219 protein-coding genes, 2 pseudogenes and 1 other annotated feature (2 of these 222 only partly in view) are annotated in these 230,686 nt (G+C 34.9%); of the genes and pseudogenes, 216 read left to right on the forward strand and 5 right to left on the reverse strand.

Annotated features, from left to right (window positions below; translation table 11 throughout):
* From BKP45_RS19425 to pyrE, 37 genes and pseudogenes are all read left to right on the forward strand, one after another.
* A protein-coding gene (locus BKP45_RS19425; protein WP_071391041.1) for a UDP-N-acetylmuramoyl-L-alanyl-D-glutamate--2,6-diaminopimelate ligase crosses the window boundary here: on the forward strand, positions 1-1,236 show its 3' portion. Its footprint begins 243 nt before the window's first position; the window shows 1,236 of its 1,479 coding nt (coding positions 244-1,479); the start codon falls outside the window, past its left edge; it ends in the stop codon at positions 1,234-1,236.
* A complete protein-coding gene (locus tag BKP45_RS19430; RefSeq protein WP_071390830.1) occupies positions 1,226-2,590 on the forward strand; it encodes a UDP-N-acetylmuramoyl-tripeptide--D-alanyl-D-alanine ligase in 1,365 nt (454 codons plus the stop codon). Before BKP45_RS19425 ends, BKP45_RS19430 begins: the two co-directional genes overlap by 11 nt.
* Positions 2,591-2,606: 16 nt before the next feature.
* Complete coding sequence (gene mraY, locus BKP45_RS19435; RefSeq protein WP_071390831.1) at positions 2,607-3,584, forward strand: phospho-N-acetylmuramoyl-pentapeptide-transferase; 978 nt, start codon at positions 2,607-2,609, stop codon at positions 3,582-3,584.
* Positions 3,585-4,940 (forward strand): UDP-N-acetylmuramoyl-L-alanine--D-glutamate ligase, encoded by a 1,356-nt coding sequence (gene murD, locus BKP45_RS19440; protein ID WP_071390832.1) that lies wholly within the window; start codon positions 3,585-3,587, stop codon positions 4,938-4,940.
* A gap of 81 nt (positions 4,941-5,021) precedes the next feature.
* Positions 5,022-6,122, forward strand: a complete 1,101-nt coding sequence (gene spoVE / locus BKP45_RS19445) for a stage V sporulation protein E (protein ID WP_071390833.1) — start codon at positions 5,022-5,024, stop codon at positions 6,120-6,122.
* Between the two features lie 426 nt (positions 6,123-6,548).
* Entirely contained in the window at positions 6,549-7,640 is a 1,092-nt protein-coding gene (murG, locus tag BKP45_RS19450; RefSeq protein ID WP_071390834.1) for an undecaprenyldiphospho-muramoylpentapeptide beta-N-acetylglucosaminyltransferase, read from the forward strand.
* 18 nt (positions 7,641-7,658) lie between these two features.
* Positions 7,659-8,567, forward strand: a complete 909-nt coding sequence (gene murB / locus BKP45_RS19455) for a UDP-N-acetylmuramate dehydrogenase (RefSeq protein WP_071390835.1) — start codon at positions 7,659-7,661, stop codon at positions 8,565-8,567.
* Positions 8,568-8,967: 400 nt separating this feature from the next.
* Entirely contained in the window at positions 8,968-9,738 is a 771-nt protein-coding gene (locus tag BKP45_RS19460; RefSeq protein ID WP_071390836.1) for a cell division protein FtsQ/DivIB, read from the forward strand.
* Positions 9,728-10,429: a DUF881 domain-containing protein gene (locus BKP45_RS19465; RefSeq protein WP_071390837.1), complete on the forward strand. Its 702-nt coding sequence runs from the start codon at positions 9,728-9,730 to the stop codon at positions 10,427-10,429. Before BKP45_RS19460 ends, BKP45_RS19465 begins: the two co-directional genes overlap by 11 nt.
* A 6-nt stretch (positions 10,430-10,435) precedes the next feature.
* Positions 10,436-11,128 carry a DUF881 domain-containing protein gene (locus tag BKP45_RS19470; RefSeq protein WP_245747567.1) on the forward strand — a complete coding sequence of 231 codons (693 nt, stop codon included), beginning with the start codon at positions 10,436-10,438 and terminating at the stop codon, positions 11,126-11,128.
* A 1-nt stretch (position 11,129) separates the two neighbouring features.
* Positions 11,130-11,483 carry a small basic family protein gene (locus BKP45_RS19475; RefSeq protein WP_071309852.1) on the forward strand — a complete coding sequence of 118 codons (354 nt, stop codon included), beginning with the start codon at positions 11,130-11,132 and terminating at the stop codon, positions 11,481-11,483.
* 216 nt (positions 11,484-11,699) lie between these two features.
* Positions 11,700-12,983 carry a cell division protein FtsA gene (gene ftsA / locus BKP45_RS19480; protein WP_071390838.1) on the forward strand — a complete coding sequence of 428 codons (1,284 nt, stop codon included), beginning with the start codon at positions 11,700-11,702 and terminating at the stop codon, positions 12,981-12,983.
* A 52-nt stretch (positions 12,984-13,035) separates the two neighbouring features.
* Positions 13,036-14,163 carry a cell division protein FtsZ gene (ftsZ, locus tag BKP45_RS19485; protein WP_071390839.1) on the forward strand — a complete coding sequence of 376 codons (1,128 nt, stop codon included), beginning with the start codon at positions 13,036-13,038 and terminating at the stop codon, positions 14,161-14,163.
* A 795-nt stretch (positions 14,164-14,958) separates the two neighbouring features.
* Positions 14,959-15,805, forward strand: a pseudogene (locus BKP45_RS19490) (sigma-E processing peptidase SpoIIGA).
* A 58-nt stretch (positions 15,806-15,863) separates the two neighbouring features.
* On the forward strand, positions 15,864-16,583 hold the full coding sequence (sigE, locus tag BKP45_RS19495) for an RNA polymerase sporulation sigma factor SigE (RefSeq protein WP_071309848.1): 720 nt from the start codon (positions 15,864-15,866) through the stop codon (positions 16,581-16,583).
* Positions 16,584-16,731: 148 nt separating this feature from the next.
* Positions 16,732-17,517: an RNA polymerase sporulation sigma factor SigG gene (gene sigG, locus BKP45_RS19500; RefSeq protein WP_071309847.1), complete on the forward strand. Its 786-nt coding sequence runs from the start codon at positions 16,732-16,734 to the stop codon at positions 17,515-17,517.
* 401 nt (positions 17,518-17,918) lie between these two features.
* Positions 17,919-18,161, forward strand: a complete 243-nt coding sequence (locus BKP45_RS19505) for a YlmC/YmxH family sporulation protein (protein WP_071390840.1) — start codon at positions 17,919-17,921, stop codon at positions 18,159-18,161.
* Positions 18,162-18,336: 175 nt separating this feature from the next.
* Positions 18,337-19,155 (forward strand): peptidoglycan editing factor PgeF, encoded by an 819-nt coding sequence (pgeF, locus tag BKP45_RS19510; RefSeq protein WP_084788075.1) that lies wholly within the window; start codon positions 18,337-18,339, stop codon positions 19,153-19,155.
* 15 nt (positions 19,156-19,170) lie between these two features.
* Complete coding sequence (locus BKP45_RS19515) at positions 19,171-19,848, forward strand: YggS family pyridoxal phosphate-dependent enzyme (protein WP_071390841.1); 678 nt, start codon at positions 19,171-19,173, stop codon at positions 19,846-19,848.
* A 75-nt stretch (positions 19,849-19,923) separates the two neighbouring features.
* Positions 19,924-20,355 (forward strand): cell division protein SepF, encoded by a 432-nt coding sequence (locus BKP45_RS19520; RefSeq protein WP_071390842.1) that lies wholly within the window; start codon positions 19,924-19,926, stop codon positions 20,353-20,355.
* Positions 20,356-20,382: 27 nt separating this feature from the next.
* The gene (locus BKP45_RS19525; RefSeq protein ID WP_071390843.1) at positions 20,383-20,643 is read left to right on the forward strand and encodes a YggT family protein; all 261 of its coding nucleotides are present in this window, start codon (positions 20,383-20,385) and stop codon (positions 20,641-20,643) included.
* A 15-nt stretch (positions 20,644-20,658) separates the two neighbouring features.
* Positions 20,659-21,432: a YlmH family RNA-binding protein gene (locus BKP45_RS19530; protein ID WP_071390844.1), complete on the forward strand. Its 774-nt coding sequence runs from the start codon at positions 20,659-20,661 to the stop codon at positions 21,430-21,432.
* Between the two features lie 163 nt (positions 21,433-21,595).
* Positions 21,596-22,096 (forward strand): DivIVA domain-containing protein, encoded by a 501-nt coding sequence (locus tag BKP45_RS19535; protein WP_071309841.1) that lies wholly within the window; start codon positions 21,596-21,598, stop codon positions 22,094-22,096.
* Positions 22,097-22,152: 56 nt separating this feature from the next.
* Positions 22,153-22,421 (forward strand) — a binding site (T-box leader).
* Between the two features lie 312 nt (positions 22,422-22,733).
* Positions 22,734-25,493, forward strand: a complete 2,760-nt coding sequence (gene ileS, locus BKP45_RS19540) for an isoleucine--tRNA ligase (protein ID WP_071390845.1) — start codon at positions 22,734-22,736, stop codon at positions 25,491-25,493.
* Positions 25,494-25,690: 197 nt separating this feature from the next.
* The gene (locus tag BKP45_RS19545) at positions 25,691-26,374 is read left to right on the forward strand and encodes a TraR/DksA C4-type zinc finger protein (protein WP_071390846.1); all 684 of its coding nucleotides are present in this window, start codon (positions 25,691-25,693) and stop codon (positions 26,372-26,374) included.
* 157 nt (positions 26,375-26,531) lie between these two features.
* Positions 26,532-26,996, forward strand: coding sequence for a signal peptidase II (gene lspA, locus BKP45_RS19550; RefSeq protein WP_071390847.1), 465 nt, complete (start codon positions 26,532-26,534; stop codon positions 26,994-26,996).
* Positions 26,997-27,920 (forward strand): RluA family pseudouridine synthase, encoded by a 924-nt coding sequence (locus BKP45_RS19555; protein WP_071390848.1) that lies wholly within the window; start codon positions 26,997-26,999, stop codon positions 27,918-27,920.
* 206 nt (positions 27,921-28,126) lie between these two features.
* The gene (gene pyrR, locus BKP45_RS19560) at positions 28,127-28,678 is read left to right on the forward strand and encodes a bifunctional pyr operon transcriptional regulator/uracil phosphoribosyltransferase PyrR (protein ID WP_071390849.1); all 552 of its coding nucleotides are present in this window, start codon (positions 28,127-28,129) and stop codon (positions 28,676-28,678) included.
* Positions 28,679-28,810: 132 nt separating this feature from the next.
* A complete protein-coding gene (uraA, locus tag BKP45_RS19565) occupies positions 28,811-30,124 on the forward strand; it encodes a uracil permease (protein ID WP_071390850.1) in 1,314 nt (437 codons plus the stop codon).
* Between the two features lie 273 nt (positions 30,125-30,397).
* On the forward strand, positions 30,398-31,303 hold the full coding sequence (locus BKP45_RS19570) for an aspartate carbamoyltransferase catalytic subunit (protein WP_071390851.1): 906 nt from the start codon (positions 30,398-30,400) through the stop codon (positions 31,301-31,303).
* Positions 31,296-32,582, forward strand: a complete 1,287-nt coding sequence (locus BKP45_RS19575; RefSeq protein WP_071390852.1) for a dihydroorotase — start codon at positions 31,296-31,298, stop codon at positions 32,580-32,582. Before BKP45_RS19570 ends, BKP45_RS19575 begins: the two co-directional genes overlap by 8 nt.
* Positions 32,579-33,673: a carbamoyl phosphate synthase small subunit gene (locus BKP45_RS19580; protein WP_071390853.1), complete on the forward strand. Its 1,095-nt coding sequence runs from the start codon at positions 32,579-32,581 to the stop codon at positions 33,671-33,673. The genes BKP45_RS19575 and BKP45_RS19580 overlap by 4 nt, the downstream gene beginning before the upstream one ends.
* Before the next feature lie 4 nt (positions 33,674-33,677).
* A complete protein-coding gene (gene carB, locus BKP45_RS19585) occupies positions 33,678-36,893 on the forward strand; it encodes a carbamoyl-phosphate synthase large subunit (protein ID WP_071390854.1) in 3,216 nt (1,071 codons plus the stop codon).
* Entirely contained in the window at positions 36,890-37,666 is a 777-nt protein-coding gene (locus BKP45_RS19590) for a dihydroorotate dehydrogenase electron transfer subunit (protein WP_071390855.1), read from the forward strand. Before carB ends, BKP45_RS19590 begins: the two co-directional genes overlap by 4 nt.
* On the forward strand, positions 37,663-38,574 hold the full coding sequence (locus BKP45_RS19595; RefSeq protein ID WP_071309829.1) for a dihydroorotate dehydrogenase: 912 nt from the start codon (positions 37,663-37,665) through the stop codon (positions 38,572-38,574). Before BKP45_RS19590 ends, BKP45_RS19595 begins: the two co-directional genes overlap by 4 nt.
* Positions 38,571-39,308 (forward strand): orotidine-5'-phosphate decarboxylase, encoded by a 738-nt coding sequence (pyrF, locus tag BKP45_RS19600; protein ID WP_071390856.1) that lies wholly within the window; start codon positions 38,571-38,573, stop codon positions 39,306-39,308. The genes BKP45_RS19595 and pyrF overlap by 4 nt, the downstream gene beginning before the upstream one ends.
* Complete coding sequence (gene pyrE / locus BKP45_RS19605) at positions 39,289-39,918, forward strand: orotate phosphoribosyltransferase (protein ID WP_071390857.1); 630 nt, start codon at positions 39,289-39,291, stop codon at positions 39,916-39,918. Before pyrF ends, pyrE begins: the two co-directional genes overlap by 20 nt.
* A gap of 101 nt (positions 39,919-40,019) precedes the next feature.
* Here the strand turns inward: pyrE and BKP45_RS19610 are convergent, their stop codons facing one another.
* Positions 40,020-41,729 carry an Rqc2 family fibronectin-binding protein gene (locus tag BKP45_RS19610; RefSeq protein WP_071390858.1) on the reverse strand — a complete coding sequence of 570 codons (1,710 nt, stop codon included), beginning with the start codon at positions 41,727-41,729 and terminating at the stop codon, positions 40,020-40,022.
* 152 nt (positions 41,730-41,881) lie between these two features.
* On the opposite strand from BKP45_RS19610, the gene BKP45_RS19615 reads away from it, so the two are divergent.
* The 18 genes from BKP45_RS19615 (at position 41,882) to spoVM (ending at position 61,557) form a co-directional block, all read left to right on the forward strand.
* On the forward strand, positions 41,882-44,590 hold the full coding sequence (locus BKP45_RS19615; protein WP_071390859.1) for a calcium-translocating P-type ATPase, SERCA-type: 2,709 nt from the start codon (positions 41,882-41,884) through the stop codon (positions 44,588-44,590).
* A 519-nt stretch (positions 44,591-45,109) separates the two neighbouring features.
* On the forward strand, positions 45,110-45,997 hold the full coding sequence (locus BKP45_RS19620) for a YicC/YloC family endoribonuclease (RefSeq protein WP_071390860.1): 888 nt from the start codon (positions 45,110-45,112) through the stop codon (positions 45,995-45,997).
* An 85-nt stretch (positions 45,998-46,082) separates the two neighbouring features.
* Complete coding sequence (gene remA, locus BKP45_RS19625) at positions 46,083-46,343, forward strand: extracellular matrix/biofilm regulator RemA (protein ID WP_071309823.1); 261 nt, start codon at positions 46,083-46,085, stop codon at positions 46,341-46,343.
* Between the two features lie 160 nt (positions 46,344-46,503).
* Complete coding sequence (gene gmk / locus BKP45_RS19630; RefSeq protein WP_071390861.1) at positions 46,504-47,118, forward strand: guanylate kinase; 615 nt, start codon at positions 46,504-46,506, stop codon at positions 47,116-47,118.
* Positions 47,119-47,325, forward strand: a complete 207-nt coding sequence (gene rpoZ / locus BKP45_RS19635) for a DNA-directed RNA polymerase subunit omega (RefSeq protein ID WP_071390862.1) — start codon at positions 47,119-47,121, stop codon at positions 47,323-47,325.
* A gap of 350 nt (positions 47,326-47,675) precedes the next feature.
* Positions 47,676-47,804, forward strand: a complete 129-nt coding sequence (locus BKP45_RS23420; protein WP_281243182.1) for a hypothetical protein — start codon at positions 47,676-47,678, stop codon at positions 47,802-47,804.
* A 193-nt stretch (positions 47,805-47,997) separates the two neighbouring features.
* Complete coding sequence (coaBC, locus tag BKP45_RS19640; RefSeq protein ID WP_071390863.1) at positions 47,998-49,206, forward strand: bifunctional phosphopantothenoylcysteine decarboxylase/phosphopantothenate--cysteine ligase CoaBC; 1,209 nt, start codon at positions 47,998-48,000, stop codon at positions 49,204-49,206.
* Positions 49,203-51,617, forward strand: a complete 2,415-nt coding sequence (gene priA, locus BKP45_RS19645; protein ID WP_071390864.1) for a primosomal protein N' — start codon at positions 49,203-49,205, stop codon at positions 51,615-51,617. Before coaBC ends, priA begins: the two co-directional genes overlap by 4 nt.
* Positions 51,618-51,785: 168 nt before the next feature.
* Positions 51,786-52,727, forward strand: coding sequence for a methionyl-tRNA formyltransferase (gene fmt, locus BKP45_RS19650; RefSeq protein WP_071390865.1), 942 nt, complete (start codon positions 51,786-51,788; stop codon positions 52,725-52,727).
* 2 nt (positions 52,728-52,729) lie between these two features.
* On the forward strand, positions 52,730-54,079 hold the full coding sequence (gene rsmB, locus BKP45_RS19655; RefSeq protein ID WP_071390866.1) for a 16S rRNA (cytosine(967)-C(5))-methyltransferase RsmB: 1,350 nt from the start codon (positions 52,730-52,732) through the stop codon (positions 54,077-54,079).
* 13 nt (positions 54,080-54,092) lie between these two features.
* Entirely contained in the window at positions 54,093-55,160 is a 1,068-nt protein-coding gene (rlmN, locus tag BKP45_RS19660) for a 23S rRNA (adenine(2503)-C(2))-methyltransferase RlmN (RefSeq protein WP_071390867.1), read from the forward strand.
* Between the two features lie 4 nt (positions 55,161-55,164).
* A complete protein-coding gene (locus BKP45_RS19665) occupies positions 55,165-55,929 on the forward strand; it encodes a Stp1/IreP family PP2C-type Ser/Thr phosphatase (protein ID WP_071390868.1) in 765 nt (254 codons plus the stop codon).
* Positions 55,919-57,934 (forward strand): Stk1 family PASTA domain-containing Ser/Thr kinase, encoded by a 2,016-nt coding sequence (gene pknB, locus BKP45_RS19670; RefSeq protein WP_071390869.1) that lies wholly within the window; start codon positions 55,919-55,921, stop codon positions 57,932-57,934. The genes BKP45_RS19665 and pknB overlap by 11 nt, the downstream gene beginning before the upstream one ends.
* Before the next feature lie 100 nt (positions 57,935-58,034).
* The gene (gene rsgA, locus BKP45_RS19675) at positions 58,035-58,916 is read left to right on the forward strand and encodes a ribosome small subunit-dependent GTPase A (protein ID WP_071390870.1); all 882 of its coding nucleotides are present in this window, start codon (positions 58,035-58,037) and stop codon (positions 58,914-58,916) included.
* Between the two features lies 1 nt (position 58,917).
* Positions 58,918-59,562: a ribulose-phosphate 3-epimerase gene (gene rpe / locus BKP45_RS19680; RefSeq protein ID WP_071390871.1), complete on the forward strand. Its 645-nt coding sequence runs from the start codon at positions 58,918-58,920 to the stop codon at positions 59,560-59,562.
* A gap of 565 nt (positions 59,563-60,127) precedes the next feature.
* Positions 60,128-60,670 (forward strand): energy-coupled thiamine transporter ThiT, encoded by a 543-nt coding sequence (thiT, locus tag BKP45_RS19685; protein ID WP_281243183.1) that lies wholly within the window; start codon positions 60,128-60,130, stop codon positions 60,668-60,670.
* A gap of 2 nt (positions 60,671-60,672) precedes the next feature.
* Complete coding sequence (locus BKP45_RS19690; protein ID WP_071390872.1) at positions 60,673-61,305, forward strand: thiamine diphosphokinase; 633 nt, start codon at positions 60,673-60,675, stop codon at positions 61,303-61,305.
* Positions 61,306-61,476: 171 nt separating this feature from the next.
* Positions 61,477-61,557, forward strand: coding sequence for a stage V sporulation protein SpoVM (gene spoVM, locus BKP45_RS19695; protein WP_071390873.1), 81 nt, complete (start codon positions 61,477-61,479; stop codon positions 61,555-61,557).
* Positions 61,558-61,600: 43 nt separating this feature from the next.
* Here spoVM and rpmB read toward each other — a convergent pair whose 3' ends face one another.
* Positions 61,601-61,789 carry a 50S ribosomal protein L28 gene (rpmB, locus tag BKP45_RS19700; protein WP_071309809.1) on the reverse strand — a complete coding sequence of 63 codons (189 nt, stop codon included), beginning with the start codon at positions 61,787-61,789 and terminating at the stop codon, positions 61,601-61,603.
* Between the two features lie 312 nt (positions 61,790-62,101).
* Between rpmB and BKP45_RS19705 the strand changes: the two genes are divergently transcribed.
* From BKP45_RS19705 to rnc, 13 genes are all read left to right on the forward strand, one after another.
* A complete protein-coding gene (locus BKP45_RS19705) occupies positions 62,102-62,464 on the forward strand; it encodes an Asp23/Gls24 family envelope stress response protein (protein ID WP_071309808.1) in 363 nt (120 codons plus the stop codon).
* A gap of 22 nt (positions 62,465-62,486) precedes the next feature.
* Positions 62,487-64,172 carry a DAK2 domain-containing protein gene (locus BKP45_RS19710; RefSeq protein ID WP_071390874.1) on the forward strand — a complete coding sequence of 562 codons (1,686 nt, stop codon included), beginning with the start codon at positions 62,487-62,489 and terminating at the stop codon, positions 64,170-64,172.
* 21 nt (positions 64,173-64,193) lie between these two features.
* Positions 64,194-65,054, forward strand: coding sequence for a DegV family protein (locus BKP45_RS19715; protein ID WP_071390875.1), 861 nt, complete (start codon positions 64,194-64,196; stop codon positions 65,052-65,054).
* A 303-nt stretch (positions 65,055-65,357) separates the two neighbouring features.
* A complete protein-coding gene (locus BKP45_RS22745; RefSeq protein ID WP_169824144.1) occupies positions 65,358-65,531 on the forward strand; it encodes a hypothetical protein in 174 nt (57 codons plus the stop codon).
* Between the two features lie 20 nt (positions 65,532-65,551).
* Complete coding sequence (sdaAB, locus tag BKP45_RS19720) at positions 65,552-66,217, forward strand: L-serine ammonia-lyase, iron-sulfur-dependent subunit beta (protein WP_071390876.1); 666 nt, start codon at positions 65,552-65,554, stop codon at positions 66,215-66,217.
* Between the two features lie 29 nt (positions 66,218-66,246).
* The gene (gene sdaAA / locus BKP45_RS19725; protein WP_071390877.1) at positions 66,247-67,131 is read left to right on the forward strand and encodes an L-serine ammonia-lyase, iron-sulfur-dependent, subunit alpha; all 885 of its coding nucleotides are present in this window, start codon (positions 66,247-66,249) and stop codon (positions 67,129-67,131) included.
* Positions 67,132-67,133: 2 nt separating this feature from the next.
* On the forward strand, positions 67,134-69,170 hold the full coding sequence (recG, locus tag BKP45_RS19730) for an ATP-dependent DNA helicase RecG (protein WP_071390878.1): 2,037 nt from the start codon (positions 67,134-67,136) through the stop codon (positions 69,168-69,170).
* A gap of 85 nt (positions 69,171-69,255) precedes the next feature.
* On the forward strand, positions 69,256-69,849 hold the full coding sequence (fapR, locus tag BKP45_RS19735; RefSeq protein WP_071390879.1) for a transcription factor FapR: 594 nt from the start codon (positions 69,256-69,258) through the stop codon (positions 69,847-69,849).
* A complete protein-coding gene (gene plsX / locus BKP45_RS19740) occupies positions 69,833-70,819 on the forward strand; it encodes a phosphate acyltransferase PlsX (RefSeq protein ID WP_071390880.1) in 987 nt (328 codons plus the stop codon). The genes fapR and plsX overlap by 17 nt, the downstream gene beginning before the upstream one ends.
* Positions 70,820-70,865: 46 nt before the next feature.
* On the forward strand, positions 70,866-71,813 hold the full coding sequence (fabD, locus tag BKP45_RS19745; protein ID WP_071390881.1) for an ACP S-malonyltransferase: 948 nt from the start codon (positions 70,866-70,868) through the stop codon (positions 71,811-71,813).
* Entirely contained in the window at positions 71,813-72,556 is a 744-nt protein-coding gene (gene fabG / locus BKP45_RS19750; protein WP_071390882.1) for a 3-oxoacyl-[acyl-carrier-protein] reductase, read from the forward strand. Before fabD ends, fabG begins: the two co-directional genes overlap by 1 nt.
* Positions 72,557-72,663: 107 nt before the next feature.
* A complete protein-coding gene (gene acpP / locus BKP45_RS19755; protein ID WP_071390883.1) occupies positions 72,664-72,897 on the forward strand; it encodes an acyl carrier protein in 234 nt (77 codons plus the stop codon).
* Positions 72,898-73,079: 182 nt separating this feature from the next.
* Positions 73,080-73,847 carry a ribonuclease III gene (gene rnc, locus BKP45_RS19760; RefSeq protein WP_071390884.1) on the forward strand — a complete coding sequence of 256 codons (768 nt, stop codon included), beginning with the start codon at positions 73,080-73,082 and terminating at the stop codon, positions 73,845-73,847.
* Between the two features lie 194 nt (positions 73,848-74,041).
* Here the strand turns inward: rnc and BKP45_RS19765 are convergent, their stop codons facing one another.
* Positions 74,042-74,269 carry a DUF1128 domain-containing protein gene (locus BKP45_RS19765; RefSeq protein WP_071390885.1) on the reverse strand — a complete coding sequence of 76 codons (228 nt, stop codon included), beginning with the start codon at positions 74,267-74,269 and terminating at the stop codon, positions 74,042-74,044.
* A 438-nt stretch (positions 74,270-74,707) separates the two neighbouring features.
* On the opposite strand from BKP45_RS19765, the gene smc reads away from it, so the two are divergent.
* The 122 genes from smc to hfq all read left to right on the forward strand — a co-directional run bounded on the left by smc (position 74,708) and on the right by hfq (position 203,484).
* Entirely contained in the window at positions 74,708-78,280 is a 3,573-nt protein-coding gene (gene smc / locus BKP45_RS19770; protein WP_071390886.1) for a chromosome segregation protein SMC, read from the forward strand.
* 57 nt (positions 78,281-78,337) lie between these two features.
* Entirely contained in the window at positions 78,338-79,327 is a 990-nt protein-coding gene (ftsY, locus tag BKP45_RS19775; protein WP_071390887.1) for a signal recognition particle-docking protein FtsY, read from the forward strand.
* A gap of 102 nt (positions 79,328-79,429) precedes the next feature.
* Complete coding sequence (locus BKP45_RS19780; RefSeq protein WP_245747576.1) at positions 79,430-79,738, forward strand: putative DNA-binding protein; 309 nt, start codon at positions 79,430-79,432, stop codon at positions 79,736-79,738.
* Between the two features lie 12 nt (positions 79,739-79,750).
* Positions 79,751-81,097: a signal recognition particle protein gene (gene ffh / locus BKP45_RS19785; protein ID WP_071390889.1), complete on the forward strand. Its 1,347-nt coding sequence runs from the start codon at positions 79,751-79,753 to the stop codon at positions 81,095-81,097.
* A 188-nt stretch (positions 81,098-81,285) separates the two neighbouring features.
* On the forward strand, positions 81,286-81,558 hold the full coding sequence (gene rpsP / locus BKP45_RS19790; RefSeq protein WP_071309791.1) for a 30S ribosomal protein S16: 273 nt from the start codon (positions 81,286-81,288) through the stop codon (positions 81,556-81,558).
* Positions 81,559-81,656: 98 nt separating this feature from the next.
* The gene (locus BKP45_RS19795; protein ID WP_071309790.1) at positions 81,657-81,884 is read left to right on the forward strand and encodes a KH domain-containing protein; all 228 of its coding nucleotides are present in this window, start codon (positions 81,657-81,659) and stop codon (positions 81,882-81,884) included.
* Positions 81,885-82,368: 484 nt separating this feature from the next.
* The gene (locus BKP45_RS19800; RefSeq protein ID WP_071309789.1) at positions 82,369-82,785 is read left to right on the forward strand and encodes a YlqD family protein; all 417 of its coding nucleotides are present in this window, start codon (positions 82,369-82,371) and stop codon (positions 82,783-82,785) included.
* A complete protein-coding gene (gene rimM / locus BKP45_RS19805; RefSeq protein ID WP_071390890.1) occupies positions 82,782-83,300 on the forward strand; it encodes a ribosome maturation factor RimM in 519 nt (172 codons plus the stop codon). The genes BKP45_RS19800 and rimM overlap by 4 nt, the downstream gene beginning before the upstream one ends.
* 1 nt (position 83,301) lies before the next feature.
* Complete coding sequence (gene trmD / locus BKP45_RS19810; protein WP_071390891.1) at positions 83,302-84,039, forward strand: tRNA (guanosine(37)-N1)-methyltransferase TrmD; 738 nt, start codon at positions 83,302-83,304, stop codon at positions 84,037-84,039.
* 134 nt (positions 84,040-84,173) lie between these two features.
* Positions 84,174-84,518, forward strand: coding sequence for a 50S ribosomal protein L19 (gene rplS, locus BKP45_RS19815; protein WP_071309786.1), 345 nt, complete (start codon positions 84,174-84,176; stop codon positions 84,516-84,518).
* A 75-nt stretch (positions 84,519-84,593) separates the two neighbouring features.
* Positions 84,594-85,145, forward strand: a complete 552-nt coding sequence (lepB, locus tag BKP45_RS19820) for a signal peptidase I (protein WP_071390892.1) — start codon at positions 84,594-84,596, stop codon at positions 85,143-85,145.
* A 12-nt stretch (positions 85,146-85,157) separates the two neighbouring features.
* On the forward strand, positions 85,158-86,021 hold the full coding sequence (gene ylqF / locus BKP45_RS19825) for a ribosome biogenesis GTPase YlqF (protein WP_071390893.1): 864 nt from the start codon (positions 85,158-85,160) through the stop codon (positions 86,019-86,021).
* A 402-nt stretch (positions 86,022-86,423) separates the two neighbouring features.
* A complete protein-coding gene (locus BKP45_RS19830) occupies positions 86,424-87,206 on the forward strand; it encodes a ribonuclease HII (RefSeq protein ID WP_071390894.1) in 783 nt (260 codons plus the stop codon).
* A 187-nt stretch (positions 87,207-87,393) separates the two neighbouring features.
* Positions 87,394-88,710: a hypothetical protein gene (locus BKP45_RS19835; RefSeq protein WP_071390895.1), complete on the forward strand. Its 1,317-nt coding sequence runs from the start codon at positions 87,394-87,396 to the stop codon at positions 88,708-88,710.
* Positions 88,707-88,991: an EscU/YscU/HrcU family type III secretion system export apparatus switch protein gene (locus BKP45_RS19840; protein WP_071390896.1), complete on the forward strand. Its 285-nt coding sequence runs from the start codon at positions 88,707-88,709 to the stop codon at positions 88,989-88,991. Before BKP45_RS19835 ends, BKP45_RS19840 begins: the two co-directional genes overlap by 4 nt.
* A gap of 461 nt (positions 88,992-89,452) precedes the next feature.
* Positions 89,453-89,632 carry a hypothetical protein gene (locus tag BKP45_RS22275; RefSeq protein WP_169824145.1) on the forward strand — a complete coding sequence of 60 codons (180 nt, stop codon included), beginning with the start codon at positions 89,453-89,455 and terminating at the stop codon, positions 89,630-89,632.
* Positions 89,583-89,825: a DUF3905 domain-containing protein gene (locus tag BKP45_RS19850; protein ID WP_084034675.1), complete on the forward strand. Its 243-nt coding sequence runs from the start codon at positions 89,583-89,585 to the stop codon at positions 89,823-89,825. Before BKP45_RS22275 ends, BKP45_RS19850 begins: the two co-directional genes overlap by 50 nt.
* A 393-nt stretch (positions 89,826-90,218) precedes the next feature.
* Positions 90,219-91,379 carry an ADP-forming succinate--CoA ligase subunit beta gene (gene sucC, locus BKP45_RS19855; protein ID WP_071390898.1) on the forward strand — a complete coding sequence of 387 codons (1,161 nt, stop codon included), beginning with the start codon at positions 90,219-90,221 and terminating at the stop codon, positions 91,377-91,379.
* Between the two features lie 18 nt (positions 91,380-91,397).
* Entirely contained in the window at positions 91,398-92,303 is a 906-nt protein-coding gene (sucD, locus tag BKP45_RS19860; RefSeq protein WP_071390899.1) for a succinate--CoA ligase subunit alpha, read from the forward strand.
* 58 nt (positions 92,304-92,361) lie between these two features.
* Positions 92,362-93,228, forward strand: a complete 867-nt coding sequence (dprA, locus tag BKP45_RS19865; RefSeq protein ID WP_084788079.1) for a DNA-processing protein DprA — start codon at positions 92,362-92,364, stop codon at positions 93,226-93,228.
* 190 nt (positions 93,229-93,418) lie between these two features.
* Positions 93,419-95,488, forward strand: coding sequence for a type I DNA topoisomerase (topA, locus tag BKP45_RS19870; protein ID WP_071390901.1), 2,070 nt, complete (start codon positions 93,419-93,421; stop codon positions 95,486-95,488).
* A gap of 218 nt (positions 95,489-95,706) precedes the next feature.
* Positions 95,707-97,029 (forward strand): FADH(2)-oxidizing methylenetetrahydrofolate--tRNA-(uracil(54)-C(5))-methyltransferase TrmFO, encoded by a 1,323-nt coding sequence (trmFO, locus tag BKP45_RS19875; protein WP_407639608.1) that lies wholly within the window; start codon positions 95,707-95,709, stop codon positions 97,027-97,029.
* Between the two features lie 61 nt (positions 97,030-97,090).
* A complete protein-coding gene (gene xerC / locus BKP45_RS19880; RefSeq protein ID WP_245747569.1) occupies positions 97,091-97,996 on the forward strand; it encodes a tyrosine recombinase XerC in 906 nt (301 codons plus the stop codon).
* Between the two features lie 40 nt (positions 97,997-98,036).
* Positions 98,037-98,579 carry an ATP-dependent protease subunit HslV gene (gene hslV / locus BKP45_RS19885; protein ID WP_281243051.1) on the forward strand — a complete coding sequence of 181 codons (543 nt, stop codon included), beginning with the start codon at positions 98,037-98,039 and terminating at the stop codon, positions 98,577-98,579.
* Positions 98,580-98,742: 163 nt separating this feature from the next.
* The gene (gene hslU, locus BKP45_RS19890; RefSeq protein WP_071390904.1) at positions 98,743-100,140 is read left to right on the forward strand and encodes an HslU--HslV peptidase ATPase subunit; all 1,398 of its coding nucleotides are present in this window, start codon (positions 98,743-98,745) and stop codon (positions 100,138-100,140) included.
* Positions 100,141-100,168: 28 nt separating this feature from the next.
* Entirely contained in the window at positions 100,169-100,948 is a 780-nt protein-coding gene (gene codY, locus BKP45_RS19895) for a GTP-sensing pleiotropic transcriptional regulator CodY (RefSeq protein ID WP_071390905.1), read from the forward strand.
* 992 nt (positions 100,949-101,940) lie between these two features.
* Entirely contained in the window at positions 101,941-102,345 is a 405-nt protein-coding gene (gene flgB / locus BKP45_RS19900; protein ID WP_071390906.1) for a flagellar basal body rod protein FlgB, read from the forward strand.
* Between the two features lie 2 nt (positions 102,346-102,347).
* Positions 102,348-102,803, forward strand: a complete 456-nt coding sequence (flgC, locus tag BKP45_RS19905) for a flagellar basal body rod protein FlgC (protein WP_071309768.1) — start codon at positions 102,348-102,350, stop codon at positions 102,801-102,803.
* Between the two features lie 47 nt (positions 102,804-102,850).
* The gene (fliE, locus tag BKP45_RS19910) at positions 102,851-103,123 is read left to right on the forward strand and encodes a flagellar hook-basal body complex protein FliE (RefSeq protein WP_071391045.1); all 273 of its coding nucleotides are present in this window, start codon (positions 102,851-102,853) and stop codon (positions 103,121-103,123) included.
* Between the two features lie 288 nt (positions 103,124-103,411).
* On the forward strand, positions 103,412-104,995 hold the full coding sequence (gene fliF, locus BKP45_RS19915; protein ID WP_071390907.1) for a flagellar basal-body MS-ring/collar protein FliF: 1,584 nt from the start codon (positions 103,412-103,414) through the stop codon (positions 104,993-104,995).
* Between the two features lie 12 nt (positions 104,996-105,007).
* Positions 105,008-106,021: a flagellar motor switch protein FliG gene (gene fliG / locus BKP45_RS19920; protein ID WP_071390908.1), complete on the forward strand. Its 1,014-nt coding sequence runs from the start codon at positions 105,008-105,010 to the stop codon at positions 106,019-106,021.
* Position 106,022: 1 nt separating this feature from the next.
* The gene (gene fliH / locus BKP45_RS19925; protein WP_245747578.1) at positions 106,023-106,805 is read left to right on the forward strand and encodes a flagellar assembly protein FliH; all 783 of its coding nucleotides are present in this window, start codon (positions 106,023-106,025) and stop codon (positions 106,803-106,805) included.
* The gene (gene fliI / locus BKP45_RS19930; protein WP_071390910.1) at positions 106,792-108,108 is read left to right on the forward strand and encodes a flagellar protein export ATPase FliI; all 1,317 of its coding nucleotides are present in this window, start codon (positions 106,792-106,794) and stop codon (positions 108,106-108,108) included. The genes fliH and fliI overlap by 14 nt, the downstream gene beginning before the upstream one ends.
* Before the next feature lie 2 nt (positions 108,109-108,110).
* Positions 108,111-108,548, forward strand: coding sequence for a flagellar export protein FliJ (fliJ, locus tag BKP45_RS19935; protein ID WP_071390911.1), 438 nt, complete (start codon positions 108,111-108,113; stop codon positions 108,546-108,548).
* A 6-nt stretch (positions 108,549-108,554) separates the two neighbouring features.
* Positions 108,555-109,136 carry a MotE family protein gene (locus BKP45_RS19940; protein WP_169824146.1) on the forward strand — a complete coding sequence of 194 codons (582 nt, stop codon included), beginning with the start codon at positions 108,555-108,557 and terminating at the stop codon, positions 109,134-109,136.
* A 29-nt stretch (positions 109,137-109,165) separates the two neighbouring features.
* Positions 109,166-110,317: a flagellar hook-length control protein FliK gene (locus BKP45_RS19945; RefSeq protein WP_071390912.1), complete on the forward strand. Its 1,152-nt coding sequence runs from the start codon at positions 109,166-109,168 to the stop codon at positions 110,315-110,317.
* A gap of 9 nt (positions 110,318-110,326) precedes the next feature.
* The gene (gene flgD, locus BKP45_RS19950; protein WP_071390913.1) at positions 110,327-110,803 is read left to right on the forward strand and encodes a flagellar hook assembly protein FlgD; all 477 of its coding nucleotides are present in this window, start codon (positions 110,327-110,329) and stop codon (positions 110,801-110,803) included.
* A gap of 2 nt (positions 110,804-110,805) precedes the next feature.
* On the forward strand, positions 110,806-111,186 hold the full coding sequence (locus BKP45_RS19955; RefSeq protein WP_071390914.1) for a TIGR02530 family flagellar biosynthesis protein: 381 nt from the start codon (positions 110,806-110,808) through the stop codon (positions 111,184-111,186).
* A gap of 68 nt (positions 111,187-111,254) precedes the next feature.
* The gene (locus tag BKP45_RS19960; RefSeq protein WP_071390915.1) at positions 111,255-112,484 is read left to right on the forward strand and encodes a flagellar hook protein FlgE; all 1,230 of its coding nucleotides are present in this window, start codon (positions 111,255-111,257) and stop codon (positions 112,482-112,484) included.
* A gap of 123 nt (positions 112,485-112,607) precedes the next feature.
* Complete coding sequence (locus BKP45_RS19965) at positions 112,608-112,826, forward strand: flagellar FlbD family protein (RefSeq protein WP_071390916.1); 219 nt, start codon at positions 112,608-112,610, stop codon at positions 112,824-112,826.
* Between the two features lies 1 nt (position 112,827).
* Positions 112,828-113,259 (forward strand): flagellar basal body-associated protein FliL, encoded by a 432-nt coding sequence (gene fliL, locus BKP45_RS19970; RefSeq protein WP_071390917.1) that lies wholly within the window; start codon positions 112,828-112,830, stop codon positions 113,257-113,259.
* A 224-nt stretch (positions 113,260-113,483) separates the two neighbouring features.
* Positions 113,484-114,476, forward strand: coding sequence for a flagellar motor switch protein FliM (gene fliM / locus BKP45_RS19975; protein ID WP_071390918.1), 993 nt, complete (start codon positions 113,484-113,486; stop codon positions 114,474-114,476).
* Positions 114,469-115,686 carry a flagellar motor switch phosphatase FliY gene (fliY, locus tag BKP45_RS19980; RefSeq protein WP_071390919.1) on the forward strand — a complete coding sequence of 406 codons (1,218 nt, stop codon included), beginning with the start codon at positions 114,469-114,471 and terminating at the stop codon, positions 115,684-115,686. Before fliM ends, fliY begins: the two co-directional genes overlap by 8 nt.
* A gap of 31 nt (positions 115,687-115,717) precedes the next feature.
* Entirely contained in the window at positions 115,718-116,080 is a 363-nt protein-coding gene (locus tag BKP45_RS19985) for a response regulator (RefSeq protein WP_139193122.1), read from the forward strand.
* A 5-nt stretch (positions 116,081-116,085) separates the two neighbouring features.
* Positions 116,086-116,796 (forward strand): flagellar biosynthetic protein FliO, encoded by a 711-nt coding sequence (locus tag BKP45_RS19990; RefSeq protein ID WP_071390920.1) that lies wholly within the window; start codon positions 116,086-116,088, stop codon positions 116,794-116,796.
* The gene (gene fliP / locus BKP45_RS19995; protein WP_071309752.1) at positions 116,793-117,470 is read left to right on the forward strand and encodes a flagellar type III secretion system pore protein FliP; all 678 of its coding nucleotides are present in this window, start codon (positions 116,793-116,795) and stop codon (positions 117,468-117,470) included. Before BKP45_RS19990 ends, fliP begins: the two co-directional genes overlap by 4 nt.
* A gap of 14 nt (positions 117,471-117,484) precedes the next feature.
* A complete protein-coding gene (fliQ, locus tag BKP45_RS20000; RefSeq protein ID WP_071309751.1) occupies positions 117,485-117,754 on the forward strand; it encodes a flagellar biosynthesis protein FliQ in 270 nt (89 codons plus the stop codon).
* Positions 117,754-118,530: a flagellar biosynthetic protein FliR gene (gene fliR / locus BKP45_RS20005; protein ID WP_071390921.1), complete on the forward strand. Its 777-nt coding sequence runs from the start codon at positions 117,754-117,756 to the stop codon at positions 118,528-118,530. The genes fliQ and fliR overlap by 1 nt, the downstream gene beginning before the upstream one ends.
* 1 nt (position 118,531) lies before the next feature.
* Positions 118,532-119,614: a flagellar biosynthesis protein FlhB gene (gene flhB / locus BKP45_RS20010; protein WP_071390922.1), complete on the forward strand. Its 1,083-nt coding sequence runs from the start codon at positions 118,532-118,534 to the stop codon at positions 119,612-119,614.
* A gap of 62 nt (positions 119,615-119,676) precedes the next feature.
* A complete protein-coding gene (flhA, locus tag BKP45_RS20015) occupies positions 119,677-121,713 on the forward strand; it encodes a flagellar biosynthesis protein FlhA (protein ID WP_071390923.1) in 2,037 nt (678 codons plus the stop codon).
* Positions 121,713-122,891, forward strand: coding sequence for a flagellar biosynthesis protein FlhF (gene flhF / locus BKP45_RS20020; protein ID WP_071390924.1), 1,179 nt, complete (start codon positions 121,713-121,715; stop codon positions 122,889-122,891). Before flhA ends, flhF begins: the two co-directional genes overlap by 1 nt.
* Positions 122,884-123,765, forward strand: coding sequence for a MinD/ParA family protein (locus BKP45_RS20025; RefSeq protein WP_071390925.1), 882 nt, complete (start codon positions 122,884-122,886; stop codon positions 123,763-123,765). Before flhF ends, BKP45_RS20025 begins: the two co-directional genes overlap by 8 nt.
* A gap of 37 nt (positions 123,766-123,802) precedes the next feature.
* Positions 123,803-124,828, forward strand: a complete 1,026-nt coding sequence (locus tag BKP45_RS20030) for a protein-glutamate methylesterase/protein-glutamine glutaminase (RefSeq protein WP_071391047.1) — start codon at positions 123,803-123,805, stop codon at positions 124,826-124,828.
* Between the two features lie 14 nt (positions 124,829-124,842).
* Entirely contained in the window at positions 124,843-126,894 is a 2,052-nt protein-coding gene (locus BKP45_RS20035) for a chemotaxis protein CheA (RefSeq protein WP_071390926.1), read from the forward strand.
* Positions 126,895-126,941: 47 nt separating this feature from the next.
* Positions 126,942-127,421: a chemotaxis protein CheW gene (locus BKP45_RS20040; RefSeq protein ID WP_071390927.1), complete on the forward strand. Its 480-nt coding sequence runs from the start codon at positions 126,942-126,944 to the stop codon at positions 127,419-127,421.
* Positions 127,421-128,062, forward strand: a complete 642-nt coding sequence (locus BKP45_RS20045; protein WP_071390928.1) for a chemotaxis protein CheC — start codon at positions 127,421-127,423, stop codon at positions 128,060-128,062. Before BKP45_RS20040 ends, BKP45_RS20045 begins: the two co-directional genes overlap by 1 nt.
* Complete coding sequence (locus BKP45_RS20050) at positions 128,055-128,543, forward strand: chemotaxis protein CheD (protein ID WP_071390929.1); 489 nt, start codon at positions 128,055-128,057, stop codon at positions 128,541-128,543. The genes BKP45_RS20045 and BKP45_RS20050 overlap by 8 nt, the downstream gene beginning before the upstream one ends.
* A complete protein-coding gene (locus tag BKP45_RS20055) occupies positions 128,543-128,857 on the forward strand; it encodes a hypothetical protein (RefSeq protein ID WP_071390930.1) in 315 nt (104 codons plus the stop codon). Before BKP45_RS20050 ends, BKP45_RS20055 begins: the two co-directional genes overlap by 1 nt.
* A gap of 11 nt (positions 128,858-128,868) precedes the next feature.
* Positions 128,869-129,636, forward strand: coding sequence for a FliA/WhiG family RNA polymerase sigma factor (locus BKP45_RS20060; RefSeq protein WP_071390931.1), 768 nt, complete (start codon positions 128,869-128,871; stop codon positions 129,634-129,636).
* A 67-nt stretch (positions 129,637-129,703) separates the two neighbouring features.
* Positions 129,704-131,077 carry a DUF342 domain-containing protein gene (locus BKP45_RS20065; protein WP_071390932.1) on the forward strand — a complete coding sequence of 458 codons (1,374 nt, stop codon included), beginning with the start codon at positions 129,704-129,706 and terminating at the stop codon, positions 131,075-131,077.
* A gap of 164 nt (positions 131,078-131,241) precedes the next feature.
* A complete protein-coding gene (locus BKP45_RS20070; RefSeq protein WP_071390933.1) occupies positions 131,242-131,556 on the forward strand; it encodes a hypothetical protein in 315 nt (104 codons plus the stop codon).
* Between the two features lie 409 nt (positions 131,557-131,965).
* Entirely contained in the window at positions 131,966-132,478 is a 513-nt protein-coding gene (locus tag BKP45_RS20075; RefSeq protein WP_071390934.1) for a DUF6115 domain-containing protein, read from the forward strand.
* 158 nt (positions 132,479-132,636) lie between these two features.
* Positions 132,637-133,335, forward strand: coding sequence for a 30S ribosomal protein S2 (gene rpsB, locus BKP45_RS20080; protein ID WP_071309736.1), 699 nt, complete (start codon positions 132,637-132,639; stop codon positions 133,333-133,335).
* Between the two features lie 165 nt (positions 133,336-133,500).
* Positions 133,501-134,379: a translation elongation factor Ts gene (gene tsf / locus BKP45_RS20085; protein WP_071390935.1), complete on the forward strand. Its 879-nt coding sequence runs from the start codon at positions 133,501-133,503 to the stop codon at positions 134,377-134,379.
* Positions 134,380-134,611: 232 nt separating this feature from the next.
* Positions 134,612-135,334: a UMP kinase gene (gene pyrH, locus BKP45_RS20090; RefSeq protein ID WP_071309734.1), complete on the forward strand. Its 723-nt coding sequence runs from the start codon at positions 134,612-134,614 to the stop codon at positions 135,332-135,334.
* A gap of 2 nt (positions 135,335-135,336) precedes the next feature.
* Positions 135,337-135,894 (forward strand): ribosome recycling factor, encoded by a 558-nt coding sequence (frr, locus tag BKP45_RS20095; protein WP_071390936.1) that lies wholly within the window; start codon positions 135,337-135,339, stop codon positions 135,892-135,894.
* Between the two features lie 459 nt (positions 135,895-136,353).
* Positions 136,354-137,121, forward strand: a complete 768-nt coding sequence (locus BKP45_RS20100; RefSeq protein ID WP_071390937.1) for an isoprenyl transferase — start codon at positions 136,354-136,356, stop codon at positions 137,119-137,121.
* 15 nt (positions 137,122-137,136) lie between these two features.
* Positions 137,137-137,928: a phosphatidate cytidylyltransferase gene (locus BKP45_RS20105; protein ID WP_071390938.1), complete on the forward strand. Its 792-nt coding sequence runs from the start codon at positions 137,137-137,139 to the stop codon at positions 137,926-137,928.
* Between the two features lie 85 nt (positions 137,929-138,013).
* On the forward strand, positions 138,014-139,165 hold the full coding sequence (dxr, locus tag BKP45_RS20110) for a 1-deoxy-D-xylulose-5-phosphate reductoisomerase (RefSeq protein WP_071390939.1): 1,152 nt from the start codon (positions 138,014-138,016) through the stop codon (positions 139,163-139,165).
* 53 nt (positions 139,166-139,218) lie between these two features.
* Entirely contained in the window at positions 139,219-140,475 is a 1,257-nt protein-coding gene (gene rseP / locus BKP45_RS20115) for an RIP metalloprotease RseP (protein WP_071390940.1), read from the forward strand.
* Positions 140,476-140,972: 497 nt separating this feature from the next.
* Positions 140,973-142,682: a proline--tRNA ligase gene (locus tag BKP45_RS20120; protein ID WP_071390941.1), complete on the forward strand. Its 1,710-nt coding sequence runs from the start codon at positions 140,973-140,975 to the stop codon at positions 142,680-142,682.
* 86 nt (positions 142,683-142,768) lie between these two features.
* The gene (locus tag BKP45_RS20125) at positions 142,769-147,073 is read left to right on the forward strand and encodes a PolC-type DNA polymerase III (RefSeq protein ID WP_071390942.1); all 4,305 of its coding nucleotides are present in this window, start codon (positions 142,769-142,771) and stop codon (positions 147,071-147,073) included.
* A gap of 476 nt (positions 147,074-147,549) precedes the next feature.
* On the forward strand, positions 147,550-148,020 hold the full coding sequence (gene rimP, locus BKP45_RS20130) for a ribosome maturation factor RimP (RefSeq protein ID WP_071390943.1): 471 nt from the start codon (positions 147,550-147,552) through the stop codon (positions 148,018-148,020).
* A gap of 67 nt (positions 148,021-148,087) precedes the next feature.
* A complete protein-coding gene (gene nusA, locus BKP45_RS20135) occupies positions 148,088-149,191 on the forward strand; it encodes a transcription termination factor NusA (protein WP_071390944.1) in 1,104 nt (367 codons plus the stop codon).
* A 15-nt stretch (positions 149,192-149,206) separates the two neighbouring features.
* On the forward strand, positions 149,207-149,482 hold the full coding sequence (gene rnpM / locus BKP45_RS20140; protein ID WP_071390945.1) for an RNase P modulator RnpM: 276 nt from the start codon (positions 149,207-149,209) through the stop codon (positions 149,480-149,482).
* Complete coding sequence (locus BKP45_RS20145) at positions 149,479-149,778, forward strand: YlxQ family RNA-binding protein (RefSeq protein WP_071309724.1); 300 nt, start codon at positions 149,479-149,481, stop codon at positions 149,776-149,778. The genes rnpM and BKP45_RS20145 overlap by 4 nt, the downstream gene beginning before the upstream one ends.
* Before the next feature lie 56 nt (positions 149,779-149,834).
* Complete coding sequence (gene infB / locus BKP45_RS20150; protein WP_071390946.1) at positions 149,835-151,943, forward strand: translation initiation factor IF-2; 2,109 nt, start codon at positions 149,835-149,837, stop codon at positions 151,941-151,943.
* Positions 151,940-152,218, forward strand: a complete 279-nt coding sequence (locus BKP45_RS20155) for a DUF503 domain-containing protein (protein WP_071390947.1) — start codon at positions 151,940-151,942, stop codon at positions 152,216-152,218. The genes infB and BKP45_RS20155 overlap by 4 nt, the downstream gene beginning before the upstream one ends.
* Before the next feature lie 188 nt (positions 152,219-152,406).
* Positions 152,407-152,757: a 30S ribosome-binding factor RbfA gene (gene rbfA / locus BKP45_RS20160; RefSeq protein WP_071390948.1), complete on the forward strand. Its 351-nt coding sequence runs from the start codon at positions 152,407-152,409 to the stop codon at positions 152,755-152,757.
* An 81-nt stretch (positions 152,758-152,838) separates the two neighbouring features.
* Positions 152,839-153,759, forward strand: coding sequence for a tRNA pseudouridine(55) synthase TruB (gene truB, locus BKP45_RS20165; protein WP_071390949.1), 921 nt, complete (start codon positions 152,839-152,841; stop codon positions 153,757-153,759).
* A gap of 75 nt (positions 153,760-153,834) precedes the next feature.
* Complete coding sequence (ribF, locus tag BKP45_RS20170; RefSeq protein ID WP_071390950.1) at positions 153,835-154,797, forward strand: bifunctional riboflavin kinase/FAD synthetase; 963 nt, start codon at positions 153,835-153,837, stop codon at positions 154,795-154,797.
* A gap of 112 nt (positions 154,798-154,909) precedes the next feature.
* A complete protein-coding gene (gene rpsO / locus BKP45_RS20175; protein ID WP_071309718.1) occupies positions 154,910-155,179 on the forward strand; it encodes a 30S ribosomal protein S15 in 270 nt (89 codons plus the stop codon).
* Between the two features lie 176 nt (positions 155,180-155,355).
* Positions 155,356-157,458, forward strand: coding sequence for a polyribonucleotide nucleotidyltransferase (locus BKP45_RS20180; protein WP_071390951.1), 2,103 nt, complete (start codon positions 155,356-155,358; stop codon positions 157,456-157,458).
* Positions 157,459-157,556: 98 nt separating this feature from the next.
* The gene (locus BKP45_RS20185; RefSeq protein ID WP_071390952.1) at positions 157,557-158,540 is read left to right on the forward strand and encodes a polysaccharide deacetylase family protein; all 984 of its coding nucleotides are present in this window, start codon (positions 157,557-157,559) and stop codon (positions 158,538-158,540) included.
* A gap of 23 nt (positions 158,541-158,563) precedes the next feature.
* Positions 158,564-159,799 carry a M16 family metallopeptidase gene (locus tag BKP45_RS20190; RefSeq protein WP_071390953.1) on the forward strand — a complete coding sequence of 412 codons (1,236 nt, stop codon included), beginning with the start codon at positions 158,564-158,566 and terminating at the stop codon, positions 159,797-159,799.
* A 337-nt stretch (positions 159,800-160,136) separates the two neighbouring features.
* Positions 160,137-160,376 carry a YlmC/YmxH family sporulation protein gene (locus tag BKP45_RS20195; protein WP_071309714.1) on the forward strand — a complete coding sequence of 80 codons (240 nt, stop codon included), beginning with the start codon at positions 160,137-160,139 and terminating at the stop codon, positions 160,374-160,376.
* Positions 160,377-160,686: 310 nt separating this feature from the next.
* Positions 160,687-161,589 (forward strand): dipicolinic acid synthetase subunit A, encoded by a 903-nt coding sequence (dpaA, locus tag BKP45_RS20200; protein WP_071390954.1) that lies wholly within the window; start codon positions 160,687-160,689, stop codon positions 161,587-161,589.
* A complete protein-coding gene (locus BKP45_RS20205) occupies positions 161,586-162,182 on the forward strand; it encodes a dipicolinate synthase subunit B (RefSeq protein ID WP_071309712.1) in 597 nt (198 codons plus the stop codon). Before dpaA ends, BKP45_RS20205 begins: the two co-directional genes overlap by 4 nt.
* A 324-nt stretch (positions 162,183-162,506) precedes the next feature.
* Positions 162,507-163,550, forward strand: a complete 1,044-nt coding sequence (gene asd, locus BKP45_RS20210; RefSeq protein ID WP_071391048.1) for an aspartate-semialdehyde dehydrogenase — start codon at positions 162,507-162,509, stop codon at positions 163,548-163,550.
* A gap of 211 nt (positions 163,551-163,761) precedes the next feature.
* The gene (gene dapG, locus BKP45_RS20215) at positions 163,762-164,982 is read left to right on the forward strand and encodes an aspartate kinase (protein ID WP_071390955.1); all 1,221 of its coding nucleotides are present in this window, start codon (positions 163,762-163,764) and stop codon (positions 164,980-164,982) included.
* Positions 164,983-165,228: 246 nt separating this feature from the next.
* Positions 165,229-166,113: a 4-hydroxy-tetrahydrodipicolinate synthase gene (gene dapA / locus BKP45_RS20220; protein WP_071390956.1), complete on the forward strand. Its 885-nt coding sequence runs from the start codon at positions 165,229-165,231 to the stop codon at positions 166,111-166,113.
* A gap of 280 nt (positions 166,114-166,393) precedes the next feature.
* The gene (locus tag BKP45_RS20225; protein WP_071390957.1) at positions 166,394-168,079 is read left to right on the forward strand and encodes a ribonuclease J; all 1,686 of its coding nucleotides are present in this window, start codon (positions 166,394-166,396) and stop codon (positions 168,077-168,079) included.
* Between the two features lie 371 nt (positions 168,080-168,450).
* The gene (locus tag BKP45_RS20230) at positions 168,451-169,185 is read left to right on the forward strand and encodes a ClpP family protease (protein ID WP_071390958.1); all 735 of its coding nucleotides are present in this window, start codon (positions 168,451-168,453) and stop codon (positions 169,183-169,185) included.
* On the forward strand, positions 169,182-169,394 hold the full coding sequence (locus tag BKP45_RS20235; protein ID WP_071390959.1) for a YlzJ-like family protein: 213 nt from the start codon (positions 169,182-169,184) through the stop codon (positions 169,392-169,394). Before BKP45_RS20230 ends, BKP45_RS20235 begins: the two co-directional genes overlap by 4 nt.
* A 178-nt stretch (positions 169,395-169,572) precedes the next feature.
* Positions 169,573-171,915 (forward strand): DNA translocase FtsK, encoded by a 2,343-nt coding sequence (locus BKP45_RS20240; RefSeq protein WP_071390960.1) that lies wholly within the window; start codon positions 169,573-169,575, stop codon positions 171,913-171,915.
* Positions 171,916-172,034: 119 nt separating this feature from the next.
* The gene (locus BKP45_RS20245) at positions 172,035-172,754 is read left to right on the forward strand and encodes a GntR family transcriptional regulator (protein WP_071390961.1); all 720 of its coding nucleotides are present in this window, start codon (positions 172,035-172,037) and stop codon (positions 172,752-172,754) included.
* A 225-nt stretch (positions 172,755-172,979) separates the two neighbouring features.
* Entirely contained in the window at positions 172,980-174,239 is a 1,260-nt protein-coding gene (yfmF, locus tag BKP45_RS20250) for an EF-P 5-aminopentanol modification-associated protein YfmF (RefSeq protein WP_071391049.1), read from the forward strand.
* Positions 174,240-175,523: an EF-P 5-aminopentanol modification-associated protein YfmH gene (gene yfmH, locus BKP45_RS20255; protein WP_071390962.1), complete on the forward strand. Its 1,284-nt coding sequence runs from the start codon at positions 174,240-174,242 to the stop codon at positions 175,521-175,523.
* 25 nt (positions 175,524-175,548) lie between these two features.
* Complete coding sequence (ymfI, locus tag BKP45_RS20260; protein WP_071390963.1) at positions 175,549-176,262, forward strand: elongation factor P 5-aminopentanone reductase; 714 nt, start codon at positions 175,549-175,551, stop codon at positions 176,260-176,262.
* Between the two features lie 89 nt (positions 176,263-176,351).
* The gene (locus BKP45_RS20265) at positions 176,352-176,597 is read left to right on the forward strand and encodes a DUF3243 domain-containing protein (protein WP_071390964.1); all 246 of its coding nucleotides are present in this window, start codon (positions 176,352-176,354) and stop codon (positions 176,595-176,597) included.
* 247 nt (positions 176,598-176,844) lie between these two features.
* A complete protein-coding gene (locus tag BKP45_RS20270; RefSeq protein WP_071390965.1) occupies positions 176,845-177,618 on the forward strand; it encodes a DUF3388 domain-containing protein in 774 nt (257 codons plus the stop codon).
* A gap of 11 nt (positions 177,619-177,629) precedes the next feature.
* Positions 177,630-178,514 (forward strand): helix-turn-helix domain-containing protein, encoded by an 885-nt coding sequence (locus BKP45_RS20275; protein ID WP_084788087.1) that lies wholly within the window; start codon positions 177,630-177,632, stop codon positions 178,512-178,514.
* 477 nt (positions 178,515-178,991) lie between these two features.
* Complete coding sequence (locus BKP45_RS20280; protein WP_071390966.1) at positions 178,992-179,486, forward strand: YajQ family cyclic di-GMP-binding protein; 495 nt, start codon at positions 178,992-178,994, stop codon at positions 179,484-179,486.
* Between the two features lie 249 nt (positions 179,487-179,735).
* Positions 179,736-180,314 (forward strand): CDP-diacylglycerol--glycerol-3-phosphate 3-phosphatidyltransferase, encoded by a 579-nt coding sequence (pgsA, locus tag BKP45_RS20285; RefSeq protein WP_071309698.1) that lies wholly within the window; start codon positions 179,736-179,738, stop codon positions 180,312-180,314.
* A gap of 14 nt (positions 180,315-180,328) precedes the next feature.
* A complete protein-coding gene (locus tag BKP45_RS20290) occupies positions 180,329-181,582 on the forward strand; it encodes a competence/damage-inducible protein A (RefSeq protein WP_071390967.1) in 1,254 nt (417 codons plus the stop codon).
* Positions 181,579-183,168 carry a DEAD/DEAH box helicase gene (locus BKP45_RS20295; RefSeq protein WP_071390968.1) on the forward strand — a complete coding sequence of 530 codons (1,590 nt, stop codon included), beginning with the start codon at positions 181,579-181,581 and terminating at the stop codon, positions 183,166-183,168. Before BKP45_RS20290 ends, BKP45_RS20295 begins: the two co-directional genes overlap by 4 nt.
* 392 nt (positions 183,169-183,560) lie before the next feature.
* The gene (recA, locus tag BKP45_RS20300) at positions 183,561-184,610 is read left to right on the forward strand and encodes a recombinase RecA (RefSeq protein WP_071390969.1); all 1,050 of its coding nucleotides are present in this window, start codon (positions 183,561-183,563) and stop codon (positions 184,608-184,610) included.
* A gap of 500 nt (positions 184,611-185,110) precedes the next feature.
* On the forward strand, positions 185,111-186,676 hold the full coding sequence (rny, locus tag BKP45_RS20305) for a ribonuclease Y (RefSeq protein ID WP_071390970.1): 1,566 nt from the start codon (positions 185,111-185,113) through the stop codon (positions 186,674-186,676).
* Positions 186,677-187,058: 382 nt separating this feature from the next.
* Positions 187,059-187,853, forward strand: coding sequence for a TIGR00282 family metallophosphoesterase (locus BKP45_RS20310; protein ID WP_071390971.1), 795 nt, complete (start codon positions 187,059-187,061; stop codon positions 187,851-187,853).
* A 228-nt stretch (positions 187,854-188,081) separates the two neighbouring features.
* Positions 188,082-188,342 carry a stage V sporulation protein S gene (locus BKP45_RS20315; protein ID WP_071309691.1) on the forward strand — a complete coding sequence of 87 codons (261 nt, stop codon included), beginning with the start codon at positions 188,082-188,084 and terminating at the stop codon, positions 188,340-188,342.
* A 677-nt stretch (positions 188,343-189,019) separates the two neighbouring features.
* Positions 189,020-190,756 carry a 2-oxoacid:acceptor oxidoreductase subunit alpha gene (locus BKP45_RS20320; RefSeq protein ID WP_139193871.1) on the forward strand — a complete coding sequence of 579 codons (1,737 nt, stop codon included), beginning with the start codon at positions 189,020-189,022 and terminating at the stop codon, positions 190,754-190,756.
* Complete coding sequence (locus BKP45_RS20325) at positions 190,757-191,623, forward strand: 2-oxoacid:ferredoxin oxidoreductase subunit beta (protein ID WP_071390972.1); 867 nt, start codon at positions 190,757-190,759, stop codon at positions 191,621-191,623.
* A 422-nt stretch (positions 191,624-192,045) separates the two neighbouring features.
* Positions 192,046-193,593, forward strand: coding sequence for a tRNA (N6-isopentenyl adenosine(37)-C2)-methylthiotransferase MiaB (miaB, locus tag BKP45_RS20330; RefSeq protein WP_071390973.1), 1,548 nt, complete (start codon positions 192,046-192,048; stop codon positions 193,591-193,593).
* Position 193,594: 1 nt separating this feature from the next.
* Entirely contained in the window at positions 193,595-194,008 is a 414-nt protein-coding gene (locus tag BKP45_RS20335) for a RicAFT regulatory complex protein RicA family protein (RefSeq protein ID WP_084788089.1), read from the forward strand.
* A gap of 552 nt (positions 194,009-194,560) precedes the next feature.
* Positions 194,561-195,133 carry an outer spore coat protein CotE gene (locus BKP45_RS20340; RefSeq protein WP_071309688.1) on the forward strand — a complete coding sequence of 191 codons (573 nt, stop codon included), beginning with the start codon at positions 194,561-194,563 and terminating at the stop codon, positions 195,131-195,133.
* Positions 195,134-195,246: 113 nt separating this feature from the next.
* Positions 195,247-196,410, forward strand: coding sequence for a putative amidoligase domain-containing protein (locus BKP45_RS20345; RefSeq protein ID WP_071390974.1), 1,164 nt, complete (start codon positions 195,247-195,249; stop codon positions 196,408-196,410).
* 70 nt (positions 196,411-196,480) lie between these two features.
* Positions 196,481-199,084 carry a DNA mismatch repair protein MutS gene (gene mutS / locus BKP45_RS20350; RefSeq protein WP_071390975.1) on the forward strand — a complete coding sequence of 868 codons (2,604 nt, stop codon included), beginning with the start codon at positions 196,481-196,483 and terminating at the stop codon, positions 199,082-199,084.
* Between the two features lie 37 nt (positions 199,085-199,121).
* Positions 199,122-201,029 (forward strand): DNA mismatch repair endonuclease MutL, encoded by a 1,908-nt coding sequence (gene mutL, locus BKP45_RS20355; RefSeq protein WP_071390976.1) that lies wholly within the window; start codon positions 199,122-199,124, stop codon positions 201,027-201,029.
* Positions 201,030-201,129: 100 nt separating this feature from the next.
* The gene (locus BKP45_RS20360; protein WP_071390977.1) at positions 201,130-201,438 is read left to right on the forward strand and encodes a hypothetical protein; all 309 of its coding nucleotides are present in this window, start codon (positions 201,130-201,132) and stop codon (positions 201,436-201,438) included.
* A gap of 50 nt (positions 201,439-201,488) precedes the next feature.
* Positions 201,489-202,262: a class I SAM-dependent methyltransferase gene (locus BKP45_RS20365; protein WP_071390978.1), complete on the forward strand. Its 774-nt coding sequence runs from the start codon at positions 201,489-201,491 to the stop codon at positions 202,260-202,262.
* A gap of 21 nt (positions 202,263-202,283) precedes the next feature.
* The gene (gene miaA, locus BKP45_RS20370) at positions 202,284-203,210 is read left to right on the forward strand and encodes a tRNA (adenosine(37)-N6)-dimethylallyltransferase MiaA (RefSeq protein ID WP_071390979.1); all 927 of its coding nucleotides are present in this window, start codon (positions 202,284-202,286) and stop codon (positions 203,208-203,210) included.
* A gap of 43 nt (positions 203,211-203,253) precedes the next feature.
* Complete coding sequence (hfq, locus tag BKP45_RS20375; RefSeq protein WP_071309682.1) at positions 203,254-203,484, forward strand: RNA chaperone Hfq; 231 nt, start codon at positions 203,254-203,256, stop codon at positions 203,482-203,484.
* A gap of 26 nt (positions 203,485-203,510) precedes the next feature.
* On the opposite strand, the gene BKP45_RS20380 is transcribed toward hfq, so the two are convergent.
* Positions 203,511-204,506 carry a tyrosine-type recombinase/integrase gene (locus BKP45_RS20380; protein ID WP_071390980.1) on the reverse strand — a complete coding sequence of 332 codons (996 nt, stop codon included), beginning with the start codon at positions 204,504-204,506 and terminating at the stop codon, positions 203,511-203,513.
* A gap of 174 nt (positions 204,507-204,680) precedes the next feature.
* Between BKP45_RS20380 and spoVK the strand changes: the two genes are divergently transcribed.
* From spoVK to glnA, 5 genes are all read left to right on the forward strand, one after another.
* Complete coding sequence (gene spoVK, locus BKP45_RS20385) at positions 204,681-205,616, forward strand: stage V sporulation protein K (protein ID WP_071390981.1); 936 nt, start codon at positions 204,681-204,683, stop codon at positions 205,614-205,616.
* A gap of 223 nt (positions 205,617-205,839) precedes the next feature.
* Positions 205,840-207,105: a GTPase HflX gene (gene hflX, locus BKP45_RS20390; RefSeq protein ID WP_071390982.1), complete on the forward strand. Its 1,266-nt coding sequence runs from the start codon at positions 205,840-205,842 to the stop codon at positions 207,103-207,105.
* An 11-nt stretch (positions 207,106-207,116) separates the two neighbouring features.
* Positions 207,117-208,385, forward strand: coding sequence for a methionine gamma-lyase family protein (locus BKP45_RS20395; protein ID WP_071390983.1), 1,269 nt, complete (start codon positions 207,117-207,119; stop codon positions 208,383-208,385).
* A 212-nt stretch (positions 208,386-208,597) separates the two neighbouring features.
* On the forward strand, positions 208,598-209,008 hold the full coding sequence (locus tag BKP45_RS20400) for a MerR family transcriptional regulator (protein ID WP_139193872.1): 411 nt from the start codon (positions 208,598-208,600) through the stop codon (positions 209,006-209,008).
* Between the two features lie 94 nt (positions 209,009-209,102).
* Positions 209,103-210,440, forward strand: a complete 1,338-nt coding sequence (gene glnA, locus BKP45_RS20405; RefSeq protein WP_071390984.1) for a type I glutamate--ammonia ligase — start codon at positions 209,103-209,105, stop codon at positions 210,438-210,440.
* 1,356 nt (positions 210,441-211,796) lie between these two features.
* On the opposite strand, the gene lexA is transcribed toward glnA, so the two are convergent.
* Positions 211,797-212,423 (reverse strand): transcriptional repressor LexA, encoded by a 627-nt coding sequence (lexA, locus tag BKP45_RS20410; protein WP_071390985.1) that lies wholly within the window; start codon positions 212,421-212,423, stop codon positions 211,797-211,799.
* Positions 212,424-212,580: 157 nt separating this feature from the next.
* Between lexA and yneA the strand changes: the two genes are divergently transcribed.
* From yneA to BKP45_RS20505, 21 genes and pseudogenes are all read left to right on the forward strand, one after another.
* Positions 212,581-212,919 carry a cell division suppressor protein YneA gene (yneA, locus tag BKP45_RS20415; protein WP_071390986.1) on the forward strand — a complete coding sequence of 113 codons (339 nt, stop codon included), beginning with the start codon at positions 212,581-212,583 and terminating at the stop codon, positions 212,917-212,919.
* Entirely contained in the window at positions 212,882-213,535 is a 654-nt protein-coding gene (locus BKP45_RS20420) for a YneB family resolvase-like protein (RefSeq protein WP_071390987.1), read from the forward strand. Before yneA ends, BKP45_RS20420 begins: the two co-directional genes overlap by 38 nt.
* A 63-nt stretch (positions 213,536-213,598) precedes the next feature.
* Positions 213,599-213,841 (forward strand): DUF896 domain-containing protein, encoded by a 243-nt coding sequence (locus BKP45_RS20425; RefSeq protein ID WP_071390988.1) that lies wholly within the window; start codon positions 213,599-213,601, stop codon positions 213,839-213,841.
* A gap of 373 nt (positions 213,842-214,214) precedes the next feature.
* Positions 214,215-216,209 carry a transketolase gene (gene tkt, locus BKP45_RS20430; protein WP_071390989.1) on the forward strand — a complete coding sequence of 665 codons (1,995 nt, stop codon included), beginning with the start codon at positions 214,215-214,217 and terminating at the stop codon, positions 216,207-216,209.
* A gap of 171 nt (positions 216,210-216,380) precedes the next feature.
* A complete protein-coding gene (gene sirA / locus BKP45_RS20435; RefSeq protein ID WP_071390990.1) occupies positions 216,381-216,821 on the forward strand; it encodes a sporulation inhibitor of replication protein SirA in 441 nt (146 codons plus the stop codon).
* 199 nt (positions 216,822-217,020) lie between these two features.
* On the forward strand, positions 217,021-217,233 hold the full coding sequence (locus BKP45_RS20440) for a YneF family protein (RefSeq protein WP_071309669.1): 213 nt from the start codon (positions 217,021-217,023) through the stop codon (positions 217,231-217,233).
* A 154-nt stretch (positions 217,234-217,387) separates the two neighbouring features.
* A complete protein-coding gene (locus BKP45_RS20445) occupies positions 217,388-219,148 on the forward strand; it encodes an ABC transporter transmembrane domain-containing protein (RefSeq protein WP_071390991.1) in 1,761 nt (586 codons plus the stop codon).
* Complete coding sequence (locus tag BKP45_RS20450) at positions 219,141-220,958, forward strand: ABC transporter ATP-binding protein (RefSeq protein ID WP_071390992.1); 1,818 nt, start codon at positions 219,141-219,143, stop codon at positions 220,956-220,958. The genes BKP45_RS20445 and BKP45_RS20450 overlap by 8 nt, the downstream gene beginning before the upstream one ends.
* Before the next feature lie 201 nt (positions 220,959-221,159).
* Positions 221,160-221,489 carry a metal-sensitive transcriptional regulator gene (locus BKP45_RS20455; protein ID WP_071390993.1) on the forward strand — a complete coding sequence of 110 codons (330 nt, stop codon included), beginning with the start codon at positions 221,160-221,162 and terminating at the stop codon, positions 221,487-221,489.
* 45 nt (positions 221,490-221,534) lie between these two features.
* Positions 221,535-221,630 carry a cation transporter gene (locus BKP45_RS23615; RefSeq protein WP_084788093.1) on the forward strand — a complete coding sequence of 32 codons (96 nt, stop codon included), beginning with the start codon at positions 221,535-221,537 and terminating at the stop codon, positions 221,628-221,630.
* Positions 221,617-221,804 (forward strand): annotated as a pseudogene (locus BKP45_RS21870) (hypothetical protein); the annotation flags it as partial. The gene BKP45_RS23615 and the pseudogene BKP45_RS21870, both read left to right, overlap by 14 nt.
* Before the next feature lie 26 nt (positions 221,805-221,830).
* Positions 221,831-222,037: a copper chaperone CopZ gene (copZ, locus tag BKP45_RS20460; RefSeq protein ID WP_071390994.1), complete on the forward strand. Its 207-nt coding sequence runs from the start codon at positions 221,831-221,833 to the stop codon at positions 222,035-222,037.
* 253 nt (positions 222,038-222,290) lie between these two features.
* The gene (bioA, locus tag BKP45_RS20465; protein ID WP_071391053.1) at positions 222,291-223,589 is read left to right on the forward strand and encodes an adenosylmethionine--8-amino-7-oxononanoate transaminase; all 1,299 of its coding nucleotides are present in this window, start codon (positions 222,291-222,293) and stop codon (positions 223,587-223,589) included.
* Positions 223,582-224,295: a dethiobiotin synthase gene (gene bioD / locus BKP45_RS20470; RefSeq protein ID WP_071390995.1), complete on the forward strand. Its 714-nt coding sequence runs from the start codon at positions 223,582-223,584 to the stop codon at positions 224,293-224,295. The genes bioA and bioD overlap by 8 nt, the downstream gene beginning before the upstream one ends.
* Before the next feature lie 11 nt (positions 224,296-224,306).
* Positions 224,307-225,299 carry a biotin synthase BioB gene (gene bioB, locus BKP45_RS20475; protein WP_071390996.1) on the forward strand — a complete coding sequence of 331 codons (993 nt, stop codon included), beginning with the start codon at positions 224,307-224,309 and terminating at the stop codon, positions 225,297-225,299.
* 28 nt (positions 225,300-225,327) lie between these two features.
* Positions 225,328-226,515, forward strand: coding sequence for an 8-amino-7-oxononanoate synthase (gene bioF, locus BKP45_RS20480; RefSeq protein WP_071390997.1), 1,188 nt, complete (start codon positions 225,328-225,330; stop codon positions 226,513-226,515).
* A gap of 3 nt (positions 226,516-226,518) precedes the next feature.
* Positions 226,519-227,262, forward strand: coding sequence for an alpha/beta fold hydrolase (locus tag BKP45_RS20485; RefSeq protein WP_071390998.1), 744 nt, complete (start codon positions 226,519-226,521; stop codon positions 227,260-227,262).
* A complete protein-coding gene (gene bioC / locus BKP45_RS20490; RefSeq protein ID WP_071390999.1) occupies positions 227,255-228,088 on the forward strand; it encodes a malonyl-ACP O-methyltransferase BioC in 834 nt (277 codons plus the stop codon). The genes BKP45_RS20485 and bioC overlap by 8 nt, the downstream gene beginning before the upstream one ends.
* A gap of 230 nt (positions 228,089-228,318) precedes the next feature.
* Positions 228,319-228,834, forward strand: coding sequence for a CcdC family protein (locus BKP45_RS20495; protein WP_071391000.1), 516 nt, complete (start codon positions 228,319-228,321; stop codon positions 228,832-228,834).
* A gap of 296 nt (positions 228,835-229,130) precedes the next feature.
* Positions 229,131-230,369 carry an FprA family A-type flavoprotein gene (locus BKP45_RS20500; RefSeq protein ID WP_071391001.1) on the forward strand — a complete coding sequence of 413 codons (1,239 nt, stop codon included), beginning with the start codon at positions 229,131-229,133 and terminating at the stop codon, positions 230,367-230,369.
* Positions 230,370-230,397: 28 nt separating this feature from the next.
* Positions 230,398-230,686, forward strand: the 5' portion of a protein-coding gene (locus tag BKP45_RS20505; protein WP_071391002.1) for an NAD(P)/FAD-dependent oxidoreductase. The gene runs 938 nt beyond the window's last position; 289 of the gene's 1,227 nt are visible here — the first part of the coding sequence; its start codon is at positions 230,398-230,400; its stop codon lies beyond the right edge, outside the window.

A 230,686-nucleotide genomic window follows, 5' to 3' on the forward strand; every position in this document is an offset into this window, starting at 1 on the left:
ACAAAGCGTGCAATGGCTATTATTTCAAATGTGTTTTATGATCATCCAACTAGAAAAATGTCATTAATTGGAGTGACAGGAACAAATGGTAAAACTACGACCACACATTTAATTGAGAAAATATTAAGGGATGCAAGTATTACAACAGGTCTTATAGGGACGATGTACATGAAAATAGCTGATGAAACGATTGAAACCAAAAATACAACCCCTGAATCTATTTCATTACAACAAACCTTTAGAAAAATGGTCGATCATGGTGTACAATCTGCTGTTATGGAAGTTTCAAGCCATGCCCTTCATCTTGGTAGAGTGAGGGGATGTGACTTTAATATTGCAGTATTTACAAATCTTTCACAAGACCATCTTGATTATCATAAAACAATGGAAGCTTACCGAAATGCGAAAGGGTTATTGTTTGCTCAATTAGGTAATACATATTTGAACAAAGAAAGAAAAATTGCAGTTCTCAATATCGATGATCCTGCATCAAGTGAATACGAAAAGATGACTGCAGCCGAAATCGTTACGTACGGTATTGATCAAGAATGCGATGTACGCGCATCAAATATTAAAATAACTTCTCAAGGAACTTCTTTTGACGTCAATGCTTTTGGAAAAGAAGCTACAGTACAGTTGAAAATGATTGGTAAGTTTAGTGTATATAACGCTTTGGCAGCAATGGCGGCATGTCTAGTAGATGGTATTCCTATTCAATCAATTATTAATTCATTAGAGACAGTGCAAGGAGTGTCTGGACGATTTGAACCAGTTGATGGCGGACAACCTTTTACAGTTATTGTTGATTATGCACATACTCCAGACAGTTTAGACAATGTATTAAAAACAGTGAAGGAATTTGCTTCAGGAGACATTTGTGTCGTAGTTGGCTGTGGGGGGGATAGAGATAAAACAAAGCGTCCATTAATGGCAAAAATTGCTAGTGAGTTAGCTGATAGTGTAGTATTGACGTCTGATAACCCTAGAAGCGAAGATCCGCATCAAATTTTGAAAGATATGGAAGTTGGTTTAACTGAACATAGTTTAAATAATACTATTGTTGATCGAAAACAAGCGATAATACACGCAATAAAAAATGCTAAAGAAAATGACGTTATTATTATTGCAGGTAAAGGTCATGAAACATATCAAACAATTGGAAATGAAACCATCTACTTTGATGATCGTCTTATTGCCAAAGAGGCTGTTAAGGAGCTGTTAAATAATGAGTTTTAAAATAAATATGCTAAAAGGAATTTCCTCTAATTTTAGAGGGGAAATTAACGACGAAACAATGATTGAGGCTGTATTTATCGATAGCCGAAACAAAGTACAAAATGGGCTGTTTATTCCAATTATCGGTGAACGTTTTGACGGGCATGATTTTCTATTTGGAGCTATCGAAAGCGGAGCGGTTGCTACATTATGGAATGAGAGTAAACCACTTCCAGAAGGTCTTGAGGCTGAATTTCCGGTAATTTATGTCAAAGATACCCTACTAGCTCTACAAAATTTGTCTAAAAATTACTTACAAAAGGTTAGTCCTAAAGTCATTGGTGTTACAGGTAGTAATGGAAAAACGACGGTGAAAGATTTACTTGAAGCAGTTCTTTGCACTACCTATAGGACTCATAAAACACAAGGGAATTTTAATAATCATATAGGGCTTCCTTTAACGATTCTAGCGATGCCTAATGATTGTGAGGTCGCAATTCTTGAAATGGGAATGAATCATTTTGGGGAGATTTCTCTATTAAGTAATATTGCTCAACCAGATATTGTAATTATTACGAATATTGGTGAATCGCATATCGAGCAATTAGGTAGTAGAGACGGAATTGCTCAAGCTAAGTTTGAGATTATTCATGGATTAAAAGAAAATGGTGTTTTAATATATGATGGAGACGAACCACTTTTGAATAGTCATCACGTTGATTTAAATAAAATAGAGTGTGGTTATAATGATACTAACGATTATATAATTACAAACCTAGAACAAACTGCCAACGGTTCAAAATTTTCTTTAAATAACAAATATGACTTTGTTCTTCCGCTTTTAGGGAAGCATAATGTAAAAAATTCAACATATTCAATAGCTGTAGGAAAATATTTAGGACTAAGTGAACATACAATACAATTAGGGTTAAATAATTGTATCTTAACTAGTATGAGAATGGAAAAAAAGCAAGGAATCAATGGATCTATCATAATAAATGATGCATATAATTCAAGTCCTACCTCTATGAAGGCAGCAATTGAAACTGTTAAAGATTTAGGAGATTTTGATCAACGAATTCTTGTACTTGGTGATATGTATGAACTCGGAATAGATGAACGAAACCTACATCGTTCTGTTTGTGAAAGTATAACTTCACCGATCACTCATCTTTTTACGGTTGGTGAAAAAGGAAATTGGATCAGTGAAGCGTTGTTAGAAAGAAACACTGATAACATTGTAATAAGGTCATTTGAATCAAAAGAAGAAGTACTTGAAAATCTTAAAAATATAGTAAATGATAGCAGTATCGTCCTTATTAAAGCTTCTCGAGGTATGAAGCTTGAAACGATTGCTACATCCCTATATATGTAGGAAAGGGGGATAAAAAATGCCAGCAGAAAAGTTATTATTTTTTACGTTAATTACTGCATTTTTAGTATCAGTCATATTATCACCAATTATTATTCCGTTTTTGCGACGATTAAAATTTGGTCAAAGTATTAGGGAAGAAGGGCCAAAATCGCACCAAAAAAAGAGTGGAACCCCTACAATGGGTGGTGTAATGATTTTAGGCGCAATTGCTATTGCAACTGTGTTTATGATTGGTCAATTTTTAACTTTAACAGTTGAAGTCTATTTATTATTACTCGTTACTTTAGGATTTGGTCTATTAGGATTTTTAGATGATTTTATTAAAGTAGTGTTAAAACGTAATTTAGGTTTAACATCAAAACAAAAGCTTCTTGGGCAATTAATAATTGCTACAATCTTTTATATAGTCATTAAGAAATTAGAGTTCTCTACTATTATAAATGTACCTGGGACAGATTTAGGGATTGACATTGGAATTTTATATTTACCGTTAATCATTATTATGTTGGTCGGCGCATCAAATGCAGTCAATTTAACAGATGGATTAGACGGTTTGTTAGCGGGAACGGCAGCAATTGCATTTGGTGCTTATGCAGTAATTGCTTTTAACGCTGAACAAATGGACATTGCTATGTTTTGCGCAGCTGTTGTTGGGGGTGTTCTAGGTTTTTTAGTTTTTAACGCACATCCAGCCAAAGTATTTATGGGAGATACAGGTTCACTTGCATTAGGGGGAGCCATTGCAGCTGTTGCTATTTTAACAAAAATGGAAATTTTACTTGTTATTATTGGCGGTGTATTTGTTATTGAAACTTTATCAGTTATTATTCAAGTAATTTCTTTTAAGACTAGGGGCAAACGTATCTTTAAAATGAGCCCTCTACATCATCACTACGAATTATCGGGTTGGACTGAATGGCGTGTCGTAGTAACATTTTGGCTTGTGGGTCTAGTATTTGCTGTACTAGGAATTTATTTAGAGGTGTGGATTTAAATGAAAAATATACAATTTTACATTGGAAAAAAGGTGCTCGTTGTAGGTCTAGCTAAAAGTGGGGTTGCAGTTAGTAAACTTCTCCATAAACTGGGAGCTATAGTCGTTGTTAACGATCAAAAACCTATCGAAGAGAATGTTCAAGCACGTGAACTTCAAGAGTTAGGAGTTGAAGTAATATGTGGCGGACATCCTTTGGAACTACTAGATCAAGATTTTGACCTCGTCGTTAAAAATCCAGGGATTCCATATACTAATCCTTTAATAAAAAAAGCGTTGGAAAAAGGGATAATCGTAATTACTGAACTAGAAATTGCTTCTATCATATCTGAAGCGGAAATGATCGCGATAACAGGTTCAAACGGAAAAACTACAACAACTACCCTAATCTCTGAAATGTTAAAAGAAAGTGAAAGAGAACCTTTACTAGCTGGTAATATAGGAACTGTAGCTTGTGAGGTAGCTCAAGTTGCCACAAAAAAAAATATTCTTGTAACAGAGGTTTCGAGCTTTCAATTAATGGGTACTGAAAATTTCCATCCTAAAATTTCAGTATTCTTAAACTTGTTTGATTCACATCTAGATTATCACGGAACAAAACAAGCTTATGGCGAAGCGAAAGCGAAAATCTTTGCAAACTTAACAAAAGAAGACTACTACGTTATAAACGAAGATGACCCAAATGTAGTTAGGTTATCTGAAGGTGTAAATGGAAATAGAGTGACATTTTCGGTAAAAAAGAAAGTAGAAAACGGAGCTTATATCGAAAATAACACTATTTATTTTCAAAATGAAAAAATTATTTCTTTAGACAAAATCGTTCTTCCTGGAGCACATAATTTAGAAAATATATTAGCAGCCATTTGTGCTGCTAAACTTGCAGGGGCAAAAAATAATAGAATAGTTGAAGTTCTTTCAACATTTTCTGGAGTGAAGCACAGAACCCAATTTGTAACAGTTATTAATGAACGAAAATTTTATAATGACTCAAAGGCTACAAATATGTTTGCAACAAAGGTTGCTATTTCTGCTTTTAGTGATCCTGTAATTTTAATAGCGGGTGGGCTAGATCGTGGAAATGAATTTGATGATTTAATTCCTACACTTAAAAAAGTAAAAGGTGTAGTATTATATGGTGAAACGGCACAAAAACTTGGGAATGCAGCCAAAAAAGCAGGGTTGACTTTCATTAAAACCGTCAATAATCTTAATGAAGCGGTGAATGAAGCGTACGATAGTTCAAGTAAGAACGATGTTATTTTATTATCTCCAGCATGTGCGAGTTGGGACCAGTTTAAAACATTTGAACAAAGAGGCGATACATTTATTGAGGCGGTACACAACTTAGGAAAATAAATGGACATGTTTTCTTTTCGAGTGCATACACATAGGTAATAGGGGCTTGCCCAAATTCAAGAATGAATGAGGTGTTCCACTTTGCCTAAAACGAAATCAACACCAGACTTTATATTAATTATGACAACACTCGCCTTATTAACAATAGGGATGATTATGGTTTATAGTGCTAGTGCTGTTTGGGCAACTTATAAGTTTGATGATGCTTTCTTTTTTGCTAAAAGGCAGCTTTTCTTTGCTGGCTTGGGTGTTATAGCTATGTTTATTATAATGAATATTGATTATTGGACATGGCGTAAACACTCAAAATTGATCATCATTGTTTGTTTTATTTTACTTATCGTAGTATTAATCCCAGGGGTGGGGTTAGTAAGAGGTGGTGCCAGAAGTTGGTTAGGGGTTGGGGCATTTTCTATTCAACCTTCTGAATTTATGAAATTTGCAATGATTGCATTTTTAGCAAAATATTTATCAGAAAATCAAAAGAAGATCACCAAATTTAAACAAGGCCTTTTACCATCACTTTCATTTGTCATGGTTGCCTTTGGGTTAATCATGCTTCAACCAGATCTAGGGACCGGTGCGGTAATGGTAGGTACATGTATTGTTATGATTTATGTATCCGGGGCAAAAATAAGTCACTTTATTGGCCTAGGAATGATAGGGGGAGCTGGCTTTGCGGCTTTGATCATTTCTGCACCTTATCGTATTAAGCGTATTACATCATTTCTAGACCCTTGGTCAGATCCTTTAGGAAGTGGCTTTCAAATAATCCAATCGTTATATGCGATTGGTCCAGGTGGATTAATGGGGTTAGGTTTAGGGGAAAGTAGACAGAAATTTTTCTATTTACCTGAACCCCAGACTGATTTTATTTTTGCGATTCTTTCAGAGGAACTCGGATTTATTGGTGGAACGTTTGTGATCCTTTTGTTTAGTGTTTTACTATGGAGGGGGATCCGTATAGCTCTTGGCGCCCCGGATTTATTTGGTAGCCTTTTTGCTATAGGAATTATTGGAATGATAGCCATTCAAGTAATGATAAACATCGGAGTAGTAATTGGATTAATGCCTGTTACAGGAATTACACTACCTTTTTTAAGTTATGGTGGATCATCCCTAACATTAATGCTCGTAGCCGTAGGCGTGTTGTTAAATATAAGTCGATACGCTCGGTATTAAAACAATAAATAATATTAATGGTTTTAATAAAATTAGCTGCTCGGCTTACTTTGAATATTTTTGTATAGAGCCCTTTAAAATAAAAGGGCTTTATTCTATTATTATAGTGATATTTGTCTCTTAATTAAGATATAATGGAGAGATGAAAAGCATTTTAAAGGTTAAGGAAATTCATAGTATAGATATTACCTATCACCAAGTTAATTAAATTTAGCTTTAGCTTAATGTGGTAGGATATTGTAGTTATGATATTCAGGTAAGTAAGTATAATATTTGTTAAGCTAGAAAGTAGCTTCAGTGCCTACGAGTTTAGTCACTTAACCACTTTTCGGAAGCCAAAAAGCGGCTTCTGTCAAATGGTTACAGTGTAGCTTTGTGATCAAGGCGCTTATGCTTTTCGTATTTCTACGGAGGTGTTCGGTTATTATGAAAATTATTGTTAGTGGCGGAGGTACAGGAGGGCATATTTACCCTGCATTAGCCCTAATTAACGAAATAAAAAAGATTGAGCCTAAGGCAGAATTTTTATATATTGGTACAGAAAAAGGATTGGAAAGTACGTTAGTAACCAGAGAGGGCATTCCGTTTAAAACGATACATATTACTGGTTTTAAACGGAAAATCTCTGTGGACAATGTTAAAACTGTTTTGCGATTTTTAAAAGGTGTTTCATTATCAAAAAAGATTATTCAAGACTTTAGTCCGGATGTTGTTATTGGTACAGGTGGGTATGTTTGTGGACCAGTAGTATTTGCAGCTACAAAACTGAGAATACCTACAATAATTCATGAACAAAACAGTGTTCCAGGACTTACAAATAAATTTTTAAGTAAATACGTAAATAAAGTTGCTATTTCTTTTGAAGAGTCTCATTCGTTTTTTCCAAATGAAAAAGTTGTATTTACAGGTAATCCAAGGGCTACTGAAGCAGCATTAGTTAATGTAAAAGACCGCCTTACCGAAATAGGATTAAATAAAAACAAAAAAACAGTTCTTATTGTTGGGGGTAGTCGTGGAGCAAAACCTATTAATGACGCATTTTTAGAAGTATTAAAGGATGCTGGTTCCAGAAGTTATCAGTTTCTCTACGTTACAGGTGATGTTCATTACGATCACGTGATGGCTGAAGTGAAAAAATTCGGTAATCCAGTAAATATAAAAATTGAACCATTTATTCATAATATGCCTGAAGTACTTAAAAATGTTCAGTTGATTGTTGCACGTGCAGGAGCGACAACATTAGCAGAAATAACAGCTATTGGATTACCTAGTATTTTAATCCCTAGTCCATATGTAACAAACAACCATCAAGAAAAGAATGCTAGAGCTTTAAGTGAACATGGAGCGGCTGTCTTAAAGCTTGAAAAAGAGATGTCTGGAGAAATCTTACTTGAAGAAATTGATCAACTGATGTTAAATGAAGAAAAATGGGAAAAAATGCATAACTCTGCTTTGAAACTAGGTAAACCAGATGCAGCAAAAGAGATTTATGAGCTAATGAAACAGCTTATGAAATAATTGGGTACGGAGGATGTTATGGATTTAATAATTGAAAGATTTCGTAAAGCAAACGTAGGCCAAGTGAAAGTAAATGAACCATTGGCTAATCATACAACTTGGAAAATTGGCGGTCCGGCTAATGTGCTAATTATACCAAACAGTATTGAATCTTTAATTACAACACTTTCTTTAACAAAAGAAAGTGGAGTTGGTGTATTTATTATTGGAAGAGGTTCAAATTTGTTGATTTCTGACAAAGGAATTGATGGAGTTGTTATTAAAATAAGCGATGTATTAGACCATTTAGAGATAAATGGAGATGAAATTCGAGTAGGTGCAGGTCATTCTCTAATTAAGCTTGCAACAATTGTTAGTAAGAAAGGCTTATCTGGACTGGAGTTTGCTGGTGGAATTCCAGGTTCAGTAGGTGGAGCTGTATTTATGAATGCGGGTGCGCATAGATCGGACATTTCTAATATATTAACAAAAGCAAAAATCCTTTACCAAGATGGTACTGTAAAGTGTTACAATAATGATGAAATGGACTTTTCTTACCGAACTTCTCGCTTGCAAAAAGACCATGGTATTTGTTTAGAAGCGTCTTTTCAATTGAAAAGTGGTAATCGCGAAAAAATCATTGCTGAAATTCAAAAAAACAAAGAATATCGAAAACAAACACAGCCGTGGGATTATCCTTGTTGTGGAAGTGTTTTTCGTAATCCGTTACCACATCATGCTGGAAAATTAATTGAGGATGCCGGACTAAAAGGATATTCAATTGGAGGAGCTCAAGTTTCTACAATGCACGCTAACTTTATAGTAAACATCGGTGGTGCAACTGCAACAAATGTCCTGGAATTAATTGATTATATTAAGACCGTTGTTTATAACAAATTTCAAGTAAAGCTGGACACAGAAGTCGAGTTAGTTGGAAATAAAAATTAATCAAATGATTTGTTCATAATGGCCATAGACCCCCGCCTTTAAGTGTAGCGTAGGTGGGAACTTCCAATTCAGGTGGAGTTGAGACTCTATCTGAGTTTTCGATGTTCTAGCGAACTAGAACGAGTTCTCTCTCAATCTTAATAGTCAAAAGCACAAGAAACGGCATATATTCGTATGCCGTTCTTGGTGATAGGTTAAGTTTTTCTAATTTATCAAAAACTGTTCTTTTTACTTGTCTACTATAGAGAGAGAAGCTAAGATAATATTATGAGTTGTTGTATTAGTATGCTCCTAAAATGGTAGTTGATTTTTCTATCAATATGAAAGATCAATAATGTAAATTACCGGTAGATCTATCATTTATTTTTGGAACAAAGCATACAATGAAGGAAGGTTTGTTATGGATGAGAAGAATGTAATTACTCTTGAAGACCGTATTCCTAAACTTAAAGAATTGAGAAGGCAAAGAGCAAATAGGCGTTTGATTTTTTATTTGTCTATCTTTTTTATACTATTACTTACTGTGATATATTTCCAATCCCCGTTAAGTGATGTGAAAGTTATTGTAGTTGAAGGGAATCGTTATGTTTCAGATAAAGAAATAATAAGTATAAGCGGTCTAAATGATAGGACAAGCTTTTGGGGGATTGATAAGCAAAAAATAGTAGGGGATTTAACCAGACTAAATGAAATAAACGAAATAAAAGTCAATAGGAAGTTTCCTAGTACTATCCTAATCAAGGTGAAAGAACATACTAGAGTTGCTTACTTAGCAGTCGATGGGAATTTTTTCCCTATCTTAGATACTGGAAAAATATTAGAGGATGCAATAAACCACTTTCCTTCAGATGCCCCATTATTAATTGGTTTTAATACAGAAGGTGGCCTATCTGAAATGGCGGCTGAACTAAGTGTTCTGCCAGAAAGTATCATACAGCGTATATCAGAAATATATTATACACCTGTTGAAAACGATCCTCTAAGAATTTCTCTTTATATGAACGACGGATTTAACGTTAGTTCAACGATTCGTCATTTTTCCAAAAAAATAACGGCTTATCCTGCAATAGTTAGAGAGTTAGATCCAAATAATAAAGGTGTTATTCACATGAGAATGAATCCTTATTTTGAACAATTCGATATAGGGGAGGAAGAAGGAATTGAAGGTTAAGGGCAATCACGTTATCCTCTCATTTATATTGATTATTACTGGCTTTATAATAGCTTTATCATATCAATTTGCCAATGAAATTCCCAAAAGTCAATTTATTACTGATGGGCAATGGAAAAAAGAAGATGAATTAAGAAACGAAGTTCTTTTTGAGCAATCAGTAAATAGAAATTTGTCTGAAGAATTAAGGGCAATTCAAGCTGAGATTAATACCATTGAAGAGGAAATTGCAATCCAAGAAAGGACGTATTTTAATTTAGTAGAAGATCTTGAACGATTGAGAATGGTTACAGGATCAGTTGGGGTAAAAGGGCCAGGTATTGAAGTAACCTTAAGGGATTCAGATTATGTTCCAGATGGGGAAAACCCCAATTTTTACATTGTGCATGAGCTTCATATTCAAAAGGTCATTCACGAATTACTAGTAACTCAGGCAGAAGCCATTGCTATTAATGGGCAAAGAATTTCTCACCGCTCATATATTCAATGTGTTGGACCGGTTATTCGAATAGATGGAAATACATCCTTTGCTCCCTTTGTCATAACTGCGATTGGTGATACTGATAAACTTTTCGACTCTTTGCATTTACCTGGTGGTATAAGGGATCAATTGCTCTCTGATCAAATTGAAGTGAAGATCGAAAAGAAGGATTTACTTATGATGGATCCTTATTTATCAGAGAGAGGATGAGAATTTGTGAAGGATAGAATGATTATTTTTGCTATAGTAACGACAATTATTGGCTTTATGGTTGCTATTCAATTTAAAACAACTAAAGAGCCAGTAGTTCGAGATACCCGAGATATTTTACAATTAAGACAAGATTTACGGATTGAAAAAGAGCGTCAACAACAATTAAACCAAGAAATAGAAAAGCAATTGTCATTGTTAAATCAATTAACTGAGCAAGATAATGTAGAAGATGTAATGATTGATGCCTTAAATGATTTGAAAAAAAATGCAGGTCTAACAACAGTAAGTGGGGAAGGGATCATTTTAGAAATTAAACCGATGTATTCTGATTATAATTTTGTTCCGCAAACAGTTCCCCCTCATCTATTAAGGTTTTTAATTAATGAGCTCAATATTTATAATGCAACAGATATTGTTGTAGGGAATCAGCGGATTATCTCGACTTCAGCTATTCGGGATGTTAATGGAGTGACACACATTAATGCTAGAAGAATACCGAATATTCCATTGGAAATAAAGGTTTTAGCAACAGATGCTGAGAAGCTTCATCATGAAATGATCGTTTCACAATCTGTAGAGTATTTTGCTATTGAGAATTTAACTCTTACTTCTACTCCGATTAACTTTACAACACTTCCTGGTTACGACCAACCAATACGAGTTCGGTATTTAGAGCCAATAAAGGAGGAATCATAATATGTGGTTACCATTCCTTGGGCTTCTTATAGGCCTTCTCTTAGGGTTTTGGACAGAATTAAGAATACCAGATGCATATTCCAGCTATTTATCGATTGCGGTTTTAGCAGCACTTGATACATTATTCGGAGGGATGAGAGCCCATCTTCAAAATACTTTTGAAGAAATCGTTTTTGTGACAGGTTTTTTCTCAAATATTATTCTCGCTGCAAGTTTAGCTTTTCTAGGTGTTCATCTTGGTGTAGACTTATACTTAGCTGCTATTTTCGCTTTTGGTGTTCGTTTATTTAATAATATTGCAGTAATAAGGCGACTTGTTTTGTCTAGATTGACGACCAAACGGGAGAAAATATAAGTGAAATGTAGAAAATCTACAATTTATTTAAATTTTTTAAAAAGAATTAGAATATTTTTGTAAAAAAAAAGGGAATGAAAAGTATTTGTTGAATAGTATCTTAATTAAGTGAAATACTTTTTGTTTCCTAATATTTCCTAAAGTTTAGCTACTTAAATTGGTGTAAAATGAAACTAATAGACAGACAAGCTTATTTATTAAAGGAGGTGCCAAAGAATGAACAACAAGGAGACTTATGTAAGTTTAGACATCGGTACATCCAATGTACGTGTAATCATTGGAGAAATTGCAAACGGGTCATTAAACATCATTGGTGTCGGTAACGCAAAATCAGAAGGAATAAAAAAAGGATCTATTGTTGATATTGATGAGACTGTTCGTTCAATACGTCGTGCAGTCGACCAAGCCGAGCGAATGATAGGTTTATCAATAGAAAATGTCATTGTCGGTGTTTCGGGTAACCACGTCCAGTTACAACTATGTCATGGAGTAGTTGCAGTGTCTAGCCCTGATCGTGAAATTGGTGATGAAGATATTAAAAGAGTTATTGATGCGGCACAAGTATTTTCTATACCACCGGAACGAGAAATTATTGATGTTATTCCGAAGCAGTTCATTGTTGACGGTTTAGATGAAATCACAGATCCAAGAGGTATGATTGGTGTTCGTTTAGAAATGGAAGGAACAATCATTACTGGGTCAAAAACAATTTTACATAACTTACTTCGCTGTGTTGAACGGGCAGGGTTAAGTATTGCAGATATATGTTTACAACCATTAGCCGCTGGCTCAGTAGCCGTTTCAAAGGATGAAAAAGGATTAGGCGTTGCTCTTGTCGATATTGGAGGGGGAGCAACAACGGTTTCAATTTTTGAGCAAGGTAGTCTACAAGCTACTTCTATAATTCCAGTAGGTGGAGATCATATTACAAATGACATCTCTATCGGACTCAGGGTTTCTTCTGAAGAGGCTGATAGAGTGAAAACGAAATATGGACATGGTTATATCGAATTATCTTCAAAAGAAGAAACGTTTAAAGTTTCTAAAATTGGTAGTGATTTAAAAGAGGAATATTCTCAGAATGACCTTTCCTATATCATTGAACCTAGAATAGCTGAAATTCTACAGTTAATAGAAAATGAGGTTTATAGACTCGGGTACCAAGATTTACCAGGTGGTTACGTTTTAACTGGTGGTTCAGTAAAAATACCAGGCTTACTTGAATTGGCTAGAGAAGTTCTTCAAAATAGTGTTAGAATTGCTATTCCAGATTATATTGGTGTACGTGAACCACAGTATACAACTGGTGTCGGCTTAATTCAATTTGCTCATCGTAATGGGAAAATTCAAGGGAAAGAAGTTGCAGCTACTTTAGGTATGTTTCCTGAACAAATGGAAAAGCCTGAAAGAAAAGAAGTACCTGCTAAAGTGAAAGATGGTTCACAAAGCAAGGAAGTAAAGAAGAAATTCTCGAAATTATTTAAAGTATTTTTTGAGTAGTTTTTATTGAAGTGTATTATTTGTGGAGACATGATTGATTGGGGGACCTAATATGTTAGAGTTTGAAATGGATATGGACCAGTTAGCTAAGATTAAGGTAATTGGAGTTGGCGGCGGAGGTAGTAATGCCGTTAATAGAATGATTGAAAACGGATTGCAAGGAGTTGAATTCATTGCTGTAAATACAGATGCTCAGGCACTTCACTTATCTAAAGCTGAGCATAAATTACAGTTAGGAGGAAAGCTTACGCGAGGTTTAGGTGCGGGAGCGAATCCAGAAGTTGGTAAAAAGGCTGCTGAAGAAAGTAAGGAGCAGTTAGAAGGAATATTAACTGGTGCGGATATGGTATTTATCACTGCTGGTATGGGTGGTGGAACAGGAACTGGAGCGGCTCCCGTTATTGCTGAAATTGCAAAAGAGATTGGAGCTTTAACTGTTGGTGTTGTTACTCGCCCGTTTACCTTTGAAGGACGAAAGCGATCAAATCAAGCTGCAGGCGGAATTTCAGCTTTAAAAGAAAAGGTAGATACGTTAATTGTTATACCTAATGATCGTCTGTTAGAAATCGTAGATAAAAACACACCAATGTTAGAAGCTTTCCGTGAAGCGGATAATGTCCTTAGACAAGGTGTTCAAGGTATCTCAGATTTAATTGCTACACCTGGTTTGATTAACCTTGACTTTGCAGATGTTAAGACAATTATGAGTGATAAAGGTTCTGCATTAATGGGGATTGGTGTTGCTACTGGAGAAAATCGCGCTACAGAAGCAGCGAAAAAAGCTGTTTCGAGTCCATTATTAGAGACTTCTATTGATGGGGCTCAAGGTGTTCTTATGAACATAACTGGTGGCACAAATCTAAGTTTATATGAAGTACATGAAGCGGCTGAAATTGTTTCATCAGCATCCGACCAAGAAGTAAATATGATTTTTGGTTCGGTTATTAATGAAAACCTAAAGGATGAAATTGTTGTTACTGTAATTGCAACTGGTTTTAAAGATCAAGATACTATAGGAACTCCAAAACCGCAGCAACAGCCAAAGTCAAACCTTGGGAAAAAACCGATTACTCAGCAACAAGAAGAACATACATTTGTTGAACGACAACCACAGGGACAGCAAGAGTCGGTTGATACTTTGGATATACCTACTTTTTTAAGAAATCGTAGGGGTCGTTAATTTTAGAATATGAAAAGGCTGGTTTATAAGTGTCTATTTTTTAGCAAAAGACACTTATGAATCAGCCTTTTTTGTATAACCAGAATTTATAAATTTCTAACTTGGAAACTGTCTAGCGCAAGCAGCCTATGAGCTCGGTCATTTTAGTCAAGCAACTGACTACAATTACCTCTTGAAATCCTTCGTTGATTAGCTTCATGCTGCTTTGCTCCTGCGGTTACTCGTCGCACAAAACACTGCTTCGAGGGAGCTTACTCTTACTACGAAGCGGTACTTGAAGACGCAGAAGCACGTAAGAAGCCAAAGAGCAGCTGCTCGTGACCAAGGAGCTTGCGCTTTTCTTAACTAAATAAAGAGGAACCAATTTAATTGTCGGATAAATTTCTCTCATAGGTAAAATCACCTATTTTCGTTTCAAAAAAAGAAGATATATTAAAGGTTTATTCAGTAATATTTTTGACATCGTAACTACACTACATAGTGATTTGAAGCTCCGTCGAATAGTATTAGATTACAGGTAGCCACTTTCATGGAAATTTGTGAAAACGAAGACGACAATTTAACTGAAAAAAAACTAAAATTTCTGCAATTCTATCGGCATAAACTGACAGACTTATAAATATGATCTGATATATACTAGTTTCAAATTCTTAAAGAATTGAACGAATGAACAAAATATATTTATTGGCTAAATGACAATATGCACACAGCAATTTCGATATTGTTGGTGGTATTTTTGTTTAGTTTAAGTAAAAAATTCTCTACACAATAATAAGCAAAAAGAAAGGAGCGCATATGGCGATATATTTAGATGTCATATGGTTTCTAAATTTCTGTATTGATCTTTTTTTATTGTTATTGACGGGTATTGTCTTAAAAAGAAAATTAGTTAAATGGCGTATGATTGCTGGAGCGATGATCGCTTCTAGTGTAATTTTCTTAGTGCTGACTCCACTTAGTACAATTTATTACCACCCAATTTTTAAATTGTTATTTTCTATAGTGATTTGGGGGTGGATTAATAGCATTACATTATTTCTTTAATAACGAAATGGTTATTTTGAATGGAGTAGTGACAACAAAATCTAATGGTTTTGGGACGCCAATCAGTTGGATTTTACTGATTGTTGGTTTTCCGTTAATTTGGCTTTTCTCAAAAAAGCGCTTGGAACAAATTGAAGTTAGAAAAATTAAGTATGAAGAAATTGTTCATGTGGACTTGTTTATAAATGAAAACTATTTACCAATTAAAGGTTTGATAGATAGTGGTAACCAACTACAAGATCCTATAACAAGGAAGCCTGTTATGATAATAGATATGAGTGATCTTCAAGATAAATTCCCTAAAAATATGGTTCATTTGGCAAAAAATCCAGAAATGATTGGTGATCCTAATTTTCCAATAGGAAAGGAATGGGAAGAAAAGCTTTCTATTATACCGTATAGAGGTGTTGGCCAAGTAAACCAATTTATTATTGGCATAAAGCCAGATAAAGTTATGGTTACAGATGAAAGTGGAGAGAAGTTAGATTGTAGTAATGCAATCGTCGGCCTAAATTTTACGAATTTGTCTTCAGAAGGTGATTTCCAATGTATTTTACATCCGCAGATGCTAATTCAAGGTAAGAAGCGTTTAGCGTAATCATAGTAGTGATTTTGGTCTATGTAGATTATTAAGATAGAAATAAGGGGGTACATACATGGTAAAGCTTAAATTAAAACTAACATTAATTTGGTACAAACTACTAATGAAATTAGGTCTAAAGGCAGATGAAATATATTATATAGGGGGTAGTGAAGCTCTACCACCGCCACTTTCTAAGGACGAAGAAGAGCATCTTTTAAGCAAATTACCTAGTGGCGATAAAGCAGTTAGATCAATGTTAATCGAGCGTAATTTACGTTTAGTTGTTTATATTGCAAGAAAGTTTGAAAATACTGGCATAAACATTGAAGATTTAATTAGTATAGGTACTATTGGGTTAATAAAAGCTGTAAATACCTTTAACCCTGAGAAGAAAATTAAACTAGCAACATATGCATCAAGGTGTATAGAAAATGAAATATTAATGTATTTACGTAGAAATAATAAGATACGTTCAGAAGTTTCCTTTGACGAACCTCTAAATATTGATTGGGATGGAAATGAACTTCTACTTTCTGATGTTTTAGGAACAGAAGATGATATTATTACTAAAGGTATCGAAGAAAAAGTAGATCGGAAATTATTGGTTAAAGCACTTCATACTCTAAATGATAGAGAGAAGCAAATTATGGAATTACGCTTTGGACTAGCAGGGGATGAAGAAAAAACGCAGAAAGACGTTGCTGATATGCTTGGAATTTCACAGTCATATATATCAAGATTAGAAAAAAGGATAATTAAACGCTTAAGAAAAGAGTTTAATAAGATGGTCTAACAAGAAAAAAATTTTTTGAGGGTCAAACCCCTTATTTACCAATCATTAGACATAATCTTTGTGATTAAGTCTGATTAGTCAATGCATATTTTTCCCACCTGAGGAGATACTTACACTTGTACAACAACTCCTGTAAGGAGGGAAAGAATTGACACGAAATAAAGTTGAAATTTGTGGTGTTGATACATCCAAGCTGCCTGTATTGACAAACAAAGAAATGCGTGAGCTGTTTGAAGATCTTCAGAGTGGTAACATTTATGCAAGGGAGCAGCTAATTAACGGGAATTTACGATTAGTTTTAAGTGTAATTCAACGATTTAACAACAGAGGAGAGTATGTTGATGACTTATTTCAAGTAGGTTGTATTGGATTAATGAAATCCATCGATAATTTTGATTTAAGTCAAAATGTAAAGTTTTCCACTTATGCAGTACCAATGATTATAGGTGAAATTCGACGTTATTTACGTGATAATAATCCAATTCGAGTTTCAAGATCACTAAGAGACATTGCTTATAAGGCTTTACAAGTGAGAGATTCCTTAATGAGTGAGAAAAGCCGCGATCGAGAACCAACGATTCAAGAAATTGCCAAAGTTCTAAACGTTCCAAAAGAGGATATAGTATTTGCACTAGATGCAATTCAAGATCCAGTGTCACTGTTTGAACCAATTTATAATGACGGTGGGGATCCTATTTATGTTATGGATCAAATCAGTGATGACAAACAAAAAGATATACAATGGGTAGAAGAAATTGCTTTGAAAGAAGCAATGATACGATTAAGTGAAAGAGAAAAAATGATTTTAGATATGAGATTTTTTCAAGGTAAAACTCAAATGGAAGTAGCAGATGAAATTGGTATTTCTCAGGCTCAAGTGTCTAGACTTGAGAAAGCTGCTATTCAACAAATGAATAAACATGCGAAAGCTTAAGGTAACCTTTAAAAGGTTACCTCTTTTTTATACTTTAAGTTTAACGTCACTAAAGGAGTAAAGTTTAAGAAACTACGGCTTTCGTACAGGCTTAAATCTTTTTATCTCATTATGAAGTGGCAGTAAGACCCCCACCTCAAAATTTCAGAAAGATCGAAAAGTTTAGGCGGTGGATTAACTGCCGATATAGATCGATTAACTTTCATCAGTGAAAGCTTTTGATTACTTATTCTTTGAGCTAGAGATTAGTTAACCTAACAATAAGTGGTTATGAAGGAAAACTTCTACAGATTGAAGTTCAGCTTTATTGGTTTTGTTAGATTATTCAAGGGAAAGGAAAAGTAAATATATTGCCCACTCGTACATATAATTAATATATGAAAAGGATTGGAGGAGAGGGCATGATCAAAATATCAGAAATTCAGGCGAAAGAGATTGTAAATGTATCTAACGGGAAGGTGTTAGGACATATTGGAGATTTGGATATCAACCTAGAAGAAGGGACAGTCAACTCTCTTATCATTGGTGGAACAGGTAGGATGTTGACATTTTTAGGGGGGAAGGAATCGGAAATAGTAATTCCTTGGGAGAATATCGTTAAGATCGGGTCTGATGTAATTTTGGTTAGGCTAGAAGATAAATAAGATGAGATACTCTATTGGGAAATAGAAAAATATGTTAGAATAAAAAAAGATTGACATGATCCATATGTGCAAATGCTGGTTAGTCTCATTTTAGATCTAATACTGACTTCTATACATAAATGAGGCTTTCCATTTTTACATAGGTATCCAATGGTTGAGTAAGGAAGTGAAGTTGATGGAAAATGAACCTTTTATCCCGTTAAATAGTAATATTTTAACAATAGACCCCTTTAATAAGTTTGACGATAAATTAATTGTCGGATTTTCAACAAGGAATAATGGTTATAGTATAAAACCGTATGAGTCGTTAAACTTAGGTCTCCACGTTCAAGATGATGAACAAAAAGTAATATTAAATAGAGAAAAAGTTGCAGAAGATTTGAAAATTTCATTAAAAAAGTGGGTGTTTGCTGAACAAGTTCATAGTAACAAAATAAAAAAGATATCCCAAAAAGATTGTGGCTCTGGAACTTTGAATATTGCAAGTGTAATAAAAGGAGCTGATGGACTTTATACTAAAGAAGCGAATGTGCTGTTAGCAAGTTTATATGCTGATTGTGTACCACTTTATTTTTACTCTCCTTCAAATGCACTAATCGGATTAGCGCATGCTGGTTGGAAGGGTACAGTTGGGAAAATTGGAACAAATATGGTCCACATGTGGACGGAAGTTGAAAAGGTTTCTTTGGATTCGATTTATGTTGCAATAGGCCCATCAATTTCGCAAGAAAGCTATGAAGTTGATGATTATGTTATTGATAAAGTAAATAAAGTAATAGTAGATGAATATCAATTGCCATATATAAAAGTTAATACCAATCAATATTTATTAGACTTAAAACTTTTAAATAAGCAACTACTTTTGGCGACTGGAATAAAAGAGGAGCAAATTTTTGTGTCAAACTACTGCACATACAAAAACTCAAAAACGTTCTTTTCTTATCGTCGTCATCAGCAAACAGGTAGAATGATGAGCTTTATTGGTAGAAAGTAAAGGAGGTAAGTTACGTTGACAGTAAAAGAAAATTTTGAAAAAATTCAGCATGAAATCCAAGTCGCCTGTCAACGAGTTGGAAGAAATGTAGAAGATGTAAAAATCATTGCAGTTACAAAATATGTTAGTGATGAAAGGGCAACGGAAGCCATTGAAGCTGGAATTAAACATATTGGAGAAAATAGAGCAGAAGAAGGCTTGAGAAAATGGCAAATTTTAAATGGTAAGGCGACATGGCATTTTATTGGGACACTTCAATCCCGTAAAGTTAAGGAAATTATTGAGCAATTTGACTATATTCATTCTCTTGATCGACTCTCTCTAGCAAAAGAGATCGAAAAGCGAGCGAAGAAAAAGGTTAAATGTTTTGTGCAAGTTAACATTTCACAAGAGGCAACTAAGCATGGGCTGGATGTAAAAGGTGTTATTCCTTTTATTTCTGAGCTATCTCAATTTCCATCTATTGAAGTGGTCGGATTAATGACTATGGCACCTTATGTAGAAAACCCAGAAGAGACAAGAAAATATTTTTCTGCCCTGAAACAACTTCAAAAAGATGTACAAGCACTACAACTCCCTTATGCACCTTGTGCTGAATTATCTATGGGGATGTCTAACGATTTTCAAGTCGCAATCGAGGAAGGAGCAACCTATATAAGACTTGGTACTTCGTTAGTAGGAAAAGAAATCTAGATTAATAAGTTAATATCATTAGTATATTATCCAAATTCGTCTATAAAAGGGAAAATTGATAAAGGAGAGCCGGAAATGAGCATGAAAACTAAATTTAAACGTTTTTTTGAGTTAGAAGATGATCAATATGAGTATGAAGATGAAACTACTCAAAGCGAACAAAAAGTAATGGAAGAAGAATATTTACCACGTAAACAAGAAAAAAAATCTGATAAGAATAATGTTGTTAGTTTACAGAGTGTACAAAAATCTGCAAAAATGATGTTGATTGAACCAAGAACATATGATGAGGTTCAAGATATTGCTGACCATTTAAAAAATAGAAAAGCTGTTGTTATTAATTTGCAACGGATAAGTCATGACCAAGCAAAACGAATAGTCGATTTTTTAAGTGGAACAGTGTATGCTATAGGAGGAGATATTCAAAAGCTGGGTGCAAATATTTTCCTTTGTACGCCTGATAACGTTGATGTTACAGGTACAATTTCAGAAATTATATCAGAATAAATTTAAAAAGTTAGGTGGTTAGTAAAAATGGGTGCAATTGAAGGTATTATTATTCAACTATTACGCTTATATTCCTGGGTTGTCATTGCCTATATTTTAATGTCGTGGTTTCCAAATGCTAGAGAGTCTTCGATTGGTCAATTTATTGGATCAATAGTTGAACCTTACTTAGCTCCTTTTAGAAAGATAATCCCACCACTTGGGATGATTGATATTTCTCCAATTGTTGCTATCGTTGCTTTAAACTTTGCAACTTATGGTGTTCATGCCTTGTTCTCAATATTTTAATAAGGTTTCATACTAATGAGTATTTATGAACATTTTCGAAAGGAAGAACGTCCGTTTATTGATCAAGTACTAGAGTGGAAAGAAACTGTCAAAGAGCGTTATGTACATAAGTTAACAGACTTTTTAGATCCGCGTGAACAACAAATTGTGAAAATAATTATTGGTCAGGATGAAGATATTCGTTTAGCTTTTTTCGGTGGGAATCATACAGCTGAGCGTAAAAGAGCTTTTTTATTCCCACCTTATCTTGAAGTACAAGATGAGGATTTTCAGTTAGCTGCTTTTCAAATCAATTATCCTCATAAGTTTTTAACGCTAGAACATCGTGATTTTTTAGGGTCTTTGATGGGATTAGGTTTAAAGAGGGAAAAGTTTGGTGATATAAATATACTTCAAGACCAGGTGCAGATAATTGTTGCCTCTGAAATAAGTAGCTATGTTGAAGCTAACCTTCAAACTATTGGACGAGCTTCTATTAATTTAGACAGTATTCCACTTTCAAAAATAGTAATACAAACTGAAGAATGGCTTGAAAGGACAATCACTGCTAGTTCTCTCCGACTTGATGTTGTTCTATCAGAAATTTACCAGTTATCAAGGTCGAAAATAACACCATTGATTGATAACAAAAGAGTAAAAGTAAATTGGAAAATTATTGAGCATCCGGCTTACCAACTTCAAAACGGTGATTATTTATCTGTTCGTGGGTTAGGGAGAAGTAAAATAATTACCATCCAAGGTAAAACAAAAAAAGATAAATGGCGACTTGATGTTGGAATACGAAAATAATTGTAATTTCCTAGAGGGATTTATTCTTTTGTGTCGAATGATTAAGTGTGAGCCTATAGAAGTACAATTATAATAACTTGAAAGTTTAGAAATTTAGTACACGAATAATAACGAACATCTTAGTTTTTCTGTGATCTGTGATTAATATTTGGAGGTGGCATATATGCCTTTAACACCATTAGATATTCATAATAAAGAATTTAATAGAGGTTTCCGTGGATATGATGAAGATGAAGTCAATGAATTTTTAGATCAAGTAATTAAGGATTATGAAATAGTTCTTCGTGAAAAAAAAGAACTTGCAGATAAAGTAATAGATCTTGATGAGAGATTGGCACATTTTTCAAATATTGAAACTACACTAAATAAATCAATCTTAATTGCCCAAGAAACAGCAGAAGAAGTTAAACGAAATGCTCAAAAAGAAGCGCAATTAATTATTAAAGAAGCTGAAAAAAATGCTGATCGAATTATTAATGATTCTCTTTCTAAATCACGAAAAATTGCTTTAGAAATTGAGGAGTTGAAGAAGCAAGCATCAGTTTATAAATTAAGGTTTAAAATGCTAATTGAAGCCCAATTGGAATTGCTAGGTAGTGATGATTGGGAAGATATTACAAAATCGGATTCAGATGAAAGAAATGAATTAGTCAGAGAAGGCTAAACTTGCTTGACGTTGAATTATTTTTTATCATATAATACGTGTATTAATCTGAACATAAAAAGGCAATGATAGGGACAGTACTTTTTACAAGCTATTTGAAAGCGAGTTAGGGACAGTGAAAGCCTGATATATAGCTGAATAAAGGAATATCACCCTAGAGCCTCACACCGAAATATAATACCAACTACAATTCTACATATATGTGGTAACATAGTTAGTGTGTTTTAGTAGGCTGTGACGAATCATTCACGTTACGAATTTTAAGCGAACAGTTATGTAACTGTTTATCAGGGTGGTACCGCGGGTAAACCTTCTCGTCCCTACTATAGGGATGAGAAGGTTTTTTTGTAGTCTAAATAATTTTGTTAACTGGATCGAAAAATGAAAGCAAAACTACGCATTTTGCTAGTCGAACAAATCCAAGTTTTACTAAACTTAAAAACCAATTATAATACAAAAGAAAAAGTAAAAGTGAAACCAGTATTTTCACTCTTGCTCTGAAAAGAAAAGTTTTCTACTACTTTTTAGAAATGTAAATTAGCATTTAAATGAAAAAATAGTCAAACCAAGGCTTCCGCTATAAACTGCGGAATTCAAAGTTTTTCTAATATGAAATAAATTGATGGAGGCAAGTGGAATGGATTATAAAGAAACGTTATTAATGCCAAAAACAGAATTTCCGATGCGAGGGAACCTCCCTAATCGTGAGCCGCAAATTCAAGAAAAATGGAATGAAGTAAATATTTACGCAAAAGTTCAAGAAAGAACCAAGGATCGTCCATTGTATGTTTTGCATGATGGTCCCCCTTATGCAAATGGTGATATTCATATTGGTCATGCTTTAAATAAAATTCTAAAAGATTTTATTGTTCGGTACAAATCAATGTCAGGTTTCCAAGCACCGTATGTTCCAGGATGGGACACACATGGGTTGCCAATTGAAACTGCATTAACAAAGAATGGTAAAGTTAAACGCAAAGAATTAACTGTAGCTGAGTTCCGTAAACTGTGTGAAGAGTATGCACTAGATCAGGTTGACCGTCAACGTGAACAGTTTAAACGTTTAGGTGTAAGGGGAGATTGGGAAAACCCATATATTACTCTTCATAAAGAATATGAGGCGCAGCAAATAAAGGTATTTGGTGAGATGGCCAAAAAAGGATATATTTACAAAGGGAAAAAACCAGTATATTGGTCTCCATCTTCTGAATCAGCATTAGCAGAAGCAGAAATTGAGTATCAAGATAAACGCTCTCCTTCTATTTATGTTGCTTTTAATGTAAAAGAAGGAAATGATGCAATAACAGGTGATGAAAAAATCATTATCTGGACAACAACACCTTGGACAATTCCAGCTAACTTGGCAATATGCTTACATCCTGAATTGGAGTATTCTGTAGTGGAAGTAAATGGTGAAAAATATATTGTTGCATCAGCACTATTAGAAACACTTGTTAAAGAATTTGAGTGGGAAAATTATGAAGTTGTAAACAAAGTAAAGGGTGCACAATTAGAAAATATAAAAGCGGTTCATCCACTGTACCAAAGAGATTCGTTAGTAATTCTTGGGGAACATGTTACAACAGATGCTGGAACAGGTTGTGTCCATACTGCACCTGGACATGGGGAAGATGACTTTATTGTTGGGCAAAAATATGGGCTAGATGTATTATGTCCTGTTGATGATAAAGGTCACTTTACAAATGAGGCTCCTGGTTTTGAAGGGCTATTTTATGATCAAGCTAATAAGCCAATAACTGAAAAACTTAAAGATACAGGTGCTTTATTAAAACTAACTTTTATGACACATTCATACCCACATGACTGGCGTACGAAAAAACCTGTTATTTTTAGAGCTACAGCTCAATGGTTTGCATCAATTAAAGACTTTCGCGATCAGCTTTTAACGTCAATTAATGAAGTAGAGTGGGTACCAGCTTGGGGTGAAACGAGACTTTTCAATATGGTTCGAGACCGTGGAGATTGGTGTATTTCAAGACAGCGAGCTTGGGGCGTTCCGATACCAGTATTTTATGGCGAGGATAATGAACCAATTATTACTGATGAAACAATCGAGCATGTTTCGAACTTGTTTAGAGAACATGGATCTAATATTTGGTTTGAGTGGGATACGAAAGATTTACTACCAGAAGGCTTTACATCGCCACAGAGTCCAAATGGTATCTTTACAAAAGAAACTGATATTATGGATGTTTGGTTTGATTCAGGTTCGTCGCATCAAAGTGTATTAGTGGAAAGAGAGGAATTACAACGTCCGGCTGATCTTTACTTAGAAGGTTCAGACCAATATCGTGGTTGGTTTAACTCATCTTTATCAACTTCAGTTGCAGTATCAGGTAAAGCACCATATAAAGGTGTTTTAAGCCATGGTTTCGTTCTTGATGGTGAAGGGAGAAAGATGAGTAAATCACTAGGAAATGTTGTTGTTCCAAATGACGTAATGAAACAATTAGGTGCAGATATACTTCGACTATGGGTTGCTTCAGTAGATTACCAAGCCGATGTACGTGTTTCTGATTTAATTTTAAAACAAGTTGCAGAAGTATATCGTAAAATTAGAAATACTTTCCGATTTTTATTAGGAAATCTACACGATTTTAACCCATCAACTGATCGTGTAGCATTGAATGACTTACCTCAATTAGATCGTTACATTTTGATTAAGCTTAATAAACTTATTAAAGAAGTTAAGTCAAACTATGATCACTATCAATTTGCAGGGGTGTACAATAAAGTTCATAATTTCTGCACGATTGAATTAAGTTCGTTCTATATGGATATTGCAAAGGATACATTATATATTCAACATAAAGAGCATTTAAATCGTCGCTCAATTCAAACTGTTATGTATGAAGTATTAGTTTCGTTAACGAAACTTGTCGCACCTATTTTGCCACATACAGCTGATGAAGTGTGGCCATTTATCCCAGGTATGGATGGTGACAGTGTTCAATTGACTGATATGCCTCAAGAGGACACGACTGTATATAATGATGAAATTGAAAGCAAATGGGATCAAGTGCTAGTTCTTCGTGATGATGTATTAAAATCATTAGAAACAGCAAGAAATGAAAAGAAAATTGGTAAATCACTAACAGCTGCTATAAGTCTTTATCCGAATTCAGAAGTGAAGCAATTGCTTTCGTCAATTGACGAATTAGAAAAATTATTTATTGTTTCTAAAGCTGAAATTATGGGAGATAAGGCTTCAGCTCCTGAACATGCTGAATATTTTGATACAATCGCCATTGTCGTACAGCCAGCTACTGGTGAAACATGTGAACGTTGTTGGGTTGTTTCTGAAACGGTTGGAAAAGATAAGGAACATCCTACGCTTTGTTCGAGCTGCACAGACATTGTAAAAGCTCATTATTAAACGGATAGTAACAGGTTTATTTCTGTAAGGTGAAAGCAAAACAGATTTCTCAAATCTGTTTTGCTTTTTTTATTTTATGAAATTTTTACGTTTGTTAAATAAAACATATATTATTTAGTAAATCTTGTTTCGTCTAAGGAAAGAAACGGAGGATAAACTATATTTGAAACCCTCTTATCCAAAAGGAGGCGAATGAGATGGGTAAATATGATCAAATAAAAGAACAATTGATAGCAGAAAAAATTCGAATAGAAGAACGGTTAAAGGAAACTGATCGTTACGGGTTAGATGAAACAATGTCTTTTTCAACAGGAGAACTATCACAATATGATAATCATCCTGCAGATACAGCGACAGACACGTATGAGAGAGGTAAAGATATAGCATTATATGAACATGTTCATCAAGAACTGGAAGATGTTGAACTAGCTTTACAAAAAATTGAAAATGGAACATATGGAATATGTGAAGTATCAGGGAAAGAAATCCCATTGGAAAGACTTCAAGCTTTACCTACAGCTCGTACAGTAATTGAATACAGTAAGGAAAATGAAATTGCCAGAGAAAGACCTGTTGAAGAAGATGTATTAGAAAATTTCGATAAATTTAATTTTGATAATAATTATCGAGAGACCGAATTTGATGCTGAAGATGCTTGGCAGTCTGTTGCACAATTTAATGATAATTCGATGGTGTTTGAAGATTCTAGCTTAAATAGTAGTGAAGAGTTAATTGGTTATGTAGAAGAATTAGATGCATTTGCATCTACAGATATTACGGGCTATAAGGGTGATGAAAATATTGAAATTGTAAGAAACGTTCATTACGATCACTATATGGATCAACTCGATCGGTTAGAGGCAAGTGACGAGAGTGAATGAATCTTCAATCAGAAGGGGACCATTTCTCCTTCTGATTATTTACTTTTTTTACCTGTATACATAAATTTACCATGAAGTACGATATCAATTGTTCAAACCGCGCTCCTATGCTAAAATCAAGAAGGTGTGCAACATATGGAGAAGCGGAGGAACAAAAGTGAAATATTATATATTAGCATTAAGTGTCCTAATTTTAGATCAAGTAACAAAATGGTTAGTTGTTACAAAAATGAATTTAAATCAACAAATTCCTGTTATTGAAAGAGTATTTTATTTAACTTCTCATCGAAATAAAGGCGCAGCGTTTGGTATTTTGCAAGGGCAGATGTGGTTATTTTTTATTGTTACTGCATTTGTAGTGGCTTTTGTGGTTTACTATCTTACCAAATATGCAAGTCAAAGTAAATTGCTTGGGGTATCATTAGGTTTAGTATTGGGTGGAGCAATTGGAAATTTTATTGACAGATTATTCCGTGGCGAAGTTGTTGATTTTATTGATGTTTACATTTTTACATATGATTTTGCAATATTTAATGTTGCAGATATGGCATTGGTAGTTGGAGTAGGACTATTAATGATACAAATATTTATGGAAGACAAAAATGCAAGGGAGAGCAAATGAATGGAACATTTTGAATGGATAATTGATGAGGCGGTTCAGAACGAACGTTTAGATAAGTGGATTTCCTCACAAGATAATGATTGGTCTCGAACACAAGTCCAACAATGGATGAAAGAAGGAAACCTAAAAGTAAATGGAAAGAACATTAAAAGTAATTATAAATGCCAAAAAGGTGATAAAGTATTGTTAGAAGTGCCAGAACCTAAAATTTTAGATGTTGAGCCAGAGGAAATGAATTTAGATATTGTATATGAAGATCAACATGTCCTTGTTGTAAATAAACCTAGAGGGATGGTTGTTCACCCAGCGCCAGGGCATTTATCTGGAACTTTAGTTAATGGTCTAATGGCCCATTGTAAGGATTTATCAGGAATTAATGGTGTTCTACGTCCAGGGATCGTTCATCGGATTGACAAAGATACATCAGGATTGTTAATGGTTGCAAAAAATGATAAAGCACATGAATCACTTGTTAATCAATTAAAAGATAAAACAACGACAAGGATCTATAAAGCAATTACCCATGGTGTGATCGCGCATGATCACGGAACAATTGATGCCCCTATCGGTAGAGATAGACAAGATCGACAAAGTATGACAGTTACTGATGAAAATAGTAAGGAAGCTGTAACCCATTTTACTGTATTAGAAAGGCTAAAGGATTTTTCATTAATAGAGTGCACACTTGAAACAGGGAGAACACATCAAATTCGTGTTCATTTAAAATATATTGGTCACCCAATAGCAGGGGATCCAAAATATGGACCGCCAAGGACGTTAAAGTTACCAATTAACGGCCAAGCACTACATGCTGCTGTTTTAGGATTCACCCATCCAGTTACAAACGAAAGGTTAACTTTTGAAAGAGATGTACCTGAAGACTTTCAACATTTGTTAAATGAAATTAGAAAAACTTCTAATTGACAGGTTTGAAGAATTTTGTCATAATGTAAGAGAAAAGAACATACTAGCCCTTTAATTACAGTCCCGTGAGGCTGAGAAGGAACTTAGGATACGTACAGATATTAATCTGTTAATTTACGTATGCTTATAAACCTCTCATCTTCGGTGAGAGGTTTATTCTTTATAAGGGAATTGTTCTGAAAATATGTAATGAAGGTGGTGCCAACTTGTCTAAAGCAACGGTTATTCTTGATCAGCAAGCTGTGAGAAGAGCATTAACGAGGATCGCACATGAAATTATTGAACACAATAAAGGAATTGAAGATTGTATATTAATTGGAATTAAAACAAGAGGTATTTTTATTGCTAATCGACTTGCAGAACGGATAGAAGAAATTGAAGGTTCTAAAATTAGCGTTGGGGAAGTAGATATTACGTTATACCGCGATGATTTATCTCATAAGTCAGCAAATAAAGAACCACTATTAAAAGGAACATCTTTTCCGGTTGATGTAAATGAGAAAAAAGTTATTCTAGTTGATGATGTCCTGTATACAGGAAGAACAGTTAGAGCAGCTTTAGACGCCATTATCGATATCGGAAGGCCTTCACAAATACAGTTAGCCGTTCTAATTGATCGTGGACATCGCGAATTGCCAATAAGACCAGATTATATAGGAAAAAATGTACCGACATCAAAAAGTGAAATGATCGTTGTAAAACTTACAGAAGTTGACACCCAAGATGAAGTTACAATTGAACAAAAAACCTCCCTTTAAATGAGTCCTGTGAGGCTTGCAAGGGGTACTCCTCTTACTGAACTATGCTCAATGATAGTTCAAAAGGATGACCGTACCTCTTTGTGAAATCAAAGAGGTTTTTTGTATGAAAATCAAGAGGAGAGATGTTATATGTACAACAAAGAAGTAGGAATTCGTGAAATACCAAAGGTTGATAAATGGTTAGTATTAAGTTTACAGCATTTGTTTGCGATGTTTGGAGCAACAATCTTAGTCCCTTATTTAGTAGGTCTAAGCCCAGCAGTCGCGCTAATTTCTAGTGGATTAGGTACACTTGCATATTTATTTATTACTCGTGGTCAAGTACCAGCATATTTAGGTTCATCGTTTGCTTTTATTGCGCCAATTATTGCGGCTTCAACAATTGGTGGTCCTGAAGGAGCGATGGTCGGAAGTTTTGTAGCGGGATTAGTTTATGGAGTAATAGCAATAGTAATTAAGAAATGCGGAATCAGTTGGTTAATGAATATCTTGCCACCAATCGTTGTTGGTCCTGTAATTATGGTAATCGGTTTAGGTTTGGCAGGTGTTGCTATAAATATGGCAATGAATAATCAAGTAACAGGTGAATATAGTGGAGTATTATTTTCAATCGCACTTGTAACGTTAGCAATTACAGTGTTAGCATCAATGTTCTTTAAAGGTTTTTTCGGACTTATTCCAATTCTAATCGGTATAGTTGGTGGATACACATATGCATACTTTCAAGGTGTTGTTGATTTACAACCTGTAAGAGATGCAGCTTGGTTTGCAATGCCAGATTTTATTGTTCCATTTGTAACGTATACTCCAGCATTTTCGTGGGAAATTATACTGATTATTGTCCCAATTGCAGTAGTAACAATAGCAGAACACATTGGTGATCAAATGGTTCTTAGTAAAGTAGTGGGAAAAAATTTCATCAAAAACCCTGGTTTACATCGCTCGCTTTTAGGTGATGGGGTAGCGACAATGATTTCAAGTGTACTAGGTGGACCACCTAATACAACATATGGTGAAAATATTGGTGTAGTAGCTTTAACTCGTGTTTACAGTGTTTTTGTTATCGGTGGTGCTGCGGTGTTAGCAATAATGTTCGGTTTTGTAGGTAAAATTGCTGCATTAATCTCAACAATTCCTACAGCGGTTATGGGCGGTGTATCGATCCTTCTATTTGGTATTATTGCTTCAAGTGGGTTAAGAATGTTAATTGATAATAAAATTGATCTAGGTAAAAAACGTAACCTAATTATTTCATCAGTAATTTTAGTAATTGGTATTGGTGGAGCGTTTATTCAAGTTTCTGATACTATTCAAATTGCAGGTATGGCTTTGGCAACAATCATTGGGATTGTTTTAAACCTTATATTACCGGGAAGAGAGAACGTAGATACTAATGCAATGTTTGTAGAAGATGATGCGAATGAGCAAAAAATTGCAGCTTAATATTAATCCCTTTAATGAAGTACAGAGAGACTTGAAAGGGTGTTAACTCCAGAGAAATGAGTATTCATGTCTTCTCTTTAGAGCACCCTTACGAAAAAAAACGTAAGGGTGCTTTATTTTTGAAAGTTAATGGTTTGTGTGTTATGAAACGCATGTATGTTTTCTTAGAAATAACTTTGTTAAGGCTAAAAGTTAGGTTAATGACAAATCGCTAATAGAGGTACAATAAACAAAACGTATTAAGTTAAGTAAGCATTGAAAGGGGAACGAAAAATGAAACATTTATTAACAATCACAGAGCTTCACAATGAAGAAATTCTCGAAATTCTATCTGAAGCACAACAGTTTTCTGAAGGGAAAATTTGGACACCAGCAAAAGAGCAGTTTGTGGCAAATCTTTTTTTTGAGCCGAGTACACGTACAAAGTTTTCTTTTGAGGTTGCGGAAAAAAAATTAGGACTTCAAGTATTAAATTTTGAGACTCAATCTTCAAGTGTTCAAAAAGGTGAAACTTTATATGATACGGTGAAGACTTTAGAAGCGATTGGTACAAATGCAGTAGTTATTCGACACCCTCAAGATCATTATTTTGATGAATTAGTAGATGGTATTTCTATTCCTATCATAAATGGTGGTGATGGATGTGGTCACCATCCAACTCAATGCTTACTTGATTTATTAACAATGCAACAAGAATTTGGAAAATTCATTGGCTTAAATGTCGTAATTGTTGGTGATATTCGTCATAGCCGAGTAGCTAGATCCAATGCTGATGTTCTAAAAAGATTAGGGGCAAATGTATATTTTTCTGGTCCAGAACCGTGGATGGATGAAACAATGGTAAATGGTAATTATGTGAGTATGGATGAAGCAGTACAATTTGCAGATGTAATGATGATGCTTCGTATTCAACATGAACGCCATGCTTTTAAAATGATTTCTTCAAAACAAGAATACCATCAAATCTTTGGGTTAACTATTGAAAGAGAAGCTCAGATGAAACCGAAAAGTATTATCATGCATCCAGCACCAATCAATCGTGACGTAGAAATTGCTAGCTCGCTAGTTGAGTGTAGTAAATCTCGTATATTTAAACAAATGACAAACGGGGTTGCTGTAAGGCAAGCGGTATTAAAACGAGCTTTACAACTTAAAAAGGAGGTTGTTTTAAATGGCTAAATTAATAAAAAATGGTAAATTTCTAACGGCAGATGGGGTATTAAATAAGATTGATCTTCTTATCGAGAATGATACTATAATAAAAATAGAAAAGGATATTGACGTAGCCGGAAACGAAGTAATTGATGTAGAGGGGAAATTAGTAGTACCGGGCTTTGTGGACCTTCACGTTCATCTAAGAGAACCAGGTGGTGAATATAAAGAAACAATAGCAACAGGGACACTAGCAGCAGCACGCGGCGGATTTACTTCAATTGCCGCAATGCCAAATACTCGTCCTGTACCCGACTCAAAGGAACAATTAGAGTGGTTAAATAAAAAGATTAAAGAAGACGCAGTTGTTAGAGTTCTACCTTATGGAGCAATTACTGTTCGTGAGTTAGGAAAAGAATTAACAAACTTCTCAGAACTAGCCGAAAGTGGAGCATTTGCTTTTACTGACGATGGTGTTGGTGTACAAAATGCAAATATGATGCTTGCAGCTATGAAAGAAGCAAAAAAAGTTAATAAAGCGATTGTAGCTCATTGTGAAGAAGAAACATTAATTAATAAAGGTTCGGTTCATGAAGGTGAATTTTCTGAAAAAATGGGACTGAGAGGAATACCATCAGTGTGTGAATCGGTACATATTGCTAGAGATGTACTTCTGGCGGAAGCTACTGGAGTACACTATCATGTTTGCCATATTAGTACGAAAGAGTCTGTTCGAGTTGTTCGCGATGCAAAACGCGCAGGAGTTCGGGTAACAGCAGAAGTAACGCCACATCACTTATTATTATCTGATGAAGATATACCTGGGCTAGATACAAATTATAAAATGAATCCACCTTTAAGAGGTCCAGAGGATAAAGTAGCTTTAATTGAAGGGCTACTTGATGGGACAATTGATTTTATCGCTACTGATCATGCGCCACATTCGTTAGAGGAGAAAAGTGAGTCGATTGAGCTTTCTCCATTCGGTATAGTTGGGTTGGAAACAGCATTTCCGCTTTTATATACTTACTTTGTTGAAAAAGAAATAATAACGCTAAAAGAATTAGTAACTCTTTTAACTTCAAAGCCATGTGAGGCTTTTGGCTTACCATACGGTACTCTGGAAGTTGGAGGGAAGGCTGATATTACTGTTATAGATCTAAATCACACTGAAAAGATTGATCCAGATAACTTTTTATCTAAGGGGAAAAATACTCCTTTTGCAGGGTGGGAATGTAAGGGCTGGCCTGTATTAACAATTGTAAATGGTGAAATTGCTTGGAAAAAGGAAGGGGCAACTGCATGAAACGTCAATTAATATTAGAAAATGGAACTGTTTTTGTTGGAAAAGCTTTTGGTAGTGAGCGTGAGCAAATGGGAGAGGTTGTGTTTAATACAGGTATGACAGGTTACCAAGAAATTTTATCTGATCCTTCGTATTGTTCACAAATCGTTACATTAACATATCCACTAATCGGGAATTACGGTATAAATCGTGATGACTTTGAGTCAATCAAGCCATCCATTAATGGTCTAATTGTGAAAGAAGCTGCCAAATATCCAAGTAATTGGCGCAATGAAGAATCAATAGATGAGTTATTAAAAGCTCTTGATATCCCAGGATTAGAAGGGATTGATACAAGAAAACTTACTCGCATGATACGTGAGCATGGGGTTCTGAAAGGGAAACTTTGTTCAATGGATGTGAATGTTGATGAGGTTGTTCGTGAACTTAAAGGCACTCCACTCATCGAAAATCAAGTATCAATGGTTTCTACAAAGGAATCATACAATAGTCCAGGTCGAGGCTTCCGTGTTGTTTTAGTAGACTTTGGGATGAAAAAAGGTATCCTTCGCGAATTAAATAATCGAAATTGTGATGTTGTTGTTGTGCCGTATAATACTACTTGTGAAGAAATTTTACGTTTAAACCCAGATGGAATTATGCTCAGTAATGGCCCAGGGGACCCTGTAAGTGTTCCAGAAGCTATTGAGATGTTAAAAGAGCTTTTAGGTAAAAAACCGATATTTGGGATTTGTTTAGGTCATCAATTGTTAGCACTAGCTTGTGGAGCGAAAACAACAAAACTTAAGTTCGGTCATCGTGGGTCAAATCATCCTGTAAAAGAATTAATTACAGGAAAGATTGATATCACTGCACAAAACCACGGATATACAGTAGAAGAGTCATCAATTAAAGATACAAGATTAACTATCACTCATATTTCTGTTAATGATGGGACAGTTGAAGGAATTGAACATCTTGATTATCCAGCCTTTAGTGTTCAATATCATCCAGAAGCATCTCCAGGACCAGAAGATGCCAACGATTTGTTTGAACGCTTTATGAATTTAATGGAAAAAAATATTGAAGCAAAGACGCTAGCTAGGGGGTAACAACATGCCAAAACGTAATGATATAAAAAAGATATTAGTAATCGGTTCAGGACCAATTGTTATAGGACAAGCTGCAGAGTTTGATTATGCAGGGACGCAAGCGTGTCAAGCATTAAAAGAAGAGGGTTACGAAGTTATTTTAATTAACTCCAATCCGGCTACAATTATGACAGATACTTCCATGGCTGATAAAGTCTACATTGAACCAATTACGTATGAATTTGTTAGTCGTATTATTAGACAAGAACAACCAGACGGTTTGTTACCTACTTTAGGTGGACAAACAGGATTAAATATGGCGGTTGAACTACAAAAGTCAGGAATATTAGATGAGTTTAATATTGAACTTTTAGGAACGAAGCTTCACTCTATTGAACAAGCAGAAGATCGTGATTTATTCCGTACACTTATGAACGATTTAAATGAGCCAGTACCACCAAGTGCTATTATTCATACTCTTGAAGAAGCTTATGAGTTTGTTCAAGAAATTGGTTATCCAATTATTGTTCGTCCAGCATACACATTAGGTGGAACTGGTGGTGGCCTAGTATATAACGAAGAAGATTTAATTGAAATTGTTACGAGTGGTTTAAAGTATAGCCCCGTAACTCAATGTTTAGTCGAAAAAAGTATTGCTGGGTTCAAAGAAGTCGAGTATGAAGTAATGCGTGATGGTAAAGATCAAGCTATCGTTGTTTGTAATATGGAAAATATAGACCCAGTAGGTATTCATACTGGTGACTCAATTGTTGTAGCACCAAGCCAAACATTATCAGATCGTGAATATCAAATGTTACGTAATTCTTCATTGAAAATTATTCGTGCATTAGGAATTGAAGGTGGATGTAACGTACAATTTGCATTAGATCCTGATAGCTATCAGTACTACATTATCGAGGTTAACCCACGTGTGAGTCGTTCTTCAGCACTAGCTTCAAAAGCTACAGGTTACCCGATTGCAAAAATCGCAGCAAAAATTGCCGTTGGTTATGCTCTTGATGAGATTATGAACCCAATAACAAAAACAACGTATGCAAGTTTTGAACCAGCCCTAGATTATGTTGTTTCGAAAATTCCACGTTGGCCTTTCGATAAATTTGAAGCTGCAAATCGTACACTTGGAACGCAAATGAAAGCAACAGGAGAAGTAATGGCTATAGGAAGAAACTTAGAAGAGTCGTTACTAAAGGCTGTACGTTCATTAGAAGCAAATGTATTACACTTGGAAATTGAAAAATTAAAATCTCTTACACAAGAAGAGATGGACCACCGCCTACAAAAAGCTGATGATGAGCGTTTGTTTATTGTTGCTGAAGCTATGCGTCGTGGGTATACAGTTGAGCAATTGTGGGAACTAACGAAAATTGATCGTTTCTTCTTAAATAAGATTTTAGGTATCGTACAATTTGAAGAAACGTTAAAAGCAGAAGCATTTAATCAAGAAATTCTTCAAGAAGCGAAAGAACTAGGATTTTCAGACGATGCGATTGCTTCATTTTGGAATTGTACTGAAAATGATGTCTATAAATTCCGTTATGAAAAAGGTATTGTTCCGGTGTATAAAATGGTTGATACGTGTGCAGCTGAGTTTGCTTCAGCTACGCCATATTACTACGGAACTTATGAAGAAGAAAATGAATCAATTATTACAGATAAAAAGAGTATCGTTGTTTTAGGGTCTGGTCCAATTCGTATCGGTCAAGGGATTGAGTTTGACTACGCAACAGTTCACACTGTCCTAGCAATTAAAGAAGCTGGTTATGAAGCCATTATTATTAACAATAATCCTGAAACGGTATCTACTGATTTCAGTATTTCAGATAAATTATACTTTGAACCGTTAGCTGTAGAAGATGTTATGCATATTATTAATCACGAAAAACCACTAGGAGTTATTGTGCAATTTGGTGGTCAAACAGCAATCAACTTAGCGGAAGAGTTAGAAGCTCGTGGTGTTAAGATTTTAGGAACTTCTCTAGAAGACATGGACCGTGCAGAAAATCGTGATAAGTTTGAACAAGCCCTACAACAGCTTCAAGTACCACAACCATTAGGTCGTACAGCAACAAGTGTTGATCAAGCAGTAGAAATTGCTCGTACAATTGGCTATCCTGTTTTAGTTCGTCCTTCTTACGTATTAGGTGGGCGTGCTATGGAGATTGTTTATTACGAAGCTGAATTACTTCGTTATATGGAAAATGCAGCTAAGGTTAATCCGAAGCACCCTGTTTTAATTGACCGTTATTTAATTGGTAAGGAAATTGAAGTAGATGCTATTTGTGATGGTGAGACTGTAGTTATTCCAGGAATTATGGAGCATATCGAAAGAGCTGGTGTTCATTCTGGTGACTCCATTGCAGTATACCCACCACAAAGCTTATCAAAAGAAACGAAGGATAAGATTGTTGAAAGAACGATTAAACTAGCTAAAGGTTTAAACATTGTTGGTTTGTTGAACATTCAATTCGTACTTCATGAAGATGAAGTTTATGTGTTAGAAGTAAATCCTCGTTCTAGTCGTACGGTTCCATTTTTAAGTAAAATTACGGGTGTACCAATGGCTAACTTAGCAACAAAGGCGATATTAGGAATTAACCTTAACGACTTAGGTTATAAAACAGGATATGTACCAGAACCAAAAGAAGTTTCCGTAAAGGTACCAGTATTCTCGTTTGCGAAACTACGTGATGTTGATATTACGCTTGGGCCTGAGATGAAATCTACTGGTGAGGTTATGGGACGAGATTATTCGTTGGCAAAAGCTCTTTATAAAGGCTTAGTAGCTTCAGGAATGAAAATTCCTACACATGGGTCAGTACTATTCACTGTAGCAGACAAAGATAAAGAAGAAGCAATGGAGTTAGTACGTCGTTTCCACCGAATTGGATATCATATACTTGCAACAGAAGGTACAGCGGCAGTTGTGAAAGAAGATAATATCCCTGTGACAGTAGTAAACAAAATTGGTGGAGAAGAGCCACATATGTTAGATGTTATTCGTAAAGGTCATGCACAGTTTGTCATTAATACGTTAACAAAAGGAAAGCAACCACTCCGTGATGGGTTTAGAATTCGTCGTGAAGCCGTTGAAAATGGCGTGGTGTGTTTAACAAGCATGGACACTGCGGAAGCATTGTTACGTGTATTAGAATTAATTACATTTGCATCAGAGCCAATGCCATCATTTGAGGAACAAAAAACGGCGGTGACTTTAAAATGATCGTTGAAAATATGGAAGTAATAAGTCAACATAAAATAGCAGATAGTGTGTATGAGCTCGTCCTTCGTGGCGAGGCTCTTGTACGCCTATGTAATCAAGGTCAATTCCTTCATTTAAAAGTAAGTGAAGGAACTGATCCGCTATTAAGACGTCCGATTAGTATTGCACAAATAAATAAAGATAAAGGCGAACTTACGGTTATATACCGTGCTGGTGGAAGAGGAACAAATATGTTAGCACTTAAACAGGCTGGTGAAATGGTGTCTGTTTTAGGGCCACTTGGTAATGGTTTTCCACTAAATGAAGTAGAAGCTTCTAATACTGCTATTTTAATTGGTGGTGGGATTGGAGTTCCACCATTATATGAATTATCATTACAGCTTAGAAATATGGGGGTCCAAGTGATTCACGTGTTAGGATTTAGTAGTAGCAAAGACGTCTTTTACGAAGAAAAATTCGTTCAATTAGGTGAAACTTATGTAACAACAATTGACGGTACATATGGCGAAAAAGGCACGGTTATTGATGTAATTACCGATAAACAACTTAATTTTGATGTCATTTACTCATGTGGGCCAACACCTATGTTAAAAGCCATCGAAGCAACTTTCCCAGAGAAGAAAGGCTTTTTATCATTGGAAGAACGTATGGGATGTGGAATAGGTGCCTGTTTTGCCTGTGTATGTCATGTCCAAAACGACAAAACTCGTACAGAATATAAAAAGATATGTACTGATGGACCAGTCTTTCCGATTGGGGAGGTAGAACTATGAGTAGATTAAATATAGAGCTTCCAGGACTTTCAATGAAGAATCCAATCATGCCAGCATCTGGATGTTTCGGATTTGGTCAGGAGTATGCTAAGTTATATGACCTAAGTAAGCTAGGTGCGATTGCCATTAAAGCAACAACAGTTGAAACAAGGTTTGGAAATCCAACACCTAGAGTTGCTGAAACATCTAGTGGAATGCTTAATGCAATTGGATTACAAAATCCAGGCCTTGAAAAAGTTATCGAAAATGAACTTGTGTGGCTTGAAAAATATGATGTTCCAATTGTAGCAAATGTTGCAGGAACAAAGACTGAAGATTATATTGAAGTCGCAGAAAAAATATCGAAATCTAAGAATGTCCATGCTTTAGAGCTAAATATATCTTGTCCTAATGTGAAAGAAGGCGGGATAACTTTTGGTACAAATCCAAAAGTGGCAAGTGAACTTACGAAACTTGTCAAGGAAGTATCTGAAGTTCCTGTTTACGTAAAGCTATCACCAAATGTAACAGATATCGTTGAAATGGCAGTAGCTGTAGAAGAAGCTGGGGCGGACGGACTATCAATGATTAACACTTTACTTGGAATGCGTATTGATTTAAAGAAACGCAAACCGATTTTAGCAAATGGTGCTGGTGGACTTTCTGGTCCTGCGATCAAACCGGTAGCAATTAGAATGATCCATCAAGTAAGTCAAGCTGTATCGATCCCAATTATTGGAATGGGTGGAATTACAACGGCAGAGGACGTTATAGAATTTTTCTTAGCAGGTGCAAGTTGTGTTGCAGTTGGGACTGCTAATTTTGTTGATCCATTTGTATGTCCAACGATCATCGAAGATTTACCGCGGGCTCTTGATGAGTTAGGAGTAGATCATATTTCGGAATTAATAGGGGGCAGTTGGAAATGAACATAAACAAAAATCCAATCATCATAGCCCTAGATTATTCAGAAGAAAGTCAAGTTTGGGAATTAATTGATAAATTTGACGACGAACAACTATTTTTGAAGGTAGGTATGGAGCTTTACTATAGTTGTGGGAATAATTTGCTTCATAAATTAAAAGATAAAGGCCATAATATCTTTTTAGATTTAAAACTTCATGATATTCCAAATACAGTTGGTAAAGCAATGAAATCACTTGCGCGCCTTGACGTTGACATTGTTAATGTTCACGCTGCAGGTGGGCGTTTGATGATGGAACGAGCTCTAGAAGGGTTAGTAGCAGGGACTGTTAGTGGCAAAGAACGACCGATGTGTATAGCTGTGACACAACTTACGAGTACAAGTCAAGAAGTGATGCAAGAGCAGCTAAAAATAAACGGTAACATTGAAGACGTTGTCGTTCATTATGCAAAACTAGCAAATGAGAGTGGTCTTGATGGCGTCGTATCTTCGCCTTTAGAAGTACCTTTAGTAAAAGAATCTTGTGGAACTTCCTTCCTTACCGTTACACCTGGAATTAGAATGATTGGTGACTCTAAAGATGATCAACAAAGAATTACGACACCGAAGCAAGCAAAAAGTTTAGGAAGCGACTTTATAGTTGTTGGTAGAAGTATTACAGCAAGTAAAAATCCACTTGAAGCTTACCTTAAAATTAAAAATGAATGGAATGATATAAGTGAAACGACAATTAGCTAATCATTTACTAGAAATCGAAGCAGTACATCTTCGTCCAAATGATCCTTTTACATGGACATCAGGGATAAAATCACCAATTTATTGTGACAATCGTTTAACTCTTTCTTATCCATTAGTACGTAGAAAGATTGCTATTGGATTAGAAGAATTAATCACTAAGCATTTTCCTTCAGTTGATGTGGTAGCAGGTACAGCTACAGCAGGAATTCCGCATGCTGCTTGGGTAAGTGAAAATTTAAATTTACCTATGGTATATGTACGTGGTAAAGCAAAAGAGCATGGGAAAGGAAATCAAATCGAAGGTCTTGTAAAGCCAGGACAAAACGTCGTAATTGTGGAAGACTTAATTTCTACAGGTGGGAGCGTCATAACAACGAAAGAAGCCTTGCTTGAAGCTGGTGTAAATGTCCTTGGAGTTGTAGCCATTTTTACATATGGGTTAGAAAAAGGAAATAAACAGTTAGAAGATGCAGAGTTAGAGTATTATACGATTACCGACTACTCCACGTTAATAGAAGTAGCAAATGAACGAAAAATGATTACGGATACCGATTTAGAAAAATTAAAAAAATGGCGTAACAATCCAGCTACGTTGGATTGGCTGGCTTAAAAGTAATTAAAAACGCTTGTGTGTTACACACAAGCGTTTTTTTGATTTAAGAAACTGCATATTATTTTTAGTTAGGTTCTCGTGACAAAGCTACACGCTTACTATTTTCTTAAGTTTCTAACAAGCTCTTCATCTGGAGTAACATAAAGTGTTGTTTGATTGTCGTAAATAACATATCCTGGTCTTGATCCACTCGGTTTTTTCACGTGTTTTATAAGTGTAAAATCAACAGGTACCGAGCTTGATTGACGTGCTTTACTGAAGTAGGCTGCGATTGTCGCGGCTTCTATTAATGTCTTTTCATCAACTTGATTACTTTTAATCACCACATGCGATCCAGGAATATCCTTTGTATGTAACCACGTTTCGTCACGTCTTGCTAATTTGTTGGTTAAATATTCGTTTTGCTTATTATTTTTTCCAACTAAAATATCTAATCCGGATGAGGACTTATATTCTTCTAAATTCGGTTTAGTTTCTTTTTGTTTTTTGGTTTGTTTCTTGTTTCGATTGCGCAGATAACCGCCTTCAACAAGCTCCTCGCGTATTTCGGCAATATCTTTAGGGGCTGCTGTTTCCACTTGACTCAAAATTTCTTCTAAGTATATGAGTTCATCATTTGCTTTATTAATTTGTTCTTGCACTATATCTAAAGAGTTTTTAGCTTTATTGTACTTTTTAAAATAACTTTGAGCATTTTCAGAAGGATTTTTTCTTGGATCAAGGGTAATCATAATTGATTTTCCTTCTTCATCATAGAAATCAATTACTTCTATATGTTTTTCACCCTTTTTTATTTCATGTAAGTAAGCAGTTAAAAGTTCACCAAATTTGCGGTATTTTGCTGCATCTTCTGCATTCTTTAATGTTAGCCTAAGCTTTTTTATTTTTGTTTTATTTTTTTGGTATTCATTTTTAAGAAACCGCTCTAAGTCATTTGCTTGCTGGTGAACTCGATCTCGTTCTGCTTTTCCAAAGTAAAACCTGGTGAGCATCTCGCTAACGGACGTAAACGTTTGATTCGTTCCTTTTATGTGTGTTAAAGGGATAATTGAAAAATATCCCTTTTTCTCGGAAACAGTTATTTGTGGCTCGAATTTATTATTTTTTAGCAAATCTATTACCTCAAAGAAAGTTTTGGTTAAGGTTTCTCGATTTACTAGTCCTGCTGAATATATGATTTCGGTTGCTATTTGTGGAGACAACCCTGAAAACTGTTTTACAATCTGAGTGTCTATTTTACCAGCGTTAAAATCTATTTTTTTAATAAATGTGTTCTCATCAATTTCCAGTGGGTTCAACTTTTCTTGCTCTGGTGGAAGTTTATATGTATGTCCTGGTAAAATGGTTCGATAACTATTTATCCCAGGTGATAAATGTTTAATACTATCCAATATTTTGTCGTCTATTTCATCTAATAATACGATATTGCTGTGACGTCCCATAATCTCAACCATTAACTTCTTATAAGTTATATCACCTAGTTCGTTTCGAGCTCTAATTTTAATAGTTATAATTCTTTCTAAATCTAATTGTTTTATTTCCTCAATTATTCCACCCTCTAAATGTTTTCGTAATAACATACAAAACATCGGCGGTTCAGAAGGGTTATCTAGCTTTTCATTTGTTAAATGTAATCGTGCAAAACTTGGATTTGCAGAAATAAGTAATTGTTTTGTTGAGCCTTTTGCCCGAATTGTAAAGACTAATTCTGTTTTATAAGGTTGATATATTTTAGTTATTTTTCCAGTTAGTAAAGTATTATTTAGTTCTTTTACCACTGCATGTACAATTGTTCCGTCAAATGACATTATATTCACTCCATTACTACCTTAATTTTACGAATTCCACACTTTTTTATATAGCTTCACTTAACAGTATAGCATTTTTTTGGACTTGCCTGAATAAAGATAGTTTGAAGGACAAGTCAGACGTTAAATGAAACAGATGTGGGGTGATGTATGTGAAGTGGTATGATCGCGAAATAAAAGACGTTGAAAAAATGACACGATCAGAATTTTCTAGTGGGTTATCACAAAAGGAGGCGGATAAAAGGCTAAAACAATTTGGGTTTAACAAACTGGATGAAGGTGAAAGTATACCGGCTTTATTCCTGTTTTTATCCCAATTTAAAGATTTCATGGTCATTGTTTTATTGGTAGCGACTTTAATATCTGGGTTACTAGGTGAATATATTGATGCCATTACAATTATTGTTATTGTCCTTTTAAATGGAGTCTTAGGCTTTATTCAAGAAAGAAAAGCAGAGAAGTCGTTAGCTGCCTTAAAAGAACTCTCCGCTCCCCAAATGAACGTACTTAGAGATGGGCAATGGACGAAAATTCCTTCTAGTGATGTTGTTGTTGGTGACATTGTTAAAATTATTAGTGGGGACCGGGTCGGAGCTGATGTTCGAATTATCCAATCCAAAGGACTTAGAGTGGAAGAATCAGCACTGACAGGCGAATCAGTTCCGGTACAAAAAACGGAAGTTGTCCTTTCTGGAGAGGATCTTTCGATAGGTGATCAAGAAAACATGGCATTTATGGGGACAATGGTCACGCAAGGAAGTGGAACAGGAGTAATTGTTGCAACTGGAATGAAAACAGAAATGGGGAAAATTGCCCATCTTTTACAATCTGCAGAAACGATGGTAACTCCTTTACAACGTAAACTTGAACAACTTGGTAAAATTTTGATTATTGTTGCTCTCATACTGACAGCCTTAGTCGTTGTCATTGGGGTTTACCAAGGTCAAGATGCTTATACGATGTTTCTAGCAGGGGTTTCTCTTGCAGTAGCTGCCATACCTGAAGGTTTACCTGCAATTGTTACTGTGGCACTTGCATTAGGTGTACAACGAATGATAAAACGAAAAGCAATTGTCCGAAAGTTACCCGCAGTAGAAACATTAGGTTGCGCCTCAGTGATTTGTTCTGATAAAACAGGTACGTTAACACAAAATAAAATGACAGTTACAAAATTATGGTCGGGTGGAAAAACATGGAGTGTCTCAGGTACGGGGTATGTTCCTAAGGGTGATTTCTTCCTTAATGGAAAAAAGTTAAATGTAGAAATGGAAAAAACTTTATACCAATTGTTAACATTTGGAGCTTTATGTAACAATGCAAAGGTAGTCACAAAAGAAGTAAAAGAAGGGTTACTTTCCAAGACAAAAAAGGAATATACAATTGATGGAGATCCAACAGAAGGAGCGTTAGCTGTTAGTGCTAACAAAGCTGGGATTGATAGAGAGTCCTTAGTAAAAGAATACGAAATTATCGAAGAGTTTCCGTTTGAATCGACTCGAAAAATGATGAGTGTCGTTGTTGAAAGAAGAAGAGATGGTAAACGTTTTGTTGTAACAAAAGGTGCCCCTGATGTCTTACTCCGTAGAAGTGAGCATATTTTATGGGATGAACGACGACAATCTTTAACCACAGACAAAGAAACTGCGGTTGTCAGTGCAATTGATAATCTTGCATCCCAAGCACTACGCACGATTGCTATAGCTTTTAAAGAGATTGAAAGAAATACTCCTCTTCACTCAGAAGATGTAGTTGAAAGTAAATTAACGTTTATTGGACTTGAAGGTATGATCGATCCTCCTAGACCTGAAGTAAGAAATTCAATTATTGAATGTCGACAGGCAGGAATTAAGACTATTATGATTACAGGCGATCATTTAATTACAGCTAGGGCTATTGCAGAGCAGTTAAACATATTACCTAGTCACGGTAAAATTATGGACGGGAATACGTTGGCAAAAATGAGTGTAAAAGATTTAGAGGAAGTCGTTGAAGATATTTATGTTTATGCACGTGTATCTCCAGAACATAAACTTAAAATAGTGAAAGCACTTCAGGCTAAAGGACATATTGTTGCAATGACAGGTGATGGTGTTAACGATGCTCCAGCAATTAAAGCTGCGAATATTGGGGTTGCTATGGGGATAACAGGGACAGATGTTGCAAAAGAGGCATCATCCCTTGTCCTTAGCGATGATAACTTTGCGACAATTAAAGCGGCAATTAAAGAAGGAAGAAATATTTATGACAATATTCGTAAATTTATTCGCTATATGCTCGCATCTAATGTTGGTGAGATATTAGTTATGCTATTTGCAATGTTGCTCGGTATGCCGTTACCTTTAGTGGCTATCCAAATTTTATGGATCAATTTAGTTACCGATGGTTTACCAGCGATGGCATTAGGGCTTGATCAAGCAGAGGGCGACGTAATGAAACGTAAACCACGTCATCCGATGGAGAGTGTCTTTGCTAGAGGGTTGGCATGGAAAATTGTAAGCCGTGGGTTTATGATTGGAACCGTTACAATTATTGCATTTTGGTTAACATTAACTGCGAATCCACAAGAACTAATAAAAGCTCAAACAGTAGCTTTTGCAACGTTAGTAATGGCGCAACTCATTCATGTTTTCGATTGCCGAAGTGAGCACTCTGTATTTCACCGAAATCCACTTCAAAATATATATTTAGTATTAGCAGTCTTATCTTCGCTTGTGTTAATGTTAGGTGTCATGTACTTCCCGCCTTTACAACCTGTATTTCATACCGTTGGTTTAGGGGTACGTGAATGGTTGCTAGTCGTAGGGCTTGCATCTATTCCAACCATTGCATTAGCGGGGTTTCACATATTTAAGAGAAAATAAATGAATTAATGAATACCATGACGCTTTATTCTCACTACAATGATGCCAGATCTAGTTTCGTTTAATCATTTGTAGCTAAATATAGATTAATCCCACTCCTTAGGTGTGGGATTAACTGCCCAATAGGTCCCGATATACTATAACTTTCATCAGTGAAGTTGATTAGTTATTCTTATGCCTGTAGTATAAGTTAAGCAAACAAACAGTAGGAGATGAAGGAACGCCCATTAGCAGCTTTATTCAGCTCGTTTTTGGTAATGTAGAAATTCACTTAATTAAAAAGAGGCTCTAATTTGATGTGTTCCTAACTATATTAGTAAAATAAAGTTGGAGCATTAAATAAGCCTCTTTATTTTGTTTCATTCTCTATCTAAATCGACAAGTATTTTTGTAGCAAATAACTATAATTTAAAAAACTATTCTAACTATAATAAAAAATTAACGTTCATGTTGTTTCTGTTTCCTAAACTTGTTGATAATGGTAAAATTGGTTAGAATAGAGAAGTGGATGTGATAGATATGATAGTAAGTATGACTGGATATGGTCAAGCATTTATTGAAAAAGAAAATTATCGAATTAACGTAGAAATGAAATCAGTAAATCATCGGTTTTCAGAAGTAACTATACGAATGCCACGCCAATTTCTTTTTTTAGAAGATCGATTAAAGAAGCAAGTAAATCATTTTGTTCAGCGAGGTAAAGTCGATGTGTTCCTAACAATTGAAGGGGATGGATTAGTTCAACGAACGCTGCAAGTTGATTGGAATTTGTTAACTGAGTTTCGTCAAGTTTTTGAAACAGCAGAAAAAAAATTAGGTGTGGAACAAGATTTTAATTTGGAAAAAATTATTATTCACCCTGATGTTGTAACAGTGATAGAAAAAGAAAATCAATCGGACACTCTTGTTGATGATATTATTACTACATGTGAGAAAGCAGTTTTAGAATTACTTAAAATGCGTCAAAAAGAAGGAGAAAGTCTTTGTAATGATTTGAAATTAAGACTTGAGAATCTTCATAACTTGACTGACGACATTTCAACAAATGCTCCTAAAGTAATTGAGACCTATCACGAGAGGTTATTAAAAAGAGTAGATGAGTTTTTAACTGGTAAACTAGAAATTGAAGAAGCTCGGATCCTAACAGAAGTTGCGATCTATGCCGATAAAGCAAATGTTGATGAAGAACTAATTAGGTTGAAAAGCCATCTTGATCAGTTCTTATTCATTATCGAGCAAAATAAAGGAAATGCAGTAGGTAGGAAGTTAGATTTTCTTGTTCAAGAAATGAATCGGGAAGCAAATACAATAGGTTCAAAATCTAATGATATACATATTAATAAACAAGTGGTAGAGTTAAAGGCGGAGCTTGAAAAAATCAAAGAACAAGTTCAAAATATTGAATAATTATATAATTAATATTATTTGAAAGAAAAAGGTGTTAAAATGACCAAAGTTCTGGTTATAATATAAAGATGGGCAGGGGAAAACAATGAACATTAAACTTATAAATATTGGTTTTGGCAATATTGTTTCAGCAAATCGGATTATTTCAATTGTGAGTCCAGAATCAGCTCCAATTAAAAGGATTATTCAAGAAGCTAGGGAGCGAAACATGTTGATTGATGCTACATATGGAAGAAGAACGAGAGCTGTAATTATTGCTGATAGTGATCATGTTATTTTATCTGCTGTTCAACCGGAAACGGTAGCACAACGTTTATCTAATAAAGATGATTTATCAGAAGACTAAAGGAAATAATATCACCAATCCAATTCCGGCTAATGTATAATTAGCTGGAGTTTTCTAGTACTATAAAATACATACGTATTTGAGATAGTATAAGAAACTTGGCATATACAAAATATATTATGCAAAGTTTAATCCTATGGATTGATTTATGGAGGTAATAATGAAAAAGGAAAGAGGCTTATTAATCGTTCTTTCTGGACCATCCGGTGTAGGGAAAGGTACGGTATGTGCGGCACTTAGGAAACAAGATACAGATATTTTGTATTCAGTTTCAGCAACAACTCGCTCTCCAAGAGAAGGAGAAGTTAATGGGGTTAATTATTTTTTTAAAACGAAAGAACAATTTAAGGAAATGATAGAGAAGGATCAACTTCTTGAATGGGCGGAATATGTAGGTAATTTTTATGGAACACCTGTAGACTATGTTGAAAAAACCTTAAGTGAAGGAAAAGATATTATTCTTGAAATTGAGGTGCAAGGTGCATTAAAAGTTAGAGAAAAATTTCCAGAAGGTTTATTTATCTTCTTGATGCCGCCTAGCTTGGCTGAGCTACGAAATCGAATTGTTAACCGAGGAACTGAAACAGAAGATCTTATTAACAACCGTATGACAGTTGCCAAAGATGAAATCGAAATGATGAATAAGTATGATTATGTTGTTGAAAATGACGAAGTTCATCTAGCGGTCGACAGAATAAAAGCGATTGTAATTGCTGAACATTGTAGGAAAGACCGCTTAATAGAAAAATATAAACAATTAGTGGAGGCTGAGTAAATGTTATACCCTTCAATTGATAATTTATTAACAAAACTTGACTCAAAATATACGTTAGTGACTGTTTCGTCAAGACGTGCACGTTACCTTCGTGAATCAAATGAAAGAGACTTAAAGGTTGATAAGCCTCAGTCATATAAACAGGTTGGTAAAGCACTTGAAGAAATTTCTGCAGGGCAACTTTCGTTCAAACGTCGGGAAGAGTAGAAAATGCAAAAGGGGATGACTCAAAAAGTGTTTGCCCCCCTATGAACAATTATTTAGAGAATTAACCTTATATCAAAGGTTTTTCACTAGTTTATAATGGGGGTGTGACTGATCTAGTATGAGTCACCCTCTTTTTTTGTACTTTAAGAAAGTTTAACTTCTCTAAAGGAATAAAGTATAAGAAAAACTAAGGCTTTCGCTTTAGGACTTGGCGATAAGCCAGGTTTTTCTAACATAATCAGAATTTATAAATTTCTAACTTGGAAACTGTCTAGCTTCAGCGCCTACGAGCTCGGTCACTTCAGTCCTTTTCGGAAGCCAAAGAGCGGCTTCTGTCAAAGGCCGCCCCAGTGAAGCTACTGCTTGAATTACTTCGATGCTGCTTTGCGACGAGCAAACGGAGTGGCACAGGAGCAGCTGCTCGTGACCAAGGCGCTTGCGCTTTTCATGTGTTTTTCTTAAGAAAGTATAGTTTATGAATTTCATCATTCATTATTTTCGCCACTAAGGTGCTATACCTAGTTACGCCGAATCATTTGTAACTAAATATTGATTTATGCGGCTCGGATTTGGTAAATATGAAATTCACTTAAATTATTTTCTATTTGGAAAGTTTTCGAGTGAACAGGCGCTATCAGTTTTCTAATTTTCAAGACACTGGAGGAGTTACATATGTTAAAGGGGAAAAAAATTTTATTATGTTTGGCTGGCGGAGTCGCTGTTTATAAAGCATGTGCACTTACAAGTAAATTAACACAAGCTGGTGCTAGTGTTAAAGTGGTTATGACTGAAGGTGCAACAAAATTTGTAACACCACTAACCTTCCAAGCACTTTCAAGAGACAATGTATATGTTGATACCTTCGAAGAAAAAGATCCGACAAAAATAACCCATATAGATATTGCTGATTGGCCAGATGTTGTTGTTGTGGCACCAGCTACTGCCAATATTATTGGGAAAGCTGCCAATGGTATAGCTGATGATCTAGTTTCAACAATGTTACTCGCTACCACTGCACCTATTTTTATCGCACCTGCTATGAATGTTCATATGTACGAGCATCCGGCAGTTATTGCTAATATCGATAAATTAAAATTATTTGGTTATCAAATATTAGAGCCGGGTGAAGGTTATTTAGCATGTGGATATATTGGAAAAGGGCGACTGATGGAACCAGACGATATCTTCAAACATCTTGAAGAGTTCTTTCAACCGTCATCATCCACATTAAAAGGTAAAACAGTATTAGTTACAGCTGGACCTACTCAAGAAAAACTTGATCCAGTACGTTATTTTACGAACCACTCATCTGGGAAAATGGGTTATGCTATAGCTGAGCAAGCGATAAAACGAGGTGCAAATGTTATATTAATTTCTGGTCCTACTACTATAAAGCCACCAAATGGAGTTCAACTTGAGAATGTAACATCAGCAAAAGATATGTTTGAAAAAGTGATCGAGTGTTTTGATTTTGCTGATGTCGTTATCAAAACAGCTGCTGTTGCTGATTATCGACCAAAGTTAGTGCACGAACAAAAAATAAAAAAAAGCCCGAATGATTGGTCTATTGAAATGGAAAGAACGACAGATATATTAAAAACGTTAGGTGAAAGAAAAGAAAAACAATTATTAGTCGGATTTGCTGCTGAAAGTGAACAACTAGAGGAATATGCCAAAGATAAATTAGAGAGAAAAAATCTAGATATGATTGTTACTAATAGTATTGTTCAACCGGGAGCTGGGTTTAAAGCTGATACAAATATTGTAACGATATTTAATAAGAATGGGACAAGACTTGATTTGCCACTGATGTCTAAGCATGAAGTCGCTAATTATTTGTTAAATGAAGTGGAAGAAGTAATAAAGGATTCTGAAAAATGATTGTAAAAGTCGTCGTTGATGTTCCGACTGGCGGTACCGATCGTCTTTTTGACTACAAAGTTCCTGTTCACTTGCTTCCAATGATAGAAATTGGGATGAGGGTTATTGTTCCATTCGGCCCGAGAAAAGTTCAAGGATTTGTAATTTCAACGTCTGAAGAAACGGAACTAGAAACTGTTAAGGAAATTGCAGAAATACTAGATGTAACTCCTGTTTTAACTGATGAACTACTTCAGTTGGGAGAGTGGTTAACGAACAGTGCGATCTGTTTTAAAATAACTGCTTATCAAGCAATGCTCCCAGCTGCATTACGTGCTAAGTATAAAAAGGAAATAAAGCTTGTTGATCAAAATAGAATACTTGAAATACCAGAAGAGCTACGTGTTTGGTTTGAACATCGAGACGTTGTTGATTGGGAAGAGTTTAAATCAAATCATGTTAACTTATTGCCATTAATAAAAAGAGCCATTTCAATGGGAGTTTTAGAAGCTGTTTACGTTGTAAAGGATAAGGTTACTTATAAAAAAGTGAAGGTTGTGGAACCTTTTTGTCGCGAAGATCTCTCTAATCAGTTAATGCACTTAGGAAACCGAGCAGCAAAGCAAAAAGAAGTAATTGAATATTTTATTAAGTTTCCAACAGCCGTGCCTATAACAGACCTTATCGAGCAAGCAGAGACTACACGAGGTACAATTAAAGCGTTAATTGAGAAAAACGTGTTAGTAGAAAAAGAATTAGAGATCTCCCGTGATCCTTATGCCAATCGTTCATTTAAGAGAACAAATCCATTACCATTGACAAGAAATCAAAAAAAGGTGATTGAGCCAATTTATCATACGATAGAAAACCAAAAACATGAAACGTTTTTAATTCACGGGGTAACTGGTAGTGGAAAAACCGAAATTTATTTACAATCGATTTCTAAAGTTATAGGACAGGAGAAAGAAGCAATTGTACTTGTTCCAGAAATTTCACTTACACCGCAAATGGTTCAACGCTTTAAAGAACGTTTTGGTTCTTTAGTTGCTGTTTTACATAGTGGTCTTTCTGTGGGAGAAAAGTATGACGAATGGCGCAAAATACACAATGGTAGTGTTAAGGTTGTAGTTGGTGCTAGATCTGCAGTATTTGCTCCGTTTAAAAATATTGGAATAATCATTATCGATGAAGAACATGAAGCTACGTATAAGCAAGAAGAGAACCCTCGCTATCATGCAAGGGATGTTGCGATACAGCGTGCTAGTTATTATAATTGCCCATTAATATTAGGGAGTGCTACACCTTCTTTAGAGACGTATGCTCGTGCAAAGAAAGGTGTATACAAGTTATTATCGATGCTAGAGCGCGTTAATGATGTTACATTACCAACAGTGGAAATAGTAGATATGAGAGAAGAGCTTAAAAGCGGTAATCGTTCCATGTTTTCAAAACTGCTTTTTGATAAACTGACTGATCGCATTTCACGAGGTGAACAGAGTGTATTATTTTTAAACCGTAGAGGGTATTCAACATTTGTAATGTGTCGAGACTGTGGATATGTAGCTGAATGCCCACATTGTGATATTTCATTAACTTATCATCAAACAAGCCGACTATTAAAATGTCATTACTGTGGTCATCAAGAGAATATGCCCAAAACGTGTAGTAGTTGTAATAGTGAGCATATTCGTTTTTTTGGATCAGGAACTCAAAAAGTAGAGGAAGAAATTACGAAGGTTTTACCAGGAGCAAGGGTTATTAGAATGGATGTAGATACGACGAGAAAAAAAGGTGCACATGAAAAACTACTAACAGCATTTGCCCAAGGGAAGGCTGATATTTTACTGGGTACACAAATGATTGCTAAAGGATTAGATTTCCCAAATATTACGTTAGTCGGAGTGTTAGCTGCTGACTCAATGCTTCACCTTCCTGATTTTCGAGCTAGTGAACGAACGTTTCAGCTTTTAACTCAAGTAAGTGGTCGAGCTGGTCGACACAAACTTCCTGGAGAAGTAGTTATACAAACATATACACCAGAGCATTACAGTATAGATTTAGTACGTCAGCATGACTATATAGCCTTTTTTGAAAGAGAGATGAGTGTTAGAAAGCTACAAAATTATCCACCCTACTATTTTATTACAATTGTTCAAGTATCACACCCTGAGATCACGAAGGTCATTGAAGTAACTGAAAGGATTGGATCCTTTTTAAGAAGGTCGTTATCTGATAAAGCTATTGTTTTAGGGCCTGTAGCTAGTCCAATTGCTAGGATAAAAGATAGATATCGATATCAATGCATGATAAAATACAAAAATGAACCGACTCTATTAGCTGTTTTAAAGGAAATAAATGAAAATTACAAACGAGAGACTCAACAAGGAACTTTACAGATTTCAATAGATAAGAATCCTTTTGTTCTGATGTAACTTACAAGAGAACTCGTTCTATCTTCGCTAGAACATCGGAAATTCAGATGGAGTCTCAACTCCACCTGAATGGAAGTTCCCACCTACGCTACGCTTAGAGGTGGGGGTCTATGCCCCTTAAGTTCAAATTAGTTTGATTAATTACTATAATAATAAAGAGGTGTTTATATGCGTGTAGTTTTTATGGGAACTCCTGACTTTTCAGTTCCTGTATTAAGGCGTTTAATAGAAGATGAATACAACATAGTTGGAGTTGTGACACAACCAGATCGACCGAAAGGCAGAAAAAAGGAATTAACTCCACCGCCAATAAAAGTAGAAGCAGTAAAACACGATTTGAAAATTGTCCAACCGGAGAATTTAAAACGGTCAGAAGATTTACAGCAGGTGCTTGATTTAGAGCCCGACTTAATTGTCACAGCTGCCTTTGGGCAAATATTACCAAAAGCTCTTCTTGATAAACCGAAGTTTGGCTGTATTAATGTCCACGCCTCCCTTTTGCCAGAATATCGAGGAGGTGCTCCAATTCACCAATCAATTATTGATGGAAAAAAGGAAACAGGGATTACAATTATGTATATGGTAGAAAAATTAGATGCTGGCGATATTTTAAACCAAGCAAAGGTTGAAATTTTAGAAGAAGATCATGTGGGTACATTACATAATAAATTAAGTGTGATAGGATCAGAGCTTCTGTCTCGGACAATCCCTGACCTAATAGAAGGTAGACTTACTCCTATTAAACAGGATGACTCTAAGGCAAGTTTTGCTCCCAATATTAGTCGAGATAAAGAAAAAATTAATTGGGGAAAAAGTGGATTAGAAATTTATAATCAGATCCGTGGTTTACATCCATGGCCTGTTGCCTACACTTCACTTAATAACCAACCTTTAAAGCTATGGTGGTCAATTAAGGTTCCAAAAAAACAACAAGCTGATCCAGGGGTTATTGTAGCTATTGAAGAAGATGGGTTTGTTGTAAGTACGGGGGACGAAACTTATATTAAAGTAACAGAGCTACAGCCTTCAGGTAAAAAACGAATGAGTGCTGAACAGTTCTTACGTGGTGCGGGAAGTAATTTAACTGTTGGAACTAAGTTAGGAGAATAATAATGAAAAAAAAAGTTCGTGAAGTTGGCCTCGATATCCTACTTCAAATTGAAAAAAATCAAGCGTATTCTAACCTTCTCTTAAATCAATCTATAAAAAAAGAAAAATTAAACGAGAAGGACGTTGGTTTACTAACTGAGATCGTTTACGGTACAATTCAGCGAAAGAATACATTAGATTATTTCTTGAGTCAATTTGTTAAAGGCGGTTTACACAAATTAGATCAGTGGGTACTTGTTCTGTTACGTTTATCAATTTACCAACTTGTTTACTTAGATCGTGTTCCTGAACGGGCTGTTGTCCATGAAGCTGTAGAAATAGCCAAGAAAAAAGGTCATAAAGGAATTTCGGCAATGGTTAATGGTACCTTAAGATCGTTTCTAAGAGAAGGTAAACCGACTTTTAATAACATAAAAAATCCTACTGAAAAAATGGCTATAGAATTAAGTCATCCAGCATGGCTTATTGAAAGATGGGTTGAGCAATTCGGGACAGAAAAAACAAAAAATATTTGTGAAATAAGTGTAGTTCCACCCTCAGTTTCGGCTCGTGTTAATAAGGTTAAAAATGCCGATATTGATGCTGTGATTCAACTTCTAGATAATGAAGGTGTCTGTGCAGAACGGGGAGATTTATCAGAAGATGCCATAAAAGTTGTGAAAGGTTCACTTCCAAATACAAAGTTATATAAAGAAGGATTTTTAACTATTCAGGATGAGAGTTCAATGCTTGTAGCAAGAGCATTAGATCCTAAACCTGGCATGAAGGTACTAGACAGCTGTGCTGCTCCTGGTGGAAAAACAACACATATAGCAGAACGGATGAATAATGAAGGTGAAGTATATGCATTAGATCTTCATCAACATAAAGTGAAACTTATTGATGAACAAGCTAATAGACTCAATCTTACTTCCATAACTACAAAAGCAACCGATAGCAGAAATGCGGGACAAATATTTGAAAAAGAAAGTTTTGATTATATTTTAGTAGATGCTCCATGTACAGGATTAGGTGTTATTAGAAGAAAACCTGATATAAAGTGGCAAAAAAAAGTAGAAGATATAGAGAAAATAACAACTATTCAAAAAGCAATTTTAGATGCAGTTGCACCCCTTTTGAAAAAAGGGGGAAGGTTAGTCTACAGTACTTGTACAATTGATACCGTTGAAAATGAAGAAGTAGTTAAGAGTTTTCTTAAAGGGCATCATGAATTTCATTTAGATAGAACATTAATGAATCGTTTACCTAAAAAAGCTCAAAGATTTTGTAAAGATGGGATGGTTCAATTATTACCATCGGATTTTCAAACAGACGGCTTCTTCATCGCAAGTCTTATAAAAAATCAACCATAAAGGTGTGTCGAGCATGATTGAAACAGAAACAGAAAAGCCATCAATTTTTAGTTTGCAGTTTAGTACATTAGAAGCCTGGCTAAAGGATCATAAAGAGCCAAAGTTTAGAGCAGGACAAATTTTTGATTGGCTTTATAAAAAAAGAGTAACATCTTTTGATGAAATGACAAATTTGTCGAAGGACTTACGCGAAAGTTTGTCGAATGATTTTAGATTAACAACTTTAAAAACACTGACAAAACAAGAATCAAAGGATGGAACCATTAAATTTTTATTTGAATTAAGTGACGGTTATTCTATCGAGACAGTTGTAATGCGCCATGATTACGGCAATAGTGTTTGTGTTACAACGCAAGTAGGATGTCGTATTGGTTGCACGTTTTGCGCTTCAACTCTAGGTGGATTAAAACGTAACTTAGAAGCTGGTGAAATTGTAGCTCAAGTCTTACAAGCGCAACGTTCTTTAGATGAAGTTGGTGAACGCGTTAGCTCTGTTGTTGTTATGGGTATTGGTGAACCTTTCGATAATTACGAGCCATTAGTAAGTTTTTTAAAGACAATTAATGATGAGAAGGGTTTAAATATTGGAGCAAGACATATTACCATATCAACAAGTGGAATTATTCCGAAAATATACGATTTTGCAAATGAAAAGTTACAAATTAATTTTGCGATATCACTTCATGCACCAACTACAGAGATAAGAAGTAAATTAATGCCAATCAATAAAGCTTACTCTCTAGATAAACTAATGGAAGCCGTTAACTATTATACAGAGAAGACTGGTCGAAGAGTTACTTTTGAATATGGATTATTTGGTGGAGTGAACGATCAAGAGGAGCATGCCGAACAGCTAGCTGATTTAATAAAAGGTTTAAAGTGTCATGTGAATTTAATACCCGTTAATGATGTAGTTGAAAGGAACTTTGTTCGTACTTCAAGAAATCAGATTTTTAAATTTGAAAAAATCTTAAAAAATCGTGGGGTTAATGTTACGATCCGTAGAGAACAGGGACATGATATTGATGCTGCTTGTGGTCAGTTAAGAGCAAAGGAACGTAAAGAAGAAACGAGGGGATAAAAGAATGGATGTAGCGTTTAAATCAGATGTAGGACAAATTAGATCTCACAATGAGGACAATGGGGGCTTTAGTAAAAATAAGGATGGATTACTACTGGTTATTGTCGCTGATGGTATGGGCGGACATCAGGCTGGTGACGTAGCAAGTCTGATGACCATTGAAAAATTATTAGGAAAATGGCGTGAGACTAGTGAGTTAGAGACACCTACAAGTATTGAAAAGTGGTTAGATGAAGCTATTTCCGATGTTAATGAACAAGTTTATCAACATTCAACTGAAAATCCCCAGTGTCAAGGAATGGGCACAACTCTTGTGGCTGTTGTCTGCTCTGATCAATTTGTAACATATGCTCACATAGGGGATAGTCGCGCTTATTTAATGAATGGAGAAACTCTTGCGCAAAAAACGGAAGATCATTCATTAGTCAATGAACTTGTTCGTTCAGGACAAATTACTGAAGTTGAGGCAGAAAACCATCCTCGTCGTAATGTACTTCTTAGGGCATTAGGTACCGAGAAAACTATCAAAATAGATATTGAAACCATAAATTGGGACAAGGGTAGTTACATCCTTTTGTGTTCTGATGGACTTTCAAATAAAGTGAAGGATGAAGAAATATTTCAAGTAATTCAAAAAAAAATGTCTCTTGATATGAAGATTTCAGAATTAATCTCCTTAGCGAATGAACGTGGTGGCGAGGACAATATTACGATAGCAATTGCTTTCCATGATAATGAAGGAACTCATGGTGATGTTCATGAAAGATAGAAAAATTAATGACCGTTATCAGATTTTAGAAACAATTGGTGGCGGAGGAATGGCAAATGTGTATAAGGCACACGATGTTATTCTAAATAGAGTAGTGGCTGTAAAGGTTTTACGTCCACAATTTTCTGATGACGATGAATTTATTCGACGGTTTAGAAGAGAAGCACAAGCAGCTACAAGTCTTTCACATCCGAATGTTGTAAATATTTACGACGTAGGTGAAGAAGATGACTTATATTATATTGTGATGGAATACGTAGAAGGTTTAACGTTGAAACAGCTTATTCAACAACGTGGCGCACTGCCAATCGAAGAAATAGTAGATATTATGCTCCAAATTTCTTCTGCCATTTCTCATGCGCATGCAAATCATATCGTTCATCGTGATATTAAGCCACACAATATTTTAATTAGTGCAAAAGGTGAAGCAAAAGTTACTGACTTTGGAATTGCTAGAGCAATGACATCTGCAACTATCACCCATACTAATTCGGTAATGGGTTCAGTCCACTATTTATCACCCGAACAAGCAAGGGGTGGTTTAGTAAATGAAAGATCGGATATTTATTCATTAGGAATCGTGCTATATGAAATGGTGACAGGGGAAGTTCCTTTTTCAGGTGACACAGCAGTTTCGATAGCTATTAAACATTTACAAACAGAAGTACCATCTCCTAGATTAATAAATCCATCATTACCACAAAGCATTGAAAATATTATATTAAAGGCTACTGCAAAGGACCCTTTCCATCGATATAGTCAAGTAAGAGAATTAGAAGAAGACATTCAAACAGCATTGGAGCCACATCGTTTGAATGAAGAGAAATTTGTTATACCAAAAGATGATGATGATGTAACTAAGGCTATCCCAATATTAAAAAACGAACATTCCCATGATCAAGATTTGGATCAAACAAAAATTGTTAAACAATCTGAAAATAAAAAATCGGATACTAAAGTAGTAAAGAAAAAAAGGAAATGGATTCCTATTTTAATGGTTACAATATTATTGTTATTAGGCTCTGTAATTGCTGCCTTTACCATTATACCTAGTCTTCTTCATGTTGATGAGGTTACGATTCCAGAAGAGTTAGTTGGGATGGAATATGAGGAAGTATTTCGAGAATTGACTGCGCTTGGGTTAGTAGTTGAGCGAGAAAACATCCCTCATGATGAGATTAAAGAAGGTCGTGTTGTCCGACATGACCCAGTAGCAGGACGAGTAGTGAAAATAAATACTACTATCACTGTTTTTGTAAGCGAAGGTAAAGAAAAAATAGAAATGATTGATGTAACGAGACAAAATAAAGAGGTAGCTCGCCGAACTTTAATTGAATTAGGGTTTAAGGACGAAAACATTTTCGAAACAAAGGAAGCAACTTCAAATTTTAATGAAAATATTGTTATATCTCATATTCCGCAACAGGGAGTTCTTGTCGTGCCTGAAGAAGCAATTATTTACATAACCTATAGTGTCGCACCAACGATAAGACTTGATAACCTACAAGGTTATAATCGTGATGAAGTAATTGAATATTTTAGAAAGCATGGACTATCCGGTAATTTTGATGAAGCTTATTCAGACCGCTTTCCAGTAGGAGAAGTAATGGAACAAAACCCATTAAGAGGTGAACTTGTACAAAAAGGTGATGTTATTAGGGTTGTATTTTCGCGAGGTCCAGAACCAAAACCAAAACCAAATCCAAATCCAAAACCAATTCTAGAACCTGAGCTACCACCAATATCTACATTTATAGAGTTTGAAGTGCCAATTTCAGAAGAAGATCAACTTGCTGGTCTTACTTATTTTGTAACGATTACGTACGATGATTCAACAACTTCAGGTCATGTAGTCTATACAAATGAACAACCAATTAATGAGCTAACTTCTTTTAGGATTCCTGTTACGATTAACCCAGAAGATTTTGCGGAAGTAAAGGTAGCTATTAATGGGGAAGAATATCAAACACACACGAAAACGTATGATGAAGGAGCTGCAAACTAGTTAATTTAAAATAATCTTCTGCGTTCCGGGAAAAATGTTAGGACTTCGTTCATACTAATAGAGATTATAAATTTATTGCTTTCTAAATAAGGAGGATTCAATGCCCGAAGGAAAGATTATTAAAGCATTAAGTGGCTTTTACTATGTTGAAAGTCAAGGTGAAGTATTTCAGTGTCGTGCTCGAGGGAACTTTCGTAAGAAAAAGATAACACCATTAGTAGGTGATACGGTTAATTTTGAGGCTGAAAATTATAGCGATGGGTACATTTTGGGGCTAAAAGACCGGTTTAATAAATTAGTTCGTCCACCTATTTCTAATGTCGAGCAAGCGATTTTAGTTTTTTCGGCTATGGAGCCAAAATTTAGTACGCTTCTCTTAAATCGTTTTTTAGTTCACATTGAGGCTAATGATATTGAGCCAATTGTTTGTATTAGTAAGATTGATTTACTTAAAAGAGAGCATCAGCAAGAAATAAATCAATTTATCAACGACTATCGTAAGTTGGGTTATACGGTATTGCAAACCTCTATTTTTATGGAAGAGCTAATTGAAGAAGTTAGACCATGGTTAGATGGCAAAATAAGTGTATTTGCTGGACAATCCGGTGTCGGGAAGTCGTCCTTATTAAACGCACTTAAACCTGACTTAAACTTAGAAACAAATAAAATTTCCTCTCATTTAGGCAGGGGAAAACATACGACTAGGCATGTAGAGTTGATTAAAATTGGAACAGGATTAGTAGCTGATACACCTGGTTTTAGTTCATTAGATTTTACAGAGGTTACTTCTGAACAGTTATCAGATTGTTTTCCAGAGATGAGATCTCGTGCTAGTCAATGTAAATTTAGAGGGTGTACCCATTCTACAGAACCCAATTGTGCTGTTTTGGATGCGGTAGAGGCTGGGGAAATTGCTGATTACCGTTACAAAGATTATTTAAGTTTTTTAGAAGAGATTAAACAACAAAAGCGGAGGTACTAAAATGATTAAGATTGCACCGTCAATCCTGTCTGCAGATTTTGCAAGGCTTGGAGAGGAAATTAAAGATGTAGAAAGAGGGGGAGCGGATTACATTCATGTCGATGTAATGGATGGTCATTTTGTACCAAATATTACAATTGGGCCTCTTATTGTAGAAGCTATTAGACCAATTACAACGTTACCGTTAGATGTCCATTTAATGATTGAAAATCCCGATAACTATATTGCGCAGTTTGCAAAAGCTGGAGCAGACATTATTACGGTCCATGTCGAGGCGTGTACTCATCTTCATAGAACAATTCACTTAATTAAAGAAAATGGAGTTAAGGCTGGTGTAGTTTTAAACCCTGCAACGCCTGTAGATACAATTCAGCATATTATTGATGATGTAGATATGGTGTTACTAATGACAGTTAACCCAGGTTTTGGTGGACAAAAGTTTATTAAACAAGTGCTACCAAAAATATATGCTGTTAGTGAAATGGCAAAGTCAAAGGGTTTATCTATTGACATCGAGGTTGATGGCGGTGTTAACTCAGAAACAGCAAAACTTTGTATTGAAGCCGGTGCAAATGTATTAGTGGCTGGATCTGCTATTTATAATGAAAAAGACCGTGCTCAAGCAATTAAAGCAATTCGAGGCTAAGTTAAAGAGAACTCGTTCTAGCTTCGCTAGAACATCGGAAATTCAGATGGAGTCTCAATTCCAACTGAATGGAAGTTCCCACCTTCACTACGCTTAGAGGTGGGGGTCTATGCCCCTTAAGTTCAAATCAGTTTGATTAAATAAAGGGTAACTTAAATAGATAACTCAAACCATAAATTTCTTCAATCATTTGATTGCAGCTTTTATTAAGCGGTGGGGGAATTTACTGTTTATTGAAGGTGCAGTATAAATTCTGAAGAAAAAAATGTTTTAGGGTTTTTCTAATATTAAGTTATCTTTTTTGTTATATTTTACCCCGCTCGTAAGGTGCAATAAGAACCCATCTCAAATCTTAAGAAAATCGAAAAGTTTTGAGGTGGGGGTATAACTGTCCTTAAAGGTCCTATATAGAATAACTAATTATCAGAGAAACCTGATGATTAGTTATTCTTATGGTGGTATAAGTTAAACTAACAATCAGTGAATGATTGACTTCAGCTTTATTATCTTTAACCATCCTTGCATATATCAAGGTGATTTTATTATAAAGAAAGAGGTGTTTCTTTTGAAAAGACCAGTTTTACATTTGACTGAAATCGCCATGATGGCAGCTTTAGCTTTAATATTAGATTTTGTATCAATTAAAGGATTTTGGGGATATGGTGGTTCTGTTTCACTAGCAATGGTTCCCATTTTACTGATGGCTTATCGGAGAGGACTTAGTGCCGGCTTATTAACAGGCTTTATTGTTGGATCTATACAAATGTTTTACGGTTATTTTGTTCACCCGGTACAAATTTTTCTAGATTATGCTGTGGCGTATACAGTAGTAGGGTTTGCTGGGGTATTTAGTATTTCAGTTGCTGCAAGTAAAACAAGGCGTATGGTAGCAATTATTGCTGGTGTCTTTGTCGGTTCATTTCTTCGTTTTACTTCTCATTTTATTTCAGGTGTTGTATGGTTTGGTATATATGCACCAGAAGGCATGAACGTTATTTTTTACTCAATTATTTATAACGCATCATACATGCTTCCAGTCTTTTTATTATCTACGGTTGTCTTTATTTTACTTTCAAATACAGCGCCTAGGCTGTTACATGGAAAATAAATATGAAACGTATCCATATTGTCGCAGGGGGACCGAGTATGAGTCTCCCTTCATTGCATAAAAAGTCAAAAGATGAAATTTGGATAGGTGTAGATGGTGGCGTAGAACACCTAGTAGAGTTTGAGATCGAACCCGATTATGCTATCGGTGATTTTGATTCAATTTCTGTTATGACAAAGAGAAACGTAAGAGTATCTTCGTACAAACAATTTCCAAGCGAAAAAGATGAAACCGATCTTGAATTAGCGTTAACTTTTGCTATAGAGAAAAGACCAGAAGAGATTATTATTTATGGAGCAACTGGTGGTAGGTTAGATCATGAAATGATTAATTTGCAACTATTAAAAAAAGGTATAAAAAACTCAGTAAATATTTATATTGTTGATAATAAAAATCGAATCACAGTGAAAAAGCCAGGGAGTTACGATATATTTCAAAGTAATTACAAATATATTTCTTTTCTTTCGATGTTTGAATGCGTAGAGGATCTAACATTACAAGGTTTTAAATATCAATTAACAAATACAAAATTAAAGTATGGATCAAGTTTATGTATTAGTAATGAATTAATTGTAAATAGGGGTACTTATTCATTTTCTTTTGGCATATTAATAGTGGTAGAGAGTATTGATTAGACAAACTGTTTTTAATAATGAATATAAGGTGTAACATTATTTGGTAATTAAAGAAAATAGGTACTATTTTAAAACTGCTGAATATACTTATTATAACTGAGGTCATTTATACTTTATTCCTTTATCGTTAGTGCTGAAAAATGACGAATCCCATGTTGAGGAGGGAGATTTATGAAATTTTATACGATTAAGTTACCCAAATTTTTAGGAGGATTTGTAAGAGTAATATTAAATTCATTTAAAAAAGGTTAAACAAAAAAGCACCATAATGGGTGCTTTTTTGTTTCAATTCATATTATACGCGTTCAACTTTTCCTGATTTTAAAGCTCTAGCAGAAACGTATACACGTTTTGGCTTTCCATCTACCATAATACGAACTTTTTGTACATTCGCACCCCACTTACGCTTTGTTTTGTTCAATGCGTGTGAGCGTTTGTTTCCTGTACGAGCTTGTCTTCCAGTAATTACACATTTACGTGCCATGATTGCACCTCCTTGTAAACCATGAGATGACACTCAAATTCATCTTATAAATACTTGCTAATATTAGCATAGTAAAAAAAAGATTGCAAGAGGTTTTCGAATAATTATCAAGGTAAGATACTTGACACTATATAAGTAATAGCTATAATCAAAAAAGTAAATGTTTTATGTATAATTAGGATACCTTAATTATAAAGCTAATAATTACGTAACGGATATATGAACTGATTGATATAGTTTTCTTTAAATATGTGGATAATTATAGTAAAATATGTTAAGCCACGATAGTACATTCTAAGGGAGGATTTCGATATGTCAATAAAGATAAAAACACAATTAGGTGTAATTGATGTTGCAAGAGAAGTTGTAGCCGTAATTGCTGGTGGAGCAGCAATCGACTGCTATGGAATTGTAGGCATGGCTTCACAAAAGCAATTGAAAGATGGACTTACAGAATTGCTAGGTAAAGAAAACTTTACTAGAGGCGTTGTAATACGTGAAGAAGATGATGAAATTCATATTGATATGTATATAATCGTTAGCTATGGAACAAAAATTTCTGAGGTTGCCCATAATGTTCAAACGAAAGTAAAGTATCAGCTTGAGCAAATGTTGGGTTTGACAGTTGACTCAGTGAATATATTCGTGCAAGGAGTTAAGGTAATAAATCCATAGTTCGTTTTAAGGAGGAACATTTGTGACACTGAAGAGTTTAGAGGGTGAAAAGCTTGCCCAAATGTTTATTAAAGGAGCCAGTAATTTATCAAAGAATGTTAAATTAGTGGATTCGTTAAATGTGTTCCCTGTACCGGATGGTGATACAGGGACGAATATGAATTTGTCCATTTCCTCAGGAGTGAAAGAAGTGAACACTCAAAATTCAGAACATGTAGGTAAAGTTGCTGGAGCTTTTGCAAAAGGTTTGTTGATGGGGGCTCGAGGAAACTCAGGAGTAATTTTATCACAACTTTTTCGAGGATTTTCAAAATCTGTTGAAGGTAAAACGTCCTTGAATGCTAAACAATTTGCTGATGCTTTTACTTATGGAGTAGATATGGCTTATAAAGCAGTGATGAAGCCTGTTGAAGGAACAATTTTAACAGTAGCTAAAGATGCGGCTAAAAAAGCTCAAGAGACCGCTAAACGTACGGATGATATTATTCAAATTATGGATGCGACACTGGCTGAAGCAAATAAATCATTAGATCGCACTCCAAGTTTACTACCTGTTTTAAAAGAAGTAGGTGTAGTTGATTCAGGTGGGAAGGGCTTAGTAATTATTTATGAAGGTTTTTTAGCAGTACTAAAAGGCGAAGAAATTGTTGAACTTGATAGAAAGTCGGCATCTATGTCTGAACTTGTGAAAGTAGAACATCACCAAAACGCTCAAAGTTACATGGCTACTGAAGACATAGAGTTTGGATATTGTACAGAAGTGATGGTTAAATTCGAGGAAGAAAAGATTGAAAAAAATCCGTTTGATGAAGTAGCTTTTCGTCAATTATTAAGTAATCATGGAGATTCTTTGTTAGTTGTTTCTGATGATGATTTACTTAAAATACATATTCATGCTGAACAACCAGGCGAAGTCATCACTCAGGCTCAAAGGTTTGGAAGCTTAATTAACGTGAAAATAGAAAATATGCGAGAACAACACACTCACTTACTAGAAGAAACAAAAGCAGTTTACGAGGAAGAGCCAATTGCTTCCACTTCGGAAACTAAAGCGGAGTTTGGAATTATTACAGTAGCTATGGGTGAAGGGATTGCTAAAATGTTTAAAAGCCTAGGCGCTGGAATTGTTATAGAAGGTGGTCAAACAATGAACCCAAGCACTGAAGATTTTGTTAAGGCGGTTTCAAATGTTCGTGCCAATAAGATCTTTATTTTACCGAATAATAGTAATATTATTTTGGCTGCAGAGCAGGCTGCTTCAGTTGTTGAGGAAGATGTTGTCGTTGTACCATCTAAAACAGTCCCACAAGGTTTAGCTGCATTATTAGCTTTTAATCCATCAGGGAACCTTGAAACAAATTCTGAGGATATGAAAGCTGCTTTAGCTTTAGTGAAGACTGGGCAAGTTACTTTTTCGGTACGAGATACTAATCTTGATGGTGTAGAAATTAAAAAAGATGACTTCATGGGGATTTCTGAGAAGAAAATTGTTTCTTCAGGACCTGATCGTCTTAAAGTGACAGAACAATTGTTAGATCAAATGATTGATGAAAACTCTGAAATCGTAACAATTATTCGTGGTGATGGTACTACTGAAGAAGAAACAGATAAGCTTGTTGATTATATTGAAATAAATTTTAAAGATGTAGAAGTAGAAGTTTACGAAGGTAATCAACCTTTATATTCTTATATCTTTTCTGTTGAATAATATTGAGGAGGGTGATTCGTTATGGGAAAAGTAAGAGTTGTCACCGATAGTACGTCTGATATTCCAAAGTCATTGGTGGAAGAACTAAATATCGCTGTTGTACCATTGAAAGTACTTTTTGGTGAACAAGAAACATATGAAGATGGAGTCACGATACAAGCTAAGGAATTTTATGAAAATCTTGCAACATCAGATGTTATCCCCTCAACCTCTCAGCCGTCTCCGTATCAATTTGAAGAAGTGTATAAGGAAATTGATACGGAGGATCAAGGCTGTGATATTATTTCAATTCACATATCATCGAAGCTAAGTGGTACATTTCAATCAGCTGTTATAGCTTCAGATGTGGTGAAAGAAACAATAAATGTTACTGTTGTTGATTCTAAAAGAGCAGCTTATTCTTGTGGGATGATTGTTACTGAAATTGCAAAACTAGCTAAACAAGGTGCAACAAAGGAGCAATGCTTATCGCGATTAAATGAGTTGTTAAAGGATACAACGATTTATTTTATGGTTGATACATTAGAGTTTTTACAAAAGAATGGTCGAATTGGTAAAGCGTCAGCGGTACTCGGTTCATTATTGAAAATTAAACCAATCCTTTCGTTAAATGAAGATGGAGAAGTTTATCCTGTTGATAAAGTGCGTGGGCAGAAAAAAGCTTTGGCAAAGATTTATGACTATCTAGAGAAAGACTATGGCAATCAACCGATAATCGTTGGGGTTATTCATGCAAATACAATTGAATTGGCTACTGAGATTATGACGGAAATGCGTAGTCGTTTTAACATTAGTTCGGAAGTTTTTACTGATATTGGTCCTGTAATTGGTGCGCATGTAGGTCCAGGGGCAATAGGAATTACTGTTACTCTTGCTAAATAAGCTTTATGGTGTCAGAAAACCATACATATATGGTTGCTGGCACTTTTTTTGCAATGGAAGAATGTATAAAACTCCTTACTTGGAAACTGTCTAGCGCAAGCAGCCTACGAGCTCGGTCACTTCAGTCAAGTTACTGACTTCAATGTCTTCTTGGATTACTTCTTGAATATGCTCCGTGCTACTTTGCTCCTGCGATTACTCGTCGCACAAAACACTGCTTCGAGGAAGCCTACTTCGAAGCAGTGCTGTTAGACGCAGAAGCACGCGGAAGCCAAAGAGCGGCTTCTGTCAAAGGACGCCCCAGTGAAGCTACTACTTGGAATACTTCGAAGTGGCTTTGCGACGAGCAAACGGAGTGGCACAGGAGCAGCTGCTCGTGACCAAGGCGCTTGCGCTTTTCTTAAAATGTTTTCAATTTTTTTAGGGTGGCGACAAGACAAAGTAAATAATATAACTATAATTAAACTAACAGCTTAGAGAATTTTTCGGAGGTATTTATGAAATATAGAACGGTTTTTGATATTATTGGCCCAATAATGATCGGTCCTTCTAGCTCCCATACAGCAGGAGCTGCTCGAATTGGAAGAGTTGCTAGAACACTTCTAGGAAAAGAACCTAAATTTGTAGAAATTTCCTTCTATGGCTCTTTTGCGAAAACATATAAAGGACATGGGACAGATGTTGCAATAATAGGTGGGTTACTCGATTTTGATACTTTTGATCAAAGAATAAAAGATTCTCTCACCATTGCTATGGCTTTAGGGATTACTTATAAAATCGTGACAGAGGATGCTATTACAGATCACCCAAATACAGCAAAAGTTCGACTAGGGACGTGTGAACAAGATACAATAGAATTAGTTGGGATTTCCATAGGTGGAGGAAAGATAGAAATCGTTGAACTAAATAGCTTTAAATTAAAATTATCAGGTAATCATCCTGCGATATTGGTTGTACATGATGATCGATTTGGGGTTATTGCAGCGGTATCTAATGTATTAGCAAAGTATGAAATTAATATTGGCCATATGGAAGTCTCGAGAAAAGAAAAAGGTAAAGAAGCGTTAATGGTTATTGAGATTGATCAAAACGTTGATGAAAAACTTTTAGCTGAAGTAAAATCTTTACCAAATATCTCTAAGGTAACTAAGATACATGAATAACAACGCGAGAGACTAGGGAGAGATAAACAATGTTTCGAAATGTGGCTGAATTAGTAGAATTGGCAGAGAAGGAAGGCATCCTTATCTCTGATATAATGATAAAACAGGAAATGGATGTTTCTGAGAAAAGTTTTGAAGAAATATTTGATCAGATGGACAGAAATTTATGTGTCATGGAAGAAGCTATTGAAAGAGGAATTAAAGAAAAAGTTCGTTCAATATCAGGTTTAACAGGAGGAGATGCAATTCTTTTACAAAATTATATACAGAGTGGAAAATCTCTATCTGGTGAATTTCTTCTTGATGCTGTTAGTAAAGCAATAGCAACAAATGAAGTAAATGCAGCAATGGGGACTATTTGCGCAACTCCTACAGCCGGTTCAGCTGGAGTAGTACCAGGAACCCTATTTGCTATTAAGAAAAAAATTAATCCTTCTAGAGAGAAAATGGTTCGTTTTTTATTTACAAGTGGTGCATTTGGGCTTGTGGTAGCAAACAATGCTACTATTTCAGGTGCAGGTGGTGGTTGTCAGGCTGAAGTTGGTAGTGCAACAGGTATGGCAGCAGCAGCCATTGTAGAACTTATGGGTGGGAAACCTATACAATCGGCCCATGCAATGGCAATAGCATTAAAAAATATGCTAGGGTTAGTTTGTGATCCTGTTGCTGGACTTGTTGAAGTTCCATGCGTTAAGCGAAATGCTATGGGAGCCGCCAATGCACTTGTTGCAGCTGACATGGCATTAGCGGGAATAGAAAGTAGAATTCCATGTGACGAAGTAATTGAGGCTATGTACAAAATAGGTCAGTCTATGTCAAGAGATTTAAAAGAAACCGCAGGAGGAGGTTTAGCGGCTACTCCAACAGGTAGAGCACTAGAAGCGAAAATCTTTGGATTTAGTCACGAAAAATAAAGATGTTAAAAAAATCAGTTACATTTGTAAAGGGAATTGGGGAGGAAAAGGCTAAAGATTTACATAACTTAGGGATTTATTCGATCCAAGATTTATTAGAATATTTCCCGTTTCGTTATGAGGATTATCGGCCAAAAGACATAACAGAAATTAAACATGAAGAGCGAGTAACGATCCAAGGAACGATTCAAAGTGAAAGTGTACTTCGGTTTTATGGTAAAAAAAAATCGAAAATATCTACTAGGGTTTTAGTAGGTAACGTATTACTTACAGCAGTTTTTTTTAATCAACATTACTTAAAAACGAAATTAGTTATAGGTTCAAAGGTTACACTAACAGGTAAGTGGGATCAACATCGTCTTTCAATTACTGTTAACGAATGTAAGTTTGGTATAGGTGAGCAAAACAGTAGTTATGAACCTGTTTATTCGGTTGGCGGTAAAATTACCGTAAAAGGATTGAAAAAAATGATAAATTCGGCGATGGAACAGTACGGAAACCAAATCAAAGAAATCCTACCACCCTACTATTTACAGAAATACAAACTGATTGAAAGAAAAGATGCGCTTTACAAACTCCATTACCCGCTTAATTTTGAAGACGCTAAGAAAGCAAGGAGAAGAATGGTTTATGAAGAGTTTCTTTTGTTTCAGTTGAAAATGCAAGCGATTCGAAAATTCCATCGAGAAAATAGTGGTGGTGCCTCTATTAACTATGATAAAGAGAATGTTACACTTTTTCTCGAGAGATTACCTTTTTCGCTAACATCTGCGCAACAACGGGTAGTTGATGAAATCTTAAAAGATATGGCTACGCCTTATCGTATGAATCGTTTGCTACAAGGAGACGTAGGTTCAGGGAAAACAGTTGTCGCAGCTATTTGTTTATATGCTGCTGTTACCGCTCGTTTTCAAGGTGCATTAATGGTTCCTACTGAAATATTAGCAGAACAACACTATCATTCTTTAAAAGCGTTACTTGAGCCAGTTGGTATAACCTCTGAATTATTAACCGGATCCATTAAAGGTAAAAAGCGTAAGGAATTGTTGACTCGACTTGAAAGTGGGGAACTTAATATAATTATAGGTACTCATGCCCTTATACAAGATGAAGTTCAATTTCACAAACTAGGTTTAGTTATAACGGATGAACAGCACCGCTTCGGTGTTGAACAAAGGCGTACACTGCGTAATAAAGGTCTAAATCCGGATGTCCTTTTTATGACAGCAACCCCCATTCCAAGGACACTAGCCATTTCGATTTTCGGAGATATGGATGTTTCAACAATTGACGAAATGCCAGCTGGTCGAAAACCGATTGAAACATACTGGGCTAAGCACCAGATGCTTGAACGTGTTTTATCTTTTGTTGAAAAGGAGTTAATGAAAGGTAGACAAGCTTATGTTATCTGTCCTTTAATTGAAGAATCTGATAAACTAGATGTTCAAAATGCAATTGACGTACATGCTCAACTTCAACATTACTTTAGGGATTATAAAGTAGGACTCATGCACGGGAGACTTCATTCAAGTGAAAAAGAAGAAGTTATGCAACAATTCAGTAATAATGAGGTCCAAATACTTGTTTCTACGACGGTGGTAGAAGTTGGAGTTAATGTACCTAATGCTACTATCATGGTTATTTATGATGCGGAGAGGTTTGGTTTATCACAGCTTCATCAGCTGCGAGGACGGGTTGGACGTGGTGATGCACAATCGTATTGTGTACTATTAGCTGATCCTAAATCTGATGTTGGAAAAGAACGAATGAAGATTATGACAGAAACAAATAATGGGTTTGAATTATCTCAAAGAGATTTAGAACTAAGAGGCCCTGGAGATTTTTTTGGATCTAAACAAAGTGGTTTACCTGAATTTAAAATTGCTGATATGATTCACGATTATCGTGCGCTGGAAGTAGCAAGAAATGACGCTACACATCTAGTCTCTTCTGAGGAATTTTGGGAGAATTCAGAATATAAGTATCTAGTTATGTATTTAGAGGAGCAAGGGGTGCTAAATGGAGAGAAAATGGATTAATAGTAATTTTTTTATTGAAATATAAATCCAATTTCTATATACTACTTTTAGTACCTAGTCATATAAGCTTGGATGGTGTGGAAAGATGAGACGATCGAAAAAAGAACGGCAACAGCTATTAAAACAAAAAATAAATGAAAATCCTTTTATTACTGATGAGTCACTTGCAGAATTTTTTCATGTGAGTGTTCAAACGATCCGTTTAGATCGATTAGAACTTTCAATACCTGAATTAAGAGAACGTATTAAACATGTAGCTGAAAAACAGTTTGATACTGTAAAAGCTTTATCATTAGAAGAAGTTATCGGTGAAATTATCGATTTACAGTTAGATCAGAGAGCAATCTCCATTTTAGATATAGGACCAGAGCATGTCTTTTCAAGAACAAAGATTGCAAGAGGACATCACCTTTTTGCTCAAGCAAACTCTTTGGCAGTTGCAATTATTGATGATGAATTAGCGTTAACATCAAAAGCAAATGTTCGTTTTACTAGAAGAGTAAAGCAAGGGGAACGTGTGATTGCAAAGGCGAAAGTTATCAACAATGAAAAAGAGCGTACCAAAGTTGAAGTAACTAGTTTTGTTGAACAAGAGTTAGTTTTCTCTGGAGAATTCCACATGTACCGAAGAGACTTGCTATCGGAAGGAGAGAAGGGTGAACATGAGGATCGTAATTGATGCCATGGGTGGCGACCATGCCCCTAAAGAAGTCGTAAAAGGTGCAATGGCAGCTATAAAATCCTATAAAGAACTACACATTGTCCTAGTAGGCGATGAGGTGGCGATTAAAGAAAGTCTTACAGATGAAACAAGAGTTACAATTATACATACTAATGAAAAGATTGAATCAACAGATGCCCCGGTGGCAGCTATACGTAGAAAAAAGAATGCCTCTATGGTTCTTGCTATTAAAGAAGTAAAAGAAGGTCGTGCTGATGCTTGTATTTCTGCAGGAAATACTGGTGCGCTAATGACTGGTGGAATTTTAATTAGTGGTAGAATAAAAGGAATTGAACGTCCTGCACTAGCGCCAATGCTACCGACTCTTAATGGTAATGGTTTTTTACTAATAGATGCAGGTGCCAATATGGATGCAAAACCTGAACATTTACTTCACTACGGCATAATGGGCTCTATTTACATGAAAAAGGTTCGTGATATTGATCGCCCAAGAGTTGGATTGCTAAATGTCGGAACTGAGGACGATAAAGGTACTGAATTAACAAAACAGACGTTTGAATTGTTAAAGAATGCCAACTTGAATTTTGTAGGGAATATTGAAGCAAGAGATTTATTAAATGGTATTGCTGATGTTGTAGTATGTGACGGTTTTTCAGGTAATATTGTTCTGAAATCAGTAGAAGGCACAGCCCTTTCTTTATTCTCATTAATGAAGAAAGAGCTTACGAGTACAGTTTTTAGTAAAATAGCGGCTGGAGCATTAAAACCGAGGTTTAAAAAAATTAAAGAGCAAATGGATTATACGGAATATGGTGGTGCTTGTTTATTTGGCTTACAAGCCCCAATTATTAAAGCACATGGATCTTCTAATGAAAATGCTATACTGAATTCTGTAAGGCAAGCTCGAATGATTGTCGAAGAAAAGGTTGTAGAAACCATAAAAGGTGAAATTGTAAAAGGTGAATAGTAAATATTATTTTTAGTTGAAAAAACGAATTAAAGGGAGTTGTACAATGGGTAAGATAGCATTTTTATTTCCTGGTCAAGGATCTCAATCGGTTGGAATGGGAAAAACTTTTGCAGAAGAAAATGAAGCTGTTTCCGCAATTTTTAAAAGAGCAGACACACGCCTTGAGACAGAATTAACAAAACTTATTTTTGAAGGTCCAGAGGCTGAATTAACTATAACTACCAACACACAACCCGCTTTATTGACAACAAGTATAGCTATGCTTGAGGCATTTCGTATCGCCGATATTCAACCAGATTATGTTGCTGGGCATAGTTTAGGTGAATACAGTGCCCTTGTTTGTGCTCAGGCTTTGTCATTTGAAGATGCTGTTTATGCGGTACGAATGAGAGGATCTTTTATGGAAGACGCAGTTCCAGAAGGCCAAGGAGCAATGGCGGCTATTTTAGGAATAGAGCGTAGTCTGTTAAAGGAAATTACAGACGAAGTAACGTTAAAGGGTCAACCAGTTGAACTTGCTAACCTAAATTGTCCAGGCCAAATTGTTATTTCTGGTTCAAAAGAAGCTGTGGAAGAAGCTTCTCTTATTGCTAAGGAAAAAGGGGCAAGAAGAGCTATTCCTCTTTCAGTAAGTGGACCATTTCATTCATCGTTAATGAAACCAGCGGCGGATAAGCTTGCTGAAGTATTAAATAATATTAATATTAACGATGCCCTTGTCCCTGTTATTGCAAATGTTACTGCAAGCGAAGTACGTTCAGGTGAAGAAATAAAGCAAAAGTTGGTACAACAAGTTTATTCTCCTGTTCTTTGGGAAGATACAGTAAATTATTTACTAGATCAAGATGTAGATACATTTATTGAAATAGGTCCTGGGAATGTTTTATCAGGACTTGTGAAAAAAATAAACCGTAAAGTACGGGTGTTTTCTGTAAATGATCGTGAATCTTTGGAAAAGACTGTTGAAACTATAAAAGGTGGTAATGCATAATGCTTAAAGGAAAAGTAGCTCTTGTAACAGGAGCTTCAAGAGGAATTGGTAAAGCCATTGCATTAGAATTAGCTAGACAAGGAGCAAAAGTTGCAGTAAACTTTGCAGGTAACCAACAAAAAGCAGAAGAAGTTGTAGCAGAAATAAAAGCTCTTGGCTCGGATGCGATTGCTATCAAAGCAGATGTTGCTAATGCTGATGAAGTGAATATGATGGTAAAAGAGACAATTGGTGCATTCGGCTCGTTGGAAATTCTAGTTAATAATGCTGGAATTACTCGAGATGGACTCATCATGAGGATGAAGGAAGACGATTGGGATGCTGTTATAAATACTAACTTAAAGGGTGTCTTTAATTGTTCAAAGGCTGTTACACGTCAAATGATGAAGCAACGTTTTGGGAAAATTGTAAATATTTCCTCTGTTGTAGGTGTACTAGGAAATGCAGGACAAGCAAACTATGTTGCGGCTAAAGCTGGAGTAATTGGTTTAACAAAAACATTGGCAAGGGAATTAGCTAATCGAAACATTACGGTTAATGCAGTTGCACCTGGTTTTATTGAAACGGATATGACAGAAGAATTATCTACAGAAATTAAACAAGAGTTATTAAAACAAATTCCTCTTGCAAAATTAGGGAGCGCAGAAGATATTGCATCAGCTGTTCGTTTTCTAGTCAGTGATGAGGCTAATTATATGACTGGTCAAACATTACATGTTGACGGTGGAATGGTCATGAATTAATTGTTTCTTACATTGTTTTATCCTATAATGTGTACATAGGTTTAATGCCATTATAAAGTACTATTATAGTCATAAATAAATTATTTTCCTTGAGAGGAGGTGAACTCATGGCAGACGTATTTCCACGTATTACGAAAATCATCGTAGATCGTCTTGGTGTTGACGAAGCTGAAGTAAAGCCTGAAGCTACATTCAAAGAAGATCTAGGGGCAGATTCACTAGATGTAGTAGAACTAGTGATGGAACTTGAAGATGAGTTTGATTTAGAAATTTCTGATGAAGATGCAGAAAAAATTGCTACTGTTCAAGATGTTGTTGACTACATAAACAGCCACCAGTAGGTTAGTTGAGGATGAATTAACCTAAGACGTACCTTTAAAAAGGTCAGCATCTTAGTGTTAATCATCCTCCTTAATTATTCAGCGATAAACAAAGACTTCCGTTATAAGTGATTATCGTATTTTACAATTATCTGTAATGAAGTCTTTCATATTTTACGTATTGAAAGGTTTTGGAGGTTATTATGCAACAATCTTCAAGGAAAATTCGTAGACGCACGTCGAAACGTACAGAGAAAAGAATTCAATTAACACCTGCCCAAAAATTAAAATTTGAAAAGCTGCTTGAGCGTTTAGAAATTCAATTTGAAAATGAAAAACTTATTATTCAAGCATTTACACATTCATCCTATGTGAATGAGCATCGCATTCGCCCGTTTGATGATAATGAACGGTTAGAATTTTTAGGAGATGCGGTTTTAGAGTTAGCGGTTTCTCAGTACTTATATAAAAAGTTCGATACAATGAGTGAAGGTGAAATGACAAAATTAAGAGCAGCAATTGTTTGTGAACCATCACTAGCAAAGTTTGCAACATATTTAAACTTTGGTGAAATCGTTCTTCTTGGTAAAGGGGAAGAAATGACGGGTGGTAGAGAACGACCAGCATTGCTTGCTGATGTGTTTGAGTCGTTTGTTGGAGCTCTTTATTTAGACCAAGGGTTAGAAGCCGTCTACCACTTTTTATCCGTAACAATTTACCCGAAAATTGATGAGGGTGCTTTTTCTCATATGATGGATTTTAAAAGCCAGTTGCAAGAATTTATTCAAAGAGATGGACTTGGGGCAATTCAATATCATATTGTTCAAGAACGAGGGCCTGCTCATGCGCGCGAATTCGTTTCAGAAGTAATCTTAAACGAGACCAAGTTAGGAGTAGGTGTTGGTAGATCGAAAAAAGAAGCTGAGCAACAAGCTGCTCAAAAGGCGCTTGAAAAACTAATGGACAAATAAAAGAAAGACTTTCTTCTATAAAAAGTGAAGAAAGTCTTTCTTTTATTGTAAGGTAAAGAATAAAGCTTAGAAGTTATCAGTAAGGTGTCTATTTCTGCCCCTACGAGCTCGTACCTTCACCCTTTTCGGAGGTCACAAAGTGGTTATTAAGAGTCTTTCTCTAGTGATCAAGGTGACTATGCTTTTCTAATTGGTTAACCTTTTTTACGAAGTTTCCCTAATTCAGATACAATTGCATCGATTTCACTTACGCTAAACGACTTTTTACTCATTATCATTTCGTAAATATCAACTAAATCCTCATAACGATCAGTATCAAAACTTTCAGGTCTCATTGCACCGCCATTTACAACTTGCATTTTTTCTTTAATATTCGAAATCATAAATTCAATATTATCACGTGAATTTTCTTTTAAATTCATTTCTTCCACCCCTTCAAATAGATTACCCTCACATACTTTTATAGGCAATCAACTATATTTTATTGTACCATTATATCGTGGCTTTTCACACGTATGAAGCTTCACATAGTTAAAAAAATGAAAAATAATAGTTTCTCTTCATTTGCCTACATCAGAAAGGAGAGCCTTTTGATGTAGGCAATTTAATTTCCCTCCAATTAGGTAGAAAATTTTATTTCTATTATGTAATTAGAATAGAGCTTTTCGTTAAATGAAGTTCCGATTACATTTTTAAAATGATTATATAGTCTAGGTATAACAGTAACACGCTTTTAAAATTTTGCTTTTGAAACAATAATCATCATAACTAGTTAAAAAAAGTATGGTAAAATAGTTAAGTTAAAGATGCAAGAAATTGTTTAATTATATTTATTGTGAAAAATAATGAGGTGAAAAGAAATGTTCCTCAAGAGATTAGATGTAGTAGGGTTTAAATCCTTTGCTGAGCGAACATCAATAGATTTTGTTCCAGGAGTTACTGCAGTTGTAGGCCCTAATGGAAGTGGTAAAAGTAATATATCTGATGGTATTAGATGGGTATTAGGAGAGCAGTCAGCAAAGTCTCTTCGCGGAGCGAAAATGGAAGATGTCATTTTTGCAGGGAGTGATACTAGAAAGCCACTCAACTTTGCTGAGTTAACACTAACATTAAATAATGAAGATCAGCACTTGGCGATCGATTATAGTGAAGTAAGTGTTACTCGACGTGTTTATCGTTCTGGTGATAGTGAATACTTTATAAATAAGCAAAGTTGTCGACTTAAAGATATTCATGAACTTTTTATGGATTCAGGTTTAGGTAGAGAAGCATATTCAATAATTGGCCAGGGGAAAATTGAAGAAATATTAAGTAGTAAGTCTGAAGAGCGTAGAGTTATTTTTGAGGAAGCTGCAGGAGTATTAAAATATAAAACGAGAAAACAACAGGCTGAAAGAAAACTAATTGAAACACAAGAAAACTTATATCGAATAGAGGACATTCTGCATGAACTTGAGGGACAAGTTGAACCCTTAAAAATTCAGGCATCGGTTGCGAAAGATTATTTGGAAAAGAAAGAGGAACTTACAAAAGTAGAAGTTGGTTTATTAGTTTATGAAATTGAAGAGCTCCATAAAAGTTGGAATGAACAGGCAAAAAAAGTTGAAGAATTGAAACGAGATCAGCTTGAAATTTCTTCGCAAATAAAAGTTGAAGAAGTGAATATTGATCAATATCGCGAAAAAATGCATGCTCTTGATGAATCTATTAATGAACTTCAAGATATTCTTCTTTCAACAAGTGAACAATTAGAGAAAAATGAAGGTCAAAAAGAAGTTTTGAAAGAAAGAAAGAAAAATTATCATCAAACTAAAGAAAGTTTCCTGAAAAAGCTAGAAGTATTAAAAGTAAAGAAAGAGCAAATCGAAGAAAGTCTAACAGTTGAAACTAAAGAATTACAAAACTTTAAAGAAAAGCTATTCAATAATAAAAAACGTTTAGATCAAGAGCAAAAACTTCTCTCTTCTTTAGAGGAAGATATTGAAACAGAGTTAGAACGAATGAAAGCAGATTATATTGAAGTCTTAAATGAACAAGCATCTATTCGTAATGAAGTGAGATACCTTGAAGAGCAGTTAAGACAACGTAAACACAAAAGTGAGCATTTGGATCATAATAATCTCACTTTATTAGAGCAAAGAGAAACTTTGTTAAAAAAGGAGATTCTTTTAAAGGAAGAACTTCAAAATAAGGAACAATGTTTAGAAAAACATATTCATAATTTTCGAAAAGGTAATCGAGACCTTGAAACAATAAATAGTGAATATCAAAAGAAGGAAACCCAGTATTATCAAGCATTAAATCATTTACAGCAGATACGTTCTCGTAAAGAGGTTTTAGAGGAGATGCAGGCTGATTTTTCTGGTTTTTTTCAAGGGGTAAAAGAAGTATTGAAAGCAAAGGAAACTATTTTATCTGGAATCGAAGGAGCAGTTGCTGAACTTATTGTTGTTCCTGAACACGTAGAGCAAGCTGTAGAGACAGCTTTAGGTGGCGCTATGCAACATATAGTCGTTAATACCGAAGAGAATGCTCGTAGTGCTATTCAATTTTTAAAGGCTAGACGTTTTGGTAGAGCGACTTTTTTACCGCTTTCGGTCATTAAACCCAGAGAGCTTTCTCAGTTTGAAAAACAAAAGATACAATCTCACCCTTCTTTTATAGGTGTGGCATGTGAATTAATTGACTATGATAAAAAATATCGAGCAATTATTTCAAACTTATTAGGTCATGTAATTGTAGCAAAAGATCTCCAGGGGGCAAATGCATTAGCAAAGCTACTTCAATATAAAAATAGAATTGTTACCCTAGAAGGAGATGTTGTTAATCCAGGCGGTTCGATGAGTGGAGGAAGTGTTAAACAAAAAGGAAGTCCAATATTAGGGCGGCAGCGTGAACTAGAGGAGTTAGTGGCAAAACTAGTTAAAATGGAAGAACAAACAAAAATCATGGAAACAAATGTGAAATCTCTAAAAAAACAACGTCAAGAGAAAGTAGCGTTTGTAGAGGAACTTCGGCATCGTGGTGAACTGTTGAGAACAGAGGAGCAACAAGTAAAAGGGAACCTACGTGAACTCGAAATTGAATGCAAAAATTTAAATGAACGTCTATTTATATATGATAAAGAAAAACAATCATTTGAATCAGAAGTATCTGAGATCGAAACAAGTCTACTTAAATTAAACGAAAATCTAGATAGCACTATGAAATTAAAAGAACATCTAGATGAACAAGTTCAACTGTTAACAGAAAAGAAGAAAACACAACAAACATCTAAGGCTTCATTATCTGAATTTATTACTGAATTAAAGGTACAGGTTGCAAAAGAAGAGGAACAATACCGGAATCAAAAACATCGAGTACAAATCACTAAGCAGGAAAAAGACAGTATTGAATTAGAATTGAGTGAAACAGAAGAAGAATACTGGCTACTTGAGCGTGAAATGAGTAATAGTACAACTGGAGAAAATTCCTTAGACGAATTAATCAAGAAAAAACGACAGGAAAAAGACCTTACCTTACATTTAATTCAAAGTCGTAGGCAAGAAAGATTAGACTTTCAAACAGCGCATGATGATTTAGAAAAAGAGTTAAAAGAAAATAAGCGCAAACAAAAACAGTTATCTGATTATCTTCATACAGAGGAAGTGAAGGTAAATCGTTTAGATGTTGAATTAGAAAATCGCCTTGAAAAGCTATCGTCTGATTATGAAATAAGTTTTGAGGCTGCAAAAGTTAATTATCCCCTACCGATCGATGCTAATTCAGCTAAGTCAAAAGTAAAACTTATTAAGTTAGCAATTGAGGAATTAGGAACTGTAAATTTAGGAGCAATAGATGAATATAGTCGTGTGTCACAAAGATTTACATTTTTAACTGAACAAAAAAATGACTTGTATGAAGCAAAAGAAACACTTTTTCGTGTTATCAATGAAATGGATGCAGAAATGTCAACACGTTTTGAAACAGTTTTTATGCAAATAAAAGCACAGTTCCAAATGGTCTTTCAAGAGCTGTTTGGTGGTGGAAAAGCGGACCTGCTACTTAGTGATCCAGACAATATTTTAACTACTGGAGTTGAAATTGTTGCTCAACCACCTGGTAAGAAACTACAACATTTAGCATTATTATCTGGTGGAGAACGAGCATTAACTGCAATTGCCCTTCTTTTTGCTATATTAAGAATTCGACCAGTTCCATTCTGCGTACTTGACGAAGTAGAAGCAGCGCTAGATGAAGCAAATGTAACCCGTTTTGCCAATTATTTAAAAGAATTTAGTAAAGAAACTCAGTTTATTGTTGTAACTCATAGAAAAGGAACGATGGAGGAAGCTGATGTTCTTTATGGTGTAACTATGCAAGAATCTGGTGTATCTAAGTTAGTATCCGTTCGTCTCGAAGAAACACCCGAATTAATGACTGCAACTGTATAGAGTTATTTTCTAATTCTAAATAGACACTAAATAGAATTAAATATGGAGGGAAAGAAAATGAGTTTTTTTAAGAAGCTTAAGGAAAAAATTACACTACAAACAGATACCGTAACTGAGAAATTTAAAGAAGGATTATCAAAGACACGCGATTCTTTTGTCGGAAAAATGAATGATCTCGTTAAAAACTATCGAAGTGTTGATGAGGAATTTTTCGAAGAACTTGAAGAACTATTAATCAGTGCTGACGTTGGTGTAACTACCGTGATGGAGTTGATTGATGAGTTAAAGGATGTTGCAAGAACACGTAACATAAAAAATTCTGAAGAGCTACAACCTGTTATTTCTGAAAAACTAGCTGAGCTACTTGAAAAAAATGAGGAAGATACAAAGTTAAATATCCAAGAGTCATCGATGACTGTTATATTGTTTGTAGGAGTAAATGGTGTAGGTAAGACTACTACGATTGGAAAGCTAGCAAATAAACTAAAAAATGAAGGTAAATCGGTCCTATTAGCAGCAGGAGATACTTTCCGTGCAGGGGCTATCGAGCAATTAGAAGTATGGGGAGAACGAGTAGGGGTTGATGTAATTAAACAACATTCTGGGTCAGATCCAGCTGCAGTTATGTTTGATGCTGTTCAAGCGGCTAAATCCCGTGGAGTAGATGTTTTACTTTGTGATACTGCAGGGCGCCTTCAAAACAAAGTTAATTTAATGAACGAGTTAGAAAAAGTAAAACGTGTTCTCGAAAGAGAAATACCTGGTGCACCTCATGAGGTTCTATTAGTGTTAGATGCAACAACAGGGCAAAATGCGATGTCACAAGCAAAAACCTTTGGAAAAGCAACTGATGTGTCAGGGATTGTGCTTACAAAGTTAGACGGTACTGCTAAAGGCGGAATTGTATTAGCGATTCGCCATGAATTAGATATACCAGTAAAATTTGTTGGTTTAGGGGAAAAGGTCGATGATCTTCAAGAATTTGATGCGCAACAATTTGTTTATGGATTATTTTCTGAGATGCTAGAAAAAACAGAAGTAGAGTAAAGAAAAAAACTTGACACTAATTTTGTGATCGTGTATGATAAGTACTTGTAAAGGGATTTCACTTAACAAGGAGGTCTTCACGTGTTAGAAAAAACGCTAAGAATGAATTATCTTTATGATTTTTATCAAAGCCTACTAACAACGAAGCAGCGCCAGTACATGGAATTATATTTTCTCGATGATTGGTCGTTAGGTGAAATTGCTGAAGAATTTGAAGTTAGTCGTCAAGCCGTTTATGATAATATTAAAAGAACTGAAAGTATGCTTGAAGAATATGAGGGGAAGCTTACGCTCTTCTCTAAATTCGAAGAGCGCTCAATACTTATGAAAAAACTAAAAACGGCGATAGAGAAAGACGCAACGAAAGAATCTATATTAATTATCGTCGATTCTCTTGAGAGGTTAGACTAGGAGGCGACAAACATGGCATTTGAAGGTTTAGCTGAACGCTTACAAAGTACCTTAAGTAAAATTAGAGGTAAAGGTGTTGTTTCTGAAGCGGATGTAAAAGCTATGATGCGTGAAGTGCGACTTGCTTTACTTGAAGCAGACGTTAACTTTAAAGTTGTAAAAGATTTCATTTCTAATGTAAAAGAAAGAGCAGTAGGGCAAGATGTATTAAAAAGTTTAACACCAGGGCAACAAGTAATTAAAGTTGTAAACGAAGAGCTTACAAAGCTCATGGGTGGAGAGCAGAGTAAAATAGCGGTTGCTAAAAAATCGCCAACTGTTGTTATGATGGTAGGTCTACAAGGGGCCGGTAAAACAACTACAACTGGGAAACTTGCTAATTACTTAAGGAAAAATAGTAATCGTAAGCCACTGCTTGTAGCAGGCGATATTTATCGTCCGGCAGCTATTAAACAATTAGAAACATTGGGTAACCAATTAAATATGCCGGTATTTTCTTTAGGTGATCAAGTTAGCCCGGTGGAAATTGCTAAGCAGGCAGTAGAAAAAGCAAAAGAAGAACACCTTGATTATGTGTTAATTGATACAGCTGGTCGTTTGCATATTGATGAAACGCTCATGGGGGAACTACAGCAAATCAAAGAAACGGTAAATCCGGACGAGATTTTACTTGTTGTTGACGCTATGACAGGGCAAGATGCAGTTAATGTAGCAGAAAGCTTTAATGAGCAACTTGACTTAACTGGTGTAGTCTTAACAAAGCTTGATGGAGATACACGTGGTGGTGCGGCGCTCTCAGTAAAAGCAGTGACAAACACACCAATTAAGTTTGCTGGTATGGGTGAAAAATTAGATGCATTAGAACCTTTCCATCCTGATCGTATGGCATCACGTATACTTGGAATGGGAGACGTACTTACTCTTATTGAGAAAGCTCAATCGACTGTAGATGAGGAAAAAGCTCGTGAACTAGAAAAAAAAATGCGTAATGCTGATATTACATTTGATGATTTTCTAGATCAGTTAGCACAAGTTCGTAATATGGGTCCTCTTGATGAGTTACTTGGTATGATGCCGGGTGCTAATAAAATGAAGGGTCTAAAAAATATACAAGTTGATGAAAAGCAAATTGGCCATGTTGAAGCGATTGTTCGCTCTATGACGAAAGCCGAAAAGCAAGACCCGACTATATTGAATGCTAGTCGCAGAAAAAGAATTGCTAAAGGAAGTGGAACTTCCATACAAGAAGTTAATCGACTTATTAAGCAATTTGATGAAATGAAGAAAATGATGAAACAAATGTCAAATATGACGGCAAAAGGAAAGAAAAAAGGAAAGTTTAAATTTCCTTTTATGTAAGAAACGTGAAATCATTGGAATAGGAAGGCTTGGTTGAAGTGATCGAGCTGATAGGCTCTGTAGCTAGACAAGAAACGCAAAAAAATCCAATCTTTTCTGTAAAGTTTTTTAACTTTACTAGTTTTCAACTAGTGAATTTTATGATAATATACCTTATTGTGTGAATTAAATTTGGAGGTGAAACACAAATGGCAGTAAAAATTCGTCTTAAACGTATGGGTTCAAATAAAGCACCATTTTACCGTGTAGTAGTTGCTAATTCTCGTGCACCACGTGATGGTCGTTTTATCGAGGAAATTGGCACATATAATCCACTAGTTAATCCAGTTGAATTTAAAGTTAACGAAGATAAAGCTTTAAAATGGATGCTTGATGGCGCTAAGCCTTCTGACACAGTTCGTAACCTTTTCTCTAAAGCTGGTTTAATGGAAAAGTTACACAACGCTAAAAACGTAAAGTAATTACTACTTTAAATTAGATTGTAATGAAAACTTAGGCTTAACTATTTCTATAGTTCGGGCCTAGTTTTCAATACTAATTTATAAGGGGAATGATAATAATGAAAGAGTTAGTTGAAACAATTGCCAAAGCTCTTGTTGATCATCCCGAAGACGTTCGCGTTACTGAAGTTGAACATGAGCAGTCCTTGACTTTACAACTTTCCGTACATCCAACAGATATGGGGAAAGTTATTGGAAAGCAAGGACGAATTGCGAAAGCGATACGCTCGGTTGTGTATGCAGCTGGTGCAAATCATAAAAAACGTATTAATTTAGAAATACAGTAAAGGCAAGGGGGAAAACCTCTGCCTTTTTTTATACTGTTAAATAATAAATTCTTGAATGTTAAGAAAGCTTTTTTATAAGAATTTTAAATTTTTAACTTGGAAACTGTCTAGTGCAAGCAGCCTACGAGCTCGGTCACTTCAGTCAAGCAACTGACTTCAATTACCTCTTGAAATCCTTCGTTGATTAGCTTCATGCAGCTTTGCTCCTGCGATTACTCGTCGCACAAAACACTGCTTCGAGGAAGCTACTACGAAGCAGTACTTGAAGACGCAGAAGCACGTAAGAAGCCAAAGAGCGGCTTTGCTCTTGAGCAAACGGAGTGGCACAGGAGCAGCTGCTCGTGACCAAGGCGCTTGCGCTTTTCTTGTTAGAAAATCACACAGATTTAAGCTCTATCGGAAGGTAGTACTCTTATTTCTATTATCTGTTCTACTACTTCATGTGGTAAAATTAAGTAATAACTATATTGATCGGGGTGTGGTTATGAAAGTTATAAAAAAAGTGGTTGTTAAGCAAGTTTTAACAGAAAATAGGAAACACTTGATGATGGAAGACTATTTCAAACAAAAAAAACAAGTTGTTAAAGAGATTAAACAGTTAGAATTTCAATTACATAAAAAACTTAAAGCAAGTAAAAACAATTTTGAATATCAAAATGCACTTAAATCTTCATTTAATAAAGAAATTAAGGACCGAAATGATAAAGTTAAAATTATTGATTTTCAGATTCAACAGTTAAATGAGCTTGTTATCGGAACGGAAATAAAAGAACAAACTATTGATACATTATATGAATTAAACGTAGGCGATGATTGGAATTCATTTACAAGTGGTACGGAGATCATCGTTAAAGATGGGATCGTATTTGAGATCCGTGAAGGAGGACATAAAAACGAATGACTAAATGGTTTAATGTAGGAAAAGTTGTCAATACACATGGAGTAAGAGGAGAGGTTAGAGTCATTTCTACTACAGACTTCTCAGAGGAGAGATTCGCAATAGGGTCTTCATTATATCTTGAACATCCTAACTTAAATGAAAAACTACGCCTAACAGTAGCTAGTCACCGCCAACATAAAAATTTCGATTTATTGACCTTTGAAAATTATTCCAATATTAACGAGGTAGAAGCTTTTAAGGGTGGTATTTTACAAGTAGGAGAAGATCAACTTTCTCAACTTGAAGAAGAAGAGTATTACTACCATGAAATTATTGGGTGTGATGTAGAGACGGAAGAAGGAGAAGCTTTAGGCAAAATAAAAGAAATTTTGTCTCCTGGTGCTAATGATGTATGGGTTATTCAAAGAAAAAATGGTGGGAAGGACTTATTAATTCCATATATTGAACAAGTTGTTAAAAGTGTAGATATAAATGAGAAAAAAGTTATCATTCATTTAATGGACGGACTTGATTAGTATGAGATACGATATTTTAACATTATTTCCCGAAATGTTTACAGGAGTGCTCGGACATTCAATTTTAAAACGTGCAGAGGAAAAGAAAATCGTTAATTACAATGTGGTCGATTTTCGTACCTTTTCTAAAGACAAGCATCAGCGAGTAGATGATTATCCTTATGGTGGTGGTGGTGGTATGGTTCTTACGCCTCAACCTGTTTTTGATGCTATTGAAGAGGTCACAAAACAATCTCGATGTGAAAAAAGAAGGATTATTTTGTTGTGCCCGCAAGGTGAAAGGTATTCACAAAAAAAGGCAGAGGAATTAGCGCAATGTGATCAACTTATTTTCATATGTGGGCATTATGAAGGTTACGATGAAAGAATTAGAGAACATTTAGTCACGGATGAAATCTCTATCGGTGATTACGTACTAACTGGTGGAGAGTTAGGAGCAATGGTCATCATAGATAGTGTTACACGTTTATTAACAGGTGTTCTGGGTAATGAAACATCAGCCATAACCGATTCGTTTAGCAGTGGTTTATTAGAATACCCTCATTATACTAGGCCTGTTGATTTTCGTGGCTTAAAGGTTCCTGATGTCTTATTAAGTGGTCACCATGAAAATATTGAACAGTGGCGACACGAACAAGCTTTAAAAAGAACGTATGAGAGAAGGCCTGACCTTCTTAATGAACGTAACCTCTCAGAGAAAGAAAGAGATTGGTTACAGTCTATGAAAAAAGATAAATAAAATTAGTTTCAAACCTTGTATCTATTGTTTCGTTATGTTATTATATTCCTTGTGGCTTGTGCCAGTATTCAAGATGTTCCGCTGCAAGGATATTTTTAGTAAGAGCATCTGTTAGGGAAGGAGGGAACGATACGATGAACAACATTATTAGAGAAATTACTAAAGAGCAATTAAAATCTGATATTCCAGCTTTCCGTCCTGGAGACACTGTACGTGTACACGTAAAAGTTGTTGAGGGAACTCGTGAGCGTATTCAGGTATTTGAAGGTGTTATTATTAAACGCCGTGGCTCGGGTATAAGTGAAACTTTCACTGCACGTAAGATTTCTTACGGTGTAGGTGTTGAACGTACATTCCCATTACATTCGCCGAAGATCGATAAGATCGAAGTGATGCGTCGTGGTAAAGTTCGCCGTGCGAAATTGTACTACTTACGTGCTCTTCGTGGAAAAGCGGCTCGTATTAAAGAAATTCGATAATCAATTAGTAAAAAAGGAGCTTGGTTTTCAAGCTCCTTTTTTTCACAATAATTTATGGTAATGGGGGATACATAAATGTCTAATGCAAAAAGTGAAACTTGGGAATGGCTGAAGGCAGTTCTCATAGCATTATTACTTGCTTTTGTGATTCGTTATTTTTTGTTTGCTCCCATCGTTGTGGACGGGCAATCTATGATGCCTACACTACAAAATAACGATCGTTTAATTGTAAATAAAATTGGTTATACAATAGGTAAACCGAAACGTTTTGATATTGTTGTTTTTCATGCTACTGAAGAAAAAGATTATATTAAACGTGTAATTGGTTTACCAGGTGATTCAATCTCTTATGAAAATGATGTCTTATATATTAATGGTGAACCAGTGGATGAGCCCTATTTAAACGAATATAAGGGAAATACATATAATTTACCGTTTACTGGCGACTTTACATTAAGAGACTATACTGGCCATGAGGTTGTACCCGATGGGCATATATTTGTTTTGGGTGATAATAGACAACATAGTAAAGATAGTCGAAATATCGGTTTTATTCCATATGAACGTATTGTGGGAAGTGCGAACGTTGTCTTTTGGCCATTTTCTGAAATTAGAATAGCAAAGTAGGTGGTGGACTTTATGACGACGATACAATGGTTTCCAGGCCATATGGCAAAAGCCCGTCGAGAAGTTACAGAGAAATTAAAGCAAATTGATATTGTAATGGAATTAGTTGATGCAAGAGTACCTTTAGCTTCAAGAAATCCAATGATTGATGAGCTTGTCAGTCACAAACCAAGACTTATTCTTTTGAATAAGGCCGATTTAGCCGATCCTAAAATTACGAAAGAGTGGAGCGAATACTTTCAAGCCCGTGGCTTCAAAGTGCAAGCTATTGATTCTCAAACGGGAAAAGGAACAGAAAAGATACCTTCTCTTGCCAAAGAACTAGCAGTCGATCTGTTAGAAAAATTAAGAGCTAAAGGAATGAAACCTAGAGCTATAAGAGCATTAATATTAGGGATTCCAAACGTAGGAAAATCTACCTTAATAAATAGGTTAGCTAAAAAGAAAATTGCAAAAACAGGCGATAGACCTGGAATTACTAAACAACAACAATGGATAAAAGTTGGGGGCGAGCTAGAATTACTAGACACACCAGGAATTTTATGGCCTAAATTTGAAGACAAATTGGTCGGTTATCGCCTAGCTGCAACCGGTGCTATAAAAGATGAGATCCTTGATTTTCAAGATGTTGCAGTATTTTTGTTGAAATATCTAAAGGAAGAATATCCGAAACAATTATCCGAACGCTTTAAGCTCTCAAAAATAAGCGAAGACATTGTTGAAATTTTTGACGAGATAGGTAAAAATAGAGGATTACTAATAAGTGGTGGGTACATTGATTATGATAAAGCAGCAGAATTAATCCTTCGTGAGTTTCGTTCTTGTAAAATTGGAAAAATTTCATTGGAAAGACCAGAGAAAAGCACGCAGTTGTAGCGTGCTTTTTCTCTACGATTTGAAACTATTGAATTCCTGTTTGAAAAGCAATGTCCTAGTTCTCCAATGCTTATGGGCTCTATCACTTGGCATAAGTTATTAACTCCAAATACTAAATAAATATCTTCGTGGTGCTTTGCTCGCCATGTTACTTGTCATAAAAACTGGCTTCATGGAGGCTTTTAGAAGACGCGGAAACTAAATGGGGCTCTGTCAAAGTCTCTCAGTTATAATGCTTATATGCGAAGCTGATTTTTAACGAGCAAACGGCAAACATAGTGGCATAAGAATAGGCGGTAGTGATCACGAGTCTTGAGCCTTCTATTAATGGAAAAACTTAAGATTTTACTTTTTTTGACGATAATAAAAATAGTAAACTTTTAGAATGAAAGAGTGTGAACTATGAGAAAAACAATTAAAGAATTAGAAGATTTCCTTCGTTCTAATATGAATATTGATAAAGATACATTAAAAGCTATTATTAACGATGAAAGGAAAGGTGTTCAAAAGGCATATTCAAAATGGATAGCTACTAAAGAAAAAAATCAGCAATTACTATGTCAATTTAATGAGATGTCTAAATATGAAATCGAGCTAAGAAACAGTGGTAATACCTCCATAGCAGGTATTGATGAAGTTGGAAGAGGACCGTTAGCAGGACCAGTTGTTGCTGCGGCTGTTATTTTGCCGGAGAATTTTATTTTACTTGGACTTACGGATTCGAAAAAAATCAGCAAAAAAAATCGTGAGGATTATTTTCAAGTGATTAAAAAAGAAGCACTTGCTGTTGGAATCGGAATTGTTAGTGCTGATAAAATCGACCAGTTGAATATTTATGAAGCTACTAAATTAGCTATGCAAAAAGCGGTATCAGAATTGAAAATTGCTCCAGAACACTTATTGATTGACGCTATGAAACTTCCTGTATCTATTAAACAAACTTCTATTATTAAAGGTGATAGTAAAAGTATCTCCATTGCAGCAAGTTCAATTATTGCAAAAGTTACAAGAGATCGTTATATGGAGCAATTAGCGGAAAAGTTTCCACAGTACGGATTTGAAAAGCATATGGGATATGGGACGAAAGAACATTTAGAAGCAATAGATCAACATGGTGTTTGTCACGAGCATCGTAAATCCTTTGCCCCAGTTCGTGAGCGTTGTCTATCAAATACTTTATTTTAAGTTGATCAATAGTTTCTTCTGGTATTAAAGTATTAAAGATAAAATTATTCGTTATTCTCGCAACGAAGTTATTAAATCTAGTCACGTTACATCGTTCGTAACTTTATATAGATTTATTTTATGCAGACCGTTTTGGCAATGATGATATTTACTCATTAATATAAGTTTTCTTCAGGTGGTGAAAAGAGTGTTTCAGTCTATTATGGTCGATTCATTTATAAAAGGTTTAGACCCAATCGATCAAAAATCTATTTCTTTAAATCCTGGACAAATTTTTAACGGTAAAATTATTAAAATATACCCTGGACAACTTGCAACTTTGATAATGAATGGAGTAACCCTAACGGCAAAGTTAGAAGCGGCACTAATAGTAGGTAAGCGGTACTGGTTCCAAGTTGAGCCTGGAGATGGAATACCAAAATTAAAAGTGATAGAAAGTGTTAGAGAAAATGGAAAAAGTGATAGTAGAGCTAGTGAAAATTTATTTAGTAGAATTGGTGTGTTAAGTAATAGATTAACCGAAACGGTTATAAATTACTTAGCAAAAGAAGAGATTGCTTTTTCGGTAGCACAAATGAAGCATGGAGTTGAGATTTTACAAAATGTCAAAATACCTACGGAAGAAGGACTAGCAATTCTAAAGGTATTAATAGAAAGAGATTTGCCAATTACATCAGAAACTTTCCTTGCAGTAAAAAGTGTTATTGAAGGGAAGGGATTATCTATTCAGTTACATGAATTATCTGAAATGCTACAAGTGATTAAAGAAAATCATCCTGTCTTACAACAACTTCACCATACTATTCAAATAATCTTAAAAGAAGCAACCATTAAAGGTGATCAGAATGAAGTGAATCATTTTCCTACAAAAATAGCAATGCTTATTACTCGTATTGGATTACAATACGAACGTGATGTCCTTCAATCTATAATTCAAAATGGGGAAAATAGAGAAGAGGTTCTTTTGCAAGTAAAATCATTACTTATTAAATCACAACAGATATATCTACCTAGTAAACTACAGGAAAAAATTAATTCAATTTTACATCGAATCACAGCGCAACAATTGTTATCAGTAAATCATGAAGGTCCAATTACAAATTATGCAGTTGCGATTCCGTTGGTATTAAGCGGAATACCTACAGATTTATCTATTCAATGGCAGGGAAAAAAGCAGAGGAATGGTGAGTTAGACCCTGATCATTGTAGAATTTTATTTTATATTAATTTAGAGCATTTGAAAGAAACGGTTATCGATGTCCAAATTCAAAATCGAATTGTTTCACTTCATATAATAAATGAAAACGTAAAACCAATAAAGTTAATTTCCTATTTACAGCCTTTATTGAAAGAAGGATTATTAAATTTAGATTATCAACTTTCTTCTATAAAATGGACACAATCTATTCAATCAAAGACGAAGGATAAAAAAAATGTATTACATCAAGAAAACACATATGTTCAAACATCGAAAGCGTACCAGGGAGTTGATATACGGATATGAACGAAAAAGCTGATAGAAGGTTAGCTGTTGCTTTAAAGTATAATGTTGATAATGATATTGCTCCAAGTGTTCTTGCGAAAGGAAAAGGCTATGTAGCAGAAGAGTTATTAAATGAAGCGAAAAAGCATAACGTCCCCGTTCAAGAAGATACAAGTCTTGTTGAATTATTAAGTCAATTAGAAATAAATCAAACAATTCCTAAGGAATTATACGAAGTAGTTGCAGAGATATTTGCTTTTGTTTATCAGATTGATAAAAGTGTAAAAGATACATTGAAATAACATTGACTATCTATCACTAACAAGTTATTGGATTTATTGCGTTCTCACCTAGGTATAGCTTTGTTCGGATTGATTTTGGTAATTATGGAATTACTCTATATTATTTATTAGTTTTCCGTAAAGTAGTGGAAAGAAGGACGAGCCAATTTATCCCACTTAAGATTCAGTAGACCCCCACCTCAAAACGTAAGAAAATCGAGAAGTTTAGGTGGGGGATAAACTGCCCCTAAAGGTCCGATATAGAATAACTTTCATCAGTGAAGCTGATGATTAGTTATCCTTATGCCCGTGGTATAAGTTGAACTAACAATCAGTGGGGGATGAAGGAAAACCCCCACTGATTGAAGTTCAGCTTTATAATGTTTAGATAGTTCAAATATCAACACCTTATCTTAATAATTAATGTATTTGGGAAAGCTATCACCGAAAACATTGTTATGAAAGAGGTGTTTTTTGTGCTTTTGACAAATCTACAGAATTTTTCTGATGAGGAAATCGCTGAGGAATTTGGTATTCATCGTCCAATAATGGATCGGGAAATCAGTGCAAGTATAGGGAAAAGGAAAAATAATGAAAAGGAAGTGAAGAAAAATGAAGAAAAGAAGAAAGTTCGACCCCAATCCAAAAACGCCCCTAGATAACTGGAGTGTGAATGTAGATCCTGCTATTATGTCTGGAGATCATTGGGCTCAGGAAGAAAACGCTCCTCTTGAACAATTAGATTTTTTTGAAGAACACCAATGTGAAGAAATAAGTGTAAAAAAAGAACATCCTTATCATATGTTTATGCACCCGACAATAAATGTTAGTTATGGAAATTTTAAAAAAGAATAGAAACTTTTCATCTTAAAAAGTAGGAGAAATCCTACTTTTTAATTTAAACTTTTCTCCGAAAGAAGTCTCCCTCTTCAAGCGCGTGGAGGCGTAGTCCAGGGGGTGAATGTAGCCTAAACGTTCTCTTTATAATAAGAACGTTCATTCTGGATAAGGGGCATTGAGCTTAAAGGGATCCTCTCCTAAACACACATTCTCCTCGGAATCAATACTTACTTTTTAAAAATTTCGCAACTTTTTTATCGAAAAGAGGGTTTTTATTCATCGTACTAGAATAAGATTAAGTGAAGATTTCTGGAGAGAACTATAGACTTCGTTTTACTCTTTAATTTTAGTGGTAGAATTGAGTATAATTACCATATTATTTTAATCGGATTTGATAGGAGGTTGGAGATGAATATCCACGAATATCAAGGAAAAGAACTTCTACGTAGTTACGGTGTTAGGGTACCCAATGGAAAAGTGGCTTTTACAGTGGATGAGGCAGTTAAAGCCGCAACTGAGCTTAGGTCGACGGTAACGGTTATTAAAGCACAAATCCACGCGGGGGGAAGAGGCAAAGCAGGTGGAGTGAAAGTAGCAAAAAGTATTGACGAAGTTCATAGATATGCTAGTGAAATACTAGGTAAAACGTTAATTACTCACCAAACGGGTTCGGAAGGTAAAGTAGTTAAACGACTACTTATCGAAGAAGGATGCGACATTAAAAATGAATATTATATTGGATTGGTTATTGATAGATTTACATCTAAAGTTGTTATGATGGCTTCTGAAGAAGGTGGTACGGAAATAGAAGTAGTGGCAAAGCGTTCGCCTGAGAAAATTTATAAGGAGATTATTGATCCAGTTGTTGGCTTACAAGCGTTCCAAGCAAGAAGGTTAGCATTTAACATAAATATACCAAATGAACTGATCGGTCAAACTGTAAAATGTATGTTAGGACTTTATAAGGTTTTTACAGAAAAAGATTGTTCAATCGCTGAAATTAATCCACTAGTTACTACTAAAGATGGGATTGTAATGGCTTTAGATGCAAAATTTAACTTTGATTCAAATGCACTTTATCGAAATAAAGATATATTAGCGTATCGTGATTTAGATGAGGAAGATGAAAAGGAAATTGAAGCATCGAAGAGCGATTTAAGCTACATTTCATTAGACGGTAATATTGGTTGCATGGTAAATGGTGCCGGCCTTGCAATGGCTACAATGGATATTATTAAACATTATCAAGGAGAACCTGCAAACTTTCTTGATGTTGGTGGTGGAGCAACATCAAAAAAAGTAACGGAAGCATTTAAATTAATTTTGTCAGATGAAAATGTAAAAGGTATTTTTGTTAACATTTTTGGTGGAATTATGAAATGCGATGTAATTGCCGAAGGGATAGTAGAAGCAACCAAACAAGTTGATTTAAATTTACCATTAGTTGTTCGCTTAGAAGGAACAAACGTAGAAGCTGGAAAGAAAATTTTGATTGAATCAGGTTTAAACATCACATCAGCGAATTCGATGGCTGATGGAGCAAAAAAAATTGTATCTCTAGTTAAGTAGAAGGAGTTGGAGAAGCACATGAGTATTCTAATTAATAAAGATACAAAAGTCATTGTTCAAGGTATAACTGGTGCTACTGGTTTATTTCATACAAAGCAGGCAATTGAGTACGGAACTAATATTGTAGCTGGCGTTACCCCTGGTAAGGGGGGGGAAGAAATTGAAGGAATTCCAGTATTTGATACGGTATCTGATGCTGTTAAAATAACCAATGCGAATGCCTCTGTTATTTATGTTCCACCAGCATTTGCGGCAGATGCTATAATGGAAGCAGTAGATAGCCATCTAGATTTAGTTATTTGTATAACGGAAGGAATCCCGGTGTTAGATATGATAAAGGTAAAACGTTTTATGGAAGGAAGAAATACTCGTTTGATAGGGCCAAACTGCCCTGGAGTTATTACCCCAGAAGAGTGTAAAATTGGGATTATGCCTGGTTACATTCATAAAAAAGGTCATGTTGGTGTTGTGTCACGTTCTGGAACACTAACCTATGAGGCAGTACATCAGTTGTCCACAAAGGGGATTGGGCAGTCTACAGCTGTAGGAATTGGTGGTGACCCAGTAAATGGCACAAATTTTATTGATGTGTTAAAATTATTTAATGAAGATGAAGAAACGTATGCTGTAATTTTGATTGGCGAAATTGGTGGTACAGCAGAAGAAGAAGCTGCCGAATGGATTAAAGAGAATATGACTAAGCCTGTTGTAGGCTTTATTGGTGGTCAAACGGCACCACCCGGAAAAAGAATGGGCCATGCTGGTGCCATTATTTCAGGGGGGGAAGGTACTGCAGTTGAAAAGATTAAAAAACTTAAAAGTTGCGGTGTATTAGTAGCTGAAACTCCAGCCGTTATGGGGCAAACATTGATTACAGCATTAGAAAAAAACAACTTGTTAGAAAAATGTATGGCTCATATGTAAGATAAACGGCTCCTCTTTTATGGAGCCGTATTTTTATTATGAAAAGGTTGTGATGTGTATGAGTGTGAGAAAACGTCTAATTCATCTTCATTCATGTAAGGGTGTGACATGGCAGACGCTAAATAAATTTTTACAATATGACTCTTCATTAGAAAAGATCTATCAGCTTAATAAAGAGCAGCTAAAACAAATATTTTCATTGAGAAATTACCAAGTAGAGAGTCTATATAAAGATTTGCATTCAAGAGAACTAGTAAAAAGAATAGAAGAATTTCATCAAACAGATGTCCGTGTTGTCACCATTTTTGACCAAACTTACCCAGACTTATTAAAACAAATTTTTGATCCGCCTTGGGTGTTATACTGTAAAGGTGATTTATCCCTTTTTCATGCAGAGAATAAAATAAGTGTAGTAGGTACGAGGGATCCATCCAAAAACGGCTTGTTAAGTCTAGATAAAATTGTACTGCCATTAATAAAAGAAAATTGGGTTATTGTCAGTGGTTTAGCTGTTGGTATTGATGCTAGAGCACATGCATTAACACTTCATGGTAAAGGAAAGACAATTGCTGTACTAGGTTCAGGTTTTAACTATATTTATCCTCGTTGTCATCAAAAATTAGCCTCAATTATTTCTAAAGAACATCTTTTAATTTCAGAATTTCCACCTAGCCACCCACCTCAAAAATGGAACTTTCCTATGAGAAATCGTATTATTAGTGGGTTATCAAAAGGAACATTGATTATTGAAGCCCGAGAAAGAAGTGGATCTCTAATAACTGCTGATTTAGCACTTCAACAAGGAAGGGAAGTATTTGCTGTTCCAGGATCTATTTTAGACGAGCGTTCAGAAGGGGCACATTGGTTAATTCAACAAGGTGCTAAGTTGACAAAATGTAGTAATGATGTTTTAAATGAATGGTAAACGCGTATAATAAAGTAAAAATGTTTTAGAGAAATTAATTTGTATAAAGTAAAACGCATTATTATGTAATAAAACTTCCTTATTTTAAAAAAAGATGGAAGTTTTGTCATAATTATATTTGACAAAAAGCAAAATAGTGGTTGATAATAGGGAAGATTTAAATTACCTCAGGAGGGGGAGGAAACAATAGATGGCAGATTACTTAGTAATCGTTGAATCTCCCGCTAAAGCAAAAACAATTGGGAAGTATTTAGGGAAAAAATATACGGTAAAAGCTTCTATGGGGCATGTGATTGACTTACCAAAAAGTCAAATGGGAGTTGATATCGAAGAGAATTATCGTCCTAAATATATTACGATCCGCGGAAAAGGGCCAATTTTAAAAGATTTGAAAGCAGCTGCAAAAAAAGTAAAGAAAGTTTACTTAGCGGCTGACCCTGACCGAGAAGGAGAAGCAATTGCTTGGCACTTAGCACACAGTTTAAAAATTGATGAAAAATCAGACTGTCGAGTAGTATTCAACGAAATAACACAGCAAGCAATTAAAGATGCTTTTAAAACACCTAGACCAATAAACATGGATTTAGTTGATGCGCAACAAGCTAGACGTGTTCTAGATCGTCTAGTTGGTTACAATATCAGCCCATTGTTATGGAAAAAAGTAAAAAAAGGATTAAGTGCTGGAAGAGTTCAATCCGTTGCAGTTAAAATGATTATCGACCGTGAAAAAGAGGTTCAATCTTTCGTTCCTGAAGAGTATTGGTCAATAACTGCTAAATTTAAAACTGGAGAAGAAATTTTTGAAGCAAAGTTTTATGGGGTAGACAATAAAAAAGTAGAATTAAATTCAGAGGCTGATGTAAATGAGATTCTAAATAAGTTAATAGGATCATTTAGCGTAGAAAATGTAAAAAAGAGAGAACGTAAGCGTAATCCAGTATTGCCATTCACTACATCTTCACTTCAGCAAGAAGCTGCAAGAAAATTAAACTTTAGAGCGAAAAAAACAATGATGATCGCTCAACAACTTTATGAAGGTATTGATATAGGCAAAGAGGGTACAATTGGTTTAATTACATACATGAGAACAGATTCTACTAGAGTTTCAGAAACAGCTGAAAAAGAGACTGCTGAGTACATTGAAGCTAGCTACGGAAAAGAATACCTTTTGAAAGACAAAAGACCAGTAAAAAAGGATAAAAAATCCCAAGATGCACATGAAGCGATCAGGCCTACATCTGTTTTTAAAGACCCCAAAACACTCAAGGGTTATTTAAGTAGAGACCAATTACGGCTATACAAATTAATTTGGGAACGCTTAGTGGCCAGTCAAATGGCACCAGCGGTTCTAGACACAATGAGTGTAGATATAGTCAATGAAGGCGTTCTATTTCGTGCTACAGGGTCAAAGATTAAATTTCCTGGTTTTATGAAGGTGTATATTGAAGGTAATGATGATGGGAAAAAAGAAGAAGATCGTCTATTACCCCATCTCGAAGAAGAAATGGTCGTTTCAAAAGAATTGATTGAACCGAATCAGCACTTTACGCAGCCGCCACCACGTTATACAGAGGCTAGGCTAGTAAAAACATTGGAAGAGTTAGGGATTGGTAGACCATCTACATTTGCCCCGACGTTAGATACAATTCAACGAAGAGGTTATGTGGCTCTTGAAGATAAACGATTTGTACCTACCGAACTAGGTGAAATTGTTCTGGAATTAATAGAACAATTTTTTCCAGAGATATTAAATGTTGAGTTTACAGCAAAAATGGAAAGTGATTTAGATGCTATTGAGGAAGGTCAGACCGATTGGGTAAATATCATTGATCACTTTTATAGCAGTTTTGAAAAGAACCTTAAAATTGCTGAAGAGGAAATGAAGGAAGTTGAAATTAAGGATGAACCTGCCGGTGAGGATTGTGAGTTATGTGGTCATGAAATGGTTTATAAAATGGGTAGGTATGGTAAGTTTATGGCTTGTTCGAATTTTCCAGACTGTCGAAATACGAAAGCTATCGTAAAAGAGATAGGGGTTAAATGCCCTACTTGTAAGGATGGCAATATAGTTGAGCGAAAGAGCAAGAAACGTAGAACGTTTTTTGGTTGCGACCAATACCCCGAGTGCGATTTTCTATCATGGGATAAACCAATTTCAAGACCTTGTCCGAAATGTAGTTCCATGCTAGTTGAAAAAAAATCGAAAAAAGGGGTACAGGTTCATTGTACAAAGTGTGATTACGAGGAAGAAGCCAATTAATTTGGTTCTTCTTCGTCAGTTATTTAATTGTACATATTTCGTTTAAATGAGAGAACTCGTTCTAGCTTCGCTAGAACATTGGAAGTTCCCACCTAGGCTACGCTTAGAGGTGGGGGGCTATATGACCCTTTAGTTTAAATTAGTTTGAATAAGTCAATTATAGATATTAAATGTTTTTCGCTAGTAAGACCTGTAATTTTAAGTTTTACTAACATATAATGGAGGAATTAATTTTGTCAGAAATTAAAGTAAATGTAGTTGGTGCTGGATTAGCAGGAAGTGAAGCAGCTTGGCAAATTGCTAAAGCAAATATTCCGGTACGTTTATTTGAAATGAGACCTGTAAAGAATACGCCAGCTCATCATACAGATAAATTTGCAGAACTTGTATGTAGTAATTCTTTAAGATCGAATGCATTATCAAATGCAGTTGGTGTATTAAAGGAGGAAATGAGGAAATTAGACTCTGTCATCATTCAATCAGCTGATGATTGTGCTGTACCCGCAGGTGGAGCTTTAGCTGTTGATCGCCATGAATTTGCCAATCTAGTAACAGAACGAGTGAAAAATCACCCGTTAGTAGAAGTGATCACAGAAGAAGTATCTGAAATCCCAGAAGGGCCAACAGTCATAGCAACTGGACCTCTAACATCAGAAGCGTTATCTAAACAACTAAAGGAGCTTACTGGAGAAGAATATTTATATTTTTACGATGCAGCAGCTCCGATTATTGAAGTAGACAGCATTGATCGAGAAAAAGTGTATTTAAAATCTCGTTATGATAAAGGTGACGCAGCTTATTTAAATTGTCCGATGAATGAAGAAGAATTTGATCAATTTTACGAGGCGCTTATAAGTGCAGAAACGGTTCCTTTAAAAGAGTTTGAAAAAGAAATCTTCTTTGAGGGTTGTATGCCAATTGAAGTACTAGCAAAAAGAGGGAAGAAAACGCTTTTATTTGGACCTATGAAACCAGTTGGTTTGGAAGATCCAAAAACGGGTAAACGTCCATATGCTGTAGTACAGCTTAGGCAAGATAACCAATCAGGAACACTCTATAATATCGTAGGTTTCCAAACTCATTTAAAATGGGGCCCGCAAAAAGAAGTACTTCAACTTATTCCAGGTCTTGAACAAGCTGAAATTGTAAGATACGGTGTTATGCATCGAAATACGTTTATTAATTCACCAAAGTTTCTCTTACCAACATATCAATATAAAGGTAGGGAGGATCTTTTCTTTGCTGGGCAAATTACTGGAGTAGAAGGATATGTAGAATCTGCAGCTAGTGGATTACTAGCAGGAATGAATGCTGTTAGATATGTAACTGGGAGAGAGCCAATAGTATTACCACCTGAAACAATATTAGGTAGTATGGCCAATTACATTACTACAGCAAATGAAAAAAACTTTCAACCAATGAATGCAAACTTTGGATTGCTACCACCTATTGAACCAAGAATAAAAAATAAAAAGGAACGATATGAACAATTGGCCACTAGAGCTTTAGACACAATTCAGAATTTTTTGAAAAGATTGTAAATTCCCTTGCGTTCGATATAAAGTTATGGTATTATTTATAGGCTGTAGTGAGGTGAGTCGTGTGTCAAATCAAGTAGACCAGTTGGAAACGTTTATTCGGTTCTTGCAAATAGAGAAGAATTATTCGAAACACACTGTATACAATTATAAAAAAGATATTGAACATTTCTCATCTTTCATGAAGCAGCATAGCATTTCTAGTTACGCTGCTGTTTCTTATGTATTTGTTCGTCTGTATTTAACTGAATTGTATGCATTAAAGTGGAAAAGAAAAACGGTTGCAAGAAAAATTTCAAGTCTACGTAGCTTTTATAATTTTTTATTGGTAGAAGAAATAGTTGGCGAAAATCCCTTTGCGTCTGCATCCGTTCCCAAACAAGAAAAAAGGTTACCAACCTTCCTTTATGAAGATCAACTAAATGAATTATTTTCAGTCTCTGACATTTCAACACCGTTAGGTCAGAGAAATCAGGCGTTATTAGAACTGCTGTATGGCACGGGAATACGAGTTAGTGAGTGTTGCGGCCTACGTATTCAAGATATTGATTTTCAAATAGGTATTATTTCGGTTGTTGGAAAAGGAAGAAAAGAACGCATTATTCCGTTAGGGAGTTATGCGATAGATGCTATACATATGTATATGAATGATGGTAGGAAGAAATTATTAAAGGGTGGTAAAGAGGAAGGTAAAACTCTTTTTTTGAACTATTCTGGTGGGAATCTTACAAGAAGTGGAGTTAGAAAAATTTTAGAAAGTATTGTTGATAAGACTGCCTCTAAGATAAAAATTAGTCCTCATGTTCTAAGACACACCTTTGCAACGCATTTATTAAATGAAGGTGCAGATATGCGAAGCGTGCAAGAATTATTAGGGCATACTCATCTATCATCGACCCAAATTTATACACATGTAACAAAAGAGCATTTAAAGCATGTGTATAATAATACTCATCCAAGAGCGAAATGATAAACAAACAGTTAGTTTTCTAGTATATGGAGGGATTCTAGTGGAACATAGCTTTCATGCTACAACTATATTTGCTATTCACCATAATGGGAAATGTGCTATGAGTGGCGATGGGCAAGTAACATTTGGAAACGCTGTTGTAATGAAACATACAGCTAGGAAAGTTCGTAAATTATATAATGGGAAAGTGTTGGCTGGATTTGCAGGATCAGTTGCTGATGCTTTTACATTGTTTGAAAAGTTTGAGGCGAAATTAGAAGAGTATAATGGGAATTTGCAAAGGGCAGCAGTTGAATTAGCGAAAGAATGGCGGAGTGATAAAGTACTTAGACGTTTAGAAGCAATGTTAATTGTTGCTAATGCTGATAATCTGTACTTAGTTTCAGGAACTGGTGAAGTAATCGAGCCGGATGATGGAATTTTAGCTATAGGTTCAGGTGGGAATTATGCTTTATCAGCAGGGCGAGCGTTAAAAAAACATGCTCCTCAATTACAAGCTAAGGAAATTGCTATGGCAGCTTTACAAACAGCTGCAGAAATTTGTGTATACACAAATAATAACATTGTATTAGAAGAGCTTTAAATCAGTGTGTAGAGAATGAGCTGCTTTCAATTAATAAGGATGCTTACTAGCACTTTAAAATGTAAAAGTCTTTGGATCTTAAAATAATAAATATTGTTCTATTCATTGTTTACATATAAGTTTCGTTTTTGATTTTTTGAAAAAAAGAAAGAGGAGCGATGGTATGGAAAATCATTTAACACCTCGACAAATTGTAGAAAAGTTAGATCAATATATAGTTGGCCAAGAAAAGGCGAAGCGTTCGGTTGCTATTGCTCTAAGAAATCGATATCGAAGAAGTCAATTAGATGAAAAACTTCGAGATGAAGTAACCCCGAAAAATATTTTAATGATTGGTCCCACCGGAGTAGGTAAAACGGAAATTGCTAGAAGACTTGCTAAGCTTGTGGGTGCACCGTTCGTAAAAGTTGAGGCTACGAAATTTACTGAAGTTGGATATGTTGGTCGTGATGTAGAATCGATGGTTCGGGATCTTGTGGAAACTTCAATTCGTTTAGTTAAAGAAGACCGTATGAAAAAAGTAAAAGGTAAAGCAGAAGATAACGCAAACAAACGTATCGTAAGTTTACTTATTCCTTCGAAAAAGAAAGAGACAAACTACAAAAATCCTTTTGAAATGATTTTTGGTGGGCAGAATCAAGTTCAATCAGAACCTGTCGATAATAGCGAAGAAGATGCTATAAGGGATCGGAAGAGAAGAATTGAACATCAACTAGCACTTGGGGAACTTGAAGACAATTTCGTAACAGTTGAGGTAGAAGAACAAACTGCTGGTTTTCTTGACATGTTCCAAGGGTCAGGAATGGAACAAATGGGAATGAATATGCAAGAAATGCTTGGTAGTATGATACCTAAGAAGAAAAAGAAGCGTAAGCTAACTGTTAGAGAAGCGAGAAAAGTTCTAACTGAGGATGAGGCTGCAAAACTTATTGATATGGATGAAGTTTCTCAGGAAGCGGTGTCGCGTGCGGAACAATTGGGTATTATCTTTATAGATGAAATTGATAAAGTTGCTGGAAAAGGGAATCAGTCAACAGCAGATGTTTCAAGGGAAGGTGTTCAAAGAGATATATTACCGATCGTAGAAGGTTCAACGGTAGTTACAAAGTATGGTCCTGTGCGCACGGATCATATGCTCTTTATTGCAGCAGGAGCTTTCCACCTGGCTAAGCCGTCGGATTTAATTCCAGAATTACAAGGTCGTTTTCCGATTAGAGTAGAACTAGCTAATTTATCTGAGAAAGATTTTATAAAAATATTAGTAGAACCAAATAATGCCTTAATCAAACAATATCAAGCATTACTTGCAACTGAAGGTATACAAGTAATGTTTTCTGACGATGCTATTGAAAGAATAGCAAAAATTGCAACAGAAGTAAATCAAGATACAGAAAACATTGGTGCTAGAAGACTTCATACTATTCTAGAACGGCTTCTAGAAGACTTGTCTTTTGAAGCGCCTGATATTAATTTACAAGAAATTGTAATCACTCCTGTATATGTTGATGAGAAGCTAGCAACTATAGCGAAAAACCGAGACTTGAGCCAATACATCTTATAATAGACAATCAATTTGGAGGATATAGTATATGGATTTATTAACGAAAACAAGAAGAATTAATGATATGTTGCAGAACACTGCTGGGCAACCAGTTAACTTTAAGGATATGGCTGAAACACTATGTGACGTCATTCAAGCAAATATATTTATTGTAAGTCGCCGTGGGAAACTATTAGGATTTTCTATCAAACAGGAAATCGAAAATGAAAGAATAAAAAAAATGTTAGAAGATCGCCAATTTCCTGAAGTATATACCACAAACTTATTTAAGATTACAGAAACATCTTCAAATTTAGATATCAATAGTGAATTCACTGCTTTTCCAATTGAAAATAAGGACCTTTTTAATACTGGTTTAACCACAATCGTTCCAATTATCGGTGGGGGAAATAGAATTGGAACACTGATTTTAGCGAGATTGACCGATTCGTTTAACGATGATGATTTAATTCTTGCTGAATACGGTGCTACCGTAGTTGGGATGGAAATTCTACATGAAAAAACAGTGGAAATCGAGCAAGAAGCAAGAAGTAAAGCGGTAGTTCAGATGGCAATTGGATCTTTATCTTATAGTGAATTAGAGGCGGTTGAACATATATTTGATGAGCTAGAAGGAAATGAAGGGTTACTAGTAGCTTCGAAAATTGCTGATCGTGTTGGTATTACTCGTTCTGTCATTGTTAATGCTTTACGTAAACTTGAAAGTGCGGGTGTTATTGAATCTCGTTCATTAGGAATGAAAGGGACGTATATTAAAGTTCTAAATGATAAATTCTTATATGAATTAGAGAAATTAAAGTCGAAATAGAACTGCTATCAAAAAAAATGGGGTCAACATCGATAAGTAAAGATCATTGTCCTTCTATTATGTTCAATGATCTACTCAAGGTGTTGACGCTTTTTTTTGTTTTGATAATTAATATTTTTGAGATCTAATCGAGTGAATTTTATCAACCTAAAAACTAAACTATATTTAGTTGGAAGAGTGAGGTACCAACTAGGTATAGTATTTTATTCGTGTCGAATTGTAATTGTGAGTAGATTTAATTAGGTTAGTTTTATTATACCCATTAGATCAGTTTTATTTCGCACTAAAAATTACAGAATATAGATGAGTAGAGGAAACAAATGTAGGACTGGAGATAAAGTTGAACTATCATCAGCTTTCACCGGTGAAAGTTATTCTATATCGGACCTTAAGGGGCAGGTAATCCCCCACCTAAACTTCTCGATTTTCTTACGTTTTGAGGTGGGGGTCTTACTGCCCCTTAAGTGTGGGATAAAGCTAATAAGCTTCACAAATAGGAAAGCTTTCCTGATGAAAATGAAGCACTAACTAATAAACTTTATCTAATGGAAGTTTATTAGTTAGAAAAAAGTAGGATTTTCTGTAGCGAATTTATGTATTTTCATTTATAGTAAATAGTAACTACCGTTAGACAAGTTTTGTCAAAATAATACATTTTTAAGTTTTTTTTTGTTGTGTTTTCTATACGATTATTTTATCACACTCTTAAAAGGCATTAAGTCCCCACTGATTGAAGTTTAGCTTAATAAAATGGAAAATTGTTTTCCTTAATTAATATGTTAATGAGATGTATAATGAGTATAAGGGTATGTAAGGGTATGTAAGATTACCGGTACTTTCTGCTCGAGATCTCGTAGGTCTTTGGTTGGGAAAGTTAGACAAAACAAAACAACATTAGACAAAAAATGATTATTTATATACAATACGATTTGAGTAGATTTTATAATAACAGCTTTACTATATAACAAGCGTATTTTAACTGGGAGGAGAATATGAAGCTTTTTTCTAATCCACAACAACAACTGCTAGAACAATCGCTACATGCTGCTTCTTTGCGGCAAAAAACGATTTCTCAAAATATAGCGAATGTAGACACACCAAATTATAAAGCGCAAAAAACTGTTTTTAAACATCAATTGGACCAGGCAATTGATGGGCAGCGCTTGCAAGCTTACCGAAATGATGAGAGACATTTTGAGTTTGGTTCACAGAAAAACAGCAGCAAAGCTGCAGTTGTCGCTCGTCATCAATCCGTTTTTAATCACAACGGTAATAATGTAGATATTGAACATGAAATGGCAGAAATGGCTAAAAATCAAATTTATTACAATGCTCTAATTGAACGTATAAATGGAAGGTTTAATAGTATCAAAACTGTTATTGGAGGTGGGAGATAACAATGACAATTTTTCATGGATTTAATACGACTGCTTCTGCTCTAACCGCACAGCGCTTAAGAATGGATGTTGTCGCTTCCAATATGGCAAATGTAGATACAACTAGAGGAAGATTTGTTAATGGCGAATGGGAACCATATCGAAGGAAAATGGTTGTAATGGAACCGAACGAAAATCGTTTTTCTTCACATTTATCAAAGGCGATGGGGAGACAGAGTCAACCTGGAAATGGTGTAAAGGTGAGGCAAATTGTTGAGGACCAAACGCCTTTTAAGCTAGCTTATCAACCAGATCATCCAGATGCTGACGCAGAGGGCTATGTCAGGTTACCAAATGTTGATCCATTAAAAGAAATGGTTGATATGATGAGTGCGACTCGTTCTTACGAGGCGAATGTAACAACGTTAAATGCCACAAAAAATATGTTAATGAAAGCTCTAGAAATAGGAAAAGGATAAAGGGGGAAAAGTAATTGAATCCAATTTCTGTAAGGCCTAATTTTGTTATGGATATTCAGAGAGCTGAAACACAAAGGAAACTTACTCCTCATGAAGCGCAAAACAGCTTTAAAACGGCCTTAAATGAAGCGCTACATAAAGTAAATGATGCTCAACACGCATCGCAAAAGGCAACGGATAAGTTAGCTCGAGGAGAAAGTATTGACTTACACGAAGTAATGATTACTGCTCAAAAAGCAAGTATCACCTTACAAACAACAGTAGAAGTACGCAATAAAATTGTAGAAGCTTATCAAGAGATTATGAGAATGCAAGTTTAATTGAAGTAAGACGATTGAATTTTTTATTAAGTGAGTGTAAATCATTAATCCCAAAACAGCTGCGCATAAATCTATATGGATTTACGAACAGTTCACCACTAAATATAGTAACTTAGTGGTGAGATTAAATAATGAAATATGAAATGCATTTAAGTAAAAAGTAGTAAACAAATTCTTAAATTCAGAGTAATAGCTTAGGAATTCGCCAGGAATACTTGGCGATAAAATGTTTAATATTATTACTCTATTAAATATAAGAAAGATGGGATTAGTGAAGTAGGAGGGCGCATGGACGAGAAAATCACACTTTATAAAGAAAAAATAATTAATTACTGGACCGGACGAACCAATGTCCAAAAAGGGATGATTGTCGGTTCTTTCCTACTACTTATAGTTCTACTTATCCTTGTCTCAATGCTAGGTTCACGTACCAACTTAGTACCGTTGTATACAAACTTATCATTTCAAGAAACTGGAGAAATCAAAGCACAATTGGACTCTAGGGGGATTCCTTCAGAAATCTCTGCTAATGGAACAAGTATATTAGTTCCGGAGACACTTGTTGATACTTTAAAAGTAGAATTAGCAGCAGAGGGAATTCCTAAAAGTGGTAGTATCGACTATACGACATTTAGAGATCGAATGGGCTTTGGAATGACTGATAATGAATTTAATATTATGGAACGTGCGGCTATGCAAACAGAACTAGCTAATTTGATAAAAAGTATTGACGGTGTTCAACATGCCCAAGTTATGATCACATTACCAGAAGAAAGTATTTGGGTTTCTAGTAGTGATCAAACAGCTTCAGCTTCTGTTCTATTAAATATTCGACCTGGATATCAACTAGATCAGTCACAGATTAGAGCATTGTATCACCTTATTTCAAAGAGTGTTCCTAAACTCCCTATTGATAATATCGTCATTATGAATCAAATGTTTGAGTATTTAGAGTTAAAAAATGAAAATATGATTGATTCGACACTTACAACATTTGAACAACAACGATCTATTCAACGAGAAATTGAGCGTGATCTCCAACGGCAAGTACAGCAAATGTTAGGTACGCTAGTAGGAAGGGATAAAGTAGTAGTTACGGTTACAACCGATATTGATTTTACGAAAGAAAATAGAGCTGAAGATTTAGTTGCGCCAGTAGATGAAGAAAACATGTCTGGTTTAGCAGTAAGTATTGAACGAATAACAGAAACTTATAGTGGTGAAGATTTTCAAGATGGTGGAATTGCTGGTACAGGTGAAACAGATATTCCGGGTTATCCAGGTATAGCGGGAGCTGGAGCTGGAGATTACGAACGAGTTGAAGAGCGGATTAATAATGATGTAAATAGAATTCGTCGTGATATTGTAAGTAGTCCGTATCAAGTTAGAGATATCGGAATTCAAGTTATGGTAGAACCACCTATTCCGGAGGATCTAAATTCATTGCCACCTGAACTATTAAATGATATACAACAAATTTTAAGTACTATCGTTAGAACAAGTATCTCAAAAGATGTAGTTGATCAACTGACACCAGAGCAAATAAACGAAAAAGTATTTGTTTCATCGCAAAGTTTTGACGGTAAAATTGTATTTGAAGAGATAGTTGAGACTCAAATTCCGTTTTGGTACTACATTGTTGGCGGACTTATTCTTTTAATTATTCTATTAATCTATTTATTAGTACGTAAAAATAAAAAGGAAGATCCAGTAATTGAACCAGAACCAGATATGGTGAGTTTTGATATCCCAAATATTAATGAAGAACAAGAAACAGAAGAAAAAGCCCGTAGAAAACAACTAGAAAAAATGGCAAGGGAAAGGCCTGAAGAATTCTCAAAGCTTGTTCGAACATGGCTATCTGAAGATTAAGGAGGCAACTGTGTGGTTAGCAAAAGAAAAGAGTTAACTGGTAGAGAAAAGGCAGCGATTCTTCTCATCTCCTTAGGGCCTGATGTATCTGCTCAAGTTTACAAACATTTATCAGAAGAAGAAATTGAAAAATTAACCCTAGAAATTGCTGGCGTTCGTAAGGTAGAGTCAACAATGAAGGAAGAAATTATTGATCAATTTCACCAATTAGCAATGGCTCAAGATTATATTACCCAGGGTGGAATCGGTTATGCAAAAAATGTTTTAGAGAAAGCACTTGGTGAACAACAAGCGATGGAAATCATTAGCCGCTTAACATCAACTCTTCAAGTAAAACCTTTTGATTTTGCAAGAAAAGCTGACGCTGGCCAAATATTAAATTTTATTCAAAATGAACACCCACAAACAATTGCGTTAATATTGTCTTATTTAGAGTCTGTCCAAGCTGCACAAATTTTATCTGAGTTACCTCAAGAAATGCAGGCTGATATTGCAAAGCGGATTGCGTTAATGGATAGTACCTCACCAGAAATTATTAATGAGGTAGAAAACATATTAGAGAGAAAACTTTCAGCTACAGTAACGCAAGACTATACGAAAACCGGTGGAATTGAAACAGTAGTGGAAGTATTAAATAGTGTAGATAGAAGCACAGAAAGAACGATTTTAGATGCACTAGAAATTCAAGATCCTGAACTGGCTGAAGAAATCAAGAAACGTATGTTTGTATTCGAAGATATTGTTACACTTGATAATCGTTCAATTCAACGTGTTATTAGAGACGTAGAGAATGAAGACTTACAACTTGCATTGAAAGTTGCTAACGATGAGGTCAAGGAAGTCGTCTTTAAAAACATGTCACAACGAATGTCCGAAACGTTTAAAGAGGAAATGGAGTTTATGGGCCCTGTACGTTTACGTGATGTTGAAGAGGCTCAAACAAGAATCGTTTCAGTAATCCGAAGACTTGAAGAAGCGGGTGAAATTGTCATTGCTCGTGGTGGAGGAGATGATATTATTGTCTAGAGTGATTAAGTCATCTTTTGTCAATAATACAAAGTCAGAAAAAAAAACGATTGGTTTAAAAAAGGTTATTACAAATGAAAACGATGGTGCTATTGTTGTATCTGAAAACCAAGATACTATAAGGGCTAAATCAGCAGAGGATGAACTTGAAAAAGTAAGGTTGGAAGCTGAAAAGCTATTAAGTGATGCTCAGTTAGAATATGAGCGTGTTCAACAAAAGATCAATGAAGAAATTATCGAGAGCCAAAAAAGGGCAGAGGAGTTATTTAAACAAGCTGAAGAAAAAGGTTATAATGAAGGATTCCAACATGGACTTCATGAAGGGCAAAGACAATACGAGACTGCTATAGAAGAAGCAAAAGATATAGTTACTTCTTCAAGGAAAGATTATTTCCATCGTCTTGAGGAAGCAGAGCCAGTTATTGTTCAATTAGCCATAAAAGTTGCTGAAAAAATAATTTCTGAATCTCTTGAGAACAACCAAGAGATTTGGCTTTCAATCGTTAAGGATGTCATTAATGAAGTTAGAGAACAGGAACATGTGAAAATCTATGTTCATCCACAATGCTTCGAATTAACTTTAAATCATAAAGAAGAACTGCGCTTATTATTACCTAATTGTGAGAATTTATCAATTTATCCGGATCTCCATCTTGAAGAGAATGGTTGTACAATTGAAACACCTTATGGAAAAATAGATGCATCAATAGACAGTCAGTTAAGTGAAATTAAGTATGCACTGCTTGAAAAACTAAAGGAGATGGGTGGTTATGAAAGCAGCTAGCTTAATAAGTGAAGTAACTACAATTAACTCCTACAAACATTTTGGTAAGGTATCACGTGTTGTTGGGTTAACCATCGAATCAAAAGGACCACAAGTTTCTATTGGTGAACTTTGCTATATCATTATTGGAAAATCACCAAAACGAAAAGTAATGGCTGAGGTTGTAGGTTTTCGTGATGAGAAAGTACTTCTAATGCCGTTTACGACTGTACATGAGATTAGTCCAGGGAGTCTTGTAGAGGCCACAAAAAAGCCTCTACAGGTGAAGGTTGGTACTGAACTAATCGGACAAGTTGTCGATGGATTAGGCCAACCTTTGGATGGTAAGCAACTTCCTAAAGGTTTAACAGCATTTCCGACGGATAATAACCCACCAAACCCTCTGCAACGGCCAAGGATAAAAGACCCATTAAGTTTAGGAGTTCGTGCTATTGATAGTTTATTTACTGTTGGTAAAGGACAGAGAATGGGTATCTTTGCTGGAAGTGGTGTAGGTAAGAGTACGTTAATGGCTATGATTGCTAAAAATTCCGATGCAGATATAAATGTTATTGCATTAATTGGTGAACGTGGGCGAGAAGTACGAGATTTTATCGAAAGAGACTTAGGGAAAGAAGGTCTTAGTAGAACAATTGTAGTTGTTGCGACCTCCGATCAACCAGCTTTGATGAGAATTAAAGGTGCCATGACAGCGACTGCTATTGCTGAGTATTTTAGAAATCAAGGACAGAATGTTACGTTAATGATGGATTCTGTAACTCGCTTTGCCATGGCGCAGCGAGAAATTGGCTTAGCAATCGGTGAGCCTCCAACGACAAAAGGTTACACACCGAGTGTTTTTGCGTATTTGCCAAAATTATTAGAACGTTCAGGTACAGATGAACATGGTACAATTACAGCTTTTTATACAGTTCTCGTAGACGGAGATGACATGAATGAACCAATTGCTGACGCAGTACGTGGGATCTTAGATGGACATTTAGTTCTCGATCGCAAGTTGGCTAATAAAGGTCAATTTCCGGCTATAAACCCATTAAAGAGTATTAGTCGTGTAATGAATGATATTATTGGTCAAGACCATCGTCTCGCAGCTGATCGACTACGTCAATTATTAGCTACCTATACAGACGCCGAAGATTTAATAAATATCGGAGCATATAAGCGTGGGACGTCCCGAGATGTAGATGAAGCTATTCTTTCTTACCCAAAAATTATTTCATTTATTAAACAATCAACCGAAGAAAAGGTATCCTTTAATGAAGCTGTTCATGTGTTACTCAATGAATTTAAGAAAGGAGATTAATGATGTCCTTTCAATACACGCTACAAAAAGTATTAGAAGTAAGAGAAAATGATAAATTAGTCGCTGAAAAAGAGTTTGCTATAGCTACAAGGCAGTTTGAAGAAGCGGCAACACGATTGTATGAGTTGCTTAAAAAAAAGGAAGATTATGAAAAACATTATAATAATCGGATTGAAGCAGGAATTCCTATTTTTCAAATCCAACAGTCATATTCTCTCTTAACACGACTGCAAGAACAAATTGATCAATTGCAGTATACGACACAAAAAGCTAGGGAAAATATGAATAGAAAGCAAAATCTATTAGTAGAAAAGTCTGTAGAACTAAAAAAATATGAAAAAATGAAACAAATAAAATATGAAGAGTATTTAGAAGAAGAAAAACGTTTAGAAAACACATTGATGGATGAAATCTCCGTTCAACTGTTTGTGAAACGGTGAAATTAGGTGAAAGCATTGAAGAACACTGAACAAAAATATAGTAAATTTCAATGGTTTGTTATGGTAATCTTTATTCCAATTATGTTTGCTATCTTGTTATTCAGTATTATTTTAAGTTTTATGGGAATTAGTGTTGTAGATCAAGCAAAGCAAGTGGCTTCGAATATCCCTGTCTTATCTAATTATGTAAAAACAGAAGACCAAATAATTGCTGAAGAAGAAAAGGCTAATATAGATGAATTAATGGCTATTATTAATGCCCGTGAAACTGAGTTGTCTCTATTGGAACAAACATTATCAACAAAAGAAGAAGAAATACTATCATTATTAAATGAAATTGAGATACTAATGGGGCAACTTGAAGAAAAAAAAGAAACACAACTAGAAGTAAAAACAGAATATATAGAAATAGCAAAGTTATACGAAACTATGTCTGCAAAAAATGCAGCAAATATACTAACTCAACTTTCTGGTGATGAAGCAGCAATTCACTTATCTTTTATTAAAATTGATGCAAGGGCAGCGATATTAGCAAAAATGGCTCCAGATAAAGCTGCTGAATTAATTAGTCTATTAAGTGATAACTAAGAGTTAGGTCTTTGAAAGGAGGTGAAAAAATGAACGCTATTAACTTTTTACAACAACGGGTTAATTCTCAGTCTACACAAAGTAGGCAGAATGTATTCGATAAGAATGAGAATAAAGCATCGTCGTTTATTGATTCATTAAATGGTGCTTTAGGTAAAAAAGATCTTAAATACCCTATAAAAGATGAAGGGCATTCAAACTTGAGTAATAATTCTTTAGCAAAAATCATAGAAGGTCTCGGATTAAATAACACAATTTTGGACATAGACAAACTATCCTATCCCTCCTTTCTTGAGTTAATGGAAACTTTACCAATTGAATTGCAGTTTGAAATTGAACAATTACTTGAACGTAACGTCACATTAAATGATATTTTATCAACAGACGAGCATATACAAAACCCAGCCCATATTTTGGTGCTTCTTATGAGTTTAGATCGTTCCGACGAAGATACATCTAATCAGATCATATCAAGGCTACATTCTCAATTAGATAAACTTTTACAAATGGAAAAATTACCGAATTCTTTGCAAGCAATGTCTGCAAAGGATAAAGAAGAATTAATGAGATTGTTACAGGGAGAAAAGTACAACTTTGATAGGAAGCAGTTGCTTTCGTCTGCATTTTCAAGAGCATCTATAGATGGATTATCGTCTAGCTCAATTGCACTTGGTATATCTGGCCAAGCACCACTTAATCCTGTACAGCAATTTGTTTTACATGTCGGAGAAAATCGCGGAAATCAACAAACTGTAGATCAGTTTATACGTCAATTTCAAAAGATAGTAGGAAAAAGTACGTTGTCACAGTTTCCAAACGGTTTAAATCAATTATCAATTAAGCTTTTTCCTGAGCATTTAGGAAGGCTTGATGTAAAATTAATTCAACAAAACGGTAGCATAGTGGCTCAGTTAATGACTACAACCCAAGCGGCTAAACAAGCAATTGATTCTCAGTTACATCATTTAAGACAAGCTTTCTTAGCACAAAATATCCAAGTAGAAAAAATTGAAATAACTACACAACATCAACAGCAATCTCTTAATCAATCGGACAGAGAAACGCAAGAAGAAAGAAACAATCAACAACAAAGTCGTCAACGAGAAGAGAATGATAATAATGAAGAAGAGATCGTTTTTCAAGATTATCTTGAAGATGAAGTCTTTAATATGAAAATTTAAGGTGGTTGTATGATAAATTCCGTAAACCAGAGCTTATTCTTATCTGATCGACAAAATGAAAGAAAAACAGGGCAAGGAACTCTAGACCAAGACGCTTTTTTGAAAATTTTAATAACACAATTACAAAACCAAGATCCGTCTAATCCGATGGAGGATAAAGAATTTATTTCACAAATGGCTAATTTTTCAAGTCTAGAACAAATGACTCAAATGAATAAAACTCTAACCAATTTTATAGAGATGCAAAAAGACAGTCATTTTCTTTCTCATAGCCAGTTAATTGGTAAGGAAATTAAGTGGGAGCAAGTTGTAGCGGATACACATGGAGAATCGACCGTTAGAGTTCATGATAGCCTCGTAACAGCGATAAAATTTCAAAACGGGAAGACTAGATTAATTTTAGAAGGTGGGGAAGTAATAGATACGGTTCAAGTTATTCACATTGCTAGCCCTAATGAAAAGAGTAAAAATAATTCGGAGGTGTAAAGATGGATAAACGAATTCAATCTCATCACCTACACCAACTTCCAAAACCAAGAGTTATGACAAAAGGGCAAGGACTGACTACAAAATCCTTTAAGGATATGCTTAATGCTCAAATTAATTGTGATGGAAAACTTAAAATTAGTAAGCATGCCGAAAAAAGATTGCAGGATCGAGGAATTACGATCGAACCATCAAAATGGTCACAAATTTCAGCTAAGGTCGAAGAAGCAAAGGCAAAAGGGGTTCATGAATCACTAGTTATATTAAAAGATGCAACATTAGTGGTTAGTACTAAAAATAATACAGTTATCACAGCTTTAGATCGTGGCGAATCAAAATCACAGATTTTCACGAATATTAATGGCACAATTATTATTGAATAGGCTGGACCGAAAAGGAAGCCTTAGACTGTGGACCGATTGAAGCAGTCATTTATGAGAGGAGAAAAAAGATGATACGTTCAATGTACTCTGGTATCGGTGGAATGAAAAACTTTCAAACAAAGCTTGATGTTATTGGGAATAATATTGCCAATGTAAATACATTTGGATTTAAAAAAGGTAGAACTACGTTTAAAGATTTAGTTAGTCAGCAATTGTCTGGTGCTAGTAACCCAACTGATAATAGAGGGGGAACAAACCCAAGGCAAATTGGATTAGGTGGCACGCTAGCTACAGTAGATACAGTACACACACAAGGAAGCCTACAAACAACAGGAAGAGCACTAGACTTAGGGATTTCAGGAGACGGCTTTTTCATTGTAAATAACGGGAACCTGTCGTACTATACTCGTGCCGGAAACTTTTATTTAGACCGTCAAGGTACATTAGTGACTGCTGATGGATTAAAGGTTCAAGGGTATCGTCCTGATCCGGTTACTGGCGATGTTGATTACAATGATTTTGGCGATCTACAAATCCAAGCTGGAAATGTTATTCCACCTGAAGCTACTACAGCAGCAAGTTTTAATGGGAATTTAAATTCGGAAGCAACAAATGGTGCAGAGGTGATTGTTCGATATAATGTGATCGATTCGTTGGGAAGTGTTCATGAAATTCAAGTAACTTTCCAAAAAACACCAGCTAATAACAGCTGGACTTACTCAATAAATGCTCCTGGTATGGCGAATGTGACTCAACCAGCCGGTGCACTAGGTATCCAATTCAATGAAAATGGGGCAGTAACAAATCCGTTAGATCCTACTAATATTACCGTTCAACCAGGAAATGGTGCAAATCCAATTAACTTTACTTTAGATCTATCAATGGTCACTCAGTTTGCAGGATCAAATACTGCTGATTTAGCTGAAATTAATGGTAATTCTGAAGGATTTTTAGAAAGCTTTAACATTTCACAAACAGGTGAAATAAATGGAGTATTTACAAACGGCGAGGTAAGAGTATTAGGACAAATTGCTACAGCGATTTTCAATAATCCCGGGGGATTAACAAAGTCAGGTGATAATCTATACCAAGTTTCTAATAACTCAGGTATACCAAATGTTGGGGTTGCTGGAGAAGCAAGAGGTGTAATTGCAGGAAGTACCCTTGAAATGTCCAATGTAGACTTATCTGAAGAGTTTACTGAAATGATCGTGGCTCAACGTGGTTTCCAAGCAAATACGAGGATTATTACAACCTCAGATGAAATCCTCCAAGAGCTTGTTAACTTAAAACGATAAATGAAACTAATCATGTAGAAGGAAAAACTTTTGTTAAACTTTTTCTTTCTGCGTGTTAGTACATATTTTAGTAAGGAGGAATAGGTCTAGAATAATGTTTGCTAGCCCTTAAATAATTCGAAAATGATAAAGTTAACTAGATTAAACGGCCATTCGTTTATATTAAATGGTATATATATTGAACAAGTCCAGTCTTTTCCAGACACGACAATAACTCTAACAAATGGTAAAAAAATTGTTGTGCTAGATTCAGAGGAAGATGTTATGCTGAAAGTGACAAATTTTTATCAAAAAGTTGGGATTGCTAAACTAGTCAACGACGACCCGAGGGAGGTTGACTAATTTGTTTAAAAATAAGTTAGTAAACATTATGTTAATAATTTTGATCGCACTAACCATAATCGGTGTACTCACACTAGTTTTGTTTAATCATTTTACTAAAAATGAAGACCCAAATCGAGAGCCGACAATAGATGAAATTATTGCACTTTCAGTCGATGTTAATGAAATTACAACCAATTTAGTAACAAATGATTTTATTCGTGTTACCTTTAAAGTTCAAGTTGATAATAACAAAGCCAAAAGAGAGTTTATTAAGCGGGATTTCCAGGTTAGGAATATTATCATAAGGGAGCTTTCAGGGATGAGATCAAGTGATTTCACCGGTTCTGAGGGTATAGAAAATCTAGAAAATCAAATAAGAAAAAAAATCAATGAATATATGGACGATGGCGAAGTTGTTAATGTGTATACAACAGGCTTTGTTATCCAATAAGAAGCTTAATTAATAAAAATGTAGTTTTTAAAAGGTACGTATAATTTTTGAAAGTTGGAAAGGTGTTTAGCTCCATCGTTTACGAGCTCGGTTACGGTCACTTTAGGCCTTTAAATTTTACTTCTATTTAAAGATCTTCTATTGAAGCCAGTACAAGGTGGCACAAGACCAGATGCCCGTTAACAAGGTGCTTTCGCTTTTCTAAAATAAAAGAGGTGAGGCTCTTGGCTGAAGTTTTATCACAAAGTGAAATTGATGCGCTACTTTCTGCAATTTCAACTGGAGAAATGGATGCAAATGAATTAAAAAAAGAAGAGAGTCAGAAAAAAGTTAAAGTTTATGACTTTAAACGAGCTCTGCGCTTCTCGAAGGATCAGATCCGAAGTCTAACAAGAATACATGAGAATTACGCAAGATTATTAACAACCTATTTTTCAGCACAACTACGAACGTTCGTTCAAATATCGGTTGCATCTGTAGATCAACTACCATATGATGAATTTATTCGTTCGGTTCCTAAAATGACAATTTTAAATGTTTTTGAGCCTTTTCCATTGGATGGTCGGTTTTTAATTGAGGTAAACCCAAATATTGCTTATGCAATGCTTGACCGTCTTTTAGGTGGTAAGGGGGTAGCTGTTAATAAAGTTGACAATTTAACAGAAATTGAAACGAGAATCATGACTCAATTGTTTCAACGAACTCTTGAAAGCTTTCAAGAAGCATGGAGTTCTGTTGTTGAGTTGGAGCCACAAATGCAAGAATTAGAGGTTAACCCACAATTTCTACAAATGGTTTCTCCTAATGAAACTGTTGTAGTAATTTCTTTATCAACTGTAATTGGAGAGGCAAGCGGGATGATTAACATATGTTTACCGCATGTCGTTTTAGAAGAAATCTTGCCTAAGTTATCTGTTCATTACTGGATGCAAACGAAAAAGAAAAGTCGTCTCCCCGAGGAAGTGGAGGGACTTGAGAGAAATGTACGTAATGCACCATTAGTTATGAAAGCAGAATTAGGTAACTCTGAAATTACTGTTCAAGAGTTTTTGCAATTGGATATTGGAGATACAATAGAGTTAAATAGTTTAATAGATGATCAACTAATAATAAAGGTAGAAGATACACCAAAATTTTGGGGACAACCTGGTAAAGTGAAAAATAAACTTGCTGTTCAGGTAACAGAATTATTTGAGGAGGGTGAAAATAATGAGTGACATGCTTTCTCAAGATGAAATTAACGCTTTGTTGAGCGGTCTTAATAGCGACACTGATGATAGCAGTAGTGACGATAATAGTTTAAGCTTAAATATTGAAGACTACCTTAGTAGTATAGAGCAAGATGCTCTAGGTGAAATTGGAAATATATCTTTTGGTAGTGCAGCAACCGCCTTGTCAACTTTACTAAATCAAAAAGTTGACATAACAACACCGAAAGTATCAGTCATTGATAAGTCCGAATTACATGAACAGTTTCCGCAACCGCATGTTGCTGTTCATGTGAAGTATACTGAAGGCTTCGAAGGTATGAATGTGTTAGTGATCAAAACCAAAGATGCCGCCATTATTGCCAATTTAATGTTGGGTGGCGATGGTACAGGAATAAATGAAGAAGAACTAGGTGAAATGGAAATAAGCGCGGTACAAGAAGCGATGAACCAAATGATGGGTTCTGCTTCTACTTCTATGTCAACAATCTTTAACAAAAAGGTTGACATTTCTCCACCAGGGATTGACTTGATGGATGTAAAGGAAGGTCAAGGAACAAGCAATATACCAAACGAGTCTATTTTAGTGAAAATATCTTTTAGTTTAAAAATTGGCACGTTAATTGATTCAAAAATTATGCAAATAGTAACAGTCTCTTTTGCTAAAGATTTGGTTAATGAATTAATGAATCCGAGTGGGATTGAGGAAGAAATCATTCCAGAACCTAGTTATCAAGCTAAGCAGGCGCCTATTGAAATGTATGAGCAAGCAGATAAGGAAGAACATCAATACCATCCTAAACAACCGATAGCAAATTATAATACTCAACAACCGCCAACGTCTAGGCAACCTCAAAGTTTCGGAGGGCCTTCTAATATTGGACAACCAGATCGATCTGCAAATGTACAACCAGTAGCATTTTCAAGTTTTGATACACCAAGCTTAAATGAGGTAGAAGCGAAAAACTTAAACATGCTTCTAGATATTCCCCTACAGGTAACTGTTGAATTAGGGAGAACAAAACGTTCAATTAAAGAGATATTAGAACTCTCTCAAGGATCTATTGTGGAGTTAGACAAGCTTGCGGGTGAGCCTGTTGATATTTTAGTAAATAGTAAGCTTATCGCAAAAGGTGAAGTAGTTGTTATTGATGAGAATTTTGGTGTCAGAGTAACTGACATTATTAGCCAGACAGCTCGTTTGAAAAACTTACAATAAAAATAAATTATTGATACTAGAGGAGGCCATACTGATGGCAAAAATATTAATTGTAGACGATGCAGCATTTATGAGAATGATGATTAAAGATATATTATCAAAAAATGGTTTTGAAATTGCAGGTGAGGCAAATGATGGAGCTCAAGCAATAGAAAAATATAAAGAATTATCCCCGGACCTTGTTACAATGGATATTACGATGCCAGAAATGGATGGTATTACCGCTTTAAAGGAAATTAAAAAAATTGACCCTAACGCTAAAGTTATTATGTGTTCAGCAATGGGACAACAAGCGATGGTTATCGATGCAATTCAAGCAGGTGCTAAAGATTTCATCGTTAAGCCGTTTCAAGCGGACCGCGTACTTGAAGCAATAAAGAAGACGATTGGGTAGGTAATATGGATAAAAAATGGGGACCTCTTTATTATTTTAAATTTTTTGTTTCCTTTGTCTTTGCTATCATACTATTTGCTTCGCTTGAAGTTTCTTTTGTTCAGGCGGAGCAAGAAGATAATAGGTCGGTTTTAGATGGATTTAAAGATGTCCAAGAACAACCACTTTCTGAAGAAACGGCTAAAGAAAATGAACAAATTGGTGCAAAAGAGGAGCCTGTAATTTCTAACGCAGATGATATTTTGCAAGATCAAAGTTTATTTGGAATGTTTTTTCAATTATTTTTAGCATTAGCCGTAATTATATTTATGATCTACGCATTAATAAAGTTTATTGGAAAACGTACACAATCTTATCAAAATCATCGAACGTTGCAAAATATTGGTGGTGTTCCTGTTGGAACAAATCGTTCTATTCAGTTAATTAGAGTAGGTGAAAGAATTTTAGTCGTCGGTATAGGAGAGTCTATACAGCTTCTAAAAGAAATTGATAACGAAACTGAAGTGAAAAAAATTATAGAAGATTATGAAATCAAAGAAAATCCAGAACAGTTATCTTCTGTTTTTCAACTAATTCAAACCAAGTTAAAAAGGGAAAATGTGAATAATAATCATTCAAAAATACAGTTTAAAAGTTTACTAGAACGTCAGTTAAATGATGTGAAAAATGCTCAGAAGCAGGTACACACCACAATTAAGGAGAAAGAACATCTATGATATCACTTGGCTTTATTCCTGCTTTAGATATTTTTAGTGAAGATACGCAAAACTTAGCTGCTACGATTCAATTATTGTTACTGTTAACAGTATTGACTCTTGCTCCGAGTATTTTAATCTTAATGACCTGTTTTACGAGGATTATTATCGTATTATCTTTTGTACGTTCTGGACTTGCTACACAACAAATGCCACCGAATCAAGTGTTAGTTGCTTTAGCATTATTTATAACTTTCTTTGTCATGGCCCCAGTTTTTTCTGAGGTCAATGAAACGGCATTACAGCCTCTTTTTAACGATGAATTAACCCAAGAGGAAGCCTTTGAACAAGCTGCTACACCTTTTAAGTATTTTATGGCTGAACATACAAGGGAAAAGGATTTGGCATTATTTATGGGCTATGCTGGTATAGACCGCCCAAATTCGATTGAAGAAATCCCACTAACCGCCTTAGTTCCTGCCTTTGCTATTAGTGAACTAAAAACGGCCTTTCAAATCGGTTTTATGATATTTATACCGTTTCTAGTTATAGATATGGTTGTTGCAAGTATTCTGATGTCTATGGGGATGATGATGCTACCACCTGTAATGATTGCTTTACCGTTTAAAATCTTACTTTTTGTTATGATTGATGGTTGGTATTTGGTAGTGAGATCTCTTCTATTAAGCTTTTAAAAGGGTGATTTTGATTGAATCAAGAATTTGTCATTTCGATTGCTGAAAAAGGGGTATTTACAGTACTAGTGATCGCTGGTCCACTCCTCGCTATTGCGTTAGGTGTTGGACTAATGGTAAGCATATTTCAAGCGACTACGCAAATTCAAGAACAAACATTAGCTTTTATACCGAAAATTGTTGCTGTATTAGTTGGTCTAATTATGTTCGGATCTTGGATGTTATCAAATATGTTAAATTTTGCACAGCAAATTTTTAGTAACTTGCATAGGTTTGTTGGATAATGCTTGAAATATTAGATTTTTTTCCTGCATTTTTACTTATTCTTTCACGAGTAACTGCCTTTTTTGTAACGTTACCTTTATTTTCTTACCGAACTATACCCGCAATGTATAAAGTTGGACTGGGATTATTTCTATCTTGGCTAATGTTTTTTTCAATTGATCCACCAGTTATTGAGATTGATTCCCTCTTTTTTATGTTAATAATGAAAGAGGTAATTGTCGGTTTAACTGTCGGATTAGTTGCGATGGTGATGATGTATGGTATACAAGTTGCAGGCGGGTTTATTGATATTAAAATGGGGTTTATGATGGCAAACGTAGTGGATCCCCAAACCGGGGCTCAAAGCCCATTAATGGGGGGCTATTTGTATACGTTAGCCTTACTTTTTTTATTAGCTATTGATGGACACCACTTGTTATTAGATGGAGTTTATTACAGTTATCAATTTATACCACTCGAGCAATTAGTTATTCATTTTGGAAATGAAAACATTTTAATGTTTGTTGTTAAAACGTTTAATACAATGTTTATTATTGCCTTTCAAATGGCAATGCCCGTTGTAGGTTGTTTGTTTTTAGTCGATGTTGCATTAGGTATGATTGCAAGGACTGTACCCCAAGTAAATGTCTTTGTAATAGGTTTTCCGTTGAAAATTCTTGTTGGTTTTATTATTCTTGTTCTTGTCATGCCTGCCTTTTTTGTCGTTACTAAGTATTTAGTTGAGCAAATGATTATTACAATGCGTACTTTGATGCAATTATATGGGGGATTATAGAATGCCTTTATTACCTATTAATTTGCAATTTTTTTCTCAAGAAAAAACAGAAAAAGCTACCCCAAAAAAGCGGCAAGAAACAAGAAAAAAAGGACAAGTTGCTAAAAGTACTGATATAAATACAGCTATAATTTTATTGTTAGTTTTTATTATTTTGTGGCTAATAGGTGAGTATGTCGGAAAAAGAATTTTTATATTTACTCAATATATGTTCCAAGAATATTTGTTATATTCACTATCAAGTGAAAATGTAGAAAGTTTATTTCTTGAATTAACAACACAGGCGGTTATGATTGTTGCACCGATTATGCTAATAGCAATGTTAGCAGGAATACTTAGTAATTATCTACAGGTCGGTTTTCTTTTTGCACCTGAAGCAATAAAGATGAAACTTAGTAAGTTAAACCCAATACAAGGATTTAAAAGGATTTATTCGATTAGAGCGATAGTAGAATTATTAAAGTCTCTTTTAAAAATATGTCTAGTTGGATTAGTTACATTTACAATACTGTGGTATAGTATTGATCAAATTTTATTTTTATCGTTAATTCCTATTGCGGACTCGTTAGTTTTTGTTGGGAGTTTAACCGTTACAATGGGTGTTGCGGTTTCAATTTTGTTAATATTTTTAGCGGTTTTAGATTATATGTACCAACGTTATGATCATGAAAAGAACATTAAAATGTCAAAGCAAGATATTAAAGATGAATACAAAAAAACAGAGGGAGACCCTCTAATTAAATCAAAAATAAAAGAAAAACAACGGCAAATGGCGATGAAGCGGATGATGCAAGAAGTACCAAAAGCCGATGTCGTTATTACAAATCCTACTCATTATGCGATCGCTCTGAAATATGACGGCGATAAAATGGATGCACCAGTTGTAGTTGCAAAAGGGGTTGATTTTTTAGCCCAAAAAATAAAAGCAATCGCGAAACATCATGAGATTATTACAGTCGAAAATAGACCACTAGCTAGAGCCTTATACGATCAAGCTGATATTGGCGATCAAGTGCCAGAAGATTTATTTAAGGCAGTTGCAGAGGTTTTAGCATATGTATACCGTATAAAAAACAAAGTTTAATAGTTTATCTGAATAGATCTTAATATTTTAGTAATTTTTGAAGATAAGAAGGAGAGAAACCAATGTCAGTAAGAGATTTAAGTGTATTACTTGGAGTAATTTTAATCGTAGTTATGCTAATTATTCCATTGCCACCTGGCATGTTGGATTTTTTAATTATAATAAATATTTCTCTTGCCTTACTTATCATTTTGGTTGCAATGAACACGAAGGAACCACTCCAATTTTCAATTTTCCCGACCCTTTTATTACTTGTAACATTATTTCGTTTAGGACTAAATGTATCTACTACTCGTTCGATTTTAGGAAAAGGTGAAGCAGGTAATGTTATCGACACGTTTGGTTCTTTCGTTGTTGGTGGAAATGCTTTAGTTGGGTTTGTTGTTTTTTTAATATTAATTATTATTCAGTTCGTTGTAATAACCAAAGGGGCAGAGCGTGTTTCTGAAGTAGGTGCTCGATTTACATTAGATGCTATGCCAGGAAAGCAGATGAGTATTGATGCTGATTTAAACGCTGGGATGATTTCAGATACAGAAGCTAAAGAGCGTCGTTTAAAGATCGAGAGAGAAGCTGACTTTTACGGTGCGATGGATGGTGCGAGTAAATTCGTTAAAGGGGATGCAATAGCTGGAATTGTTATTGTCATTATTAATATTATTTTTGGTCTTATTATTGGTATGATGCAACAGGGTTTAGATCTAACTACCTCAGCCTCAAAGTATACCCTTTTAACTGTTGGTGATGGCCTGGTGAGTCAAATTCCAGCCCTTTTGATTTCCACTGCTACCGGAATAGTTGTTACTCGTGCAGCTTCTGAAGGTAATTTAGGAGATGACATATCAAGACAATTACTTGCTTATCCAAAGATGTTATATATAGCAGGTGGAACTATAGCTTTACTAGGTTTCTTTACTCCTATAAACCTGGGATTAACTATTCCAGTTGCTGCTCTATTAATTATAGGTGGTTACTTTCTAGTGAAATCTAATGATAAGAGGCTGGAGCAAATTGACGAAGTTGCTAGTAGCGAGGATCCTCAAGAAGATATGAAATCTCCAGAAAGTGTTGTAAATCTTCTACAAGTTGATCCAATAGAATTTGAATTTGGGTATGGTCTTATTCCTCTAGCAGATGCTAATCAGGGTGGGGATTTATTAGATCGAGTAGTTATGATAAGGAGACAATTAGCATTAGAATTAGGTTTAATTGTTCCTGTTATTCGAATACGAGACAATATTCAATTACAACCAAATGAATATTGCATTAAAATAAAAGGTAATGAAGTAGCTAAAGGTGAATTATTATTAGATCATTTTATGGCAATGAGTCCTGGGGTTGACGATGAGAGCATCATTGGAATTGATACAATTGAACCAGCTTTTGGTATGCCTGCTCTATGGATTGGTGAGGATATGAAGGAACAAGCGGAGTTATCTGGATATACAGTTGTTGATCCACCTTCAGTAGTGTCGACTCATTTAACAGAAGTTATCAAACGTCATGCCCATGAACTAATTGGGCGTCAGGAAACAAAGCAGTTAGTTGATCACTTAAAAGAGGCCTATCCAACGTTAGTAGATGATGTTACACCTAACCCTCTCTCAGTTGGAGAAGTACAGAAAGTTTTAGCTAATTTGTTAAAAGAAAAAGTATCGATTCGTAACTTACCAACGATCTTTGAAACTTTAGCTGACTACGGACAGATGACAAAGGATACCGATTTAATAACAGAATATGTAAGACAAGCTCTATCAAGGCAAATTACAAAGCAATATACGAATGTTAATGATCCACTTTATGTTATTACTGTCAGTGGGTCAGTAGAGAAAATGGTTGCTGAAGGTGTTCAACAAACAGAACATGGAAATTTCCTAGCTTTGGATCCTAACGATTCTCAATCCGTGGTTGATGCCATTATATATGAAGTTGAACGAATGAGTGAAATGGGACAGATGCCAATTTTATTATGCTCTCCAGCTGTTAGAATGTATATTAGACATTTAGTTGAGAGATATTTACCTCATGTTCCTGTTTTATCTTATAATGAATTAGAGCCAACCATTGAGGTTCAAAGTGTAGGGGTGGTGAACGGATAATGAAGGTAAAAAAGTTTGTTGCTAATTCAATGGCAGAGGCAATGAAGAAAATCCGTCTTGAATTAGGTAGCGATGCAGTTATTTTAAACTCAAAAGAAATTGAAACAGGTGGTTTTTTCGGTTTTTTTACGAAGAAAAATATTGAAGTTATTGCTGCAGTTGATACTGCACCTCAAGTGGGAAAGACTTTACCTAAGAGAAATACACGGTCGCATAATACTAGTCCAAAAAATCTAATTAAGTCAAAAAATAACGAAAAGAAACACGAGAGTTTACACTCGCCTTCTCATAAAGAAGAGTCATTAGCAAACGAAGTAAAAGAATTAAAAAATATTGTGAATGGAATATCTAGTTCTATTGTTACTCATTTTGATGATTATCCTGAACCGATAAGAAATATCAATCAGCTATTAATTGATCAAGATGTTGTCCCTAACCTTCGGATTGAAGTGATGAAAAAATTATTAAAAAAATGGTATGTATTAGACCAGGACAACTATTCGAAGGATGAAGTAATAAATTGGACTAAAGAAATATTAACGGAAACTGTAGAGTGGAAAGAGATGGGCGGATTTACATTTAATAAAAAGTATTTAAATTTAGTAGGTCCTACTGGTGTTGGAAAAACAACCACAATTGCTAAAATTGCTGCCTATTGTGTATTAAAACATCATAAGCGTGTTGCATTTATTACAACTGATACCTTTCGTATTGCAGCCATTGAGCAACTAAAAACATATGCTAAGATATTAAATGTCCCAATTGAAGTAGCGTATACTGTAGAAGATTTTAAAAATGCAAAAGAAAAATTATCTGATTATGACGTAGTTTTGGTTGATTCTGCAGGGAGAAATTATTTGAATGAACTGTATATTAATGAATTAAAAAAAGTGATAGATTTTGACGAAGAAATGGAAAATTACCTAGTGCTATCCTTAACTTCTAAGTATCGTGACATGGTCACAATCTTCGAACAATTTTCGAAAATAAATATTAACAAAATTGTTTTTACTAAAAAAGATGAAACATTTTCAAGAGGAGCTATGATTAATTTAATCCATGAAAATAATGTAGGCGTATCCTATATTACAAATGGTCAAAGTGTTCCAGATGATATTGTCGAAGCTTCAGCTAAAGAAATAGTAAATAGTATACTCGAGGTTGATGACTATGAATGATCAAGCAAATAATTTACGTCGAATGCTGCATATGGCTAGTGACGGAAAGAGGGGTACAAAAGTAATAGCAGTTGTTAGTGGTAAAGGTGGAGTTGGAAAATCTAACTTTAGCTTAAACTTTGCCCTCCAATTAAAAAATGCTGGAAAAAAAGTTATTTTATTTGATTTAGATATCGGTATGGCCAATGCTGATATTTTGATGGGGGTTTCTAGCAAATATACATTCGTTGATATGATAGAACATGAGCTATCCATCTGGGATATAATAGAAGAAGGGCCAAATAACCTTTCATTTATTGCAGGTGGAACTGGGCTTTCTTCTATGTTTCAATTAAACCCAAGAAAGCTATCTAGATTTCTGCAACAGTTAGAATTAATTAATGGAGAGTTCGATTATATTATCTTTGATATGGGAGCAGGTGCTACAAAAGATAGATTTAACTTTATTTTATCAGCTACTGAAGTCATTGTCGTTACCACACCTGAGCCTACTTCAGTTACAGATGCTTATGCGATGTTGAAGTATATACAATTAAAAGATCAAAATATTCCTGTTTCGGTTTTAGTGAATCGAGCAGAATCTAATTCAGAAGGTAAAAAGACATTTGAAAATTTAAAGGTTGTATCAGGACAATTTTTGCAGAAGGATATTTCTTTATTGGGGATTATTCCTAATGACCCAATTGTTCTTAAAGCTGTAAAGGCTCAAGTTCCTTTTTCACTTTATTCACCTGATAGTAAGCCTAGTAAAGCAATAATTAAAATTGCGAATGACTATATAGGAGAAAATACATTTGAAGAAAAGAAAGAACCGTTTCAAATGTTTCTAAATAAATTTAAAAAATATTTTTTAGATAAATCAGGGGGTGAATAACTTGATTCGAGCACTCATTGTAGATGACTCCGCATTCATGAGAAAAATGTTAACGGACATGTTAGAAGAGGACAACCGAATCAATGTTATTGCAACAGCACGTAATGGAGCAGATGCTATCGAAAAAGTTCGCATACACGATCCGGATGTGGTGACCCTTGATGTCGAAATGCCAGTGATGAATGGGTTAGAGGCTTTACAACAGATCATGAAGTCAACACCCAAACCAGTGATCATGGTAAGTAGTACGACAAAAGAAGGTGCTGAAAATTCAGTGCTTGCTATGTCTTATGGAGCAATCGATTTTATAGCAAAGCCATCAGGTGCAATATCCCTTGATCTACATAAAGTGCAAAATGAGCTTATTGAAAAAATACACTTAGCTGCAAGTGTAAAATTATCTAAAGTATTATCAACAACTAAAGAAAAGAAAAAAGATTTAATAGTAAGAAAAGATCATTTAGTTAATAACTCCTCTAAAAGGTTGCTAGATAAGAAAATAGTTGCAATAGGTACATCAACTGGTGGGCCAAAGGCATTACAAAAAGTTTTAGCAAATTTGCCTGCCGATATTAATGCACCTATTTTAATTGTCCAGCATATGCCAGTTGGTTTCACAAAATCCCTCGCTGAACGTCTAAATCGGTTGTCGAAAATTACCGTAAAAGAGGCAGAAGATGGTGAAGTTGTCAAAAAAGGTATTGCCTATATTGCACCTGGAGGATACCATTTAAAAGTAAGATGTATTGGTCCAACACTAGCGATTAAACTAGATCAATCTCCACCTGAAAATGGACATCGACCATCAGTTGATACGATGTTAAATTCTATAGCAGAAATTAAAGATTATTCGACTGTAATGGTCATAATGACCGGCATGGGTTCCGATGGGACAAAAGGACTATTAAAGTTAAAAGAAAGTACAAATGTTGTTGCAATAGCAGAAGCTGAAGAATCAGCTATTGTCTATGGAATGCCGAGGTCTGTAATAAAAACAAATAAAATAGACGAAATTGTACATCTAGATGAAATTGCACAAACCATACAAAAATACTGTAGGTAGAGGAGGCATATCTCATGGAAAGAAATCAATATTTAGATATGTTTATTGATGAAAGTAAAGAACATTTACAAGCCATGAATGACAACTTATTAAAACTCGAAAATGACCCTAAAAATGTGAACATTGTTAATGAAATTTTTCGTTCTGCCCATACGTTAAAAGGAATGGCAGCTACGATGGGCTATGAGGATCTAGCTAGCTTAACTCATATTATGGAGAACGTTCTAGATGGTGTTAGAAATAATAAAATCATAGTGACAAGTGATATTTTAGATGTTGTTTTTGAAGCTGTTGACGATCTAGAAGATATGGTTTTATCTATTGCAAATGGTGGCGATGGAAAACGTGATGTTACTAAAGTAGTAGCCCTATTAGAAAAGATTGAAAAGGGAAAGGATTTTGATAGTGAAATTGCTTTGAAAGAAACAGCTTCAACTAAAGAACTAACAATGGAGAAGTCTATTGTAACGGAGTCATATGACGACTTCGAGCTTACTGTTATCTCCCAGGCAATCGAGCAAAACTTTAGTGCAAATCAAGTAAATATATCGTTAAGAGAAGATTGTATTTTAAAAGCAGCTCGTGTATTCATGGTCTTTGAAGTGTTAGAGCAAATCGGAGAAATTATTAAATCGACACCTACTGTCGAAGCACTTGAAGAAGAGAATTTTGAACGTGATTTTACAGTCACTCTTATTACAAAAGTATCTGAAAATGAAGTGAAAAATCGTATTTTAAAGGTCTCTGAAGTCGAGGCTGTTGATGTGTTAAAAGTTGATTTAAGTACGTACTCTAATGAAGCATCTAATAATCTTATTTCTGTAGATACTGATAACAATTCAATAAATGAAGAGACAGTTCTCTCAGTAGAGGAGGACGATCAAGCACCAACTAAAGCACAGAAATCAAACAATTCTCCAAGTAAAACGATACGTGTAAATATTGAAAGACTTGATATATTAATGAATTTATTTGAAGAACTTGTCATTGATCGTGGTAGGTTAGAACAAATAGCACGTGATCTTAAAAGTGGCGAGTTAACAGAAACTGTTGAGCATATGTCAAGAATTTCTGGTGACTTACAAAATATTATACTAAATATGAGAATGGTACCTGTTGAACAGGTATTTAACCGTTTCCCGAGAATGGTTCGTGGTTTAGCAAAAGATTTAAAGAAGAAAGTGAATTTGGAAATTATCGGTGCTGACACAGAACTCGATCGTACTGTTATTGATGAAATTGGTGACCCGCTCGTTCACTTGTTAAGAAATTCAATTGATCATGGAATAGAAACCCCTGAAAAACGATTAAGTGTTGGCAAAAGTGAAGAGGGTAACATTACTTTAAAAGCGTATCATAGTGGTAACCATGTTTTTATAGAGGTAGCTGATAATGGTGCTGGTATTAATAGAGAAAAAGTTTTAAAGAAAGCAATAGCAAGCGGAGTAGTTTCTAAAGAAAATGAAAAGAATTTAACCGATAAACAAGTGTATGAACTGCTTTTCTCTTCAGGTTTAAGTACAGCTGATCAAATTACAGGTGTATCTGGACGAGGTGTCGGGTTAGATGTTGTTAAAAGTAAAATTGAGTCTTTAGGTGGAAATGTTTCTGTTGATTCGAGTTTAGGAGAAGGAACGACTTTTTCTATCCAACTACCATTAACACTTTCTATTATTTCAGTCATGTTGGTTGAAGTCCAAAATGAAAAATACGCAATTCCATTATCTTCAATTATTGAAACAGCGATAGTAAAAGAAGAGGATATACTGAGGGCTCATAATCAAAAAGTAATTGACTTTAGAGGAAGCGTTGTTCCGTTAATAAATTTAACAGACTTTTTTGATGTTCCAATCACACGTGAAGAAGACTCGTACCATTCTGTTGTAATTGTTCGTAAAGGTGAAAAAATGGCAGGGTTAGTAGTCGATTCATTTATTGGACAACAAGAAATTGTTCTTAAATCATTAGGAAACTATTTAACAAATGTTTTTGCTATATCAGGTGCTACAATTTTGGGGGATGGTCAGGTTGCCTTAATTGTTGATTGTAATGCAATAATTAAATAACATGACTATGTTGTTTATGTTAAATGGAAACGAAGGAGGTTTAACAAATGAATGAAGAGAACTTAGTGAATGAAATAAAAGTTATTGTTTTTCAACTAAAGGATGAAGAATATGGTGTTGAGGTTAGTCAAGTACGCTCGATTGAAAGAATTCAACATATTACAAGAGTTCCTAGAACACCAGACTTTGTAAAAGGGGTAATAAACCTAAGAGGTGTAGTTACTCCTATTATCAATCTAAGAAATAGATTTGATCTTGAAGAGATTGAAACAACAGATAGTACGAGAATTATTATTGTAGCTGTCGGAGAAATGGAAGTTGGGTTGATTGTCGATGCTGCAAATGATGTTGTGGACATTTCAACTAACATTGTAGAACCACCACCAGAAGTAGTCGGAGGTATTGAAGCTGATTACCTACGAGGAGTAGCCAAATTGGACAAGCGCCTTCTTATTTTATTGAATTTAGATAAAGTTCTAAATCCTAAAGAAATTAAAGACCTAAAATTGGTTGAGGCTACTACGTAATGGATTTAGTTAATAGAATTAAAGATTATCATCTAGATATATTAAAGGAAGTTGGAAATATCGGTGCTGGCCATGCGGCTACAGCTTTATCAAACCTTCTAAATAAGACGATCGACATGAAGGTTCCTGCTGTTCGACTTGTGTCATTTAATGAGATAACTGAATTAGTTGGTGGTTCAGAAAACGTAGTTGCTGCTATTTATTTGAGAATTGAAGGGGAAGTACCAGGAAATATGTTTTTTATGCTTCCGGTCAATGAAGCAAATACGTTAATTCAACAATTAATTGGAGATGAAAATTTCAACTTAAATCATCCGCCATATCCCGAATTAGGTTTATCTGCTTTACAAGAAGTAGGAAATATTTTAGCAGGCTCGTATTTATCTGCACTTTCTGATTTTACAAAGCTTACTTTACAGCCTTCAGTTCCAGCATTAAGCGTAGATATGGCAATAGCTATATTAAGCTACGGTTTGTTAGAACTGTCCCAAGTAGGCGATTATGCCATTGTAATAGAAACGGAAATTTTGGAAATTGTTGATGAAAGCTCACATAAAACAAAAGGTCACTTCTTTTTATTGCCAGACCCTGATTCATACGAAAAAATCTTTCATGCTTTAGGGGTACCAATTGATGAATGAAGTTATTAAAGTTGGAATGGCTGATCTAAATGTAGCTAAATCACCTCAAAAAATTCGTACTTCAGGGCTTGGGTCGTGTGTGGGAGTTGTTATTTATGATGAGGTAACAAAAATTTGTGGAATGGCGCATATTATGCTCCCTGCTTCATCAATCGGAAAAGCCGTATCTATGAATAAAGCAAAATATGCAGATACAGCTTTGGATGTATTAGTAGAAAAATTAGTAAAGCAAGGTGCAAAGCCTATACGTTTCCGTGCAAAGCTCGCAGGGGGATCACAAATGTTTAAGTTTACAACATCAAGTGAAATGATGAGAATAGGTCCACGAAATGTAGATGCTGTTAGAGAAAAGCTAAAGGAGTTAAGAATTAATATTATTGCAGAAGATGTTGGTGGATCTAGTGGAAGAACTATTGAATTTGATCCAGAGACTAGCAAACTATCAATTCGGACTGTAAGTCAAGGAGTTTCAGAAATATAATGTTTATCGGATCATGGGTAATTAATATTATCTTTAGTGTTATTGCGTTTTTATTTGTATTTATAGGATCAGTGACCTCAAATACGACGATAACTTCTTTTGTTCGAGCTACCTATGCCTTTCTCTTCTTTTTTTTTGTAACTTATTTCTTTCGATGGATATGGTTAATTGCTTCAAAAGGAATAAAGTTTGAGTATGAAGAAAAAAATCAAATAGAAGGTAGCCACATAGGAAAAGATACAATTATCGAAGGCTATACCGAAGAAGAGATAAAAAAAGTAAGCCGACATGTCAAAGATCTTATAAATGATTAAGGAGGATGAAAATGCCTCAAACCAAACAAAGAGATGAGTACATTTGGAAAAAATGGTTGGAAGAACGTGATACTGAAGCTTGTGATGAACTTATTCGTATATATATGCCCCTTGTAGATTATCACGTTCAAAGAATTTCAGTAGGCCTTCCCAAAAATGTGAATAAAGAAGACCTCAAAAGTCATGCTCTGATGGGTTTATATGATGCACTAGAAAAATTTGATTACACACGTGAACTGAAATTTGATACATATGCTTCTTTTCGCATCCGCGGTTCAATTATTGACGGACTTAGACAAGAAGACTGGTTACCCCGCTCTTTGAGGGAACGTACAAAAAAAGTAGATATAACGATTGAAAAATTGGAGCAAAAATATGGCCGTTATGTAACTGCTAAGGAAGTAGCTGAAACTTTGGAGATTTCAGAGGAAGAAGTTTTACAAGTTATGAATGAAAGTTTCGTTGCTAATTTATTATCAATTGACGAAAAAACAAATGATACAGAGCGTGAAGAAACGTATAAAAATACCCTAATAGATAAGAGCAGATTAACACCAGAGGAGCAAATACTGAGAAAAAATATGCATGAAGAACTTGTTGCAATTATTGAAAATTTAAATGAAAATGAGCAACTCGTTATTAGTTTATTTTATTTTGAAGAACTAACATTAACAGAAATTGGACATATTTTAGGTCTGTCAACATCTAGAATTTCTCAAATTCATTCAAAAGCTCTTTTTCGATTAAAACAAGTCTTCAAGCAAGAAATCACATATTAAATAAACATTAATGTGCTTGTTCATTTTACTTTTATGGTTAGGTCTTGATAAAGGAGAATAGATCTAAATGCTAGATGAGTATTTTGAAATTCAGTTGGATAATGATAAATTAAAAGCTACTCTACTACAAAAAGTACGTATTAACGAAAAAAGCGTAATAACAGAGACTGATATCTTAGGTTTTATTATGGAACATGGTATTGTATTTGGTATAAAAAAAGAATTGCTTACAAAAATTGTAGCTAATGAAATAACTTGCCCAGTAGTCATAGCAGAGGGGCTAAGTCCGATTAATGGAAAAGATGCTATTTTAAAGCCTGTTTTACCAAATAATAATGAAATAAAGTCAGTAGAAGATTTACATAATGTTGATTTAAAACAGGTCATAAATATTCCTTCGGTTACTCATGGACAATTAATTGGTAAAAAAATAACAGCTACAAGTGGAACGGCAGGTATGAACGTATTTGGAGAGGAACTACTCCCAAAGCCAGGCAAGGATTTCAGGTTACGTGTAGGAAAAAATACTCGTATCGATGATGAAGGTTTACGGTTATTTTCAATGATCGATGGACAAATGTCGATTGAAAATAAGGTTATTCACGTTTACCCTGTATTTGAAGTAAATGGAGACCTAGATTTAAAGATAGGTAATATATCATTTATAGGTAGTGTCACCATAAGAGGGAATGTGCCTGCAGGATTTGAGATTAAGTCAAAAGGAGATATTAAAATTCATGGCACAGTCGAGAATGCAATCCTTATATCAGAAGGGTCTATTTTTGTATCAACCGGAATTGTTGGGCAGGGTAAAGGTTTAATTAAAGCAAAAGGTGATCTTCATACGTCTTTTATTAATCAAGGAATAGTTGAGGTAGAGGGTGACGTTCATGTTACACAGTCTATTTTGCATAGTAAAATAACGGCTAATGGTAGCATATTCTGTCAAAAAGGGAAAGGGAATATTGTGGGGGGCGATATTTCTGCCGGTAAGCGGATTATGGCTAAAGAAGTTGGGAATGCCCATAATACACGTACAACCCTCTATTTGGGTGTACAACAAGAAATTATGGAAAAAGAAAAGGTTTATACTAATAATCTAAAGAAAGCTGAAGATGATTTAAATAAGCTCACTATACTATTGGAGAAGTTAACAGAGAAAGAAATAAAATCATCTCTTTCTACAACTGAAAAAATAACAAAATTACGAGTGCGTAATACAATTAATTCTACAACTGAACTAGTGTTAGAAGCAAAAGAGAAACTTGAGGAACTTGAAGACCTATTTTCAAGCGAAGAAGAGTCTTTCGTGATTGTTGAACAACAAATTTATCCTAATGTTGATTTGCATTTTGGTAAATATCGAAGAAAAATAATCACTGTTTTTAAATCTGTAAAAGTACATATTAATAATGGGGAGATTGTGGTGACACATGTTTAACCTATTTTCTTCTCTATACGATTAGTATGATAACACTATATGTTAGTTAAGGTTTTTTTACAAGGAATGTATAAAGTTTTTGAAGTTGGAGGCCCTCTTGCCTCCAGTGCCTTGCGCTATTCTAATGCGCACTGCATACCGAAAAAGAAACGGAGGTAATTTTCATGAGTTTAAGAGCTGTTGAAATGCAGGTGTCTATTCCTAGGTCACAAAACGTTGGGAAAATCCAAGATCAACTTCAGCAAAGAGCTCAAGTAGCCCAAGATCATATCTCTATGGAACAAAATAAAGAGGACGAAAAAAAACGAAAACAAGTGTATGAAACAACAGAGTGTGACCCAAAGCGTATACATAATGACGAAGAAAGTGGTAATAAATCTATGTATGTGGAAAATGGACAAAAACAAAAAAATGATAATCAAGACCTCGAGTTTGCAAAACATCCATTTAAAGGGAATTTTGTAGACTTGTCTTGTTAATTATTATTTTTACAACTTTACACTGTTTACTATATGTTAAGTTCGTTTATTGGAATAAAGGAAATTATGCTAGAAAAGCTGTTTAATTTTATGCTTATGTACAGGGGGAATTGTCCGAAATGGTCAATTCCTTTGATTTTACACGATATGGAAGCATAAAATTTTGAAGCTAGAAAGCTGTCTAGCGCAAGCAGCCTACGAGTTCGGTCATTTAAGACAAGCAACGGACTTCGAATACTGCTTGAGTCCTTCGTCGATTAACTTCATGCAGCTTTACTAGTGCGGTTACTCGTCGCACAAGACAGGAAGTATTCAGAGCTACGCTAGTAAACGCAGAAACACAATTGCTTTAATTAGGATAAGGAAGGTGCTTACGTATTACTATATTAACAGTAAAGGGGGGAACAAAATGGCATATTTACTAGCAGTTAGTTTCTTATTACACTTCGTTTCCTTTTATCTTATAATTGTTTTAATACAAAAGACAAATTCAAAAAAAGGCTTGACTGAAACAAACGAACTAGAGACGATAAAACGAGAAATAGAAGATTTATTAATATCTTATACAACAGAAATGAAGGAAGAAAATGAAAAATTGCTTAGCGATATTGAGCGCAAAAGAAAAACAAAGGGAGTTAGTGAACTGACAATAAAGTCAAATTATGACAAAGATGGTTTACATGTGAATTTTAATAAGAAAAATTCAGCACCACTTATTCAGAAAAATGTGTTGCAAAAAGTTATAGAAAAAGATGATGCATTTACTCCACCATTAGTTAGCGTTAATGAAGATAGCTTAGAACAATCGAATACAGCAAAGGTACTGTCGTACGCGAAACAAGGCTATACATCAAAGGAAATTGCTAAAAAATTAAATATGGGTGATGGTGAGGTAGAGTTATTATTAAAATTTCATAAATAAAATTGTCTAGTGACTTGATATAAAAAAGTGATTATGGTATAGTAAATCTCGGTGTTAATCACACACGTTCGTTAATTTAAGTAAAGGTGCTACAGTGTAGTCTTACTTAAAGAGGATGCGAACGGAGGAAAAATAAAACCAAAAAGGAGGTGTGAAGAATGGGCGTAATCTCTATGAAACAATTACTAGAAGCAGGAGTTCACTTCGGTCACCAAACTCGTCGTTGGAACCCTAAAATGGATCGCTACATCTTCACCGAAAGAAACGGAATTTATATTATTGATCTTCAAAAGACGGTCAAAAAAGTTGAGGAAGCTTACTACTTCGTAAGAGACTTGGCTGCACAAGGTGGTAAAGTACTATTTGTTGGTACAAAAAAACAAGCACAAGACTCAGTAAAAGAAGAAGCAGAACGTTGTGGAATGTACTTTATCAACCAACGTTGGTTAGGTGGTACACTAACAAACTTCGAAACAATCCAAAAGCGTATTTCTCGTTTAAAGCAATTAGAGCAAATGCAAGAAGATGGTACTTTCGAAGTTCTTCCTAAAAAAGAAGTAATCATTCTTAAAAAGGAAATGGAACGTCTTGAAAAATTCCTTGGTGGAATTAAAGATATGAAAGGTATTCCTGATGCTTTATTCATTATTGATCCACGCAAAGAGCGTATTGCTATTGCGGAAGCTCGTAAATTGAACATTCCGATTGTTGCAATCGTTGATACAAACTGTGATCCTGATGAAATTGATTACGTAATTCCTGGTAATGATGATGCAATCCGTGCGGTAAAATTACTTACTGCAAAAATTGCAGATGCTATTATTGAAGCTAACCAAGGCGAAGAAACATCTGCTTAATTTCATTTTGCTCTAAAAAGGGTGGTAAAGGGTCTTACCCTTTATCACCTTTTTTACTTTAATTACTTAAAAAAATCTAGTTAAAAATGTAAAAAATGTTAATACTAAGTAGATGGGAAACTTAGTTAGCAAGTTTTTATGTACATAATTTAAGGAGGAAAAAAAATGGCAATTACTGCAAGTATGGTTAAAGAACTGCGCGAAAGAACAGGTGCAGGTATGATGGATTGTAAAAAAGCATTAACAGAAACTGAAGGGGATATGGAAAAAGCAATTGACCTTCTTCGTGAGAAGGGTATTGCAAAGGCTGCGAAAAAAGCAGACCGAATTGCAGCTGAAGGTTTAACTTTTGTTGAAGTTCAAGGGAATAAAGCTGTGATTGTTGAAGTTAACTCTGAAACAGACTTTGTTGCGAAAAATGAAAACTTTAAAGCGCTAGTTGCTAATGTAGCAAAAAGTATTCTTTCTAATTCACCAGCAACAGTAGAGGAAGCTTTAGGACAAACGTATGAAGAAACAACTTTACAAGAGTACATTAATACACAAATTGCAAAAATTGGTGAAAAGCTTTCATTACGTCGATTTGAAATCGTAGAAAAAACTGATAATGATGCATTTGGTGCATATTTACACATGGGTGGAAGAATTGGTGTATTATCAGTTCTTGAAGGTAAAAATGATGAAGAGTTAGCTAAAGACGTAGCAATGCATGTAGCTGCAATTAATCCACTTTACGTTTCACGTGACCAGGTTTCTGAAGAAGAAGTTGCTCGTGAACGTGAAGTTTTAACTCAACAAGCATTAAACGAAGGTAAACCTGAAAATATCGTTGCTAAAATGGTAGAAGGACGTTTAAGTAAATATTTTGAAGATATTTGTTTATTAGATCAACCATTTGTTAAAGATGGAGATCAAAAGGTTGGTAAGTATGTTGCGAATAAAGGTGCTACGGTTAAATCATTTGTTCGTTATGAAGTAGGCGAAGGTATGGAGAAACGTGAAGAAAACTTTGCTGAAGAAGTAATGAATCAAGTTAAAAAGTAAGCTATTTAAGGGGCACTAGGTGTCCCTTTTTCCAAATAGCCTATTGATAATTTTTTATTATCTGTTAAATTTAGGTAATTAAATTCCTCCCTCACCTAAAATTACAGGAGCTGTAAGTTTTGGTGAGGGACAAATTGCCTTAAAAGGCAGAATAAATAAAAATAACAATTAGTTGGGCTTTAAGTTCCCAAACTATTGTTATTAAGCTTTATATAACGCGCTGGAGGTTAACATGGAAAAACCTAAATATAAAAGAATCGTACTAAAGTTAAGCGGTGAAGCCCTAGCTGGGGAACAAGGATATGGAATTGATCCAACAGTTATTCAATCAATCGCTCAACAAATTAAAGAAATTGTTTCATTAGATGTTGAAGTTGCCATTATTGTTGGTGGTGGAAATATTTGGCGTGGAATGGCTGGGAGTGCAAAAGGAATGGATCGGGCAACTGCAGATTACATGGGGATGCTTGCTACAGTAATGAATTCCTTAGCGTTACAGGATAGTTTAGAGAATATAGACGTTCCTACAAGAGTTCAAACGTCAATTGAAATGAGACAGGTTGCTGAACCTTACATAAGAAGAAAGGCGATTCGTCACCTAGAAAAAAATCGTGTTGTTATTTTTGCAGGAGGAACAGGAAACCCGTATTTCTCAACTGATACTACTGCTGCACTAAGAGCTGCTGAAATCGAAGCAGAAGTTATTTTAATGGCAAAAAATAAAGTTGATGGTGTATATAGTGCTGATCCGTCAATTGATGCAAATGCTAAAAAATATGATACATTAACATATTTAGATGTACTAAAAGAAGGTTTAGCGGTAATGGACTCTACGGCATCATCTTTATGTATGGATAATGACATCCCACTTATTGTGTTTTCGATTATGGAAGAAGGTAATATTAAACGCGCCGTTCTAGGTGAAAATATTGGTACAATTGTTAGGGGGAATTAAAAATGAGTAAAGAAGTTTTAAAGCTTTCTGAAGAAAAAATGAATAAGGCAATTGAAGCTCTACGTCGTGAACTTTCTACATTACGTGCAGGCCGTGCTAACCCATCAATTTTGGATAAAATTCATGTGGATTATTACGGTGCACCTACACCATTAAACCAATTAGCTTCAATTACTGTACCAGAAGCCAGATTATTATTAATACAGCCTTACGACAAATCTGCATTAGCAGATGTGGAGAGAGCTATCCAAAAATCTGACCTTGGGTTAAGTCCGTCTAACGATGGTTCAGTTATCCGTATTACAATTCCACCATTAACTGAAGAAAGACGCCGTGAATTAGTTAAATTAGTAAAAAAATCTGCAGAAGATGCAAAAGTTGCAATTCGAAATGTTCGTCGCGATGCAAATGACGATTTAAAGAAACTTCAGAAAGATGGAGAGCTTACAGAAGACGAGTTACGCCGTAGTACTGAAGATGTTCAAAAGTTAACTGATAAAGAAATTGTAAAAATTGATGAAGTTGCAGCTAATAAAGAAAAAGAAATCATGGAAGTGTAATCTTTTTCAATGTAAAATAGAATAATGAATAGACCCTCTATTATAATAAGGGGGTTTTTTTTACACCTATATGAAAATAAACTTGGCTTGAACAAAAATTTATATGAAGTGATTATATTTTCTATCGTTTCGATCAAAAATGGTAATTAAATCTGTATATACTCTTGTTTTTATTCATTCAATTTGTGAAAAGCTGCTTCATCCTAGACCTTAAGTGGTAACTACCCTGCACATATTTTTTATTTATTCAATTTGGGAGTTCTTTTGTCACTTATTACTTAGGTCAATTTTTTTCAAGCTTAGGTTACAATTAACATTGTGATATAGCTGCTTATCATATACAATTGTTAAGGTGTTTGATTTTGTAATATTTATGTTTTTCTAGCACGTTAGGAAGTATAAAAATTTAGCAAGGATGACTTACGACGTGAATTACGTATTCTATTGGGGGACAAGAACATGCTTGAAAAGTTCTCATACTGGAAGGTAAAATCAAAAAAAGAGAATAATACTGATAATAACAATTTAGAAAATATACCTAAACACGTAGCGGTAATAATGGACGGCAACGGTCGGTGGGCTAAAAAAAGAGGGCTACCTCGTATTGCTGGACACCGAGAAGGTATGAATGTAATTAATAAAATTGTCAAAAAAGCAAATCAATTAGGAATAGAAGTGTTAACTCTATATGCTTTTTCTACTGAAAATTGGAAACGCCCAAAAAATGAAGTTGATTTTTTAATGAGGTTACCTGAACGTTATTTAAGTGTAGAGTTACCAAAACTTATCGAAGAAAATGTACAGATCCGTTTTATGGGTTGTACGAATAATCTTCCTAATCATACAATTCAAGCAATTGAAAAAGCAGTTGAACAAACAAAATGCAATACTGGATTAATCTTGAATTTTGCGCTGAATTATGGGAGTCGGGATGAAATCGTTTCTGCTATTCAAAATATAGCCAAAGAAGCTGTAAGTGGCAACCTAGATCCAAACTCTATAAACCATGAGCTTGTTTCAAAATATTTAATGACAGAAGAACTGAGAGATCCTGACTTATTAATACGAACGAGTGGAGAGATTCGTCTTAGTAATTTTATGTTATGGCAACTTGCCTATACTGAGTTTTGGTTTACCGATGTATTGTGGCCAGATTTTTCAGAAGAACACTTTTTAGAAGCACTTCATGTGTATCAACAACGAATTCGGCGTTTTGGGGGTATTTAGAAAGGAGCAATACTGATGAAAGAGAGAATTATTACTGGGGTTATTGCTGGCTTAGCGTTTATTTTATTGATTATTATTGGTGGTTTACCATTTACACTATTTATTATGCTATTAGCCTCAATTGCGATGATAGAATTGTTAAGAATGAAGCATATCTCCCCATTTTCCATTATGGGTATTTTAAGTCTGTTATTTATGTGGGTACTCCTAATACCAAATCAGTGGATAGAACCATATATCTCTCATATTAATAGAACTGAGTTATTTTTAGCTTTTATTATTATCTTTCTAGCAATAACTGTTATTAGCAAAAACTGTTTTACGTTTGATGAAGTTGGATTTGTTATTATTTCTTCTGTCTATGTTGGATTTGGGTTTCGCTTTTTGATTGAAACTAGACTTGCAGAACTTGGGTTATGGCTTGTGTTTTTTGTTTTATTTTTAATATGGGCAACAGATTCTGGGGCCTACTTCTTTGGGAGAGCAATTGGGAAGCGGAAATTGTGGCCTGATATTAGTCCTAAAAAAACGATTGAAGGTTCAATCGGTGGAATTGGATGTGCTCTAGCAGTTGGTCTGATTTTTAATTTGCTTGTTCCTATATTTGATTCTTTATTTACGGTTGTCTTAATAAGCATAGTTGTTTCGATTGTTGGACAACTGGGTGATCTAGTTGAATCGGCATTAAAAAGGCATTATTCTGTAAAGGATTCTGGAAATGTTTTACCAGGTCACGGTGGCATTTTAGACCGCTTTGATAGCTTAATATTTGTTATGCCAGTACTATATTTATTCCATTTTATATAATAACCTGGCTAAACACTTCTTTTTTATTAAGTAAACAATACATAAATATAAGATTGTCTATTTCAATGTTATGAGGAGTATATAAATGAAAAAAATAAGTTTGTTAGGGTCAACTGGTTCAATAGGAACCCAGACATTAGAGGTGATAAGAAAACACCCGGACAAGTTTAGTCTTGAAGCGCTATCGATTGGAAGGAATATCGATTTGGGCTTAAAGCAAATACATGAGTATAAGCCTAAGCTTGTATCCGTACAATTTAAAGAGGATTATAATAAACTTCTTAAAGAAATACCAAAGGATGTACAGTTACTTTATGGGGCAGAAGGTTTAGAAGAGGTAGCAGCGAATAATGATGCTAATATTTTAGTAAATGCTGTACTTGGTAGTGTAGGGTTAAAGCCTACATTATCTGCTATTAAAGCAGGTAAGACGATTGCAATTGCTAACAAAGAAACATTAGTTACTGCAGGTCATATTGTAACGAGCGAGGCCAAAAAATACAACGTTCAGCTTTTACCAATTGATAGTGAACATTCAGCTATTTTTCAATGTTTACAGCAAGAAAATCTAGTAGAGGTTGAGAAGTTAATTCTTACTGCCTCAGGCGGTAGTTTTCGAGATAGAGATCGCTCCGAGTTGAAAGATGTTACTGTTAAAGACGCACTAAATCATCCTAATTGGTCAATGGGAGCAAAAATAACCATTGATTCAGCAACGATGATGAACAAAGGTCTTGAGGTTATAGAAGCTTTTTGGTTGTTTCAGATGCCCTATGATAAAATTGAGGTCATTCTTCACAAAGAAAGTATCATACATTCTATGGTCGAGTTTGTAGATAGTAGTGTTATTGCTCAATTAGGTACTCCGGATATGAAAGTACCAATTCAATATGCGTTAACTTATCCTAATAGAATTAAATTTCAAGACCCTAATCGTTTAAAGCTATGGGAAGTGGGGAAATTACATTTTGCTAAACCTTCGTTTGACCGATATCGCTGTCTACGTTTTGCTTACGATGCTGGAAAGTCTGGTGGAACCATGCCCGTTGTATTAAATGCAGCAAATGAAGAAGCCGTTTCATTATTTTTAGATGGTAAAATTTCTTTCCTCCAAATAGAAGAAGCTATCGAACGGGCATTACTTGCACATCAAAATATAATTTTTCCAACTTTAGAAGTCATCCAAGAAATTGATGAAGAAACAAGAAAGTTTGTTCGAAATGTAATGGTTAAATAATAGATCGCAATGAAGAAGATCATTGTGAAATAAATGTAAAGGTTGTGATCAGGATGAACACCTTAATTTCCATTATTATTATTTTTGGGTTGTTAGTATTCATTCACGAACTTGGACACTTAATTTTCGCTAAAAGAGCAGGTATTTTATGTAGAGAGTTTGCAATTGGTTTTGGTCCTAAACTTTTTTCATTTAAAAAAGATGAGACGGTTTATACTATTCGCTTACTACCATTAGGTGGGTTTGTGAGAATGGCTGGAGAAGATCCAGAGATGATCGAAATCAAACCAGGCTATCAAATTGGTTTAGTTTTTACACCAACAGGAAAAGTGAAGGATATTGTTATTAATAATAAATCCAAGTATCCTAATGCAAGGGTTATTACTGTAGAAAAGATTGATTTAGAACATCAATTATATATTCAAGGTTATGACGAAGATAATGAGTTTCGAACATATTATGTAGATCCAAAAGCAGATTATATTTATGATGAACAACGCACACAAATTGCACCACATAATAGACAATTTGGTTCTAAAACTTTGTCACAAAGGGCGATTGCTATTTTTGCAGGACCTTTTATGAACTTTGCGTTAGCTGCAGTAATTTTAATGGCTTTTTCCTTAATTCAAGGAATGCCAGTTAATAAACCGATTGTAGGCGATGTAATTCCTGATGGAGCAGCTATTGAAGCAGGACTTCAAAAAGGTGACTTAGTAGTAGCGATTGATGGTAAACCACTTGAAACATGGGATGATCTAACAAGCGTGATACAAAAAAGTCCGAATCAAGAACTTACATTTATGATCAATCGTAACGGTGAAGTATTTAGTGTGGCCATTGTTCCTGATGAACGAATAGGTGTTAACGAACAAAAAGATGGTTTTATAGGGGTTTATCCTCCTACTGAATTTGCTCTCTTTGGATCAATTATGTTTGGTTTAACTCAAACGTATGAATACATTGTACTTATAATTGAGAGTTTAGGAATGTTAATTACAGGCCAATTCACACTCGACCATTTATCTGGTCCAGTTGGAATATATAATTATACTGGTCAAGCAGCCGAGATGGGGATTTTAGTATTAATGCAATGGGCTGCGATATTGAGTGTAAACTTAGGTATTATTAATTTATTACCTCTGCCTGCATTAGACGGTGGGAGGTTGATTTTCATTGGTATAGAAGCTGTCCGTGGAAAACCAATTGATCCACAAAAAGAAGGTATTGTTCATTTCGTCGGCTTTGCACTTCTGATGTTGCTAATGTTAGTAGTTACTTGGAATGATATTAATAAGTTCTTTTTGTAAATATTAAAATAGTCACTATTATAAATCTAGAAACTATTTAGTGCTTTATTAATCAAACTGATTTGAACTTAAGGGTCATAGACCCCCACCTCTAAGCGTAGCGTAGGTGGGAACTTCCATTCAGGTGGAGTTGAGACTCCATCTGAATTTCCGATGTTCTTGCGAAGCTAGAACGAGTTCTCTAGAAATTATAACTTTCTAAAGGTGGAAAGTGCCGAGCTTTGCTTATACTCGCTTTAGTTCCTTACCCCTATTACATGAAACCATGTAGCGTGTTTCTTGTAATAGGGCTTTCGCTACTGACAGAGTCGCTCGCGCTTATTGTAATAATAGTATCAAATATTTTAGTTGTTAATTTAGAATTTCATAATACAGATATTTGGGACTGAAATGTTATATATAGTTGAATAACTCCATTTACAGCTATATAGTTTGATGTTGCTCGATTAATAAAATTATGAAATTAATTAAATTGAAATAATAATAGAGGTGTTTGTATGAGGCAAAATCATTTTTTAAGTCCAACCTTGAGGGACGTACCCTCTGATGCAGAAGTGACTAGTCATCAGTTGATGTTGCGTGCTGGATTAATAAGACAGACTGCATCAGGTTTATATTCATTTTTACCACTTGGGATGCGCGCTCTTCAAAAGGTTGAAAATATAGTTCGACAAGAAATGGATGAAGCAGGGGCACAAGAACTCCTTATGCCTGCTATTCAACCAGCAGAACTTTGGCAAGAAAGTGGGCGTTGGGACGCATATGGTCCAGAATTGATGCGCTTTAATGATAGACACAGTCGAGAATTTGCCTTGGGCCCAACACATGAAGAAGTAATAACAACCATAGTAAGAGATGATGTTAAATCATATAAAAGGTTACCGATGAACTTATATCAAATTCAAACAAAATTTAGAGATGAAAGAAGACCACGCTTTGGAGTGTTAAGATCTCGAGAATTCCTTATGAAAGATGCATATTCTTTTGATATAAATCAAGAAGGCTTAGATAAGAGCTATGAGAAAATGTATGAAGCATATACGAATATTTTTACTAGGTGCGGGTTAGACTTCCGTGCAGTTGTAGCTGATTCTGGTGCAATTGGTGGAAAAGACACTCATGAATTCATGGTACTTTCAAGTATAGGGGAAGACACTATAGCCTATTCAAGTGAAAGCAACTATGCCGCCAATATTGAAATTGCTCCTGTTGTCACACAGTATGAAAAAAGTGACGAAGTTTTACTAGATCTTGAAAAGTTTGATACACCAGAACTAAAAACAATTGAAGAACTTGAAAGTTCTTTATCAGTAAGTAAAGAAAAGTTGATTAAAGCAGTTCTGTTTATCGTTGACGAAAAGCCAGTATTAGTATTAGTACGTGGTGATCATGAAGTAAACGATGTGAAAATTAAGCATTATTACGAAGCTAAAAAGGTAGAATTAGCGACAGCAGAACAAACCATTGAATTTATGAAATGTGAACCTGGTTTTATTGGCCCAGTTGAAGTGTCAAAAACTGTTGATGTAATAGCTGATTTTGCAGTAGAAGTTATCGTTAATGGAATTTGTGGTGCTAATGAAAAGGACAAACACTACAAAAATGTAAATCCAAACAGAGATTTTATAGTTAAACAATTTCTTGATTTACGATTTATTAAAGAAGGTGACCCTTCTCCTGATGGCAAAGGATTAATTCGTTTTGCTGAAGGTATTGAAGTTGGGCATGTTTTTAAATTAGGTACTCGTTATAGTGAAGCGATGGGTGCTAATTTCCTAGATGAAAACGGCAAATCAAAACCAATGATTATGGGTTGTTACGGAATTGGTATTTCGCGTACAGTTGCGGCAATTATTGAGCAAAATCATGATGAAAAAGGAATTGTATGGCCAACATCTGTAGCTCCATTTGATCTTCATCTAATTGCGGTTAACTTGAAAAATGTCGAACAAAAAGAGTTGTCAGAAAACCTATATAAACAGTTAAAGCAAGAAGGTTACGATGTACTATTCGATGATCGTGCTGAAAGACCAGGTGTGAAATTTACTGATGCTGACCTTATCGGTTTACCTGTACGGATTACAGTTGGGAAGAAGGCAACAGAAGGAATTGTTGAAGTGAAAATTCGTAAATCTGATGAGGTTATAGAAGTTCACACTGACCAACTTCTATCTACATTAGAAGATTACATTAAACGACAAGGTTAAAATAGTTCTAAGAATAACATAAATGGTACCTTGCTAGGTGGGGGTACCATTTACTATGTAAACAAAAATAAAGAAGGGGGATCATAATGAACGAAGACAGACGTATACGCATGGAACGGTTTCAATTACTCCTCCAGCAAATATTATTTCCTGAAGACCTTACACAACAGTTTTTAAATAATGGCGTTATCCATAAACTATCAATTTTTAAAAATGAAAAAAAATGGCAATTTGATTTCGAATTTGAAAGAATATTACCCTTTCATGTCTTTCAACTATTTCATAATCGAATAGGACAAGCTTTTAGTCATATAGCATCGGTATCGTTTACTATTCGTTATACTGATACAAAAGTTGACAATAAAGTTGTTTTGAGTTATTGGCCATATCTTGTAGAATGCTTAGAAGGTTTTTCCCCATCAATTATTCAATTTCTAAAAGGGCAAACCCCAGTCATTGAAGGCAATAAATTATCGATAAATGTAAGAAATGAAACAGAGGCTATCGCCTTAAGTAGAAAGCTTAAAGAACCTATTAAAGAATCTTTTTTAAAACTTGGTTTTCCGAACTATCAAGTAGAAACAGTTGTCAAAGAATCAAAGAAAGAGTTCCAACAATTTGTGGAACAAAAAGAACAAGAAGATCATTCGAAAATGGTTGCAGCTATGATTGAAAAGCAAAAACAAGAAAAAAGAGCAGAGAAAATGATTCAGTCAAGTGAAGCATTGACAATAGGTTATCAAATTAAAGATGATATCGTACCAATTGAAACTATCCAAGATGAAGAAAAGAAGATTACAGTTCAAGGGTATGTATTTGATGCGGAGACACGTGAATTAAGAAGTGGGCGAACGCTATTAACATTTAAGATCACAGATTATACTGACTCAATTCTTGTTAAAATCTTTTCAAATGATAAAGAAGATGTGCCCCTTCTCCAAGCAGTAAAAAAAGGTATTTGGGTTAAGGTTCGAGGCGGAGTTCAACATGACACGTTTGTTCGCGATTTAGTAATGATTGCTAAAGACATTAATGAAGTAAAGCCTCCGGAAAAACAAGATTTAGCTCCAGATGATGAAAAGCGAGTGGAATTACACCTCCACACTCCAATGAGTCAAATGGATGCAGTCACTTCATGTAGTCGTTTAGTAGAGCAAGCTAGTAAATGGGGCCATAAAGCTATTGCTATTACAGACCATGGCATCGTTCAATCATTCCCAGAAGCCTATGGTGCTGGAAAAAAACATGGGATTAAAATATTATATGGAGTTGAAGCAAACTTAGTTGATGATGGTGTGCCTATTGCGTATAACACGCAAAAAAGATTACTAAGTGAGGAAACTTATGTAGTATTTGACGTTGAAACCACAGGGTTATCCGCTGTCTATAATACGATTATAGAACTTGCCGCTGTAAAAATTAAAAATGGTGAAATTATCGATCGATTTGAATCATTTGCAGATCCTCATGAAAAGTTAACGAATACGATCATTGACTTAACAGGAATTACCGATGATATGTTAGTTGGTGCTCCAGAGATTGAAGATGTTCTTAAAGACTTCAAAGAATGGATTAATGACGATATTTTAGTTGCTCATAATGCAAGTTTCGATATGGGCTTTATTAATGCCGGATTTCGAAAAATAGGTTTTAGTGATTGTGAAAATCCAGTTATTGATACATTAGAATTGGCTAGGTTCCTTTATCCAGAATTGAAAAATCATCGACTGAATAATCTTTGTAAAAAGTTTGATATTGAGCTAGTTAGTCACCACCGTGCAATTTATGACGCAGAAGCAACCGGCTATTTGTTATGGAAGTTAGTTAAAGATTGTATTGAAAAAGAAATATTGTACCATGATCGTCTAAATGACAATATGGGTAAAGGGGACTTCCATCGCTTAAGACCTTCTCATTGTATTCTACTAGCAAAAACCCAAGTAGGATTAAAGAATCTATACAAACTTGTTTCTTATTCGCATCTTGAGTTTTTCCATAGGACGCCTAGGATCCCAAGATCTTTATTAGAGAAGTATCGAGAGGGAATTATAGTTGGCTCTGGTTGTGATAAAGGCGAAGTTTTTGAAGCGATGATGCAAAAGTCCAGTGATGAAGTTGAAAAGGCTGCTAAATTTTATGACTACCTTGAAGTTCAGCCACCTTCGAATTATTATCACTTAATTGAAAAAGAGTTAGTTCGTGATGAATTGGCATTAAAAGAAATAATCAAAAATATCGTTTCTTTAGGTGAAAAATTAAATATACCTGTTGTTGCAACTGGAAATGTTCATTATTTGCATCCAAATGACGGTATTTACCGTAAAATTTTAATTGCTAGCCAAGGTGGAGCGAATCCATTAAATAAACAAAAACTACCGGAAGTTCATTTTCGTACAACTGACGAAATGTTGGAGTGTTTTCAATTTTTAAGTAAGGAAAAAGCAAAAGAGGTTGTCGTAACAAATACTCAAAAAATTGCTGATGAAATAGAAGTTTTAAAGCCAATTCCAGATGATTTATATACACCTAAAATTGAAGGTGCTGATGAAGAAATAAGGCAGATGAGCTATGGACGTGCAAGAAGTATTTATGGAGAGAATTTGCCGGAAATCGTTGAGGCAAGACTTGAAAAAGAATTAAAGAGTATTATCGGTCATGGATTTGCTGTTATATATTTAATCTCTCATAAACTTGTTAAAAAATCTTTAGATGACGGTTATCTTGTTGGTTCACGTGGATCGGTAGGTTCTTCTTTAGTTGCAACGATGACAGAAATTACGGAAGTAAATCCACTACCACCACATTACGTATGTCCAAGTTGTAATCACTCTTACTTTTTTGATGATGGTTCTGTAGGTTCTGGATTTGACCTACCAGATAAAGATTGCCCAGAGTGCGGTACGAAATACGTAAAAGATGGACATGATATTCCTTTCGAAACATTCCTTGGTTTCAAAGGGGATAAAGTTCCTGATATCGATCTTAATTTTTCTGGAGATTATCAGCCAAGGGCTCATAATTATACAAAAGAACTGTTCGGTGTTGAATATGTTTATCGCGCAGGTACAATTGGTACTGTTGCTGAAAAAACAGCATACGGATATGTGAAGGGATATCAAAGTGATTTTAACTTGCAAATGCGAGGAGCTGAGATTGACCGTCTTGTATCTGGATGTACAGGAGTGAAACGAACGACCGGTCAACACCCTGGTGGAATTATTGTTGTTCCAGACTATATGGAAATTTTTGATTTTTGTCCAATCCAATTTCCCGCTGACGATAAAACATCAGAATGGAAAACAACACACTTTGATTTTCACTCTATTCATGATAATTTATTAAAATTAGATATTCTTGGACACGATGACCCAACCGTAATACGTATGCTACAAGATTTAAGTGGTATTGATCCGAAGACGATTCCAACTGATGACCCTGAAGTATTTAAATTATTTAGTGGAACTGAATCTCTCGGAGTTTCAGAAGAACAAATTATGTGTAAAACTGGCACATATGGTATACCAGAGTTTGGAACCAAATTTGTTAGACAGATGCTTGAAGAAACAAAGCCTTCTACATTTAGCGAACTTGTCCAAATCTCAGGATTATCACATGGGACAGATGTTTGGTTAAATAACGCAAATGAATTAATTCAAGACGGGACATGTGTCTTAAAAGAAGTAATTGGTTGTCGTGATGATATTATGGTTTATTTAATTTATAAAGGTTTAGAACCTTCTTTAGCTTTTAAAATTATGGAGAGCGTACGTAAAGGTAAAGGTTTAAGTGAAGAATGGATTGAAGAAATGAAGAAAAACAATGTTCCTAATTGGTATATAGGATCTTGTTTGAAGATAAAATATATGTTCCCGAAGGCGCACGCCGCTGCTTATGTATTAATGGCGGTTCGAATTGCCTATTTTAAAGTTCACCACCCTATTTTATTTTACGCAGCTTATTTTACTGTTAGAGCTGATGACTTTGATTTAGATACGATGGTAAGAGGATCAGCGTCAATTCGTGTGAAAATCGAAGAAATTGCTGCAAAGGGATTAGATGCGTCACCTAAGGAGAAAAGTTTACTCACAGTTCTTGAACTTGCATTAGAAATGTGTGAAAGAGGATTTTCGTTTAAAAAGGTAGATCTTTATCGTTCGAGTGCTACAGAGTTTTTAGTAGAAGATAAAACACTAATACCTCCTTTTAATGCAATGACAGGGGTTGGAACGAATGCTGCAATAAACATCGTAAAAGCACGAGAAAGTGGAGAATTTCTTTCAAAAGAAGATCTCCAGCAGCGTAGTAAAATTACAAAGACAGTGTTAGAAAATTTAGATGAGCATGGTTGTCTTGAAGGTTTACCAGAATCAAATCAATTGTCACTTTTCTAACGGGAATTACATCATAACTCTAACCACCTTGCATAAATTTAGGGTTTATGTTATATTTTTGAGGTAATACTTAGAATAGGTGCACACAAAAAGAGTGGGGAAACCCACTCTTTCGTTTTACTGTAAGAAGACTTACATAAAAAAATGGTGAAAATATAAGTCAAACTAACTTCTTTTTTTATTTTGAAAATGTTCGTTATTAGTCGACATATATTGATGTTTTTTTGATTGGGTATAATAAAAATGGAGAACTCGTTCTAGCTTCGCTAGAACATCGAAAATTCAGATGGAGTCTCAACTCCACCTGAATGGAAGTTCCCACCTACGCTACGCTTAGAGGTGGGGGTCTATGACCCTTAAGAACAAATCATTTGATTAAAGCCTTATTCTATCATTATTAATCAGTAAGCTTGGTTTAGTTTGAAGAATTACCATAATTATTTGCCCAATAAGTTTACTTGTAAGGAGGGACAACAATGAGTAAGAATGTAACTGGTATTGTAGAACAATTAGTTTTGCCTATTCTAAATGAAATGCAACTAGAGCTAGTCGATGTTGAATTCAAAAAAGAAGGGAAAAATTGGTTTTTACGTGTGTTTATTGACTCTGAAAATGGTGTAGATATTGAAGACTGCGGAACAGTAAGTGAACGATTGAGTGAACTATTAGACGAAAAAGACCCAATAACTCAAGCATATTTCCTTGAAGTTTCATCTCCTGGAGCTGAGCGTCCACTTAAGAAAGAGAAGGATGTTGAAAAAGCGATAGGTAAGAACATTTATGTAACTACATATGAACCAATACAAGGAGAAAAGGTATTTGAAGGCAAGTTAGTAACATTTGATGGAAAAGACTTAACTATTTCCACTAAACAAAAAACGAGAACCATTAATGTGACAATTCCTTATGAAAAAGTTGCTAGTGTAAGACTGGCTGTTGTTTTTTAAGTTAAATAAGTTCTACACTTAAGATACCAAGCACTTTTCTTAAAATCGAAAGGGGGAGAAATGCTCCATGAATAGTGATTTTATGGATGCGTTAACGACGTTAGAAAAAGATAAGGGAATTAGCAAAGAGATTATTATTGAAGCTATTGAAGCAGCGTTAATTTCCGGTTATAAACGAAACTTTAACCAGGCTCAAAATGTACGTGTTGACATAAACCGAGAAAATGGTAGTATTCGTGTTTTTGCTAGAAAACAAGTGGTTGAAGAAGTATTTGACTCTAGATTAGAAATCTCAGAAGAAGCTGCTAAAGCAATAAATCCTCAATATGAAGTTGATGATATTGTAGAAATTGAAGTGACTCCAAAAGATTTCGGTCGTATTGCAGCTCAAACTGCAAAACAAGTTGTTACTCAGCGAGTTCGTGAAGCTGAAAGAGGAATAATTTATGCAGACTTTATTGACCGTGAAGAAGATATAATGACTGGGATTGTTCAACGACAAGATAGTCGTTTTATTTATGTAGACTTAGGTAAAGTTGAAGCCCTACTACCATTAACTGAACAAATGCCTAATGAAACTTATAAGCATAACGATCGCATTAAGGCCTACATAACAAAGGTTGAAAAAACAACAAAGGGTCCTCAAATTTTAATATCAAGGACTCATCCAGGATTATTAAAAAGACTTTTTGAATTAGAAGTACCAGAAATTTATGATGGTACGGTTGAGATTAAGTCTGTTGCCCGTGAAGCTGGAGATCGTTCGAAAATTTCAGTCCATGCTGAAAACCCAGAAGTTGATCCTGTTGGTTCTTGTGTTGGTCCAAAGGGGCAGAGAGTTCAAACCATTGTTAATGAACTTAAAGGTGAGAAAATTGACATTGTTCGTTGGTGTGAAGACCCGATTGAATATGTTGCAAACGCATTAAGTCCTGCTAAAGTTCTGCAAGTAAAAGTAGATGAAGAAGAGAAAATGACTCAAGTTATTGTTCCCGATTATCAATTATCTTTAGCTATCGGAAAAAGAGGGCAAAATGCTCGATTAGCGGCTAAATTAACAGGTTGGAAAATTGACATAAAGAGTCAATCTGATGCAGAAAGCCTTGGATTGTATCCAAGTGAAAGTGAAGAGGTTAATCAACAAGAAGAAAGCTTTGAAGAGCTAGAGTAAAAGGGTGGATCGGCTATGAAAAAACGCAAAATTCCACTTCGTAAATGTGTTGTTACAAATGAGATGAAGCCTAAAAAAGAATTAATTAGGATTGTACGTACTCCTGAAGGCGAAGTCGTTATTGACTCTACAGGTAAAAAGTCCGGTAGAGGTGCATATGTAAGTAATAGTCAAGAATGTTTTGAAGAGGCAAAAAAGAAAGATGTTTTTTCCCGACACTTAAATGTAAAAGTAAGCAGTGAAATATATGACCAACTTATCAAAGATCGAATTAAAGGAGATTCTCAATGAAGCAGCCACAATGGTTTTCCCTTCTAGGTCTTGCTACAAGGGCTAGAAAACTAGTTACTGGGGAAGAACTTGTAATAAAAGGTATACGGAAGAAAAATGTTTATCTTGTGATAGTGGCAGATGACGCCTCTTTATCAACAAAAAAGAAAATTCAAGATAAATGTAATTTTTATAATGTCCCTTTAAAATTTACAGGTAATAGAGAGATGCTAGGTTCAGCAATTGGAAAACATGAACGTGTTGTAGTGGGTGTAATTGACGAAGGATTTGCCACTAAGCTCCTTTCAATTCTTTAAATAAACTTGTTGAAATGCTGGATGAACAAAACCATGTTCACAAGGGAGGAAAGCAAATGAAAAAGATGCGAGTATATGAATATGCAAAAGAGAAGAACATTTCTAGTAAAGAAATAATTGAAAAATTAAAAACGTTAAATATCGAGGTAACTAACCATATGTCAGTAATTACTGAAGAAGCTATGAAAAAGTTAGAAGTTGAACCAGTAGAAAACGAAGGTAAAAAAAGTGTTTCTAATGCTCATCCAAATGAGGGAAAAGGAAGCAACGAAAAAAGCCCTTCCGTAAACAATAATAAGAAAAATGACCAAGCTATAAAAAATAATCAATCGAAAAGAAATGATAAAAAACGTAACAATAAAAATAACCAAAAATCATTCCAAGTAGATAAGAAAGAAAATGTGAAAACTATGCCTAATAAAATTACTTATTCTGGATCCGTTACAGTTGGAGAATTAGCTAAAAAGCTTCATAAAGAACCATCAGAGCTTATTAAAAAATTAATGTTTCTTGGGGTTATGGCTACCATTAACCAAGAGATAGATAAAGATTCAATTGAATTAATAGCTAGTGATTATGGTGTTGAAGTAGAAGAAGAAATCATTTTAGAAGTAACGGATTTTGAGCGCTATGAAGAAGATGACGATCCAAAGGATATAAAGGAAAGACCACCAGTTGTTACTATTATGGGGCATGTCGATCATGGAAAAACAACTCTTCTAGATTCGATTCGCCACACAAAAGTAACAGCAGGTGAAGCTGGTGGGATCACTCAACACATAGGTGCTTATCAAGTAGAAGTTAATGATAAGAAAATTACTTTTCTAGACACTCCAGGACATGCTGCATTTACAACAATGCGAGCTCGTGGAGCACAAGTAACTGATATTACTATATTAGTTGTTGCAGCCGACGATGGAGTGATGCCGCAAACTGTTGAAGCAATTAATCATGCAAAAGCAGCAAAAGTTCCTATTATCGTTGCTGTTAATAAAATGGATAAGGAAGCTGCAAACCCTGATCGCGTGATGCAAGAGTTAACAGAACATGGCCTAGTAGCTGAAGCTTGGGGTGGAGATACGATTTTTGTTCCTGTTTCTGCACTTAAAGGCGAAGGTATTGATGAGTTGTTAGAAATGATTCTATTAGTCGCTGAAGTTGAAGAATATAAAGCGAATCCAAAAGCTTACGCACGTGGAACTGTAGTTGAAGCAGAATTGGACAAAGGTCGAGGAGCCGTAGCAACATTACTTGTTCAATCAGGAACATTGCACGTGGGTGATCCTATTGTTGTTGGAAACACGTTTGGACGTGTCCGTGCAATGGTAAATGATATTGGACGACGTGTTAAAACAGCAGGACCTTCAGCACCTGTAGAAATTACAGGTCTTAGTGATGTTCCGCAAGCTGGAGATCAATTTTTAGTTTTTAAAGACGAGAAAACAGCTCGTTCAGTTGGTGAAGCTCGTGCGGTGAAACAGCGTGAAGCTGAGCGTTCTGAAAATAGTAGAGTAAGCTTAGATGACTTATTTAACCAGATCCAACAAGGTGACATCAAAGAAATTAATGTCATTATTAAAGGCGACGTTCAAGGTTCTGTAGAAGCAATGAAAGGTTCACTAGAGAAAATTGATGTTGAAGGTGTAAAAGTTAACATTATCCATACGGGTGTAGGTGCTATTACTGAATCCGACATTATTTTAGCAAGTGCTTCAAATGCAATTGTAATTGGCTTTAATGTACGTCCTGACGTAAATGCAAAACGTACAGCTGATAGTGAAAAAGTAGATATTAGATTACATCGGGTTATTTATAATGCGATTGACGAAATTGAAGCTGCAATGAAGGGTATGCTTGATCCAGAATTTGAAGAAAAAGTAATTGGGCAGGTTGAAGTTCGTACAACGTTTAAAGTCTCAAAAGTAGGAACGATTGCCGGTTGTTATGTTACTGAAGGAAAAGTTACTCGTGATTCGACAGTTCGCCTAATTCGTGATGGTATTGTTATTTATGAAGGGAAAATTGATGCACTTAAACGCTTTAAAGATGATGTTAAAGAAGTTGCAACTAACTATGAGTGTGGAATTACTCTTGAAAGATTCAATGATATTAAAGAAGGCGATATTATTGAGGCATATGTCATGGAGGAAATTAAACGTTCATGATTGGATCTGTAACATGTGAATGTGTCATTTATGATGTGCAGTCACTGAAACAGAAACGATCCGTACTTAAAAGTATAATAAGCCGTTTAAAGCAAAGGCTAAATATAGCAGTATCAGAAACTGGTTATCAAAACTTATGGCAACGTGCAGAAATTTCTATCGTTACTGTTGCAAGTGATAAGGTAGTAGTTGAAAAAGAATTAAATAAAGCTTTGGCTATGATTGATTCAACTCCTGAAATTGAGCGAACCATCACAAACTTTGAATGGTTTTAATAGTTCAAGAAGTCTAATTATGCTAGAGGATTGTTAATAAGGCGAAAGCGACCCGGTCACGAGAGTAAGTAGCTGGAGCTAGACAACTTTACAATCTTAGAATTTTATAAATTCTTATCTTTTAAGATAAACTAAAGCTTTCGTTATAAAATGCGAAAAGCACAAGGTGCTCTATTGAGGTGATATAAATGAGTGTTCGTCCAAATCGTGTTGCAGAACAAATTAAAAAGGAAATGACTGACATTCTTCAAAGGGAACTTAAGGATCCAAGAATAGGATTTGTTACGGTTACAGGAGTGGAAGTTACCGGAGATCTACAACAAGCAAAAATCTTTATTACAGTTCTTGGGAATGACGAGCAAAAAGAAGCTACTTTACAAGGTCTTTCCAAAGCAACTGGTTTTATTCGTTCGGAAATTGGGAAGAGAATTAGGTTAAGAAAAACACCTGAACTTCTTTTCAAGTTTGACGAGTCAATCGATTATGGCAATAAGATCGAATCTTTACTTGGAGAAATTAATCGTCAGAACGATCAATAATAATGGACAAAGGGGATAGTAGTTTGCTATCCTCTTTCCTCTGTATATAATTATAAAAAATGGATTGAAGTGGTGAAAAAAATGGAACTACAAGGAATATTACCTTTACATAAACCGAAAGGGATGACCTCTCACGATTGTGTAGCTAAATTAAGAAGAATTTTAAAGACGAGAAAAATTGGTCATACCGGAACACTAGATCCAGAGGTTACTGGAGTACTTCCGATTTGTATTGGGAGAGCCACTAAAGTTGCACAATATATGTCTGATTATTCGAAAACATATGAGGGTGAGGTTACTATTGGCTTTTCGACAACTACAGAAGATTTTACAGGTGAAAAGCTTGAGGAAAAAGTTGTTGAAAGGTTATTTTCTTGCCAAGAAATAAACGAAGTATTACAATCTTTTACAGGTGAAATAGAACAGATCCCTCCAATGTATTCGGCGGTAAAGGTTAAAGGGAAAAAGCTCTATGAATACGCCCGAGAGGGAAAGACAGTTGAGCGTCCAGTACGACATGTAAACATACATGAATTGACTTTGTTAACAGAACCGTTACTTATTGATGGAAATAAAGTGAAATTCTCTTTTCGTGTCCATTGTAGTAAAGGAACGTACGTGCGAACACTAGCTGTGGATATAGGGAAAAAACTTGGTTATCCTGCTCATATGTCGGCACTTGTTCGGACTGTATCAGGTCCCTTTCAATTAGAGCACTGCCTTACTTTTGAAGAAATAGAAAATAAATTTACAAATAATGAACTCCAAGCTTCACTACTGAAAATTGATGATGCACTTTCATTTTTAAAACGGATCGTTGTAAATGATGCAACAGCACTAAAAGTCATGAATGGAATGGTATTACCTACTCCTTTAGAGATAGATGAAAATCGTTTTACCATTTATAATAAAAATGAAGAATGCTTAGCCATCTATATAAAGCATCCCACTAAACAAGGGTTAATGAAGCCAGAAAAGGTATTGAAAAACGATCAAGTATAAGATAATTGCCGCATAAAAAACGTTTAAATGTAAGAGTTTCATCAATTAACATATTACTATATTGAGGTGGAAATGTTGGAAACAATTGTACTGTCACATCCCCATCAATTAAAAATGGAAAATTGTAAACCAACAGTCATAGCATTAGGTTTTTTTGATGGTGTTCATCTAGGGCATCAAAGAGTAATTCTTAAAGCAAAAGAAATTGCTCAAGAAAAGCAAATGCAAAGTGCAGTTATGACATTTAGCCCTCACCCGAAAGAAGTACTTAGGAAACAAGAGGGGGAAATGTTTTACTTAAGTCCATTGCCAGAGAAAATTGAGCTTATAAGAAAATTAGGTGTAGATGTTTTATATATAGCAGATTTCACCAAAGAATTTGCAAATCTAACACCACAACAGTTTGTAGATATGTATTTAATAGAATTAAATGTAAAGCATGTTGTAGCTGGATTCGACTATTCTTATGGTAAGCTAGGAAAAGGAACGATGGAAACTCTTCCTTTTCATTCTAGAAAATCTTTTTCTCAAACAACAATTCAGAAGGTAGAAAAAGATTTAGAAAAGGTGAGTTCCACTTATATTAGAAAATTATTAGCTAGTGGAGAAGTTTCTCAGGTTCCTGTATATTTAGGGAGATATTATGAAGTTTTAGGTAAGGTTGTCCATGGTGAAAAGCGCGGACGCCGCATTGGCTTTCCGACAGCAAATATTGAAACAGACGGTTACCTATTACCTACAACAGGTGTTTACGCTGTATGTATGAAAGTAGACGGTCGTAATTATGAAGGAGTTTGTAATATAGGATATAAACCAACATTTCATGGAAATAAAAAAATGTACCGTTCTGTTGAAATTCATTTATTTGATTTTAATGACATGATTTACGATAAGGATGTAAGGATTAAATGGATAAAACGGATCAGGAGCGAGCAAAAGTTTCCAACAATTCAAGACCTTATTAACCAAATTGAAATAGATAAAGCAAAAGCTAAGCATATTTTAAATAAATTAAATTTGTGTTCTTGCAATTCATGACAAAACAATGTATTCTATTATATGTACGTTTGTACAAAACCTTTCCTTGGCAAAATCGAGTCACCGACGTTTGCTAGGGATTAGGGGATAAATAATAAGGAGGTGAATTAGGATGGCATTAACTCAAGAGCGTAAAAATGAAATCATTGAAACGTTTAAAGTTCACGATACTGACACTGGTTCTCCAGAGGTACAGATCGCTATCCTAACGGAGCAAATCAATACGTTAAACGGTCATTTACGTACTCACAAAAAGGATCATCACTCACGTCGTGGTCTTTTAAAAATGGTTGGACAACGTCGTAACTTACTTACGTATTTACGTAATAAGGATGTATCGCGTTATCGTAACTTAGTTGATAAGCTCGGTTTACGCCGATAGTAGGAAAAGCGGGATTCGTCCCGCTTTTTTCTTAGTTTTATTTATTGGAAAAAGTTCTTAATTACTGCATAATAAATCTTTGTTAAAAGGCTTTTGAATTTACATATTTAAGGAAATAATAAGGGCTAAGTAATTAATAATTAAATTTTTGAAAACGAGAGGAGTTACTCGTAAAAATGGGACAAGAAACACAAAAGTTTTCGATGAATTGGGCAGGTCGCGAATTATCGTTTGAAATTGGCGAGTTTGCCAAACAGGCAAATGGTGCAGTAATGGTTAGATATGGTGAAACAGCAGTACTTTGTACTGTTACTGCTTCTAAATCACCTAAGCCACTAAATTTCTTTCCACTTACAGTGAACTATGAAGAACGGCTTTATGCTGCTGGTAAAATTCCTGGAGGTTTTATAAAACGAGAAGGCCGTCCAAGTGAAAATGCAATTTTAACAAGCCGCTTAATTGATCGTCCGATCCGACCACTCTTCCCAGAGGGATTCCGTAATGAGGTACAAGTAGTTAGTATTGTTATGAGTATTGATCAAAACTGTTCTTCTGAAATGGCAGCTATGGTCGGATCATCACTAGCATTATGTATTTCAGACATTCCTTTTGATGGTCCAATTGCTGGGGTAACAGTAGGTCGTATTGACGGTGAGTTTATGGTTAACCCTACCACTGAACAATTGGAAAAAAGTGACATCCACCTTGTTGTTGCAGGTACAAAAGATGCTATTAACATGGTTGAAGCTGGGGCAGAAGAAGTATCGGAAGAAGTTATGTTAGAAGCGATTATGTATGGGCATGAGGAGATTAAACGTCTCGTTGCTTTCCAAGAAGAAATAGTTGCAAAACTAGGCAACATTGAAAAAATGGATGTCATCCTTCATGAAATTGATGCAGATTTAAATACATCTGTCCGTGAATTAGCTGAATCGGAATTAAGAGAGGCCGTTCAAGTTCAGGAGAAACATGCGAGACAAGCTGCTATTGATGTAGTTATGGAAAAAGCAGTCGCTCATTTTGAAGAAAATGAAGATATAAATTTAGAAGAAGTAAAAGAAGTTCTTCACAAAATAGTAAAAGAAGAAGTGAGACGATTAATCACGAAAGAAAAGATTCGACCTGATGGTAGAGCTAAAGATGAAATTCGTCCTTTATCTTCTAAAATTGATATTTTACCTAGAACACATGGTTCTGGACTTTTTACGCGAGGTCAAACACAAGCCTTAAGCATTTGTACACTTGGAGCATTAGGAGATGTCCAAATTCTTGATGGGTTAGGAATTGAGGAAACTAAACGTTTTATGCATCACTATAACTTCCCGTTATTTAGTGTTGGTGAAACTGGTCCTATTAGAGGCCCAGGACGAAGAGAGATTGGACATGGCGCCCTTGGTGAGCGAGCTCTAGAACCGATCATTCCTTCTGAAAAAACTTTCCCTTATACCATTCGTCTTGTTTCTGAAGTCTTAGAATCAAATGGTTCTACATCACAAGCAAGTATATGTGCTAGCACATTGGCAATGATGGCAGCGGGAGTCCCGATTAAATCACCAGTAGCTGGGATTGCAATGGGATTAATTTCTGATGGTGAAGACTATACAGTATTAACAGATATTCAAGGTATGGAAGATCACTTAGGTGATATGGACTTTAAAGTAGCCGGAACAAATGAAGGGGTTACTGCTATACAGATGGATATAAAGATTTCCGGTATTAATCGTGAAATTTTACAAGAAGCTTTAGAACAAGCAAGGCAAGGTCGTCTTCAAATTCTTGATAATATGCTTGAGGCAATTAATGAACCGAAGGCTGAGCTTTCTGAATACGCACCAAAAATATTAATGATGAGTATTAACCCAGATAAAATTAGAGATGTGATCGGGCCAAGTGGTAAAGTCATTAATAAGATTATTGAAGAAACTGGCGTGAAAATTGACATTGAACAAGATGGTACAGTATTTATTGCATCGACAAATCAGGATATGAATGCAAAAGCAAAACAAATCATTGAAGATATTGTACGTGAAGTAGAAGTCGGCCAAACTTATTTAGGTACTGTAAAACGTATCGAAAAATTTGGAGCGTTTGTTGAGTTGTTTAAAGGCAAAGATGGACTTGTTCACATCTCTCAACTTGCTGAAGAGCGAGTGAATAAAGTTGAAGACGTTGTTCAAATAGGTGATGAAATCCTTGTAAAAGTAACAGAAGTTGATAACCAAGGAAGAGTAAATTTGTCACGTAAGGCAATACTAAAAGAACAAAAACAAGAAAGTTAACATTAGAGGCTGGGAAATAAACCAGTCTCTTTTCTCTATTCCATTTGTTCTACCTCGTCCAAACAGTGCATATTTTTTAGTACAGGGGGGGACAGTTAATGGTAAAGAAGTTTATTTTACAAATTTGTACATTTTTTATTATAATTGTTTTATCAATTGGCTCCATTCAAAATCCATATACAACGAATTACATACAAGAAATCAAAGCAGATAGTCGATCAGTTGCTACATTTAGTGATCCACTATTTATAGAGTTAAAACAGTACGCCGATGAAAGAAACGTACCACCTATTGATGCAGTCGTTGATAGGGTGTGGAAAGCAATTCCTGGCCTTAATGGGTTAGAGATTGATATTGAGGCTTCTTATGAGAAAATGAGAAAGGACGGAGAATTTTTAGAAAATAGGTTAGTTTATAAACAAGTTCCTCCAACTATTCATTTGAGTGATCTACCTTCAGCTCCAATTTACCGAGGAAATCCTGAAAAAAAAATGGCCACTCTATTAGTTAATGTAGCATGGGGAAATGAATACTTACCACAAATGCTAAAAATTATGAATGCGCATAATGTTAAATCTACTTTTTTCCTAGATGGATCATGGACGAAAAAAAACCCAACATTAGCTAAAATGATTATTGATGAGGGACATGAAATAGGGAATCATGCATATTCACATCCTGATATGAAAAAATTGACTAATGCAAGAATTAGAGAAGAAATTAAAAAGACAAACGAAGTTATTTATGCCATATTAGAAGTAAAGCCGAAATGGTTTGCTCCTCCCAGTGGGAGCTACCGACAAGATGTAGTTGACATAGCAAGAAGTATGGATATGTATACCATATTATGGACAGTTGATACAGTGGATTGGCGTAACCCTGAACCAAGTGCCATGGCACAACGTGTATTACAAAAAGTAGAGCCCGGCTCTATGATTTTAATGCATCCAACATCAAGTGCTACAGGTGGGTTAGAACAATTAATAACTGGGTTAAAAGCAAAAGGATATCAAATTAGTACTGTTTCAAATCTGCTCAGTGAAGAACGAACTTTTAATGGAGATTTTACAGAGGGATATTGAAACAATTTTAGGAGGAAAAAAGATTGATACAAAAGTTTGAAACTCCCAATGGTGTAAGAATAGTACTAGAAAAAATACCAACGGTTAGGTCCGTTTCAATAGGTATTTGGATTGGAACAGGCTCTCGTTTTGAAACAACAGAAGATAATGGTGTATCCCATTTTTTAGAGCATATGTTTTTTAAAGGTACAAAAACACGTTCTGCTAAAGAAATTGCGGAGGCATTTGATGGAATTGGTGGTCAAGTAAATGCTTTTACATCTAAGGAATATACTTGCTATTATGCAAAAGTTTTAGACGATCATGCTAGTATTGCTCTCGATGTACTTTCTGATATGTACTTTCATTCTCTTTTTGAAGAGAAAGAATTAGAAAAAGAAAAAAATGTAGTTCTTGAAGAAATTAAGATGTACGAGGACGCTCCGGACGATATTGTACACGATTTGTTAGCGCAAGCAAGTTTTGGAACTCACTCTTTGGGCTATCCAATATTGGGTACACAACAAACGCTAAAATCTTTTTCTGAACGTACATTAAGAGATTATATGTCCCAACAGTACACCGCTGAAAATGTTGTAATTTCCATTGCTGGAAATGTTGATGAAGATTTTATTGGAAAAGTCGAAGCGATTTTTAAAGATGTTGAGAAAAGTGGTGTAGAGCGTGAGTACGTTACACCTAGTTTTTTAGCAGAAAAACTAGTTAGGAAAAAAGAAACAGAACAAGCGCACCTTTGCTTAGGGTTCGATGGTCTCCCAATTGGACATAAGGATATTTATAGCCTTGTGCTATTAAATAATATTTTAGGTGGAAGTATGAGTAGTCGATTATTTCAGGAGGTAAGGGAGAAAAAAGGGTTAGCATATTCTGTATTTTCTTACCACTCTTCTTACCATGATAACGGAATGTTAACAGTTTATAGCGGAACGGCGCCAAATCAATTAGATGAACTATTTGACACGATGATGGAGACGTTAAACAGTATCAAGAGTCAAGGTATTACTGAAAAAGAATTAACCAAAGGTAAAGAACAATTAAAGGGTAATTTAATGCTTAGTTTAGAAAGTACGAATAGCCGTATGAGCAGAAATGGGAAAAATGAGTTACTACTAAAAAGGCATCGCTCTCTAGATGAAATTATTGATGAAATAAATCGAGTATCGATAACTAACGTAAATAAACTAAGCAAAAACCTTTTTAGCCAGCCATATTCGTTATCTTTAATAAGCCCACAAGGGAAACTACCGACAGGGATTTAATTTATCCCACTCTTAAGGGGCAGGAAGACCCCCACCTCAAAACTTAAGAAAATCGAGAAGTTTAGGTGGGGGATTAACTGCCCCTTAAGGTCCGATATAGAATAACTTTCAACAGTGGGGATGAAGGAAAACCCCACTGATTGAAGTTCAGCTGTATTTTTAAATAGTTAGGGAACACCCAACGAAGGAGAAGAAATTCTACATTGGTTGGAGTTCATCTTAAAAACCTTTAGACAATTCGATGTCTAAAGGTTTTTTAATAGTACTATCTCTAATAATATCTTGAATATGATAATAATATAGAAGGAATTATTAGTAAAGGAAGGATGAGAGTATTATGAGATTAAGTGAGATAAGTGGAAAAGAAATTATTGATTATGATAAAGGTGAAAGACTAGGTATCTTAGGTCAGACAGATCTTGTTATTGATGAGGAAACTGGGAAAATTGAATCTTTTATCATCCCTTCTATGAAGTGGTTTGGTTTAGGGAAAAAAGAAAAAGAAGTAACTGTTCACTGGCGCCAAATTATTAAAATTGGTACCGATATGATAATAATTGATGTAGATAAGAAATAAAGTTAACGATAAACTAAGTAGATTGAAAAATAAAGGGCAACAAAAGGGTGTGAAATCGAAGATGATTTCACACCCTTTTTGTCTTTTTATATTTTGCGCATACATATTGGTTTTAGAGTATCACTGCGCTTTTAGACACTTTTTGTTTTTTCTCGACGCGACTTAACAATCCAAAATAAAATGAATAGTTAAGTACCTTCCCATTCACCAAATAGGTGAATGTTACATAATATGATTTTGAATTAATTATATGGAAGTATTCCCCTGTGTAACGATTTAAAACGCACAACAGTGAGAAAGGGGAGAAACAATGTTAACAGGGAAACATGTTGCGGTTATTGGTGGCGATGCTAGACAGCTTGAAGTGATCCGCAAATTGATTGAGCTTGATGCCAAAATTTCACTAATAGGTTTTGATCAGTTAGATGAAGGTTTTGTTGGAGCTACAAAAGTCCAACTAGAACATGTTGACTTTCGTACAGTTGAAGCAATTGTCTTACCAGTTAGTGGAACTAGCTTAGAAGGTGAAATTGAAACAATTTTTTCAAATGAAAAAATTGTCTTAAAAGTAGATCATTTAAAAGCAACGCCTGAGTATTGTACTGTATTTTCTGGAATAAGTAATCAATATCTAAAAAAAATTGTTAAAGACGCGGATAGAAAGCTGGTAGAACTATTTGAGAGAAATGATGTAGCTATTTACAATTCCATCCCAACGATGGAAGGGACGTTAATGATGGTTATTCAAAACACTGATATTACTATTCATCGTTCTAACGTTGTTGTATTAGGCTTTGGTAGAGTAGGTATGACAGTCGCAAGGGCATTTCATGCTCTTGGTGCAAGTGTGAAAGTGGCTGCAAATCAAAGTAATCTATTAGCTCGAATTTATGAAATGGGGTTTGAGCCAATAGAGTTATCAAAGCTTGAATCGAAAGTAGAGAATACTGATGTATGTATTAATACAATTCCTGCTAAGGTATTAACGGCCAAGATAATTTCAAAAATGCCTACACGATCACTCATTATAGATTTAGCATCTAAACCGGGTGGTACAGATTTTCGTTATGCAGAAAAAAGAGGTATTAAAGCAATGCTTGCACCAGGTCTGCCAGGTATTGTTGCCCCAAAAACAGCAGGGCAAATTATCGCAAATGTTCTTTCGAAGCTTCTCATTGAAGAACAAAACAATATTGAGGAGGATCAATCATGACATTAAAAGGCAAGCATATAGGTTTTGGGTTAACAGGATCACACTGTACGTATAGTGCTGTTCTTCCCGAGATGAAAAAATTGGTTGATGCTGGAGCAAAGGTAACTCCGTTTGTTACGCATGTAGTAAAGACAACGGATACGAAATTTGGAGACAGCGCAGATTGGTTGGCACAAATAAAACAAATTACAAATGAGGAAATTGTAGATACCATTGTAAAAGCAGAACCTTTTGGTCCAAAAACCCCATTAGATTGTATGGTAATCGCGCCGTTAACTGGGAACTCCGCAAGTAAGCTAGCTAACGCTCTTACAGATTCACCGGTTCTAATGGCTGCTAAAGCGACATTAAGAAACTTAAAACCTGTTGTTTTAGGTATTTCTACTAATGATGCCCTAGGATTAAACGGGATGAATATCATGAAATTAATGGCTACTAAAAATATTTATTTTATACCATATGGGCAAGACGATCCTTTTAAAAAACCGAATTCATTAGTAGCTAGAATGAGTTCACTGCAAGATACTATAGAAGCAGCACTTAAAGGAAAGCAAGTACAACCAGTTCTTGTTGAAAGATACAAAGATTCTTAATCTATCTTACGAGAGTCTTAGCGTAAGCACGTTGACCCGTTTTCAATTGCCGAAGAGTATGATAAGATATAACCCATATGTATGGATGTTAGATTTAATACTAAGGCTTTAGTTACTATATAGTATCGTATTTTTCTTGAAGTACGCTATTATATATCCATATTTTTTCATTAGTAGTGAAAAAATATTAAAAAAGTAGGCCTATCCTATACTATTATTAATATATTTAAATGATAGTATATGTAATCAAAAAAGTATTGCTCTAAGGTTTAAACAATTTAAAAAACATTTTTAAATTTAGAAGGGAGTCTTATCATTATGGCAATGAAAACAGGTTTTCACGTAGCAGTAGTTGGAGCAACTGGTGCAGTTGGACAACAAATGTTAAAAACATTGGAAGAACGCAACTTTCCTATCTCAAAACTAACATTACTTTCATCAAAACGATCAGCAGGGAAAAAAGTTATTTTTAAAGGTGAAGAAGTAGTTATTCAAGAAGCTACACCTGAAAGTTTTGAAGGTGTACAAATCGCCTTATTTAGTGCTGGGGGTTCGATTTCAAAAGCATTAGCACCAGAAGCAGTTAAAAGAGGGGCAATTTGTGTAGACAATACAAGTGCATTCCGTATGGACCCTAATACACCGCTAGTTGTTCCTGAAGTAAACGAAGATGCTTTGCATAACCATAATGGCATTATTGCTAATCCCAATTGCTCAACTATTCAGATGGTTGTAGGATTAGAACCAATTCGTAAAAAATATGGTTTGAAAAAAGTTATTGTATCGACGTATCAGGCAGTTAGTGGTGCTGGTGCAAACGCAATTAAGGAAATGAAGGACCAAACAGCATCTATTTTAGAAGAAAAAGAATTTACTCCGGAAATATTACCGTGCGGTAGTGATAAAAAACATTATCAAATTGCATTTAATGCTATCCCGCAAATTGATAAATTCGAAGATAACGGATTTACATTTGAAGAAATGAAAATGATTAATGAAACGAAGAAAATCATGGATATGCCAGATTTACATGTAGCGGCTACATGTGTAAGAATTCCGGTAGAAACAGGACATTCTGAATCTCTGTTTATAGAAGTTGAAAAAGAAGGTTTAACGGTTGCCGAAATGAAAGATTTATTAAAAGTAGCACCAGGTGTAGTCTTAGAAGATGAGCCAGAAAATCAAGTTTATCCAATGGCTATTAATTCTGTTGGAAAAAATGATGTATTTATAGGTAGAATCCGCCAAGATTTAGATAATTCAAAAGGATTTTATATGTGGGTTGTCTCGGATAACTTATTAAAAGGAGCAGCTTGGAATTCAGTTCAAATTGCTGAAAGCTTAGTTAAGCTTGGTTTACTAAAATAAATGTAATCAAGAAATAATGAAGGCTGACGTAAAAAGTGAGATAGCCCATCATCAAGTACAATGATTGATAAACGTAGTTTATCTTTAGGAGCTTTCATCTTTTTAGTCAGCCTTTACTTTTATTACACAATAAGCCAATAAAACACGTTGAATAGAGTTTTAAAACTATTTTCATAAAAGATAATACTCTTATAAAGAGGTGTACTATGAAATGAAAATTATTGTTCAAAAATTCGGTGGAACATCATTGAAAAATGAAGAAACAAGGTCATTAGCTGCACAACACGTTCTTACCGCTATTAAAGAAGGATACAAAGTAGTAGTAGTTGTCTCAGCCATTGGGCGAAAAGGTGATCCATATGCAACAGATACACTCCTTAATTTAATTACTAATGAGACCGGAACATTTGTGACGAAACGTGAGAAAGATCTATTGATGTCTTGTGGAGAACTGATATCATCTGTCGTTTTTTGTAACTTACTAGGAAGTCTAAAATTAAAAACAATGGCTATGACTGGAGCGCAAGCAGGCTTTAGAACTAATGAAGATTTCTCAAACGCTAAAATTATTGAAATGAAATGTGATTATTTATTAGAAAAACTTGAAAATCATGATTGTGTTGTTGTAACAGGATTTCAAGGTATGTCTCCTAACGGTGAGTTAACAACGTTAGGGCGTGGTGGAAGTGATACTTCAGCAACCGCACTGGGCGCTGCAGTACAAGCGGAATGGGTTGATATTTTTACAGATGTTGAAGGACTAATGACTGCAGACCCTAGGATTGTATCTGAAGCAAAATCTATTCATACTGTAACATACAATGAGGTTTGTAATATGGCCTACCAAGGTGCGAAGGTCATCCATCCACGTGCGGTGGAAATTGCAATGAATGCCAAGCTACCAATTAAAATTCGTTCTACTTTTTCCGATTTAGAAGGGACGTTAGTTACTTCAGATAATAAGCGACGTGGTGGAATGGATGTTGAAGAAAGACTAGTTACTGGTATCGCCTATGTTTCAAATGTTTCACAAATCAAAGTTTTAGCAAAAGATGGAGATTACAATCTTCAATCGCAAGTTTTTAAAGCGATGGCGAACGAAGGAATTAGTGTTGATTTTATAAATATTAATCTTATGGGTGTAGTTTACACTGTTATGGATGAAAATACAGATAAAGCAATTGAACTTCTTAGAGGTATGGGATATGAACCTATCGTAACAAGAAAACTTGCTAAAGTTTCTGTGATTGGTGCTGGGATGACAGGTGTTCCTGGGGTTACAGCTAAAATTGTCGGCAGTCTCGCAGAAGAAAATATCAGTATTTTACAATCGGCAGACTCACATACAACAATCTGGGTATTAGTAAAAGAAGAAGATAAGGTAAAAGCTGTTAATGCGCTGCACCGAATATTTAAACTGGATCAAAATTAATCTGAAATATTTTTAGATAATCAAAAAAATTTTGAATAATACTACGTCGTAGTGAAGTTTTTGTGCCAAGGTAAAAAAGTATAAAATTTCTAATTTGGAAACTGTCTAGCGCAAGCAGCCTATGAGCTCGGTCACTTCAGTTCGTCAATTGCGCTCAAAGAGTAGACCGCTACTTGCCGACCTTCCAGTGTTTGTCGCCGATAGGCGGGCGCCTTGTGCTTTTCTTATGAGTCTTGAATTATGTGAATGACAAAGGGGTTGAATAACGTGAATTTTGGGCATGTAATTACTGCTATGGTAACACCTTTTGATCATAATAACCGAGTTGATTTTTCAAAAACGACTAAGTTAATTGAACACTTAATCAATACTGGGACAGATTGTTTAGTGGTTGCAGGTACGACTGGTGAATCGCCAACTCTTAGTTTTGATGAGAAGGTTTCATTATTTGAGCATACAGTTGAAGTTGTAGCAGGTCGAATACCTGTGATTGCAGGGACAGGGAGTAATAATACCTTTATTTCTATAGAGCTTACAAAAAAGGCTGAGAGTGTTGGAGTTGATGGTGTTATGCTTGTAGCTCCATATTATAACAAGCCATCTCAAAAAGGTATGTATGAACATTTTAAAACAATCGCAAATGCCACTACTTTACCAGTCATGCTCTACAATATACCTAGCCGTTCAGTTGTAAACATGACGACTGAATTAGTCGTAGAATTATCAAAAATAGATAATATTATCGCTATCAAAGAGGCGAGTGGAAATTTAGATCAAGTTACTTCCATCATATCAGGAACATCTGATGATTTTCTCGTGTATAGTGGAGATGATAGCCTAACTCTTCCTTTACTTGCTGTAGGGGGAAATGGTGTCGTTTCGGTTGCTTCACATGTGGTAGGAAAAGAGTTTAAGGAAATGATAACAGCATTTAATTCAGGCCAACTGAAAGAGGCAGCTAAGCTACATCAACAGCTCCTCCCACTAGTTAAAGCATTATTCAAAGCTCCTAATCCATGTCCAGTTAAAGCAGCATTAGCGCTTAAAGGAATAGATGTTGGTGGTGTTCGCTTACCACTAGTTCCGCTCTCTGAAATTGAGCGAGAAGATTTAGCAAAAGTATTGAAATAAAAATCTTTTCAAAAATCTTTCATAAATTCATCTCCAAAAAGGAACCGTATTATTTTGTAGATATAATGGTTCCTTTTCTCGTTTTACTTTCCTTTTTTCCTCATATTTTGTTTGCTATTTAATTGCTATATATAATCCCTAATTTGTTGTTTAATTATTTTTTCCACTATTACATAAATATTCTTGTGTTCCAATTATAAGATAAGTTATACTACAAACAAGTGATTAGTTCGGGTCTAAAAAATAATAAGTGTATTTTGATTATTGATGAAAATTTAATATGGGAGGAACAAGTACATTGATAAAGCAAGATTCAGATAAAATACGTGTTTTTTCTCTGGGCGGCGTAGGGGAAATTGGAAAAAACATGTATGTAGTAGAGGTAGACAATGACCTAATAGTTGTTGATGCAGGATTAATGTTTCCTGACGATGATATGTTAGGGATTGATGTTGTTATACCTGATATTTCCTATTTGTTAGAAAACGAGGATCGTGTAAGAGGAATATTTTTGACACATGGTCATGAAGATCACATTGGTGCTCTTCCATATATACTACAGAAGATTAGTGTGCCGATTTATGGCACGAAATTGACTCTAGGTATCGTTAAAGCAAAGCTGTCCGAAAATGGTTTAGAAAAATCCGCCGATTTAAGACTTATTGACAATAATTCGAAACTAATAGTTGGTACGACAACAGTCACATTCTTTAGGACTAATCACAGTATTCCAGATTCTGTTGGCGTATGCATCGAAACAAAACAAGGCTCAATCGTCCATACGGGTGACTTTAAATTTGATCAAAACCCAGTAGATGGAGTAATTGCAGAAATTGGGAAAATGGCTAGTATTGGTGAAAAAGGGGTATTATGTCTACTTTCTGACAGTACTAATGCTGAAAGGCCAGGAGTATCTATTTCCGAAAGTGTAGTTGGACAAGGAATTGCAGATGTTTTTTATCAGTCAAGCGGTAGAATTATTGTCGCTACATTTGCATCAAACGTTCATAGAATTCAACAAATATTTAATGTATCGAAGGCCATGGATCGCAAAGTAGTAGTGTCGGGTCGAAGTATGGTAAAAATCGTTTCAATAGCAACGGAACTAGGGTATTTACACATCGACAAAGATATTCTAATAAAAGAAGAAGATATCAATAAATATGATGATAGCAAAGTCACAATCTTAACGACTGGAAGTCAAGGCGAACCTATGTCTGCGCTTACGAGAATGGCTAAAGGTGCTCATAAACAAATCGCTATAAAGCCAAGCGATACAATCATTATTTCTGCAACACCAATCCCAGGGAATGAAAAATCGGTAACAAAAGTTGTTGATTTATTATATCGTACAGGTGCTGAGGTTGTTTTTGGTGAGAAGAATGTCCACACAACTGGGCATGGTTGTCAGGAAGAATTAAAGCTGATGTTAAATCTAATGAAACCAAAGTACTTCATTCCAATTCATGGAGAATTTAAAATGCAGTATGCACATCGAAGTCTCGCGAAGTCTTGTGGTGTGAAAAATGATAACATCTTCTTAATTGATAAAGGGGAGGTTGTCGAATTTTTTAACGGTGAAGGAAAACCGAGTGGGAAAGTAACCTCTGGAAATGTTTTGATTGATGGTATCGGAGTGGGAGATGTAGGGAATATCGTCTTAAGAGACCGCCGACTCTTATCTAATGATGGAATTTTAGTAGTTGTTGTTACCTTAAACAAAGAAAATAATGGAATTATTTCTGGTCCTGATATTATTTCACGAGGATTTGTATATGTGAGGGAAAGTGAAAAGTTACTTGATGAAGCTAATAAGCTCGTCGCAGAAACATTAGCAAAATGCATGGATGAAAATGTAAACGAATGGTCCTCTTTAAAAAGTAATGTTCGAGATGTCTTGAGTCGATATCTGTATGAGAAAACTCGCCGTAGACCGATGATTTTACCAATTATTATGGAAGTATAAAAAAATGGTTAGTTTAATGATTCATGATCCGCGCCCCTAAGATTTCATATTTAGTTAGGTTGAAACGTTCGTAACTAAATGTTTTATGTGGCTCGTTTTTTTACTAATGATGGAATTGAAAAAAATAAAAACTTGGCGATTTTGCCAAGTTTTTATTTTTTTAAGGTAATTTAAATTTCTAACAAAATAAGGAAAAATCTGAAGTTACAAAGCTGTTTCTTTTTGAACTAAAAAAACAGACGTCATGTAATGGGGTGCATTATTAGTTGTAGAGGTGCAATTCACCTTTCTTTTTACTAAATGAAAACAGATTCATAAATAACTTAAATAATCTCATACTACTAGTAGGCTTATTTAGAGGAGGATAAAAAATGAATGATCGCATGTCAGATACACAGCAAGACGAACAAAAGGAACAAAAACCATCGGGTATTGTAGAGAAAATTCAACAATTAGGACAAACAAATGTTGCCCAAATGGAACAATCAAATATACATGTCGTTACAATTATTGGTCAGATAGAAGGCCATATGCAATTACCACCACAAAATAAGACAACCAAGTACGAACATATAATTCCCCAGCTCGTTGCAGCTGAACAAAACCCTAAACTAGAAGGTATGTTGGTTATATTAAACACAGTAGGTGGGGACGTTGAAGCAGGGCTCGCGATTGCTGAAATGATCTCAACGATGTCAAAACCTACAGTTACATTAGTATTAGGAGGAGGCCATTCCATTGGTGTACCGATAGCAGTGGCTTCAAACTATAGCTATATTGCAGAAACGGCTACAATGACGATTCATCCGGTTCGTTTAACTGGCTTAGTGATAGGTGTTCCTCAGACATTTGAGTATTTGGATAAAATGCAAGAACGAGTTATAAAGTTTGTAACGAATAATTCTACAATTACCGAAGAAAAATTTAAAGAATTAATGTTTTCCAAAGGGAACTTAACAAGAGATATTGGAACAAATGTAGTGGGTCCAGATGCCGTCAAGTATGGAATTATAAATGAGGTTGGTGGTATTGGTAAAGCGATAGCGAAGCTTAACGAACTAATTGAACAAAATCGGAATGTTGATGGAGGAGAGATTATGCAATGATTCTTTATACGACAATGCCAGAGGAATTTATTTTTCCTCATCAGGATGAAGTGTTTTCGAAACAAATCACCATAGAAATTAAAGAAGGGCAGTTAATAGTTGAACAAGTTTCTAACCATGAATTTAGGATCGTTCGATTACTTAGTACAGACCCTATGGCATTTTTGAATGAAAATTATTCACCTGGGAAGATGATTGCACTATATTAACTCCATTTCTCTAGTTTTTATTTTTGAGATTATGGTATAATAAGCATATTCAAGAAATGATTGCATAGAAGCAGCCGTATCATCGGCTGCTTCTTCATTCATACATTACAAAGACTATGGTAGGATTTTCATTCTAGTTGATCCTAATTTTTAGAAGTTTTAATTAAGAGGTGAAACAATGGCTACAAGAAAAAAACAAAAAAAAGTAGAGTGGAAAAAGCAACTCACATTTGAACTAATTGGTCTTTTCCTAATAGTGTTAGCTTCTGTTTCCTTTGCTAGTTTAGGAAGTGTCGGGGAAGGACTTACTCACCTATTTAGGTTTTTTCTAGGTGAGTGGCATGTAGCATTAACGATTGGTTTATTTTTCATATCATTATATTTAATGATAAAAAGAAAGTCTCCTAACTTTATGTCAAGGAGATTAGTTGGTATTTATTTATTAGTTTTTTCATTTGTTTTATTAAGTCATATTCGCTTGTTTGACCTTTTTTCAAAACAAGGTGAATTTATTGATGGCTCTGTTATTCGAAATACATGGGAATTATATTGGTTACAAGTAAAAGGAGATACATCTATTACTGACCTTGGGGGAGGTATGGTAGGTGCTATTGGATTTGCCATCACTCACTTTTTATTTGCGGCTAGTGGTACTGTTGTCTTTTCTTTATTTATTATTATTACAGGGATAATATTAATAACTGGAAAATCATTTACTGATATAATATTAAATTTTCTTACTTATTTCGGAACAACTTTTTCCACAATAACTAATAAAATAAAAACATATTTAATAAATGTAAAGCAGCAATTTCATAATAAATGGGAAGAAAAAAAGCAGAAACAAACAGAAAAATCACCAGTGATTGTTACAGGAGTAAGTAATCAAGAGGATGGAAATGACCAAAAACCACAACCTGAACCAATTATTTATGACTTTTCAAAAAGAGCGTATGAAACTGACTCAGATAAAACAGAGAATAATAGTCATCCAATGAGTTCAGAAGAAGAAACGGCCGAAAAAGAGGTTGAAGTACATAATACTGGTGTATCTAAAGAAGCACTTATTGTATCTGTAGAGACAAATGAAAATTACTTGGTGCCATCTTTGGAGTTATTACAAAATCCAAAGAAAAATAATCAATTCCTAGAAAGACAACATATTTCTGCAAATGCAAAAAAACTTGAACAAACGCTAGAAAGCTTTGGTGTTAAAGCGAAAGTTTCTAAAGTTCATTTAGGACCTGCGGTTACGAAGTATGAAGTTTATCCTAATATAGGTGTAAAGGTAAGTAAAATTGTAAATCTTGCTGACGATTTGGCATTAGCCTTAGCAGCTAAAGATATACGTATTGAAGCTCCAATTCCAGGTAAATCTGCAATTGGTATTGAAGTACCAAACCAAGAAGTGGCTATTGTAACACTGAAAGAAGTTTTAGATGCTACAACCACATTAATAGAAGCATCAAAACTACTAATTGGTCTTGGGAGAGATATATCTGGTGATCCAGTTCTAGCAGAACTCAATAAAATGCCTCACCTTCTTGTAGCAGGGGCCACAGGAAGCGGTAAAAGTGTTTGTATTAATGGGATTATTGTAAGTATTCTCATGAGAGCAAAACCTCACGAAGTAAAACTAATGATGATAGACCCTAAAATGGTAGAATTAAATGTTTATAATGGTATTCCTCACTTATTAGCACCTGTTGTTACGGAACCTAAAAAGGCTTCACAAGCTTTGAAAAAAGTAGTAAATGAAATGGAACGCCGTTATGAGTTGTTTGCTCATACAGGCACAAGAAATATTGAAGGATATAATACATTAATAAAAAATCAAAATGAAACTAGTGATGCTAAGCAAGCTACGTTGCCGTACATTGTTGTCATTGTAGACGAGCTAGCTGATCTAATGATGGTCGCTTCAAGTGATGTAGAAGATAGTATAACAAGGCTAGCACAAATGGCTAGAGCTGCAGGTATCCACTTAATTATTGCGACACAAAGACCTTCAGTTGATGTTATTACTGGTGTTATTAAAGCAAATATCCCATCTAGAATTGCGTTTGGGGTTTCTTCACAAACTGATTCAAGAACGATCCTTGATATGGGTGGTGCGGAAAAATTATTAGGTAGAGGGGACATGCTCTTTTTACCTGTTGGAGCATCAAAACCTGTTCGTGTGCAGGGAGCTTTTCTTTCTGATGATGAAGTTGAAAAAATTGTTAATTTTGTGATCGCCCAACAAAAAGCCCAATATCAAGAAGATATGATGCCAAAAGAAGAAGATCAAGCCTCAGAGGATGTTGGCGATGATTTATACGAATCTGCTGTTGATTTAGTTACTGAAATGAACACAGCTTCTGTTTCTATGTTACAACGTAGATTTAGAATCGGATACACGAGAGCTGCTAGACTAATTGACGAAATGGAAGCTCGTGGCATTGTTGGTCCGTATGAAGGAAGTAAGCCTAGAGAGGTTCTTGTCTCAAAAAGAACTGAGAGTGATGTATCATCTGGGTAAAGCATAACTTTAGTTCTAAGCTTGATCGTTTAGAGTCTCGAAGCCTAAAATGTGAAAATTCTTAACACAAAATAAGTTTACACAATTATGGAATTGAAATAGGTAGTGGAGGGAAGTATGTGATTAAGTCTGATCATCGACCATTATATTTACAAGTTATCGATAAAATTAAAAATGATATAGAAGAAGGGATCTATGAAGCTGGTGAACGTTTACCTTCTGAGTTTGAATTATCAAAACAGTTAGGTGTAAGTAGGGCTACATTACGTGAAGCGCTAAGAATCCTTGAGGATGAAAATGTTATTACTAGGCGTCATGGAGTTGGAACGTTTATTTGTAGTAAGCCAATATTTTCATCTGGTATAGAGGAGTTATTTAGTATTACTGATATGATAAAACGTGGAAATAAAAAACCAGGTACTATATTCGTATCGTCTGAATTAGTTACAGCGACCGAAGATGATATTGAAAAGTTCCAGATAGAAGATCTTGATGAAGTCAGGATTGTCAAACGGGTTCGTACAGCAAATGACGATCCTGTGGTTTATTGTTTAGATAAAATTCCTAAAGTTTACTTACGAAATCGCGAATCTTCTTATGAACAATCCATTTTTGAAAGGTTAGAAAAAGAAGGGACATCGATTTCCTACGCTATAACACAAATCGAACCAATAGGGTACCATGAAGAAGTTTCAGAAATTTTACGATGTGGACCCCAAACAGCATTACTCGTCTTAAGACAAATGCACTACGATGATCAAGAACGACCAATCCTTTACTCTATTAACTATTTTCGGGCGGATCAATTTATATTTCATGTGCTAAGAAAGCGAGTATAACATTTTCTTTATATTTCTTAAGATACTAACATAAAATTATAAGGGAACCTTCTAGTTGGGTCATATCACCTCTTCAAGAAGGATAAACTATAAAATAGAGATCCTATATGGATCTCTTTTTAACATTTTTCCTTTTTTTATCGGTTATAATAAGAATTAGATTTACTAATAAGCTGGAATACAAGGAGTGAGGAATTGTTGGATACGACTTCAAAGGTGAAAGATATGAAGGCTAATGGCCTAGACCTTCATGTAATTGAAACAAAGCAATATAAAACAAATACAATTGTATTACATATTAAGGCACCACTCACAAAAGAAACCGTTACGAAACGAACGCTACTTCCATATGTACTACAAAGTGGTACAGAAAACTTTTCTTCTAGACAAGAAATTAGAAGTAATTTAGATGAAATTTATGGAGCTACCCTCACAGCAGATGTAAGTAAAAAGGGAGAAAATCATATATTATCGTTTCGTATGGATGTGGTCAATGAAAACTATTTAAAAGATAAAACCCCGTTATTAGAGGAAGCTCTTAAGTTATTGGCAGAAATTCTTCTTAAACCAGTTAAAGAGTCAGGAGTATTTCAAAGTACAATTGTTGCAAATGAAAAGCGAAATTTAAAACAGAGGATACAGTCTATTTTTGATGATAAAATTCGCTATGCAAATATGCGTGTTACTGAAGAGATGTGTAAAGAAGAACCTTATGGGATAAATGTGTGGGGTTATGAAGATGAAATTGACGATGTAAATCCTGAGGATCTTTATCACCAGTACACTTCCATGCTTTCAAACGATGGGTTTGATTTATATGTTGTTGGTGATGTAAAAAGTGAAAACATCCAAGAGTTGGTAAGTAAATATTTCACATTTACCAATAATGGTAAGCAAGGACAAAATAAGGTTGCTAATAGCAAAAAAGAAATAGAAAAAGAACATGTAGTAATTGAGGAACAAGATGTTAAGCAAGGAAAGCTACATATTGGCTTTCGCACAAATACCACTTATCAAGACGATGATTATTTTGCAATGCAAATGTTTAACGGATTATTTGGCGGATTTTCTCATTCGAAACTTTTTATTAACGTACGTGAAAAAGCAAGTCTAGCTTATTATGCTTCTTCTAGGTTTGAAAGTCATAAAGGAATATTAATGGTTATGTCTGGAATTGAATTTAAGAACTATGACCAAGCAGTCACAATAATAAAAGAGCAACTGAAAAGTATGCAGAGTGGTGACTTTACTGATGAAGAAATAAAACAAACTAAGGCAGTAATTAAAAATCAACTGCTTGAGACTGTTGATGTAGCAAAAGGCTTTGTTGAATTACTATATCACAATGCTGTAGGGGCTAAATCAAGAACAATTGATGAATGGTTAAACGGTATTGAAAATGTCACGAGAGATGACATTATAAATGTAGGAAAAAAAATACAGCTAGATACAATTTATTTCCTAAAAGGAAAGGGGGCTAGTTAGATGGAAAAAATTGATTTTGAGCAACTGAATGAAACCTTATATCACGAAACATTAGAAAACGGATTAGAAGTGTATATTGTACCAAAACAAGGTTTTAATAAAACATATGCTACGTTTACTACGAAGTATGGTTCAATTGATAACCACTTTATTCCTCTTGGTGAGAGTGAGCCATTAAAAGTACCTGATGGTATAGCTCACTTTTTAGAGCACAAGATGTTTGAGGACGAAGAAGGTGATGTCTTTCAACTGTTCAGTAAACAAGGAGCATCTGCAAATGCATTTACAAGCTTTACAAGAACGGCCTATTTGTTTTCTAGCACATCCGATGTAGATAAAAATATTGAAACACTCCTTGATTTTGTACAACACCCGTACTTTACTGAAGAAAGTGTAGAAAAGGAGAAGGGAATTATCGGCCAAGAAATAACGATGTACGATGATAACCCAGACTGGAGGGTTTATTTTGGTGTCATTGAAAATATGTACAAAAATCACCCAGTAAAAATTGACATAGCCGGAACAATACCATCGATTGATAAAATTACGAAAGATCTATTATATCAATGTTACGAAACGTTCTATCATCCAAAGAACATGGTTTTATTTGTTATCGGGCCTATTGACCCAAATGAAACAATTGAATTAGTTCAAGCTAATCAATCGAAAAAAAACTTTAAAGAAATGGAAAATATAAAGAGAATTTTTGATGATGAACCAGCTGCAGTAGCAAAAAAGAAAGAAACTTTGAAGATGTCAGTTCATACACCAAAATGTTTAGTTGGCTTTAAAGAAAAGAATCCTAACAGACAAGGGGAAGAATTGTTAAAGCATGAACTTTCTATTAATATAATTTTGGATATTATGCTAGGACAGAGTTCTAATAATTATGAGGAACTATATAATGAAGGGTTAATTGACGATTCTTTTTCATTTGACTATTCAGCAGAAAAAGGTTTTGGGTTTTCAATTATTGGTGGTGATACGAAAGATCCAGATATGTTAGTGAGTCGCCTCCAAGAAATGATACAATCATTTTTATCTACACCTTTAGATGAAGAAGTTTTTCGTCGGAGTATAAAGAAAAAAATTGGTGCATTCATGAGATCGCTAAATTCACCAGAATTTATAGCTAATCAATTTACAAGATATCAATTCAATAACATGAACTTGTTTAATGTCGTTGAAACATTAGAAGGACTATCGATTCAACAACTTGAACAGACAATGAAAGAGCATTTTGATTTAGAAATGTTTACGGTTTGCCAAGTGCTTCCAAAATAAAAATAAAAAAGGTATGAGGAGAACAGTGAAGTTTGCTTTAATAACAGGTGCTAGTGGTGGAATCGGCAAAGAAATAGCTCGCAGTTTCGCCAAGGAAGGGTATCAATTATACTTACATTATCATGAAAATGAACAAAGTATTGATGAATTAATAACGGAGATAAAAAACGTAGAGGTCTGGAAAGTAAAAGCTGATTTATCCACGAAAGAAGGAGTAATGCAAATAGTGGATGCCATTCATACTCCAATAGATTGTCTTGTGTTAAACAGTGGAAAAAGCTATGTTGGTTTAATGACGGATATGACAGATCAAGAGGTCGAAGCTATGGTATTTCTTAATATAACGAGCCCTTTCTTACTTACTAAAGCACTATTACCTTCTATGATAAATAATAAAAGTGGAAAAATAGTTGCAATTTCTTCTATCTGGGGTATAACTGGTGCTTCATGCGAAGTGTTATATTCGACAGTTAAAGGTGGATTAAATACGTTTGTAAAAGCTCTCGCTAAAGAAGTGGCTCCTAGTGGAATAAGAGTAAATGGGGTTGCTCCCGGAGCTATTTCAACAAAAATGCTAGATGAGTTTAGTAAGGAAGATATAGACGAACTTTGTAATGAAATACCTATGGGTAGGTTAGGTAATGCAACGGAAGTGGCTGATCTAGTTACATTCCTAAGTTCAGAAAAAGCCTCGTATATAAATGGTCAAATAATTGGAATAAACGGCGCTTGGCATTAGCTTTATTTATCCCACACAAAATGATACTTGTATATTTTTGTTTCTCTTTTGACAAAATAACATTGAATACAAACTAAGGAGGGACAAAAATGTCTGTATTAGATAATTGGGACCAATGGAAAGATTTCTTAGGAGATCGTTTGCAACAAGCTCAACAAGAAGGTATGAATGATCGAGTAATTAATGATGTTGCTTATCAAGTTGGAGAATACTTAGCAAAGCAAGTTGAACCTAAAAACGATCAAGAACGAGTGTTAGCAGATCTTTGGAATGTTGCTTCAGAAGAGGAACAGCACGCAATTGCTAATATGATGGTTAAATTAGTTAAAAGTTAATATATGTTTAAAAGAGTTAGGTGTTGCTTGGATGCAACACCTATTTTCATAAAAAAATGGTAAATAATGATCTACTTTAATATTTAAGTCAATAAACATATAAATATGACTTTCATTCAGCAAAAAAATGAATTATGATATAAAAAAGATACTCTGAAGATTTTTTGTGTATTTGATTAATGCTTATGTAGTAAATTATCAGTTCTTACTATTTATTTTCCATTACTTTGGGGAAAGGAGTTGAACTATGTCAAAAAAAGAATGGTACTTAGAATACCAAATACATAAAAATCGTCCAGGATTATTAGGTGATATCGCATCATTACTTGGAATGTTATCGATAAATATTATTACGATAAATGGTGTCGATCATATGAGAAGAGGGATGTTAATTCGTAGCGAAGATAATGATCAAATTGAACGACTTACTAAAATTTTAAATACGATGGATAATATTTCAATAACGAAAGTAAGAGAACCTAAACTTAGGGATAGGTTAGCGGTAAGACACGGTCGATATATAGAAAGAGATGGAGATGAAAAGAAGATTTTTCGCTTTGTTCGTGATGAACTAGGAATACTAGTTGATTTCATGGCTGAACTTTTTAAGAAGGAAGGTCATAAACTAATAGGTATTAGAGGAATGCCTCGAGTCGGAAAGACAGAATCCATTGTTGCAGCAAGTGTTTGTGCTAATAAGCGATGGTCATTTATTTCATCGACCTTACTTAGGCAGACCATTAGGAGTCAATTAGCTGATGACGAACTTTCAGAGAATAATATTTATATTATTGATGGGATCGTTACAACAATGCGTGCTACAGAAAGACATCGATTATTAGTTAATGAAGTAATGCGCTTATGTTCAAACAAGGTCATTGAGCATCCAGATATTTTTGTTAGAGAGACAGAGTATACACTAGATGATTTTGACTACATAATAGAGTTAAGGAACAATCACGAAGAAAAAATAACATATGAAGCTATTGACCCAGGGTTTTCTTCATTTGATATAAGTTAAAGAGTTGGTAGGTGTTAGCATTGTCAGAATTAGGAATGCGACTTAAGAATGCAAGGGTAGAAAAGAATTTAACGTTGGAACAGCTCCAAGAGATGACAAAAATCCAAAAACGTTACTTACAAGCTATTGAGGAAGGCAACTTACATTTGTTGCCAGGGAATTTTTATGCCAGAGCTTTCGTGAAAAGCTATTCAGAAGCTGTTGGTATTGACCCTGAAATGCTTTTTGAAGAGCATGCAAATGAACTCCCAGCCTCCAGTAAACAAGTAACTGAAATTCCACCAAGAGTTCAATCTAAAAAAAACGGAAGTACGAAAAAAACTCGTAGATTTTTAGCAGTATTACCTTCTGTTGTAGCTGTAGTTTTCATTATTTCAATATTAATTGGTTTCTGGTATTTCCTTCAAAAAAACACAGCAATTGATGAAGTGGTTCCTACGGATATAGGTCAGGAAACTGTTGATGGTGGAAAAGATGAAGAAGCACTTAAGCCGGAAGAAGAGGATGAAGATGAAGAAGAAACTCAATTAATTGAGGTAGAAGAAATAGAAGACGTAGAAGAAGAGTTGCCAGAGCAAGAACTTGTTTTTGTTGAAACAAAGGGAAAAGAAACCATTTATCAGTTACTTAATGCAGATGAATTCAAGGTTGAAATTGAACTTGATGGAAAAAGTTATATAGAAATTGATAATCTTAAAGGGAAGACATTTCATGCTTCTATTGAAGATAGTGGGAAAGTGTTATCATTTGACTTTTCAGAAGAGGAATCTATTCATTTTAACTTTGGTGCATCCAACAATGTAAAACTATTTATTAACGATGAACCTTTTGAGTTCCCGCTCAATATCGCTCATCAGAAAGTAACATTTCATTTTCAAGAAGAAAGTGAACAATAGTGACATGTAAAAAGAGTCATCAAATATGACTCTTTTTGTATTGACTAAACGAATTTATCCCACACTTAAGGGGCAAGTAAGGCCCCCACTGATTGAAGTTCAGCTTTATAGTATAGAATATTAATTTATGCTTTAGAAGTAAATGAACCTTAAGTAATTTGTTAAATTCCACTTAATAGTTTTTAGAGTAAGATTACACATTGGTGGTGTAATATGTTAAAATTAATTCTATGCTTGTACAAAAAAGAATCGTTTAAAACAAATACTTTTTTTTCGGTGTAAACAGTTAGCTTTATATTGATACAAATTTCTAGTTAAATATAGGGTTGGTAGATCTAAATTTTTTAACGCCAATGGTTAGAATTATTAGAACAAAGTAATTCTATCGCTACGGGAAGAAATACAATAATAGGAACAAAACAATTAGCTTACACTATCTGTTAATAAAATTTGTTTTTTTTAGAAAGGATGAAGTATATGGCAAAGGAACATTTTTTTGACATTGTATCAGAGGTAAATATGCAAGAAGTTGATAATGCAATTGTACAAGCGTTAAAAGAAATTAAAAACCGTTATGATTTTAAAGGTTCTAAAAGTAATATTGAACGAACAGGAGATAATCAAATAACGATTATTTCAGACGATGATTATAAATTAGAAAGTGTCATCGATATCTTAAAAACAAAATTTATAAAACGAGACATATCTCAAAAAGCAATGGATTTTGGTAAAATTGAAAAAGCTTCTGGAGGAACAGTAAGACAAGTAATATCGCTTGTAGCAGGAATTAGTTCTGACAGAGCAAAGAAAATTACAATAGCAATTCGTGATTCTAAATTAAAAGTTAAAGCTCAAATACAAAATGAGCAGATACGGGTTACTGCAAAAAACATTGACGATCTTCAATCCATTATCCAACTAGTAAAACAATTGGATTTGGATTTTCCTGTACAATTTGTAAATATGAGATGATTTTAACTACATATGAAGATTAATTATTATTTTAATTAGGAAAGTTACAGATGAAAACATTCACAAAAAGTGAAGGCAGATTGCCTTCCATTTTGTGATGCGTTTATAAAGACTCAAGGTGTGGTATAGACTTCATGTGTTTTCGAAGTTTTACTTAATCTGATTCGAGTGGTGTGAATGGATGTTGCTAGCACACTACCGATTCAATAGTTGATTGGCACTTACGCTTTTCTAATAGGGAGGGTACTTGTGAATATACCAAATAAAATTACTATTTCAAGAATAATTCTTATTCCCTTATTTATGATTTTTTTCCTGGCTCCTATCGATCTAGGTCACTTTCTTATCATGAGCTTTGAATTGCCTATAGCACATTTCATTGGTGCTTTACTTTTCATTATTGCAGCTAGTACAGATTGGTTAGACGGTTATTATGCAAGGAAATATAACTTAGTTACAAATTTCGGGAAGTTTTTAGATCCATTAGCTGACAAATTGTTAATGACTGCAGCACTAATTGCATTAGTGGAATTATTGTTATTACCAGCTTGGATTGCAATAGTTATTATTAGCCGCGAGTTTGCTGTTACTGGAATCAGGCTTGTTGCAGCAGCTGAAGGACAAGTAATAGCTGCAAGCAATTTAGGAAAATGGAAAACGGTGTTTCAGATTATTGCTGTTTCAGCGTTAATGCTTCACAACTTACCTTTTGAGTTAATTGGTTTTCCTTTTACGACAATTGTTGTATGGATTGCTACTATTTTAACTATTATTTCGGGCTGGGATTATTTTGTCAAAAATAAACACATTGTCCTTAAATCTAAGTAATCGGGGTGTTGGCTTTGAATGCAGAAATCATAGCTATTGGTTCTGAACTCTTGTTAGGGCAAATTTCAAATACCAATGCACAATTTCTCTCTAAACAATTAGCTAATATTGGAGTGAATGTTTATCATCATAGTGTTGTTGGCGATAATCGTGCTCGCTTAATAGAAATTATTACTCAAGCTCAAAAACGCTCTAATTTAATTGTTGTTACTGGTGGGCTTGGTCCAACAAAAGATGACCTTACAAAAGAAACGATTGCTGAGTGCGTCGGACGTTCTTTAATAACTGATAAAGAAGCTTTAATTAATATTGAAGAATATTTTAAACGGCGTAACCGAGTAATGTCAGAAAATAATCGAAAACAGGCTTTAGTTATTTCAGGATGTACCATCCTGCCAAATGATCATGGAATGGCACCAGGAATGGCTTTAAAAGAAAATGGTGTTTCTTATGTCCTTTTACCGGGACCGCCTAAGGAAATGGAGCCGATGTTTATAAATTATGGGCTTTCCTTCCTTGTTTCACAGCTCGAAAAAACTACGAAAATTAGTTCGCGCGTATTAAATTTTTTTGATATCGGTGAATCTCAACTTGAAACTGAACTTTTAGATTTAATTGATAATCAAACTAATCCGACAATTGCACCTCTAGCTAAGGATGGAGAAGTGACGATTCGCTTAACTGTGAAGTATGAGAATGAAAAAGAAGGTGCAGCTCTCTTAGATGAAATAGAAGGGAAAATATTAGCTAGAGTAGGTGAGTTTTTTTACGGTTATGATGACACCTCCTTATTAAAAGAAGTAATAAAACAGCTCAAAGACGAGGGGATAACGATTGCTTCTGCCGAAAGCTTAACTGGTGGTCTTTTTTCTTCTGAAATAACTAAAGTAAGCGGAGCTTCAACCATTTTTAAGGGGGGGATTGTTTGCTATAGCAATGATAGTAAACAATCTATTCTCAAGGTGCCAGATGAAATTATTAATGAATTTGGTGCAGTGAGTAGTGAGTGTGCGAAAGCTCTAGCTGATAATGTAAAGGATCTTACAGGCGCAACTATAGGAATTAGCTTTACCGGTGTAGCAGGTCCTAACAAACTTGAAAATAAAGAGGTAGGGACAGTTTATATTGGAATTTCTGTGATAGGTAAAAAAACAATTGTTTATCCATTAAAGCTTGCTGGCTCTAGAGAGCAAATTCAGAGTAGGTCTGTTAAATATGGTTTATATTCATTAATGAAACATTTTTCTAAAGGTGGCAATATAAAATGATGTATTTTGACGATTTTCAAATTTCAGGTGATATAAAAAAAGCAATTAAGGAGATGGGCTTTGAAGCTCCTTCTCCAATTCAAGAAAAAGTAATTCCTGTCATATTAGAAGGTGGGGATGTCATTGGACAAGCACAAACAGGCACAGGAAAGACAGCAGCATTTGGGATCCCGTTATTAAACAAAGTTACGAGTGCACCATATGTGCAAGCAATTATTTTAACTCCAACACGAGAATTGGCCATCCAGGTTGCTGGTGAACTTCAAAAATTATCTAAGTTTAAACGTACACGAACATTACCAATCTACGGTGGACAATCGATTGGTCACCAAATTCGTGCTTTAAAGCAAGGCGTACATGTTGTTATTGGGACTCCTGGCCGAGTTCTAGATCATTTACGTCGTAAAACGTTGAAACTTGAAAGAGTTCATACTGTCGTTTTAGATGAAGCAGATGAAATGCTCGATATGGGGTTTGTTGAGGATATTGAATCTATTTTAAAAGAGGTAAATCACGAACGTCAAACGTTGCTTTTTTCTGCAACAATGCCAAATGAGATTATGAAATTGTCTCGTAAGTATATGAATCAACCTAAAGTTGTTTCTATTAGCAAAGGGGACGTAACAGCACCATCTATTAACCAAGTTTATTTTAAAGTATTAGAAAAGAATAAATTAGAGTCTCTTTGTCGAATTATTGATAGTGAAGAAATTGATCTTGGGATTATTTTTTGTCGTACAAAAAAGGGTGTTGCTGAACTTGCAGAAGCTCTACAAGCACGCGGATATATGGCGGACGGTCTTCATGGCGATTTAACCCAAATGCAACGAGATAGTGTCATGAAGAAATTCCGTGATTCTACCATTGAGTTTTTAATTGCTACAGATGTTGCGGCACGTGGTATTGATGTGGATAATGTGACTCATGTTATTAACTATGACATTCCGCAAGATCCTGAAAGTTATGTGCATCGTATTGGGCGTACCGGTCGTGCGGGGAGGAAAGGTCTAGCATTAACTTTAGTCACTCCAAGGGAAATGAAACATTTGCGCTCTATTGAAATGGAAATTAAAATGACATTACCTTCTCAAGAAATTCCTACGATTGAGGATGTTGTAGAAAAACAACAAGAATCATGGAAACAACAAGTAGTTAAAATCATTGAGACAAATGATCAGCCTACATTTTTTGATTCTATAGTTAAGGATATGCTTTCTGAATATCCACCTGAAAAAGTTGTTAACGCGCTTATGAATATAGCTTTCCATCGTGAATTTAATGTTGAAGATGATAGCTATAACTTTGGTGATACAGGCGCAGCGAAAGGCATGGTTCGCTTTTTTATTAATGTAGGTAGAAATGTTCAACTAACACCTAAAATTATTGTCGATGAAATTGCTGAACTAGTAGGAATTTTACCAAAATCAATAGGAAGAATTGATATCTTTGAAAATTTCACCTTTGTAGAGGTCCCAGAAGATAGTGCACCGTTTGTCTATGAAGCACTTCGCTATTCAAGATTAAATGGAATTCGAGTTAATCTTGAGCCGGCAAAACCACGTCCAAAAAGAGAAAAGAAATTTTAATATAAAAAAAGCTCAACTATAATTATTAGGTTGTATCCTCGTATTAAAATGATTGAAAGTTTTGCTTATCGTTGAATAAAAATAATAGGGCTAACTCACTTCGTAAAGATTATGAAATCCAAACATTTCATTTGTGTTTTTCATAAAAATTGCTTTATGATAGATTGAGTTAGCCTTATTGTTTATCTTGATGTTACCATTATTGAGTAAGTAGCCAAAATTTGAACTAAATATAGTAGGAAACAAAAACTAACAAAAAAAGACGAATAAATGTTCGTTAAAACTATTGGCAAATCTCAAAAAACAAGTTATGATAATGATATAGCTTTTACATGCACCTTAAACAAATAAAAAACAATTGTAATTTATTTACATATAAGGAGAGATGAAACATGAGTGATCGTAAAGCGGCCTTAGATATGGCATTACGACAAATCGAAAAGCAATTTGGAAAAGGTTCAATTATGAAACTAGGGGAACAAGCAGAAAGAAAAGTGTCTACAATTTCTACTGGTTCATTAGCAGTTGACATCGCCCTTGGGGTAGGTGGTTATCCAAAAGGTCGAATTATTGAAATTTATGGTCCAGAATCTTCTGGTAAAACAACTGTAGCACTACATGCGATTGCAGAAGTACAACGCCAAGGTGGACAAGCAGCTTTTATTGATGCAGAGCATGCTCTTGATCCAATATATGCTCAGAATTTAGGTGTTAATATAGATGAACTACTGTTATCACAACCTGACACAGGTGAACAAGCATTAGAAATTGCAGAAGCTTTAGTTCGTAGTGGTGCTGTTGATATTCTTATTATTGACTCGGTAGCAGCCCTTGTTCCTAAGGCTGAGATTGAAGGGGAAATGGGAGATAGCCACGTAGGACTTCAAGCACGTTTAATGTCTCAAGCACTAAGAAAGCTTTCTGGTGCTATTAATAAATCTAAGACTATTGCTATCTTTATTAACCAAATTCGTGAAAAAGTTGGCGTAATGTTTGGGAATCCTGAAACAACTCCTGGTGGAAGAGCTCTTAAATTCTATTCATCAGTTCGACTAGAAGTACGTAGAGCTGAAGTATTAAAGCAAGGTAACGACATGGTTGGAAACAAAACAAAAATAAAAGTAGTTAAAAATAAAGTTGCCCCACCATTTAAGCAAGCAGAAGTAGACATTATGTATGGTGAAGGGATATCTAGAGAAGGGTCTATCTTAGATATTGGTTCTGATCTTGATATTGTCCAAAAAAGTGGTGCTTGGTACTCGTTTAATGATGAACGCTTAGGGCAAGGTAGAGAAAATGCAAAGCAATTCTTAAAAGAAAATAGTGACATTACATTAACTATTGAAACAAAAATTCGTGATCACTACGGACTAAATGGTGAGATCAAAGTTGATGCGCCAACAGATGATGAATTTGCTGATCTTCCACTAGATTTAAAATAATGGGTGAAAAATGACTTAAATTGAATCGTTTTATTGAGGAAGTTGTATATTTTATCACCAAAAGTTACAAACTTTCAAAAACGGCGGTTCAGTTTTTTAAAGTCATTTTTTATTTCAAAAAAACAATAAATCTTTTCTCAACATCAATAGAGTCTTATTACTCATCTAGATAGGACGAATTAACTATTTGTTAATACTATTTTACAGAAAAGTATTTTTTCTGATCTCGAAAATCATTAATGAAACAGACAGAAATTTTAATGTATAGAACAGTCCATTATTGACAAAGCTTGACAATAACATTATCCAATTATACAATTGTGGAGAATACCGCATTTTACATTTAATTATTGGTTATTTTTTTTATACTTTATGAAATTTTTCTCTTTATTAAGTATAAGAAGGGTATCCTGTGCTGGATGTGCACACCAATTAGAATGATCTGAAAATAATGTATGATGATGAAACCAACAATTAGATAGCAAGAGGAGGTGAAAGTATTGGATAACATTTTTGTACTCATCTTCATTTTGCTTGTCTCTGTGGCCATTGGTGCAGTTGTTGGATATCTTGTTCGAAAATCCATTGCAGAAGCTAAAATTTCTAGTGCGGAACATGCAGCAAAACAAATTATTGAAGAAAGTAAGCGCGAGGCTGAAAGAGTAAAGAAGGAAGCCGTCCTTGAAGGTAAGGATGAAATTCATAAACTTCGTCAAGACGCTGAGCGAGATGTTCGTGAACGAAGAAATGAGATTCAAAAACAAGAGAATCGTTTGGTACAAAAAGAAGAGATCCTTGACCGTAAGAGTGAAACCTTAGATAAAAAAGAGGAATCATTGGAAAAGAGAGAGGAAGCTCTCACCAAAAAACAACGACATATTGAAGAGATGGAAAGCAAAGTGGAGGGACTCTTACAGGAACAGCAAGCTGAACTTGCGCGTATTTCTGGATTTACTAGAGAAGAAGCTAGGGAAATCATTATGAAAGACGTAAAAGATGAGTTAACTCACGAAACAGCCTTAATGGTAAAAGATTTAGTAACTAAGGCTAAAGAAGAAGCTGACAAGAAAGCGAAAGAGATTGTATCACTTGCAATACAACGTTGTTCGGCTGACCACGTTGCTGAGACTACAGTATCAGTAGTAAATCTTCCAAATGATGAAATGAAAGGAAGAATTATTGGACGTGAAGGTCGAAATATTCGTGCTCTTGAAACATTAACTGGTATTGATCTTATTATTGATGATACACCAGAAGCAGTTATTTTATCAGGATTTGATCCGATAAGAAGGGAAATTGCCCGTACAGCACTTGAGAAGTTAGTTCAAGATGGTCGAATCCACCCTGCGCGTATAGAAGAGATGGTTGATAAGTCTAGACGTGAAGTAGATGAAATGATTAGAGATTATGGGGAGCAAACAACGTTTGAAATAGGGATACACGGTCTACACCCTGATCTAATTAAGATTTTAGGACGACTTAAGTTTAGAACTAGTTATGGACAAAATGTTCTTAAGCATTCTATAGAGGTTGCTCAATTAGCAGGTATTATGGCAGCTGAATTAGGTGAAGACGTTCAACTGGCAAAAAGAGCAGGTCTTCTCCATGATATAGGTAAAGCAATTGACCATGAAGTAGAAGGAAGTCATGTGGAAATTGGAGTCGAATTAGCAGTTAAATATAAGGAGCATCCTGTTGTTATAAATAGTATCGCTTCACATCATGGTGACACAGAAGCAACATCTATTATTGCAACCCTTGTTGCAGCTGCAGACGCTTTATCAGCGGCTCGCCCAGGAGCAAGACGTGAAACACTTGAGACGTATATTCGTCGCTTAGAAAAACTTGAAGAAATTTCTGAGTCCTTTGATGGTGTTGAAAAAACGTATGCAATCCAAGCTGGACGTGAAGTCAGAATTATGGTTAAACCAGAAATGGTTGATGATAGTGAAGCATATCGTTTAGCAAGAGATATTACGAAGAAAATTGAAGAAGAACTCGACTATCCAGGACACATTAAAGTTACCGTTATTCGTGAAACGCGAGCAGTTGAGTATGCAAAATAAAGTGGCCCACCAGCCACTTTATTTTTTTACGTATTCGTACATTAGAATAAAACATTATGTTACTTGTTATCTGTAAATCAATTCATTCGTGTGTAATTATTTAATAACAAATATAAATAACAAACAGCTTGTGTCTTTCATTAAAAGAAGCGAGCGAAGACGTTATATATATTGGCTTGGTTGAAATTCAGTAGCAATTTACTACGAAAGTAGTTTTCAGTGAATGAAAAAGAGCATGATTAGCTCACTAACAAAAATCTCTATTTCATTCGATGAAGAGCGAATGAGATAACGAACCAAATAATCAAATACACAACATTAATTGGCATTAAAACGAGATTATGATAGAATTCAGACAAACATACATATAGAGGTGCAAAAAATGAGGATATTATTTATAGGTGACGTAGTAGGTTCGCCAGGAAGAGAAATGCTAACAACTTACTTACCAAAATTAAAATCAAAATATAAACCAACAGTTACCATCGTAAACGGTGAAAATTCAGCAGCGGGAAAAGGTATAACAGAAAAAATTTATAAACAAATATTAGGATTAGGAGCTCAAGTTGTAACGCTAGGAAACCACACTTGGGACCAACGAGAATTAATTGAAGTAATTGATCACTGCCCAACACTACTACGACCAGCGAATTTCCCAGTGGAAGTCCCAGGAAATGGCTATACAATTATAAAGGTAAATCAAATAGAAGTAGGAGTCATAAGCTTACAAGGGAGAACATTTTTACCTCCGTTAGATTGCCCATTTAAAAAAGCAGATGAGTTAGTTAGTATAATAAAAAAGAAAACACCGATCATTTTTGTCGATTTTCACGCCGAAGCTACTAGTGAAAAACAAGCGATGGGTTGGTATTTGGATGGAAAAGTAACTGCAGTAATCGGGACTCATACACATGTACAAACTGGCGATTATCGCATATTACCAAATAGGACAGCATATATGACTGATGTAGGTATGACAGGTCCTTATGACGGCATTTTAGGGATGGAACGTACAGCTGTTTTGAACAAATTTTTAACAAACTTACCAGTAAGATTTGAAGTAGCAAAAGGTAGAGAACAGTTAAATGGTGTTATTATCGATGTTGATCAAAATACCGGTGGTGCAAAATCAATTACACCAATTATCATAAATGAAGACCATCCTTTTTTTGATTAAAGCTCACTTACTAAGCAATATCAGTTTTACTTATACTTAATATCTTGATAAAAATACTAACTTTTAATTTAAACTTCTTAATATGTGGAATATCATGCTGTTTTTTGAATATATACAAAACAAGGCATTATTTGTTTTCAGAAACTATTTAAAAATTGAAGAAGCAGATCTATTATCATTCCAATAATGATAAAACACAGTTTCGCATCATTAAGGAGGTTCGAAGGAATGGAAGTATTAAAAGTTTCAGCAAAATCTAATCCAAATTCAGTAGCGGGTGCACTTGCGGGTGTCATTCGTGAACGGGGCGCTGCAGAAATTCAAGCCATTGGTGCAGGGGCACTAAACCAGTCTGTTAAGGCAATTGCTATAGCAAGAGGATTTGTTGCACCTAGTGGTATTGACTTAATTTGTATTCCAGCATTTACAGACATTAAAATTGATGGAGAAGAAAGAACAGCGATAAAGTTAATTGTAGAACCTAGGTAAAACAAAAAGCCTGTTTGTTCTTGAACAAACAGGCTTTTTGTTATCATTTTCAAAAATTATTGGTAATTGTCGGAAAGAGTTGTTAATTCGTTTTTAAAACTTTTCTTTTTTAGTAGGATTTTGAATAGAAAAGGTGAACTATTAACTATGTTAAGAATAATAAAATTCATATTATTTATAAAGGCTCTCACAAAAAATGCACTGACAAATAGTGTCAGCGTTCACTTGTTATTTCAAAGAATTTTATCAACCATTCATTGTGTATAAAAAGGTAAAGTTTAAGTATTAAAAAAGGTGTTTCGTAAAGTTCAATAACGGGAGAAAACACTAAACCTGCTCTAAATAATAAGCTCTATAGGTTATAGAATTTATTATCACGGGTAAATATAACGTTTGTTGCATAGCGATATTAAATGTTAAATTGGAATTTAAATGCCTTTACATATTTTGTGTTGTAATAAACGGATAATAGCTCTATATACTAAAAATTAGAAGGATACAAAATATTGGTGATAAATCTGTATTTTTGAACGTTGTTTAGCTGTAAAATTAAAGGGAGAAATTTCTTGATTTTTCCTTGTTTTAGGTCTATCATTGTAATCGTTCAGAACTTTAACAAAATTGTCACAATTCATTTCCGTATCATGACATTGTCGTTGACCAAAGGGGTGGAAAACATGATCAATCAACTTTCTTGGAAAGTTGGAGGGCAACAAGGGGAAGGTATTGAAAGTACAGGTGAAATTTTTTCGATAGCTTTAAATAGACTTGGATATTATCTTTATGGATATCGTCACTTTTCTTCCCGAATTAAAGGTGGACATACAAACAATAAGATTCGTGTAAGTACGAAAGCCATTAACTCTATTTCTGATGATTTAGATATATTAGTTGCGTTTGATCAAGAGACAATCGACGTAAATTTTCACGAATTAAGACATGGTGGAGTAGTTATAGCTGATTCTAAATTTAACCCAACTGTACCGGATAGTTCAAAAGTTATATTGCATGCAGTTCCTTTTACTGAAATTGCTAGTGATTTAGGTACATCATTAATGAAAAATATGGTAGCGGTAGGGGCATCGAGTGCATTGCTTGGCTTTTCATATGAAGCGTACCGTGAGGTAGTAGAAGAAATATTTTCTCGAAAAGGTAGTTCGATTGTAGAGAGAAATATGGAAGCAATTAAACGGGGGGCTGAATTTTTAGATGCTACAAGCGGTCAGCCTGATTCATTTCATATGGCTAAAGCGGATGGGAAAAAACGCATGTTTATGATAGGTAACCATGCTATTGCGTTAGGTGCGTTAGCAGGAGGAGCTAGATTTATGCCTGCCTATCCAATAACGCCAGCATCTGAAATTATGGAATACTTAACAAAGAAATTACCAACTTTTGGTGGGGCTGTAATCCAAACAGAAGATGAAATTGCAGCTTGTACGATGGCTATAGGAGCAAACTATGCCGGTGTTCGAACTTTGACTGCATCTGCAGGACCTGGTTTGTCACTAATGATGGAAGCAATTGGTTTGGCGGGAATAACCGAGACTCCACTTGTAATTATAAATACACAACGTGGTGGTCCAAGCACAGGACTTCCAACCAAACAGGAGCAATCAGATCTAATGGCAATGATTTTCGGGACACACGGGGAAATTCCGAAGGTCGTTATTGCCCCTAGTACGGTTGAAGAAGCTTTTTATGATAGTGCAGAAGCTTTCAACATTGCTGAAGAATACCAGTGTCCAGTTATCCTTCTTACAGATTTGGCTTTATCCTTAGGTAAGCAAACTGTAGAACCGCTAGATCATAGTCGATTAAAAATTCGAAGGGGAAAACTTGACATAAATGCAGAATTACCAGATACAAATGGTGAATATTTCAAGCGGTATGAGGTAACTAAGGATGGTATTTCACCACGTGTTATCCCTGGAATGAAAAATGGAATTCATCATGTAACAGGTGTTGAACATAATGAGCAAGGAAAACCATCTGAAGACCCTAAGAATCGAACTTATCAAATGAATAAACGATTATCTAAACTGAAAACCCTTCATGAAAAATTCAATATGCCGATCTATTCAAATGCTTCTCATGAAGAATGTGATTTGCTAATTATTGGGTTTAATTCTACTAGAGGGACGATCGAGGAAATTATTCCACGATTAGAAGCCGACGGATTAAAAGTAAATCATGCGCAAATTCGCTTAGTTCATCCGTTTCCAGTTGATGAACTAAGGCCTTTGATAAATAATGCAAAAAAAGTTGTTGTAGTTGAAAATAATGCTACTGCACAACTTTCAAACATCATTAAGATGAATATGTGTAATTGTAATCTAGAAAATATATTAAAATATGACGGAAATCCATTCTTACCATCTGATATTTATAATCAATGCAAGGAGTTGTTATAAATGGCTACATTTAAAGACTTCCGCAATAATATAAAGCCAAACTGGTGTCCTGGATGTGGGGATTTTTCCGTGCAAGCTTCAATTCAAAGAGCGGCAGCTAATGTAGGCTTACAACCAGAAGATCTTGCAATAGTTTCGGGGATTGGGTGCTCTGGTCGTATTTCAGGTTATATTAATTCATATGGGTTTCATGGTATTCATGGTCGTTCATTACCGATTGCTCAAGGAGTAAAGATGGCTAATCGTGAATTAACTGTTATTGCTTCAGGTGGAGATGGAGATGGCTTTGCTATTGGAATGGGCCACACGGTTCACGCAATTAGAAGAAACATTGATATAACTTATATAGTAATGGATAATCAAATTTATGGATTAACTAAAGGGCAAACATCACCAAGAAGTGAGATGGGATTTAAAACAAAAAGTACACCAGCAGGGTCAATTGAATCTGCTATTGGAATAATGGAACTAGCGATCTCTGCAGGTGCAAGTTTTGTTGCCCAAAGCTTTTCAAGTGATTTAAAGGAGTTAACATCAATTATTGAACAAGGTATAAAACATAAAGGCTTTTCATTTATTAATGTATTTAGCCCATGCGTTACATTTAATAAAATTAATACGTATGAATGGTTCAAACAGAACATTAAAAAGTTAGATACAATTGAAGGTTATGATCTAACAAATCGTGTTCAAGCAGTAAATACATTAATGGAATATAATGGACTTGTAACTGGGCTAATATATCAAAACAAACAAAAGCCATCTTATGAAGAGTTAGTTCCAGGTTTTAGAGAGGGTGCTTTAGCCAAGCAAGATATTTCTCTAAAAAAAGAAACGTTCGATCATTTGCTAACAGAATTTATGTAAAGTTATTTTACTATAAAACACGCAAAGAAATTTATTTTTCTTGCGTGTTTTATTATGTATCCTTATTAAAATTAAGTGTTTGTATTTTGTCGATCCAAAAGTAGGCTGTGTATTACTTTGATGAAGAAGAGCTCAGCTAAATGTAGCTAAGTTTTAATGTTTATTCACATTGGCAAAAGTCAATAGTGTTTAGTAGAGTGAAAAAGTGAATAGCACTTTAAGGTTATATTTATCCCACTCTTAAGTGATTAGGACACCCAACTCAAAACGAAAGAAAATCGAATAGTTTAGGTGTGGGATGAAAGAACCCCCCACTGATTGTTAGTTCAACTTATCGATTTTCGAAAACTATTGAGTTTAAAGTTTTAACCCGTTATACTAGAATATTGTTACTATTAATTAAGAAAAGAGGAGAATGTACGATGAATGAACAACAGAAAAAGCAAATGACAATTAACCTAGACCTTTCTTCTGCGGACAAAAAATCCGGACAGAAAAAAGACTACGGTCAATATTTTCAAACTACTTTCACACAGCCTAATTTGAAAGAGGCTAAGCGTCGTGGAAAAGAAGATGTGAAGGTTCATTATGACTTTGATATTCCAGAAGAAATGCGTAATCTAGGGGATGGAAGAAAATTCCTCATCCGTACGTATGGCTGCCAAATGAATGAACATGATTCGGAAAATATGGCTGGGATATTACTTGAAATGGGATTCGAACCAACAGGAATAACTGAAGAGGCTGATGTTATTCTATTAAACACATGTGCTATTCGTGAAAATGCTGAAAACAAAGTATTTGGCGAAATTGGAAACTTAAAACCATTAAAAAGAGAAAAACCAGAATTAATTATTGGTGTTTGTGGTTGTATGTCACAAGAAGAAAATGTTGTAAACAAAATTTTATCGAAACATCAGCAAGTAGACTTGATTTTTGGAACACACAATATCCACCGACTTCCACATCTAATAAAAGATGCAATTTTTAACAAAGAAATGGTTATTGAAGTGTGGTCAAAAGAAGGAGATATTATTGAAAATATGCCTCGTGCACGTCGTGGACAATTACAAGGGTGGGTAAACATTATGTACGGCTGTGATAAATTTTGTACGTACTGTATTGTGCCTTATACACGAGGAAAAGAAAGAAGTAGACGTCCTGAGGATATCATTAGTGAGGTACGCGAATTAGCTCGTTTAGGTTATAAAGAAATAACGTTATTAGGACAAAACGTAAATGCATACGGTAAAGATTTTGAGGATATGGAATACGGATTAGGTCATTTAATGGATGAAATTCATAAAATTGATATCCCGAGGGTTCGTTTTACTACTAGTCATCCAAGAGATTTTGATGACTATTTAATTGATGTTTTAGCTAAGGGTGGAAATTTAGTAGAGCATATTCATTTACCAGTTCAAAGTGGGAATACAGAAATTTTAAAATTGATGGCAAGAAAATACACTCGAGATCAATATGTTGAGTTAGCAAATAAAATTAAAACCAAAATTCCAAATGCTACATTAACTACTGATATTATCGTAGGGTTCCCTAATGAAACTGAGGAGCAATTTGAAGATACATTGTCGCTAGTTAAAGAGATGAAATATGATAGTGCCTATACGTATGTTTATTCTCCAAGAGAAGGCACACCAGCAGCAAAAATGGAAGATAATGTTCCACATGAAGTGAAACGTGATCGTTTACAACGTTTGAATGCTGTTATTAACGATATTTCAGCTCAAAAGAATAAAGAGTTAGAAGGAAAAGTTTTGGAAGTACTTGTTGAGGGAGAAAGTAAGAAAAATCCGGAGATTTTATCTGGAAGAACAAGAACCAACAAACTTGTTAATTTTTCTGGATCAAAATCTGTGATTGGGCAGATTGTTCACGTCAAAATTACAGCAGCAAAAACTTGGTCGTTAGACGGTCAAATTGTAAAAGAGGATGCTGAGGTGAAAGCATAAAGTGGATAAAATTTATTCAAAAGATGAGATCCTATCAAAAGCAAAATCAATTGCTAAAATGATCTCTGAAACTGAGGAAGTAGAACTTTTCAAACAGGCTGAATCACAAGTTAATAATTCTACAAAAGTTCAACATTTAATTAGTCAAATAAAAAGAATGCAAAAAGAAGCTGTTAATTTACAACATTATGGTAAATTCGAAGCTTTAAAAAAAGCAGAACAAGAAATTGCAACACTTCAAACTGAATTGGATGGAATTCCATTAGTGAAACAATTTAAACAAAGTCAAGTGGATGTAAATGAATTGTTGCAGTTTGTAGCAACTACAATTTCAACTACTGTTACTAATGAGATGGAGAAAACTACAGGTGGGGATATTTTACAAGGAACTACTAATAAAAGAAACACTAAATAGTAAATTATCTTCGACTCATTTAGAAAAGTATTCCCAATTTTAAAATTTGACATAAATAATGGTTTTGTCAGAAAATAATCTTTCTCTTAAGAATGAATTTTTGTAACTATCATCATTGGTAAGATGGTTTACGAATAATTAAAAATCCTTATGTATAATATCTAGCTCTACCTACATTTAAACTAAGGCTTACATTGTAACCTAGTTTGAATTGAGGTAATTGAGCTAGATTTTTTAATAGTATCTTAAATTTCACGTACCGTATTAAGTTAAAAGATTTGTGGAATGAAAATCAAAATATAGCCATATATATAAATGAAAAAGAAAATGAAATTAGCACAACTACGAATGTTTTGACATATGCTTTAATATCAATGTTATAGGAAACTATTTTGAACGTTTTCTTCGAATAATCCAAATAGTTAGCACAATAGTCATTTGTCTTGCATAGGATGAGAGTGAAGACTGTTTGGGAGGGACTTTTATATAAGATTAACAAATGTGTAGAAGTCTCGCGGAGAACAACCAATTGTTTGAGGAGGGTAAAAACAAATGTCGCAAACAGAAAAAGAATTAAACTACAGAGAGATTATTACAAAAGCCGTTTGTGGAAAAGGGAGAAAATTCTCACAAGCAAGTCATACGATACGCCCTTCCCATAAACCGTCAAGTATTTTAGGTTGTTGGATCATTAACCATAAGTACGAGGCGGAAAAGAAGGGAGATTGTATCGAAGTTCGTGGAAGCTATGATGCTAATATCTGGTTCTCGTATAGTAACAATACAAAAACAGAAGTAGCGACAGAGACGGTAACTTACACAGATGTTGTTCCACTAACTTTGCAAGACAAAAATGTTTTAAGTGAGGAGCTCGAAGTAATTGCTAGAGCAATTCAACAACCTAATACTCTTGAAGCTACTATAGCCCCTAATGGAACGAATGTGATTGTTCAAGTAGAGCGAGAATTTTTAGTGGAATGTATTGGGGAGACAAAGGTTTGTGTGTATGTTAATCCAGATGGGATTTCAGACGAACTAGATGCTAAGACATGGGATTATGATGTAGAAGATGAAGAGTTCGAAGATTTAGACCCTAACTTCTTAACAGGTGAATTAGAAGAATAAAAAAGCTAGGAAGAAGTTTACTTCTTCCTAGCTTTTTTCATAAAATCATTTAAGACTTGCGAATAGGAATTTGTGTGTAAGTTCAGCTGTATTATAAAGGAAGAAGGTGAATTATGACTATTGATGATAAAATAATTTCTTTTCACGAGAAAATTAATTTTAAGCTAAAGCCACTGTTGCCCTCTATGCTTAAACATCATGGGATAAAATTAGGTGAGATACATAACGGGGGAAGAAATCAAGTTAAAGTACGAGCATTTCATTTTAATTTATTATCAGCTAAAAGAGGTACATGTACCTCAGCTTTGCTATTTTCTTCAAACATAGTTTGGAAAGAAATTCAATGCGATGAATTTTATTTCGAAAAAGAACTTAAGGAATTTGCGATCCAATGTTTGTATTTATTATCCATTCCTCTTGGAGAATGTGTGGTTCAACGCTGCGGTAAAAAGGAGATTACTGTTATAAAAATTAGGTCGCTAAAGTTTGGAGAATTAACTAAGAAAGAGAAGGAATTATTATTATTGACATTGGAGAATAAAAACAAAAGTTTTGAAAATGTAACGTTTGGTTGTGACATCGAGTTAATGGTAAAAAACTTAGATACATCAAGTTTTATGAACATGGATGTTTTATTAAAAGAAGGTCAAATAGGACTTGATGATGCAATTGCTGTTCATAAGAAGAAAGTAATTCACCCTATTGTGGAAGTACGTTCCAAACCTGCAAATAATATGACAGAACTTTTTGATGATGTTTTTCTTTTGTATAAGAAGCTACGAAAGGCGACATCGAATCATGATTTAACTATTATTACAGACGCGCATCCATTTGGACGTTTTTTCCTTGGAGGTCATATTCACTTTGGAAATATCCCACTTACATTTCAGCATGTACGTTTACTAGATCAATTTGTTACTATTCCTTTTTCATACGTAGAGCAAAAACCATCTTTCCAACGTAGACGATATTACGGTAGATTAGGATCAGTAAAAGAAAATCGGTTTCAAGGTTTTGAATATCGAGTATTACCATCATGGTTTAAACTAATCCCAAATAGTTTACCCTTGCTCCTATGGGTTGAATTTTTAATGAAAAACCCTACTAAGTTAGAAGCTTCTAACTTTCAGAAAAAAGATTTACATAGTTACTATTGTTGTGATTATCAAACCAGATCTTTAACGAATTGGATAAATGAAAATGAGGACTATTTTATTGAAAAAAGGGAAAAAGCTTTATTTAATAATTATGTGTCGTTCCTTAAAAAACTCGTCTAAAATTGTCGAGCATACTCTATGAATATGGTATAATATTTATCGGTGACTAAAGAAATTGGAGGAACATTTAATGGCAGAACATACGCCTATGATAAAACAATATTTAACGATAAAGGCAGAATATAAGGATGCCTTTTTATTTTTCCGTTTAGGAGATTTTTACGAATTGTTTTTTGAAGATGCTAAATTAGCGTCGCAAGAATTAGAAATTACGTTAACGAGCAGAGGAACTGGTACGGATACTGAGAGAATTCCTATGTGTGGTGTTCCTTATCATGCAGCTGAACAATATATTCAAACATTAATAGAGAAAGGATATAAAGTAGCTATTTGTGAGCAAGTTGAGGACCCACGTCAAGCAAAAGGCGTTGTTAAAAGAGAAGTTGTTAAATTAATAACACCAGGAACTGTGATGGAAGGCAAAACAATTCAAGAAAAAGAGAATAATTTCATTGCATCGGTTACGGATTTTTTAGATGAAACATATGGATTTGCTTTAACAGACTTAACAACCGGTGAAAATTTTGTCACAATTATCCAAGGTAGTTGGCAAGATGTCATTAATGAGATTGCTACTACACGAGCAAAAGAAATTATATTTTCCCCTGATCATTCAGAAGAAAATATAAAGGCCTTACTTCAACAACTTGCGGTAACCGCATCATTGGAACCTAATGAAGAACTGCCAGAAACCTTTCATTCGTTAGTGGATAAACTAGAGCAAAAAAAGCTGATTGCAACATTTGGAAGACTGTGTTCTTATTTAGTTCGGACGCAAAAACGTTCATTAGATCATTTGCAACCAGTTGTTGATTATTCACCAACAGATTTTATGCGAATTGATTTACATTCGAAACGAAATCTAGAACTTGTAGAAACGATTCGCGAAAAGAAAAAGAAGGGCTCTCTTCTTTGGTTACTAGATAAAACGGTAACAGCAATGGGCGGACGACTATTAAAGCAATGGCTTGAACGTCCTCTATTAAATAAAAAACAAATTGACCAAAGACTTAGTATGGTAGAAACATTTATTGAACAATATTTCCAAAGAGAAGAATTACGTGAACTTTTAAAAGAAGTTTATGATTTAGAACGATTAGCAGGTAAGGTGGCATATGGGAATGTTAATGCTAGGGAACTAGTTCAATTGAAACGCTCATTACAACAAATTCCTATAATAATTTCAACTGTAAAAGAATTAAATAACTGCTATGGTGGCGAGATAATAAAAGACATTGATACATGTGACGAGTTATTAATTATGTTATCAAAGTCTTTAAAAGAAGATCCACCTCTTTCCATTAAAGACGGGGGGATCATTCAAGATGGCTACAATGAACAGTTAGATCAATATCGTGATGCTAGTCGAAACGGTAAAAGTTGGATTGCAAGGCTAGAGCAACAAGAAAAGCAAATCACAGGAATCAAGTCTCTTAAGGTTGGATATAATAAGGTATTTGGATATTATATTGAAGTTACAAAAGCAAACCTTGTCCACCTTCCTGAAGGGCGATATGAGAGAAAACAAACGCTTTCGAATGCAGAAAGGTTTATTACTCCAGAACTAAAAGAAAAAGAGGCACTAATACTAGAAGCAGAAGAACGAATAGAGCAGTTAGAATACGATTTATTTTTACAGCTGCGTGAAAATGTTAAACAGTATATCTCTAAATTACAATATGTTGCAAAAAAAATAAGCGAAATAGACGTTTTACAAAGTTTTGCTAAGGTTAGTGAAGAAAATCGGTATGCGAAGCCACAATTTAATGATGAGCGTCATATTTCAATCCTTGAAGGACGTCACCCTGTAGTTGAAAAAGTTTTAAACTCAGGTGAATACGTATCAAATGATGTAATTATGAACGAAGAACGAGAAATCTTATTAATCACTGGACCAAATATGGCTGGTAAAAGTACTTATATGCGTCAACTAGCACTAATTTCTATTTTGGCGCAAATTGGTTGTTATGTGCCAGCAGATTCGGTGAACTTACCTATTTTTGATCAGGTGTTTACAAGAATTGGTGCAGCAGACGATCTCGCAAGCGGACAAAGTACATTTATGGTTGAGATGTTAGAAACGAAAAATGCAATTTCAAAAGCGACGAAAAATAGTTTAATTTTATTAGATGAAATAGGTCGTGGAACATCTACGTATGATGGAATGGCATTAGCACAGGCGATAATTGAGTATATCCATGACGAAATTGGTTCAAAAACATTATTTTCAACACATTATCATGAATTAACAGCATTAGAACATGACCTTAGCGCCGTGAAAAACGTTCACGTGAGTGCCGTTGAAGAAGAGGGGAAGGTCGTCTTTTTGCATAAAGTAATCGATGGACAAGCTGACAAAAGTTACGGAATCTATGTGGCTCAGCTGGCTGAGTTACCGGATAAATTGATAATTAGAGCGAAGACAATATTGGCAACACTAGAAAATCAACCATCATATCAGAAGGTCTCTGAGAACCTAATAATAGAAAGTGATAAACCTGTTCAACTTTCTTTATTTAACGAGGGTGAAGGCAAAACAAAAAAACAAGTGAAACCTTCTAGTGATGAAGAAAAGAAGGTAATTTCTTCGATAAAAAAATTAGATTTATTAAATATTACACCGCTAGAAGCGATCCAAAAGCTAAATGATTTACAAAAGAAGCTAAAGGTATAACGGCAGCGTTTTAAAATATAGAAAAGAGTGATTAAACGTGGGCAAAATTGTTAAATTAGATGAATATTTATCAAATAAAATTGCCGCCGGAGAAGTGGTTGAAAGACCTGCATCAATCGTTAAAGAACTCGTTGAAAACTCTATTGATGCTAATAGTACCTCAATTCACATTCAGGTAGAAGACGGCGGTATGCAGAAAATCCGGATTGTTGATAATGGTGATGGAATTGAGAATGAGGATTGTTTAGTGGCATTTCATCGTCATGCAACGAGTAAAATCCGAACAGATAAAGATCTATTCCGTATTAAAACATTAGGGTTTCGTGGGGAAGCACTGCCAAGTATTGCCTCAGTATCGTATCTACAGTTAAAAACATGTACTGGTAACGGGCCAGGGACGGTTGTGAATATTGAGGGTGGTAAGATTATTGAGAGTGGATCATCATTAAGTCGTAAAGGGACAGATATAACAGTAACTAATCTTTTTTATAATACACCCGCAAGATTAAAATATTTAAAAACAGTCCATACAGAGCTCGGAAATATTACAGACTATGTGTATCGTCTTGCAATGTCATACCCATCGGTTTCTTTTCAACTAGACCATAATGGGAAAAAAATATTCTCATCAAACGGTAATGGGGATTTAAGACAAGTGATTGCAGCTATTTATGGAATGAACATTGCAAAACAAATGGTTTATTTTGAAGGTAGTTCGCTAGATTTTAAGATTTCAGGGTATGTTTGTAAACCTGAAGTAACTCGGGCTTCAAGGCAATATATGTCAACTTTTATTAATTATCGATATATTAAAAATTATCCGTTAACAAAGGCTATTCAAGATGGGTATCATACTTTACTACCTATCGGACGTTATCCAGTAGTTGTGCTCCATATTGAAATGGATCCTAGTATAATTGATGTGAATGTTCATCCATCAAAATTAGAAGTGAGATTAAGCAAAGAAGCCGAGTTAAATACGCTAGTTACTAATACAATTAAAGCTACTTTTAAACAAGTTTCTTTAATTCCTGAAGTGAAAACTCCAAAGCTTCAAAAGGAAAAGTCTGAACAAATAGCATTTTCTCTAGAGCATTCGATTTCTAATGAAACGAACCCTGTGCCCGAAAGAGAACAAGATCAAAGTCAAGATTGGAGAAATGAACGTCCTGTTATGTTAAGAGAAACTCAAGGGGACAGGGAAGAAAAAAACATTGTTTCAAAAAGTCTGGAAGCTTCTTCAATGTTCGAAGGAGTTGAATTAGAGCAACACCATGTACAAGAAGAAAGTGAAGTAGATGAAAATGTTTTACATGAAAGTTACGTTGAAAATCCTACCGAAAAAAATGTTCAAGTTAATGAGCGTGTACCTGTTCTATATCCAATAGGTCAAATGCATGGAACTTACATCTTAGCTCAAAATGAAAAGGGTTTATATGTTGTAGATCAACATGCAGCCCAGGAACGTATTAAATATGAGTACTTTCGAAAAAAAGTAAGTGAAGACCATAAACAGTTACAGGATTTATTAGTTCCAATTACATTTGAGTTTACAACTAGTGAGGTTGAACGAATAAAGACAAATGATCAATTACTTCGAGATGTAGGTATTTTTATGGAACCTTTTGGAACACAAAGTTTTATTGTTCGTTCCCATCCAACTTGGTTTCCGGTTGGACTTGAAGAAGAAATTATTAAAGATATTGTTGAAGAAGTGATGAACGGGAATAAAGTATCTATCGGAAATTTAAGAGAAGATGCAGCTATACTAATGTCATGTAAAGCTGCTATTAAAGCGAATCGTTATTTAAGAAATGATGAAATCTTTTCGTTATTAGAAATGTTACGTAAATGCGAAGAACCCTTTACATGCCCTCACGGTAGACCAATCTTTATTCATTTTACAACTTATGAAATGGAAAAAATGTTTAAAAGAATAATGTGAATTAAGCATTAGACTGACCAATTACAATGATTATTACTTTTATTTTTAAAAGGAAAATCAATGTTTTTACTCAGTCTTTTTTTCTTTACATAAGAAAAATTTGCAAGCTACCAAAGAAGAGACTATAATATTAGAAAAACTTGGCTTATCGCCCAAAAGCGAAAGCCCTAGTTTTACTTATACTTTTCACCTTGAAAAAAGCAGAGGAAAAGTGATAGAAAAACTTGGCTTATCGCCCAAAAGCGAAAGCCCTAGTTTTACTTATACTTTTCACCTTGAAAAAAGCAGAGGAAAAGTGATAGAAAAACTTGGCTTATCGCCCAAAAGCGAAAGCCCTAGTTTTACTTATACTTTTCACCTTGAAAAAAGCAGAGGAAAAGTGATAGAAAAACTTGGCTTATCGCCGTAACTTTGTGGCAAAAAAATGAATTATGAAATTCATTAAACTAGAGGAGAAATATGATTTGCACAACATCATTACGAACTTCACAACAGATAAACGAAAAAGCTAAGAAGGTTTCTAGCGACTTACAATTACCTTTCGTCTCACGGAACCATAGACCGCTACCTACCTTACATAAAGAATACAACAGTGATGTGCTTGTAGTAAGTTCCAATCGATTAGAAGTATATCAAATGGACAAAAAAGATCCGTTATTTTTCCATCCCAATTCAGCGATGTTTCGGGTAAAGAGGTTTTTAAGAGGTGAGATGGACCCATTTTTATTAGCGACAAAACTAACAGAAAATATGTCTTTCCTAGATTGTACATTGGGGCTGGCATCTGATAGTATAGTATCGAGTGTAGTTGTTGGAAAGAACGGTAAAGTGGTAGGTGTAGAAGGAAATACATATCTTGCATATTTAATTAAGCAAGGGTTATGTAATTGGAAAAGTGGACTTAGTCTAATGGACGAAGCGATGCAAAGAATAGAAGTAATTCAAATGAACAATCTTGACTACCTTATTCGTGAGAAAACAAACTCTTTTGACGTTGTATACTTCGATCCGATGTTCGAGTCTAAAATTAGTGAATCAGATGGAATAAATCCACTACGTAGTTATGCGTTATATAACCCTCTTGATTTGGAAACAATTGAAGAAGCAAAACGTGTAGCCAAAAGGCGCGTAATTTTAAAGGATCATTGGAAAAGCACGCGTTTTAAATTATTTAATTTCCATGTATATAAACGCCCTACTTCTCAATTCCATTATGGTTCTATAGAATTATGATAAGGTTAAAAGGAGTTATTTATGAAAGAAAAGCTAGTCGTTATTGTTGGGCCTACTGCAGTGGGGAAAACAAAATTAAGTGTTGAGTTAGCTAAGGAGCTAAATGGAGAAGTCATAAGCGGAGATTCAATGCAAATATATAGAGGGATGGACATCGGAACAGCGAAAATTAAGGAAGAAGAGATGGGTGGTATTGTTCATCATTTAATCGATATTAAGGACCCTAATGAAAGCTTTTCAGTCGCTGAATTTCAAGATTTAGTCAAACCGCTTGTAACAAGTATATGCAAAAAAGGTAAACTACCTTTGTTAGTAGGAGGAACGGGATTATATGTTAATTCGGTTATTTATGATTACAATTTTCCTGATGCCCCGAATGATCCAGAATACCGCCAAAGTTTAGAAACGTTAGTCGAAAAAAATGGTGTAATTACATTACATGAAAAATTAAAAGAAATTGATCCAATTAGTTACGAAACGATTCACCCTAACAATTATCGACGTGTGATTAGAGCGTTAGAAGTCTATTATGTAACAAATAAGACAATCCACGACTATCAATCCGCTCAACCAACGGAAAGTAGATATGAGTTAGCGTTAATAGGGTTAACGATGGATCGTACCATACTTTACGATCGGATAAATCGAAGAGTAGATATGATGATTGATGAAGGACTTATTGATGAAGCTAAACGATTATATAATAGTGGAGTTAAAGATTGTCAATCTGTTCAAGCAATTGGCTACAAAGAAATATTTGATTACTTAGAAGGTCATATAACAAAGGAAGAAGCGGTTGAATTATTGAAACGAAATTCAAGAAGATATGCTAAACGTCAACTTACGTGGTTCCGTAATAAGATGAATATTCAATGGTTTGAACTAAATGAGCATAATTTTTACGAAAAGAAGGAAGAAATTAAAAAATTTATAGAGGAAAGATTATAAAAAAGGCGAAATATATATTTATAGCTATTAGAGGAGGACTATTATGAAGCAACAATCAGTAAACATTCAAGATGTATTTTTAAATCAACTAAGGAAAGAAAGTATTCCTGTTACTGTGTTCCTTTTAAACGGATTTCAGTTAAGAGGTTTAATTAAAGGTTTTGATAATTTTACGGTTATTTTAGAAACAGAAGGTAAACAACAATTGGTTTATAAACATGCAATATCTACGTTCTCGCCACAAAAAAATGTTCCTTTAAACCAAGAGAACTAAAATAAAAAGCTCCTTTAGGGAGCTTTTTATTTTTTTAGGACGCTTTCGCTTTTCTTTTGAAAAGAAGCAAATTGAAAAAATTTGTTCAAAGAAAGATCTGTTTTTAAACCTAAATCCTCTTTTAATAGGGAGAGGGTTTTTCCTTTCTCAATTTCTTTTAAAATATACGTATTTCGAAAATGTTGTGCAGAAGTTCCCTTCCTAAGACCACTTCTTGTAATTTCTTTTTGAATCATTCGTTGAATGGCTATATTCGTTAATCGTTTCGGTTTATTATTATCATAAACCCAACGGTAAGTCCCTCGCTGAAAATCAAATGCCACAAAAAAAGGATCATCCTCATGGTAACGCGGTCGTACAGGTAATGGGATTGTATGGTAATATTTGTACAAAATTTGTTTGTGTTCAGGTGTTATTTTTATTTGTCTTAGCTTTTTTGAATTTGTTATATCTATTGAGTTTGTCTCAAAATGTATATTTGTCATTTGAATACCCGTTAGCTCCTGAAGTGTTAAACCATAATACAAAAATAATATAAAAATCCCCTCATTACGATTAACGATGAGATGTCTAGTTTTTAGTTGATTTTCTGATAACCCATCATAAGAACGGATTGACGTAAATAAGTGGTTAATTTCTTGTTCGGTTAAAAAATCTTCCGCCATCATTAATGGTTCGCCAACTTCTATTTTAGAAATCTTTTGAATCGGGTTTTTGGATAACCCTTGGTTGTCATAATATTTATAGAGCTGATTTAATACGATTTGTATCCTCTTTGTTGTTCTTGGTTGATAATTACGAGTTTTTGTTAATATGTTGAAGTAATTATTAATATCAGTTGAAGATAAATTTGCAAAGGTAGAAAACGTAAGATCTCTTTTTTCAGTATGAAGCCATAGAAAAAAATCTTCTAAGTCGTATATGTACCTTCTAATTGTTGAAGACTTGCGTTTTTTTTGTACTAAATGAAATAAAAATTCTTTAACAAAGCTAGGTAAAGATGTTTTATCTAGAATATCCATTACATCCCCTCCTGATATTATTATTTTAATTATAACAACGATTGACTATTGTTGCTTTAAAATAGCAAGAAAAAATAGGCATTTGTCACACTTTTCATGCTTTGGAGTATACTGATCACAAATGGTGGTTGATTAAGTTTCCGACATTAATATGTTGATAAGGTGGTGAAGTCTATGGATAAACCCTTGTCTCTTAAGTCTAGAGGACAGATAAATATCGTCTTAAATCAGAAGGAGTTAAAAAAAAATCTTGATCAAACAAGTGCCTTTACTGATGTAGATAGGGAAAAGCACTATATTCTTGAAAAAATTGAAAAAGAGCTTGAAGAGTTAGTTGGATTATCAGAAATGAAAAAATTTATCAAGGAGATCTATGCGTGGCTATATATTAATAAATGCAGGAAAGAACAAGGATTAAAAGTAGGAAAGCAAGTATTGCACATGATTTTTAAAGGGAATCCTGGAACCGGGAAAACCACGGTTGCTAGGCTTTTAGCTAAACTTTTCAAGGAAATGGAAGTATTGTCAAAAGGTCATTTGCTAGAAGTGGAACGCGCGGATTTGGTAGGTGAATATATAGGGCATACTGCTCAAAAAACACGTGATTTAGTAAAAAAAGCTGTTGGTGGTATTTTATTTATTGATGAAGCTTACTCTTTAGCAAGAGGTGGAGAAAAAGATTTTGGAAAAGAAGCTATTGATACTTTGGTCAAAGCAATGGAAGATCAACAACATGACTTTGTTCTAATTTTAGCAGGATATTCTAGAGAAATGGACCACTTTTTATCCTTAAATCCTGGTTTACCATCACGCTTTCCGATAACGATGAAGTTTCCCGATTATACAAATGAGGAATTAATGGAGATCGCAAAAAAAATGTTAAATGAAAGAGAGTATGTGATTTCTACAGAAGCTGAATGGAAACTACGAGACTATTTACAATCATTAAGAGTGGAAAGAAGCTATAATTTTAGTAATGGCCGGTTAATTCGAAATGTCGTAGAAAAGGCAGTTAGGGCACAGGCTGTACGGCTTTTGCATGAAGGTAAATATGACAGAGAAACACTAGTAACGTTAACTAAAGATGACTTTAAGATGAGGAAAACTTGATTTTTTTCTGATGGAATTAAAGTACTAGATTGTAATTCAGTGTGAATTAAGGACGTTCGTTTTCTTTTAGTGAAATGTACCGGCTGCTATGCGCAAGTCTTGATACAACTTTAAAGGTTGTAATTCTCCAGACCACTTGCGCTTTTTCTAGTAGAAAGATTATAGTAAAGAATGGTAATAATAAATTGTAACAAAAAGAGTTTAGAAAAAAGGTTGTGAAACATTGGGTGAATTAAGTAACAATACTGAAGAAAAAGTGTTACTTGTAGGTTGTAAATTATTTGAAACTAGTGAAGAACGATTTCGCTATTCTATGGAAGAGCTAGCCTCATTAACTAAAACTGCTGGTGGTAAGGTGATTAGTACGGTTTTTCAAAATCGGCATAGCTTTGATCGAGCTACTTATATTGGAAAGGGGAAAATCGAAGAAATTATCCCCCTTGTAGAAGAGCTTGAAATTGATGTTGTCATTTTTAATGATGAACTTTCAAGTAGTCAAGTTCGTAACTTAAACTCACAAATTTCTGCAAGAATTATTGATCGAACTCAACTTATTCTAGATATATTCTCACGAAGAGCTAAGTCAAAAGAAGGTAAACTTCAAGTAGAGCTTGCTCAGTTAAATTATCTATTACCACGTTTAGTTGGACAAGGTCATTCGTTATCGAGGCTTGGTGGAGGAATTGGAACGAGAGGACCGGGGGAGACGCAACTTGAGACTGATCGAAGACATATACGTAGACGAATGGATGAAATCAAAGAGCAACTAAAGACAATTGTGAAACATCGTACATTATACCGTGAACGGAGAAAAGAAAATCGAACTCTTCAAGTTGCTTTAGTTGGATATACTAACGCTGGAAAATCTACTCTTCATAATCGTTTAACAAAGGCTGATGCATTAGAGGAAGATTTATTATTCGCGACACTAGATCCACTAACAAGGAGATTGAAACTCCCTAGTGGATTTCAAGTCTTATTAACAGATACGGTAGGGTTTATTCAAGATCTACCAACAACACTAGTAGCAGCCTTTCGTTCGACATTAGAAGAGGTCTGTGAAGCTGACTTCTTGTTGCATGTTGTTGACTGTTCTAGTGATGATTATTATAACCATGAACAAACCGTGTTATCTTTGTTAGACGAACTTAATGTGAAAGATGTTCCAATTTTGACAGTTTACAATAAGCGGGATAATATGACGTCTAACTTTATACCATCAGAAGGAATAAAATCAATAATAATTTCTGCCCTTCAAGAAAAAGACTTAGAAAAATTACTAAAGAAACTAGAAGAAGAAATAATCGTCACATTACAATATTTTGAAGCGAAAATTCATGTAAGTGAAGGAAAATTGATAGCAAAATGTTCTAGTAGTGCGATCATTGAAAAACAAACTTGGTTAGAAGATGAAGAAAGTTATTTTTTAAGTGGATATGTTTCACCGGATACATCCATTTATAAACAATTACAAGAATTCAAAGTGTAAAAGGAGTTATTATGTACGATCAATTTACAAGTGGAGCAAAATTAAAAGAAATAACGAAGGAAATTGAAACTCAAATTAAAGATATACATATAAAGATTGAAGAAAAAATGGAAATCAATCAGTTGAAAATTTTGCAGTCGTTTCGCAAGTATCAAGTATCTGACTTTCATTTTACTCCATCAACCGGTTATGGTTACGATGATGTTGGAAGAGACACGTTAGAAGCCATTTATGCAGATGTGTTTGGTGGTGAAGCGGCCATTGTTCGGCCGCAGATCATCTCCGGCACACATGCCATTGCAACTTGTTTATTCGGAGTCTTACGGCCCGGGGATGAACTACTGTATATTACAGGGAAGCCTTACGATACTCTAGAAGAGGTAGTCGGGATTCGTGGTAATGGAAATGGGTCATTGAAAGAATTTGGGATAACATATGGTTGTGTTGAACTTAGCCCAAATGGTTGTGTTGATTTTGAAGCTGTTGCAAAAAAGATTAAATCTAATACAAAAGTTATTGGGATTCAACGTTCTAAGGGATATGCTAACCGACCGTCTTTTACTATTAATGAAATTAAAGAAATGATTAATTTTGTTAAGGAAATCAAGAAGGATGTTGTTGTATTCGTTGATAATTGCTATGGAGAATTCGTTGAAACGATGGAACCATGTCATGTTGGAGCTGATTTAATGGCCGGTTCATTAATCAAAAATCCAGGTGGTGGAATTGTAAAAACTGGAGGCTATATTGTTGGGAAAGAGGAACTAGTTGATTTAGCCTCATACCGTTTGGCTGCCCCTGGTATAGGAAAAGAAGGTGGAGCTTCACTTTATAGTTTACAAGAAATGTACCAAGGTTTTTTCTTAGCACCACATGTAGTTGCCCAAGCGCTTAAGGGGGCGATTTTTACAGCCGCTTTTCTAGAAAAATTACAATTTTCGACTAACCCAAAATGGAATGCCAGTAGGACGGATCTGATTCAATCAGTTCAATTTCCAAATGCTGAAATGATGGTTGCTTTTTGTCAGGGAATACAATTAGCATCACCCATAAACTCCCATGTGACACCTTACCCAAGTTCTATGCCTGGTTATGAAAGTGAAGTTATAATGGCGGCAGGTACTTTCATTCAAGGTGCGAGTATCGAGTTTACAGCTGATGGACCGATTAGAGAACCGTATATTGCCTATGTTCAAGGTGGGCTTACATATAGTCATGTGAAAATCGGTATTTTAACTGCAGTAGATCACCTTATCAATAAAAAGTTATTAACTATCTAATAAATAGTCAAATCGAGTATAAATAAATATTCGATTTGACTATTTTTATTAATACAAAAAAGGATTAGGGGAATGATAATAATGTCAATAAAAAAACATTAAAAGTATGTGAGAAAACCTCACATACTTTTAATGTTAACTTACCTTACATGTATTGACAGGTTTCGTGTCGTAATGTAACCTATAAATATCAAGTCAGAGGGGGGAGGCAGTTGGGAGATAAAATTAGAAGAAATATGCCTTTATTTCCAATTGGTATTATCAAGAAACTCACCGAGTTGACTCCAAGACAAATTCGATATTATGAAGAACATGGTTTAATTTTTCCGATACGAACGGATGGTAACCAAAGGCTCTATTCCTTCAATGATGTTGACAGATTACTAGAAATAAAGGAATTAATTGAACAAGGGATTAATATTTCTGGAATTAAGCAAATATTCATAATGAAACAACATTTTAACGGTCTTAAACATAATATCATTGAAAACCCAGATAGAAAAGTACAAAAAGATCTTACTGAAAAACAGTTAAGAAGTTATTTGAAAAATGAGCTATTAGTGGCAGGGAGACATGGAAAGGCCTCTTTAATTCAAGGAGAACTTTCTCGATTTTTTCATTAAAAACGGTACGATTCATCATTAAAAAAGAGTAATTCTTTATGATGGTTAAGATAAAAATAATACTTATATGAAATTTTTTTAGGAGGATATAGTTATGACTACAACATTTACGCGAGAAGACATCTTTACTATGGCAAAGGAAGAAAATGTAAGATTTCTTCGCTTACAATTTACGGATTTATTAGGAATTATTAAAAATGTAGAGGTTCCCATTAGTCAATTAACAAAAGTATTAGACAACAAAATGATGTTCGACGGATCCTCAATTGAAGGTTTCGTACGTATCGAAGAATCTGATATGTATTTATATCCAGACTTAGATACTTGGGTTGTTTTTCCTTGGACAAGTGAAAAAGGAAAAGTAGCTCGTTTAATTTGTGACATTTATGATCCAACTGGAAGACCTTTCGCTGGAGATCCTCGTGGTGTATTGAAGCGTGTTTTAGCTGAAGCGAAAGAAATGGGGTTCACATCTTTCAATATTGGTCCAGAACCAGAATTCTTCTTATTTAAAGTTGATGAAAAAGGTGAGCCTACAATGGAGCTTAACGATAAAGGCGGATACTTTGATTTAGCGCCAACAGATTTAGGAGAAAACTGTCGTCGTGATATTGTTTTAGAGCTTGAAGATATGGGCTTTGAAATTGAAGCGTCTCACCATGAAGTTGCTCCAGGGCAACATGAAATTGACTTTAAGTATGCAGATGCAGTTACAACTTGTGATAACATTCAAACGTTCAAACTAGTTGTAAAAACAATTGCTAGAAAACACGGATTACATGCAACGTTTATGCCAAAACCATTATTCGGTGTGAATGGATCTGGAATGCACTGCAATATGTCTTTATTTAAAGGGGACAAAAATGTATTTGAAGATACATCTAGTGAAAATGGTTTAAGTGTTACTGCAATGCACTTTTTAGCTGGAATCATTAAACACGCACAAGCATTTACAGCACTTACAAATCCAACTGTAAATTCTTATAAGCGTCTTGTACCAGGATACGAAGCTCCTTGTTATGTAGCATGGTCTATGCAAAATCGTAGCCCGCTAATTCGTATCCCGGCATCTCGTGGTTTAAGTACTCGTATTGAGGTGCGCAGTCCAGACCCTGCTGCAAACCCTTATTTAGCAATGGCAGCAATGTTAGCAGCTGGTTTAGATGGTATTAAAAACAAGCTTACTCCACCAGCTCCAACAGATCGTAATATTTATATCATGAATAAGGAAGAGCGTGAAGAGGCTGGCATTAATGACCTACCTGCAACTTTAAAAGAAGCTCTTGAAGTGTTGAAATCTAACGAAGTAATTACAAATGCTATCGGTGAGCATGCGTTATCTAATTTCATCGAAGCAAAAGAAATAGAGTGGGATATGTTCCGCACGCAAGTTCATCCTTGGGAGCGCGAGCAATACATTTCAATTTATTAATTGGTAAAACCCTTGATACTACTGGTATTGAGGGTTTTTATTTCATAATCAGAATTTATAAATTTCTAATTTGGAAACTGTCTAGCGCAAGCAGCCTACGAGCTCGGTCACTTCAGACAAGCAACTGACTTCAATTACCTCTTGAAATCCTTCGTTGATTAACTTCATGCAGCTTTGCTCCTGCGGTTACTCGTCGCACAAAACACTGCTTCGAGGAAGCTTACTACGAAGCAGTACTTGAAGACGCAGAAGCACGTAAGAAGCCAAAGAGCGGCTTCTGTCAAAGTCCGCCCCAGTTAAGCTACTACTTGGATTACTTCGAAGCTGCTTTGCTCTTGAGCAAACGGAGTGGCACAGGAGCAGCTGCTCGTGACCAAGGCGCTTGCGCTTTTCTTGTGTGGGCGTGTTGTAGGTTATTTTCACATTAAGCCCCAAAAGGATTTGCGAAAAAATTAGTTTTGATTTAGTTTATATACTAGTCATACTTATCGATTGGATTTTGGTTGAGTTTTTGGACACGTGAGCATAAACATCACGAATAATCTGATTGAAAGTTTACAAAACTTAAACTTATCTTTGGTTTGGATAAGGTGAGTTTTGATGAAGTGAACTAAACCCTTATAAAGTTAAGTTCAAATCCATGAAAAAAACAAGACCTATTTTTACTAAGTCTTGTTTTTGCATAATCAGAATTTATAAATTTCTAACTTGGAAACTGTCTAGCGCAAGCAGCCTACGAGCTCGGTCACTTCAGTCAAGCAACTGACTTCAATTACCTCTTGAAATCCTTCGTTGATTAACTTCATGCAGCTTTGCTCCTGCGGTTACTCGTCGCACAAAACACTGCTTCGAGGAAGCTTACTGCGAAGCAGTACTTGAAGACGCAGAAGCACGTAAGAAGCCAAAGAGCGGCTTCTGTCAAAGTCCGCCCCAGTGAAGTTACTACTTGGATTAATTCGAAGCTGCTTTGCTCTTGAGCAAACGGAGTGGCACAGGAGCAGCTGCTCGTGACCATGGCGCTTGCGCTTTTCTTGATGAGGAGTATAAAATTTGAACTTGGAAGGATACCTAGCACCAACACCTACAAGCACAGTCACTTCAGTCAGGATATTGACTTCTATTACTTCATGAATACATGTCTGAATATCTTCGTGCAGCTTTGCTTCTGCGATTACTCGTCGCACAAAACAATGCTTCGGTAGAAGGTGTAGAAGCACTTGGAAGCCAATGAGAGGCTTCCGAAAAGCACTTCCATTGTCTTTCGCGCGTAAGGTAAGAAAGTATAAAATTTTTAAAGTTGGAAGCTGTCTAGTTTCAGCGTTTCATATGAACAAAGTGCCTTGAGTTTTTCTTATTTTAATGTACTGTTCGAAATACTCCGACTACTTTTCCGAGGATTGAACAATTTTTAAGAATAATAGGTTCCATTGTTGAATTTTCTGGCTGAAGTCTAATGAAATCATTTTCTTTAAAGAAACGCTTTACTGTAGCCTCATCTTCCTCTGTCATAGCTACTACTATATCACCGTTATTAGCAGTTTGTTGTTGTCTTACAATAACCATATCTTTATCGTATATACCGGCCTCTATCATACTATCTCCTTGAATAATAAGTACAAAGACATTAGAATCCCCCACAAACTTTTCAGGAAGAGGCAGATAATCTTCTATATTTTCGTAAGCTGTAATTGGTTCACCGGCAGTTACTTTTCCGATGATAGGGGCATAAGCGGTATTTGTCAGTATTTGATCGTGCTCATTGTTTTCTTTTAAATCTAATACTTCAATTGCTCTAGGCTTCGTAGGGTCTCTACGAATAAATCCTTTTTTTTCTAATCGTGATAGATGGCCATGTACGGTTGAACTTGATGCTAGTCCAACAGCTTCTCCAATTTCCCTTACAGAAGGTGGGTAGCCTTTTTTTCGAACTTCATCTTTGATGTACTCGAGTATCTCTAGTTGTCTCTTCGATACCTTAGTCATTATGTAGCACCTCATTTACTAATCTTCTTACCATATATTATACAATATTCCACTAATGCATGCAAACATAAGTTCTAAAACAGTTGACTAAGAACGGATGTTCTTGTATTCTAAATGAGAACAAACATTCTTTAAAATAGAAAGTGAAGTGGATTTAATGAAAAAGCTTTTGAGATTTTCTTTTCAGGATTTAATTATTTTAACCTTATTTGCTATCTTAATAGCATATATGTTTATGTCTGTGCAAACTTCAGCTCACCCTAAGTTTGACTACTTTATTGAGATTGAGGTAAATGATGGTGATACTTTGTGGTCTATTGCTAGTAATTATTCAGAGGGAATGTCAATCCAATTATATATATCAATGTTGAGAACTCATAATCAACTTAAACAAGACTTAATATATCCTGGACAAAAGTTACTTGTTCCTCAATTAGAAAGTAGTGAGGTGACTTATAATGCAGGCAATTATTTACTGCCGAGTGAGTACAGATAAGCAAGCTCAACATTCTTCGTTAAAACGCCAAAAGGAAGAGCTTCTTGAGTTAGCAAAACTTAATAACTATGAAGTTTATAAAGTTATTGAGGAAAAAGCTAGTGGATTTGAAATTGAAAGGGACGGTGTTTTTGAACTTCTTGAGGATTTCAAGGATAAAAAGGCAAACATTTTACTAATACAAGATGAGACTCGACTAGGGAGAGGAAATACAAAAATAGCTCTAATTCATCAATTGTTGAAACATGATGTTAAAATCCAAACTATAAATGAAAATGGGGACTTGACTCTTTCGGAAACTGATACACTTGTGTTAGAGATAGTAAGTATTGTAGAAGAATATCAAAGAAAGTTACATAATATAAAAATTAAACGAGGCATGAAAAGAGCTGTTGATAAGGGGTATAATCCGAGAAAAAATTTAGGAGATGCTAAACTTGGTGGAAGATTAAAAAAAGAAGTTCCTATAACTGAGATTGTAAGACTAAAGGGTATGAACCTAACATTTAGGGAAATAGCAGCTACGTTAAGAGGATTCGGTTATGATGTATCTAAAGCTACTGTTCATCGCCGTTATCAAGAATATATACAAGAACAATTAGATGAGGAAAGTTGAAAAAAACCTTCAATTCATGTACATTTAATAGTAGATTTAGAAAGAAGTTGGAGGTTTTATCCCATGTTGTCAAAAGAAAAGCTACAACGTATAAATGAGCTTTCAAAAAAAGCAAAAAATGGTGGTCTCACTCCGGAAGAGACAAAAGAACAACAAAAATTACGTCAAGAATACATTCAAACGTTCCGTTCATCTTTTAAAAATCATCTTCATTCAATAAAAGTAGTTGATGAAAAAGGCCAAGATGTAACCCCCAAAAAGTTAAAAGCAAGTAAAAAAGCAAATAATACTTTTCTTAAACATTAATGAACTGGTTTTTATTAAGGTGTTTTCTATATGAATGGTTTGTACTGACACCTTAATAGTCAGTTTTTTTGTTTGTTATTGAATATTTTATCTTAAAAGCAATATTCTAAATATAAAATATAAATATTTATTGATGCTTCTGATTGAAATGTTAATCACTACAAACGTAGTTTTACAATTTCTAAATTACTTAGAGGTAGTTTGCTATTTAATAATTTTTAGAATCGATAATTTAGTGTGTGCCTAAGATACAATGAAGGTCAATTTTTTTCTAAAAAATTTCGTCAAAATTCGCCGATGTTCTTGTTTATTGACAAAAGAAAGTATATGATGTTAATCGAAATGTTTATTTACGGAAAGGATGATCGATTACATGACGAATCACGTTGATGAATTAGCAATTAATACGATACGTACGTTATCAATTGATAGTATTGAAAAAGCAAACTCAGGACACCCAGGAATGCCGATGGGGGCAGCACCAATGGCATATGCACTTTTTGGAAAGTATATGAACCATAATCCGAAAAACCCTCATTGGTTTAATCGCGACCGTTTTGTATTATCTGCCGGGCACGGTTCAATGTTACTATATAGCTTACTTCACCTAACTGGATATGATGTAAGTTTAGAGGATTTACAAAGTTTTCGTCAATGGGGAAGTAAAACTCCAGGGCATCCAGAGTACGGTCATACTCCAGGGGTAGATGCAACGACTGGTCCACTTGGTCAAGGTATTGCTATGGCAGTTGGGATGGCTATGGCTGAAAGACATCTAGCTGCAGTTTATAATAAAGAGGATATTCAAGTGGTTGATCATTATACATATTCTATTTGTGGTGACGGTGACCTAATGGAAGGTGTTTCAGCAGAAGCAGCATCTTTAGCGGGACATTTAAAACTTGGTCGATTAGTTGTATTATACGATTCAAATGATATTTCTTTAGATGGCGATCTTCATATGTCCTTCAGCGAAAATGTAGAAAATCGCTTTAAAGCTTATGGATGGCAAGTAATTCGTGTAGAAGATGGAAATAGCACTGATGAAATTTATAAAGCCATTGAGGAAGCGAAAAAAGACGATCGTCCAACATTAATTGAAGTGAAGACAACAATTGGTTACGGGTCTCCAAATAAAGGAGGTAAATCCGCATCACATGGTGCACCACTTGGAAAAGATGAAGTTAAGCTTACTAAAGAGACTTATAAATGGACATATGAAAATGAATTTCATATTCCTGAAGAAGTTTCAGAGGCTTTCGCAAAAGTGAAAGAACACGGGCAAGCAAAAGAAGATGAGTGGAACGATTTAGTTAAGCAATATGAAGAAAAATATCCAGATTTAGCAGCTGAGTTTAAACTTGCAGTAAGTGGCCAACTACCAGAAGGCTGGGATCAGAATCTTCCTGTGTATGAAGGCGGGAAAGATAAAGTTGCTACGCGATCTTCTTCAGGTGAAGCTTTAAATGCATTAGCCAAAAATGTTTCGCAAATCTTTGGTGGATCAGCGGATTTAGCTTCTTCTAATAAAACCCTTCTAAATGGGGAAAGTAACTTCTCTAGAGATAATTATAGCGGAAGAAACGTTTGGTTTGGAGTTAGGGAGTTTGCTATGGGAGCTGCATTAAATGGAATGGCTTTACACGGTGGAGTGAAAGCGTTTGGTGCTACGTTCTTTGTTTTCTCAGATTACTTACGTGCTGCTATTCGTTTGTCTGCACTTATGAAGGTACCTGTTACTTATGTTATGACTCATGATAGTATTGCTGTTGGTGAAGATGGGCCAACTCATGAACCGGTTGAACAACTATCTTCTTTACGTGCAATGCCTGGTCTATCTGTTATTAGACCTGCTGATAGCAATGAAGCTGTTGCAGCTTGGAAATTAGCGGTTGAAAGTGTAGATCAACCAACATTACTAGTATTATCTCGTCAAGATATTATGACTCAAGAAAACACTAAAGAAGAAGCATATGAAGGCGTGAAGAAAGGTGCATATGTTATTTCTCCTGCGAAAGGTAATGTTGATGGCTTGTTACTTGCAACAGGTTCAGAAGTTCAATTAGCAGTAGAAGCGCAACAACAACTTGAAAAAGAAGGAATTCATGTTTCAGTAATAAGTATGCCAAGTTGGGACCGCTTTGAAAAACAATCACAAGAGTATAAAGATTCAGTTATTCCACCAACGGTAAAATCTCGAGTAGGAATTGAAATGGGATCGTCGTTAGGATGGCATAAATATGTTGGTGATAACGGTTCTGTAATTGCTATTGATCAGTTTGGGGCATCAGCACCAGGTGAAAAGCTTATGGAAGAGTATGGATTTACTGTAGATAACGTTGTTGCAAAATTAAAGGCTACATTTTAATTTTGTTTCTCCCCCATTTCTTTGATCGAAATGGGGGTTGTTTTTCTTTAACTGTGTGCAAAAAGCTATTTGTTTTGACAAAAATAGTGATGTATTTCTCCGTTAAATGACAATCATTTCTTTGGACATGCATTATAGTAAAAAGAAATGAATGGATGGAGGGACAATGAAATGAGGCACTATTATATATTTTTATTAAAGCCTGAGATTGCCACCAGTTATTTTGGAAAAGAACACTTGATATATCAGCTTTTATACGAGGGAGAAACAGCCGATACAGAACTACAGGAAATTGTTAAGAAGCAAATAAATTATATAAGTGCTATAATCCCTTCTTTACAAATAAAGAAATCAGTTGAAAAAAAATTAAAAGTTCGTCATGATTTTTATGTTTTAAAGGAACATTATTATATAGATATAAAAGCATTTGAGAGTAAAGCAGTATTAAAAGATCACGGAAACGTATTAACTATCTCTGCTAATGGTTCTTATCAAGCGGAAACAATATTTTTTGAAGTATTACGTCAAATCAATTCCTGCTTCTTTGCAGTCGACTTTGACAACAAAAATTATGGCTGGTTAAATCCAATCAAACATGTGAATTATATTTAATAAAACCTAACAAATTTATTAAAAATTTTGGGTGTGAAAGTTAATTCAGTCTAAATAAATATAGTAGGCAATCGTTGATAACCAGATATTTATTCATACTCTACAAATAATACTTTAATTCAATATTTGGTTAGGTTATAATAAATTGATGCAAATGGAGGTCTACTTAAGTAGACATTACTAGAAGGAGGATATAAAGATGTGGATTAATATTTTAATCGGCGTATTATCTTTAATTGCCGGTATTGCGATTGGCTTTTTTATTGCCCGCAAAACAATGATGAATTATCTTAAGAAAAACCCACCTATTAATGAAAAGATGTTACGTGTGATGATGATGCAAATGGGCATGAATCCATCACAAAAGAAGATTACCCAAATGATGAAAGCAATGAACAATCAAATGAAGTAATAAAAAGGACAAGCACTCCAATGATTGGAGTGTTTTTTCTTTGTATTTTTTAAAAGAAATATTTCGTAATCAGAAACTTTTACTTCTAACAATTTAAATATTTTGATAAAATAATGAATGCCTTTGAAAAGATAAATAGAATTGAGGAGAATGAATGAGGGTTTTTATTGATTTGCTTTGGTTCTTTAAAGAAGAAAAAAATAAATATATAGTAGGAATTTTTTTACTTGTGTTTGTATCAATATTGTCTCTAGTCCCTCCATATGTTGTTGGGCTAATGGTAGACCATATAGATAAAGGTACATTAACAATGTCTATCTTACTAACTTGGTGTGTTGTTTTATTAATTATCGCTACTTTGATATACATTTTTCGTTTCTTTTGGCGAATTATGATATTTGGGGCTTCAATAAGATTAGCTCGGAAATTGCGTAATCAACTTTATGAGCATTTCACTCGCATGTCACCAAGTTTTTATCATTCAAAAAGGACAGGGGATTTAATGGCTCATTCAACAAATGATATAAAAGCCATTGAGCAGACGGCGGGTCTGGGTGTCTTAACACTTGTAGACTCTCTTACCATGGGAGGTTTTGTTATTTTAACAATGGCATTTACGATCGATTGGCGGCTCACGCTTATTGCATTAATTCCAATGCCGTTTATGGCTCTTGCTACTAGTTATTACGGTTCATTGCTTCATGAGCGTTTTGGTAAGGCTCAAGTAGCTTTTTCGAACTTAAATGACAAAGTACAAGAAAGTATGTCTGGGATTCGAATAATTAAAACGTTTGGCTATGAAAAAGAGGATATTGATTCTTTCCGTGAAAAGTCTCATGACGTTGTAGAAAAGAATATTTCAGTAGCAAGGGTAGATTCATTCTTTGATCCTACGATTTCCTTAATCGTTAGTTTATCATTTTTCTTATCTATTTTATTTGGTGCTAGATATGTAGTAATAGGTGACCTTACTATTGGGGAATTAACAAGCTTCACTATTTACCTAGGTTTACTTATTTGGCCAATGTTAGCTTTTGGTTGGCTTTTTAATATTGTAGAGAGAGGCCGAGCATCGTATAAACGTGTTTCTTCTTTACTTAGAGTGAAAGCAGATATTGAAGATAAGGATTCAGTATTAAAAGAACAGCCAGTTGGTAACATAAAATATAAAATTAATAGTTTTTCTTATACAGAGGATGATGAGTTGGCATTACAAGAAGTTTGTTTTACTTTGAAAAAAGGTGAGACACTGGGTATTGTTGGAAGAACAGGTAGTGGAAAAACGACTTTGCTGAAGTTATTGATGCGCCAGTTTGACTTAAAAGACGGTGCAATCTATTTTGCTAATCATAATATAACTGATTATTCAATAGACTCATTAAGAAAATCAATTGGATATGTACCTCAAGATCAATTTTTATTTTCAGCAACTATCGCAGATAATATTGCCTTTGCAAAACCACAGTCTAGTTTATCAGAAATTATTGAAGTAGCTAAAATTGCATCTATTCATGAGGATATCATCAGGCTTGCTGATGGGTATGAAACGATTGTTGGTGAACGTGGAGTAACATTATCTGGTGGGCAAAAGCAAAGGATATCAATTGCTAGAGCCTTAATTGAAAATCCTGAAGTGTTAATTTTGGACGATTGTTTGTCCGCGGTTGATGCTAAAACTGAAGAGGACATACTAGAAGGATTAAAAACATTACGTACTGGTAAGACAACGATAATCACTGCACATCGACTAAGTGCTATAAAACATGCGAATAGCATTGTTGTATTAGAAAAAGGTAAAGTTATTCAAAGCGGTAACCACGAACATCTAATGGCAAGTGGCGGTTGGTATAAGGAAATGTATGCAAAGCAGCAGCTTGAATCATTAGTCGAACAAGGAGGCTCAAAGGATGAGTGAAAAAAATAAGCAATCATTGTTGTTTGAGCCAATGGATCAGAAGGTAGTTTTTAAAAGGTTATTACGTTATACAAAAACTCACAAACGGTTATTGACATTTGCTTTTGTATTATTAATGCTGGGTACTGCAGCGCAAATTTTAGGTCCAATTATCGTAAAAATATTTATTGATGATTATTTAACACCGAGGATATTTGATTTTCAACCTCTTTTTTTATTAGGAGTTGCTTATTTAGGGTTACATTTATCTAGTGTCGTTATTACGTACGTCCAATTATTTTTATTTCAAAAAATAGCACTGCAAATCATTCAACAAATAAGAATTGATGTTTTTGCAAAAGTGCAAAACTTAGGTTTAGCATTTTTTGATAAGTTTCCTACAGGTGGCCTTGTTTCTAGAATAACGAATGATACAGAAACTATCAAAGATTTGTACGTTAGTGTAGTTTCTAACTATGTTCAAAATATTATGTTTTTAATCGGTGTTTTTGTTGCGATGTTTTATTTGAATGTACAACTTGCCATTTTTTGTTTGTTTATCTTACCAGTTTTACTCATATTGATGCAAGTTTACCGACGAATTAGTTCGAAATTTTATGCAGAAATGAGTGAAAAATTAAGTCAGTTAAATACAAAGATAAATGAGTCTATTCAAGGCATGACAGTTATACAAATTTTCCGTCAAGAAAAAAGGTTACGTCGAGAATTTGAAACGATTAATGATGAGCATCAAAAAGCTTGGTTAAAAAGTATTAAAGTTGAGGGTCTATTACTAAGACCAGCTGTTGATTTCATTTCGATTATTGCGTTAATCCTAGTTTTAAGCTATTTTGGTATAACATCATTTAATAGCCCAGTAGAGATTGGTGTTTTATATGCTTTCATTAATTATTTAGATCGATTTTTTGAACCTGTAAATCAAATGATGATGCGCTTGTCCATTTTTCAGCAAGCTCTTGTTTCAGCAAGTCGAGTCTTCAGACTCCTTGACCATAGTGAATTTGCTCCAACAAAAATTGGTCAAGATACCCCGATTATTGAAAAAGGTGAAGTAGAATTTCGTAATGTTAGCTTTTCGTATGATGGAAAGTACGACGTATTAAAAAATATTTCTTTTAGTGCGAATAAAGGAGAGACTATTGCCTTAGTAGGTCATACAGGTAGTGGTAAGAGTTCAATCGTCAATTTACTGATGCGTTTTTATCCAGGGGTTAGGGGAGATATACTTATTGATGGTGTTCCCATTGAGAGTTATGAAAACGAAGAGATTCGTAAGAAAATGGGGCTTGTACTTCAGGATCCGTTTTTGTTTGTAGGTACAATAGAGGACAATATAAAGTTTTATCATCATTCACTTTCGAAAGAGGATGTGATTGACGCAGCAAAATTTGTTCATGCTAATCCTTTCATTGAAAGTTTACCTGGGGGGTATCAGGCAAAAATAGGTGAACGTGGTTCAACGTTATCAAGTGGACAAAGGCAATTGTTGTCGTTTGCACGTACTATCGCTTTAAACCCAAGTATTCTTATCCTTGATGAAGCTACTGCAAATATCGATACAGAGACAGAAGCTGAAATTCAAAAAGCATTAGAAAAAATGCGAAAAGGAAGAACGACAATTGCTATCGCTCATCGTTTATCTACTATACAAGATGCAGATCAAATATTAGTACTTCACCAAGGCGAAATTGTAGAAAGAGGAACACATCAAGAATTAATTCAGTATGGTGGCCTTTATCATAAGATGTATTTACTTCAACAAGGTGACCCAAAAGAAATAGAATCTATAACAACAAAAGAATTAGCGTAATATGAAACCACAGTAGAGAATTTTCGCTACTGTGGTTTTAATTTTCTAGATTACCTTTCACCATATAGCTAAATAGCAACATTCAATCAGTGGGGATGCTATAAATATAATTCTGTATTAATTTTTAGTTAATTGGATTATTAGGAAAGCGATTGACAAAAATACCATCTGGGGGTATGGTATAATAAATGAGGTGAAAATATGGATAAAGAACAATTATTAAACATCCCTATTCATCCAGAGAAAAGTCCTGCGTTAATTAGGCGCGATGAAGAGAAGATGAAGTTAATCAATAGATTGAAACGTATTGAAGGCCAAGTAAGGGGTATTCAACGAATGATTGAAGATGATCGTTATTGCGTAGATGTATTAGTCCAAGTTTCAGCAGTTTCAGCTGCTTTAAAAAAAGTAGGGTATACTCTATTAGAGGACCATACTCGAGGGTGTGTTAGTCAGGCGGTTACCCAAGGTGAAGGTGATGAAGCGATCGAAGAACTAATGAAGGTTATTCAACAATTTTCTAAATCATAAAAAAGTAGTGTGGGAGAGAGGAATATTCATATAAAAATTGAGGGCATGACATGTGCAGCGTGTTTTGCTCGAATTGAGAAATTCGTTAATAGACTAGAGGGTGTGGCAAAAGCTGCCGTTAATTTACCTCAAACTAAGTAGAGCAACGATGAGAAATATCAAACAAAATTTATTTTGGGCGTTTATTTATAACTCAATTGGCTTACCTATTGTTGCTGGTTTGCTTGCCCCATGGATTGCAGTGGGAGCGATGGCATTAGTTCAGTTACTGTTGTTAGTAATTCTTTACGCTTAAAACGCGTGAAATTTAAATAAAAAATATTGAGTAGGAGTTGTTGAAAATGAATCAAATAACAATCTCGGTTGAAGGAATGAGCTGCGGTCATTGTAAAGCTGCAGTAGAAGGAGTTTTAGGAAAACTTGAAGGTGTATCAAGTGCTGAAGTAAATTTAGCTGCTAAAAATGTAACTGTACAATTTGATAGTTCAAAAGTAAGTGAAGATAAGCTTAAAAATGAAATTGAAGAAGCGGGCTATGACGTTGTCTAGTCGCTAGTATAAAGGTTAACCAATGTCAACAACCTTAATTAGTATTAAAACTATACTAAATGGGTGTTGATGGGGTTGGCCTTTTTTTATTGGGAAAAATCACCTTGACGTATATTGGAAATTGTGATTATATATGTAATTGTCAACCTTACAAAAGTTCAGGTTGACGAAAGTGGGAGGAGTGAACGATATCTGTAAAGAACTAGACCTTATTACTAAAAGTAAAAAACACTTATGGTTACCGTTTACACAAATGAAGGATTACGATAAAGATCCGATCATGGTTGAAAGTGGAGACGGAATAATGCTTAAGGATATTACGGGCAAGACGTTTTATGATGGTTTTTCATCGGTATGGCTAAATGTCCATGGGCATAGAAAAAAAGAACTTGATAACGCGATTCGAAACCAGCTTGATAAAATTGCTCACTCAACTTTGCTTGGAATGACAAATGTACCAGCAACAGAGCTTGCTGAAAAACTAGTCAATATTAGCCCTAACGGTTTAGATCGAGTCTTTTACTCTGATAGTGGAGCCACATCCGTAGAGATTGCTTTAAAAATGGCTTTTCAATATTGGCAAAATATCGGAAAAGGAAAAAAACAAAAGTTTGTCACCATGAAAAATAGTTATCATGGCGATACCGTTGGTGCAGTGAGTGTCGGTAACATTGATATATTTCATAAAGTATATAAACCGTTACTTTTTGAAAGCTATAAAGTACCTTACCCATATGTCTATCGATCTATAAGTGGTGAGGAACATGAATGCTGCAAGCACTGTTTAGATGAGTTAAAAGATTTATTAGAAAAACATCATAGTGAGATCGCAGCCATTATCGTTGAACCGATGATGCAAGGGGCAGGTGGGATGATTAAAATGCCAGAAGGCTTCTTATTAGGAGTTCAGCAATTATGTCAAACATATGATGTCCTTCTCATTGCTGACGAGGTCGCAACTGGTTTTGGACGTACAGGAGAGTTGTTTGCTTGTGATCACGAAGGGGTTGTTCCTGATATTATGACGGCTGGAAAAGGGATTACGGGTGGATACCTTCCAATAGCGGTTACCATGACAAAGGAGCATATCTATCAGGCTTTTTATGATGACTATTCAAACTTGAAGACATTTTTTCATGGTCATTCTTATACCGGAAATCAATTAGGTTGCGCAGTTGCACTTGCAAACCTTGATCTGTTTGACAGCGAACAAATTGTAAAAAACGTAAAAAGGAAAGAAAGCTTAATAAAAGATATTTTTAAGGATTTTTATCAGTTAGATCATGTAGGTGACATTAGACAACTTGGCTTTATGGCGGGGGNGGAACTTGTAAGCGATAAAGAAACAAAAGAGTCCTTTCCATGGGAACAGCGAATCGGTTATCAAGTTTCTTTAAAAATGCGTGATTTAGGTATGCTAACACGTCCACTTGGAGACGTCATAGCATTTTTACCACCACTTGCAGCGACAGAAGAAGATTTAATTGCAATGATGGCAATTATGAGAGAAGCAATCCAAACGGTTACAGAGGGCGTAGTTACAAATGGTTAGAGGGATTTTTATTACTGGAACAGATACTGAAATTGGGAAGACGTTTGTTACTGCTGGCTTAGCGGCAGCGTTATATGAAAAAAATTATGATGTTGGCGTCTTCAAACCTATGGCTTCAGGAGCAAATAGGAATGATCCTTTAAGCGATGCTTCAATTTTAAAGTTTATGGCAAATGACAGCAGTACATTAGAGGAAATAAATCCTTTTCAATTTAATGAGCCATTAGCGCCATACGTCGCAGCACAAAGAGAAGGTATAAAGGTGCCTTTAGAAGAGGTTATCAAAGCATGGAAACGTATAAGGTATAAGCATGATTTTTTACTTGTCGAAGGGGCTGGCGGCTTAGCAGTTCCACTTGGAGAAAATTATCTTGTCTCAGACGTCGCCAAAGCGATTGGCTTTCCTCTTATTATTGTAGCTAGACCGAATTTAGGAACGATTAACCACACGTTATTAACAATTGATTATGCTAAACAAGTGGGGCTTCACGTCCTTGGCGTAGTGATCAACGGATTAAATGAAGGGAAAATTGGAGTGGTTGAGGAGACAAGTCCTAGTATCATTGAGGAATTTTCAGGTGTTCCTGTACTTGGAATAATTCCATATATAGAGCGGTTGAACCGTAATAAAATTATCAAAGTTATCAACGAGAGGCTTGATTTAAGAGTAATTACGAATTGTTTAGCAAAAAAGATGGATTTATAGGGGGAAGAAATATGGAGAAGCAATCACAAACTATAGAGTGGGAAATACTCGCGGAAAAAGCACTTCAAGGAGAATTGTTAACATTAGAAGAAGCAGGTCATGTTTTGACTGCGCCTGATGAGGAATTATTACAAATTCTTCAGGCAGCGTACAAAGTGAGAAAGCATTACTATAGTAACAAAGTGAAGTTAAATATGATTATGAATGCTAAAAGTGGGAATTGCTCAGAAGATTGCGGTTATTGTTCGCAATCGAGTAAGTCAAGTGCTGAGGTAGAATCTTATAAATTTCTTGATAAAGATTCAATTGTTAAAGGAGCTTATGAGGCTATGGAACGAAAAGTAGGTACGTATTGCATAGTTGCAAGTGGACGTGGACCGACAAATCGAGAAATTGACCAAGTCATTGAAGCCGTTAAAGAGATAAAAAATACGACTCCGTTAAAAATTTGTACTTGTTTAGGTATTCTCTCTGATGAGAAGGCTAAAAAACTGAAAGAGGCAGGGGTTGACCGTTATAATCATAATTTAAATACAAGTGAAACTCATCATATAAACATCACGACAACACATACATATTCAGATCGGATTGAGACTCTAGAAAATATTAAGCGAGCTGGGATATCTCCTTGCTCTGGCTGTATTATAGGTATGGGTGAAACACATGCAGATATATATAACATGGCTGTTGAATTAAGGAACATAGATGCAGATTCAATCCCGGTTAATTTTTTACATCCAATTGAAGGAACGAAACTTGAAAGTTTGAATGAGTTAAATCCACGCTATTGTTTAAAGGTGTTGGCATTGTTCCGTTTTATTAACCCGTCCAAAGAAATTAGAATATCAGGTGGAAGAGAAGTAAACCTTCGTTCTCTTCAAGTGTTAGGATTATATGCAGCAAACTCGCTTTTTGTTGGTGATTATTTGACAACCGAGGGACAAGAATTTCACTCGGATCACCAAATGATCGAAGATTTGGGCTTTGAAATTGAAGAGTGTTAGTTTTGATTTGTAAAGGGAGGGAAAAAGAGTGACTAATCAAACCCAATGGGAAACAGAAATCAAAGCTGAACTAGAGTTTCTAGAAAATATATTTCAAAGGCGCTCAATTGTAACAACAAAAGAGCTTAATTCGTCTTGGTTGATTAGGAATGGTCAGAAATTGTTAAACCTTGCCTCAAATAATTATTTAGGCCTTTTAAATGATAGTAGGTTAAAGAAAGCCGCTTCAAAAGCTATCGATAAGTATGGTGTTGGTAGTGGAGCGTCAAGATTAATGACTGGAAATCATCCTCTTTATGACAAAGTAGAATCACGTCTTATTCAATGGAAGAGAGCGGAAGCAGCTTTAGTGTTAAACAGTGGCTATACGGCAAATGTCGGAATTATCTCTGCATTAATGAAGCGAGATGATATCGTTTTTAGTGATAAATTGAACCATGCAAGTATAATAGATGGGATTGTTTTAAGTCGAGCGAAACTACAGCGCTATCGCCATCGTGATACTAATCATTTAGAAGCTCTATTGATGAAGGCACCTAAAGATAAGCGCAAACTAATCGTGACAGATACCGTCTTTAGTATGGATGGAGATATTGCTGATCTTGAAGGAATTGTTAGATTAAAAGAAAAGTACAATGCTATGTTAATGGTTGACGAAGCTCATGCTAGTGGAGTTTATGGTAAAGGTGGTCAAGGGTATTCACATCATGTAAATCTTCAAGATAAAGTTGATATACAAGTGGGAACGTTTAGTAAAGCTTTAGGTAGCTTTGGCGCGTATGTAGTCGCAAAGAAATGGCTGATTGATTACATAATTAATCGGATGCGTGGGCTGATTTATTCAACGGCCCTTCCACCAGCAGTACTTGCAACCATTGAAAAAGCAATCGAAATCGTAGAAGAAGAAAGAGAGAAACGTACATTGCTACTACAACATGCTGAATATTTCAGAAATAGGTTAACACGCTTTGGCTTTGATACTTGCGAAAGCGAATCGCAGATTGTACCCATCATCATTGGTGCAAATAGTCAAACACAATCATTTGCTACACGACTTCAAGAAGAAGGGATTGCAGCGATTGCCGTACGTCCCCCGACAGTACCGGAAAATAAAGCAAGAATTCGATTCGCCATTACTTCAGCTCATCAAAAAAAAGAGCTTGATTGGGCACTAGAAAAAATTATTCAAGTAGGAAAAGAACTAGAGGTGATTTAAGTAATGAAGCCACACATTATTATGCTCTCTGGTTGGGCAACGGATAAAGAAGTGTTTCGACCGTTGCAAACTGAACTTCAAAAAACGTATCAAGTCTCATGTATTGATTGGAGAAAAATTGAGAGATTAACAGACTATAAAAATCGTTTGTTAGAAAAGATTATGTATATTAATGGGCCGATCGTTCTTTTAGGTTGGTCATTAGGATCGATTGTTGCTATTGAAGTGGCAAGCATACTCTCAGAGCGATTAAAAGGCTTAATATGTATTGGGGGGACGAGTAGTTTCACAATGAAAAGTGATTATTTATCTGGTTGGAAGCCTCGTATTGTAAATCTTATGAAAAAAAAGTTAGTAATGGATAAAGATCAAACTCTTTTTACATTTTATCAAACATTCTTTTCCTGTAATGAAAAAAATAAAGGGTTTGATAAAAAATTTTTACAATTAGTTCATGATAAGCTCAAAGGAGATCAGCTTTCATCCATAATGATGGGATTAACGTATTTAATTGAAACGGATGTTAGGATGCACCTTAAAAATATTAACATACCAACTATGTTAATTCATGGTAAAAATGATTCGATTTGTCCCTTTGAAGCTTCTCAGTTTATTTATGAACAAATGATAGAAAATGCAAGATTATACGTGTTAGAGGATGCTGGTCATATTCCATTTTTCACGAATGAAGATTTATGTTTGAAATGGATTAATAGTTTTCTAGAAAGTGAGATACAGTATGATTGATAAAAAGCTTTTGATGAAACGGTTCAGTAGGAATTCAAGAACATATGATAAGTATGCCAATGTACAAAAGATCATGGCAAAGGAGTTAATTAAATCAATAGACAAAGAGAAATACGATAAAGAGATTAATATTCTTGAAATTGGTTGTGGAACAGGATATTTAACCAAACAATTATGTATGATATTCCCGAACGCGAAAATTACGGCTGTTGATTTGGCACCTGGAATGATTGAAGTAGCCAAAGAAAAATTAAAAGGTAAGTCAGTTACGTTTTTATGCGGAGATATTGAAGAGATATCACTTAAGGGAAATTATGATATCATTGTTTCAAATGCAACATTCCAATGGGTAAATCATTTTGAGGAAGTTATAAAACGATTACTACGTTTTTTGAGGGAAGATGGAATTCTAACGTTCTCAACATTTGGGAATAGAACGTTTCAAGAACTTCATAATTCGTATAATCAAGTGAAAGAACAACTTGGACTTGATTGTTTCCGTCCTTTAGGCCAGTCTTTTTTCTCGTTCGAAACTCTTTATCATCTTTGCGAAAGATCGCTCCCTTTTTCATTTTTATGTAATTTTGAAATAAAAGGAAAGCAAATGCTTGAATATGAATATTTTCCATCAGTACGTGATTTTCTTATTTCAATTAAAAAGATCGGTGCTAGTAATAGTAATAAAGCAAACGCTTATCTGCCTCCTACTTTTTTCAAAGAATTGCTTCATTTCTATGACAAAAATTACCGTGAAGTAAAAGGGGTTAGAGCGACATACCATTGCATGTATATAAGCATTCATTACGCAAGAACAGAGGACCAGTAAAATAATATTTTGCATTATTACGAGCAAATATAATTTAAAAACTATAGCAGTGAGGTTTACGTTTACCATCGGAACTTATTCGATTCGTTAAAAGATATGAGGTGGGGGTCTCACTTCACAATAGTTTAGGTAAAGACATATCCCTGGAAATTAATTTAATTGTAATAAAACAAAATATTTGTGTTATAATTATGTCAATAGTGTAAATTGAGACAAGGGGGGATTTCATTATGACGTTTTTAGCAACTGGTATGGCTATTTTTATGGGTTTTTTAGCATTTTATATACGTATGAGAGCAGCGAAAAAACCAGCAACAGTAAAAAAGATTATTTTACCACCAGTATTTATGTCTACTGGATTTTTTATGTTTTTATATCCTCCCGCGCAAATTAGTTTTTCTCAAGTATTAGAAGCATTAGCAATTGGATTGTTCTTTTCACTATTTTTAGTAAGGACATCTAAATTTGAGATAAAAAATAATGATATCTATTTAAAGAAAACAAAAGCATTTCTGTTATTACTAATCGGGCTTTTAATTGTACGTCTTATACTAAAATACGTTTTAGGTTTCTACATCGACCCAGTTCAATTAAGTGGAATGTTCTTCATTTTAGCTTATGGTATGATCGTACCATGGCGAATCTCTATGTATATTGGTTTTAAAGCATTGGAGAGAGAACTTGAAAAATCAAAAAAAGCAAATGAAGTTCAAATAAATGACAACGAACAATGGTTAGGAAGATAACCATTGTTTTTTTTATCCCACTCTTAAGGGGCAAGTAAGACCCCCACCTCAAAACTTAAGAAAATCGAGAAGTTTAGGTGGGGGATAAACTGCCCCTAAAGGTCCGATAAGTTGAACTAACAATCAGTGGGGGATGAAGGAAAACCCCCACTGATTGAAGTTCAGCTTTATTTAGCAAGAAATAAGTTATTTTACAAAATGTGATTCAAATCCTGATTGAAATGTTAAAAATACTTTATTATGAAATCAGTTGAGAAACACTCTCACTAAAATTCATTTAGGAGGATGAGTCATATATGGAAACTTTAAATAAAGTAATGTTAGCTAAGGATGTATATTGGGTGGGAAAAGTTGACGATCGTGAAGTACCATTTCATAGATTAGTGTTAAAAAAAGGAACAACCTACAATGCTTATTTATTAAAAACAGAAAAACCAACGATCATTGATACCGTTGATATCGAGTTTGGTCGTGAGTTTGTGGAGTATGTAAGTGAAATTATAGACCCAAAAGAAATTCAATATATCGTTATTAATCATACGGAACCTGATCATTCTGGTGGCTTAGCAGCTTTAGCGTCACGAGCACCAAATGCTACGATTGTTTGCACACAACCAGCTGTCAACGAACTTAAAGAAATGTATAAATTACATGAACGAACATTTTTAGTTGTAAAAGACGGGGATACGTTAGATATTGGCGGGAAAACATTAAAATTTAAAGAAACTCCATATCTTCATACAGAAGAAACAATGATTACTTATAGTATAGAAGATAAAATATTGTTTCCGTGTGATATTTTTAGTACCCACGTTGCAAATGACAAATTTTTTAATGATGAGGTAGAAACTGATACAACAGAAGATTTTATCGGTTATTACAATGCGATTATTCATCCACATAGGAGATATGTTCGTACATTAATGAATGCACTGGATGAATTAGATGTAGAGATGATTGCTCCATCCCATGGATACATTCTAAGAACAGATATCCAAAAATACATTGATTTATATGCTACGATGAGTGCTGATACGGTAAAAGATAAGAAAGTCACCATCGTTTACACAACAATTCGAAGTAACACAAAGAAAGTCGCGAACATGTTGAAAGAAACGTTTGAAGCCAATAATATCCAAACAACTGTATTTAATGCAGATAAGTCAGATAAAACAGAAATATTAACTAGTATTAAAGAAGCCGATGCAGTATTAATTGGTAGTTCAACTAAATATGCAGATATGATTGGAAACCTAGAAGAGATTTTAATAGAGCTAAAGACGATGAATTTAGAAGGAAAAATTTCTGCCGCATTTGGTTCGTATGGGTGGAGCGGCGAAGCCATTGAAGTAATACAAGATTATTTACTTGAGACAAATATGAATGTACAAAGTACATCAAATGTGATTAAAACGACTGGTATGACACATGTTGAATTTCCTATTCGTATAAGATTCGCTCCAAAAGAAAACCAAGTAAATAAAGTTGAAAACTCTGCTATGTTCATTTCAGATTTACTATTAAGTTCTATTTAAGAAATAAAGAAAAAGTAGGTGATACAAAATGGGGAAAAACTACGTCATTATCGGTAGCGGTGTTGCTGCGGTCACAGCTGCTAAAGCAATTCGTGATCAAGATCCAAATGGAGAAATTATGATTTTTGGTGAGGAAAAATTCCTACCCTACAATAGAATAAAACTTTCAAAGGATTTATTTTCCGATTTAAAAAGTGAAAAAGTTCTTATAAAAAAAGCAAAATGGTATGAAAGAAATCAAATTCAACTTTTTCCAAACACGAAGATCACTAGTATCAATATAGAAACGCGTAGTATCGTTACAGGAAATGGAGATA

This window comes from Anaerobacillus alkalidiazotrophicus (genome assembly GCF_001866055.1).

What these genes read in the sequence shown, in the direction of transcription:
- BKP45_RS19430 (WP_071390830.1), top strand. Translation starts at nt 1,226, where the DNA reads ATGAGTTTTAAAATAAATATGCTAAAAGGAATTTCCTCTAATTTTAGA.
- mraY (WP_071390831.1), top strand. Translation starts at nt 2,607, where the DNA reads ATGCCAGCAGAAAAGTTATTATTTTTTACGTTAATTACTGCATTTTTA.
- murD (WP_071390832.1), top strand. Translation starts at nt 3,585, where the DNA reads ATGAAAAATATACAATTTTACATTGGAAAAAAGGTGCTCGTTGTAGGT.
- murG (WP_071390834.1), top strand. Translation starts at nt 6,549, where the DNA reads ATGAAAATTATTGTTAGTGGCGGAGGTACAGGAGGGCATATTTACCCT.
- murB (WP_071390835.1), top strand. Translation starts at nt 7,659, where the DNA reads ATGGATTTAATAATTGAAAGATTTCGTAAAGCAAACGTAGGCCAAGTG.
- BKP45_RS19460 (WP_071390836.1), top strand. Translation starts at nt 8,968, where the DNA reads ATGGATGAGAAGAATGTAATTACTCTTGAAGACCGTATTCCTAAACTT.
- BKP45_RS19475 (WP_071309852.1), top strand. Translation starts at nt 11,130, where the DNA reads ATGTGGTTACCATTCCTTGGGCTTCTTATAGGCCTTCTCTTAGGGTTT.
- ftsA (WP_071390838.1), top strand. Translation starts at nt 11,700, where the DNA reads ATGAACAACAAGGAGACTTATGTAAGTTTAGACATCGGTACATCCAAT.
- ftsZ (WP_071390839.1), top strand. Translation starts at nt 13,036, where the DNA reads ATGTTAGAGTTTGAAATGGATATGGACCAGTTAGCTAAGATTAAGGTA.
- sigE (WP_071309848.1), top strand. Translation starts at nt 15,864, where the DNA reads ATGGTAAAGCTTAAATTAAAACTAACATTAATTTGGTACAAACTACTA.
- BKP45_RS19505 (WP_071390840.1), top strand. Translation starts at nt 17,919, where the DNA reads ATGATCAAAATATCAGAAATTCAGGCGAAAGAGATTGTAAATGTATCT.
- pgeF (WP_084788075.1), top strand. Translation starts at nt 18,337, where the DNA reads ATGGAAAATGAACCTTTTATCCCGTTAAATAGTAATATTTTAACAATA.
- BKP45_RS19520 (WP_071390842.1), top strand. Translation starts at nt 19,924, where the DNA reads ATGAGCATGAAAACTAAATTTAAACGTTTTTTTGAGTTAGAAGATGAT.
- BKP45_RS19525 (WP_071390843.1), top strand. Translation starts at nt 20,383, where the DNA reads ATGGGTGCAATTGAAGGTATTATTATTCAACTATTACGCTTATATTCC.
- BKP45_RS19530 (WP_071390844.1), top strand. Translation starts at nt 20,659, where the DNA reads ATGAGTATTTATGAACATTTTCGAAAGGAAGAACGTCCGTTTATTGAT.
- BKP45_RS19535 (WP_071309841.1), top strand. Translation starts at nt 21,596, where the DNA reads ATGCCTTTAACACCATTAGATATTCATAATAAAGAATTTAATAGAGGT.
- ileS (WP_071390845.1), top strand. Translation starts at nt 22,734, where the DNA reads ATGGATTATAAAGAAACGTTATTAATGCCAAAAACAGAATTTCCGATG.
- BKP45_RS19545 (WP_071390846.1), top strand. Translation starts at nt 25,691, where the DNA reads ATGGGTAAATATGATCAAATAAAAGAACAATTGATAGCAGAAAAAATT.
- BKP45_RS19555 (WP_071390848.1), top strand. Translation starts at nt 26,997, where the DNA reads ATGGAACATTTTGAATGGATAATTGATGAGGCGGTTCAGAACGAACGT.
- uraA (WP_071390850.1), top strand. Translation starts at nt 28,811, where the DNA reads ATGTACAACAAAGAAGTAGGAATTCGTGAAATACCAAAGGTTGATAAA.
- BKP45_RS19570 (WP_071390851.1), top strand. Translation starts at nt 30,398, where the DNA reads ATGAAACATTTATTAACAATCACAGAGCTTCACAATGAAGAAATTCTC.
- BKP45_RS19575 (WP_071390852.1), top strand. Translation starts at nt 31,296, where the DNA reads ATGGCTAAATTAATAAAAAATGGTAAATTTCTAACGGCAGATGGGGTA.
- BKP45_RS19580 (WP_071390853.1), top strand. Translation starts at nt 32,579, where the DNA reads ATGAAACGTCAATTAATATTAGAAAATGGAACTGTTTTTGTTGGAAAA.
- carB (WP_071390854.1), top strand. Translation starts at nt 33,678, where the DNA reads ATGCCAAAACGTAATGATATAAAAAAGATATTAGTAATCGGTTCAGGA.
- BKP45_RS19590 (WP_071390855.1), top strand. Translation starts at nt 36,890, where the DNA reads ATGATCGTTGAAAATATGGAAGTAATAAGTCAACATAAAATAGCAGAT.
- BKP45_RS19595 (WP_071309829.1), top strand. Translation starts at nt 37,663, where the DNA reads ATGAGTAGATTAAATATAGAGCTTCCAGGACTTTCAATGAAGAATCCA.
- pyrF (WP_071390856.1), top strand. Translation starts at nt 38,571, where the DNA reads ATGAACATAAACAAAAATCCAATCATCATAGCCCTAGATTATTCAGAA.
- BKP45_RS19610 (WP_071390858.1), bottom strand. Translation starts at nt 41,729, where the DNA reads ATGTCATTTGACGGAACAATTGTACATGCAGTGGTAAAAGAACTAAAT.
- BKP45_RS19620 (WP_071390860.1), top strand. Translation starts at nt 45,110, where the DNA reads ATGATAGTAAGTATGACTGGATATGGTCAAGCATTTATTGAAAAAGAA.
- remA (WP_071309823.1), top strand. Translation starts at nt 46,083, where the DNA reads ATGAACATTAAACTTATAAATATTGGTTTTGGCAATATTGTTTCAGCA.
- gmk (WP_071390861.1), top strand. Translation starts at nt 46,504, where the DNA reads ATGAAAAAGGAAAGAGGCTTATTAATCGTTCTTTCTGGACCATCCGGT.
- rpoZ (WP_071390862.1), top strand. Translation starts at nt 47,119, where the DNA reads ATGTTATACCCTTCAATTGATAATTTATTAACAAAACTTGACTCAAAA.
- coaBC (WP_071390863.1), top strand. Translation starts at nt 47,998, where the DNA reads ATGTTAAAGGGGAAAAAAATTTTATTATGTTTGGCTGGCGGAGTCGCT.
- priA (WP_071390864.1), top strand. Translation starts at nt 49,203, where the DNA reads ATGATTGTAAAAGTCGTCGTTGATGTTCCGACTGGCGGTACCGATCGT.
- fmt (WP_071390865.1), top strand. Translation starts at nt 51,786, where the DNA reads ATGCGTGTAGTTTTTATGGGAACTCCTGACTTTTCAGTTCCTGTATTA.
- rsmB (WP_071390866.1), top strand. Translation starts at nt 52,730, where the DNA reads ATGAAAAAAAAAGTTCGTGAAGTTGGCCTCGATATCCTACTTCAAATT.
- rlmN (WP_071390867.1), top strand. Translation starts at nt 54,093, where the DNA reads ATGATTGAAACAGAAACAGAAAAGCCATCAATTTTTAGTTTGCAGTTT.
- BKP45_RS19665 (WP_071390868.1), top strand. Translation starts at nt 55,165, where the DNA reads ATGGATGTAGCGTTTAAATCAGATGTAGGACAAATTAGATCTCACAAT.
- pknB (WP_071390869.1), top strand. Translation starts at nt 55,919, where the DNA reads ATGAAAGATAGAAAAATTAATGACCGTTATCAGATTTTAGAAACAATT.
- rsgA (WP_071390870.1), top strand. Translation starts at nt 58,035, where the DNA reads ATGCCCGAAGGAAAGATTATTAAAGCATTAAGTGGCTTTTACTATGTT.
- rpe (WP_071390871.1), top strand. Translation starts at nt 58,918, where the DNA reads ATGATTAAGATTGCACCGTCAATCCTGTCTGCAGATTTTGCAAGGCTT.
- BKP45_RS19690 (WP_071390872.1), top strand. Translation starts at nt 60,673, where the DNA reads ATGAAACGTATCCATATTGTCGCAGGGGGACCGAGTATGAGTCTCCCT.
- spoVM (WP_071390873.1), top strand. Translation starts at nt 61,477, where the DNA reads ATGAAATTTTATACGATTAAGTTACCCAAATTTTTAGGAGGATTTGTA.
- rpmB (WP_071309809.1), bottom strand. Translation starts at nt 61,789, where the DNA reads ATGGCACGTAAATGTGTAATTACTGGAAGACAAGCTCGTACAGGAAAC.
- BKP45_RS19705 (WP_071309808.1), top strand. Translation starts at nt 62,102, where the DNA reads ATGTCAATAAAGATAAAAACACAATTAGGTGTAATTGATGTTGCAAGA.
- BKP45_RS19715 (WP_071390875.1), top strand. Translation starts at nt 64,194, where the DNA reads ATGGGAAAAGTAAGAGTTGTCACCGATAGTACGTCTGATATTCCAAAG.
- sdaAB (WP_071390876.1), top strand. Translation starts at nt 65,552, where the DNA reads ATGAAATATAGAACGGTTTTTGATATTATTGGCCCAATAATGATCGGT.
- sdaAA (WP_071390877.1), top strand. Translation starts at nt 66,247, where the DNA reads ATGTTTCGAAATGTGGCTGAATTAGTAGAATTGGCAGAGAAGGAAGGC.
- recG (WP_071390878.1), top strand. Translation starts at nt 67,134, where the DNA reads ATGTTAAAAAAATCAGTTACATTTGTAAAGGGAATTGGGGAGGAAAAG.
- fapR (WP_071390879.1), top strand. Translation starts at nt 69,256, where the DNA reads ATGAGACGATCGAAAAAAGAACGGCAACAGCTATTAAAACAAAAAATA.
- plsX (WP_071390880.1), top strand. Translation starts at nt 69,833, where the DNA reads ATGAGGATCGTAATTGATGCCATGGGTGGCGACCATGCCCCTAAAGAA.
- fabD (WP_071390881.1), top strand. Translation starts at nt 70,866, where the DNA reads ATGGGTAAGATAGCATTTTTATTTCCTGGTCAAGGATCTCAATCGGTT.
- fabG (WP_071390882.1), top strand. Translation starts at nt 71,813, where the DNA reads ATGCTTAAAGGAAAAGTAGCTCTTGTAACAGGAGCTTCAAGAGGAATT.
- acpP (WP_071390883.1), top strand. Translation starts at nt 72,664, where the DNA reads ATGGCAGACGTATTTCCACGTATTACGAAAATCATCGTAGATCGTCTT.
- rnc (WP_071390884.1), top strand. Translation starts at nt 73,080, where the DNA reads ATGCAACAATCTTCAAGGAAAATTCGTAGACGCACGTCGAAACGTACA.
- BKP45_RS19765 (WP_071390885.1), bottom strand. Translation starts at nt 74,269, where the DNA reads ATGAATTTAAAAGAAAATTCACGTGATAATATTGAATTTATGATTTCG.
- smc (WP_071390886.1), top strand. Translation starts at nt 74,708, where the DNA reads ATGTTCCTCAAGAGATTAGATGTAGTAGGGTTTAAATCCTTTGCTGAG.
- ftsY (WP_071390887.1), top strand. Translation starts at nt 78,338, where the DNA reads ATGAGTTTTTTTAAGAAGCTTAAGGAAAAAATTACACTACAAACAGAT.
- BKP45_RS19780 (WP_245747576.1), top strand. Translation starts at nt 79,430, where the DNA reads ATGAATTATCTTTATGATTTTTATCAAAGCCTACTAACAACGAAGCAG.
- ffh (WP_071390889.1), top strand. Translation starts at nt 79,751, where the DNA reads ATGGCATTTGAAGGTTTAGCTGAACGCTTACAAAGTACCTTAAGTAAA.
- rpsP (WP_071309791.1), top strand. Translation starts at nt 81,286, where the DNA reads ATGGCAGTAAAAATTCGTCTTAAACGTATGGGTTCAAATAAAGCACCA.
- BKP45_RS19795 (WP_071309790.1), top strand. Translation starts at nt 81,657, where the DNA reads ATGAAAGAGTTAGTTGAAACAATTGCCAAAGCTCTTGTTGATCATCCC.
- BKP45_RS19800 (WP_071309789.1), top strand. Translation starts at nt 82,369, where the DNA reads ATGAAAGTTATAAAAAAAGTGGTTGTTAAGCAAGTTTTAACAGAAAAT.
- rimM (WP_071390890.1), top strand. Translation starts at nt 82,782, where the DNA reads ATGACTAAATGGTTTAATGTAGGAAAAGTTGTCAATACACATGGAGTA.
- trmD (WP_071390891.1), top strand. Translation starts at nt 83,302, where the DNA reads ATGAGATACGATATTTTAACATTATTTCCCGAAATGTTTACAGGAGTG.
- rplS (WP_071309786.1), top strand. Translation starts at nt 84,174, where the DNA reads ATGAACAACATTATTAGAGAAATTACTAAAGAGCAATTAAAATCTGAT.
- lepB (WP_071390892.1), top strand. Translation starts at nt 84,594, where the DNA reads ATGTCTAATGCAAAAAGTGAAACTTGGGAATGGCTGAAGGCAGTTCTC.
- ylqF (WP_071390893.1), top strand. Translation starts at nt 85,158, where the DNA reads ATGACGACGATACAATGGTTTCCAGGCCATATGGCAAAAGCCCGTCGA.
- BKP45_RS19830 (WP_071390894.1), top strand. Translation starts at nt 86,424, where the DNA reads ATGAGAAAAACAATTAAAGAATTAGAAGATTTCCTTCGTTCTAATATG.
- BKP45_RS19840 (WP_071390896.1), top strand. Translation starts at nt 88,707, where the DNA reads ATGAACGAAAAAGCTGATAGAAGGTTAGCTGTTGCTTTAAAGTATAAT.
- BKP45_RS19850 (WP_084034675.1), top strand. Translation starts at nt 89,583, where the DNA reads ATGAAGAAAAGAAGAAAGTTCGACCCCAATCCAAAAACGCCCCTAGAT.
- sucC (WP_071390898.1), top strand. Translation starts at nt 90,219, where the DNA reads ATGAATATCCACGAATATCAAGGAAAAGAACTTCTACGTAGTTACGGT.
- sucD (WP_071390899.1), top strand. Translation starts at nt 91,398, where the DNA reads ATGAGTATTCTAATTAATAAAGATACAAAAGTCATTGTTCAAGGTATA.
- dprA (WP_084788079.1), top strand. Translation starts at nt 92,362, where the DNA reads ATGAGTGTGAGAAAACGTCTAATTCATCTTCATTCATGTAAGGGTGTG.
- topA (WP_071390901.1), top strand. Translation starts at nt 93,419, where the DNA reads ATGGCAGATTACTTAGTAATCGTTGAATCTCCCGCTAAAGCAAAAACA.
- trmFO (WP_407639608.1), top strand. Translation starts at nt 95,707, where the DNA reads ATGGAGGAATTAATTTTGTCAGAAATTAAAGTAAATGTAGTTGGTGCT.
- hslU (WP_071390904.1), top strand. Translation starts at nt 98,743, where the DNA reads ATGGAAAATCATTTAACACCTCGACAAATTGTAGAAAAGTTAGATCAA.
- codY (WP_071390905.1), top strand. Translation starts at nt 100,169, where the DNA reads ATGGATTTATTAACGAAAACAAGAAGAATTAATGATATGTTGCAGAAC.
- flgB (WP_071390906.1), top strand. Translation starts at nt 101,941, where the DNA reads ATGAAGCTTTTTTCTAATCCACAACAACAACTGCTAGAACAATCGCTA.
- flgC (WP_071309768.1), top strand. Translation starts at nt 102,348, where the DNA reads ATGACAATTTTTCATGGATTTAATACGACTGCTTCTGCTCTAACCGCA.
- fliE (WP_071391045.1), top strand. Translation starts at nt 102,851, where the DNA reads ATGGATATTCAGAGAGCTGAAACACAAAGGAAACTTACTCCTCATGAA.
- fliF (WP_071390907.1), top strand. Translation starts at nt 103,412, where the DNA reads ATGGACGAGAAAATCACACTTTATAAAGAAAAAATAATTAATTACTGG.
- fliI (WP_071390910.1), top strand. Translation starts at nt 106,792, where the DNA reads ATGAAAGCAGCTAGCTTAATAAGTGAAGTAACTACAATTAACTCCTAC.
- fliJ (WP_071390911.1), top strand. Translation starts at nt 108,111, where the DNA reads ATGTCCTTTCAATACACGCTACAAAAAGTATTAGAAGTAAGAGAAAAT.
- BKP45_RS19945 (WP_071390912.1), top strand. Translation starts at nt 109,166, where the DNA reads ATGAACGCTATTAACTTTTTACAACAACGGGTTAATTCTCAGTCTACA.
- flgD (WP_071390913.1), top strand. Translation starts at nt 110,327, where the DNA reads ATGATAAATTCCGTAAACCAGAGCTTATTCTTATCTGATCGACAAAAT.
- BKP45_RS19955 (WP_071390914.1), top strand. Translation starts at nt 110,806, where the DNA reads ATGGATAAACGAATTCAATCTCATCACCTACACCAACTTCCAAAACCA.
- BKP45_RS19960 (WP_071390915.1), top strand. Translation starts at nt 111,255, where the DNA reads ATGATACGTTCAATGTACTCTGGTATCGGTGGAATGAAAAACTTTCAA.
- BKP45_RS19965 (WP_071390916.1), top strand. Translation starts at nt 112,608, where the DNA reads ATGATAAAGTTAACTAGATTAAACGGCCATTCGTTTATATTAAATGGT.
- fliY (WP_071390919.1), top strand. Translation starts at nt 114,469, where the DNA reads ATGAGTGACATGCTTTCTCAAGATGAAATTAACGCTTTGTTGAGCGGT.
- BKP45_RS19990 (WP_071390920.1), top strand. Translation starts at nt 116,086, where the DNA reads ATGGATAAAAAATGGGGACCTCTTTATTATTTTAAATTTTTTGTTTCC.
- fliP (WP_071309752.1), top strand. Translation starts at nt 116,793, where the DNA reads ATGATATCACTTGGCTTTATTCCTGCTTTAGATATTTTTAGTGAAGAT.
- fliR (WP_071390921.1), top strand. Translation starts at nt 117,754, where the DNA reads ATGCTTGAAATATTAGATTTTTTTCCTGCATTTTTACTTATTCTTTCA.
- flhB (WP_071390922.1), top strand. Translation starts at nt 118,532, where the DNA reads ATGCCTTTATTACCTATTAATTTGCAATTTTTTTCTCAAGAAAAAACA.
- flhA (WP_071390923.1), top strand. Translation starts at nt 119,677, where the DNA reads ATGTCAGTAAGAGATTTAAGTGTATTACTTGGAGTAATTTTAATCGTA.
- flhF (WP_071390924.1), top strand. Translation starts at nt 121,713, where the DNA reads ATGAAGGTAAAAAAGTTTGTTGCTAATTCAATGGCAGAGGCAATGAAG.
- BKP45_RS20025 (WP_071390925.1), top strand. Translation starts at nt 122,884, where the DNA reads ATGAATGATCAAGCAAATAATTTACGTCGAATGCTGCATATGGCTAGT.
- BKP45_RS20030 (WP_071391047.1), top strand. Translation starts at nt 123,803, where the DNA reads ATGAGAAAAATGTTAACGGACATGTTAGAAGAGGACAACCGAATCAAT.
- BKP45_RS20035 (WP_071390926.1), top strand. Translation starts at nt 124,843, where the DNA reads ATGGAAAGAAATCAATATTTAGATATGTTTATTGATGAAAGTAAAGAA.
- BKP45_RS20040 (WP_071390927.1), top strand. Translation starts at nt 126,942, where the DNA reads ATGAATGAAGAGAACTTAGTGAATGAAATAAAAGTTATTGTTTTTCAA.
- BKP45_RS20045 (WP_071390928.1), top strand. Translation starts at nt 127,421, where the DNA reads ATGGATTTAGTTAATAGAATTAAAGATTATCATCTAGATATATTAAAG.
- BKP45_RS20050 (WP_071390929.1), top strand. Translation starts at nt 128,055, where the DNA reads ATGAATGAAGTTATTAAAGTTGGAATGGCTGATCTAAATGTAGCTAAA.
- BKP45_RS20055 (WP_071390930.1), top strand. Translation starts at nt 128,543, where the DNA reads ATGTTTATCGGATCATGGGTAATTAATATTATCTTTAGTGTTATTGCG.
- BKP45_RS20060 (WP_071390931.1), top strand. Translation starts at nt 128,869, where the DNA reads ATGCCTCAAACCAAACAAAGAGATGAGTACATTTGGAAAAAATGGTTG.
- BKP45_RS20065 (WP_071390932.1), top strand. Translation starts at nt 129,704, where the DNA reads ATGCTAGATGAGTATTTTGAAATTCAGTTGGATAATGATAAATTAAAA.
- BKP45_RS20070 (WP_071390933.1), top strand. Translation starts at nt 131,242, where the DNA reads ATGAGTTTAAGAGCTGTTGAAATGCAGGTGTCTATTCCTAGGTCACAA.
- BKP45_RS20075 (WP_071390934.1), top strand. Translation starts at nt 131,966, where the DNA reads ATGGCATATTTACTAGCAGTTAGTTTCTTATTACACTTCGTTTCCTTT.
- rpsB (WP_071309736.1), top strand. Translation starts at nt 132,637, where the DNA reads ATGGGCGTAATCTCTATGAAACAATTACTAGAAGCAGGAGTTCACTTC.
- tsf (WP_071390935.1), top strand. Translation starts at nt 133,501, where the DNA reads ATGGCAATTACTGCAAGTATGGTTAAAGAACTGCGCGAAAGAACAGGT.
- pyrH (WP_071309734.1), top strand. Translation starts at nt 134,612, where the DNA reads ATGGAAAAACCTAAATATAAAAGAATCGTACTAAAGTTAAGCGGTGAA.
- frr (WP_071390936.1), top strand. Translation starts at nt 135,337, where the DNA reads ATGAGTAAAGAAGTTTTAAAGCTTTCTGAAGAAAAAATGAATAAGGCA.
- BKP45_RS20100 (WP_071390937.1), top strand. Translation starts at nt 136,354, where the DNA reads ATGCTTGAAAAGTTCTCATACTGGAAGGTAAAATCAAAAAAAGAGAAT.
- BKP45_RS20105 (WP_071390938.1), top strand. Translation starts at nt 137,137, where the DNA reads ATGAAAGAGAGAATTATTACTGGGGTTATTGCTGGCTTAGCGTTTATT.
- dxr (WP_071390939.1), top strand. Translation starts at nt 138,014, where the DNA reads ATGAAAAAAATAAGTTTGTTAGGGTCAACTGGTTCAATAGGAACCCAG.
- rseP (WP_071390940.1), top strand. Translation starts at nt 139,219, where the DNA reads ATGAACACCTTAATTTCCATTATTATTATTTTTGGGTTGTTAGTATTC.
- BKP45_RS20120 (WP_071390941.1), top strand. Translation starts at nt 140,973, where the DNA reads ATGAGGCAAAATCATTTTTTAAGTCCAACCTTGAGGGACGTACCCTCT.
- BKP45_RS20125 (WP_071390942.1), top strand. Translation starts at nt 142,769, where the DNA reads ATGAACGAAGACAGACGTATACGCATGGAACGGTTTCAATTACTCCTC.
- rimP (WP_071390943.1), top strand. Translation starts at nt 147,550, where the DNA reads ATGAGTAAGAATGTAACTGGTATTGTAGAACAATTAGTTTTGCCTATT.
- nusA (WP_071390944.1), top strand. Translation starts at nt 148,088, where the DNA reads ATGAATAGTGATTTTATGGATGCGTTAACGACGTTAGAAAAAGATAAG.
- rnpM (WP_071390945.1), top strand. Translation starts at nt 149,207, where the DNA reads ATGAAAAAACGCAAAATTCCACTTCGTAAATGTGTTGTTACAAATGAG.
- BKP45_RS20145 (WP_071309724.1), top strand. Translation starts at nt 149,479, where the DNA reads ATGAAGCAGCCACAATGGTTTTCCCTTCTAGGTCTTGCTACAAGGGCT.
- infB (WP_071390946.1), top strand. Translation starts at nt 149,835, where the DNA reads ATGAAAAAGATGCGAGTATATGAATATGCAAAAGAGAAGAACATTTCT.
- BKP45_RS20155 (WP_071390947.1), top strand. Translation starts at nt 151,940, where the DNA reads ATGATTGGATCTGTAACATGTGAATGTGTCATTTATGATGTGCAGTCA.
- rbfA (WP_071390948.1), top strand. Translation starts at nt 152,407, where the DNA reads ATGAGTGTTCGTCCAAATCGTGTTGCAGAACAAATTAAAAAGGAAATG.
- truB (WP_071390949.1), top strand. Translation starts at nt 152,839, where the DNA reads ATGGAACTACAAGGAATATTACCTTTACATAAACCGAAAGGGATGACC.
- rpsO (WP_071309718.1), top strand. Translation starts at nt 154,910, where the DNA reads ATGGCATTAACTCAAGAGCGTAAAAATGAAATCATTGAAACGTTTAAA.
- BKP45_RS20180 (WP_071390951.1), top strand. Translation starts at nt 155,356, where the DNA reads ATGGGACAAGAAACACAAAAGTTTTCGATGAATTGGGCAGGTCGCGAA.
- BKP45_RS20185 (WP_071390952.1), top strand. Translation starts at nt 157,557, where the DNA reads ATGGTAAAGAAGTTTATTTTACAAATTTGTACATTTTTTATTATAATT.
- BKP45_RS20195 (WP_071309714.1), top strand. Translation starts at nt 160,137, where the DNA reads ATGAGATTAAGTGAGATAAGTGGAAAAGAAATTATTGATTATGATAAA.
- dpaA (WP_071390954.1), top strand. Translation starts at nt 160,687, where the DNA reads ATGTTAACAGGGAAACATGTTGCGGTTATTGGTGGCGATGCTAGACAG.
- BKP45_RS20205 (WP_071309712.1), top strand. Translation starts at nt 161,586, where the DNA reads ATGACATTAAAAGGCAAGCATATAGGTTTTGGGTTAACAGGATCACAC.
- asd (WP_071391048.1), top strand. Translation starts at nt 162,507, where the DNA reads ATGAAAACAGGTTTTCACGTAGCAGTAGTTGGAGCAACTGGTGCAGTT.
- dapG (WP_071390955.1), top strand. Translation starts at nt 163,762, where the DNA reads ATGAAAATTATTGTTCAAAAATTCGGTGGAACATCATTGAAAAATGAA.
- dapA (WP_071390956.1), top strand. Translation starts at nt 165,229, where the DNA reads ATGACAAAGGGGTTGAATAACGTGAATTTTGGGCATGTAATTACTGCT.
- BKP45_RS20225 (WP_071390957.1), top strand. Translation starts at nt 166,394, where the DNA reads ATGGGAGGAACAAGTACATTGATAAAGCAAGATTCAGATAAAATACGT.
- BKP45_RS20230 (WP_071390958.1), top strand. Translation starts at nt 168,451, where the DNA reads ATGAATGATCGCATGTCAGATACACAGCAAGACGAACAAAAGGAACAA.
- BKP45_RS20235 (WP_071390959.1), top strand. Translation starts at nt 169,182, where the DNA reads ATGATTCTTTATACGACAATGCCAGAGGAATTTATTTTTCCTCATCAG.
- BKP45_RS20240 (WP_071390960.1), top strand. Translation starts at nt 169,573, where the DNA reads ATGGCTACAAGAAAAAAACAAAAAAAAGTAGAGTGGAAAAAGCAACTC.
- yfmF (WP_071391049.1), top strand. Translation starts at nt 172,980, where the DNA reads ATGAAGGCTAATGGCCTAGACCTTCATGTAATTGAAACAAAGCAATAT.
- yfmH (WP_071390962.1), top strand. Translation starts at nt 174,240, where the DNA reads ATGGAAAAAATTGATTTTGAGCAACTGAATGAAACCTTATATCACGAA.
- BKP45_RS20265 (WP_071390964.1), top strand. Translation starts at nt 176,352, where the DNA reads ATGTCTGTATTAGATAATTGGGACCAATGGAAAGATTTCTTAGGAGAT.
- BKP45_RS20270 (WP_071390965.1), top strand. Translation starts at nt 176,845, where the DNA reads ATGTCAAAAAAAGAATGGTACTTAGAATACCAAATACATAAAAATCGT.
- BKP45_RS20280 (WP_071390966.1), top strand. Translation starts at nt 178,992, where the DNA reads ATGGCAAAGGAACATTTTTTTGACATTGTATCAGAGGTAAATATGCAA.
- BKP45_RS20295 (WP_071390968.1), top strand. Translation starts at nt 181,579, where the DNA reads ATGATGTATTTTGACGATTTTCAAATTTCAGGTGATATAAAAAAAGCA.
- recA (WP_071390969.1), top strand. Translation starts at nt 183,561, where the DNA reads ATGAGTGATCGTAAAGCGGCCTTAGATATGGCATTACGACAAATCGAA.
- BKP45_RS20310 (WP_071390971.1), top strand. Translation starts at nt 187,059, where the DNA reads ATGAGGATATTATTTATAGGTGACGTAGTAGGTTCGCCAGGAAGAGAA.
- BKP45_RS20315 (WP_071309691.1), top strand. Translation starts at nt 188,082, where the DNA reads ATGGAAGTATTAAAAGTTTCAGCAAAATCTAATCCAAATTCAGTAGCG.
- BKP45_RS20320 (WP_139193871.1), top strand. Translation starts at nt 189,020, where the DNA reads ATGATCAATCAACTTTCTTGGAAAGTTGGAGGGCAACAAGGGGAAGGT.
- BKP45_RS20325 (WP_071390972.1), top strand. Translation starts at nt 190,757, where the DNA reads ATGGCTACATTTAAAGACTTCCGCAATAATATAAAGCCAAACTGGTGT.
- miaB (WP_071390973.1), top strand. Translation starts at nt 192,046, where the DNA reads ATGAATGAACAACAGAAAAAGCAAATGACAATTAACCTAGACCTTTCT.
- BKP45_RS20340 (WP_071309688.1), top strand. Translation starts at nt 194,561, where the DNA reads ATGTCGCAAACAGAAAAAGAATTAAACTACAGAGAGATTATTACAAAA.
- BKP45_RS20345 (WP_071390974.1), top strand. Translation starts at nt 195,247, where the DNA reads ATGACTATTGATGATAAAATAATTTCTTTTCACGAGAAAATTAATTTT.
- mutS (WP_071390975.1), top strand. Translation starts at nt 196,481, where the DNA reads ATGGCAGAACATACGCCTATGATAAAACAATATTTAACGATAAAGGCA.
- BKP45_RS20365 (WP_071390978.1), top strand. Translation starts at nt 201,489, where the DNA reads ATGATTTGCACAACATCATTACGAACTTCACAACAGATAAACGAAAAA.
- miaA (WP_071390979.1), top strand. Translation starts at nt 202,284, where the DNA reads ATGAAAGAAAAGCTAGTCGTTATTGTTGGGCCTACTGCAGTGGGGAAA.
- hfq (WP_071309682.1), top strand. Translation starts at nt 203,254, where the DNA reads ATGAAGCAACAATCAGTAAACATTCAAGATGTATTTTTAAATCAACTA.
- BKP45_RS20380 (WP_071390980.1), bottom strand. Translation starts at nt 204,506, where the DNA reads ATGGATATTCTAGATAAAACATCTTTACCTAGCTTTGTTAAAGAATTT.
- spoVK (WP_071390981.1), top strand. Translation starts at nt 204,681, where the DNA reads ATGGATAAACCCTTGTCTCTTAAGTCTAGAGGACAGATAAATATCGTC.
- BKP45_RS20395 (WP_071390983.1), top strand. Translation starts at nt 207,117, where the DNA reads ATGTACGATCAATTTACAAGTGGAGCAAAATTAAAAGAAATAACGAAG.
- glnA (WP_071390984.1), top strand. Translation starts at nt 209,103, where the DNA reads ATGACTACAACATTTACGCGAGAAGACATCTTTACTATGGCAAAGGAA.
- lexA (WP_071390985.1), bottom strand. Translation starts at nt 212,423, where the DNA reads ATGACTAAGGTATCGAAGAGACAACTAGAGATACTCGAGTACATCAAA.
- yneA (WP_071390986.1), top strand. Translation starts at nt 212,581, where the DNA reads ATGAAAAAGCTTTTGAGATTTTCTTTTCAGGATTTAATTATTTTAACC.
- BKP45_RS20420 (WP_071390987.1), top strand. Translation starts at nt 212,882, where the DNA reads ATGCAGGCAATTATTTACTGCCGAGTGAGTACAGATAAGCAAGCTCAA.
- BKP45_RS20425 (WP_071390988.1), top strand. Translation starts at nt 213,599, where the DNA reads ATGTTGTCAAAAGAAAAGCTACAACGTATAAATGAGCTTTCAAAAAAA.
- tkt (WP_071390989.1), top strand. Translation starts at nt 214,215, where the DNA reads ATGACGAATCACGTTGATGAATTAGCAATTAATACGATACGTACGTTA.
- sirA (WP_071390990.1), top strand. Translation starts at nt 216,381, where the DNA reads ATGAGGCACTATTATATATTTTTATTAAAGCCTGAGATTGCCACCAGT.
- BKP45_RS20440 (WP_071309669.1), top strand. Translation starts at nt 217,021, where the DNA reads ATGTGGATTAATATTTTAATCGGCGTATTATCTTTAATTGCCGGTATT.
- BKP45_RS20445 (WP_071390991.1), top strand. Translation starts at nt 217,388, where the DNA reads ATGAGGGTTTTTATTGATTTGCTTTGGTTCTTTAAAGAAGAAAAAAAT.
- BKP45_RS20450 (WP_071390992.1), top strand. Translation starts at nt 219,141, where the DNA reads ATGAGTGAAAAAAATAAGCAATCATTGTTGTTTGAGCCAATGGATCAG.
- BKP45_RS20455 (WP_071390993.1), top strand. Translation starts at nt 221,160, where the DNA reads ATGGATAAAGAACAATTATTAAACATCCCTATTCATCCAGAGAAAAGT.
- BKP45_RS23615 (WP_084788093.1), top strand. Translation starts at nt 221,535, where the DNA reads ATGACATGTGCAGCGTGTTTTGCTCGAATTGAGAAATTCGTTAATAGA.
- copZ (WP_071390994.1), top strand. Translation starts at nt 221,831, where the DNA reads ATGAATCAAATAACAATCTCGGTTGAAGGAATGAGCTGCGGTCATTGT.
- bioD (WP_071390995.1), top strand. Translation starts at nt 223,582, where the DNA reads ATGGTTAGAGGGATTTTTATTACTGGAACAGATACTGAAATTGGGAAG.
- bioB (WP_071390996.1), top strand. Translation starts at nt 224,307, where the DNA reads ATGGAGAAGCAATCACAAACTATAGAGTGGGAAATACTCGCGGAAAAA.
- BKP45_RS20485 (WP_071390998.1), top strand. Translation starts at nt 226,519, where the DNA reads ATGAAGCCACACATTATTATGCTCTCTGGTTGGGCAACGGATAAAGAA.
- bioC (WP_071390999.1), top strand. Translation starts at nt 227,255, where the DNA reads ATGATTGATAAAAAGCTTTTGATGAAACGGTTCAGTAGGAATTCAAGA.
- BKP45_RS20495 (WP_071391000.1), top strand. Translation starts at nt 228,319, where the DNA reads ATGACGTTTTTAGCAACTGGTATGGCTATTTTTATGGGTTTTTTAGCA.
- BKP45_RS20500 (WP_071391001.1), top strand. Translation starts at nt 229,131, where the DNA reads ATGGAAACTTTAAATAAAGTAATGTTAGCTAAGGATGTATATTGGGTG.